Annotated in this window: 196 protein-coding genes and 3 pseudogenes (2 of these 199 only partly in view); 91 read left to right on the top strand and 108 right to left on the bottom strand. The window is 62.4% G+C overall.

Going from position 1 to position 230,686, the window contains the following annotated elements:
- Positions 1–786: the 3' portion of an ATP-binding response regulator gene (locus BPHYT_RS23585; RefSeq protein ID WP_012426632.1), read on the top strand. The gene continues 1,773 nt to the left of window position 1, outside the view; the window shows 786 of its 2,559 coding nt (coding positions 1,774–2,559); the start codon falls outside the window, past its left edge; it ends in the stop codon at positions 784–786.
- Between the two features lie 84 nt (positions 787–870).
- Here the strand turns inward: BPHYT_RS23585 and BPHYT_RS23580 are convergent, their stop codons facing one another.
- On the bottom strand, positions 871–1,935 hold the full coding sequence (locus tag BPHYT_RS23580) for a hypothetical protein (protein WP_012426631.1): 1,065 nt from the start codon (positions 1,933–1,935) through the stop codon (positions 871–873).
- A gap of 191 nt (positions 1,936–2,126) precedes the next feature.
- Between BPHYT_RS23580 and BPHYT_RS23575 the strand changes: the two genes are divergently transcribed.
- Positions 2,127–3,623, top strand: a complete 1,497-nt coding sequence (locus BPHYT_RS23575; RefSeq protein ID WP_012426630.1) for a hypothetical protein — start codon at positions 2,127–2,129, stop codon at positions 3,621–3,623.
- 28 nt (positions 3,624–3,651) lie between these two features.
- Here the strand turns inward: BPHYT_RS23575 and BPHYT_RS23570 are convergent, their stop codons facing one another.
- On the bottom strand, positions 3,652–4,818 hold the full coding sequence (locus BPHYT_RS23570) for a hybrid sensor histidine kinase/response regulator (protein ID WP_041759562.1): 1,167 nt from the start codon (positions 4,816–4,818) through the stop codon (positions 3,652–3,654).
- A gap of 309 nt (positions 4,819–5,127) precedes the next feature.
- On the opposite strand from BPHYT_RS23570, the gene BPHYT_RS23565 reads away from it, so the two are divergent.
- The gene (locus BPHYT_RS23565; RefSeq protein WP_012426628.1) at positions 5,128–6,963 is read left to right on the top strand and encodes an ABC transporter ATP-binding protein; all 1,836 of its coding nucleotides are present in this window, start codon (positions 5,128–5,130) and stop codon (positions 6,961–6,963) included.
- A gap of 33 nt (positions 6,964–6,996) precedes the next feature.
- Here the strand turns inward: BPHYT_RS23565 and BPHYT_RS23560 are convergent, their stop codons facing one another.
- A complete protein-coding gene (locus BPHYT_RS23560; protein WP_012426627.1) occupies positions 6,997–7,218 on the bottom strand; it encodes a hypothetical protein in 222 nt (73 codons plus the stop codon).
- A gap of 424 nt (positions 7,219–7,642) precedes the next feature.
- On the opposite strand from BPHYT_RS23560, the gene BPHYT_RS23555 reads away from it, so the two are divergent.
- Genes BPHYT_RS23555 through BPHYT_RS23540 form a run of 4 tightly spaced genes read left to right on the top strand, consistent with a single transcriptional unit; the run spans position 7,643 to position 16,835 of the window.
- Positions 7,643–8,872: an efflux RND transporter periplasmic adaptor subunit gene (locus BPHYT_RS23555; RefSeq protein ID WP_012426626.1), complete on the top strand. Its 1,230-nt coding sequence runs from the start codon at positions 7,643–7,645 to the stop codon at positions 8,870–8,872.
- Positions 8,873–8,887: 15 nt separating this feature from the next.
- Positions 8,888–12,013, top strand: coding sequence for an efflux RND transporter permease subunit (locus BPHYT_RS23550; protein WP_012426625.1), 3,126 nt, complete (start codon positions 8,888–8,890; stop codon positions 12,011–12,013).
- Positions 12,010–15,330, top strand: coding sequence for an efflux RND transporter permease subunit (locus BPHYT_RS23545; protein WP_012426624.1), 3,321 nt, complete (start codon positions 12,010–12,012; stop codon positions 15,328–15,330). Before BPHYT_RS23550 ends, BPHYT_RS23545 begins: the two co-directional genes overlap by 4 nt.
- Positions 15,327–16,835, top strand: a complete 1,509-nt coding sequence (locus BPHYT_RS23540; RefSeq protein WP_012426623.1) for an efflux transporter outer membrane subunit — start codon at positions 15,327–15,329, stop codon at positions 16,833–16,835. The genes BPHYT_RS23545 and BPHYT_RS23540 overlap by 4 nt, the downstream gene beginning before the upstream one ends.
- 32 nt (positions 16,836–16,867) lie before the next feature.
- Here BPHYT_RS23540 and BPHYT_RS23535 read toward each other — a convergent pair whose 3' ends face one another.
- Together BPHYT_RS23535 and BPHYT_RS23530 are read right to left on the bottom strand one after the other, a co-directional pair.
- Positions 16,868–17,587 (bottom strand): ABC transporter substrate-binding protein, encoded by a 720-nt coding sequence (locus tag BPHYT_RS23535; RefSeq protein ID WP_041759559.1) that lies wholly within the window; start codon positions 17,585–17,587, stop codon positions 16,868–16,870.
- 190 nt (positions 17,588–17,777) lie between these two features.
- A complete protein-coding gene (locus BPHYT_RS23530; RefSeq protein ID WP_012426621.1) occupies positions 17,778–18,005 on the bottom strand; it encodes a hypothetical protein in 228 nt (75 codons plus the stop codon).
- Positions 18,006–18,115: 110 nt separating this feature from the next.
- Here BPHYT_RS23530 and BPHYT_RS36740 point away from each other — a divergent pair, with 110 nt between their 5' ends.
- Complete coding sequence (locus BPHYT_RS36740; protein WP_012426620.1) at positions 18,116–18,865, top strand: hypothetical protein; 750 nt, start codon at positions 18,116–18,118, stop codon at positions 18,863–18,865.
- A 51-nt stretch (positions 18,866–18,916) separates the two neighbouring features.
- Here the strand turns inward: BPHYT_RS36740 and BPHYT_RS38750 are convergent, their stop codons facing one another.
- The gene (locus BPHYT_RS38750) at positions 18,917–19,069 is read right to left on the bottom strand and encodes a hypothetical protein (RefSeq protein WP_167315766.1); all 153 of its coding nucleotides are present in this window, start codon (positions 19,067–19,069) and stop codon (positions 18,917–18,919) included.
- Between BPHYT_RS38750 and BPHYT_RS23520 the strand changes: the two genes are divergently transcribed.
- The 5 genes from BPHYT_RS23520 to BPHYT_RS23500 all read left to right on the top strand — a co-directional run bounded on the left by BPHYT_RS23520 (position 19,068) and on the right by BPHYT_RS23500 (position 25,733).
- Positions 19,068–20,135 carry a catalase family protein gene (locus BPHYT_RS23520; RefSeq protein WP_012426619.1) on the top strand — a complete coding sequence of 356 codons (1,068 nt, stop codon included), beginning with the start codon at positions 19,068–19,070 and terminating at the stop codon, positions 20,133–20,135. The genes BPHYT_RS38750 and BPHYT_RS23520 overlap by 2 nt on opposite strands.
- 573 nt (positions 20,136–20,708) lie before the next feature.
- Complete coding sequence (locus BPHYT_RS23515) at positions 20,709–21,881, top strand: porin (RefSeq protein ID WP_012426618.1); 1,173 nt, start codon at positions 20,709–20,711, stop codon at positions 21,879–21,881.
- A 366-nt stretch (positions 21,882–22,247) separates the two neighbouring features.
- Positions 22,248–23,867 (top strand): class I adenylate-forming enzyme family protein, encoded by a 1,620-nt coding sequence (locus BPHYT_RS23510; RefSeq protein WP_012426617.1) that lies wholly within the window; start codon positions 22,248–22,250, stop codon positions 23,865–23,867.
- Between the two features lie 89 nt (positions 23,868–23,956).
- Positions 23,957–24,388, top strand: coding sequence for a hypothetical protein (locus tag BPHYT_RS23505; RefSeq protein ID WP_012426616.1), 432 nt, complete (start codon positions 23,957–23,959; stop codon positions 24,386–24,388).
- Positions 24,389–24,554: 166 nt separating this feature from the next.
- A complete protein-coding gene (locus BPHYT_RS23500; protein WP_012426615.1) occupies positions 24,555–25,733 on the top strand; it encodes an FUSC family protein in 1,179 nt (392 codons plus the stop codon).
- Between the two features lie 134 nt (positions 25,734–25,867).
- On the opposite strand, the gene BPHYT_RS23495 is transcribed toward BPHYT_RS23500, so the two are convergent.
- Together BPHYT_RS23495 and BPHYT_RS23490 are read right to left on the bottom strand one after the other, a co-directional pair.
- Positions 25,868–27,601: an FAD-dependent oxidoreductase gene (locus BPHYT_RS23495; RefSeq protein ID WP_012426614.1), complete on the bottom strand. Its 1,734-nt coding sequence runs from the start codon at positions 27,599–27,601 to the stop codon at positions 25,868–25,870.
- Positions 27,602–27,815: 214 nt separating this feature from the next.
- Complete coding sequence (locus tag BPHYT_RS23490; RefSeq protein ID WP_012426613.1) at positions 27,816–28,118, bottom strand: DUF4148 domain-containing protein; 303 nt, start codon at positions 28,116–28,118, stop codon at positions 27,816–27,818.
- 105 nt (positions 28,119–28,223) lie between these two features.
- Here BPHYT_RS23490 and BPHYT_RS23485 point away from each other — a divergent pair, with 105 nt between their 5' ends.
- On the top strand, positions 28,224–28,646 hold the full coding sequence (locus BPHYT_RS23485) for a VOC family protein (RefSeq protein WP_012426612.1): 423 nt from the start codon (positions 28,224–28,226) through the stop codon (positions 28,644–28,646).
- A 27-nt stretch (positions 28,647–28,673) separates the two neighbouring features.
- On the opposite strand, the gene BPHYT_RS23480 is transcribed toward BPHYT_RS23485, so the two are convergent.
- A complete protein-coding gene (locus BPHYT_RS23480; protein WP_041759553.1) occupies positions 28,674–29,195 on the bottom strand; it encodes a GlcG/HbpS family heme-binding protein in 522 nt (173 codons plus the stop codon).
- Positions 29,196–29,534: 339 nt separating this feature from the next.
- Here BPHYT_RS23480 and BPHYT_RS23475 point away from each other — a divergent pair, with 339 nt between their 5' ends.
- Complete coding sequence (locus BPHYT_RS23475) at positions 29,535–30,542, top strand: TIGR03571 family LLM class oxidoreductase (RefSeq protein ID WP_012426610.1); 1,008 nt, start codon at positions 29,535–29,537, stop codon at positions 30,540–30,542.
- A gap of 72 nt (positions 30,543–30,614) precedes the next feature.
- On the opposite strand, the gene BPHYT_RS23470 is transcribed toward BPHYT_RS23475, so the two are convergent.
- Positions 30,615–31,169, bottom strand: a complete 555-nt coding sequence (locus BPHYT_RS23470; protein ID WP_012426609.1) for a carbonic anhydrase — start codon at positions 31,167–31,169, stop codon at positions 30,615–30,617.
- An 89-nt stretch (positions 31,170–31,258) separates the two neighbouring features.
- Positions 31,259–32,245 (bottom strand): nitrilase-related carbon-nitrogen hydrolase, encoded by a 987-nt coding sequence (locus BPHYT_RS23465; protein ID WP_012426608.1) that lies wholly within the window; start codon positions 32,243–32,245, stop codon positions 31,259–31,261.
- 213 nt (positions 32,246–32,458) lie between these two features.
- On the opposite strand from BPHYT_RS23465, the gene BPHYT_RS23460 reads away from it, so the two are divergent.
- Both BPHYT_RS23460 and BPHYT_RS23455 read left to right on the top strand, forming a co-directional pair.
- Positions 32,459–33,415, top strand: coding sequence for a GlxA family transcriptional regulator (locus BPHYT_RS23460; RefSeq protein WP_012426607.1), 957 nt, complete (start codon positions 32,459–32,461; stop codon positions 33,413–33,415).
- A 46-nt stretch (positions 33,416–33,461) separates the two neighbouring features.
- Positions 33,462–34,370 carry an ATP adenylyltransferase family protein gene (locus tag BPHYT_RS23455; protein ID WP_012426606.1) on the top strand — a complete coding sequence of 303 codons (909 nt, stop codon included), beginning with the start codon at positions 33,462–33,464 and terminating at the stop codon, positions 34,368–34,370.
- Between the two features lie 131 nt (positions 34,371–34,501).
- On the opposite strand, the gene BPHYT_RS23450 is transcribed toward BPHYT_RS23455, so the two are convergent.
- The 5 genes from BPHYT_RS23450 to manD all read right to left on the bottom strand — a co-directional run bounded on the left by BPHYT_RS23450 (position 34,502) and on the right by manD (position 40,566).
- Positions 34,502–35,335, bottom strand: a complete 834-nt coding sequence (locus BPHYT_RS23450; RefSeq protein ID WP_012426605.1) for a GntR family transcriptional regulator — start codon at positions 35,333–35,335, stop codon at positions 34,502–34,504.
- A gap of 96 nt (positions 35,336–35,431) precedes the next feature.
- Complete coding sequence (locus BPHYT_RS23445) at positions 35,432–36,724, bottom strand: MFS transporter (protein ID WP_012426604.1); 1,293 nt, start codon at positions 36,722–36,724, stop codon at positions 35,432–35,434.
- A gap of 108 nt (positions 36,725–36,832) precedes the next feature.
- Positions 36,833–37,879: an L-idonate 5-dehydrogenase gene (locus BPHYT_RS23440; RefSeq protein ID WP_012426603.1), complete on the bottom strand. Its 1,047-nt coding sequence runs from the start codon at positions 37,877–37,879 to the stop codon at positions 36,833–36,835.
- A 33-nt stretch (positions 37,880–37,912) separates the two neighbouring features.
- Positions 37,913–39,265, bottom strand: coding sequence for an MFS transporter (locus tag BPHYT_RS23435; RefSeq protein ID WP_063721791.1), 1,353 nt, complete (start codon positions 39,263–39,265; stop codon positions 37,913–37,915).
- A 92-nt stretch (positions 39,266–39,357) separates the two neighbouring features.
- Positions 39,358–40,566: a D-mannonate dehydratase ManD gene (gene manD / locus BPHYT_RS23430; RefSeq protein WP_012426601.1), complete on the bottom strand. Its 1,209-nt coding sequence runs from the start codon at positions 40,564–40,566 to the stop codon at positions 39,358–39,360.
- Positions 40,567–40,795: 229 nt separating this feature from the next.
- Here manD and BPHYT_RS23425 point away from each other — a divergent pair, with 229 nt between their 5' ends.
- Entirely contained in the window at positions 40,796–42,286 is a 1,491-nt protein-coding gene (locus tag BPHYT_RS23425) for a mannitol dehydrogenase family protein (RefSeq protein ID WP_012426600.1), read from the top strand.
- An 88-nt stretch (positions 42,287–42,374) separates the two neighbouring features.
- On the opposite strand, the gene BPHYT_RS23420 is transcribed toward BPHYT_RS23425, so the two are convergent.
- Entirely contained in the window at positions 42,375–45,440 is a 3,066-nt protein-coding gene (locus BPHYT_RS23420; RefSeq protein ID WP_012426599.1) for an acetoacetate--CoA ligase, read from the bottom strand.
- A gap of 390 nt (positions 45,441–45,830) precedes the next feature.
- Here BPHYT_RS23420 and BPHYT_RS23415 point away from each other — a divergent pair, with 390 nt between their 5' ends.
- The gene (locus tag BPHYT_RS23415) at positions 45,831–47,054 is read left to right on the top strand and encodes a GDSL-type esterase/lipase family protein (protein ID WP_012426598.1); all 1,224 of its coding nucleotides are present in this window, start codon (positions 45,831–45,833) and stop codon (positions 47,052–47,054) included.
- A 33-nt stretch (positions 47,055–47,087) separates the two neighbouring features.
- On the opposite strand, the gene BPHYT_RS38745 is transcribed toward BPHYT_RS23415, so the two are convergent.
- Positions 47,088–47,255: a hypothetical protein gene (locus BPHYT_RS38745; RefSeq protein WP_012426597.1), complete on the bottom strand. Its 168-nt coding sequence runs from the start codon at positions 47,253–47,255 to the stop codon at positions 47,088–47,090.
- 504 nt (positions 47,256–47,759) lie between these two features.
- On the opposite strand from BPHYT_RS38745, the gene BPHYT_RS38335 reads away from it, so the two are divergent.
- Entirely contained in the window at positions 47,760–47,993 is a 234-nt protein-coding gene (locus tag BPHYT_RS38335) for a hypothetical protein (RefSeq protein ID WP_148225143.1), read from the top strand.
- Between the two features lie 132 nt (positions 47,994–48,125).
- Here BPHYT_RS38335 and BPHYT_RS36735 read toward each other — a convergent pair whose 3' ends face one another.
- The 5 genes from BPHYT_RS36735 to BPHYT_RS23390 form a co-directional block, all read right to left on the bottom strand.
- Positions 48,126–49,775, bottom strand: a complete 1,650-nt coding sequence (locus BPHYT_RS36735; RefSeq protein WP_012426596.1) for a glucosamine inositolphosphorylceramide transferase family protein — start codon at positions 49,773–49,775, stop codon at positions 48,126–48,128.
- Between the two features lie 43 nt (positions 49,776–49,818).
- A complete protein-coding gene (gene glmS / locus BPHYT_RS23405) occupies positions 49,819–51,636 on the bottom strand; it encodes a glutamine--fructose-6-phosphate transaminase (isomerizing) (protein WP_012426595.1) in 1,818 nt (605 codons plus the stop codon).
- Positions 51,637–51,813: 177 nt separating this feature from the next.
- Complete coding sequence (locus BPHYT_RS23400) at positions 51,814–52,512, bottom strand: FadR/GntR family transcriptional regulator (protein ID WP_012426594.1); 699 nt, start codon at positions 52,510–52,512, stop codon at positions 51,814–51,816.
- Positions 52,513–52,695: 183 nt separating this feature from the next.
- Positions 52,696–53,832: an MraY family glycosyltransferase gene (locus tag BPHYT_RS23395; RefSeq protein WP_012426593.1), complete on the bottom strand. Its 1,137-nt coding sequence runs from the start codon at positions 53,830–53,832 to the stop codon at positions 52,696–52,698.
- Between the two features lie 312 nt (positions 53,833–54,144).
- Positions 54,145–55,206: an EpsG family protein gene (locus tag BPHYT_RS23390; RefSeq protein ID WP_049869246.1), complete on the bottom strand. Its 1,062-nt coding sequence runs from the start codon at positions 55,204–55,206 to the stop codon at positions 54,145–54,147.
- 467 nt (positions 55,207–55,673) lie between these two features.
- On the opposite strand from BPHYT_RS23390, the gene BPHYT_RS23385 reads away from it, so the two are divergent.
- The gene (locus tag BPHYT_RS23385) at positions 55,674–56,849 is read left to right on the top strand and encodes a glycosyltransferase (protein WP_012426591.1); all 1,176 of its coding nucleotides are present in this window, start codon (positions 55,674–55,676) and stop codon (positions 56,847–56,849) included.
- A gap of 21 nt (positions 56,850–56,870) precedes the next feature.
- Here the strand turns inward: BPHYT_RS23385 and BPHYT_RS23380 are convergent, their stop codons facing one another.
- The 11 genes from BPHYT_RS23380 to BPHYT_RS38740 form a co-directional block, all read right to left on the bottom strand.
- On the bottom strand, positions 56,871–57,803 hold the full coding sequence (locus BPHYT_RS23380) for a hypothetical protein (protein ID WP_148225142.1): 933 nt from the start codon (positions 57,801–57,803) through the stop codon (positions 56,871–56,873).
- 109 nt (positions 57,804–57,912) lie between these two features.
- Positions 57,913–58,650 carry a DUF2334 domain-containing protein gene (locus BPHYT_RS23375; protein WP_012426589.1) on the bottom strand — a complete coding sequence of 246 codons (738 nt, stop codon included), beginning with the start codon at positions 58,648–58,650 and terminating at the stop codon, positions 57,913–57,915.
- Between the two features lie 38 nt (positions 58,651–58,688).
- Positions 58,689–59,879 (bottom strand): glycosyltransferase family 4 protein, encoded by a 1,191-nt coding sequence (locus tag BPHYT_RS23370; protein ID WP_012426588.1) that lies wholly within the window; start codon positions 59,877–59,879, stop codon positions 58,689–58,691.
- Between the two features lie 72 nt (positions 59,880–59,951).
- Positions 59,952–61,076 carry a glycosyltransferase family 4 protein gene (locus tag BPHYT_RS23365; protein ID WP_012426587.1) on the bottom strand — a complete coding sequence of 375 codons (1,125 nt, stop codon included), beginning with the start codon at positions 61,074–61,076 and terminating at the stop codon, positions 59,952–59,954.
- 52 nt (positions 61,077–61,128) lie between these two features.
- On the bottom strand, positions 61,129–62,289 hold the full coding sequence (locus BPHYT_RS23360) for a glycosyltransferase family 4 protein (RefSeq protein ID WP_012426586.1): 1,161 nt from the start codon (positions 62,287–62,289) through the stop codon (positions 61,129–61,131).
- Complete coding sequence (gene murJ / locus BPHYT_RS23355) at positions 62,286–63,653, bottom strand: murein biosynthesis integral membrane protein MurJ (protein WP_012426585.1); 1,368 nt, start codon at positions 63,651–63,653, stop codon at positions 62,286–62,288. Before murJ ends, BPHYT_RS23360 begins: the two co-directional genes overlap by 4 nt.
- A gap of 85 nt (positions 63,654–63,738) precedes the next feature.
- Positions 63,739–64,770, bottom strand: a complete 1,032-nt coding sequence (locus tag BPHYT_RS23350) for an SDR family oxidoreductase (RefSeq protein WP_012426584.1) — start codon at positions 64,768–64,770, stop codon at positions 63,739–63,741.
- A 77-nt stretch (positions 64,771–64,847) separates the two neighbouring features.
- Complete coding sequence (gene tviB / locus BPHYT_RS23345) at positions 64,848–66,125, bottom strand: Vi polysaccharide biosynthesis UDP-N-acetylglucosamine C-6 dehydrogenase TviB (RefSeq protein WP_012426583.1); 1,278 nt, start codon at positions 66,123–66,125, stop codon at positions 64,848–64,850.
- Positions 66,126–66,217: 92 nt separating this feature from the next.
- Positions 66,218–68,461 (bottom strand): polysaccharide biosynthesis tyrosine autokinase, encoded by a 2,244-nt coding sequence (locus tag BPHYT_RS23340; protein WP_012426582.1) that lies wholly within the window; start codon positions 68,459–68,461, stop codon positions 66,218–66,220.
- 716 nt (positions 68,462–69,177) lie between these two features.
- Entirely contained in the window at positions 69,178–69,879 is a 702-nt protein-coding gene (cuyB, locus tag BPHYT_RS23335) for a cysteate racemase (RefSeq protein ID WP_012426581.1), read from the bottom strand.
- Positions 69,880–69,887: 8 nt separating this feature from the next.
- Complete coding sequence (locus BPHYT_RS38740; RefSeq protein WP_167315765.1) at positions 69,888–70,061, bottom strand: hypothetical protein; 174 nt, start codon at positions 70,059–70,061, stop codon at positions 69,888–69,890.
- A 412-nt stretch (positions 70,062–70,473) separates the two neighbouring features.
- On the opposite strand from BPHYT_RS38740, the gene BPHYT_RS23325 reads away from it, so the two are divergent.
- Entirely contained in the window at positions 70,474–70,929 is a 456-nt protein-coding gene (locus BPHYT_RS23325; protein ID WP_012426580.1) for a ribonuclease, read from the top strand.
- 8 nt (positions 70,930–70,937) lie between these two features.
- Here the strand turns inward: BPHYT_RS23325 and BPHYT_RS23320 are convergent, their stop codons facing one another.
- From BPHYT_RS23320 to BPHYT_RS23310, 3 genes are all read right to left on the bottom strand, one after another.
- Positions 70,938–71,435 carry a CPBP family intramembrane glutamic endopeptidase gene (locus BPHYT_RS23320; RefSeq protein WP_012426579.1) on the bottom strand — a complete coding sequence of 166 codons (498 nt, stop codon included), beginning with the start codon at positions 71,433–71,435 and terminating at the stop codon, positions 70,938–70,940.
- A gap of 90 nt (positions 71,436–71,525) precedes the next feature.
- Positions 71,526–71,927 (bottom strand): hypothetical protein, encoded by a 402-nt coding sequence (locus BPHYT_RS23315; RefSeq protein ID WP_012426578.1) that lies wholly within the window; start codon positions 71,925–71,927, stop codon positions 71,526–71,528.
- 82 nt (positions 71,928–72,009) lie between these two features.
- The gene (locus BPHYT_RS23310; protein WP_012426577.1) at positions 72,010–72,822 is read right to left on the bottom strand and encodes a hypothetical protein; all 813 of its coding nucleotides are present in this window, start codon (positions 72,820–72,822) and stop codon (positions 72,010–72,012) included.
- Between the two features lie 145 nt (positions 72,823–72,967).
- Here BPHYT_RS23310 and BPHYT_RS23305 point away from each other — a divergent pair, with 145 nt between their 5' ends.
- Complete coding sequence (locus BPHYT_RS23305; protein WP_012426576.1) at positions 72,968–73,510, top strand: DUF488 domain-containing protein; 543 nt, start codon at positions 72,968–72,970, stop codon at positions 73,508–73,510.
- A gap of 45 nt (positions 73,511–73,555) precedes the next feature.
- Positions 73,556–74,167: a uracil-DNA glycosylase family protein gene (locus BPHYT_RS23300; protein ID WP_012426575.1), complete on the top strand. Its 612-nt coding sequence runs from the start codon at positions 73,556–73,558 to the stop codon at positions 74,165–74,167.
- Positions 74,168–74,219: 52 nt separating this feature from the next.
- Here the strand turns inward: BPHYT_RS23300 and BPHYT_RS23295 are convergent, their stop codons facing one another.
- Both BPHYT_RS23295 and BPHYT_RS23290 read right to left on the bottom strand, forming a co-directional pair.
- The gene (locus BPHYT_RS23295) at positions 74,220–74,834 is read right to left on the bottom strand and encodes an O-methyltransferase (protein ID WP_012426574.1); all 615 of its coding nucleotides are present in this window, start codon (positions 74,832–74,834) and stop codon (positions 74,220–74,222) included.
- Positions 74,835–74,837: 3 nt separating this feature from the next.
- Positions 74,838–75,026, bottom strand: a complete 189-nt coding sequence (locus BPHYT_RS23290; protein ID WP_012426573.1) for a hypothetical protein — start codon at positions 75,024–75,026, stop codon at positions 74,838–74,840.
- A 263-nt stretch (positions 75,027–75,289) separates the two neighbouring features.
- On the opposite strand from BPHYT_RS23290, the gene BPHYT_RS23285 reads away from it, so the two are divergent.
- Both BPHYT_RS23285 and BPHYT_RS23280 read left to right on the top strand, forming a co-directional pair.
- Positions 75,290–75,568, top strand: a complete 279-nt coding sequence (locus BPHYT_RS23285; protein ID WP_012426572.1) for a DUF1488 family protein — start codon at positions 75,290–75,292, stop codon at positions 75,566–75,568.
- A gap of 25 nt (positions 75,569–75,593) precedes the next feature.
- Positions 75,594–76,385: a phosphate/phosphite/phosphonate ABC transporter substrate-binding protein gene (locus tag BPHYT_RS23280; RefSeq protein WP_012426571.1), complete on the top strand. Its 792-nt coding sequence runs from the start codon at positions 75,594–75,596 to the stop codon at positions 76,383–76,385.
- 23 nt (positions 76,386–76,408) lie between these two features.
- On the opposite strand, the gene BPHYT_RS23275 is transcribed toward BPHYT_RS23280, so the two are convergent.
- The 4 genes from BPHYT_RS23275 to BPHYT_RS23260 all read right to left on the bottom strand — a co-directional run bounded on the left by BPHYT_RS23275 (position 76,409) and on the right by BPHYT_RS23260 (position 82,234).
- Positions 76,409–78,487 carry an acetyl/propionyl/methylcrotonyl-CoA carboxylase subunit alpha gene (locus BPHYT_RS23275; RefSeq protein WP_012426570.1) on the bottom strand — a complete coding sequence of 693 codons (2,079 nt, stop codon included), beginning with the start codon at positions 78,485–78,487 and terminating at the stop codon, positions 76,409–76,411.
- An 81-nt stretch (positions 78,488–78,568) separates the two neighbouring features.
- Positions 78,569–79,354, bottom strand: a complete 786-nt coding sequence (locus BPHYT_RS23270) for an enoyl-CoA hydratase/isomerase family protein (RefSeq protein WP_012426569.1) — start codon at positions 79,352–79,354, stop codon at positions 78,569–78,571.
- 41 nt (positions 79,355–79,395) lie between these two features.
- Entirely contained in the window at positions 79,396–81,003 is a 1,608-nt protein-coding gene (locus BPHYT_RS23265; protein ID WP_012426568.1) for a carboxyl transferase domain-containing protein, read from the bottom strand.
- Positions 81,004–81,052: 49 nt separating this feature from the next.
- Complete coding sequence (locus BPHYT_RS23260) at positions 81,053–82,234, bottom strand: isovaleryl-CoA dehydrogenase (protein WP_012426567.1); 1,182 nt, start codon at positions 82,232–82,234, stop codon at positions 81,053–81,055.
- 306 nt (positions 82,235–82,540) lie between these two features.
- Between BPHYT_RS23260 and BPHYT_RS23255 the strand changes: the two genes are divergently transcribed.
- The 3 genes from BPHYT_RS23255 to BPHYT_RS23245 all read left to right on the top strand — a co-directional run bounded on the left by BPHYT_RS23255 (position 82,541) and on the right by BPHYT_RS23245 (position 85,463).
- Positions 82,541–83,290, top strand: a complete 750-nt coding sequence (locus tag BPHYT_RS23255; protein WP_041759540.1) for a TetR/AcrR family transcriptional regulator — start codon at positions 82,541–82,543, stop codon at positions 83,288–83,290.
- 105 nt (positions 83,291–83,395) lie between these two features.
- On the top strand, positions 83,396–84,217 hold the full coding sequence (locus BPHYT_RS23250; protein WP_012426565.1) for a DUF72 domain-containing protein: 822 nt from the start codon (positions 83,396–83,398) through the stop codon (positions 84,215–84,217).
- A 127-nt stretch (positions 84,218–84,344) separates the two neighbouring features.
- Positions 84,345–85,463: a 3-deoxy-7-phosphoheptulonate synthase gene (locus BPHYT_RS23245; protein WP_012426564.1), complete on the top strand. Its 1,119-nt coding sequence runs from the start codon at positions 84,345–84,347 to the stop codon at positions 85,461–85,463.
- Positions 85,464–85,666: 203 nt separating this feature from the next.
- On the opposite strand, the gene BPHYT_RS23240 is transcribed toward BPHYT_RS23245, so the two are convergent.
- The gene (locus BPHYT_RS23240; protein ID WP_006049832.1) at positions 85,667–85,945 is read right to left on the bottom strand and encodes an HU family DNA-binding protein; all 279 of its coding nucleotides are present in this window, start codon (positions 85,943–85,945) and stop codon (positions 85,667–85,669) included.
- Positions 85,946–86,295: 350 nt separating this feature from the next.
- Between BPHYT_RS23240 and BPHYT_RS23235 the strand changes: the two genes are divergently transcribed.
- Entirely contained in the window at positions 86,296–86,679 is a 384-nt protein-coding gene (locus BPHYT_RS23235) for a hypothetical protein (RefSeq protein ID WP_012426563.1), read from the top strand.
- Positions 86,680–86,864: 185 nt separating this feature from the next.
- Positions 86,865–88,838: a putative bifunctional diguanylate cyclase/phosphodiesterase gene (locus tag BPHYT_RS23230; protein ID WP_012426562.1), complete on the top strand. Its 1,974-nt coding sequence runs from the start codon at positions 86,865–86,867 to the stop codon at positions 88,836–88,838.
- Positions 88,839–88,868: 30 nt separating this feature from the next.
- On the opposite strand, the gene BPHYT_RS23225 is transcribed toward BPHYT_RS23230, so the two are convergent.
- Both BPHYT_RS23225 and BPHYT_RS23220 read right to left on the bottom strand, forming a co-directional pair.
- Positions 88,869–89,075, bottom strand: a complete 207-nt coding sequence (locus BPHYT_RS23225; protein ID WP_041759107.1) for a hypothetical protein — start codon at positions 89,073–89,075, stop codon at positions 88,869–88,871.
- A gap of 113 nt (positions 89,076–89,188) precedes the next feature.
- The gene (locus BPHYT_RS23220; protein ID WP_012426561.1) at positions 89,189–89,920 is read right to left on the bottom strand and encodes a DUF899 family protein; all 732 of its coding nucleotides are present in this window, start codon (positions 89,918–89,920) and stop codon (positions 89,189–89,191) included.
- A gap of 234 nt (positions 89,921–90,154) precedes the next feature.
- Here BPHYT_RS23220 and BPHYT_RS23215 point away from each other — a divergent pair, with 234 nt between their 5' ends.
- Entirely contained in the window at positions 90,155–91,093 is a 939-nt protein-coding gene (locus BPHYT_RS23215) for a LysR substrate-binding domain-containing protein (protein ID WP_012426560.1), read from the top strand.
- Positions 91,094–91,200: 107 nt separating this feature from the next.
- Positions 91,201–92,451 carry an MFS transporter gene (locus BPHYT_RS23210; protein WP_012426559.1) on the top strand — a complete coding sequence of 417 codons (1,251 nt, stop codon included), beginning with the start codon at positions 91,201–91,203 and terminating at the stop codon, positions 92,449–92,451.
- A 78-nt stretch (positions 92,452–92,529) separates the two neighbouring features.
- Here the strand turns inward: BPHYT_RS23210 and BPHYT_RS23205 are convergent, their stop codons facing one another.
- Complete coding sequence (locus BPHYT_RS23205) at positions 92,530–93,135, bottom strand: peroxidase-related enzyme (protein ID WP_012426558.1); 606 nt, start codon at positions 93,133–93,135, stop codon at positions 92,530–92,532.
- Positions 93,136–93,318: 183 nt separating this feature from the next.
- Here BPHYT_RS23205 and BPHYT_RS23200 point away from each other — a divergent pair, with 183 nt between their 5' ends.
- From BPHYT_RS23200 to BPHYT_RS23185, 4 genes are all read left to right on the top strand, one after another.
- Positions 93,319–93,735 (top strand): cupin domain-containing protein, encoded by a 417-nt coding sequence (locus BPHYT_RS23200; protein WP_012426557.1) that lies wholly within the window; start codon positions 93,319–93,321, stop codon positions 93,733–93,735.
- 319 nt (positions 93,736–94,054) lie between these two features.
- On the top strand, positions 94,055–95,074 hold the full coding sequence (locus BPHYT_RS23195) for a VTT domain-containing protein (RefSeq protein ID WP_012426556.1): 1,020 nt from the start codon (positions 94,055–94,057) through the stop codon (positions 95,072–95,074).
- Positions 95,075–95,190: 116 nt separating this feature from the next.
- Positions 95,191–95,724 carry a MarR family winged helix-turn-helix transcriptional regulator gene (locus tag BPHYT_RS23190; protein ID WP_012426555.1) on the top strand — a complete coding sequence of 178 codons (534 nt, stop codon included), beginning with the start codon at positions 95,191–95,193 and terminating at the stop codon, positions 95,722–95,724.
- A complete protein-coding gene (locus BPHYT_RS23185; RefSeq protein ID WP_012426554.1) occupies positions 95,721–96,917 on the top strand; it encodes an MFS transporter in 1,197 nt (398 codons plus the stop codon). The genes BPHYT_RS23190 and BPHYT_RS23185 overlap by 4 nt, the downstream gene beginning before the upstream one ends.
- 41 nt (positions 96,918–96,958) lie before the next feature.
- Here BPHYT_RS23185 and BPHYT_RS23180 read toward each other — a convergent pair.
- The 3 genes and pseudogenes from BPHYT_RS23180 to BPHYT_RS23170 all read right to left on the bottom strand — a co-directional run.
- Positions 96,959–97,153, bottom strand: a pseudogene (locus BPHYT_RS23180) (arginase family protein); the annotation flags it as partial.
- 12 nt (positions 97,154–97,165) lie between these two features.
- Positions 97,166–98,659, bottom strand: coding sequence for an aldehyde dehydrogenase (locus tag BPHYT_RS23175; protein ID WP_012426553.1), 1,494 nt, complete (start codon positions 98,657–98,659; stop codon positions 97,166–97,168).
- Positions 98,660–98,774: 115 nt separating this feature from the next.
- On the bottom strand, positions 98,775–99,326 hold the full coding sequence (locus tag BPHYT_RS23170; protein ID WP_012426552.1) for a cupin domain-containing protein: 552 nt from the start codon (positions 99,324–99,326) through the stop codon (positions 98,775–98,777).
- Positions 99,327–99,771: 445 nt separating this feature from the next.
- On the opposite strand from BPHYT_RS23170, the gene BPHYT_RS37480 reads away from it, so the two are divergent.
- The 12 genes from BPHYT_RS37480 to BPHYT_RS23115 all read left to right on the top strand — a co-directional run bounded on the left by BPHYT_RS37480 (position 99,772) and on the right by BPHYT_RS23115 (position 113,926).
- On the top strand, positions 99,772–99,993 hold the full coding sequence (locus BPHYT_RS37480; RefSeq protein WP_370577238.1) for a hypothetical protein: 222 nt from the start codon (positions 99,772–99,774) through the stop codon (positions 99,991–99,993).
- 304 nt (positions 99,994–100,297) lie between these two features.
- Positions 100,298–101,092 (top strand): gamma-glutamyl-gamma-aminobutyrate hydrolase family protein, encoded by a 795-nt coding sequence (locus tag BPHYT_RS23165; protein ID WP_012426551.1) that lies wholly within the window; start codon positions 100,298–100,300, stop codon positions 101,090–101,092.
- 32 nt (positions 101,093–101,124) lie between these two features.
- Positions 101,125–102,459 carry a glutamine synthetase family protein gene (locus tag BPHYT_RS23160; protein WP_012426550.1) on the top strand — a complete coding sequence of 445 codons (1,335 nt, stop codon included), beginning with the start codon at positions 101,125–101,127 and terminating at the stop codon, positions 102,457–102,459.
- A 28-nt stretch (positions 102,460–102,487) separates the two neighbouring features.
- Positions 102,488–103,936: an aspartate aminotransferase family protein gene (locus tag BPHYT_RS23155; RefSeq protein WP_012426549.1), complete on the top strand. Its 1,449-nt coding sequence runs from the start codon at positions 102,488–102,490 to the stop codon at positions 103,934–103,936.
- A 73-nt stretch (positions 103,937–104,009) separates the two neighbouring features.
- Positions 104,010–105,131 (top strand): polyamine ABC transporter substrate-binding protein, encoded by a 1,122-nt coding sequence (locus tag BPHYT_RS23150; protein ID WP_012426548.1) that lies wholly within the window; start codon positions 104,010–104,012, stop codon positions 105,129–105,131.
- A gap of 212 nt (positions 105,132–105,343) precedes the next feature.
- The gene (locus BPHYT_RS23145) at positions 105,344–106,507 is read left to right on the top strand and encodes an ABC transporter ATP-binding protein (RefSeq protein WP_012426547.1); all 1,164 of its coding nucleotides are present in this window, start codon (positions 105,344–105,346) and stop codon (positions 106,505–106,507) included.
- A complete protein-coding gene (locus tag BPHYT_RS23140) occupies positions 106,504–107,478 on the top strand; it encodes an ABC transporter permease subunit (RefSeq protein WP_012426546.1) in 975 nt (324 codons plus the stop codon). Before BPHYT_RS23145 ends, BPHYT_RS23140 begins: the two co-directional genes overlap by 4 nt.
- A complete protein-coding gene (locus BPHYT_RS23135; protein ID WP_012426545.1) occupies positions 107,475–108,386 on the top strand; it encodes an ABC transporter permease subunit in 912 nt (303 codons plus the stop codon). The genes BPHYT_RS23140 and BPHYT_RS23135 overlap by 4 nt, the downstream gene beginning before the upstream one ends.
- A gap of 38 nt (positions 108,387–108,424) precedes the next feature.
- The gene (locus BPHYT_RS23130) at positions 108,425–109,999 is read left to right on the top strand and encodes a DUF3138 family protein (RefSeq protein ID WP_012426544.1); all 1,575 of its coding nucleotides are present in this window, start codon (positions 108,425–108,427) and stop codon (positions 109,997–109,999) included.
- Positions 110,000–110,070: 71 nt separating this feature from the next.
- On the top strand, positions 110,071–111,363 hold the full coding sequence (locus BPHYT_RS23125; protein WP_012426543.1) for an NAD(P)/FAD-dependent oxidoreductase: 1,293 nt from the start codon (positions 110,071–110,073) through the stop codon (positions 111,361–111,363).
- A complete protein-coding gene (locus tag BPHYT_RS23120; RefSeq protein WP_012426542.1) occupies positions 111,363–112,712 on the top strand; it encodes an NAD(P)/FAD-dependent oxidoreductase in 1,350 nt (449 codons plus the stop codon). Before BPHYT_RS23125 ends, BPHYT_RS23120 begins: the two co-directional genes overlap by 1 nt.
- 203 nt (positions 112,713–112,915) lie before the next feature.
- Positions 112,916–113,926: a DUF2891 domain-containing protein gene (locus BPHYT_RS23115; protein ID WP_012426541.1), complete on the top strand. Its 1,011-nt coding sequence runs from the start codon at positions 112,916–112,918 to the stop codon at positions 113,924–113,926.
- Positions 113,927–114,123: 197 nt separating this feature from the next.
- Here the strand turns inward: BPHYT_RS23115 and BPHYT_RS23110 are convergent, their stop codons facing one another.
- Complete coding sequence (locus tag BPHYT_RS23110) at positions 114,124–114,549, bottom strand: PRC-barrel domain-containing protein (RefSeq protein WP_012426540.1); 426 nt, start codon at positions 114,547–114,549, stop codon at positions 114,124–114,126.
- Between the two features lie 228 nt (positions 114,550–114,777).
- On the opposite strand from BPHYT_RS23110, the gene BPHYT_RS23105 reads away from it, so the two are divergent.
- Both BPHYT_RS23105 and BPHYT_RS23100 read left to right on the top strand, forming a co-directional pair.
- Positions 114,778–117,153: a DNA polymerase II gene (locus tag BPHYT_RS23105; RefSeq protein ID WP_012426539.1), complete on the top strand. Its 2,376-nt coding sequence runs from the start codon at positions 114,778–114,780 to the stop codon at positions 117,151–117,153.
- Between the two features lie 48 nt (positions 117,154–117,201).
- Positions 117,202–118,182: an LLM class oxidoreductase gene (locus BPHYT_RS23100; protein ID WP_012426538.1), complete on the top strand. Its 981-nt coding sequence runs from the start codon at positions 117,202–117,204 to the stop codon at positions 118,180–118,182.
- A 26-nt stretch (positions 118,183–118,208) separates the two neighbouring features.
- Here BPHYT_RS23100 and BPHYT_RS23095 read toward each other — a convergent pair whose 3' ends face one another.
- The 4 genes from BPHYT_RS23095 to BPHYT_RS23080 are packed head-to-tail and all read right to left on the bottom strand — an operon-like array spanning position 118,209 to position 123,312.
- Positions 118,209–119,477, bottom strand: coding sequence for an MFS transporter (locus BPHYT_RS23095; RefSeq protein WP_012426537.1), 1,269 nt, complete (start codon positions 119,475–119,477; stop codon positions 118,209–118,211).
- A 1-nt stretch (position 119,478) separates the two neighbouring features.
- Positions 119,479–120,033, bottom strand: coding sequence for a GAF domain-containing protein (locus tag BPHYT_RS23090; RefSeq protein WP_012426536.1), 555 nt, complete (start codon positions 120,031–120,033; stop codon positions 119,479–119,481).
- A 33-nt stretch (positions 120,034–120,066) separates the two neighbouring features.
- On the bottom strand, positions 120,067–121,479 hold the full coding sequence (locus tag BPHYT_RS23085) for an MFS transporter (RefSeq protein WP_012426535.1): 1,413 nt from the start codon (positions 121,477–121,479) through the stop codon (positions 120,067–120,069).
- A 48-nt stretch (positions 121,480–121,527) separates the two neighbouring features.
- A complete protein-coding gene (locus BPHYT_RS23080) occupies positions 121,528–123,312 on the bottom strand; it encodes a gamma-glutamyltransferase family protein (RefSeq protein WP_012426534.1) in 1,785 nt (594 codons plus the stop codon).
- A 225-nt stretch (positions 123,313–123,537) separates the two neighbouring features.
- Here BPHYT_RS23080 and BPHYT_RS23075 point away from each other — a divergent pair, with 225 nt between their 5' ends.
- Positions 123,538–124,194: a FadR/GntR family transcriptional regulator gene (locus BPHYT_RS23075; protein ID WP_012426533.1), complete on the top strand. Its 657-nt coding sequence runs from the start codon at positions 123,538–123,540 to the stop codon at positions 124,192–124,194.
- 162 nt (positions 124,195–124,356) lie between these two features.
- On the top strand, positions 124,357–126,288 hold the full coding sequence (locus BPHYT_RS23070) for an SMP-30/gluconolactonase/LRE family protein (RefSeq protein ID WP_012426532.1): 1,932 nt from the start codon (positions 124,357–124,359) through the stop codon (positions 126,286–126,288).
- Positions 126,289–126,328: 40 nt separating this feature from the next.
- Here BPHYT_RS23070 and BPHYT_RS23065 read toward each other — a convergent pair whose 3' ends face one another.
- The 5 genes from BPHYT_RS23065 to BPHYT_RS23045 all read right to left on the bottom strand — a co-directional run bounded on the left by BPHYT_RS23065 (position 126,329) and on the right by BPHYT_RS23045 (position 132,379).
- The gene (locus tag BPHYT_RS23065) at positions 126,329–127,795 is read right to left on the bottom strand and encodes an MFS transporter (protein ID WP_012426531.1); all 1,467 of its coding nucleotides are present in this window, start codon (positions 127,793–127,795) and stop codon (positions 126,329–126,331) included.
- 122 nt (positions 127,796–127,917) lie between these two features.
- Positions 127,918–129,885: an aconitase family protein gene (locus tag BPHYT_RS23060; protein ID WP_012426530.1), complete on the bottom strand. Its 1,968-nt coding sequence runs from the start codon at positions 129,883–129,885 to the stop codon at positions 127,918–127,920.
- 201 nt (positions 129,886–130,086) lie between these two features.
- Positions 130,087–130,989, bottom strand: a complete 903-nt coding sequence (locus BPHYT_RS23055; protein WP_012426529.1) for a LysR family transcriptional regulator — start codon at positions 130,987–130,989, stop codon at positions 130,087–130,089.
- Between the two features lie 272 nt (positions 130,990–131,261).
- Positions 131,262–131,582: a DUF1330 domain-containing protein gene (locus BPHYT_RS23050; RefSeq protein WP_012426528.1), complete on the bottom strand. Its 321-nt coding sequence runs from the start codon at positions 131,580–131,582 to the stop codon at positions 131,262–131,264.
- A gap of 131 nt (positions 131,583–131,713) precedes the next feature.
- Positions 131,714–132,379, bottom strand: a complete 666-nt coding sequence (locus BPHYT_RS23045; protein WP_012426527.1) for a GntR family transcriptional regulator — start codon at positions 132,377–132,379, stop codon at positions 131,714–131,716.
- A gap of 252 nt (positions 132,380–132,631) precedes the next feature.
- On the opposite strand from BPHYT_RS23045, the gene BPHYT_RS23040 reads away from it, so the two are divergent.
- The 6 genes from BPHYT_RS23040 to BPHYT_RS23015 all read left to right on the top strand — a co-directional run bounded on the left by BPHYT_RS23040 (position 132,632) and on the right by BPHYT_RS23015 (position 141,351).
- A complete protein-coding gene (locus BPHYT_RS23040; RefSeq protein WP_012426526.1) occupies positions 132,632–134,902 on the top strand; it encodes an alpha/beta hydrolase domain-containing protein in 2,271 nt (756 codons plus the stop codon).
- Positions 134,903–134,928: 26 nt separating this feature from the next.
- The gene (locus BPHYT_RS23035) at positions 134,929–135,726 is read left to right on the top strand and encodes a hypothetical protein (protein ID WP_012426525.1); all 798 of its coding nucleotides are present in this window, start codon (positions 134,929–134,931) and stop codon (positions 135,724–135,726) included.
- Positions 135,727–136,093: 367 nt separating this feature from the next.
- On the top strand, positions 136,094–136,834 hold the full coding sequence (locus BPHYT_RS23030; protein WP_012426524.1) for a gluconate 2-dehydrogenase subunit 3 family protein: 741 nt from the start codon (positions 136,094–136,096) through the stop codon (positions 136,832–136,834).
- Positions 136,834–138,612: a GMC family oxidoreductase gene (locus BPHYT_RS23025; RefSeq protein ID WP_012426523.1), complete on the top strand. Its 1,779-nt coding sequence runs from the start codon at positions 136,834–136,836 to the stop codon at positions 138,610–138,612. The genes BPHYT_RS23030 and BPHYT_RS23025 overlap by 1 nt, the downstream gene beginning before the upstream one ends.
- On the top strand, positions 138,609–139,964 hold the full coding sequence (locus BPHYT_RS23020; RefSeq protein WP_012426522.1) for a c-type cytochrome: 1,356 nt from the start codon (positions 138,609–138,611) through the stop codon (positions 139,962–139,964). The genes BPHYT_RS23025 and BPHYT_RS23020 overlap by 4 nt, the downstream gene beginning before the upstream one ends.
- A 193-nt stretch (positions 139,965–140,157) precedes the next feature.
- On the top strand, positions 140,158–141,351 hold the full coding sequence (locus BPHYT_RS23015; RefSeq protein WP_012426521.1) for a porin: 1,194 nt from the start codon (positions 140,158–140,160) through the stop codon (positions 141,349–141,351).
- 59 nt (positions 141,352–141,410) lie between these two features.
- Here the strand turns inward: BPHYT_RS23015 and BPHYT_RS23010 are convergent, their stop codons facing one another.
- Both BPHYT_RS23010 and BPHYT_RS23005 read right to left on the bottom strand, forming a co-directional pair.
- Positions 141,411–142,268: a helix-turn-helix domain-containing protein gene (locus tag BPHYT_RS23010; protein ID WP_012426520.1), complete on the bottom strand. Its 858-nt coding sequence runs from the start codon at positions 142,266–142,268 to the stop codon at positions 141,411–141,413.
- Positions 142,269–142,381: 113 nt separating this feature from the next.
- Positions 142,382–142,930 (bottom strand): carboxymuconolactone decarboxylase family protein, encoded by a 549-nt coding sequence (locus tag BPHYT_RS23005; protein WP_012426519.1) that lies wholly within the window; start codon positions 142,928–142,930, stop codon positions 142,382–142,384.
- 176 nt (positions 142,931–143,106) lie between these two features.
- On the opposite strand from BPHYT_RS23005, the gene BPHYT_RS37475 reads away from it, so the two are divergent.
- Positions 143,107–143,283: a hypothetical protein gene (locus tag BPHYT_RS37475; protein ID WP_083772092.1), complete on the top strand. Its 177-nt coding sequence runs from the start codon at positions 143,107–143,109 to the stop codon at positions 143,281–143,283.
- 412 nt (positions 143,284–143,695) lie between these two features.
- Entirely contained in the window at positions 143,696–144,292 is a 597-nt protein-coding gene (locus BPHYT_RS23000) for a molybdopterin-dependent oxidoreductase (protein WP_012426518.1), read from the top strand.
- 28 nt (positions 144,293–144,320) lie between these two features.
- Here the strand turns inward: BPHYT_RS23000 and BPHYT_RS22995 are convergent, their stop codons facing one another.
- The 3 genes from BPHYT_RS22995 to BPHYT_RS22985 are packed head-to-tail and all read right to left on the bottom strand — an operon-like array spanning position 144,321 to position 147,970.
- Complete coding sequence (locus tag BPHYT_RS22995) at positions 144,321–145,427, bottom strand: porin (RefSeq protein WP_012426517.1); 1,107 nt, start codon at positions 145,425–145,427, stop codon at positions 144,321–144,323.
- 51 nt (positions 145,428–145,478) lie between these two features.
- A complete protein-coding gene (locus BPHYT_RS22990) occupies positions 145,479–146,807 on the bottom strand; it encodes a uracil-xanthine permease family protein (RefSeq protein WP_012426516.1) in 1,329 nt (442 codons plus the stop codon).
- Between the two features lie 47 nt (positions 146,808–146,854).
- The gene (locus BPHYT_RS22985; RefSeq protein ID WP_012426515.1) at positions 146,855–147,970 is read right to left on the bottom strand and encodes an aryl-sulfate sulfotransferase; all 1,116 of its coding nucleotides are present in this window, start codon (positions 147,968–147,970) and stop codon (positions 146,855–146,857) included.
- Positions 147,971–148,073: 103 nt separating this feature from the next.
- Here BPHYT_RS22985 and BPHYT_RS22980 point away from each other — a divergent pair, with 103 nt between their 5' ends.
- On the top strand, positions 148,074–149,030 hold the full coding sequence (locus tag BPHYT_RS22980) for a LysR family transcriptional regulator (protein WP_049869241.1): 957 nt from the start codon (positions 148,074–148,076) through the stop codon (positions 149,028–149,030).
- Here the strand turns inward: BPHYT_RS22980 and BPHYT_RS22975 are convergent.
- Positions 149,023–151,167, bottom strand: coding sequence for a tetratricopeptide repeat protein (locus tag BPHYT_RS22975; protein WP_012426513.1), 2,145 nt, complete (start codon positions 151,165–151,167; stop codon positions 149,023–149,025). The two genes, BPHYT_RS22980 and BPHYT_RS22975, sit on opposite strands and share 8 nt — an antisense overlap.
- Positions 151,168–151,440: 273 nt before the next feature.
- Between BPHYT_RS22975 and BPHYT_RS22970 the strand changes: the two genes are divergently transcribed.
- The 3 genes from BPHYT_RS22970 to BPHYT_RS22960 all read left to right on the top strand — a co-directional run bounded on the left by BPHYT_RS22970 (position 151,441) and on the right by BPHYT_RS22960 (position 155,961).
- Entirely contained in the window at positions 151,441–151,851 is a 411-nt protein-coding gene (locus tag BPHYT_RS22970) for a DUF2946 domain-containing protein (protein WP_012426512.1), read from the top strand.
- 82 nt (positions 151,852–151,933) lie between these two features.
- A complete protein-coding gene (locus BPHYT_RS22965; RefSeq protein WP_012426511.1) occupies positions 151,934–154,348 on the top strand; it encodes a TonB-dependent receptor in 2,415 nt (804 codons plus the stop codon).
- Positions 154,349–154,422: 74 nt separating this feature from the next.
- Positions 154,423–155,961 (top strand): PepSY-associated TM helix domain-containing protein, encoded by a 1,539-nt coding sequence (locus BPHYT_RS22960; protein WP_012426510.1) that lies wholly within the window; start codon positions 154,423–154,425, stop codon positions 155,959–155,961.
- A 63-nt stretch (positions 155,962–156,024) separates the two neighbouring features.
- Here BPHYT_RS22960 and BPHYT_RS22955 read toward each other — a convergent pair whose 3' ends face one another.
- From BPHYT_RS22955 to BPHYT_RS22890, 14 genes are all read right to left on the bottom strand, one after another.
- Positions 156,025–156,738: a methyltransferase family protein gene (locus tag BPHYT_RS22955; protein WP_012426509.1), complete on the bottom strand. Its 714-nt coding sequence runs from the start codon at positions 156,736–156,738 to the stop codon at positions 156,025–156,027.
- A 7-nt stretch (positions 156,739–156,745) separates the two neighbouring features.
- Positions 156,746–158,101, bottom strand: a complete 1,356-nt coding sequence (locus BPHYT_RS22950) for a vWA domain-containing protein (protein ID WP_012426508.1) — start codon at positions 158,099–158,101, stop codon at positions 156,746–156,748.
- Between the two features lie 53 nt (positions 158,102–158,154).
- The gene (locus BPHYT_RS22945) at positions 158,155–158,784 is read right to left on the bottom strand and encodes a TadE/TadG family type IV pilus assembly protein (protein ID WP_012426507.1); all 630 of its coding nucleotides are present in this window, start codon (positions 158,782–158,784) and stop codon (positions 158,155–158,157) included.
- A 1-nt stretch (position 158,785) separates the two neighbouring features.
- On the bottom strand, positions 158,786–159,316 hold the full coding sequence (locus BPHYT_RS22940; RefSeq protein ID WP_012426506.1) for a TadE/TadG family type IV pilus assembly protein: 531 nt from the start codon (positions 159,314–159,316) through the stop codon (positions 158,786–158,788).
- Complete coding sequence (locus BPHYT_RS22935; RefSeq protein ID WP_012426505.1) at positions 159,313–160,179, bottom strand: sterol desaturase family protein; 867 nt, start codon at positions 160,177–160,179, stop codon at positions 159,313–159,315. Before BPHYT_RS22935 ends, BPHYT_RS22940 begins: the two co-directional genes overlap by 4 nt.
- A 26-nt stretch (positions 160,180–160,205) precedes the next feature.
- Positions 160,206–161,162, bottom strand: a complete 957-nt coding sequence (locus BPHYT_RS22930; protein ID WP_012426504.1) for a type II secretion system F family protein — start codon at positions 161,160–161,162, stop codon at positions 160,206–160,208.
- 43 nt (positions 161,163–161,205) lie between these two features.
- Entirely contained in the window at positions 161,206–162,183 is a 978-nt protein-coding gene (locus tag BPHYT_RS22925; protein ID WP_012426503.1) for a type II secretion system F family protein, read from the bottom strand.
- Positions 162,184–162,210: 27 nt separating this feature from the next.
- Positions 162,211–163,593, bottom strand: coding sequence for a CpaF family protein (locus BPHYT_RS22920; protein WP_012426502.1), 1,383 nt, complete (start codon positions 163,591–163,593; stop codon positions 162,211–162,213).
- A gap of 54 nt (positions 163,594–163,647) precedes the next feature.
- Positions 163,648–164,850: an AAA family ATPase gene (locus tag BPHYT_RS22915; protein WP_012426501.1), complete on the bottom strand. Its 1,203-nt coding sequence runs from the start codon at positions 164,848–164,850 to the stop codon at positions 163,648–163,650.
- Between the two features lie 46 nt (positions 164,851–164,896).
- Positions 164,897–165,190, bottom strand: coding sequence for a hypothetical protein (locus BPHYT_RS22910; RefSeq protein ID WP_012426500.1), 294 nt, complete (start codon positions 165,188–165,190; stop codon positions 164,897–164,899).
- A 24-nt stretch (positions 165,191–165,214) separates the two neighbouring features.
- Positions 165,215–167,002, bottom strand: coding sequence for a type II and III secretion system protein family protein (locus BPHYT_RS22905; protein WP_012426499.1), 1,788 nt, complete (start codon positions 167,000–167,002; stop codon positions 165,215–165,217).
- 88 nt (positions 167,003–167,090) lie between these two features.
- The gene (gene cpaB / locus BPHYT_RS22900; RefSeq protein WP_041759105.1) at positions 167,091–167,924 is read right to left on the bottom strand and encodes a Flp pilus assembly protein CpaB; all 834 of its coding nucleotides are present in this window, start codon (positions 167,922–167,924) and stop codon (positions 167,091–167,093) included.
- A 37-nt stretch (positions 167,925–167,961) separates the two neighbouring features.
- Positions 167,962–168,498, bottom strand: coding sequence for an A24 family peptidase (locus BPHYT_RS22895; protein ID WP_012426497.1), 537 nt, complete (start codon positions 168,496–168,498; stop codon positions 167,962–167,964).
- Between the two features lie 139 nt (positions 168,499–168,637).
- Entirely contained in the window at positions 168,638–168,814 is a 177-nt protein-coding gene (locus tag BPHYT_RS22890) for a Flp family type IVb pilin (protein ID WP_012426496.1), read from the bottom strand.
- 982 nt (positions 168,815–169,796) lie between these two features.
- Here BPHYT_RS22890 and BPHYT_RS22885 point away from each other — a divergent pair.
- Positions 169,797–171,020 (top strand): metallophosphoesterase, encoded by a 1,224-nt coding sequence (locus BPHYT_RS22885; RefSeq protein ID WP_083772091.1) that lies wholly within the window; start codon positions 169,797–169,799, stop codon positions 171,018–171,020.
- 333 nt (positions 171,021–171,353) lie between these two features.
- On the opposite strand, the gene BPHYT_RS22880 is transcribed toward BPHYT_RS22885, so the two are convergent.
- The gene (locus tag BPHYT_RS22880; protein ID WP_012426494.1) at positions 171,354–171,686 is read right to left on the bottom strand and encodes a DUF2322 family protein; all 333 of its coding nucleotides are present in this window, start codon (positions 171,684–171,686) and stop codon (positions 171,354–171,356) included.
- An 86-nt stretch (positions 171,687–171,772) separates the two neighbouring features.
- Entirely contained in the window at positions 171,773–173,689 is a 1,917-nt protein-coding gene (locus BPHYT_RS22875) for an SMP-30/gluconolactonase/LRE family protein (RefSeq protein ID WP_012426493.1), read from the bottom strand.
- Between the two features lie 314 nt (positions 173,690–174,003).
- Between BPHYT_RS22875 and BPHYT_RS22870 the strand changes: the two genes are divergently transcribed.
- Complete coding sequence (locus BPHYT_RS22870; protein ID WP_012426492.1) at positions 174,004–175,677, top strand: FAD-dependent oxidoreductase; 1,674 nt, start codon at positions 174,004–174,006, stop codon at positions 175,675–175,677.
- Positions 175,678–175,707: 30 nt separating this feature from the next.
- On the opposite strand, the gene BPHYT_RS22865 is transcribed toward BPHYT_RS22870, so the two are convergent.
- Genes BPHYT_RS22865 through BPHYT_RS22855 form a run of 4 tightly spaced genes read right to left on the bottom strand, consistent with a single transcriptional unit; the run spans position 175,708 to position 178,268 of the window.
- On the bottom strand, positions 175,708–177,033 hold the full coding sequence (locus BPHYT_RS22865; RefSeq protein ID WP_012426491.1) for a sensor histidine kinase: 1,326 nt from the start codon (positions 177,031–177,033) through the stop codon (positions 175,708–175,710).
- Positions 177,030–177,770, bottom strand: coding sequence for a response regulator (locus tag BPHYT_RS22860; RefSeq protein WP_012426490.1), 741 nt, complete (start codon positions 177,768–177,770; stop codon positions 177,030–177,032). Before BPHYT_RS22860 ends, BPHYT_RS22865 begins: the two co-directional genes overlap by 4 nt.
- A gap of 7 nt (positions 177,771–177,777) precedes the next feature.
- Positions 177,778–177,900, bottom strand: coding sequence for a hypothetical protein (locus BPHYT_RS39475; RefSeq protein ID WP_274378474.1), 123 nt, complete (start codon positions 177,898–177,900; stop codon positions 177,778–177,780).
- Positions 177,897–178,268 carry a GFA family protein gene (locus tag BPHYT_RS22855; protein ID WP_012426489.1) on the bottom strand — a complete coding sequence of 124 codons (372 nt, stop codon included), beginning with the start codon at positions 178,266–178,268 and terminating at the stop codon, positions 177,897–177,899. Before BPHYT_RS22855 ends, BPHYT_RS39475 begins: the two co-directional genes overlap by 4 nt.
- Before the next feature lie 210 nt (positions 178,269–178,478).
- Between BPHYT_RS22855 and BPHYT_RS22850 the strand changes: the two genes are divergently transcribed.
- Both BPHYT_RS22850 and BPHYT_RS22845 read left to right on the top strand, forming a co-directional pair.
- On the top strand, positions 178,479–179,045 hold the full coding sequence (locus BPHYT_RS22850) for a thioredoxin family protein (protein ID WP_012426488.1): 567 nt from the start codon (positions 178,479–178,481) through the stop codon (positions 179,043–179,045).
- 213 nt (positions 179,046–179,258) lie between these two features.
- Complete coding sequence (locus tag BPHYT_RS22845; RefSeq protein WP_012426487.1) at positions 179,259–179,507, top strand: DUF4148 domain-containing protein; 249 nt, start codon at positions 179,259–179,261, stop codon at positions 179,505–179,507.
- A gap of 145 nt (positions 179,508–179,652) precedes the next feature.
- Here BPHYT_RS22845 and BPHYT_RS22840 read toward each other — a convergent pair whose 3' ends face one another.
- From BPHYT_RS22840 to BPHYT_RS22830, 3 genes are all read right to left on the bottom strand, one after another.
- Positions 179,653–180,321: an OmpA family protein gene (locus BPHYT_RS22840; RefSeq protein WP_012426486.1), complete on the bottom strand. Its 669-nt coding sequence runs from the start codon at positions 180,319–180,321 to the stop codon at positions 179,653–179,655.
- Positions 180,322–180,370: 49 nt separating this feature from the next.
- Entirely contained in the window at positions 180,371–181,135 is a 765-nt protein-coding gene (locus BPHYT_RS22835; protein WP_012426485.1) for a flagellar motor protein, read from the bottom strand.
- A 72-nt stretch (positions 181,136–181,207) separates the two neighbouring features.
- The gene (locus BPHYT_RS22830; protein ID WP_012426484.1) at positions 181,208–182,452 is read right to left on the bottom strand and encodes a Crp/Fnr family transcriptional regulator; all 1,245 of its coding nucleotides are present in this window, start codon (positions 182,450–182,452) and stop codon (positions 181,208–181,210) included.
- A gap of 677 nt (positions 182,453–183,129) precedes the next feature.
- Between BPHYT_RS22830 and BPHYT_RS22825 the strand changes: the two genes are divergently transcribed.
- The 6 genes from BPHYT_RS22825 to BPHYT_RS22800 all read left to right on the top strand — a co-directional run bounded on the left by BPHYT_RS22825 (position 183,130) and on the right by BPHYT_RS22800 (position 189,055).
- Positions 183,130–183,480, top strand: a complete 351-nt coding sequence (locus tag BPHYT_RS22825; protein ID WP_012426483.1) for a DUF4148 domain-containing protein — start codon at positions 183,130–183,132, stop codon at positions 183,478–183,480.
- Between the two features lie 116 nt (positions 183,481–183,596).
- Positions 183,597–184,391 carry an alpha/beta hydrolase gene (locus tag BPHYT_RS22820; RefSeq protein ID WP_012426482.1) on the top strand — a complete coding sequence of 265 codons (795 nt, stop codon included), beginning with the start codon at positions 183,597–183,599 and terminating at the stop codon, positions 184,389–184,391.
- 561 nt (positions 184,392–184,952) lie between these two features.
- Positions 184,953–187,298 carry a TonB-dependent receptor gene (locus BPHYT_RS22815; protein ID WP_012426481.1) on the top strand — a complete coding sequence of 782 codons (2,346 nt, stop codon included), beginning with the start codon at positions 184,953–184,955 and terminating at the stop codon, positions 187,296–187,298.
- Between the two features lie 26 nt (positions 187,299–187,324).
- On the top strand, positions 187,325–187,972 hold the full coding sequence (locus BPHYT_RS22810; protein ID WP_012426480.1) for a MotA/TolQ/ExbB proton channel family protein: 648 nt from the start codon (positions 187,325–187,327) through the stop codon (positions 187,970–187,972).
- On the top strand, positions 187,969–188,367 hold the full coding sequence (locus tag BPHYT_RS22805) for an ExbD/TolR family protein (RefSeq protein ID WP_012426479.1): 399 nt from the start codon (positions 187,969–187,971) through the stop codon (positions 188,365–188,367). Before BPHYT_RS22810 ends, BPHYT_RS22805 begins: the two co-directional genes overlap by 4 nt.
- Before the next feature lie 4 nt (positions 188,368–188,371).
- Positions 188,372–189,055 carry an energy transducer TonB gene (locus BPHYT_RS22800; RefSeq protein WP_012426478.1) on the top strand — a complete coding sequence of 228 codons (684 nt, stop codon included), beginning with the start codon at positions 188,372–188,374 and terminating at the stop codon, positions 189,053–189,055.
- A 45-nt stretch (positions 189,056–189,100) separates the two neighbouring features.
- Here BPHYT_RS22800 and BPHYT_RS22795 read toward each other — a convergent pair whose 3' ends face one another.
- On the bottom strand, positions 189,101–189,601 hold the full coding sequence (locus BPHYT_RS22795; RefSeq protein WP_012426477.1) for a lysozyme inhibitor LprI family protein: 501 nt from the start codon (positions 189,599–189,601) through the stop codon (positions 189,101–189,103).
- A gap of 546 nt (positions 189,602–190,147) precedes the next feature.
- On the opposite strand from BPHYT_RS22795, the pseudogene BPHYT_RS37470 reads away from it, so the two are divergent.
- Positions 190,148–191,415: pseudogene (locus BPHYT_RS37470) on the top strand (tannase/feruloyl esterase family alpha/beta hydrolase); the annotation flags it as partial.
- Between the two features lie 118 nt (positions 191,416–191,533).
- Here the strand turns inward: BPHYT_RS37470 and BPHYT_RS38330 are convergent.
- From BPHYT_RS38330 to BPHYT_RS22760, 6 genes are all read right to left on the bottom strand, one after another.
- Positions 191,534–193,900 carry a hypothetical protein gene (locus BPHYT_RS38330; protein ID WP_148225141.1) on the bottom strand — a complete coding sequence of 789 codons (2,367 nt, stop codon included), beginning with the start codon at positions 193,898–193,900 and terminating at the stop codon, positions 191,534–191,536.
- Between the two features lie 553 nt (positions 193,901–194,453).
- A complete protein-coding gene (locus BPHYT_RS22780; RefSeq protein WP_012426475.1) occupies positions 194,454–195,305 on the bottom strand; it encodes a carbohydrate ABC transporter permease in 852 nt (283 codons plus the stop codon).
- Positions 195,306–195,315: 10 nt separating this feature from the next.
- Positions 195,316–196,293 carry a carbohydrate ABC transporter permease gene (locus tag BPHYT_RS22775; RefSeq protein WP_012426474.1) on the bottom strand — a complete coding sequence of 326 codons (978 nt, stop codon included), beginning with the start codon at positions 196,291–196,293 and terminating at the stop codon, positions 195,316–195,318.
- Positions 196,294–196,438: 145 nt separating this feature from the next.
- Positions 196,439–197,692: an ABC transporter substrate-binding protein gene (locus BPHYT_RS22770; RefSeq protein WP_012426473.1), complete on the bottom strand. Its 1,254-nt coding sequence runs from the start codon at positions 197,690–197,692 to the stop codon at positions 196,439–196,441.
- Positions 197,693–197,781: 89 nt separating this feature from the next.
- Positions 197,782–199,764 (bottom strand): beta-galactosidase, encoded by a 1,983-nt coding sequence (locus BPHYT_RS22765; protein ID WP_012426472.1) that lies wholly within the window; start codon positions 199,762–199,764, stop codon positions 197,782–197,784.
- An 11-nt stretch (positions 199,765–199,775) separates the two neighbouring features.
- The gene (locus BPHYT_RS22760; protein WP_012426471.1) at positions 199,776–200,930 is read right to left on the bottom strand and encodes an ABC transporter ATP-binding protein; all 1,155 of its coding nucleotides are present in this window, start codon (positions 200,928–200,930) and stop codon (positions 199,776–199,778) included.
- 193 nt (positions 200,931–201,123) lie between these two features.
- Here BPHYT_RS22760 and BPHYT_RS22755 point away from each other — a divergent pair, with 193 nt between their 5' ends.
- From BPHYT_RS22755 to BPHYT_RS22730, 6 genes are all read left to right on the top strand, one after another.
- A complete protein-coding gene (locus BPHYT_RS22755; protein ID WP_012426470.1) occupies positions 201,124–202,155 on the top strand; it encodes a LacI family DNA-binding transcriptional regulator in 1,032 nt (343 codons plus the stop codon).
- Positions 202,156–202,405: 250 nt separating this feature from the next.
- Positions 202,406–203,179, top strand: coding sequence for a flagellar brake protein (locus BPHYT_RS22750; protein WP_012426469.1), 774 nt, complete (start codon positions 202,406–202,408; stop codon positions 203,177–203,179).
- A gap of 446 nt (positions 203,180–203,625) precedes the next feature.
- The gene (locus BPHYT_RS22745; protein WP_012426468.1) at positions 203,626–204,630 is read left to right on the top strand and encodes a sugar ABC transporter substrate-binding protein; all 1,005 of its coding nucleotides are present in this window, start codon (positions 203,626–203,628) and stop codon (positions 204,628–204,630) included.
- Between the two features lie 92 nt (positions 204,631–204,722).
- On the top strand, positions 204,723–205,709 hold the full coding sequence (locus tag BPHYT_RS22740; protein ID WP_012426467.1) for an ABC transporter permease: 987 nt from the start codon (positions 204,723–204,725) through the stop codon (positions 205,707–205,709).
- A 19-nt stretch (positions 205,710–205,728) separates the two neighbouring features.
- Positions 205,729–206,526, top strand: coding sequence for an ATP-binding cassette domain-containing protein (locus BPHYT_RS22735; RefSeq protein WP_012426466.1), 798 nt, complete (start codon positions 205,729–205,731; stop codon positions 206,524–206,526).
- 30 nt (positions 206,527–206,556) lie between these two features.
- Positions 206,557–207,783 (top strand): ROK family transcriptional regulator, encoded by a 1,227-nt coding sequence (locus tag BPHYT_RS22730; RefSeq protein ID WP_012426465.1) that lies wholly within the window; start codon positions 206,557–206,559, stop codon positions 207,781–207,783.
- 52 nt (positions 207,784–207,835) lie between these two features.
- Here BPHYT_RS22730 and BPHYT_RS22725 read toward each other — a convergent pair whose 3' ends face one another.
- A complete protein-coding gene (locus BPHYT_RS22725; protein ID WP_012426464.1) occupies positions 207,836–210,916 on the bottom strand; it encodes a transglycosylase domain-containing protein in 3,081 nt (1,026 codons plus the stop codon).
- Between the two features lie 195 nt (positions 210,917–211,111).
- Complete coding sequence (locus tag BPHYT_RS22720; RefSeq protein WP_012426463.1) at positions 211,112–212,095, bottom strand: LysR family transcriptional regulator; 984 nt, start codon at positions 212,093–212,095, stop codon at positions 211,112–211,114.
- A 178-nt stretch (positions 212,096–212,273) separates the two neighbouring features.
- Between BPHYT_RS22720 and BPHYT_RS22715 the strand changes: the two genes are divergently transcribed.
- The 5 genes from BPHYT_RS22715 (at position 212,274) to BPHYT_RS22695 (ending at position 217,202) form a co-directional block, all read left to right on the top strand.
- Positions 212,274–213,206, top strand: a complete 933-nt coding sequence (locus tag BPHYT_RS22715; RefSeq protein ID WP_012426462.1) for a dihydrodipicolinate synthase family protein — start codon at positions 212,274–212,276, stop codon at positions 213,204–213,206.
- Positions 213,207–213,648: 442 nt separating this feature from the next.
- Complete coding sequence (locus tag BPHYT_RS22710) at positions 213,649–214,218, top strand: RNA polymerase sigma factor (protein WP_012426461.1); 570 nt, start codon at positions 213,649–213,651, stop codon at positions 214,216–214,218.
- The gene (locus BPHYT_RS22705) at positions 214,218–215,000 is read left to right on the top strand and encodes an anti-sigma factor (RefSeq protein ID WP_012426460.1); all 783 of its coding nucleotides are present in this window, start codon (positions 214,218–214,220) and stop codon (positions 214,998–215,000) included. Before BPHYT_RS22710 ends, BPHYT_RS22705 begins: the two co-directional genes overlap by 1 nt.
- A gap of 131 nt (positions 215,001–215,131) precedes the next feature.
- The gene (locus tag BPHYT_RS22700; RefSeq protein ID WP_012426459.1) at positions 215,132–216,412 is read left to right on the top strand and encodes an NAD(P)/FAD-dependent oxidoreductase; all 1,281 of its coding nucleotides are present in this window, start codon (positions 215,132–215,134) and stop codon (positions 216,410–216,412) included.
- A gap of 94 nt (positions 216,413–216,506) precedes the next feature.
- On the top strand, positions 216,507–217,202 hold the full coding sequence (locus BPHYT_RS22695; protein WP_012426458.1) for a TetR family transcriptional regulator: 696 nt from the start codon (positions 216,507–216,509) through the stop codon (positions 217,200–217,202).
- A gap of 70 nt (positions 217,203–217,272) precedes the next feature.
- On the opposite strand, the gene BPHYT_RS22690 is transcribed toward BPHYT_RS22695, so the two are convergent.
- Genes BPHYT_RS22690 through aroQ form a run of 3 tightly spaced genes read right to left on the bottom strand, consistent with a single transcriptional unit; the run spans position 217,273 to position 220,065 of the window.
- Positions 217,273–218,649: an MFS transporter gene (locus BPHYT_RS22690; protein WP_012426457.1), complete on the bottom strand. Its 1,377-nt coding sequence runs from the start codon at positions 218,647–218,649 to the stop codon at positions 217,273–217,275.
- Positions 218,650–218,698: 49 nt separating this feature from the next.
- Positions 218,699–219,613 carry a shikimate dehydrogenase gene (locus BPHYT_RS22685; protein ID WP_012426456.1) on the bottom strand — a complete coding sequence of 305 codons (915 nt, stop codon included), beginning with the start codon at positions 219,611–219,613 and terminating at the stop codon, positions 218,699–218,701.
- Positions 219,610–220,065: a type II 3-dehydroquinate dehydratase gene (gene aroQ / locus BPHYT_RS22680; RefSeq protein ID WP_012426455.1), complete on the bottom strand. Its 456-nt coding sequence runs from the start codon at positions 220,063–220,065 to the stop codon at positions 219,610–219,612. Before aroQ ends, BPHYT_RS22685 begins: the two co-directional genes overlap by 4 nt.
- Positions 220,066–220,383: 318 nt before the next feature.
- Between aroQ and BPHYT_RS22675 the strand changes: the two genes are divergently transcribed.
- The 3 genes from BPHYT_RS22675 to BPHYT_RS22665 all read left to right on the top strand — a co-directional run bounded on the left by BPHYT_RS22675 (position 220,384) and on the right by BPHYT_RS22665 (position 223,208).
- Positions 220,384–222,267 (top strand): bifunctional sugar phosphate isomerase/epimerase/4-hydroxyphenylpyruvate dioxygenase family protein, encoded by a 1,884-nt coding sequence (locus BPHYT_RS22675; protein WP_012426454.1) that lies wholly within the window; start codon positions 220,384–220,386, stop codon positions 222,265–222,267.
- Positions 222,268–222,457: 190 nt separating this feature from the next.
- A complete protein-coding gene (locus BPHYT_RS22670; protein ID WP_012426453.1) occupies positions 222,458–222,790 on the top strand; it encodes a YdgH/BhsA/McbA family protein in 333 nt (110 codons plus the stop codon).
- Between the two features lie 157 nt (positions 222,791–222,947).
- Complete coding sequence (locus BPHYT_RS22665) at positions 222,948–223,208, top strand: hypothetical protein (protein ID WP_012426452.1); 261 nt, start codon at positions 222,948–222,950, stop codon at positions 223,206–223,208.
- A gap of 121 nt (positions 223,209–223,329) precedes the next feature.
- On the opposite strand, the gene BPHYT_RS22660 is transcribed toward BPHYT_RS22665, so the two are convergent.
- The 6 genes and pseudogenes from BPHYT_RS22660 to BPHYT_RS22640 all read right to left on the bottom strand — a co-directional run bounded on the left by BPHYT_RS22660 (position 223,330) and on the right by BPHYT_RS22640 (position 228,680).
- Positions 223,330–223,659, bottom strand: a complete 330-nt coding sequence (locus BPHYT_RS22660; protein WP_012426451.1) for a hypothetical protein — start codon at positions 223,657–223,659, stop codon at positions 223,330–223,332.
- Positions 223,660–223,669: 10 nt separating this feature from the next.
- Positions 223,670–224,437, bottom strand: coding sequence for an AraC family transcriptional regulator (locus BPHYT_RS22655; protein WP_012426450.1), 768 nt, complete (start codon positions 224,435–224,437; stop codon positions 223,670–223,672).
- 394 nt (positions 224,438–224,831) lie between these two features.
- A complete protein-coding gene (locus BPHYT_RS22650) occupies positions 224,832–226,118 on the bottom strand; it encodes an FAD-dependent oxidoreductase (RefSeq protein ID WP_041759104.1) in 1,287 nt (428 codons plus the stop codon).
- 240 nt (positions 226,119–226,358) lie between these two features.
- Positions 226,359–226,607 (bottom strand): annotated as a pseudogene (locus BPHYT_RS39700) ((2Fe-2S)-binding protein); the annotation flags it as partial.
- Positions 226,600–227,727, bottom strand: coding sequence for an NAD(P)/FAD-dependent oxidoreductase (locus BPHYT_RS22645; protein ID WP_012426448.1), 1,128 nt, complete (start codon positions 227,725–227,727; stop codon positions 226,600–226,602). The gene BPHYT_RS22645 and the pseudogene BPHYT_RS39700, both read right to left, overlap by 8 nt.
- Positions 227,724–228,680: a 4-hydroxyproline epimerase gene (locus BPHYT_RS22640; RefSeq protein WP_041759103.1), complete on the bottom strand. Its 957-nt coding sequence runs from the start codon at positions 228,678–228,680 to the stop codon at positions 227,724–227,726. Before BPHYT_RS22640 ends, BPHYT_RS22645 begins: the two co-directional genes overlap by 4 nt.
- 350 nt (positions 228,681–229,030) lie before the next feature.
- On the opposite strand from BPHYT_RS22640, the gene BPHYT_RS22635 reads away from it, so the two are divergent.
- Positions 229,031–229,936, top strand: a complete 906-nt coding sequence (locus BPHYT_RS22635; RefSeq protein WP_012426446.1) for a dihydrodipicolinate synthase family protein — start codon at positions 229,031–229,033, stop codon at positions 229,934–229,936.
- Positions 229,937–229,956: 20 nt separating this feature from the next.
- Here the strand turns inward: BPHYT_RS22635 and BPHYT_RS22630 are convergent, their stop codons facing one another.
- On the bottom strand, positions 229,957–230,686 hold the 3' portion of the coding sequence (locus BPHYT_RS22630; RefSeq protein ID WP_012426445.1) for a response regulator transcription factor. It continues 11 nt past the right edge of the window; the window shows 730 of its 741 coding nt (coding positions 12–741); its start codon lies off the right edge, out of view; its stop codon occupies positions 229,957–229,959.

Below are 230,686 nucleotides of genomic sequence, written 5' to 3'. Positions count from 1 at the left end.
GACGACGACACCTACAGCCGGCTGGTGGCCAAAGCCTATCTGGAGCGATGCGGCGCGAGCGTCGTGGAGGCCGAGCACGGGCAGGCCGTGCTCGCGCATCTGCAGGCGGACGGCGTGATCGACGCTATCGTCATGGACATGAATATGCCGGGCATGGGCGGCCTGGAAACGACTGCATCGATTCGCGCGCGCGCCGACGCGTATGCCACCGTGCCGATCATCGCGCTGACCAGCCAGTCCGATATCAAGGCCGTGCAGACCTGTCTCGCCGTGGGCATGAACGAAGTCATGATCAAACCGGTGCAAGCCGGGTCGCTCTACGCGTGCCTTGCGCGGCAGTTCGCCCAGCAACGCGGCTCGAGCGTGCCGGCAGAAGCCGAACTATCGCCGACGCCGGCCGGCAAACTGCCCATCGTGACGGACAGCGAACTGCTCGACGAGAAACATCTTGAGGAGCTTGCATCGCTCGATCTGCTCGACGAATCGTTCCTCAAAGGCATCGAGCAGATTCGCCAGTTGGTGACGCGGCTTGCGAGCAGCGTCGCGGCCGGCGACCTCGAATCGACGCACGGCGCGTTGCATGTCCTGCTTGGCGTGAGCGGCAATATCGGCGCGAGGGCGTTGCATCAGTTCGCGCGGCAAATCTATCCGCGCGTGGTGGAAGGCCAATGGCCGGTGGAAGCCGAATGGCTTGCGCGCATCGGCATCCTGAGCGAACGTTCGACCGATGCGTTGCAGACGTATTTCGTTACGGCGAGAGCAAGCCATGAACAGCGGGATTTCTGAGCGATTAGCGCTCTCGAAAGCGACCCCCGAAGTGAGTCAGGAGCGAACCCGCTGGTCATGCAAGCGGAAGCGGCCAGAAAGCAATCAGAAGGTGATGGCCGACTTCACCGACTGCACCGCGACGCTATTGAGGAAAATATAGAAATTCTGCGGCGTGCTGCTGCCGAGTGGATAGGTCCCTAGCGTCGTAGCGTCCTTGATCAGATCCCCGCTGAAGATTTGCCCGTTATTCTGAAAATAGACCCGGTACTGAGTCGTAGCAGAGTTCGATGCGACATTGGCGACCCAGGCCCGCGTTCCGGCGAGTGTGACGATCTGACCGTCACTCAGGTTATATGTCGTGTTGTCCGCACTGCTGGTATGCGGGAAAAAGCCTTCCAGTGTCGATGCGGTCGTGACGCACGGCGTGAGATTCGGCCCTGTCGTATTGGGCAATGCGCAGTCCCCTGCCACTACGGTATCGCCAACCACTTCCCTCACCACTTTCAGATAGGCGGCTCCGGTTTGCCAGCTTGCCTGGCGGTTATAGAGCGAGTTGCCGTTAATGGTGTTGGTGACGATTCCAAGCGCGCTACCGTTGAATAACTCAGATGGCGAATTCGAAATAGCGCCGGACAGTGGCACCGTCGTATAGCTGGTCCCTCGCAAGGTCATCGTGACGGTTTTGCCGTCCGAAGCCAGATCCGTTTCCTCTACATTTGCACCGCTGTAGCTGACCTGCACCTGCGCTGGAATTGCCTCGACAACCACACTTCCGTTCACCAGGTAACGTTGGCCGGCTGCCGCGGGCACGCCGAGCGCCGGATCGATCGTGGAGGTGCCCGTTGTAAGCCGTTGGGGACCGGCCACCGCCGGGCTTTGCGCCAAGCTTGAATCGCGCGTGAAAAAGTAGGAGGTGGCCGTATTCAGTGTGGGCGCACCGCCCGACGAAGTGGAAAAGCTGAGCAGGCCGGTCACAAAGTGTTGGCCCCCATTGCTTGCCAGCGTGAAATTCTCGTAATTCTGCTGCGCGGCGCTGAGATTGGCGGCCGGCGCGGAGGATGGGCTACTTCCACCGCCGCATGCGCAGAGCAAGGAGGCCAGGAGCAGCGTAAAGGGAAATACAAAACGCAACTGGTTTATTTCAAAACCCCGATTTTCTTCTTTCATTTTTATAATACCTTGTGTTGGTTGTTTTATTATCTTTTGCATTCGGAAGCGGATTATAAGACGAATTATTTTCACGGACCACCAATTAGCGTTCGAGCGAAAACGCTAACGCCATGCGGCGAAAACTGTATAGTTAATCGAACCCGGGGACGGCCCGATCGCCGTCACGACGCAGACCAACGGGGCACAACATGAGCATCAGAATCGCGTTGCTGGCGTGCATCCTCACGCTGTTCGGTTGCGGCGGGGGAAATGGCTCGCTGACGACTTATACGGTCTCGGGCACGGTCGATCACCTCTCGTCATCCGGGTTGACGCTGACCAATGGCACCACGACCATCGCCGTCGCGGCGGGCGCCACCCGCTTTGCGTTCCCGGATCAACTGACCAACGGCGCCGCCTATCGGATTTCAGTGGCGAGCCAGCCAGGCGGCGAGAACTGCGTGATCAGCCAGGGCGGCGGCACCGTGGCGGGCGCCAATGTCGGCAACATCGATGTCGCGTGCAACACGGTGATCTCCAGTCCTACCGCTATTGGCATCTATCCGGTCGCCACGGCGCCGGATGGTTACTCGCGCGCTTATGTACCCGTGACGATGGTGGGCAACAACCCGGTGTCGATCAACGCGACGCTCGACACCGTTTCGGCCGGCGTCGTACTGAATGCGTTCGATGTCGTTCCGCCGTCCATGGTGAACATCAACGGCTTCGATTTCCCAGCCGGTCAAAGCACGATCACGTACAACGGCATCACGGTCACGAACAACGTGATGACGACATATCTGAATGGCCAGGGCGCGGGCATCAACTTTGGATTGGGAACACTCTTCGGCGCCTACAGCACGAATGGCCCTTTGATCAGGGCAACCGGCAATCTGGCTTACGCGCAGGTGACTTTCGGTTCTGCCGGAGATGTGACCACGGCGGTACTTCCGATCCTGCTGGTGTACCAGGTATCGACCAGCGCCAACGGCACGGCGTTGCCGTCGACGGTCGCATCGAATGTGTTCGGTGTTGGAGGGACCTATACGCCTATCGGCCCCCTGACCGGCGCCTTCGTCTATCCGGGGACCTGCGCCACGCCGCCGGGTTCGTCGAACGCATGTGCTCTTCTCAGCCCGTTACGTTCGGTGTCGTTTTCGTCGAACGTGGACCCCGGTTTCCTGTTGGCGCCGCTTACTTTGCAGAACTGCCAGATCGGCACGCAGGGTAGTTGCGCTGCCGTGCCCTCCCTGACGGTCGGCGTCAACGCTACGACCACGCAGGCGCTAGGGTTCGCTAGTGGCTGGACCTCAAACACGAGTTGCGCCACGCTAAACTTGACTTACGTACCGCCAGCCTCAGTCGAATGCAGTACCTACATTGGCGACTTGACAACCTTGTACTTCGACAACCATGGCAGCGAGACGCGCGCGCTGCTGGACACAGCGAATTCGGGCATGACGCTTGGAACGCTCGACACCGGGTTCCCGTCGACGATCGCGGCCGGCACGCAGGTCACCATTCAGTTCGGGATCGCCATCCGCGGCAATCTCGCCGACGTGTACACCTATTCGTTTACCGCCGGGACCGGCAACTATACGACGACCATCCTGCCCACGACCAATCTCAATGACATTGGCATCGGCTTCTTCACGACGCATCGCTATTACATGGACTATGAGACGGGTCAATTCGGCTGGGTGTGAGGTTTCGAGTCGCGCCAAGTATGGAACCTCATCTCAAAGCCGCCTGACTAGCAGACGGCTCCTCATCATCAGCGCTGTGCATGCGGCTATTGAAACCCGGAAAGCCCATGGTCACCGTAGTCCCCGCGCCGACCGTGGATTCGATCCGCAGGCATCCGCCGAACGACTGCATGATGCGGTTGCAAAAGATCATGCCCATGCCGTGGCCGCCGGCGCCCGCGTAGGTGGTGACCGGATCCTGCAGCAGACGCGCCTTGACCTCCGGCGCGATCCCCGGGCCATTGTCGCGGATGCGGATCTCGGGCTCAGGGAACGCCACCACTTCGAGCCGCAACACGGGCGCGCTGCCGCCGTCGAGCGCGCGCAGCGCGTTGGACAACAGCGAAGACAGCACGAGCGCCACGCAATTGGGCATCGCGTGCACGACGAAATCCCCTTCCACGTCGACCTTCACCCAATCGCGCTGTGACGCGACAAACGGATAGGTGTCGAGCAGCGTGGCGATCAGGCGCGTCGCCCGGACCGCGCGCGTGCCGCCGCCCGAGGCGGACTTCTGGCCGCCGCTCTTGTGCACGGTCGCCCAGAACGACGAGATCAGCGTCAGGCAATACTGCGCGTTGTTCAACATGGACTTCGCCGCGAGGCCGATCTCCCGCTGACGCTCGGGATCGTATTGCTCGGCCACGTCGTTCTCCACGGAGCGCGCGAACAGCGAGATCGTGGCCAGCGGTGTGTTCAGTTCGTGCGCGAGGAAGGCGAGCGTCTCGTCCATGGCGAGCAGCCGCTGCTGACGCGTTTCCCGTTCGGTGTAACGCGCGGTGGCGAGGTGCAGCACCTCGCGCACCATGTCCGTTCGCAGCGGCTTTTCGATGATGCGGAACACGTCGCCGGTATTGACCGTTTGCAGCAGCATGTCCTTGTCGGCATAAGCGGTCACGAGAATGCGCACGATTTGCGGATACTCGTGCGCCACCTCGCGCAGCAGTTCGTCGCCGTCGCGGCCAGGCATGCGGAAGTCGGTCACCAGCACGGCAATCTCGGAGGCGTGTTTGCCTAGCACCGTTATCGCCTCGTCAGCGCTTTGTGCGACATACACTTTGTAATCGGCGCTCATCGCGCGCGCGAAGTGATTGCGCGACATCTCGTCGTCGTCGACGAAGAGAATGGAAAACGGCGGCTGCATAGGGTCACTCATCGCATTCCCAGGCGGATAGCGGCGGCTCGACATTGAACGAAGCCCGCGTTGCGGATGATAAAAATGGCTTGCCGCACGGCAAGCACCGGATCGTTTTGGCGTTTGGAAGTATAGGGTATCGCGTCTCTCGAAAAATGGGGAATCACCGCACAGCCTTATCCAATATGCATGAGCGCAAATCAGCCCGGCTCGCTGCGTGCAGCGGCACGGTGCTTGCGGGCGGACAGAGCCGGACTGATCCACTGTCGCCTGCGCCGCGGGATCGCACAGCATGGACGCCCGACACCTTCCACCAGGGGAAGCGGTGTCATGGAACTGACCAACGATGGCGATACTGGCCGGGCCGGGCGCGTGCGCAGACGGCGGCAGTCCCGCGTGCTGTCGCGATACGCCGGGCGGCCCATCCGGCTGATCTGGCGTTACGTGGCGCGCCGCAAGCTGGCGCACGCCGTCGTGCTGGCCAGCGTAGTGGCCGCCGTCGGCTGCGCGCTGGGGTCGCAATACGGGATCCGCAATCTGGTCGACGCATTGCCCGGCGGCCGCGCGCATCCGCAACACGTGATTCACGCGTTTGCCGTACTGGTCGCGCTGATCCTCGCCGACAACCTGTTCTGGCGCATCGCCGGCTGGGTCTCGGCGCGCACGTTCGTGGCCGTGACCGGCGACATCCGGCGCGAGATGTTCGACTATCTCACGGTGCACGCCCCCACCTTCTTCTCCGACAAGCAACCCGGCGTGCTGTCGAGCCGGATCTCGGCGACGGCCAACGCGGTGTACGTGATCGAAAACACGGTGGCTTGGACGGCCTTGCCGCCGTGTCTGACCGTGATCGGGGCCATCGTCATGGTCGGTGCGGTCAGCATTCCCATGAGCCTCACGCTGGTCGGCATTTCGGCCGGACTGGCTTTCTGCCTGTTCCTGCTGGCCCGTAAAGGCACCTCCCGGCACGAGGCGTTCGCCGCGCAGGCCGCCTCGGTCGACGGCGAACTGGTGGACGTGATCGGCAATATGGGGCTGGTCCGCGCGTTCTGCGCGCTGGTGCTCGAGCGGCGCCGCTTCGACACGCTGCTCGCCGCCGAAGGCGACGCCCGCAGGCGCAGCCTGCTTTATCTCGAGAAGCTGCGCCTGTTGCACGCGTTCGCCATCTGCATTCTGTCGGCTGGCGTGCTCGGGTGGACCGTGTGGCTGTGGAGCGTCGGGCGCGCCACGACCGGCGATGTCGTTCTGATCGGCTCGCTCGGTTTCTCGATCCTGCACGGCTCGCGCGACATCGCCGTGGCGTTCGTCGATCTGACGCAGTATGTCGCCCGGCTCGGCGAAGCCTCGGAAACACTGCTGATCCCGCACGCCATGCCCGAGCCGACCAGAGCGACGCCGCTCGAAGTCCGACAAGCCAGCGTCGACTTCGAAAACGTGACGTTCGCGTATCCGGGCCGCCGCCCGGTGTTGACCGGCCTGAACCTGCATATCGGCGCGGGCGAGCGCGTCGGTCTGATCGGGCCTTCGGGCGCGGGAAAATCGACCATCCTCGCGCTCCTTCAGCACTTCTACGAACCGGACTCCGGCTGCGTGCGCATTTCAGGCCAGGATATCGCGCATGTCACGCTGCAGAGCTTGCAAGGCGCCATCTCGATCGTGCCGCAGGACGCGTCGCTGTTTCATCGCTCGCTGCTGGACAACATTCGCTACGGTTGCCCCGACGCCACCGAGGCCGACGTGCGCCGCGCGTGCGAAGACGCCTACTGCCTCGATTTCATCAACGCGATGCCCGAAGGGCTCAACACCATTGCGGGCGATCGCGGCACCAAGCTTTCCGGCGGACAACGGCAGCGCATCGCGATCGCCCGGGCCATTCTGAAAGACTCGCCCATCCTACTGCTCGACGAAGCGACCTCCGCGCTCGACACTGCATCGGAGACCGCCATTCAGGCGGCGCTCGAACGGCTCATGCAGCATCGCACCGTCATCGCGATCGCTCACCGGCTGTCGACCTTGCAGTCGTTCGACCGGATCGTGGTGCTTAACCGCGGCCGCGTCGTTCAGCAAGGCACGCCGGCCGAGCTGGCCGCCGTGCCGGGTATCTATCGCGACACGCTGGCGCGGCAGATCAGACGCACGCCCGCGCCGCGCCCCGAGCTGATGTGATCGAGACGCCGGCGAAGGCGCAAGCTCTTTCCTTCACGCGCCGCCGCCCTCGCCAAACAGACGGCGCACGAGTTCACGGCCGCGGTTCGTCAGCCGCAGCGTCGACGTGCCGCCCACTATCACGCCCTCCTCGCGCCGGTCGATTTCGATCAACTCGTATCGGCTCAGCGCGAGCACGTCGGAGTCGATCGCCTCCGGCCGCCGACCCGTGTCGGCAAGACGCAGCAGTGTCGCGAGTTCATGATGGCTCAGCATCGGTCACCTCGTCGGTTGAGACTGGACAATGCCGTCATGCTAGTTCGCGAGCCCGACATTCAGGCTACGGTTCTGTTGCGTCGAGTTACGCGGTTACACGTCGGCAGCGCGCGTCTACGTCGCCTGTTTCCTGTCACGGCCCGCGCCGTTGCTACTTTTTTCCGTATGACCGCGCTTGGCGCTTGGGCAGACGGCACGGCGCCACGGCTCGCCCCGGTCGTAACAAATCGAAACGCCCGTCAAGGCACGGTCGTGAGAATTAGCTCCACACTCGGATAGACTCTCGTCGTGATTGTGTGGATTCCTGTCGCCGGCAACGGCGATGCCCCATCTTGGGAGTTCGTATGACGCTCTTCGACAGCAATTGGCCGGGCCGTCCATCGACGCCGCTCTCCGGATGCCACGGATCCGGCGGGAGACGGTTATGAGCGACGCGCCGGCAATCCAGGTCAAGCGTCCGCGGCGCGGCCGCATCGTGCTCGCAATCGTGGTGCTGGCGCTGATCGCGCTGGTGGCGTTTCATGTGCTGCGCTCGAAGCCAGCCAAGCCCACCGTGGCGCCGCAGGTCGTGACGGTCGCCGCCGCCACCACGGGACCGATGCCGGAAATTTTGAGCGAGCTAGGCACGGTGACGCCCGTCGCCACCGTCACCGTGCTGCCGCAACTGAGCGGCTACCTGACCGCCGTCGGCTATCGCGAAGGCCAGGACGTGCAGAAAGGCCAGTTCCTCGCGCAGATCGACCCGCGCCAGTACGAAATCAGCAAGCGGCAAGCGGAGGCGCAACTCGCCAAGGACAAGGCGGCGCTTGCCCAGGCGCGTGCCGATCTCGCGCGCTATACGCAACTGAACGAACATAAGTCGATCGCCGAGCAGACCTATGCGGACCAGAAGTTTCTCGTCCAGCAGGACGAGGCGGCCATCAAGGCCGACGAAGCCAACATCGCCCAATTCGATCTCGACCTGATCTACTGCCACATCACCGCGCCGGTATCGGGCCGGGTCGGGTTGCGTCTCGTCGACCCGGGCAACTACGTGACCGCATCGAGTCAACCCGGCATCGCGGTCATCACGACAATGAAGCCGACCACCGTCCAGTTCACGGTTCCGCAAACCGCGCTCGATAAGGTGCTGCAGCGCGTCAACGCCGGTGCGCAGTTGCCGGTCACGGTGTTCAGCAGCGACAACTCCCGGCAGATCGCGACCGGCACGCTGTACGCGATCAACAACCAGATGGCGACCGCGACCGGCACCGTCACATTGCGCGCAACCGTCCCCAACGACGACGAGGCGCTCTTTCCCAACGAGTTCGTCAACGTCAAACTGCTGGTCGATACGCTGCAAAACGCGGTGCTGGTGCCGACGCCGGCGGTGCAGAGCGGCGCGCCGGGTGACTACGTGTATCTGGTCAACGCCGACAATACGGTGTCGGTGCGCAAGGTCACGCTGGGACCGGGCGACGGCCGGCATACGGTGATCACGGCGGGGCTCGCCGCGGGCAACGTGGTCGTCACCGACGGCATGGACCGTTTGAGCGACGGCGTGAAGATCAAGCCGTCGGCGGCGCGGCCGGCTGCGGGTGCTTCGGGTGCTTCGGGTGCTTCGGGTGCTACGCCGCCCGGGTCCGCGGCTAACGCAGCATCCGCAGCCTCATAGCGCGCCGCCCTGCCGATGAACTTCTCCCGCCTGTTCATCCTGAGACCCGTGGCGACGTCGCTGCTGATGGTCGCGCTCGTACTCGTGGGTCTGGTCGCGGTGCGCTTCCTGCCGGTCTCGTCGCTGCCCGACGTCGACTATCCGACCATCCAGGTCCAGACCTTCTACCCGGGCGCGAGTCCGAACGTGATGGCGACCACCGTCACCGCGCCGCTCGAAGTCCAGCTCGGCGAGATTCCCGGCTTGCAGCAGATGGTGTCTTACAGTTCGGAAGGCGCGTCGGTGATCACGCTGCAATTCGATCTCTCGCTGAATCTGGACATCGCCGAACAGAACGTGCAGCAGGCGATCAATGCCGCCAACAGTTTCCTGCCGGCCGGTCTGCCCGCGCCGCCGACCTACGCCAAGGTCAATCCGGCCGATCAGCCGATCCTCACACTCGCGGTCACGTCGAAGTCCATGTCGCTGACGCAGTTGCAGGACACCGCCAACAATCGCCTCGCCACCAAGATTTCCGAAGTGCCCGGCGTGGGTCTCGTCACGACTGCCGGGGGCAACGTGCCGGCCGTGCGCGTCGAAGCGGACCCGCAGAAGCTCGCCGCCTACGGCCTGAATCTCGACGATCTGCGCACGCTGCTCGCGAACGTCAACGTCAGCCAGCCGAAAGGCAACTTCGACGGACCGGAGCTCGACTACACGATCAACGCGAACGATCAGATCGTCGACCCGCAAGATTATCTGGCCACGGTGATCGCGTATCAGAACGGCGCGCCGGTGTATCTGCGCGACGTCGCGCGCGTGAGCCAGGCCGCGCAGGATGTGGAACGCGGCGCGTGGTACAACCGCACGCCGGCCATCGTGCTGAACGTGCAGCGTCAGCCGGGCGCGAACGTGATCGCCACCGTCAACCAGATCATGAAGCAGCTGCCGGCCCTCGAATCGACGCTGCCCGCCGGCCTGCAAGTCACGGTGGTGGCGAACACCACGGGCGTGATCCGCTCCTCGGTCTCGGACGCGGCGTTCGAACTGGTGCTCGCCGTCGTGCTGGTGGTGCTAGTGATTTTTGTGTTTCTGCGCAACGTGCCCGCCACGATCATTCCGAGTATCTCCGTGCCGGTCTCGCTGATCGGCGCGCTTGCCGTGATGTACCAGCTCAACTATTCGATCGACAACCTCTCGCTGATGGCGCTGATCATCGCCACGGGTTTCGTCGTGGACGATTCGATCGTGATGATCGAGAACATCGTGCGCTATCTGGAGGAAGGCAAGACTCCGCTCGAAGCCGCGCTCGAAGGCGCCGGCCAGATCGGCTTCACGATCCTCTCGCTGACGGTCTCGCTGATCGCCGTTCTGATTCCGCTGCTGTTCATGGGCGGCGTGATCGGCCGTCTCTTCAGCGAATTCGCCATCACGCTCGCGGTGACGATCGTGATCTCGGCGGTGGTCTCCCTGACCGTCGTGCCGATGCTCTGCGCGCGTCTGTTGCGCGCCCAGGCGCAACGTCATCCGAGCCGCTTCGAACGCATCAGCGAAGGGCTATTCGACAAGACGCTCGCCGCCTACGAGCGCGGCCTCGTCTGGGTGCTCGATCACCAGTTGCTGACGCTTGTGGTCGCGCTGATTACCGTCGCGCTCACCGCGATCCTCTACATCGTGATTCCGAAGGGACTGTTCCCGGTGCAGGACGTCGGCGTGATTCAGGGCATCAGCGTAGCCGACAACTCGGTTTCGTACACGGCCATGGTCCGGCGTCAAAGCGCCCTTGCCGACGCGATTCTGAAGGATCCCGACGTGGTGTCGCTGACTTCGTACGTGGGGATCGACGGGACCAATCCGACGCTGAACAACGGCCGCTTCCTGATCAATCTGCGCCCGCGCGACGACCGCTCAATCACCGCCGAGGAAATCGGCCGCCGCATCCAGCAGGAAGTCGCCGACGTGCCCGGCATTCGCCTCTATCTGCAGCCTGAGCAGGACCTGACGCTCGACACCTCGATCTCGCGCAACCAGTACAACTTCGTGCTGCGCGGGCCGAACCAGCAGGCTTTCAATCAATACGTGCCCGCGCTGATCGCGCGCATGAAGCAGATTTCCGCGATCACGGACGTCACCAGCGATCTGAACACCAACGGCCTGAGCGTGAACGTCGAAGTGAACCGTCAGCTTGCCGCGCGCTACGGCATCACGGCGGCCACGATCGACAACGCGCTGTACGACGCGCTCGGCCAGCGCATCGTCTCGACCATCTTCCAGCAGTCCGATCAGTACCGCGTGATTCTGGTGGCGAAGCCCGAGACGATTCCCACGGTGCAATCCATCGGCAATCTGTATTTGCCGAGTCAAACCAGCAGCACCGGGCAGGTGCCGCTGTCGGGCATCGCGAAGATCAGCATCACGCAATCGCCGTTGTTGATCAGCCACCTCGCGCAGTTCCCTTCCGTCACGATCTCGTTCAACCTCGCGCAGGACGCGTCGCTGAGCGCCGCCGTGGCGCAAATCCGCGACGCCGAGAAAGCGGTGGCGCTACCGCCTTCCATCACGACCTCGTTCCAGGGCGCGGCCCAGGCGTTCGAAGATTCGCTTTCCAGCGAGGTGTATCTGCTGATCGCCGCGTTGGTCGCGGTGTATATCGTGCTCGGCGTGCTGTACGAGAGCTACATTCATCCGGTAACGATTCTCTCGACGCTGCCCTCGGCGGGCATCGGCGCTTTGCTCGCGTTGATGATCGCGGGCAGCGATCTCGACGTGATCGGCATCATCGGCATCGTGCTGCTGATCGGCATCGTCAAGAAGAACGCGATCATGATGGTCGACTTCGCGCTCGAAGCGGAGCGCGTGCACGGCAAGCCGCCGCGCGAAGCGATCTTCGAAGCATCGCTGCTGCGCTTCCGGCCGATCCTGATGACCACGCTCGCCGCCATGCTCGGCGCGCTGCCGATGCTGCTCGGCACCGGCACCGGCTCGGAATTGCGCCGGCCGCTCGGGCTTGCGATCATCGGCGGGCTCACGCTCAGCCAGGTGCTGACGCTGTTCACGACGCCGGTGATCTATCTGTTCTTCGATCGCCTCGCGCAGCGCGTGAAGAACCGCCGCCGCGACGTGAATGACGGCGCCGCCGCGCCGCCGGAGAACGCGCCGTGAACATCTCGGCGCTCTTCATCCGGCGCCCGGTCGCGACCGCACTGCTGGCGTTCGCGATCCTGATATCCGGCGCGCTTGCCTATTTCCGCCTGCCGGTGGCGCCGCTGCCGAACATCGCCTTTCCGGTGATCGCGTTGCAAGCGAACATGGCCGGCGCCAGTCCGGAAATCATGGCCGCCACGGTTGCCGAACCTTTGGAGCGGCGCCTCGCCACCATCGCCGACGTGAACCAGCTCACCTCGATCAGCTACGTGGGCTCGTCGCTGATCATCGTGGTGTTCGGCCTGAACCGCGACATCAACGGCGCGGCGCGCGACGTGCAGGCCGCCATTCAAGCCGCCCGCGCCGATCTGCCCACCACGCTGCGCAGCAATCCGACCTATCGCCAGTACAACCCGGCCGGCGCGCCGATCATGGTGCTTTCGCTGACCTCCGACACGCTGACCAAAGCCCAGCTCTACGACTCCGCCGATTCCGTGATCCAGCAGCAGTTGTCGCAGATCACCGGCGTGGGGCAGATCACGCTCGGCGGCGGCGCGTTGCCCTCGGTGCGCGTCGAGCTGGAGCCGGGCAAACTGAACAGTTACGGCATCGGCCTCGAAGACGTGCGCGCGGCGATCGGCGCGGCCAATGCGAACAGCGCGAAAGGCCATGTCGATCAGGGCGAACAACGCTATGTTGTCACGTCGAACGATCAGATCAGCAAGGCTGCGCCGTATCGCGACGTGGTGATCGCCTATCGCGACGGCGCACCCGTGCTGCTGCGCGACGTCGCGCAGGTGCGCGATTCGAATGAAAACATCCGCAATGCCGGGCTCTATAACGGCAAGTCGGCGGTGCTCGTGATCGTTTATCCGACGCCGGGCAGCAACGTGGTGCAGACAGTCGGGCAAATTCGCGCACGTCTGCCGATCATCGAGGCCGCGTTGCCGAGCGCGATTCATGTGAACGTCGCGATCGACCGTTCGGAGTCCGTGAACTCCTCTGTGGCCGATACGGAGCGCACGCTGTTCATCGCGGTGCTGCTGGTGGTGGGCGTGGTGTTCGTGTTCCTGCTGTCGCCGCGCGCCACGCTGATTCCGGCGGTCGCGCTGCCGCTGTCGATCGTCGGCGCGTTCGGACCGATGTATCTGCTCGGCTATAGCATCGACAACCTCTCACTGATGGCGCTGACCATCGGCACCGGCTTCGTGGTCGACGACGCCGTGGTGGTGCTGGAAAACATCGTGCGTCATCTCGAAGCCGGGCTCGAGCCGAAAGAAGCCGCGCTGCGCGGCAGCGCCGAGGTCGGCTTCACCGTGATCTCGATGAGCCTCTCGCTGATCGCGGTGTTCTTGCCGATCCTGTTGATGCCGGGCATTGTCGGGCTGCTGTTCCACGAGTTCGCGGTCACGCTGTCGATCGCGATCATCTTGTCGCTGATCATCTCGCTGACCGTTACGCCGGTCATGTGCGCCTACCTGCTCAGCCACGAACGCGCGATGCATTCGAAGGCGCGCTGGGCCCGCTGGATCGAGGCGCAGTTCGAGCGATTCAAGCAGGCTTATTCCCGCTCGCTCGCGACGGCGCTCGACCATGCGCTCGCAGTCGTCCTGCTGCTGATCGGCCTGCTCGTGGCCAACGTGTTTCTTGCGCGGCTGCTGTCCGGAACGTTCTTCCCGGAGCAGGACACCGGCATACTGATCGGGCAGATCATCGCCGATCAAAGCGTCTCGTTCAGCGCCATGGAAAAGAAGCTCGCGCAATTGCAGTCGATCGTAAAGCAGGATCCGGCGGTGGCTTCGGTCGCGGGCTTCACCGGCGGTCGTGCGCTGAATACCGCGAACGTGTTCATCGAACTCAAGCCGCTCGCGCAACGCCATCTATCGGCGACTGAAGTGGTCAACCGCTTGCGGCCGAAGCTCAACGCGGTTTCCGGAGCACGGCTCTTCCTGCAGGCGCAGCAGGATCTGCAAATCGGCGGACGCCAGGCCGCGGCCGAATACCAGTACACGCTCACCAGCGACGATGCGAACGCGCTCTTCACGTGGGTGCCGAAACTCGTGACCGAACTCGGCAAATATCGCAGCAAGATGGAAGACGTGAACTCGGACCTGCAACAGAACGGCTTGCAGACCTATGTGAACTTCAGCCGCGCGACCGCTACCCGCTATGGCTTTCAGCCGAACCAGATCGACAACGTGCTGTACGACGCTTTCGGCCAGCGCACCGTGTCGACCATTTACAACCCGTTGAATCAGTACTTCGTGGTGATGGAAGTCGCGCCGGCCTATTGGCAGTATCCGCAAGCGCTCAATCAGATCTACCTGAGCACCGCCGCCGGCAATGCGAACGGCACGCAGCAGACGCAGATGTCGCGCGCTACCGTCACAGCCGTGCAGCAGCGGGCGGCTGTCAGCAGTGCGTCGAGCACCAGCGCGAACACGAATTCGCTGAATGCCGATGCCGAAGCGAACCAGCAGACCAACAGCATCTCGAACAGCAAGGGCGGCAATTCGAGCGGCAGCGCGGACAGTACCGCGGCCGAAACCATGGTGCCGCTCGCCGCGCTGATGACGTTCTCGAACAGCCACACCGCGACGCAGGTGAACCACCAGAGCGGACTCGTCGCCGGCACCATCTCGTTCAATCTGCCCGCAGGCGGATCGCTGAGCGAGGCCGGCCAGATCATTGCGCAAGCGGAGCGCGACATCGGTATGCCCGCATCGGTGCATGGCGCATTTGCGGGCGCCGCGCAAGCGTATGCGCAGTCGATGGGCGCCGTGCCGCTCCTGATTCTCGCCGCGCTGGTGGTGGTGTATCTCGTGCTCGGCGTGCTGTACGAGAACACGGTGCACCCGCTCACGATTCTGTCGACGCTGCCGTCGGCGGGCATTGGCGCCACGCTGGCCTTGCTGATTTTCGGCACGCCCTTTTCGGTGATCGCGATGATCGGCATCATTCTGCTGATCGGCATCGTCAAGAAAAACGGCATCATGATGGTCGATGTCGCAATTCAGTTGCAGCGCCACGAAGGCATGAACGCGCGCGATGCGATTCACGAGGCCGCGGTTGTGCGGCTGCGCCCGATCATGATGACGACGGCCGCCGCCGTGCTGGGCGCCGTGCCGCTCGCGATCGGCATCGGCCAGGGCGCGTCGCTGCGCCAGCCGCTCGGCGTGACGGTCATGGGCGGCCTGCTGGTCAGCCAGGTTTTTACGTTGTACACGACGCCGGTGATTTATCTGTATCTCGACCGGCTGCGCGCGAGACTGGCAAGATGGTCCGCGCGCCTGCCGTGGAATCGCCGCGGCGAAGCACCGGATACGAGCGCATGATGAAGACGATCTCCCCCACCCGACTGGCCGGCGCGACGCTGGTGTTGTCGACCGTGTTATCGGCGGTGTTGACAGGCGGCTGCACGGTCGGCCCCGACTATCATCGCCCGCCCGTCGCGACGCCGGCCGCGTGGAAAGAACTGCCTGGCTGGACCGAAGCGCAACCTGCCGCCGAGGCTCCAAAAGGCGATTGGTGGACAGGCTTCAACGATCCGCTGATGGATGAGTTCGAACCGCTCGTGTCGGTCTCGAACCAGACCGTGCGCCAAAGCTATGCGAACTACCAGCAGGCACTGGCCGAAGTGCGGCTTGCGCGCAGCGCCCTGTTTCCGACGATTGGCGTGACCGGGTCGGCGACCCGCTCACGTTCGTCGACCGGCAATTTCAGCAGCGGCTCACTCGGCGGCCTTGCGGGTGCGAGCAGTTTTCAGCGTATCAACAACGCCGGCTCGCTCGAAGCCAACGCCAGTTGGGCGCCCGACCTGTGGGGACTCGTGCGCCGCAATATCGAGGAGAGCGCCGCCACCGCGCAAGCGAGCCAGGCGACGCTCGCGAACGCCACGCTCTCCGAACAGATCGCGCTGGCGAACGCGATCATCGATCTGCGCGTGACGGATGCGAATATCGATCTGCTCACTCACACGGTCGACGCGTTCCAGCAATCTCTGCGCGTCGTCGCCGAACAGGACAGAGCAGGCACCGTGCCGCCGTCCGATCTGGTGAGCGCGCAGACACAACTGGAGTCGGCGCAATCGAGTCTGATCGCGCTGGGCGTCGCGCGCGCGCAGAACGTTCATGCGATCGCCGTGCTGGTCGGCAAGAATCCGGAAGAGCTCGACATCGCCCAGAACACCACGCTGCCGACGCTGCCGTCCATTCCGGTCAGCGTACCGTCCACGCTGCTGCAGCGCCGGCCCGACATTGCCGCCGCCGAGCGCCAGATGGCGGCGCAGAACGCCGCGATCGGCGTGGCCGTCGCCGCGTATTACCCGACGATTTCGCTGTCGGCGCTGGACGGCTTCACGCAGTCGCCGTTGGCCGGCCTGCTGCATATCGGCAACTATGTGTGGTCGTTGGGCGGTCAGGCGACCGAGACGCTGTTCGACGGCGGCCAGCGCAGCGCGCAGGTCGATGCGGCAAAAGCTTCGTATGAAGCGGCCGTGGCCAGTTATCGCGGCACGGTTTTGACGGCGTTTCAAGGCGTGGAGAACGACCTGGCCGGCTTGCGCATCCTCGCGCAGCAATCCGAGGTGCTGGAGCGCGCCGTGCGCGACGCGACACGCGGAACCGAGATCGCGCGCAATGAATATCAGGCGGGGACGGTGGACTTTACGACGGTCGCGACTGCGCAAGCCACTCAACTGAATCTCCAGCAAACCGCTTTGAACGTGCAGCAAACACGCTTGCTCGATGCGGCGTCGTTGATCGGCGATCTGGGAGGCGGCTGGTCGGATAGCGAACTGAGAGACCCACGCAAGCCGGGGCAGCAAAATGCGTCGCCCTAAGCCCTGACTCGCCGATCTGTTCGCTTGAGACGTTAGTCGCTCTCTTTCGCCACCACCGCGCCGGCGATCTGATGCCGCGCCAGCGACGCCGTGACGAAGCCGGACGCCTTCATGTCCTCGACGAATTTCGACAGGTACGCGGCGGCGTCATCGCCTTTTGCTTTGGGTACGCCCATTGCCTGACGGATCACCATGAAGCGCTGATCCAGTATTCGCAGCCCATTTTTGCCGGCCGCGTCTTTCTCGAGTTGCTGCTTGACGCCAGCGGCCACGTCCAGATGCTGGTCTAGAAAACCCTGTACGACCGCGGGCGAAGTCGGAATGCGGACCAGTGTCGCGTGGTGCAGCTCGCGTGTCAGAAACAGATCGTAGGCACTGCCTTTGCCGACCGCGACCGTCACGCCGGCTTGATCGACCTGCTCGTTCGTGGTGATCGGTGAACCGTCGCGCACGAGATAAAAGCCTTCAATCAGCACGTACGGCTTCGTGAAAGCGATTTCCTGTCCACGCTTTGGATCGACGGCGAAGAAACCGATGTCGGCCTTGCCCTGCTCGACATTCTCGACCGACGCGCCCGCCGAATTCACCGCGACGAGTTGCAGCGGCACGCCGAGCCGTTTGGCTAATTCGGTGGCGAGATCGACGGATACGCCGACGGGTTGGCCCGTCGCCGGATCGAGCGCGGCCAGCACGGGGTTGCCGAGATTGATCGACGCGCGCAGCGTGCCGCTCGGAGCGAACACGGCGGCCATCGATGGGCCACCGGCTTTTGACGTGGCGGCTTGCGCGGTGTTCGCGTCGTTGGGTTGTGCGAATGCCGGCAAGACCGCACTGGATACAAGGATCGATGTAAGTAGTCTAAGCATGCTGCGGTGTCGCTCCGTACTTTAAAAGTTTGTCGTTATAGGGCATTCAGGCACTCCCGGAGCATCCCCTGTCTCGTCAGGATAGCGAAGCAAGCATATTCGACAGCCGCCGGATGTGAGCCTTGAACGCGTCGCTCGCCTCGCGGTCGGTGGAGGGATTCAGCTGCGAGGTCTCGGCGAGTTGCGCCTGCTCGTGGAAATCGTTGGCGACCGCGCGTCGCACGTCCGGTGGCAACGAGCGCACGATGGAAACCAGCAATGCCTCTTCGGCGTGGATCATGCCCAGAATCGAATGCGTATCCATGGCAACAACTCCGTTGATGGCGAGAAAAGTTCAATCTAGCATGCTGTGAGCCGAATATTCCGGTTACTTCCGCATACCTCTCGTTACAAACCGGGGCCGGCCGGTTGGTTATGATGTTCGATCGCATCGCACTGAGCACCCGTTGGCTAATTATGAGGAATATCGGAAAAGCATTGGTAGTCGGTCTGGTGCTGACAGAAGTCGCATTCGCCGTCTACCTACTGTCCCCCAAAAGTGATCCCTCGACGCGCGATCCTGGCGCCGTTGCGGACGGCTCTGCAGCGCTGGCTTCGGACAAGGTTCAGTCCGGCACGCTGCAGGTGAATGCCGGCAACGCAAACGGCGCGCCGTCTCCGGGTGCAAACGCGGATGACACCGCGCGCGTCGCCGCGCAAATCCCCGCTCAATCCGCGCAGGGACATATCACGTCGGCACCTGCCCCCGCACCAGCACGTGCAGCAACGCCCGAACCGTCAACGCAGCGCGCCGCGCAATTGCCGCAGCAACCGGCGCAGCCAGCACAACCGCGCCCGCAAACCGTGCAAACGCCCGCAGTAGCCACCGTCCTCGCCGGCAACGATTCAAAAACAGCCACCGTTGTGCAACCCGCCCGCGGCCGTGACAGTCTGCACCGCCGAGATTCGAGTTCGGTCTCGTCCCCGGCAACGGACGAACTCGTCAGGGAATCCGCCAAACTCGATCCGGCGCTGCCGCCACCCGATCCCCAGGCTTTCGTGCACGATGATCAGCCGCATCGCGGCTCGAACGCGGTCGGCGCCGCGATGACGGAACAACTCGTCAGAGAGTCCGCCAAGCTCGATCCGGCATTGCCGCCGCCGAATCCGTCGGGCGTACACTAAAAGGGTGAACCGCCGCGCGTGCGCTCGCGTCGATCGACGCGAGCGCCGCGATCACGCGCCAACTGCTCGAGCGATGATGCGTTCGATTGCGTCGTAGTCTACGATGTAGTGCACATCCATGCGTCCCACCAGCAGCACGACCGCTATCCCGACGAAGACGTAGACGCATTCCCATCGCAGCGCCCCTTGATAGAGGACGAGCATGGCCAACGACTCCCCCGACATGGCAGAACGCGGCACCGGCTGGATCGACCAACCGGACAATGCTCAGGCGATCGCACTGCTCGTCGAAAAAATCAAGGCGCAGCAGGTGACGATTGCCGGGAGCAACGCGACTCATCTTGACGGACGCATCGACCGCGGCCAGCACCAGAAGCAAACGCTCGGCGCCTTCGGCACGCTGAGGATCTTCGAAACGATACCCACTGCGCTCAAGCATGGCCCTTTCGCGAAACAGGATGAGTTGGAGCGCTCGCTTTACTATCGGGTCGCCTGCCGTTTTTCGAACGGCCAGCCCTGTCCTTTCTCCGACCATGCCGCCGACGTTCGCGGCGTCGCCATCAAGTTCTTCACCGCCCAAGGCGTTGAAACCGACCTGCTCATGACCAACGAGGGCGGCCGCTCGCACGCGCGAAACGCGGTGCAGTTCATGGATTTCGCCGATATCCTCGTCGCGCAGATCGCCAAGGGCGCGTTTGGCGCACTGGAGCAGGCGTCGATCGAACTGTTGAGCGGCAAACTCGGGCCCGTGGAGGCAGCCCGCATCGTCGCGATCCTGGCGAGAGAGACGGCACTCCACCCCGTCGAAAGTCTCACGACCGAACGCTTCTGGGGCTCGGTCGTGAAGCTCGGACCCGCGGCTATCAAGTACTCGCTGCAACCCGAAGACGCGACGCCGCCTGGGACCGATGGCGAGCGTCACAGCGACGACTACCTGCGCGAAGACCTGTTGAACCGGCTGAAAAAAGCGCCGCTCAAGTGGCAACTTTGCGCGCAGTTTTTCGTGGATGAAGAAAGCACGCCGGTCAACGATGCATCGGTGGTATGGGCGGGCACGCCGATCGCGATCGGCGTAGTGGAAATCGCGTCGCCGCCATCCGCCGCCGACGAAGCGCACATCAACCAGATGGCATTCAACCCGGCCCACGGCTTCGAACCGCTCGGCATCACGCACGCCCGCAAGGACGTCTACGCGGCCAGCGCCGCGAATCGCAAGGACCGCGGCGTCTTGTCGAGCGAGGAAGCGCGCCGGTGCATTGGGCCGGTGTGAAACCGCATGCAGCGACGTAGACCATCGCGTAGCTTCGCTACGGGACCACACGCCCCTGCCTTATCAAAAGCTCGTACGCAACCAATGCGCGCCAGCGTCTGCGACCGGTTGCTCGCTGCGGCGAACGCGCGAAACGCGTCGCCGTTGCGCCCGCGGCCGCCAACGCATGGGTTATGCCAGGCCGGATTCGCTTACGCTCTCAGCGATCCTAACCATTTGAAAATAAACTGGCTTTGATCTTTACGACGAAAGTGTTTGGTGAAATCGACGAGCGGCGATGTCTGACTGTATCGAACACTTTTTCGTGTCTTTGTATGCCGCAATCCAACAAGACAGAATCCCTCGTCGAGCAGCGTGCACAGTCCGCCATTGCTATGAAACAGCCGCAGAATTTCTATCAGATATTTTTTGTGCACGGGCACACGCTTTCGATTTGATCCTGGCCCGAAATACATGCATGAAAAAGTGTCAGAATTTCGCGACAGACTTTCGTTTTTTTGCTTCGGTATCCCAATGAGTGGAGTTACGCTCAGTTTCGCAACGGCACACAAATCGTCTGCGTGGGAGAAATCGATGAAACGAATCGCTCTATCTACCGTCTCGCTTGCACTGCTCAGCGCAACCGGCGCAGTACATGCACAAAGCAGCGTTACCCTTTACGGCGTCATCGATGAAGCGTTCCAGTTCGTGCACAACGCCAATCCCGACGGCAAGAACCTGTACCAACTGGCCGGCGGCAACCTGCAGGGCAACCGCTGGGGCTTGAAAGGCACGGAAGATCTCGGTGGCGGCCTGAAGGCGATCTTCCAGTTGGAAAACGGCTTTGACATCAACAACGGCCAACTGAATCAGGGCGGCCGCATGTTCGGCCGTCAGGCGTACATCGGCCTGGCGCATGAAGCTTACGGTACCGTGACGCTTGGCCGTCAATATGACCCGCTCGTCGACCTGGTTCAGCCGCTAACGGCTGACAACTATTTCGGCAGCACATTCACGACTCCGGGCGACGTCGACAATAACGACAACAGTTCGCGCACGAATAGCGCGGTCAAGTACACCTCGCCGACGTGGTCGGGCTTCCAGTTCGAAGGCATGTACGCGTTCGGCGGCGTGGCGGGCCAGACGGGTTCGCAGCAAACGTGGTCCGGTGCGGCAACTTACGCGACGGGTCCGTTCAGCGTGGCAGCAGGCTACATCCGCATGAACAACGCCAACTCGAGCGTCATACGGCCGAACAACTCCTTCACGAGCACGTCTGACGGCACGATCGATTCGATCGTCAACGGCGCATACGCAACGGCGAAGTCGATCGGCATCGCTTCGGTTGCCGTGCAGTTCGTCACCGGCCCGTTCACGGCGAGCGCGCGGTATAGCAATGCGCAATACAAACCGGACGGCGCGTCGACGTTCGCCTCCACCGAGCGCTACAACGTAGCCGGCGGCTATTTAGGCTACCAGGTGACACCGGCCGCATTGCTAGGTCTCGGCTATACCTATACGCACGGCTCGGGCGACACGTCCGCATCGTATAACCAGGTTTCGCTGGGCGGAGACTACAACCTGTCGAAGCGCACGGACCTCTACCTGGTCGGTGCCTGGCAGCGCGCGAGCGGCACGCAGCGCAATCCGCGCAGTTCGCCGCCGCAGCAGTTGCAACCCGCGGTGGCGTCGGTGGCTGACTACGGCTTCACGGGAGATTCGCGCACGCAGGAAATCGTCAGCCTCGGTATTCGTCATAAGTTCTAGCGTGACGAGCGCCAGCGGCACGGCGCCGAACAGGTAGCTCGATGGAATGAAGCGCGCATCCGTGAAGCGCGCCACCAGCGAGATATAGAACGGCGCCAATCCGCCAAACAGCATGACCGGGGTGTTATACAAAATCGCCACGCCAGTGGAGCGGCGGAAACGCGCACGTCCGGCTTGGTATGAATTCGGGCGGCGCCCACTGGCCGCCGCGATCGTGAAGAATCAATTACTCGCGGTGCTGGCCAAACAACGCCCACCCACTCGCACCTACACCCGCTAATTCTCCGCTCATTCTGCAAACGCACAATCCGTCACAGCACAGCCTGATTCGCATATCGAATCACGCATCACTGGAACGGAGCCATCATGCAAAACGACGGAAATTCAGCGTTTCGGCCCTATGTCGACGCCTTGCTCGATCAACTGGAAACACAATCCGATCGGGCGGTCCTGCGCTATTTCGACCATGACGTAACCGGCAGGACCCTGCGAACGGCAATATTTCGCTATGCGCGGGCGCTTGCGGTGCTCGGCATCGGCAGGGGCTCTCTGGTCGCGCTGCTCGCCCCCAATTGTCCGGACGCGCTTGCGATTCGCTACGCGGCAAACCTGCTCGGTTCGGCTGCGATGTTCGTGCCTTCATCGACGAATGCCGAACGGCGCGCAGCGTTGCTGGCCCGCGTTCAACCGACGCTTCTCGTCGCCTTCCCGGAAACACTTCACCATATCCCTGTTGCAGTCGAGAGCCACGTGCTCTTCGTCGGCGTCGGTCCCGTATCTTCACGCCTGGACAAGCTCGCGCAAACACAGTCGGATCTGCCGTTGCGCGGACAACTGAGCGCCGACGATCTCGCGGTCGTCGTCTCGTCGGGCGGCACGACGGGTGTGCCGAAATGCAGCCGACGCTCCTTTGCAGCTTATTCGGCGATGGTCTGCGCAGCGGACGATAAAGACCGGCGTCAGCTTATCAACGGCCCGCTCGCCTACCTGTCGCAAGTGCTCGTCGACACCACGCTCATCGGCGGCGGTACGGTCGTGCTGAAGCGCCGATACGATCCCGCGGAGACGCTCGCGACGATCGAATCGGAACGTATCACCGACGTGCTTCTCGTCGAGCCTCAACTGTTCGAGACAATGGACCACCCGGACGTGGGCCGGCGCAACCTGTCGTCGCTGCGCTCCATTACGCACATCGGCGGGTCAGCGCCCGCGGTCCTGCGGCAACGCGCGATCGCGCGTCTGGGTCCCGTGCTCACCCATCTTTACGGTGCGAGCGAAACCGGTGTCGTCAGCATTCTGCCGCCATCCATGTATGAGGCAAATCCGGATTTGTTGGCCTGCGCGGGCCCTGTTCGACCCGGCGTCGAGGTACGCTTGCGCCGCGCCGACGGAACGCTGGCGCTTGCGGGACAGTGCGGAAACATCGAAGTGAAGTCGGCCGCTATGGCGGATGGTTACTACCATCAGCCGGTGGAAGAGGCCCACGAGTTTCAGCATGGCTGGTGTCTGACCGGCGACGTCGGTTTCATCGACGAAGCAGCCAATCTGCACGTTCTCGGCCGCGCAGCCGACGTCGCGGAAATCGATGGCCTGACAATTGGCCCAACCCTGATCGAAGACGTCTTGTGCCGCTTACCGGACGTTCGCTACGCAGTAGCGCTGGCCGCAAACGAGACTGCCGTCGAACACGGATGGAACGCGCTGATCGAACCATGGCTCGCCGGGCAGGTGGACGTCGCGCGGTGCATGCGCAGACTGGAAATCGCATTCGGCCGTTCGGTCGCTAGACGGATTCGTATCGCCGTGGCCGATCGCGTGCCGCTGACTGAACAGGGAAAAGCAGACCGAGGCGCAATCGAAGCGGTCCTGCAAGGCGACTCGCAGTTGAACCGTGCCTCGCGCCAACTGGCCGGCAATGCCCCACCGAATGCCAACCCGCCACATGACACACCCATCATTGGTTTTCCTCAGCAAGTAAGTGCGTGAGGTTAAACGAGTTGCCACGGCGATTCGCCCGGATCATCTCAGGGTTCATTTCGCCGCCCCGTTCTTGCCGAAATGGAAAGGAGTAGCAAATGCGTCACTATCAATGCAACAGTCCCGAGGCAGCAGGCCGCATCCTGGCGGCTTGCCTGCTAGTCGATGGACATCTCAGCCTCACCGAACTCGACGCGCTCGATCGCTGCGGTATGGAAAGACGCCTGTTGTTGAATCGATACCGATTGCTCTCGATCGTGCAAACGCTGTACGAAGACCTGACGCGCTCGGGCTATCTGAACTGGAGCGACATGTGTCAGGTCGATCCCACGACGCTTGCCTGGCTCGCGGCTGACGTGCAGGACCGGCAACTGCGTCGCGACATTCTGGATCTGTGCAGCGAAGCCGTCATGGCGGACCGTGGCCACTGCGATCGTGAAGCCGAGTTCCTGAGACTGCTGCGCGACGCGTGGCAACTCCCGGCCCGTCCTGTCCGGCAGGTTGCGCTAGCGGGCACGCCCGCTTCGTAACGCGTGGCCTCTCGCGCCACCAGCCATATAATCTGCAGCACGGCTGCGAGGATGACTCGACATATGTGTCATAGCGCGCGCGATAAAAGGAGACCCGCTCGATATGGATCCTTCTGTGTTTTCCGCCAGCGTGCCTGGGCGCCGCGTTTCGAGTGCGGCGGCGTAGATGACGCTTGCCGGCACGCTTGCTCAACTCTGCCGCACGGCCGTCTTCGGGCTCGGGCGCGAACTGGCGGCCTGGAAGGCTTCCCGAGCGCGCGCGACATTCGCGGCTCAGGCAATGCTCTCAGTCGCGCTCTCTGTCGCGCTGGCGAACTCGCTGGGTCTATCGGACACCTGGTGGGCCGCAATCAGCGGCTTCGCGGTCATGCAAACAAGTTTTGCCGGCTCCGTGCAGCGTGCCGCACACCGCATCATCGGCACGGTGACAGGCGCCGCGCTGGGAGCCATCGCCGGCCCCTGGATCGGTGACCGACCATGGGTGTTCGTGCCCGCGCTGGGGGCGATCGGCGCTGTCGCGGTGTATCGGGCCAACGGGTCCAAAGCGACCTACGCGTGGGTTCTGGGCGGCGTCACGGCCCTGATGGTGACGTACGAAGCACACAAGTTCGCATCCTTCCGGGCGACCGCTCTATTCGCTACGTTGCGCGTCGCCGAAGTCGCGGTTGGAACATTTGCTTGCCTGCTGGTGGCGAGCGTGTTTCATTTCGGGCCGAAGTGGTATCGAAGGAACAGAACGCCAACGGACGCCACAGCCGCTCGCGTGGCGGGTGAGTCTGCGGGTCTGCCTGGCGCTGCGGAATCGACGCCGCCACTGGAATCGGCGCGCTCGACCCGCATGCTGTTGTGCTTGCAGGCCGCGCTGTCCATCACAACCCTTGCATCCCTGACTTATGTTCTGCATCTGCCGGGTTTCGCGCAAGCAATGGTCACGGCAATCGCGGTGCTGGTGGTACCGCCGGGTCTGACAGCGGACAGAACGCGGCAGCCGGTCATGGAAAAGATGGTGCAGCGCGTGGCCGGCTGCCTGCTGGCCGGTACGATCGGTGTGGCGCTGCTTCCTCTGATGCAAGGGCAGGCAATCCTGTGCATGCTCGCGCTTTCCATCGGCGTGTGGGCAGGATGTCACGTGCAAACAGGACGGCAAGGCGCCAGCTACGTGGGCCGCCAATTCACCATCGCGTTCATCATGGTGTTTGTCCAGGACCACCATTGGTCGTCCGATCCCATGCCTGCGCTCATGCGGCTATCCGGCATTCTCACCGGGATTGTCGTGTTGGCAGCGGTGATGTTCGTGACCAGCCGGTTGTATATGCCGCCCATGCCTCAGGATGCGAGTCGTTAAGACAGGTAGGCACTTCGTGCTGCCACTGCGGTTCTTTTCGACTGCGGTCATTTACCTGGTGGTGAATCAGCAAGTCATAAGCGATGCTGCAATAGATGGTCGTGCCGCGAATAAAGACCGCGCCGGGAATCAAGTCACCGCACGCCCGCCAGGAAACCATGAATCTGCCCCACCACGGCCGCGCCCTCACCCACCGCCGACGCGACGCGCTTGGTCGATCCTGAACGCACGTCGCCGATCGCAAAGATACCCTCGACGCTCGTCTGCAGCGGCATCGCATGGACGCCCGCTTCCCCAAACTCAGCGCCCGTCAGGACGAAACCTTTGCTGTCGAGCGACACACTGCATGTCCTGAGCCATTCCGTATTCGGATCCGCACCGATGAATACGAACAGATGATGTGCCGTCATGCTTCCTTCAATGCCGCCGGCACCGCGGTAGTGCACGCGCTCGAGGCGTGCCGCCCCTTCGAGCGCGGTTAGTTCGATATGCGTATGAAGCGTCACATTCGGCAGCGATGCGACACGCTCGGCCAGATAATGCGACATGCTGCGCGCGAGGCTCGCGCCGCGAATGAACATATGCACATGCTCGGCGTGTGAAGCGAGAAACACTGCCGCCTGCCCCGCGGAATTGCCGCCGCCTAGCAGCAACACCGGCTCTTTGCGGCACAGTCTCGCCTCGATCGGCGTAGCCCAATAATAGACGCCACAGCGCTCGAAGCGTGGCAGGTCCGCGACGACAGGCCGCCGATACTCCGCGCCGCTGGCGATAACCACAGTGCGCGTCGTAATGCGGCGGCCATCGGCAAGCTCCAGGACCGGCGGCTGCTTATGGCAATACAACGCCTTGACCTCGCACGGAATGCCGATATGCGCGCCGAACTTCTGCGCCTGGACAAACGCGCGGCCCGCCAGCGCCTGCCCGGTGATGCCGGTGGGAAAGCCCAGATAGTTTTCGATGCGCGCGCTCGTACCGGCCTGGCCGCCGGGTGCGCGGCAGTCGAGCGCCGCCACCGACAGTCCCTCGGATGCCGCGTAGACAGCTGCGGCAAGTCCTGCGGGACCCGCGCCGACGATCGCCACATCGTAGACGTGCGCCGGATCGAACTCGGGAATCAGTCCGAGGCACGATGCGAGCTGCCCCTCGTCGGGATTTCTCAGCACAGTACCGTTCGGACAAACGACAAGCGGGAAGTCATTGGGCTGCGGCGTCAGGCGTTCAAGCAGTGCAATGGCTTCAGGGTCTCGCTGCGCATCGAGCGTCATATTCGGAAAAGCATTACGGCGCAGGAAATTCTGCAAAGCGAGCAGTTGTGGGTGATTGGACGAGCCCACGAGAATGACCCCCTGGCCGCGCTCGATCACGAGGACGCGCCGCAGAATCAGTGCGCGCATGATCTTTTCGCCGAGATCCGCTTCACTGATCATCATGGCGCTGAGCTCGTCGGGCCGCACCAATACCGCTTCGACATCTTCGACGACATGCGCGTCGACGACTGCGGGCTTGCTCGAGAGCTGGGTGACATCCGAGGTGAACTCGCCGCGCTGCGTATAGGTGTGAATGATCCGTTCATGGCCGAGGCCATCGCGGCCAACTATTCGAACTTTGCCCGACAGCAGAACGAACATGCCGGGGCAAAGACTTCCCGCGCGATAGAGCAATTCGCCTTTGACGTAGCGGGACAAGCTGCCGAAGCGGCGTATCCGGTCGACTTCAGCATCCGTGAGGACCGGAAACATCTGCTGGTAACGCGGATGATCGCGTACCGCCGGGTCATCGGCGAGCGCGCCTTCGTCGATATGGCTTTCATCCGCGGGCGGCAGAGGAGCGGACGTATCGCCTTGCGGCCGTGACTCGTTGCTCATCGTGGCTCCTCCTTCAACGCGTAACTTGCGGTGCCGTCGCGTGGACGGCGGTCTACGCGATTGCAATGAAAGAGTAATCGAGTTGTAGCCGCCGACCAAGATTTCTTCTATTCGTTCTTCGGTCCGCGCCGGACTTTAGCGATGCGCGCCCGGCGCATACCAGGACGGCGGGCCACTACGCCCGCGCGATGGTTAAAGAAAAACTATTGAACGCTCAGCGGCTATACATTGCATTCCAGTCCGCGGCGGACACGCCGCCACCTGACTGTGACGTGCTCGATGCGCCGCCGTAGTTGCTCGTCGATGCATCGCGCGCCGCCAGCTTCGCTTCGGCGGCCTGGATTGCATCAGGATAGTGCGTCGGATCGCCGTCACCGACGTGATAACCCACGCTCTCCAGTTGCACGAGTTCTGCGCGGACTTGCGCGCGTGTTGTGTGTTCGGTCGACTGAGCGAACGACGTAATTGGAATCACGAGCGCGCTGGCAATAAGGACTCCACGGATAATCGATTTCATGGCAAAAACCTCGATAAATAAGGGACCTGCGTGCAACAAACTCACTTGTCTGCATCCACATTGCTTTTCTGCGGTAGCATCTTCACCACAACCCGGAGGCTCGAAATGACTGCTAAACCGCTGACACTTGGCATCGATCACATCGGCTTGACCGTTCGCGACCTGAATCTCACTCGCGACTTTTTCATCAATTGTTTGGGATGGACGCAAGTTGGCGAGAAGCCGGACTATCCGGCTGCGTTCGTATCCGACGGACAGGTACTGCTGACGCTGTGGGAAGTCCAGAATCAGGCGGGCCGCGTGGAATTCGACCGCAAAACGAACGTGGGCCTGCACCACCTCGCGCTGCGCGTCGGCAGTGAAGCCGCCCTCGACGACGTGTTCTCGAAAGTATCCAAATGGCCAGGCGTGGAGGTTCAATTTGCACCGGAGACCTTGGGTGCCGGCCCGAAACGGCACACGATGATTTTTGAACCGGGCGGCATCCGGCTCGAGTTCGACTTCGATCCGCGAGTCGCGGCTGCCTGAGCACTAAGTCCGCTACCGGAAGCAGACTTAGTGCGGCAGGCGGTCCGCGACTTTCGCTACGCCCGCCGCCGCGCACACTTCGTCCTTGTCGCCCCCGGGTGCGCCACCGATACCCAGCGCGCCCACCATCTCTCCATTCACTTTGAACGCTACCGCGCCCGGCAACGCCATGACGTTGTGCACGGTCGCGAGTTGCGGTGCGTATGGACTCGTCTTCATCAGTTCGAAAAATCCACTTGACCGGTCGAAGCCGAATTCCGGCCCCAGTGTCACAACGGTGAAGGCTTTACGCATGCTCGATTCGGCGGTGTGGACCGTGCTCCTGTCTCCGCGCAGTACCACCTGCGGCACGCCATCCATATCGAGCACCGTAGCGGTCACCCAGTAATGCTTCGTTTCGCACACGCGAATCGCTTCTTTCGCCGCGTCGAGCGCGACGTCGAGCGGCAAAGTGTAGTGGTAGCCGGACGGCTGCGGTTCTTGCGCCTGACTCGCCGGCGACATAAGCGACGCAATGCATAGCGACGCGGTCAGACTAAAACGTTTCATGATTACACCGTGCGGCGCCGTCATGGCGCCGTTGGAACAGATCGTTATAGGGCAGTAGTGCGCACATAAAGTCCCGGCGCGTGTCGACTGATAAGACCGGCTTGCGGTCCAAGCGAACTATAGGAGTCGTGGCGGCTATTTGGCACGGCCTGTCGTTGAACAACAGTTTTTCTCCGATGGAATAAATGCTTTCGAGAACGTATCGCTTGATTGGCGAGCGCCACGCGTTGCCGCTATCGGTGGGCTTTCTTGACTCCATGTATCAAGTGTTGTTTGTACGACTGCGTTCTTCACCGGCAAGAAAGTGCGTAATCTCGTGCCACGCTCTGAGGAAACGCCATGGATATGTCCGTCACGCTTGCCCCCGCCGAAACGACCGCGAGCACGATTCGACTCGAATCGCATCCGGGGTACAACCGCGTATTCAGGCCGCGCGAACTCACGGTGGGGCTGATTCTGCCGTTGGAAACGCACCCCGGCATGCCGTACCCCACAATGCGCGACCACATATCGATGGCGCAGCGCGCGGAGAGCCTGGGCGTCGCAGCATTATGGGCGCGCGACATTCCGTTCTTCGATCCCGCTTATGGCGACGCCGGGCAGATTTTCGAGCCGCTGATCTATATCGCGCAACTCGCTGCCGCAACGCGCAGCATCACACTCGGCACGACGGGCATTGTGCTGCCGATGCGCGAACCGCTGCTGTTGGCGAAACAGGTCAATTCGCTGGATCAGCTGACGGACGGACGCGTGGTGATCGGCATGTCGAGCGGCGACCGGCCGTCGGAATATCCCGTCTTCGGCATCGACTTCGAAACACGCGGCGAACGGTTCAGAGACGCTTTCGGTGTTTACCGGAATGTCAGCGAACGCGCATTCCCGCAGTTCGCCTCGGCGCGGTTTGGACAGTCGCCAGGTGGGCTGGATATGCTTCCCAAGCCGCCGTATGGGCGAACGCCCGCCATTGCCGTCGGCCGTTCTCAGCAGACCTTGCAGTGGATCGCTGAGAACATGGATGGTTATCTCGGGTTCGTTCCGGATCCATCCGGGTTGCGCAGCTTCGCAGAAGAATGGCGAAGCCTCACACAGTCCGCCGCCAATACGGCCGCATTCAAACCGCTGGCCTTTGGTGGATTCCTTTATTTGCATTCCAAGCCCGACCATCCATTTACACGGATTCGCGGCGGGTTCGCCATAGGCAGCCGGGCGTTGAGGGACTTCCTCGAGCAGGCGCGAGACGCCGGCGTCAATCACGTCGCGCTCAACCCCCGGGTCACGCCGCGCCCGTATGTCGAGATACTCGATGAACTCGGCTCGATCGTACTATCCGCTTTCCCTCCTCAATGAAGGCAGTAAGCCGACTGTGCGCACATAGTCACCGGCATGGCGGGGACACTATCGCGCAGCGCGCAAGCCACACTACTTGCCATCACCGGCGGCAGACTCCCGCAAAGGCGCCGGCGGCACGACGGTTTCGATCCGGCCGGTCTTGACGTCATAGACCAGACCCGACACGATCAATCCGTCGGGGAGTTCCCTGTTTGCTTTAAGCGCTGCGACATCGAGGGCCACCGCCTCGTAGGGCTCCGTAATAGCGAGCTTGTCGAGCTCGGCCGGCTCGACACCCAGATGCCTTGCGAGCAATCCAGGCGCGTGCTTATGGCAGCCGATGATCCCGCAATCCGTATGCTGCAGCAGGACGAGATTGCGCGCACCATCCGGCCGTCCCGCCGCTTTCGCGACGACGGCGAGGACCGCCAGCGTCTCGAGCAACGACCGGTTGACGCGTCCGCCGACGTTACGGATTACCGCCGCTTCACCTTGTTTCAACCCCAACACACTCGCGGGATCGACGCGGGGATCGACGCAGCCGACGACAATCGTACCCGTCAACGGCATCATCTTGAGATCAGGTGCGAATCCCGTATTGGCGAAGTCGGCATTGCGCTCCAGGATGACATCATTGAAGTCCATTTTTTTCTCCAGCGTATTGAGGGGCAAAATTGCCCCGTGAATTCCGTGGGTGAAATAACGATGACCGTATTGCCCGATACGACACGTCTTCACGCAAGTACTTCGAGATCCCTCACTGCCTCTTCGCCTGGCGCGCGCAGCGTTCGCTCCAGCACATGTGCTTTCGGCGTGCGGTCGATCACCAGCCCGAGGACGTCCGGTCGGCTGTAATGACCGCGCGAGTCCATCATCCGTTTGCGCTTGTCGATCTGCCAGAAATCCAGATCCGCAATGATCTCGCCCTCTCCTTCACGCAGCGGCTGGCCGCCCATGTACTCTCCATCGGGCGAAACAATCGCAGTGAAACAGCCGCTGGAGATCGGCCCAACCTGGCTGGTATTCGTATCGTGCAGAATCTGCTGTTGCTGTTCGGGGGTCAGCCACGCAGTCGCGTTGACAACGAAGGCTCCAGCCTCCAGCGCGTGCTGCCGGATATTGACGGAGATCTGCTCCGAGAACAGGTCGCCCGCGAACGAGCCCGGGTACATCGCCGAATGGATTTCCTCGCCGTCGGCCATCAACGCATAGCGCGCAAGCGGGTTGTAGTGCTCCCAGCAGGCCAGCTGACCGACCCGGCCCACGGCGGTATCGACCGCGCGCAAGCCTGAGCCGTCGCCCATTCCCCAGACCATTCGCTCGTGATAAGTCGGTGAGAGTTTGCGGCGGCGCTGCACCAGCGTGCCGTCGGCATCGAACAGGAGCTGGGTGTTGTAGATCGTGCCGCCGTCGCGTTCGTTCACCCCGATCGACACCACCATGCCGGCCTGGCGTGCCGCCTCGCCAATCGCACGGGTGGTCTCCGACGGCACGGTGACGGCCTGATCGAGCAGCTTGTAATGCTCGGCTCCCATCGCGAATGGCGATTCAATGAACGAGAAGTACGGGTAATAGGGCACGACAGTCTCGGGGAAGGTCGCGAACTGAACGCCCTGCTTGCCGAGCTCCAGAATTTTCCTGACGACCTTGTCGACCGTGCCTTCCCGACTGTAGAGGACGGGCGCGATCTGGACGGCTGCGGCACGGATGATTTTCGACATGACGGTGATCCTTTCGTTGACTGCGAGGCGGCTAAGAGAAGTGCTTGTACCTTAACGCCTCGCACCATTACGATGGATGTCGTTGTTGCCACCTTTCATGCCATCTGTGATTCGAGCGCGGCAACACGCTACGCGAGTTCATTGGCCCGACATCCGGGAATGCGGCTCGAACAGCACGTATTCACTTTTCTATCGCGGACGCCAGGAACAGATATGCATCGGATTGGCTTCATTGTGCCGCCAAGATTTCAGCTAATGAGCCTCGCGGCCCTGACGGTGTTCGAGATTGCGAACATGCCCCCAACAGGCCGGTGCTACGACGTCCATTTGCTGTCCGAACATGGCGGTCCCGTCGAATCATCGGGTGGCATGACATTGCAAACCGAAGCGTTCGGCAATCCGGGATTCGACACCCTTATCGTGGGCTCGATCACCGAGATGAAAATGCCGTCGTCAGGTGCGACGATGATTGCGTTCGTGAAAGAAGCAGCTAGAGTCTCGCGGCGGATAACCTCGATCTGCAGCGGCGCATTCGTGCTTGCCGAGGCCGGGCTTCTGGACGGCCGGCGCGCGACAATGCATTGGGCACATGCAGCGGAATTCAGGGCGCGCTTTCCGAACGTCGTAACGGAAGAAGATCGGATCTTCGTCAACGACGGTCCAATCTGGACATCAGCGGGAATGACGGCCGGTATCGACCTCGCGTTGGCGCTGCTCGATAACGACCTTGGTCCCGACACCGCGAAAATGGTCGCCAGGCTTCTCGTCATGAATCAGCGTCGGCTAGGCGGGCAGAAGCAGCATTCCGCACTGCTCGACATGACGCCGAAGTCCGATCGGATCGAAGCGGTGCTCGCGCATATCCGCCGAAATCTGCGCAATCCGCTCACCGTCGAGGAGCTTGCGGATGTGGCCAACCTCAGCCCTCGTCAGTTCAGCCGCGCCTTTGTGGCCGAGACCGGTCAGTCGCCGGCCAAGGCGGTGGAACAGCTTCGGCTGGAAGCAGCCCGATTCATGATCGAGCAAGGCCGGCACACCATTAATGTGGTGGCGCAGGAAACGGGCTTTGCGGACCGCGAACGCATGCGCCGCGCGTTCCTTCGAACGTTCGGCGTGCCCGCCGATTTCCTGCGCAGGAGCGCTCGGCGGGAAGCGGTCGCTGGCGGATGAAATGTGTCAGGCTGGCCTAATCACGAATCGAACTCCGCAACGAACCATGCAAAATCGACGCCTTCAACCTGGAACCCTGTGGCCCGCCATGCTGCGCCAGACAGAGCACGCGCTGCGCTGCGGCGCGCTGCAACGGATCCAGACCTCCCAGACGGTGCTCGAAAGCGACGGCATCCGCTTTGTCGTGCGGCAGGTCTCGAGCCTGATCCGCAAGGAGCAGCAGCGCCGGCAAACGCAACAGCGCCCATCGGCGAATCCATTCCTGCCCTACGAGCCGGATCTCTTCGTCGCGGATATCTCCGACACGCATCTGGCTTTGCTCAACAAGTTCAATGTCATCGACAATCATCTGCTGATCGTTACCCGTAACTTCCAATCGCAGAACGCGCTCCTCAACCTCGCGGACTTCGAATCGCTGATTGTCTGCATGGCTGAATTCGACGGCATCGGTTTTTACAATGCAGGCGCTGCCGCGGGCGCGAGTCAGGCGCACAAGCATCTGCAAATCGTGCCGTTGCCGCTGGGCGTTTCCGAAACGACGGTTCCCATCGAGCCCATTCTGGCAACCACGCTCCTCGATGGTCTGGCGCAAAACGTACCAGGCTTGCCATTCCGGCACGCGTTCGCGCGCCTTGAGCCCGGCGCCGCGATCTCCGTGGATGCGGCGCCCTCGCTCCTCTCCTGTTATCGCGCACTGCTCGAAGCCGTCGGCATCCAGCCAGTCGAGGTCGACGGTGAACTTCATCAATCGGCGCCGTACAACCTGCTCGTTACACGTCGATGGATGCTGCTCGTGCCGAGATCGGAAGAGCGTGTCGAGGGCGTGTCGATCAACGCATTGGGATTCGCCGGATCGCTCTTCGTGCGCGACGCGGCGCAGATGAAAGCGATCGAGCGGCTCGGGCCGATGGCCGCGTTGCAGCGGGTTGCGCTGCCCGTTAATGCTTTACGATAGATAGTGCGTGCACACCGGATCCGCACCTCGCGGAAGCGCGGTCGACAACAGCACTCAGAAACGCACGTATGTCCGCCGCGGCACTTTCCTTGAGCAACAGCTGCAACGAGCGAGCCCCTTCACGGATCGCGTCACGTCGACAAGGGCACGCGCTCCGGTTCGTCCGCATCGAACCACGCCGGATTGCGCGCCGCAATCGGACCAAGCGACATCAGAATTTCGCGTAGATGATTGCGCATCGCCTCCTCGGCGGCGCTCGCGTCGTGCGCGCGAAGGCCCGCCAGAATTTTCGCGTGCTGCTTGATCAGCAGATCGAGCGGCGATACGTCGGGCAAGCTCAGGTAGCGCACGCGATCCATCTGCGCCTTGATGTCCTGAATCGTTTCCCACGCCGCCGTGCAATCAATCGCCTGGGCAATCGCGTAATGAAACGCTTCGTCGAGCGCGAGGAAGGCGGCGGTGTCGTTTGCTTTCGCCGCGATCTTCTGATCGCGAAGATTGTCGGCCAGCGCCTGCAATTGCTCGTCCGAAATCGACACAGCGGCCTTCTTCACTACCGCCGTCTCGATCGCTTCGCGAATGAAGCGCCCTTCCCGCACCTGGCGCGGCGAAATGCGCTTCACGAAGGTGCCACGCTGCGGCAATACCTGAAGCACGCCCGCTTCGACCAACTTGATGAACGCCTCCCGCACCGGTTGTCGCGACACCTGAAACATGTCGGACACTTCTTTCTCGGAGAGCGGCGTGCCGGGCACCAGTTGACCGACAAAAATCGCCTGACGCAGCGCACGGAAAATCTGTTTGCCGATCGGTTCGTGTGAGTCGAACGAGACGCTGGCGGTCAGATCCGGCAGTTCGACGCGCGCGCCGGCCTGCACGCTCGCGCGACGTCTTGCGCGGGGCGCGACGAGCGTGACATCGGAGGAAAAAGAAGACGCGTTGGCGTGGAGTTTCTTGGTCGGCATCGGCTAAAGCAGCGAATGGCAGCGAATGACTGGCGAGGGAGGCGGCACGCACCATGAACACCCGCCTGGCTATTTACTAAAGTGTGCCGCACCATACTACCATGCACGCTCCATGTTCAGCGCACTCGCCCGCGGCTCGCGAATCCACACCAGCGAACATACCGCACCGAGCACGGCAATCACCCCGGCCAGCACGAACGCGCTAGCGTAATTGCCGTGCGTTGCTTCAACGATGAAGCCCGTCACGGCAGGCCCGATCACGCCGGCCAGATTCGCCAGCAAGTGCACGAAACCACCTACGCCGCCGACGTGTTCTCGCGGCACGGTGTCCTGAATCACAGCCCAGTACACCGCGCCCGTCACGTACAGGAAGAAGATCGACACCGACATCAGCGCGACCGCACCCTGAGTACTGGCGACGCGCCCCGCCAACGCGACACACACCGCCGCCGCGCCGAGGCAACTGCCGAGCACGAGCTTGCGCGATAGCAGCGGCTTGCCGGTCAGGCGCAAGATGAAGTCCGAGATGAAGCCACCCGCTGCGAGCCCGATACTGCCGAGCAGCCATGGAATCACCGTGGCGAAACTCATGTCGCGCAGGCTCAGGTGATGCGCCTCGGTCAGATAGGTCGGGAACCACGACAGGAAGAAGAACAGCACATAGTTGTATGAGAAGAAAGCGAACGCGGTCGCAAGAATGATCGGCTTGCGCAGGAAGTGCCGCAGACCAAGCCTTTCGCCGCTGGCCGAATGCGCGATCGCATGTTCATCCGCCTGACCGGCGCGGATGAGTTCGATTTCGTCAGGTGTGATGCGCGAATTCTGGTGCGGGTGTTCGGTCGTGGTCGCCGCCCACAAGACGAGCCACAGAAGTCCCAGCAGCATGATCGCGACAAAGGCCCAGCGCCAGCCGAACTGCACTGCCATGAAGCCGACCACCGGACCCGCCAGTGCGCCGCCGAGCGGCGTGCCCGAACTGATCACGCCAATCGCGCTCGCCACCTCTTTGCGTGGGAACCAGTTATTCACCATCTTGCTGTTCGACGAACTGAACGGACCTTCGCCCATGCCGAACAGCACGCGCAGCACGATCAACGAACCGATGCCGGTTGCCAACGCGGTCGCGCCGCAAAACACCGACCACACGCCCATCGCGGTGCCGAACACGCGTTTCGCGCCGACCTTGTCGGACAGTACGCCACCCACAAAATTGAACAGCGCATAGCCGATAAAAAAACTGCTGAACACGATGCCCATTTGCGCATGCGAAAAGTTCAGGTCTTTCTGGATCAACGGTGCGGCGATCGACAGCGCGGCTCGATCGAGGTAGTTGATGACGCCCGCCAGAAACAGTAGCGCGACGACAAACCAGCGTTGACTCTTGATCATCAGGTGTCTCCATCGGGATCGCCTCTTGGCGGGCGTTTGAATAGGTCCAGCTTGCCTGGCTTCGGAAGGCGCCGCGCACCGGCGCAACGCCCCTGCAACAGGGAAGGTTCAGTCGAAGTTCAGATGCACCTTCATCGACTGCGAGCGGTCGAGCGCCACTTCGAACGCACGGTTTGCTTCGCTCATCGCGAACGCATGCGTCATCAGCGGCCGCAGGTCGACTTTGCCTGAGGCGATTTCATCGGCGGCGATGGCATATTCGCTGGTAAAGCGGAACGAGCCTTGATAGCGGAGTTCTTTCGACATCACGAGATTCGCCGCCACCGGCGATTGACCGGCCGGCAAGTTGCCCACCTGAATCACCGTGCCGCCCGCGCGCGCCGCATGCAGCGCCGTATCGAGGCCGGCGGGACTGCCCGACGCCTCGATGACCACGTCGAACGTGCCGCGTTGCACGGACCATTGATCGATCACGGCGCGCTCCGCGGCGTTGACGGTCTGATCCGCGCCGAGTTGCCGCGCGACCTGCAACGCTCGATCTGAGAGATCCAACGCGACCACGCGATGCGCTCCGGCCCGGCGCGCCACGCTCAGCAGAATGCAACCGATCGGCCCGCAACCCACCAGCAAGACACTCGCGCCGACCAGCGATCCGGCCTGCTTCACCGCATGCAACGCAACGGCAAGCGGCTCGGCCATCGACGCCTGCGCGAAATCGACGCCATCCGGCACGGGCACACATTGGCGCGCCGCGACGACGATGTACTGACGAAACATGCCCTGCGTATGCGGGAACGTAGAAGCACTGCCCATGAAGCGCATGTTCAGACAATGATTCGGCATCCCCCCGACGCAAAAACGGCACGTCCCGCAGGCCAGCCCAGGATTGACGGCAACGCGCTGCCCGGGCGCGAGCCGACGCTCCGCAGTCACGCCCTCGCCGAGCGAATCGATCTCGCCCGCCACTTCATGTCCGAGCACGAACGGCTCACGCACGGCGAAATCGCCGCTCTTGCCTTTGAAGTAGTACGACAGATCGGAGCCGCAAATGCCGCCGGCGCGTACACGCACGCGTACCTCGCCTGGACCGGGTTCAGGCGGATCGACTTCGTCGATGCGGATCAGTTTGGGTTCGTGAAGCACGGCTGCGAGCATGTTGGACTCCGGTATGACAAAGGTCGCGCGCGCTCAGGGCTGCGCGAGAGAAGATGAAGACGAGGACGCTCGTGCTGCCGTACGCGCCTCGACCGGCTCACCGCCGCCCCAATCATGGAGATCGCCGCCGCGGCGCAGAGGCGCGGTTTCCGGCAAGGCAAAGAGCGAGACCGCCGACACGATGCCAAGCACCGCCACGTAGACGATCAACGCGAGCGAATTGCCATGCGTGAGTTGAATCAGTTTGACGGCGAGCAGTCCGAGTACACCGCTGCCGAGCAACGAGCCGATCTGCCAGATCAGCGCGATACCGCTGCACCGCACACGCGCCGGAAAGAGTTCGGGGAACAGTGCCGCTTGCGGTGCATAGCAGAGACTGTGACCGACGCTGATGGCGAGAATCATCACAAGCTGGATCGCCGCGCGATTGCCGCTATCGATCGCCATGAAAAACGGCACGACGAGCGCCACGTGCAATAACGCGCCCGCGATGAAGGTCGTTCGCCGTCCAATGCGATCGGATAGGGCACCGGCAAGCGGAATCGTCACGAGTTCGAGCGCGACCGCGACGATCACCGTTTCGAGCAACATGCCTTGCGCGATGCCGTGTGCTTTGCCGTAGGCGAGCACGATCATCGTGTACATTGCAAAGGCGCAGGCCTCGATCAATTTGGCGCCGACACCTTTGACGATGGTCGGGCCGAACTGCCGCACCACTTCCACCACCGGGCGCGAAGCCACTGCCTTGGTGCGCTGGATCGTCGCGAAGATCGGCGACTCCTCGGTGCGCAAGCGGATATACAGACCCACGGCGACCAGCAGCGCGCTCGCGAGAAACGGAATGCGCCAGCCCCAGTCGAGCAACTGCGCCTGCGTCAACGTCGCACCGAGCAGCGCGAACAGCCCCGACGGAATCAGGAAGCCCGCCGGTGCGCCGAGTTGCACGAGGCTCGCGAAGAAGCCGCGCCGCGCAGGCGGTGCGTATTCCGCCGTGAGCAGGACAGCGCCCGCCTGCTCGCCGCCCACGCCGAACCCTTGCAAGACGCGAATCACGATCAGCGCGATCGGCGCCCAGATGCCGATCGACTGATAGTCCGGCAGCAGGCCGATAGCGAACGTGCCCAACCCGACGATCAGGATCGTCACGATCAGGGCCTTCTTGCGGCCGACGCGATCGCCGAAATGACCGAACACGATGCCGCCCAGCGGCCGCGCCAGAAAACCGACCGCGTAGGTGGCGAAGGCGGCGAGCGTGCCGATCAGCGGGTCAGCGGAAGGGAAGAATTTCTGGCCGAACACCAGCACGGCAGCCGTGCCATAGACGAAGAAATCGTAGTACTCGGCCGCGGTGCCGATGGTCGAGGCGAACGCCACCCGGCGCAGCATGGCGGTACTGGCCGGCGCGGTGGCTTGCGGACGTGCTGGGTTCACGCGTGTCTCCATGATTTTGTAGTCGGGAACAGTCGAGCGAAATCAGCTCACCAGTTCCACAGCGTCCCGTCTTCGAGACGCGCGACCGGCAGATACGCCGGGTCGTAGGGATACCGCGCGGCCGCTGCTTCGTCGATATCGACGCCATGGCCCGGCGCTTCGCCCGGATGCATCGTGCCGCGCTCGAAGCGCCATGCATGCGGGAATACGTCGAGCGCTTCCTGCGGAAAGCCCATGTATTCCTGCACGCCGAAATTCGGCACCCACAGATCGAAGTGCAGCGCCGCGCCCATGCACACCGGCGACAGATCCGACGGCCCGTGGCAACCGGTTCGAACCTGGTAGAGCGAAGCAAAATCCGCAATGCGCCGCAGATGCGTAATGCCGCCCGCGTGCGTCAAGGTGGCGCGGATATAGTCGATCAACTGCTCCTCGATCAACTGCTTGCAATCCCAGATGCTGTTGAATACTTCGCCCACCGCGATCGGCGTGACGGTGTGCTCGCGAATCAGCCGGAAGCCGGCCTGATTTTCCGCGGGCGTGGGGTCTTCCATCCAGAACAGGCGATACGGTTCGATCGATTTACCGAGACGCGCGGCTTCGATCGGCGTCAAACGGTGGTGGACGTCATGCAGCAAATGCGTATCGAAACCGAACTTGTCGCGCACCGCTTCAAAGAGCTTCGGAACGAAGTCGAGATACTTTTCCGACGACCAGCTCTGCTCCTCGACCGCGCCCTTGGTAGCGGGCTCGTACATGCCGCTGCCCTTCGACACGCCGTACACCGAACGCATATTCGGCACGCCGCATTGAATGCGGATCGCCTGATAGCCGGCTTCGATGTGTTCCGCGTAACGGTCGAGCGCTTCGGGAATGTCGCGGCCGGTGGCGTGCCCGTACACCATCACGCTCTCTCGCGAGGCGCCGCCGAGCAGCTTGTACAGCGGCATGCCTGTCACTTTGCCGAGAATGTCCCACAGCGCCATATCGACCGCGGCGATCGCCGTCATCGTGACAGGACCGCGGCGCCAGTACGCGCCTTTGTAGAGGTATTGCCAGGTGTCTTCGATACAGCCGGGATCGCGCCCGATCAGCAACGGGCACACGTGATCTTTCAGATACGAAGCGACCGCGAGTTCGCGGCCGTTCAGCGTTGCATCTCCAATGCCGTGTACGCCTTCGTCCGTGACGATTTTCAATGTGACGAAATTGCGGCCCGGACACGTGACGATCACGTCGGCGCGAACGATCTTCATGACATCTTCCTTGCAAAGGCAAGTCACGATCCGCGCGGAACGGCGGCATGTGACCGGCTGTTTTCATGCTGGTTTTCGGGTGCCGGCCGAGGTGGAAAATCGCACGCCTCAACTGGTCTCAAATCGTTTGAACGATGCTACCATACAAGTATAGTGAAACGTCAAATCAGGGTTTTCCCGCTGAACGGCGCCGTCCCGGCGCCTTTTTCCGCCATCTGGATCTCATGACATGATTTCTGCCGCCACCTTGCCTCGCCTCGTCCGTCAAGCTCTGCCCACGCTGCAAACGCATCTGCTGTCACCGCTTTGGCAGGAGCCGCGCATCGGCATCGTTCATCTGGGAATCGGCAACTTCCATCGTGCGCACCAGGCCCTCTATACGGAGGAGGCCATGCTTGCCGCGGGCGGCGACTGGGGCATTTGCGGCGTCACGCTGCAAGGCGATGTCGGCAAGCGCGACGCGCTGATGGAGCAGCAAGGCCTCTATAGCGTGGTTGAACGCGGGCCGCATGGCGCCAAGGTGACGGTCGTGCGTGCGCTGCGTGAAGTGCTGGCCATGCCGCACGATCAGGCCGCCCTGTTCGCGCGTCTCGCGGATCCCGCGGTACGGATCGTATCGTTGACCGTCACTGAAAAAGGCTACTGCCGCGACCCGAGAACCGGCGAGGTCGCGCTGGACAATCCCGCCGTTGCGCACGATCTGGCTTCCCCGTTCGAACCGCGCACGGTGCCGGGCATCCTCGTCGCAGCATTGCGCCAGCGGCACGACGATGCGCGCGGCCAGCCGTTCACGGTGCTCTCGTGCGACAACCTTTCCCATAACGGTGCCGCATTGCGCCAGGTGGTCTGTTCATTCGCACGACAACTCGATCCCGCGCTGGCTGACTGGATCGCCGCCCACGTTGCATTTCCATCGACGATGGTCGACCGTATCGTGCCGGCCACCACCCACGCCGAAAGCGTCACCGTGGCCCACGCGATCGTCTATCAGGATGCCGCGCCGGTGCCGTGCGAGCCGTTCCGGCAATGGGTCATCGAAGACCGTTTTCCTGCCGGACGCCCCGCATGGGACGCTGTCGGCGCGCAACTCGTCGACGACGTGACGCCCTTCGAACTCGCGAAGCTTCGCATGTTGAACGGCACGCACTCGACGCTAGCCTATCTGTCGATGCTCGGCGGCTTCGAGACGATCGACGCAGCGATCTCTTACCCTCCCATGCGCAATCTCATCCACGCAATGATGACGGAAGAAATCGCGCCGACGCTGACCATGCCTGCGTCATTCGACCTGTCCGCCTATCGGGACGCGTTGCTCGAGCGTTACGCGAATCCGGCGCTGAAACATCGCTGCTCGCAGATTGCAATGGACGGCAGCCAGAAGATTCCACCGCGTCTGCTCGACACGATTGCGGCGCGAATCGACGCGGGTCAATCGTTCACGCGTCTCGTGCTGGCAGTAGCGGCCTGGATGATGTTTTTGCGGGGTCATGCAGACGACGGCACGCGTTATGAAATCAGCGATCCGCTGGCGAGTAGATTGCATGCGCTCGCAGTATCCGCGCATGACGATCCGCAGGCGCTGATGGACGCATTACTGTCGGTGCGCGAAGTGTTTCCGGCGGATTTGACCGCATTTCCCGAGTTCAGAGAAGCGCTTTTGCGCGCATTACGGTTGCTTCGTGAAGAGGGCGCACGAGGCGCCATCGCCGCGTTGCAATGAGCGGAGAACTCGCGTCGCTTGGCAACCGGCTGCCGAGCTTCCGCAACCTGTTGCCATGAGCCGCACACGCCGGCTGCCCTTCGGCGCGCTACGCGCCGGCCAGCCTGCGCGCGAGCGTATCGGCCACCATCGCCAGGTTCGGCTCCACAACGAGATCGGTATGGGCGCCATCGATGGTCTTCACCAGCAGCCCGCTCCTTGCCACGCGCTGCCATGCCGGCAGCGGATCGCCCTGCCCGCCTTCCCTGCCGGACGCGCGCACGTAGACGATCGGACTGCCAAGATAGCGACGCGGACGATACGTCGCCATCGCGACGCGCATCGACTCGCGCACCTGCCGCAGTACCGGCGGCAGCCCCTGCGTATCGGCTGCCGGCCTCGCGGCCATCCTGCCGAGTCGCATGCGAATCCGGTCAGCGGCGCCGAACACTCTGTCCTTCATATAGGCCATGCGACCGCGCGCGGACAGTGCGCGAAATGCCCGCACGCGCTCCGCCATGACTTCGTACTGGAAGGACAGCCACTCATGCAACGGCAAATAGCGCTCGTCCACGTAAGTATCGAGCAGACACAGCAACTCGATCTTTTCGCCCGCCGCCACAAGTTGCTGCGCCATCTCGAACGCGACCAGGCCGCCAAACGAATAGCCAACCAGTGCATACGGACCGCGCGGCTGCACCGCGCGCATCTGCCGGACGTAGACCCTCGCCATTTCCTCGACGCATCGCTGCGGCTCCTCGTCGCCGTCGAGCCCGCGCGCCTGCAAACCGTACACAGGCCGCTCGCTGGCCAGCGCGCCGGCCAGCGTCAGGCACTCCATCACCGAACCCGTGATGCTGTGAAGCATGAACACAGGCCTTCCGCGACCCGCACGCATCGGCACGACGTTCGGATGCGCGTCCTGCGTTCGCTCGCCTGTGATGACCGTCGCGAGCCGCGCAATGGTCGGCGCGATGATGAGCGTGGCAAGCGGCAGCGTTCGGCCGGTTGCCAGCCGTATTTCGGCGAGCATCTGCGCGGCGAGCAGCGAATGGCCGCCGAGTTCGAAGAAGTTGTCGTCGCGACTGACCGGCGAGAAGCTGAAAAGCTGCTCCCACAGCGCACATAGATAGACTTCGACCTGCTCGGCCGAGTCACCCGGTTCCGGCAACTCGCGACGTGTGCGGGCAAGCGCGGGATGCGCGCTGATCTTCTCGACGCATCCGGGGTTCGCCAGCGACGACAGGTTGCGCACCGGCAAGCCGTTCACGGCATCGCGCGCGGCCGCCTCCGAAGCCTTGCCGTTGTGCGTGACGGGCAGCGCTTCGACTTCGGCGATCACGTCCGGCACAAGCGCCGCCGAACCCTGCAGCATCAATTCACGCCGTACCCGCGAAGCGAGCGCGGCGCTCATCTTCGCGCCCCGCCGCAACACGAGCAGCAGCACGACACGCTGGCCCGATCCGCTCGCGTCATGGGTGGTCTGCGCGACGACCATCGACTGATTGATCTCGCCAATACCGCTGACAATACGGTAGATCTCGCCGGGGCTCACGTTGATGCCGCGCACATTCAGCACGCCATCGCTGCGTCCGTGCAGACGAGCCGATCCCTGCGCCGAAAACTCGATGATGTCGCCGTGCGTCCACACGCCCGGATTCGCCTTGAAATAGGCGGCGTGAAAGCGCGAGCCGTCCGCGTCCCCGAAGAAGCCGAGCGGGCGCGACGGAAACGGATTGACGCAAACCAGCTCGCCGGTCATGGAGGTGGGCGCGCCCTCGTTCCACGCCTGAACATCGAGGCCCAGGCTCCTGCACTGTGCTTCGCCCGCATAGACCGGCAGATTCGGATTGCCCAGCACGAAGCAGCCGATGATATCGGTGCCGCCGGAAATCGACTGAAGCTGCAGCGGCTTGACGTAGGCGCGCACCCATTCGAACTGCGAGTCGTACAGCACGGCGCCCGTCGACATCATCGCGCGCAGCGCGTGCAGCCCGAACTGCTCGCCGGGTTTCAGGCCCGCGTCCTCGCACATCTTCAGATAGGCCGGACTCGTGCCGAACACGGTCACGCGCTCATCGGCGACCATCCGCCAAAGCGTGTCGACTTCCGAAACCGGTCCGTCGTACGTGACGATCTCGACGCCCGAAGCCAACGCTGACAATTGCCAGTTCCACATCATCCACGAGCAGCTTGTGTGAAAGTACAGCTTGTCGCCAGGACCCAGGTCACTGTGCAACTGGTGCTCTTTCAGATGTTCGAGCAAGGTGCCGCCGGCACCGTGCACGATGCACTTGGGTTTTCCCGTCGTGCCCGACGAGAACATGATGAAAAGCGGATGATTGAATGGAAAGCGCCGCCATGCGAAGCGCGCGGCGTCACCCTGAACGATGAGATCGCGCAGCGAATGCTGAGGCTGGCTCACCGTGCTCGGCAGCGGCGTTTCATCCAGGCAGACGACGTGCGTGAGCGTGGGCAACGCGGCGGCCACGGCGGCGACGTGCGAAGCGATCGAGCCGGCCGTATCGAATGAGCGCTGCGTCGTGTGCGCGAACAATATGCGCGGCTCGAGCGGCTCGAAGCGGTCGAGGATCGCCTGCACGCCGGTTTCGGGCGCCGCGGTGGAGAGCGTCGCGCCCAGCGCCGTGACCGCGAGCGCGGCGATGATTGCGTGCGCGTCGTTGCGCATTATCGCGACCGCGCGGTCGCCCGGGCACAGACCGAGCTCGTTGAGCGAACAGGCAAGGCGCGCGACACGCTCGCGCAGCTCGCCGCGCGTCATCGTTTCGCGGCGGCCATCGGCATAACGCGCGGTGAGTGCCGGCGACTCGTCCGGCGCGATCTTCGATCCAAGAACGCTTTGGGCGTAATTCAGTTCGACGTTTGGAAAGAAGGAAGCGGTCTCGCATTCGTCGCCGACGCAGGCCGGTTCCGCTTTACCGCCCCATTCCATTCCCTCCGTCCATTGCAGAAAGCACTGCCAGAACCGGCGAAATTCGCGCGTCGAATAAGCATGCAGTTCTGGATAGTCCGCGAAACGCTCACCGGTGAAGTTTTCCAGCGCAGCGGTAAAGCGTGACATGCGTGATCCGGCGACGCGCTCCGGCAAGTTCTGAAATACGGGTTCGCGCGCATACATGCGCATGCTGGCCCCGACGAAATTCTCGTGATTCATCCCGCCACCAGTTGTGGAATAAAGCGTTATATGTAGTTATCTGCCTGTCGGCCGGCGGGCGCCGGCGAACAGTCGCATTCCGACAATGCCTCTTATTCGGCCTTGGGCACTCTTCCCTCGCAAACAGATTACTGCGCGTGACAACGATGCTATGTGCGACCTCACACAAAATTACACGCGTCGCCGTGCAGAGTCCCGCTGCATGTACTTTCGACCATATGCTCGTTGCGGGCGAGCGATCTGAATTCGCTCGCCGTCCGGCACAGTGTTATCTACCGTACCGAACGCATAGGCAAAGAACGTTTAAATCGAAAGACAGCGAACCTGGCGCGATGCGTCTGCAACCGTCATCGCACTTAACGAAGCTCGGCCTTCCACGAGGAAAAAGACGTGAACCGATGGATTCCGGCGCTTCTCAAAGCGGCCCTGGTCATCTCTATCGTGCTGCCTGGCACCGCCAGCAATCGCGTGCAAGGCGTCGAGACGTCCGCGCCCTGGATAGGCACGTGGTCGGCTTCGCCCTCCATCACCGACGATGCCGGCTTCAATAACCAGACGTTGCGGCAGATAGTGCGCACCAGCATCGGCGGGACATCGGCGCGAATCCATCTGTCGAATCTTTTCGGCTCCGAGCCGCTCGTAATCGGCGAAGCGCGGATCGCGCGCGGCGCGCCAGGGCAGCAAACGGTGCCCGGCAGCGACCGCGCCGTCACGTTCGGCGGCCAGCCGAACGTGACGATTGCCGTGGGCGCTTCGGTCGTGAGCGACCCGGTCGCGTTCGAAGTTCCCGCGCTCTCCGATATCGCCATCAGCCTCTATCTACCCGTGCGGACGGCGCCGCGCTCGACCGGCCACGTCGACGGCCTGCAAGACATCTATATCGCCGCTGGAGACGTTGCCGCCGACCCGGCCTTCACCGGCGGGAGCACATTCTCCCCGGGCGGCCAGTCCTACTATTTCCTGACGAACCTCGACGTGATGAGCCCAGCCGCGACCGGGGCGGTGGTCACGTTTGGCGCCTCGATAACCGACGGCCTCAAGTCGAGCGTGAATGGAAACCATCGCTGGCCTAATCGGCTCGCCATACGGCTGCAACAGGCCGGCATGACTGTGGGCGTGCTCAACCAGGGCATCAGCGGAAATGACTTCTTTACCAATAACGCCGGACAGGCCGGTCTCAAACGCTTCGGTCGCGACGTGCTTCGGCAACCGGGCGCGAATTGGGTGGTCATCTCGGACGACGCAATCAACGATCTGAACACCGACAAACCGTCCACGGCTGCCCGATTGATCGGTGCATTGCGACAGCTCATCGAGCGCGCGCATCGTGCCAACATCAAGGTGATCTGCTCTACGCTGACGCCGTTTGCCGCAACGGGACCCGTCGAAGCTGCGCGGCAAGACATTAACGCCTTCATCCTGAGTTCGACAAGCGGCTGCGATGCGGTACTCGATCAGGCGAAGGCCGTCAGCGACCCCGCCAATCCCGCTAATTTGCTGCCGGCTTATAACAGCGGCGATGACCTCCATCCGAACGAAGCGGGCTTGCAAGCCATCGCCGACGCGATGGATCTAAATGCGCTCACAGCCGGCCCGCCCGTCCAGGTACCTTGATAACGGTTGCGCAGGGGCGCTCACGCAGGCGCCTCATTTACGCAGGCATCTCCAACGTCCGCCCAGTTTTCGCGCTCCGGCCCCGGACTTCATCATTTTCTTTTTATCGGACGTGAATAGCAGGACATCCATCACCGCCAACAGCGAGAGCAAGACAATCGCGACGAAAACAACCGTCCCGACGATGCTCAAAAGTGTCATACGTCCTCCGTGAGTTAAGGAAAGCGGGGATCGATGCGCACTTTATCATTCCCACGGGCGTGGCCACGATTTGCAACGCTGCACGCTCCGCCACACTCGATTAGCCGGCTCAACCCTGCACTCTCCTATAACGCTCCATTAAATTGTTAGCAAGACATGCACGTCCGGCCTGGCGTCCCTGCCGGGTACATCGGATGCCGGCACTCGCCGGTCCGCAGCGTGAATTGCATTCTTAGGAGTATACCCACAGCGGCATCCGCCACTCCCGGCGCACCGCCATGCGCCGGGTTGTTTCTTGTCCGTGCATTCCCGAGCAGTTTGATTTCTGTGTGCGCCTTGCCGCAGAAAGGGCTCGCCTTTAGCCTCAACATCGGCACCAAATACATCAAAACGGGGGGGACCAAAGTGGCAACCAGTAAATTTGAGGCACCAGGTTGAGTCGCCTGGATCGAACGCTTTACCGCCGTTCACGCCTATAAATCAATTCCAATATGCAGGCTCGCCATGTTCACATCAACCACAATTGTTGTCATCGTTTCCGTATGGATCACCGTCGTAGTCCTGCTTTGGCTACTGGTTCGCAACGGTGCACTACGAGAGCGCGAGGAATACGGAAAACCGCTCGCCAGCAAGCAGAAGCGGCGTGCCGCGAACGAACGGCGTTATGGAAATGCCGATAACGGTCACGCAGACTCGCCCGAGCTTCGCGGACCGTCCGGAACAAAGAGAACACCGTGAGATAGACGGACGCGAATTAAAACAGCCCCGGCGTAATGCGGGGCTGTCGCTTTGATGCTTCCGTATGCGGGAGTTGCCTGGCTAAATGACCACCGGACGATCCGGCGCCGCGCCGGCTACGGCAGTGATTCACTATTTAGCGCGCTTTTTCATCCCGTCGATGAGGGTCAATCGTCCCGCCCGATTGAACGTGTGCACGCGGTCAATGCTCGCGTCCCAGTTTGCTTCGATCCGGCTCGCCGGCGTTTCCTTATAGGCAGTCTCGTCGATAGCATCGATACGCTGAAACGACAACGCGCGCCCGTATTTACCACTGCAGTCCTGCGCAGGCCGATACCACTGTCCGCGATGTTCGAAGATGCTCCCCGCGGGTCTAGCAGTTCTGATATCCGACACGATCGGGTTGCAGGGATGAGGATGCCAGTCCTTGCTCAACAGCGTATCCGACCAGAACAGAAACAACTCGTCGGACAGCGGTGCGTGCTCGTTTTCCCGCATGCAGGCGAACAGCCAATACTTGCCGTCGTGACGCCAGATCGTCGTGTCCACGGCCATCACGTCATCCATCAGGTTCATGACGTGTTCCCACTGATCCGGGAACCGCGTGCACCGGTAAAGCTCGATGGCCTTGCTCTCGTTGGTCTCCGGAATCATGTAGAGTTCGCCGCCCTCCTCCAGCATGAATGGATAAGACAGGTGATAAGGCCGCTCCAGAATTTTCACGGGTGGCAGAATCGGCTGGTCGTTTGCATCGAAACGGATAACCGAGAGATGCCCCCTGTTCTTCGAGTATTCGAGTTCTTCGATAAAGACCGCATACTCGCCATTTCTTTCGACCACGAACGGGTCTGCCCAGAAGCGGTCCTTGGGCGGCAGCAGTTGCTTGAACTCGAAAAGACGCTCAGGCAGATGATCGTTCTCGCCGAAGTGATACAGCAGCATCCACTGTTCGAACTTGCGCAGCCCGCTTGCCTTCTTTGCGACGGTTCTCGCCATCAACTGGCCAATGAATTTTCCGTAAGCGCCGCTGGTCGGCTCGGCGATTTTCTCTCCAGAATAGAACGCCGGCGGCGCGTCAGCCCGCGTGTATTTCAGCCTGAACTTGTCTTCGCCGATCTCCCTCAGCTCGCGCAGCTTTCGCGGCGCGAACGAAAGCGTCTTCCAGTAGCAGTGGCTGCGATTCCTGTGAATCGACACCGGATAGGTCATCGACCATGATCTTTGCAGTGTGTGCGGACGTTCCCCCGCCCTTGTCTGAAACTGCAAGGCGGACGCCGTCGTTGTGCGGTCCAGAAGAATGTCCCACACGCCGACGGGTCCATCACGTTCGACGACTTCATCGCCATGCCGATACGACCAGATGCCGCAAGAAGCCGTATCGAAGATCTCGCCGCACGGTCGCAACGGGCCCAGCCGCAGGAATACGGTGATGCCATGCGCGGCGATTTTCGCGAGGTCGCGAGGATCGAAATGATCCCCGCATTTCTTGCTCTCCACTTCGACATTCAAGGTCGGCACTTCCGCCAGCGCCGCAGCCAGGGACTCGGTCCTGAACGCGTCGTGTCCAACCTTGACGAGCCGTTTGTCGAGCGCCATCCACAGCGACAAGGGCCACGGACCGGCCTGCGAAGGGGTTTTCCTCGCCGGCCGCCGTTGGTACGCATATTTGACGACCAGGGCGATCTCCATTCCCTGCTCGGCGGCAATCAGCCCGAGCATGTGATTCACCCAGGCCGGCAACGCAACGTCGTCGACGAGAACCCCAACCTTTATCGTGTTCATCGCTGATTGTCTCGATGGATCGATATGCAACGCGCGCCGCACTTCATTCCACCGTCACCGATTTCGCGAGATTGCGCGGCTTGTCGACGTCGGTCCCGCGCGTGCACGCCGTGTGATACGCGAGCAGTTGCAAAGGCAGCACATGCAGAATCGGCGACAACGCCCCGTAGTACTCGGGCATCTGAATGACGCGCAGCCCTTCCTCGTTCGACAGATTCGCATCGGCATCGGCGAAGACGTACACCTGGCCCCTGCGGGCGCGCACCTCCTGAATGTTCGACTTCAGCTTCTCCAGCAAGCCGTCGTTCGGCGCGGTCACCACGACCGGCATCGCATCGGTCACGAGCGCAAGCGGTCCGTGCTTCAGTTCGCCGGCGGGATAACCTTCGGCGTGAATGTACGAGATCTCCTTGAGCTTCAACGCGCCTTCCAGCGCGATCGGGAAGTGCGATCCGCGGCCGAGGAAGATAGCGCTATCCGTGCGCGCGATCTCGTGCGCCCACGCGATGATTTGCGGCTCGCGCGCCAGCACGCCCTGCAACGCCGTGGAGAGGCCCGATAGCTGCGAGCGGTAGCTCGCTTCCTGCTGTGCATCAACGTAACCGCGTGCGCGGCCGAGCGTCACCGCGAGAACGAACAGCGCCACGAGTTGCGTGGTAAACGCCTTGGTCGACGCGACACCGATCTCGGGACCGGCTTGCGTAATGAACGACCAGCGGGACTGCCGCACGATCGCGCTCGTCGCCACGTTGCAGATCGCCAGCGTGTGGTCCTGACCGAGCGATTGCGCATGCATCAGGGCGCCGAGCGTGTCGGCGGTCTCGCCCGATTGCGAAATCGGCACCACGAGCGTGTTCTTGCCCGGGATCGTTTCACGGTAGCGGTATTCGCTGGAAATCTCGACCTGCGTCGGAATCTTCGCGATCGACTCGAACCACGCCTTGGCGGTCAACGCGGAATAGTGACTCGTGCCGCAGCCGAGCAGCAGGATGCGGTCGATCTGCGCGAACGCCTGCGGGTCGGTGGCGCCGAAGAGCGAGGCGTCGAACGCGCTGTTGCGAGGGAACGTTTTCGACACAGCCAGCGGCTGCTCGAAAATTTCCTTCTGCATGAAATGACGGTACGGTCCGAGCGCCGCCTCGGTGGGCGGATGCGCCAAAGTGCGCGCCTCGCGCACGACCGGCTGGCCGTCGCGGTTCATGACCCGGGTGCCGTTGTGCGACAGATCGGCAATGTCGCCGTCCTGCAGAAAGATGAACCGGTCGGTGACGTCGGAAAGCGCGAGCGGGTCCGACGCAAGAAACGATTCCTTGCCGTTTATTCCGATCACGAGCGGCGAGCCATACCGCGCACCCACCACGCGCTCCGGCTCGGACTTGCAGAAGACCGCGATGGCATAGGCGCCGCGCAACTCGCTCACGGCGCGACGCACAGCTTCCGCCAGATCGCCCTGGTAGTAGCTGTGAATCAGATGAGCGATCACTTCCGTGTCGGTCTGGCTCGCGAACTCATAGCCCGCGCCGCTCAACGTAATTTTCAGCGCCTCGAAATTTTCGATGATGCCGTTGTGAACGATCGCGATCTCGTTCTGCGAGAAGATGGGATGCGCGTTCTGGGTCGCCGGCGCGCCGTGCGTCGCCCAGCGCGTGTGCGCGATGCCTGTCCAGCCCTCGAGCCCCATCTCGCGGACCTCGCGATCCAGAGAGCGCACGCGCGTCAGACTGCGCACGCGGTGTGGCGCGCCGTCCCGCAGCACGGCCACGCCGCAGGAGTCGTAGCCGCGGTATTCCAGCCGCCGCAAGCCTTCGAGCAATACCGGAACGACGTTGCGTTCCGCAATCCCAGCCACGATTCCACACATATTCCCCTCCGATGGTTTAGTCCTTTGCGCGACTCAACCGTGTTGGAATATCGCGTGGACTTCATAAAGCGTCTTCTGTTGCGCTAAAGCAGTGCGTTGCTTCGCGCATCCTTCTTTTTTATAGGTATCCGAATTAAATCGGCCACCTCCCGACAACTACGGCAGCCGGCACTCAGTTCAAACTGTTTCCGCGAGCAGCTGGTCCGCGCTATGGGTGATGAGTTGCATCATCGCGGCCTTCGCGCCGTCGGCATCGCCGACCTCGATCGCGCGCACGACCTTGCCGTAGTCGGCGACCCGCGCCTCGTATGCGAGTGCCTGCATGCGGAAGACCGGCTGCATGGCCGTCAGCCCCATCCTCACGATGTTGCCCATCTGGCTGAGCAAGGCGTCGCCGCTTGCGTCGATGATCGCCACCTGCAGCGCGTCTTCGGCGGCCTTGCGGGCGACGGGATCCCCGTTCACCTGCTGCAGATTCTGATACATGGCGGCGATGGCAATGCGCTGATGCCGGCTCGCCCGGGTGGCCGCGAACGCAGCCGCGCGAGGGTCGACGAGCTTGCGGAATTCGATCAGCCCGTGCAGATACTCCGGATCGGGCGTGGCGCGAAGCCGCCACTCGGCAACCTCATGATCGATGACGAGCCAGTCTTTGGCCGGCTTGACGCGCGTGCCCGTCTTGGGCCTGACATCCAGAATCCGGCGCGAAATCAGGATGCTGATCGCTTCGCGCATGATCGAGCGGCTCACCCCGAGCTTCTTCGAGAGGATGACCTGCGGAGGAAGCATGTCGCCGTCGAAATCCCCGTTGATGATGCCGGTCACCACCTGGTTGACCACTCGCTTGACTAGCGATGTTTCGTATCCGTGGTTCATTTTGTTTTCTCGTGGTCCTATGAGGCGTTACCTGCAAGGTCCGTGTTTTCCCGGATCCTCACCGCGGTTTTCAAGGCTTGTCCCCGTGCCTTTGTAGGTTCATATGGTGCATCGGGTTTCGTTCCTGCAACGTACGTCCTCACACACTGCCTGTGTAAATTGAAGGGAAATCGCAGCGCCGCGTCAGTGGCGCGGCTCCTCGGCCCCCCGCGGCGCGACGACCGGTGCGTGCCCCGTGATCACGAGCCAGCGCGGCGTCCTCATGCGCACGATCGCCACGTAGATGTGAACGTAGATCGTGACGAAGGCGATGGCTGCTCCGGCGAGCGCGATAGGCGTGTCCCAGAAGAACGTGGCCGGCACGATGCTCACGAGGCTCAGCACCCACAGATAGACCGAGGTGCAGGAATTACGCATCGCGCGGCGGCGCAGATTGCCGCCGTCGATACCCTTGCGCACAACACGCCGATACACGAGCGTATGCAGATGAAGCCCGTCCGGAGCGCCCGCCGGCCTGCCGCGCACAATCCTGCGGCGATAGATGGAAAAGAGCGTCTCGAAGGTCGGATAGATCGCGACGGCCATTGCGTACCACGCCGACACGCCCGGGTTGCGCACGATCAGCAGCACCAGCAGCTCCGCCATGATGAAACCGACGAAATAGGCTCCGCCGTCGCCAAGGAAGACGGAAGGCACCGGAAAGTTCCAGAGCACGAAGCCGCCGATCGCTCCGATCATGGTCAGCGCCATGCTCATGACGAGCCAGTCATTCACGCTGTGGGCCACGTAGCCGATCGAGGCGAAGATCAGCATGGTCACCACCGAGGCGAGTCCGTTGAAGCCATCGATGATATTGACCGCGTTGGTCAGCCCGGCCACGCCGAGCATCGTGAAGCCGATGCCGATCGGCACAATGCGCAGCCACTGATCGACGAGCTGCAAATCCACCCGCGTGAGCGTTGCGTGCATCAGCAGACAGGCCGCGAGCGCCGAAGCGAGCGCGCACAGCAGCCGCACTCGCGGGCTCACGCGCTTGGTCATGTCCTCGATCACGCCGCCCGCGAACACCGGCACGGCGCACAACAGGAGCAGCAGTTGGCCCGTGCCAGGCGCGGTCGCCCACAGCGGCTGGATGAGCGGAATGACAGTGGCGGCGCAAGCAATTCCTACCCCACCGATTCGTGGCACTGCATAGGCGTGGTTCTTCTGAATGCCGCGCAAGTCGTGATCCATCGTCAGCGACCCGTGCAGCCCCGAACTTCGCACGATAAAAAAGATAACCAGGAATGAGACAACAAAGCCAAACGCAAGATTCAACATCTCGGTCTCCAGCATAAACGGAGGAATTTTTATTTTCTTGTCGCTTCAATGCATATTTAGGACAAGGTTAGTGATGCACACCGTCTCTCACTTTGAGTCTTTCCTCTGTGGCATTCCCAACACAACCCGGACACGATCATTTTATGAGCCGACAAATCAGCGTTAATACGGCGTGCCACGGCACACGCCGGCTCAGGTTACCGGCGCATCGGAATATGTGTATGAAATGACCATTGCCCGCTTTTACGCACACTCCGGACAGGAGCGCGTTTCACACCGGCAAGCATTACCTGGCCGCTAGCGGAAAACCGCTCAGAGAAAGTACTTATAAGTGTCCAGCAGATAATTCTTGTGAATGTCGTAAGTCAAAATAGCCAGGATAAAAGCGACGATCCATAGGACCAGCGAGTTCTTGATACGGATCTCCGGCAGCATGAAGGCCAACAGCAGCGGTCCATAGTAGACAATGCGCTGGGTCCCGAATGGATAGACGAAGAACGAAATGATCAGGAACATGATCAGCCCGATATGCATGATCGCGACCTCATGGACGACCATTTCGCGAGCGACGTACTCGATATGCTTTCGACGCATCACGATCACCAGTATCGGTACGATCAGATAGAGAGCGAGCGAGATCAGGAAGTTCACGGTGAATTCTTCCTGCTGCGTGTATTCCTCGATCCGGCGGCCGCCGAACCTGGCGAACAGCCACGCCGACGCCAGCGACATTGCAAGCGCCGCGCCGACCACGCCCACGATCGCCAGCGCCTTGCTTCGCCTCATGAGAAAGTGCGCCAGAATCAGGAACAAGGCCGGATACGCAAAGGTAGTGTGAACGATACTGGCGAGCAGCGCGCCTCGAACGGGTTGCTGCCGGCACATCGCGAAGTACATGGCGATCGACAGAGCAAATCCCTGGCGGATCTGGAATAACCCGACCGTCGCAAGGCCGGTGGGAATCAGCGCCCACAACAGCAGGCCGAGAAGCGGCCGGCGCGTACGGCTAAGAGCAAGCGCCATCAGCACGTTCAGCACGACAACCGTCACGCGGACCGCGGTGTCCGGTGAGAGGCCCAGTGAATCGAGGCCTAGCACCCAGAGCCGCCAGCCGAGCTCATCCGTGATGGTCTTCACGATGAAAAGCACCACGGACTGGCTGCTGGACCAGAGATGGACGATCCAGAGCGGATCGGCGTCCCTGAAGTACGCAACGTAATTGTCCTGATCGAGCAGCGCGCTCCGATCGCCAAGCGCAATCTTCAGGAGGATGAACGCCGACAACGCCAGGAATCCCAGCATGGAAGGCCGCAGCCACCGGTAGCCGATTGGATGGATCTGGAACTTCGAGTTGAGTTGTTGTGCCACTTTCATCCCTCTCTTGCCCATCAGCTTGCCAGTGCCGCGCAAACCGGAGGAGGTGCGTTGATTTTTATGCCGCTCAGACTTGCGTTCGGCACGCGCCGTTCAGCGGACCGTGCCCAGTGATCGGTATTGCCATCTGCGGATTGAACGGCCTTGAAACTGTCTTTCCCTTACGCCCCTGCACGCTATCAGCTTTTGATTGGACCTTACGAGCGGAACGGCACATAAGATTTGCATCGATGCCGAGCTCGGGTCCGTAGACTCGTATAAACAATAAATCGCATCCGGGCATGACCCGGGACAATTGTCCTGGCCTGTGTTCGATGCCGAACGGTATGGCGGCGGCTCGATCACTTAGCCTTCCATTGTCCTTTCGTGATTGCGGATATCGAGTCCGTTAAAAACACGCGGCGCAGACTGACCTGATTGAAATAGCAGCGGTTCTATGTCACCGAATGCCGTACCGTACAAACAAAATGAAAATTGTCCATATTATTTCGGGACTCGGGGTGGGCGGCGCCGAAACCTTGCTTCTGAACCTGGTTTCGGAGTCCCGCACCGCTGGCGGTACGCATGTCGTCATTTCCCTGTCCGGCATCGACAAGATGGCGGACCGTCTGCGCGCCGCCGGTGCGGAAGTCAGGTTTCTGGGAATGCGATCCGGTGTTCCGAATCCGCTGCTCCTGATTCGACTGGCCAGGTGGATCGTCGAAGCGCGCCCCGATGTCGTCCAGACGTGGATGTATCACGCGGATATTTTCGGCGGCGTGGCGGTGTTGCTGGCGCGGCTGATGTTTCGGCTCAGCAGGCAGCGCCACCGCTTCGTGCTGGTCTGGGGCATTCATCGAACCGAAGTGCCCACCGCAAAAGTCGGGCGCGTTCTGAATACGCTTGCACGGATGGGCGCGGCGACCTCCAACCGGTTGCCGGATTCGGTCATTTGCTGTGCCAACGCGTCGTTTAGAACTCACGTCGAGTACGGCTACGAGCGTACGAAAATGCGGGTGATTCATAACGGCTTCGATGTTCGCAAGTTCGTGCCGGACGCCACCGCAAGGACCGCACTGCTGAATGAGCTCGGCCTGCCGCCGGGTTCCATACTGATCGGCATCGTAGGGCGCTCCAATCCCGCCAAAGACTACGATAACTTTCTGCGTGCTGCCGCGATGCTTCATCAGCGCGTGCCGGAATGCCATTTCGTCATGGTCGGTAAAGACGTCGATACCAACAACAAGACGCTCACACGCACGATGAACGAGCTTGGCCTGAGCGGCGTCTGCCACTTGCTGGGCGCTCGCAATGACCTGCATCGGATCATGCCGGCGTTCGACATGCTGTGCCTCTCATCCCGAACAGAAGGTTTGCCCACGGTGGTGGGCGAAGCGATGGCTTGCAGCGTTCCGTGCGTGGTCACCGACGTGGGCGATACCGGCCAACTAGTCGGCGACACCGGTCTGGTCGTTCCACCGCGCGATCCCGTCAGCTTGTCGGACGCGCTGGAGCAGATGGCGACGTTGAGTCTCGAGCAGCGCAAGACACTGGGAAGGCTGGCGCGCGAGCGGATCGTCGAATCCTTTTCGATTACAGTGTGCTGGCAACAGTATCGGGACATGTACGCGACATTGCTGCGCGCCAAAGGCGTGACGCGTTGAGCGCCACGCCTTTGGCAGCGGCTACCGGACAATGGTGGGATTCGTGATATCGATCTTGGGCCCCGAACGGTCATAGTCGGTACTGACAAAAGCATCTCGCCTCGGACGAATCCATGTCGGCGAATTGCTCGTGATAGAACCGGTGACCACGCTGCCTTTCATCTTCAATCCGGATACGCTGAAGGCCGCTTCCCTGCTGTCTTCGTCCTTGTGTCCGCTGATCACGACGCTGACATTCTTTTCCCGGCTTCCCGGCAGTGCTTCCAGATAGACCAGAATGCCGAACTGGCAGTGCCGTGTGATCGGATTCACAATGCGGATGTTTTCCACGATGTCGGTGTTCGCGTTCGGCTCGATGTCCAGTCCGGCGGAAGGAAGCGTGCCGGCTATGTTTTCCCACACCGGACTGTCGAATAGAATATTCTTGCCGCTGATAATCGAAACACCTTGCCGGCGACAGCCGGACGCATAGTGATTCATTACCCGGATGTCGCCCGAATAGGGCAGCCCGTTACCGAAGCTGTTGGCGATATAGATGCCGTCTCCCCAGCAGTTGATCGTGCTGGGCGACAGTATCGTTACATCGGTGCTTCCGGCAATGGAGATACCCATGCCCCACTCTCCGCCCTTCACGGTGTTCAGCTCTTTACTGCCGTCGAGGCGAGGATTCTCCAGCACCACGTGCCGCACGTCCCAGACACGGATGACCTCGTAGTTTTGCGTGTCATGCGGAAGCAGTTTGATCGAAGCGCCGGGAGCGAAGCGCACGCGGCTGTTGCTGCGCATGTGCAGTCCTTCCGCGTCGATCCGGCATGGGCCCGTAATCACCAGCGTCTTGCCGATCGAATTGTCGACCGCCTTCTGAAGCGCGGCGCGGTCATTCGTCTTGCCGTCCGCTATGACGCCGAACGATCGATCGATAACCTCATCAGGCGCGGCATGCTTATTGGTCACGACATCGGCCACGGCAGAGAGAGGTCGCGTGATTGCACCCACCAGGCTGCTGAGGAGAAAAGCATTTACCGCTCTCCGGCTGTTGCGCACCGTGCACCCCATAAAGAGTTCAGCCCCTCAAGCGGCGCATCGCGCGCAACGGGGTAGAGGTTAAAAAGCGCATCGCCATCGCGACGCCCGGGACAGGCGTTCTGACGCTCGCGGCTTCTTCGAAAGAGATGAACCGCGAGCGGTTCTTCTTCACGAAGCCAACGATCCGGTCAATCTCGGCCTCGCTGAGCGTATTGACATGCAGGCAAATGGAATACACGCCGAAACCAAAATGCAGCGGCGTTGCGAACAACTGCGGCACCGCGGTGAGCGCGCCGAATTTGTACGGATAGACGCCGCTGCCGTCAGTCAGATACTTGAAGTCGAGGTCGGCCAGCGCGCGGAGCGTCGCTTCGTCGAACGAGTGGGAAGGCGCCATGAATACCGGTTGCCAAACGCCTTCTTGCTGAAGAATCGCCTTTCCCGCCTGCAGCTTGGCGAACTGCTCCTCATAGGAGAGACCGGCCAGCTCCGATTTACTGCCAAGACGCAACAGCCCGGGATGCTCGGTAACGTATTGGTGGGTGTAGCCGTGCTGCGCGATGCTCCAGCCGCGATCGACCCAACCACGCACCGTGTCCCAGAACGCGTCTCTCGCCGGCTCGACGACAAGCGTCTGATCGAGACAGTTCGGCACGACGCCGACGAGCAACGGCAGGTCCTGATCCATGGAAAGCTCGTCGAACGGGTCGAAGCGCGACCAGGCCATTTCCGGCGTGATGTCATCGAAGCGCAGTATGAATTTCGGAACGACCATGGCCACTCAATCTCCTTCAGGATGTTTCGCCGACACCGTCAAATCTGCCGCTCGCGCTGACTCGCCACGACGACTTCGCGAGGCGCGGGGTCCAGCAATTCGCTATAAACCCGCAGCGTCTTGCTGATCACGATCGATTCGTCGAATTCGCTCAGCGCCTTGGCCTGGGCCGCAAGGCCGAGTTTCCGGCAAAGCTCGCGATCGTCGTCGAGCAGGCGAATCGCATTGGCCAGTGCCGCGGCATCGCGCACCGGGATCAGCAAGCCATCGTCTCCCGTACCGCTGACGACTTCACGGCAGCCGGGGACATCGGTGGTGATCAGCGGCAACGCGCACGCGGCCGCCTCGATCAGCGTCTTGGGCAAGCCTTCCCGATAACTCGGCAGCACCACGACGTCCACTTCGGACAGCAGCTTCGGCATATCGCTCACATGTCCCAGCCACGTGAGAAGCCCGTCGTTAGCCCAGCCTTCGACGAGTTCGCGGGGCACGGAGGCGGGATTGCCATCGTCGGGGGAACCGGCAAGAAGAAACCGCACCGTGCGGTTTTCATCTCGCAGTGCGCGGGCCGCCTCGACGTACTCGGCAATGCCTTTGTCCCACAACAGGCGAGCAGCCAGCACGACGCGCAATGGAGCCTGAGCGTCCTCATCGGTCTGCGGCCGGGCCGAGAACCGCGAACAGTTCACGCCGGACCCTTTGATGAGCTGTATCGACTGGTCGTCGACAATTTTCGCGCGTTTGAAAATCGCGACGTCGTCGGGATTTTGCAGAATCAGCGCATTGCGCCTGCCGTTCAGAGCGGACCGCATCAGCTGGCGCACGATAGGCCGTAGCACGCGGGCTTTCAAATCCCGGCTCGTGAAGACGTAGCCCATGCCCGCCACGGCGTTGATTCGCGCGGGCACGCCGGCCAGCTTGCTCGCGAGCGAGCCATACACCGCGCTCTTGATCGTAAATCCGTGGACGAGGTCGGGCTTTTCACGGCGCAGAAACCGGACGAGCCACGCGAGCACGCCCACTTCGCGCAACGGATTGAGGCTGCGGCGATTCATCGGCACGGCGTGCCAGCTAAACCCGAGTGCCTGCAGCTTCGGTCCGAATTCTCCCGGCGGCGACAGCAGGACCACGTCATATCCGTCTTGCCGCAGTCTCTGCGCCAGCGAGAGGCGGAAGTTGTAGAGATACCAGTCGGTATTGGCAAAGAGAACTACTTTACGTCCGTTCATGTCCCGCTCCTGAATCTCTGAGCTGTATGTAAATACGGCAGGCCGCGACCGCAACCCTGCCGCCGGGTTTATTCAGTGCGTCGACTCGGCAGCCTTCGCACGTGCCCCGACCCGTTCGAACAACTGGTCCCAGATATGCAATACCGCCTTCAACGAATAGCGTTCCCGTACCGACATGGCGGCCTTCCTGCCCAGCTCGGCGCGCAGCGGGTCGTCCGAAATCAGCCGGCGCAACGCGGCAGCCATGGAGTTCGCGTCGCCTGGCGGAATCAGCAGGCCGTCCTCGCCGTTGCGCGTCAATTGCCGCGGTCCGCTAGGACAGTCGAACGACACGACCGGCAGGCCGATCGCCATGCCTTCCATCAGCGCCATGGGCAAGCCTTCGTGACTCGACGACATAGCAAAGACCTGGCCCTTGGCCAGTTCGCTCCACGGGGTCAGCGTTCGTCCCGGCAGAAAGATCCGCTCGCCCATGCGCAGTTGCGCGATCTGCGCCTCCAGCGCCGCGCGCTCCGGTCCTTCGCCCCAGATCCACAAGTCCCAGTCAGGCCACTCGTCCGCGAGCAGCGCGAAGGCGCGGATCAGCAAATCGAACTGCTTCGTCCTGTTCAGCCGTCCCAACGAAATGACGCGCTTGCGCGCGGTGGCCGGTTGGCGTTGCTGAAGGAACAGTCCATCGGGCAATGGGTTGGGCATCACCGCGATCTCCTTCATGCCCGGCACGACTTTTCTGAACGGCGCGACCACGTCGTCGGTGAGCAAGGTCAGCAGATCGGCCTTCGGATAGACGAAGCGGCACAGCAGTCGCCATAGCAACGAACGGTTATCGGCAAGTGGATTCGTGTGCTCGCTCACGATGATGGGAATGCCGAGCCCTCGCGATGCGAGAATCGTCGTGATATTCACATTCGTCAGAAACGACACGATCACATCCGCCTTGCTCTCGCGCATCAGCGCGCGCAACGCCCTCATGCGTTCGATATAGGCGAGCGGTCCGCGGCCGCGCCGCGTCACCAGGTCGGCCAGATAGACGAACTTCACGCCGGGTGAAACGGGGTAATTGCAGGCGCTGCGCCCGGAATACGTGGCGACGAGCGTGACCGAGTCGCCGCGCTCGACCCAGGCGTTGACAAGCGTTGCGGCGACGCTCTCGGCACCGCCATCCTGCATCGCGCTAATGAACAGGACGATATTCATGAACGATCCGGCTTCGGTGCACAGCGTTGATGGAATGCAGCGCGCCGGGTACTCATTCCGTCACCCGCACGGAAGTACGATCGACGAGCCCTGAAGGCCGCGCGCCGGTCTGCGTGAACACGTCGCGCCACAGGGAGAAGACTCGCGCCACCGAGAACCGCTCGACGACGGCACGCGCACGCGATGCCATCAGTGCCCGGGTCTCGTCATCCTTCATCAAGGTCGACAAGGCTTCGGCGAGTGCCTGCGGGTCGCCGACCTCGCGAACCAGCAGGCCGTCATGGCCGTGCGTGATGATGTCGCCGGGGCCGGCGTCGCAGTCGAAGCTCACCACCGCGCAGCCGCTCGCCATCGCCTCGACGATCGTCATTGAGAAGCCTTCGAAGCGCGAGCTCAGCACGTAAAGGTCGGCACGCTCGTACCAGTCAGGCATATTGCCGACCTGACCCGGCAGCAGCACGCGCTTCTCCAGTCCCGCCGCCGCTACCTGTGCAGTGAGTGCGCCCCGGTCATCGCCGTCGCCGAGAATGACGAGATCCCACGCGGGAAAATCGCTTGCGATCCGGCTGAATGAATCGATCAGGATATCGAAACCTTTCTGCTCGGCCATCCGTCCCGCCGCGAGCAATACGCGACGCTGCGCGCCCACCACCGCGTGCGGCGACACGAGAGGTTCCACCACAGGAATCGGCAGTGAGATCGAATTCGGAATGACGGTGACGCTTTTGCAATGGCAATGTTCCTGCAGCCATAGCCTGCTTTTCTCCGTCAACGCGACCACCTTGTCCGCGAACGGGTATGTCCAGCGGCGCAGGCTTTCCCAAAACCTGCCTTCGAACAGCATCGGCGGATGAATGTGCTCGGTCGCGATGACCTTGCATGGTAAGCCGATGCCGGCCAGGATCGCCAGAATCGAAGGCCTCGTCTCGATACCGAGCACCACGTCCGGGCGCTCCTGTTTGAGTACACGCCGCAATGCCAGCATCCGGCTCGCATTCGCGAAGACCGCGCCCGTCAGACCGTTAGTGGCGCCCGCGAGATCGAGCGTCCTGCGCTTGACCGAGTCGTGCAGCGAATAAAAGTCGCTCGCGGTGGAAGTCAGCGTCACGACACAGACTTCCTGACCTTGTGCCGCCCATTCGCTCGACAGGTTCATGGCCACGCGTTCCGCGCCGCCGTAATGCAGTGAATGGATGAACAGCAGAATCTTCATAGCGGACCTGCCTTTTTATTCTCTAATGATCCGTCTGACAGCGTGAGAGACAGATAGCACACGAACGAACTGGCGCCCATGACGCCGGTTGCAAGAACCACCCCCGTGATGCCGAACCATCGAATCAGGAAGAAATTCGCAACTGCCTTTACAGCAAAGTTCACGACCGCGATGGCAGCCATGGCTTTAAAGCGACCCTGGCTCGCGAAAAGCTGCACCAGCACCAGCACCGAAAAATAGAAAGGAATCTGAATCAGTCCCCAGCGAAACAGGCTGGACACCGCTACCGTATCCGCCGCGCTAAAGGCGCCGCGCTGAAACAGCAGCTTCACGACGAAAGGCGCGAGAAGCCACGCCACCACCACCACTACGCCGCTTATCGCCAGCATGAACAGCGACCACTTTAGCGCGATGCTTCGGGCCCGAACGTTATCTCCTGCACTCAACAGCTCCGATAAAACCGGCAACGTCGCGCGGCTGATCGCCACCGCACCCATGCTCACCAGCAGGCCGAGCACGCGGCTTGCATAACCGAGTGTGGCGATGTTGCCGTCGCCGAGACCGGCCACGAAATACTGATCCAGCGGCGTGGCCAGACTCATGACGAATTGGCCGATCATGAACACGCCGACCGCGCGGTACATGTGCGGCCACTGCGGCGAGCTGAGAGAGAAGCTGAGTCGCGGGCGGATCTGGTCGGCGCGCCCGGCGAGCACGCCCAATAGCACCGCCTGGAGGATGAAACCGAGCGTGCTGCCCCAGATCAGCGGCGCCGGCGAGCCTGCATCGTGCCAGGCCAGCACGAAGCACAGCAACACGAGCGCCGGCACGCACTCCAGCAGCGTGTTGACGTGCTTTTCGCGTGCCTGAAGGCGTGCGGCATAGACGCAGATCGTCAGCATGACGATGCCGACCGGCGCCATGCCGAGCATTATCCGGCGCGACATGACGCGGGTCTCGTCCGAGAGATTGCGCGCCATCAGGTCGAGCGCGTAGGGCCAGGAGAAATAGAGAAGGACGGTGAACGCCACGCCGACCACAATCGCCATCACGTCGAGTTCGCCGAGAAACTTCGCCTGCTCCTGTTTGGGCCTCGAGCGCAGTTCGACCAGCGCCGGCACCAGCACAACGCTCAGCACGGCGACAAAGGTAGCCGGCAGCCAGGTGATCAGCGTGAGCGTGAGCTGATAGGCATCGACGACGTTGCTGATGCCGTACCGATACGCGATCGACATTTCCTTCAGCGCGCCCGCCGACTTGCCGATCAGCGCGAACAGCGAAACCCAGACCGCACTGCGTGCGATCCGGCTATGGTCAGGATGAATCTGCGCAAGACGGTTTCGCCAACCTGCGATCTGAGACATTGACGTTACCGCCTTAAAAGTATCGACGCGTTGCGCATGAACCTGTCATGTCGAGTGCGCCGGTGAGCTTGGGCGACTGAAGGCATTACCGTTTCGATACGAATTCGATGTACCAGGGCATCGCTCTGGACAAACCTTCGACGAAGGAGATCCTGTTTTCATAGCCCAAAAGCCGCTCCGCCTTGTCGACATTGGCCTGTGAATGCCTGACATCGCCGGCGCGAAACGGGCCGAACACCGGGCGTTTGTCGCAACGCACGCCGTTGTCGGTGAGCACGGCCCGCAAGCCGTCGTAAAGCTGGATCAAGGTTGTCCGATCGCCGACCGCGACGTTGTACACCTCGTTCCTCGCCGTCTCGTCCGACATTGCCGCGAGGATATTCGCCTGCACCACGTTGTCGACGAAACAGAAGTCGCGGCTGGTTTCGCCGTCGCCATTGATCAGCACGTCGTCGCCGGCAATCAGCGCCGCTGTCCATTTGGGAATGACCGCAGCATATGCGCCGTCCGGATCCTGGCGCTTTCCGAAGGCATTGAAGTAACGCAGGCCGATCGTCTTGAAACCGTATGCGCGGGCAAACACCGACGCGTACAGTTCATTGGCGTACTTGGTGACGGCGTACGGCGAAAGCGGCTGGCCGATCTGGTCTTCCACTTTCGGCAAGCCAAGATGGTCGCCATACGTCGAGCTCGACGCGGCATACGTGAAGCTCGACACTTGCGCGTCGCGCGCGGCCACCAGCATATTGAGGAAACCGCTGATGTTCACTTCGTGGGTCGCGATCGGATCGGCCACCGAACGCGGAACCGAACCCAGCGCCGCCTCATGCAGCACGTGATCGACGCCATGAACGGCGCTCACGCAATCTTCCAGACGGCGGATATCGCCTTCGATGAATCTGAAGCGCTTCCATTGCTCCGGCGAAACGACGGAGCGTACTTCGTCGAGATTACGCTGATAGCCGGTGGAAAAATTGTCGAGTCCGACCACGGTCTGATCGAGCTTGAGCAGCGCCTCCAGCAGATTCGAGCCGATGAAACCGGCCACGCCGGTAATCAGCCACTGCTGCGGGCGCCCGGCGAGTTGTTGCCGTACTGTGTCGTAACGATCGGGCATCCTTGCCTCCGGATCAGATGAGGAAGCCATCACGTCGTGATGGCGTTGCGTGCGATGTGCGTGGCATCCGGCTTGGGTCAGAGCCGCAGATCGCTGGCCTCGGGAGGCAGCAGGTATTTCAGGTCATACAGCACATGCTCGGGCTTGCCGAAAACACGAATGGCTTCCGCGCCCAGTTCAAGGAACCGGCGGTGCGCGACGGCCACGATCGTCGCGTCGTAAACACCTTTGGCGGGATGCTCGATCGGGTCCAGGTTGTGTTCGCGCCGGGCGTCTTCTTTCGAGACCCATGGATCGTACACATCCACTTGGACGCCGTACTCCCGCAACTCGGCCACGATGTCGACGACCTTGGTGTTGCGCAGGTCGGGACAGTTTTCCTTGAAGGTCAGACCCATGATCAGCACGCGGGCGCCGGCAACCCCGATCTGCCGCTTGGTCAACGCCTTCACGAGCTGCGACGCGACATACCCGCCCATGCTGTCGTTCAGACGGCGCCCGGCGAGGATGATCTCCGGGTGATAGCCGATCGCTTGCGCCTTATGCGTCAGATAATACGGATCGACGCCGATGCAATGCCCGCCCACCAGACCCGGTCTGAACGGCAGGAAGTTCCATTTGGTTCCGGCCGCCTGCAACACCGACTCCGTGTCGATTCCCATCTTGTTGAAGATGATCGACAGTTCGTTGATCAGCGCGATGTTGACGTCGCGCTGCGTGTTCTCGATGACCTTGGCCGCCTCCGCCACGCGAATGCTGCTGGCCTTGTGCGTTCCCGCGACGATGATCTCGCGATACAGTTGATCGACGAGTTCGGCGGTTTCCGGTGTCGATCCCGAGGTGACCTTTTTGATATCCGTCACGCGGTGCGCCTTGTCGCCGGGATTGATGCGCTCCGGACTGTAGCCGACAAAGAAATCCACGTTGAATTTTAAGCCGGAAACGCGCTCGAGAACCGGCACGCACTCCTCTTCCGTCGCCCCCGGATAGACGGTCGATTCATAAATGACCACGTCGTTCTTTTTCAGCACGCTGCCGATAGTCTCGCTGGCGCCGATCAACGGCCGCAGATCGGGACGCTTGTAGTCGTCGATCGGCGTGGGAACGGTTGCGATGTACACGTTGCAGGCGTTCAGTTCTTGCGCGTCGGACGTGAACGTCATGCCCGTGGCCGCGGCCAGCTCTTCATTGCAGACTTCGAGCGTGACGTCCCGTCCTTCCCGCAACGCCGAGATGCGGGCGCCGTTGATGTCGAAACCCACCACCGGCCGATGCTTGCTGAACTCCACCGCAAGCGGCAATCCAACATAGCCGAGACCGATCACAGCGAGTTTCAGCTCGTTTAACGAATGCATGATTGTTGCTCCCCTTTATTATGGATTCGCGTCTTCGTCCAAACCCCGGGCGCGATTCAGCAGAACTGAATCCTGGCCCGGGGCCACGCGCGTCATTTCGTGACCGAATCGGAGTAGTAAGCGTCGTATGCGTAGCCGCCGTACCGGCGCGACTGAGCGTAATTGCCGCGGCTCACCTTGAATCCGTTCAGCAGAATGCCTTCGACTTTCGAACCCGTTTGCGCCAGACGCTTGACCGATTCCGAGATCTCGCCGGCACGCGTATCGGCGAAACGCGCGACCATGAAGATCGAATCGGCGACCGGCGCCATGGTCACCGTGTCCGACACGGCGAGAATGGCGGGCGCGTCGAGCAGCACAATGTCGTACTGCTCCGAAGCGGCGCGAATGGTTGCTCTGAAGTTGGCGCTCAACAGCAATTCGGCCGGGTCGTGCGGATACTCGCCGCACTGCAGGACGTCGAGATTCGGCAGAACTTCCTTGTGCACCGTATCTTCGAGCGAACGTTCACCCGTGATCAGATCGGCCAGCCCCGCGCCGCGTTGCAAGCCGAAGTACTGGTTCAGATGGCCGCGGCGCAAGTCGCCGTCCACCAGCAGCACACGCTTGCCGCCCGAGGCGAGCAAGGTGCCGAGATTGGCCGACAGGAACGACTTGCCGATGCCCGGCAGCGGTCCCGCGAGCATCACCACGTTGTTGCGATCGCCGTTCAGCGCGAATTGCAGTGCGGCCCGCATGGTGCGCAGCGCCTCGACAGCCGGGTCCATCGGGTAGCGGAAAGCCAGAGCCAGTTTTTCCGGACCGCGAATCGCCATTTTCTGCGTCAGTTGCTCCTGCTGGTCGCTGACCGGGATCGTCGCGTACACGGTCAGGCCGGTGCGCGATTCCAGTTCTTCCGGATCGGACTCGCCCTTGAACAGATAGTCACGCAGGAAGGCCAGCCCGATAGCGACGAACAGCCCCAGCACCGCCGAAATCAGCAGCACGAGCGTTTTGGCCGGCTTGACCGGCCGCTCGGGGACGTCCGCGGTATCCAGCAACTGCACCGAAGCAGACTGACCGGCCTTGACCAAGCGCAGCGTGTCGATGTTGCTGCGCAGTGCCGAGTACATGTCGGAGCTCATGCGCATGTCGCGCATCAGACGTATCGCACCTTGCTCCGCCGTCGGCATGGACTTGACGCGTGCCGCAAGACTCTCGACGTACTTGTTGGTGCTGGCGATCTGCTGATCGATCGCCACCACGCTCGGGTGCTCGGCGGTCAGGTGAGCCATGAGGTCCTGACGCTGACGCTTGAGGTCGTAGAGGCGCGAGTCCGCTTCCGTCGCCTGGCGCAAGATGAGCCGGCTTTCCTCGTCCGCATCCAGCAGGCCGTGACTGTTGCGATAGGTGTTGTAGGCTTCTTCCGCCTGCTCCATCTGGCGCTTCGCGCCCGGCAGCTGCTGCTCGAGATAGTTCAGCGACTTCTCGGCGTTGGCACCCTTCTCGTTCACGTTCTGGCGCACATAGACCGCGCCGATATCGTTGAGGATGTTGGTCACGAGAACCGGATCACGGCCTTCCAGCATGACGCCCAGCACATTCGACTTGTTGCCTTGCTCGTCGACCTGAAGGCCCTTTTGCAGCTGTTCGAGAGCCTGCTGACGCGAGTGGCGCGTGAGCTTGAACTCCGCCCCGCTCTCGCCGTCGATCTTGCTCACGAGCAGATTGACCGGCCCGTGGCTGGTTTCGAATTGCTCGTCGACGCCGACGCGTCCGGTGACCGGCTGTTCCAGTCCCGGCCCGCGCAACTGGTACTGGCCGCCGGTCAATGCGGTGACGGTGTACGCGTTGCCTTCCTGCTTCCTCGGCACTTCGAAGGTCGACACGCTGATCGATTCGTCACCCCAGACGAAGCCGCCCCAGCCGAAGATGCCGGGCGTCATGCGCGAGTCGGTGTGGCGCGCGATCAGGCCGCCGAGCACCGGCAGGCGCTTCGGCTCGGCTTCGATGTAGAGCTTGAGGTAATCCACCGTCTGCATGGCGATGGCTTTCGACCTCAGGATCTGCATTTCGCTTTCGGCCGAAGACTTCTCCTGGAACAACGACGACGCGTTGCGCACCAGATCCTTCGAATCCGGCAGCGCGGTCGGCGAATTGTCCTCGACCCTGATCGAAATACTGGCTCGATAGATAGGCGTCGCACAAAACGCGTACAGCGCGCCCACCAGAATGAATGCCATTGTTATAGCGGCAATCATTTTTCGGTGATTAATCAACGTATCGATGATCGATCCGGGATCGAATTCGTCGTTACGTTCGGATAATCCCTCTGACGCTTGATATTTGAGTTTCATGGGCACGTCTCGTCACGTGGTTTTATTTGACCGCTAAGGCAAGCGGATTCGAACGAGGGAAATGTGCGATTAACGGTATTGGTCCTTTCCCTGACGCAACAGTACGCATAAGGCTGCACCAAGTATGCGCGGTAGTGCACACAAAAAATCCCGGACTTTATTCGCTATAAACGACTTGCAAAGCGCCTAGGGAAGCGGGTAACGGATTCTTTGAATAAGGGAAAACCACAAAATGTCCGACCAGACGGATTCGTGTTTTCACGTAAGGCAGAGGGGGCTCGCCACGCGACGGCGGCGTAGCGGCATGTTGGGCGAATGCCAGCATGCCGCGTTAGATGCGATGTGAGCGCGGACTCGAACCGGTGCGTCGGCCGCGCGCCAACCGTCCGGCATCGGGGTGGCCTTAATCGAGTCCGAGCAGCGCGAGATAGCGCGTCATGTCGCTTTCAGTGCGGACGATTTCGATGAGCCGGTACGCGTGCGCGCGGCTCTCGATATGCTCCGGCAATGCCGCGAGCCCCACCGCCGTCGTGCGCTACGAGTCGGCAGCGAGCGCCTCGAGTTCCATTGCAACCCCTGGTATTGCGCCGCCTAAGCAAACGCGCCGATGAACTACGCGAATGCGCCGGCCGGCGCCGCGAACACGCCGCACAAGCCGCCCACGGCCACGCACAGCAGCAAGCCGAGCGTGCTCTGCGAGAGCGTCTGCAAAGTCTTCATTGCGGCCTGTTCCAGCCGCGCGCGACCGCGAACGTGACGGTGGCGCGTGCCAGTTCGAGTGAACTGTCGATCAACGTCAGCGGCGGATTCGACAGATGCCGCGCCGCCACGGGAATCTCGGTGCAGGCCATCACTGCCGCGCGCACATCCTGCGCGGCCAGAGCGCCGAGCACCGTCGACAGGTGGCCCGCCGCCTGTTCGAGCGCGCCGGCCTTCACCTCGCGGATACACGTCGCGATGCTTTGCTGCAGGTCCGCGCCGGGCACCAGCGGCTCGATGTCACGCGCGCTCAGCGCAGCCTGATAGAAGCCCGACTTTAGCGTACCGCCGGTGCCGAGCACAGCCACCCGCCGCGCCGAAGCGGGCACCGCGGCCACGCAAGCCTCCGCGATATGCAGCACCGGCGCGGCACTGCGCGCCGCGATTTGCGCATACCAGTGATGCGCCGAATTGCACGGAATCGCGATCAGGCCGACGCCGTTGCGGTTCAGCAGATCGATGCCTTCCAGCAGAGGACCGAGACAATCCTCGCCGTCGCCGAGAATGGCCCGCGAGCGGTCCGGGATGTGCGGCAGATTGGCGACCAGCATCGGCAGATGCTGCTGGTCGCAGGAGGCGTCGGTGAGCTGCACGACCTTGGCCATGAAGTCGACCGTCGCGAGCGGCCCCATGCCGCCGAGGATTCCGATGAGTGCCATCGAGGCTCCTAGATCTTCAGCGGACGCGGGCAGATCAGCGTGACCGCGGCTGCGTCGGGGATCGCGAGAATCAGCGCGCGCAGCGCGCCCAGCGTTCTCGCGAGGCTATGGCTCGAACGCTTCCAGATGATCGCGGCCGCGAGCATCTGCAACGGCACTGACGCGACGAAAAAAGCGATCATGAACTGCAACATTGCACGCAACGTCTCACGCCCGACTCCCTTTTCCAGCCATCTCCAGATCCCCTGTCGCCGGTCCGCCGGCTTATCCTGGTGTTGAACCTAATTGCAACTTTGTAGGTAAATGAACGCCTGCACCGGTTCTTTCGAGTGGTTCCAGAATCGTCGATGGCGTGCACGTTAAGCCGATAGCTTGCGGCGAGCTCATTTCGTCGGTCACCGAGGTAGGCATCGGCCCGAGACGCCATCACATCGTTAACGGTCGCCATGTCGCGAACTTTAGTGGAGAGTCGCTATCACCGCTGGTCGCGGTGTAAAAAGCGGCGATCTGCCGCCGAACATTGATTTGCTCCGCCATTAGCGATACCTTCTATCCTGGTCGTCGAATTGCGGTCAACGAGAGGAGACCCGTTTCGTGAAAAAAGCGTGGGCTTTCTCCGGTATCGTGGTCTTGAGCGTGATCCTCGGCGGATGCGGCAAGGGGGGATCGCAAAGCGCCACCGAGGCGTCGGGCGCATCCGCGAGCGAGGCGTCGGCTCCGCCAGCGGCAAGCGCGAGCGCTCCAGCCGTCGCGTCAGGCGCACTCGGCACCGTCACCAAAACACAGTTGCCGGCGGAAGCAACCGAAACCTTGCGGCTGATCAAAGCAGGCGGCCCCTTCCCTTTCTCGGAAGACGGCGTCGTGTTCCGCAACAGCGCGGCATTGCTGCAGCAGCATCCACGCGGCTATTACCACACATACACGGTTCGCACGCCTGGGTCGACGGATCGCGGGCAACGCCGGATCATATGTGGTGGGCCGCGCAGGCAGACAGGCGACTGCTATTACACCGACGATTACTACGTCAGTTTCAAACGCATTGCGGAGTAAGGCTGCCTTTACAGAACGAATAGCGTGATTGCCGCTGTTATGCCGTTGCGCAACGCATGCACAGCAAGCGTCGCGATAAAGGGATGACCTTTGCGCGAATCTTCAATCGCGAAGACCGTCGCCAAAATGCCACCCACAAGCGTGCCGAGTACGACGTACGGTACGCTGTAACTATGACTCAAGCCGAATAGCAGAGCCGAAATACAGATTGCGATGCCAGTCTTGCAACGGAGTTTGCTTAGGACCCGAAGACATCCCCACTGATGAATTGTCGTCTCGATGAGCGGTGCCGCAACGCACCCTATCGCAATCAACTTGAAGACGTTGCCTTTTCCCAGGTCGGGCCCGCCCAGCGTCTGCCCAGACGCTAAAAAGGGGACGCAAATGAGCAACGGTATGATGGCCAGATACGTGCCTGCCAATGCCAGCACTATCAGCTTTGCCGTCGGTAATTCCAATAGCCAAAGTTTCACTCTCTGCAGGCATCTACGAGATGTCGCTAGCATGGGCCGTCCATGGTCTCTCAGGTCGTCGTTTTTTCTGGTTTGATTGTCTGCGATCCGGGCGTCGCCGTCGAATGGCTGCTCAATGATAAGTCATCCGAAAACCCTGGCCCATGCCGCCCGAAGACGTCGCGCGCGATCTTCAAAGAGATATGACGCAGCCAGCGTCAAGAGACCTGAAATAACACCCGTGACGATGTGCTCGACATAAGGGATGCGGTAGTGACTCACGTGTGCATAGGCGTCGCCCAACGCCGTCAGCGAGCCGACGATCAGCGCATTGCCGTATCGATTCCCGTAGAGTTTCGCAGCGGGCGTAAAGGTCAAAAGCACGGCAAGGAGCCCGGTGAGCAGACCGGTATGGAATGCAATCGCCCAGTGGGCGAGACTCATGATGTTGCCCCAGCTCCCCGGCATGCAGGTCATGCATGCGCTGGTCGGCTGCCAGAAACGCTGGACAAACAACCTGAAGCGGCGCTTCCACTCGATTGACATGAGGTTTTTCTCACCAATGCCGCTGTTACGGCCAACGCCAGTTCTTTGTTAAGTCGGGGCGGGAGCGGCCATTCGAAAGATATCAGCCCTTCCCATCCTCCTGCCTCGCCGCAATCGCCGCAATCGCCGCGACAATCCGGCTCTGTGCGGCAACCAGTTGGTCATCCGTAGTCGCCACCAGCCACAGACGTGCTCGCTCCGCGATCCGGCGATTGTGGTCCTTCAACGGGCCCATCGCGACAGCAGCCTTCCAGACCACCGGGCCGACCCGGCTTTGTCTGCCCGACGGCGCGCCGACAAGCAGGCAGTAAGGTCCCAGCGGAAGCGACACAAACGGAAGTGCCGGACTCGCACTCACGCGCCAGTCGATAAAAGGCGTCTCGCTGATAAGCAGCGGTGCGGGCAAGCCGTAAAGCACGCTGTAGTCGTACAGCGCCAGCTGTTCCGGCATGCCGGCGTACCTGCGCCGGACGTCGTCGACCACCGCCGCGCGGATCTCGTCGTCGAACATGGGCTCCTGCGCGTAGCGGGCAAATGCCTCTCGCGCCTCCCATTGATAGGCGCTGAACACGCCGAGTTCAACGCAATCCTGCACCGCGCGTTGAACCTCCGCGACAGAACCCGCTTCCTCCGGCTTGCCTAACTGCGCAGCCCGCAAAAACCGGGCAAGTCCCGCCTCCTGGATCGCGGGACCCTCCTCGGACACATCGTCCTCAGCGTCCTTGCCAAGGGGCACGTAAGTATATTTTTCGGCGGCGAAATGCGACTTCTTGCCTTCATCGAATTTGATCACGCCATCGACGCAATCCAAGTAACGAGTCCCGACTCGACCATGCTCCCAAATCCAGTTTTTCAGGAGCGGACGTAGTGGATGCGGTCTGTCTTGTTCGGCCATTGAAACCTCCAGGTGCCCCAGTATAGTTCCAAGTCGCGGATTGCTCCGTGGAGGACGTGGCGATCGTTAGCGTCTGCACGTTGACCTTTCGCCACCCACGTTGTACACAACATGGAATGAACGCAAGCGCTTCAGGAAGCCACCGATGAGCCGCCCCTTTTTCACCATTGGTCATTCCAACCGGCCGTTGCCCGAATTCGTGAGTCTGCTGAAGGAGGCGGAGATCGCGACGCTGATCGACGTGCGCAGTATTCCTCGCTCACGAACCAATCCGCAGTTCAATCAGGACACGCTGCCGGATGCGCTCGCGCCGGAGCATATCGACTACGCGCATCTTGCTGAACTGGGTGGGCGCCGCCGCAGGCGCAAAGACGATGCAGCGTCGCCCAATGTGTACTGGACTCATCCGGCGTTCCGCAATTACGCGGACTATGCGCTGAGCGACGCTTTCCGCGGTGGTCTCGCGCAGCTTCTCGCGCTCGGCCACCGGCGCCGCTGCGCGATCATGTGCGCGGAGGCGGTCTGGTGGCGCTGCCACAGGCGTATCATCACGGATTACCTGCTGCTGCACGGCGAAACCGTACTGCACATCATGGACGCGCGTCACACAACCGTTGCAACGATGACACCGGGCGCGCAACCTCAACCCGACGGCACGCTGATCTATCCGGCTCCAACCACGGCCTGATCCGGTGCGCGAAGCGACTGCCCGTCCGCTGTATTGCACGATTGCATGACTGTCACCACACAAGCCACGTCGCTCGATAACCTTCTTCGCGAGATTCGCGCCTGCACACTCTGCTCGCCGGCGCTGCCGCACGCGCCGCGTCCGGTGCTGGCGGCCTCCGCGCAGGCGCGCGTTCTGATCATCGGCCAGGCGCCGGGCGCGCGCGTCCATGCGTCCGGCGTGCCATGGAGCGACGCGAGCGGTGCGCGGCTGCGCGCATGGCTCGACGTCGACGACACCACCTTCTACGACACGTCGAAATTCGCCGTCGTGCCGATCGGCTTCTGTTTTCCAGGCCGCGGCGCGAGCGGAGATCTGCCGCCACGGCCCGAATGCGCCGCCCGATGGCACGAGGAATTGCTCGCGCACATGTCGTCGGTCCGGCTCACGCTGCTGGTCGGACAATACGCGCAGCGATTCGGACTGGGCAAGGCATTCGGGCCGACCTTGACGGATACGCTGGTGCGGTGGCGCGAATTCGGCCCACAAGTCGTGCCGCTGCCGCATCCGTCGCCGCGCAACATTGCCTGGTTCAAACGCAATCCGTGGTTCGAAGCAAGCGTGTTGCCGACATTGCGCGAGCGAGTCGCGGCGGCATTAGCGACGCCCAACGCATGAAGAGCTGGCTGATCGACAGGTCACGATCAGCCGTCGGCAGTCATTCGAGCCTTCAGCGATACCGGCTGATTTCCAGACCGGCACCCACCGGCACCGACAGACTCGTCATTCCCGGCTTCGCGCGAACCGCGCGGATATAGCGCCACGCGTTCTCGCCACCCGGCCGGATCATATTGTCGGCGACGATGATCGCGCCCGGATTGAGCTTCGGATAAAACGCGTCGAGACACGGCACGTAGAGATCTTTCCAAAGATCGATGAAGACGAAATCCGGCTTGATCGACATATCCTCGATCAGTGCGACCGCATTGCCGACCTGGAAGTCGACATAAGGAGCAACGCCGGCGCGGCTCGCCATCTCGCGTGCGTAGGCCGATTTGTCGTCGTGCAATTCCATCGTGGTCACCCGGCCGCGCGCCGCTCGCGCGGCTTGCGCGAGCCAGAGCGTCGCATAGCCATCCGACGTGCCGAGTTCGAGAATGTGCGGAGCATGCAGGCTTGCCGCAAGAATATGGATGAAACGCGCGGTCTCCAACGCCGCCGCGGTTACATGGCGACCTTTCGTTGCCTTCTGCTTATCGCGCCGGCGCGGCTCGCGCCCTTTCGTCGGCTCTTCTTGCGCGCGCTCCTGATAGGCGTCGAGCACGGCCAGAAAGTCGGGGTCCATCCGTCAGCGGCAGCCGATCGCGCAGCCGAGCAGGCTGAACGCGCCGACAATCCCCACGCCCGCGCCAAGCCCGAACGTTTCAAGCGACGTGGCGCAACCTTGCAGACCGCAGGCGCCAGCCAGCGCGGCCACCATGAGAAGCTGCCGGAAGCGGCTGCGCGCAAGCCGGCTATAGCGACTGCCGTGGATCATCGTTCCTCCTCCCGTGTTGATTGGCCTGTGCCAACGCGAAACGCCGCAGCGAGTGTAGCCAGCCGGTTTCATCGCGAAACGGCCGAATACCGGGGACAAAGAGCGAGTCGATTACAAAAGCTTCCGCCGACGTATCCGGTTTCTGCTCCGCGCAGCCCGTCAAGTCGCGGCCATTTCACACCGAATGCCGGTTTTCCCACATACCGACAGCTTACGGCTTGTCATCCTGATGGCTCAGGCGTGTGTTTTGGCGGGAGATGGCTATGTCGGTCTATGTCGATGAAGGGTTCAGGCCCTGTGTGACGGAATGCGCGACGGTCGCGTTCCGGGTGTGCTGTGACGATCGCGCGCAGATTTTCGAGGTCAGCGCCGACGCACTCGTCACCTTTTGCGGCGCGGCGAGCAAGCGCAAGGAAGATTTGCTCGTCGCATTCGAGGATGCGCAGTTCGAGATCCTCTCGGTCGCGGCGCAGAAATGGGCATTCAGACCGACGGAGCCGGTGCGTCTCGGCCTCGACGAATTCCGTATGGTCAGACATTAAACAGCAGGTATGCCAGAATCGCATCATGACCTGGATCGCCGCCCTGCCAATGTATAACGTCACGCCCGCGCTCGACCTCGAGTGGCGCGAGTGGCTCGCCGACGTGCTGCGCGTGGTCAAGCCCGCGTGTCGCATCGTCGAGCCGGACGAGGAATTACACGGCTTCTGGCGGCGCCCCAATCTGCTGATCTCGCAGACCTGCGGTTATCCGTTCATGCATGGTCTGCAGCAACAGGTTCAACTGGTCGCCACGCCGCGCTTCGACGCTCCCGGTTGCGAAGGCGCGCATTACTCGAGCGTGCTGGTCACGCGGGCTGACGCGCAGTTCGATACGCTCGCGGCCTGCCACGGCGCGCGTGCTGCCTACAACCAGGACGATTCGAATAGCGGCATGAACGTGTTTCGCCACGCGGTGGCCCCGTTCTCACGCGCCGGCACGTTCTTCTGCTCGGTGTTGCGAACCGGCTCGCATCTCGGCTCGTTGCGCGCGGTGGCGGAGAATCGCGCGGACGTCGCCGCGATCGATTGCGTGACCTTCGCTTTCGTGTGCGACGAAATGCCGGAACTGGCCCGCCAGGTTCGCCGGATCGGTATGACAGCGCCCTCGCCGGGCCTGCCTTTGATCGCCTCGGACACGGTGCCCTCGGCGACCATCGAGGCACTGCGCGAAGCGCTGAACGAGGCGCTCGTGAACCAGCCCGAACGCGCAAAACGCCTGCGTTTGCAGGGATTTTCCGTATTGCCGCCCTCTGACTACGAGCGCATCGAGCAACTCGAAAACGAGGCGCGCGCCGTTGGCTATACGCGCCTCGCCTGAGGCCCGAGGCCTGAGCCGCGGATTTACTGCTGCTGCACGTCCAGCACCAGAAGCTGCGCGCCATCGGCAACCTGATCGCCGACCGAGTACAGCACTTCCGACACCGTACCGGCCGCCGGCGCACCGATGGTGTGCTCCATCTTCATCGCTTCCATCACGATCAGCGGCGTGCCTTTCTCCACCACGGTGCCCGGTTCGACCAGCACCGCGATCACCTTGCCCGGCATCGGCGCGGTCAGGCGGCCTTCGCCGCCTTCGGCATCCGCGGCGTGCGCGAGCAGGTTCTGCCATTCGAACGACAGCGCCTCGCCGAGGCAGAACACATGGAACGTATCGCCATCGACGAACACGCGGCCCGTTGCGCGCGCATCGCCGATCGTCGCGCGGTATTCATGCAGGCCGCTGCCGTCGGACCAGCTGAAGTCCTCGCGCACGCCATCGTGTTCGAGCGTTTGCGTGCCGCCGTCGCGCGCGAACGTGACGGTGAAGGTGCTTTCGCTGTCGCTGCCCGCGTTACCCGCGCTGCCGCTCTCCAGATCGCGCCAGCCGAGCGTCTGCGTGTAGCCGCCGTTAAGGCGCCAATGCGACAGCGCATCCCACGGCGACGCGCCATGCGCCGTGCCGCCTTCGCGCTTGAGCAACGCCGCGCAAGCCAGCGCGAGCGCTTCCTTGAACGGTTTTTTGCGCGGCGCGAACAAGGCGTCGTGATGACGTTCGATCAAACCGGTGTCGAGATCGCCCGTTGCAAACGGCTCGCTCGCCACGATGCTTTGCAGGAACTCGACGTTGGTATGCGGGCCGACCACCTCGCAGGCATGCAACGCGCGGCTCATACGCGCGAGCGCCTCTTCACGCGTCGCGCCGTGCACGATCAGCTTGGCGATCATCGGATCGTAGAACGGCGTGATGGTGTCGCCTTCACGCACACCGCTGTCGATACGCACCGGCGCCTTGCGTCCAGATTCGCCGAGGCCCGCCGCGCCTGAGCCGGCCGCGTCCAGGGTGAACTCCACGCCTTCCGGCATGCGCAGATGCTTGAGCGTTCCCGTCGACGGCAGGAAGCCGCGCGCCGGATGTTCGGCGTAGATACGCGCCTCGATCGCGTGGCCGTCGATCTTCAGCTGTTCCTGCGTGAGCGGCAGTGCTTCGCCAGCGGCGACGCGCAGTTGCCATTCCACCAGATCTTGGCCCGTCACCATCTCCGTAACCGGGTGTTCGACCTGCAGGCGCGTGTTCATTTCCATGAAGTAGAAGTCGCCCGTGCCGGTCATGATGAACTCGACCGTGCCCGCGCCGACGTAATTCACCGCACGCGCGGCCGCTACCGCCGCATCGCCCATTTCCCGCTTGATTTCAGCGGCCAACCCGGGCGCCGGCGCTTCTTCCAGCACCTTCTGGTGACGCCGCTGCACCGAGCAATCGCGATCGAACAGATAGACTGCGCCGCCGTGACGATCCGCGAACACCTGCACTTCCACGTGACGCGGACGCGTCAGATACTTTTCGATCAGCACGCGATCATTGCCGAAACTGCTTGCCGCTTCCCGCTTGCACGAAGCCAGCGCCGCCTCGAAATCCTCGCTGCGTTCCACCACGCGCATGCCCTTGCCGCCGCCGCCCGCGCTGGCCTTCAGGAGCACCGGATAACCGATCGCATCCGCCTCGCGGTGCAATAGTTGTGCATCCTGATCGTCGCCGTGATAGCCCGGCACGAGCGGCACGGCGGCTGTATGCATCAGCGCCTTTGCGGCAGCCTTGGAACCCATCGCGGCGATGGCCTCGACCGGCGGTCCGATGAAGACGATGCCGGCCGCCTCGCACGCATGCGCGAAGTCTTCGTTTTCCGACAGAAAGCCGTAGCCCGGATGCACCGCCTGCGCGCCGGTGGCGCGCGCGGCTTCGATAATCCGTTCGACGCGCAGATAACTTTCCGCCGCTGTCGAGCCGCCGATATGCACCGCCTCATCGCACGCGGCCACGTGTTTCGCGTTGGCGTCCGCATCGGAATAGACGGCCACGCTCGCGATGCCGAGCCGCTTGCAGGTCGCGGCGACGCGGCACGCAATCTCGCCCCGGTTGGCAATCAGGATCTTGTTGAACATGAAATGTCTCGATGAAGTGAGCCGTTTTTTTCGGGGCTGTTGTTCTGATCAAGGCGCGCCGGGCGCCCTGGAATAGGTGCTTCAGTTGCGCCAGGCCGGCGTGCGTTTTTCGAGGAACGACGCGACGCCTTCGCGGCCTTCCGCGCCGGCACGCGTACGCGCGATGCGCGCCGCCGTGTCCTCGATCATCGCGTCGTTCAACTCGTGGCCCGCAATGTCCTGCACGAGTTGTTTGCACGCGCGCACGGCTTGCGGACCGTTGGCGCACAGCGTATCGGCAATCTGCCGCACGGTGGCGTCGAGTTGCTCCATGCTCACCGCTTCGCAGACGAGCCCGAGACGCAACGCCGTCGCGCAATCGAACTGCTCGGCGGTCGTGAAATAGCGGCGCGATGCCTGCTCGCCCAACGCGCGAATCACGTACGGCGCGATGGTGGCGGGAATCAGACCGAGCCGCGCTTCCGAGAGGCAGAAGCGCGCGCTTTCAACCGCCACCACGATGTCGCACGCCGAGATCAAGCCCATGCCGCCCGCGTACGCGTCGCCGTTCACGCGCGCGATCACCGGTTTGTTGCAGCGATAGATCGACGACAGCATGTTCGCCAGCAGCATGGCGTCGGCGCGATTCTCGTCGTCCGAGTAACCGGCCATCTTCTTCATCCAGTTCAGATCCGCGCCCGCGCAGAACGCCTTGCCGTTCGCGGCGAGTACCACCGCGCGAATGTCGTCGCGCTCGTTGAGCGCCGTGAAGGCCGAGGTCACTTCGGCAATCATCGTTTCGTTGAACGCGTTGCGCACGTCCGGACGATTCAACGTGACCGTCGCGATCGCTCCGGCGAATTCGACATTCAGTGTTTCGTATTGCATCGTCGCTGCTCCCGCGCGTGGTTGCGTTGCCTGGCGCATCGTCACATTCTGAACACGCCGAACCGCGTGTCTTCGATTGGTGCATTCATCGTGGCCGACAAGCCGAGACCGAGCACATCGCGCGTTTGCGCCGGGTCGATCACGCCGTCGTCCCACAGACGCGCGCTTGCGTAGTACGGGTGGCCCTGATGTTCGTATTGCTCGCGGATGGGCTGCTTGAACGCCTCTTCTTCTTCGGCGCTCCACGAACCGCCCTTGCCTTCGATGCCGTCGCGCTTGACCGTGGCCAGCACCGAGGCCGCCTGTTCGCCGCCCATCACCGAGATACGCGCGTTCGGCCACATCCACAGGAAGCGCGGCGAATACGCGCGGCCGCACATGCCGTAATTACCCGCGCCGAACGACCCGCCGATGATCACCGTGAACTTCGGCACCTTGGCTGTGGCCACCGCCGTCACCATCTTCGCGCCGTTACGTGCGATGCCTTCGTTTTCGTATTTGCGGCCCACCATGAAACCGGTGATGTTCTGCAGAAACACGAGCGGAATCTTGCGCTGGCAGCACAACTCGATGAAGTGCGCGCCCTTGAGCGCCGACTCCGAAAACAGAATGCCGTTGTTCGCGATGATGCCGACCGGGTGCCCCCAGATATGCGCGAACCCACAGACGAGCGTGGTGCCGTAGCGCGCCTTGAATTCGTCGAAGGCCGAATCGTCGACGATCCGCGCGATCACCTCGCGAATATCGAACGGCTTGCGGGTATCCACCGGAATCACGCCGTACATGCTCTTCACGTCGTAGCGCGGCGGCTTCGGCTCCTGCAACGCAAGCGGCACCTGCTTGCTGCGATTCAGATTGCCGACGATGCTGCGCGCAATCCCCAGCGCATGCGCGTCGTTCTGCGCGAGATGATCGACCACGCCGGACAGACGCGTATGCACGTCGCCGCCGCCGAGGTCTTCCGCGCTCACCACTTCGCCAGTCGCGGCTTTCACCAAGGGCGGCCCGCCGAGAAAAATCGTCCCCTGATTCTTGACGATGATCGACTCGTCGCTCATGGCCGGCACGTACGCGCCGCCCGCGGTACACGAACCCATCACCACGGCGATCTGCGGAATGCCTGCCGCTGACAGATTCGCCTGGTTAAAGAAGATGCGGCCGAAGTGATCGCGGTCCGGAAACACATCGTCCTGGTTCGGCAGATTCGCGCCGCCCGAGTCGACCAGATACACGCACGGCAAGTGATTTTCAGCGGCGATTTCCTGGGCTCGCACGTGCTTTTTCACGGTGATGGGATAGTAAGTGCCGCCCTTGACCGTTGCATCGTTGCAGACGATCACGCACTCCTGCCCTGCGATCCGGCCAATGCCGGTGATGACGCCCGCACCCGGCGCGTCGTCGTTGTACATGCCGTAGGCCGCGAGTTGCGAGAACTCGAGAAACGGCGTGCCCGGATCGAGCAGCTTCTCGATGCGCTCGCGCGGCAGCAGTTTGCCGCGGCCCGTGTGTTTGTCGCGCGCCGCCTGACCGCCGCCCAGTGCGAGTTTCTCGACTTTCGCGCGAAGGTCGGCGACCAACGCTTCGAGCGCCGCCGCGTTGGCGCGGAAGTCGTCCGAGCGCGGGTTCAGCTTTGATTCGATGATCGGCATTACGTGGCTCTCCTGTTCGCCGCTTCTTATTCGCTTCGGGCCGTCGCGCTCATGCCGTTTCGGCGAACAACTCGCGGCCGATCAGCATGCGGCGGATTTCGCTCGTACCGGCGCCGATTTCATAGAGCTTCGCATCGCGCCACAAACGGCCGACCGGATACTCGTTGATGTAGCCATTGCCGCCGAGAATCTGGATCGCCTCGCCCGCCATCCACGTGGCTTTTTCGGCCGTGTAGAGAATCACGCCCGCGCAGTCTTTGCGCACCTGGCGCACGTGTTCCTTGCCGAGCGTGTCGAGTTGACGGCCCACCGCGTAGAGATACGCGCGGCACGCCTGCAACGTGGTGTAGAGATCGGCCACCTTGCCTTGAATGAGCTGGAATTCGCCGATCGACTGGCCGAACTGCTTGCGGTCGTGGATATACGGCACAACCGCGTCCATGACCGCGACCATGATGCCGGTCGGGCCGCCCGCGAGCACGGCGCGTTCGTAGTCGAGACCGCTCATCAGCACCTTCGCGCCGCCGTTCAACTGGCCGAGAATGTTTTCTTCCGGCACTTCCACGTCCTGGAACACGAGTTCGCCGGTATGCGAGCCGCGCATGCCGAGCTTGTCGAGTTTCTGCGCAACGGAGAAACCCTTCATGCCCTTCTCGACGATAAACGCGGTAATGCCGCGCGAATTCGCTTCGGGATCGGTTTTGGCGTAGACCACCAGCGTGTCGCAATCCGGGCCGTTGGTGATCCACATCTTGGTGCCGTTGAGCACGTAGTGGTCGCCCTTTTTCTCCGCGCGCAGCTTCATGCTGACCACGTCAGAGCCCGCATTCGGCTCGCTCATGGCGAGCGCGCCGACGTGTTCGCCTGACACCAGCTTGGGCAGATACTTCTGTTTTTGCGCTTCCGTGCCGTTGCGATGAATCTGGTTGACGCACAGATTCGAATGCGCGCCGTACGAGAGACCGACCGAGGCCGACGCGCGCGAGATCTCCTCCATGGCGATCATGTGCGCCGTGTAGCCCATGTTCGCGCCGCCGTATTCTTCCGAGACCGTCATGCCGAGCACGCCCAGATCGCCGAACTTGCGCCACAGGTCCATGGGAAACTGATCCGTGCGATCGATTTCCGCGGCACGCGGGGCGATTTCTTTGGCAGCGAATCCCGCAATGCTGTCGCGCAGCATTTCGATTTCTTCGCCGAGCGGGAATTGCAAACCGGGCAGGTTGCTCATTGCGGTGTCTCCAGAGTTCGTTGGCGGCCGGCCTTGGGTGGGCGCCGGCTGGTCCGGTTGCGGCTCGGCGGACGGCGGCGGCTCGGCGGCTTTGTGAGCCGCCCCTGCCGTCACGCACGAGGCGCGAAACGTTCAAGGCGCATTTCACGCTAGATTTACGTAAGCGTCAATAGGTATTTTTGAGTGTTACTCAGAAACTGAAGCGGCCGCCTACAACATGACTTTGGCGTGATAGCATCGCATTCATCGGGTTCGATCCGCATCTACATCAGCGGAATGAGCCTCACAAATCTGAACTGGACTCATATGACGGTTGCCACGAAGGCCGAGTTACCCGCCTCGCGCCGCCAGCCGGCCGGGCGCAAGTCGCAGCAACGCGTGAAGGAGATTCTTCAGGCGGGGCGCGACGTGTTCTCCGAAAAGGGCTACGAACGCGCGACCACCGCCGAGATCGCGCAGCGCCTCGGCATTTCCGAAGCGACCGTGTTCAGCTATTTCCGCGGCAAACGCGAGCTGTGCGCGCGCGTGATCGGCGACTGGTACGACGAGATCATCGATGCGATCGAATCCGGTTTGCCGCGCGACGGCAATGTGCGCCAGCAGTTTGCGTTCATCGTTCGCACGCATTTGCGTTTGATGCTCGTGAACGGCACGGATCTCTGCGCGCTGGTGTTGTCCGAAGGCCGGGCGCGGCATCATGAATTGAGCGAGGCGCTCACCGAGTTGCAGCGCCGCTATACCGCGCCGTTGATGCGCGTGCTGGCGCAAGGTCAGGAGAGCGGGCAGATTCGTGCCGACATGCCATTGCGCCTGTTGCGCTCGATGGTGTTCGGGCCGATGGAGCATGTGCTGTGGGATGCCACGCTCGCCAACCGGCACATCGATATCGATGCCACGGCGGATCAGTTGATCGACGTATTGTGGGCGGCACTGACGCCGCCGGATCTCGCGGTGAGCGCGTTGCAGCAGTTCAGGGTAGAGGTGGCGGAGGCGAACCGGCGGTTCGAGGAGGCGACACGCGGGGCAATGGATACGCCGGCTGAAGGCAACGAATAGCAGCAGCGAATAGCGGCCGCAATCTCGTAGTAGTGCACTTCAGTTCTACGGCGAAAAAACGGCTAATCTACTGCTTCCCCGCGCGAAGTCAGATGGAGAAGCCAAGTGCCAAAAGAACCCGCCGCAAAGACCACAAAACCCTCGAACATCCGCGTCGGCATAGGCGGCTGGACCTACGCGCCGTGGCGCGGCACCTTCTACCCATCCGACCTCACGCAAAGTCGCGAACTCGAATACGCGAGCAGGAACCTCACATCGATTGAAATCAACGGCACGTTTTACGGTTTGCAAAAACCGGCGAGCTATGAAAAGTGGTACCAGGAAACCCCGGACGATTTCGTCTTTTCGCTGAAGGCGCCGCGTTACGCGACCAACAGAAAAGTGCTCGCCGAGGCGCGCGAAACGATTGAACGCTTCTTCGGCAGCGGAGTGCTGCTGCTCAAACAGAAGCTCGGTCCAGTCAACTGGCAATTCGCGCCCACCAAGAAATTCGACAAGGAAGACTTCGAAGCCTTTCTGAAGTTACTGCCGGCCAGTATCGAAGGCCAGAAGCTCAGGCATGCGATAGAAGTCCGCAACGACACCTTCAAGACGCCGGAATTCATCGCGCTGGCCCGCAAATACAAAGTTGCCGTTGTCCTCGCCGGCGACAGTGAATACCCGCAGATCGCCGACATCACGGCGCCCTTCGTATACGCCCGCATCATGGGCACCACGGACAAACAGGCCAAAGGCTATTCGGCCAAAGCGCTCGACGCGTGGGCCGAACGCGCGCGGCAACTGGCGGCAGGCACCACACCCGACGACCTGGAAACCTGCGCGGATGCACCCGCGAAAACCGCCGCGCGCGATGTCTACCTCTACGTGATCAGCGGCTTCAAGGAACGTAATCCGGCGGCCGCCATGGCGCTGATCAAACGGCTCTGACAGGCGGCTCCCGGCCGCATGGCGCGAGTGTCATAATCCCGGCAGCGAAGACAAGCACAATCGACGCACTCACACACACGCAGTCAGGCCGCGAGGCCGCTTCATCACCAAGGTCCGGGAGAATATTTTGAGCGCCATCGACAATCCTTTGCACGATCAGGAAGTCGGCTCGGCCGACGCCACCCAGGACACCACGCGCATCGACGACGTTCGGATCGGCGCGGTTCGTCCACTGATTTCCCCTGCCCTGCTGCAGGATGAGTTGCCCGTACCGCCTTCGGTGCAGACGCTGGTCGAGAAGACCCGCGCGGAAATCGCCGACATTCTGCATGGCCGCGACGACAGGCTCGTGATGATCGTCGGACCGTGTTCGATTCACGACCACGACCAGGCAATCGAATACGCGCACAAACTGAAAGTCGCCGCCGACACCTACAAAGACGACTTGCTGATCGTCATGCGAGTCTACTTCGAGAAGCCGCGCACCACGGTCGGCTGGAAAGGCTATATCAACGATCCGCGTCTGGACGGCAGTTTCCGCATCAACGAAGGTCTGCGTCTTGCGCGGCAACTGCTGCTCGACATCAACGGTCTTGGCTTGGCCACGGCCACCGAGTTTCTCGATCTGCTGAGCCCGCAGTACATCGCCGATCTGATCGCGTGGGGCGCCATCGGCGCGCGCACGACGGAGAGCCAGAGCCATCGTCAGCTGGCATCGGGTCTGAGCTGCCCGATCGGTTTCAAGAACGGCACGGACGGCGGCGTGCAGATCGCCGCGGACGCGATCGTCGCCGCGCGCGCGAGCCACGCGTTCATGGGCATGACGAAAATGGGCATGGCCGCGATCTTCGAAACGCGCGGCAACGACGACGCGCACGTGATCCTGCGCGGCGGCAAGAAAGGGCCGAACTACGACAGCGCGTCGGTGGAAGCCACTTGCGAGGCGCTCAAATCAGCGGGTTTGCGTGAGCAGGTCATGGTCGACTGTTCGCATGCAAACTCCGGCAAGTCGCATTTGCGTCAGCTGGAGGTGGTGCAGGATCTGACGCAGCAACTGTCGCAGCGCGAGCGCCGCATTATCGGCGTCATGCTGGAAAGTCATCTGGAAGAAGGACGTCAGGATCTGAAGCCAGGTGTGCCGTTGCGTCACGGCGTGTCGATCACGGATGCGTGCGTCAGCTGGACGCAGACCGAGCCGGCGCTCGAAACACTCGCCGAGGCCACCCGCAAACGTCGCGCGGGCTGAGTGCGCGCCGCGCCGCCAACGCCGCGTCGAACACGCCCCCGAGGAAGCCCCTTGGGGGAGAGTACAAAAACACACGCGCCGCACCATCCGCCGATCGATCCGCCTCACCGGGGTTGGGCAGCGCGTGATTCCTCACGCCCGATGCATCGCTCGCCGCGCGCCATGGCAGCGCGCGTGGATGCTCCGGCGCGAAGCGCGTTGCATTACGACGCGTTGACAGCTTCCTTGAACGCCTTGCCAGCGGTGAACTTCACCGTCTTGGCAGCCGCGATCTGGATCTCGGCACCCGTCGACGGATTGCGGCCCACGCGTGCTGCGCGCGCGCCAGTCGAGAAAGAACCGAAACCGACCAGTTGCACCGTATCGCCACCCACCACGGCTTTGGTCACCGCTTCGACGATCGCGTCGATGGTTTGGCCGGTGGCCGCTTTGCTTTCGCCCGTCGCTGCGGCGACTGCATCAATCAGTTCCTGTTTGTTCATAGCACTTCCCGTATGGTAATCATGGAACCGGCGCCACATCTGTTGCGCCGGGACCGACACACTAACGCATAGGCGCGGGTTCGCGCAAACCTTGGGTGTAAGCCTTGTATCACCCGCCCACAGGGAATTTGACGATTTTTTCCGGCAAAGTGCCATAAGAATCGCGCCCTTGGCCGCTTCTTCGGCCAGATATGTGTTTTCGCGTTATCACAATCCGTTGCAATTTCAGTGCTTTAGCACGTCCAAAGCCGCTACCGGCGGGCTTTTTTACTATCCTATGGTGGACCGGCAAGACTCGATATTTGTCAGGCGCGGCGGCATTAAATAGAGAATCCGGGAGAAATAAAAAAATGAAATTTCGCCATATTGCAACATGTGCACTGCTCGCCGCGACGTCGTGCGGCGCTCTCGCAGCGGACGACAACAGCTGCGCCACGCTCGTCGGCACAGCAAATTCACCCGCGCCGCAGAGCTTTCAGATACGCGACGGCGAGCCTGTCGACCTGGTGAGCGGTGCCCGAACGGTGCACGGCAAGCTGCTGGTTTTCGGCGACGGCGGCGTTTTCCGGGCCTATTGGCAGCCCGAGAACAGCCCGGAAAAATATGTGCTGGCGAATGCCGGCGTGAATAGCGTGCGGCTCGTCTCCACACCGCCGCAAGGCACGCCCGCGCAGAATGGCCAACCCGGCACCACGCTCGCGCCCCAACGCGTGCTCTCATGCCCGGCGCTTTGACTCAGCGCACCTGTCACTTCAGCCGCTCTGGACCCGGAACAAATGACACATAAAGTGCGGCCGCCCGGTCGTACTTACCGTTTATTCGCACAGCGATCGATTTCTATCTGACCCGCCCTCAAGGTCCCATCGGTCATGCCGATATACAAAGCTGCGTGTGCTGCGCAAACGTTTAAAGGGACGGGATGATTCTGTTAGTCAAATTGAGGGAGGCGCTGTCGGTCGCGGAACGCGACCCCGAGCTGGTACGTTCGCAGCTCGAAGCATTCGGCCACCAGGTCCCGCTTCTTTATTTCATCCTGCTCGTCAATACGGCAGCCGTTGCGATCACACACGTGAACTGCGCGCCGGCCTGGCTGTCGATCTACTTTCCCGCGACGCTGTGCGCGCTGTGCATCATCCGCTGCATACGCTGGTGGCGGCTTCGGCACCGCGTCCTGACTCTCGACAAAGCCGTGCCCGAAGTGCGCAAGCTGACCTGGCTTGCGGGCCTCTTCGCCGTCGCATTCAGCGCCTGGTCCTTGTTCCTTTTCCCCTACGGCACCGCGTATGAACAGACGCAGGTGGCGTTTTACATGGCGACCACGCTGGTCGGCTGCGTGTTCTGCCTGATGCACCTGCGCGCCGCGGCCATGCTGCTGCTGTCTATCGTCATCCTAAGCTTTTCGATATTTCTGGTGTTCACAGGCTATCCGGTCTTCATTGCGATGGCTGTCGACATGACCCTCGTCGGCATTGCGCTCGCCTTTATCATTCAGCTGTATTGCCGGACCTTTGCCGATGTGGTGCACGCACAGCGCGAATTGCAGGCGAGCCAGCAGAAGACGCAGCGCCTGAGCGACGACAACTTCCGGCTCGCGAGTATCGACAGTCTGACGGACCTGCCTAACCGGCGCAGTTTCTTCGCCTCGTTGCGTGCGTTGTCCGAACAGGCGATCGGCACAAGTGGCGGCTTCAATGTCGGACTGATCGATCTGGACGGTTTCAAGCAGGTCAACGATATCTACGGCCACGCCAGCGGCGACCTCGTTCTTCAGGAAGTCGGCTCGCGGCTGTTGGCGCTTGCCGAGCCCGGCATTTTCTTCGCACGCCTCGGCGGCGACGAATTCGGCGTGCTGGCGCAGCACAAGCTGACGGACGAGACGCTCGTCGAGTTGGGCGAGCGCATCTGTGAGGCACTCGGTCAGCCGTACCGGGTCGCCGGCAATGTCGCCGAGTTGTCGGGCACGATCGGCTGGGCCGCGTTTCCCGAGGCCGGCACGACGGTGGCGCAGGTGTTCGAACGCGCGGACGCCGCGCTGTACGTCGGCAAGGAAAGCCGGCGCGGCACGCCCGTCATCTTCTCGACCGAACATGAAACGCGCATCCGGCGTTCGAGTCTCGTTACCCAGGAGCTGCGTCACGCGGACCTCGAGTCGGAACTGTTTCTGGAATTTCAGCCGATTTACGACGTGGTCACGCAACGCACCCTCGGCATGGAAGCGCTTGGGCGCTGGCATAACGCCCGGCTCGGCGCCGTGAGGCCGGAAGAATTCATTCGGATTGCCGAGCGAACCGAACTGATTCTGCGCATCACGGACGTCCTGCTGCACAAGGCGCTCGACGAAGCCGCGCGCTGGCCGTGCGAGCTCTATCTGTCGTTCAATCTGTCGGCGATCGATATCTGCACTTCCGCGCGCGCCGGCCGGTTGATCGATATCGTGTTGGCTAGCGGCGTGCCGCCGCATCGCGTGTCGTTCGAAATCACCGAGACCGCCGTGACGCGCGATTTCGAACAGGCCCGCAGCTCGCTCACCATGATCAAGAAAGCCGGCTGCCGCGTGTCGCTCGACGACTTCGGCACCGGTTACTCGAGCCTCAGCTACGTGCACCGCCTGCCCTTCGATACGATCAAGATCGATCGCAGCTTCATGACGGACGTGGATACCAACAGCGCGTCGAAGAAAATCGTCAAGTCGGTACTCGATCTGTGCCGCAACCTTGGACTCGAATGCGTGGTGGAAGGACTCGAGACGGCATCGCAAGTCGAGGTCGTCAAGACGCTTGGCGCACGCGCGGTACAGGGTTATCTGTTCAGCCGGCCGATGCGGGCGAGCGCAATCGCCGCGTATCTGCAAACGGCGCAGGGGCACGACTACGCTGTGCAAATGCTGCCGTAGTCGATTGCCCGCGTCTTGTCGCCCCGCTCTCTATTGCCCCACGCTGTCCGCGCCGCCGAATTCACGCGGCAAGATCATCTGCTCGGGAATGTCAGCGCCTTTGACGCGCACGGCCAAGTAGTACAGCAAGGCGGGCGCGACTAGCCCGAAGATCCACGAAATATCGACGCCGCCCAACGACTCCACCAATGCGCCCGTGTAGAAGCTCGTCGCGATGAACGGCATCTGGGCGAGCATGCCGAACGCTTAAACCGCAATGGCCGTCGTACTCCAGCGGCCATCGGGGTCGAATAACGCCGGCACTTCTTCGGCGATGCGCGTGCGGCGCCTCGCCGCCTTCACCACGGTGCTTAACGCGCCGCGTTTCCGTATTCGAGTTTCGGGTACCAGTCCGTACCGCGTCCGCCCGGCGTCATATCGAGCACGGTCCAGATGGGCATCACGTCCGGCGCGCCGCGTGGATCCTGCCCGGGGTCCGCGGTCGATGGTCCCATCTCCTCTGCCCAGAAGTGCCGCACCGTGCCGCCCGAGCGCGTGAACACGTTGAACGCGGGGTTGTCGTCGCCGGCCGGATCTTCCGCCGCGTAGTCGCGATTGAACGTGTTGCCGCCCGACGAATACAGCCGCAGATGCCGCCAGCCGCGCTCCTGCTTGAACGCCACCAGCTTCTCGATCGGCGAGCGCGCGATGATGGCAAACGCCACGCGCTGCAGCATGTCAGGCATTTCGCCGTCGTATGCGCTCAGCAGCGACGTGCACATTGGACACGGCCGGGCGCGCTGCGGGCCGAACATCCAGTTGTAGGTGACGAGCGTGTCGTGTTCGCCGAACATGTCCGATAGCTTCACCGGGCCTGCTTCGCCCATGAAAAGATAATCTTCCGGCACGACGCCGCCGGGTGGCAGCGCGCGGCGCTGTTCGGCGACCCGTTCGATATGGCGTCGCAACTCGATTTCCTCGGCGAGCAGTTCGTTGCGCGCAAGGCGATAGTCGGCGCTTTCGCCGGGAAAGCGGCTCGGTGTGCCGGCCGCCAGTTGGCGGGCCGGCTTCAACGTTTGTGCAGATGCAAATACGTCATTCATCAGCCATCTCCTGTCACGGAACAAGGATAAAGGACGCAGGCAGCGCGCCGCGAGCGCGAGCGCGTTTCGTCCTCCATGTAGTCACGACGAACCACGCGGTGGCAAATCGACAGCATCGATCGAAACTTTTTGCTGCAACGCTCGCACCTGCCGCAACGGCAACCCAAAGCGCCCGGCAAGGTATCCTTAACGCAACAGCACGCGCGCCGGGCGCGCCGTCCATGGAGATGCAACATGCCGCTTCGTCTGCCACCGTTGCCGGCGCTTCGTTTCTTCGAAGCGGCCGGCAGGCATCAGAGTTTCAAACTTGCCGCCGCGGAACTGAACGTCACGCCGAGCGCGATCAGCCACGGCATTGTCGGCCTGGAACAGGCGCTCGGCGTCGAACTGTTCGCGCGCGAGCCGCGCGGCATTTCGCTCACGGCGAGCGGCGCGGACTATCTGTCGTACGTCTCCGAAGCGTTTTCGCTGATCGCCATCGGCACGCAGCGTCTGCCGAATCACCGCGCGGATCGCCCGATCGCACTGAGTTGCGCGCCGACTTTCGCCTCGCGCTGGTTGCTGCCGCGCCTTGCCGGCTTCCGCGCGCGCTGGCCGAATGTGAACGTGAGCGTCGATACCTCGCATCGGCAAGTCGGCTTTCCCGTCGACGGGTTCGATTTCGCGGTCCGCATGAGCCGTGCGCCGGTCGCGGGTACCGCGTGGACGCGGCTGTTCGGCGAGCGCTTCGTGCCCGTATGCAGCCCCGCATATCTGGCGAATCTGCGCGACGAGCAGGGCAACGCGGACCTGCGTCGCGCGACGCTCATTCACGTCAACGCCGCCAGCGAGGACTGGCAGGCTTGGTTCGATGCGACCGGCACCGAGGGCATCGATACCGCCGCGGGCCTGCGCGTCGACACGATCCAACTGGCCTTCGAAGCCGCCGCGATGGGTCTTGGCGTCGCGCTCGGCAGGCGCCCGCTGGTGGATCGCGATATCGACAACGGCACGCTGGTGCAAGCCTGTGCGGCGACGATCGCGTCCACCACGGCCTACTGGTTGGTGAGCGCGGAAAACGCGGATCGCCGGCCGGAGCTTTTCGATTTCAAACGCTGGCTGGTGAGCGAGGCCGAGCACTTCGACACTCACGCCAACCCTGCCGACCAGGCACTGCAAAGCACCGCCAATTAAACCGCATGTCCGTTCGCACAGGTGAGCCACGCTCACCTGTTGTCGAAAACTTATCTTTTGCCGCTTCTGACGCTCGCTGCGACCATATGTCGAAGGAGATCAGAACCATGTCCACCGCCGACAGCAAACGCTTCGCCCCCGCCTTCAATCAGACGACGCTCGTGATCCTCGCCGGCGCGCTCATTCTGAGCGCCGCGATGGGGATCCGGCAGACCTTTGGCCTTTTCATCGGGCCATTCTCGTTCGACCGCGGCTTGCCGGTCACGCTGATCGCATTCGCGATCGCGCTGCACAATCTCGTGTGGGGTTTCGCCCAGCCGTTCGCGGGCGCCGCCGCGGATCGCTACGGCTCGGCGCCGGTGGTCGCGTTCGGCGCGACGACATTCGCGGCGGGACTCGGCCTCGCGGCCGTGGCGCCCAGCGGCGCCATGCTGATCGTCGGCATGGGACTGCTGGTGGGAATCGGCGTGAGTTGCACGACCTTCGGCGTGGTGCTGCCGGCGGTCGGCCGCATCGCTTCGCCGGAAAAACGCAGCATGGCGATGGGGCTTGTCAGCGCCGGCGGCTCCGCGGGCCAGGTGCTGATGGTGCCGCTCGTACAAGGCATCCGCCTCAGTTCGGGCATCGCAACGTCGCTCTTCGTCCTGGCTTTCCTGATGCTGCTAATCGCCCCGCTCGGCATGGTGCTCGACCGGCGCGCGCGGGTCGGCACGCCCGTTCAGGAAACGCCCGCCGCGCCGCTTCGCAAGGTGCTGGGTCAAGCGGCCGGGCATCGCGGCTACCGGCTGCTGTCGCTCGGTTTCTTCACTTGCGGGTTCCAGCTTGCCTTCATCGCCACGCATCTGCCCGAATATCTGTCGCTTTGCCATATGCCGATCGGACTCGGCGCCACCGCGCTCGCGCTGATCGGGCTGTTCAACATGGCGGGCAGTTGGGCCTGCGGCTGGCTGGGCGGCCGCTTCCGGCAGCACTATGTGCTCGGCTGGCTTTACGTGATTCGCAGCGTGACGATCGGCGCTTTCTTTCTCCTGCCGAAAAGCCCGGCGTCGGTAGTGATCTTCGCGGCCGTGATGGGTCTGACCTGGCTCGGCACCGTGCCGCTCACGAGTGGACTGGTCGCGAAAGTGTTCGGCACGCGCCATCTCGGCAGCCTGTTCGGGGTCTGCTTTCTGAGCCATCAGATCGGCTCGTTTCTCGGCGCGTGGCTCGGCGGTCTGGTGTTCGATCTGACGGGCTCGTATTCGCTGCTGTGGGAAGCGACGGTGGTCGCGGGCCTCGTCGCCGCCATGCTGCACTTTCCGATCGACGACACCGCCGTCAACACGCCCGCGCTTCGAGCCGAACCGGCGGCTGCGTGAGCGTGCGTGCCGGCGGTGTTCGAGGACGCAGCCGCCGGCATCGAGTGAAAAAAAACAGCGGGAAATGCCCTTACGTGGCTATTTTTTCGGCGTCTCCACTGCGGCTTTCGGCACGCGCCCCATCAGATAGAACTCGTCGTTCGGACGCATGGAAATGACGTTGGCCATGCGGTTCGACAGACCGAAAAACGCGGTGATCGCCGCGATATCCCAGATGTCTTCGTCGGAAAAGCGATGCTCGCGCAGAGCTTGAAAGTCGGCGTCGCCGACCGTGCCGGACGCGCTGCAAACCTTGACCGCAAAATCGAGCATCGCCTTCTGGCGCGGCGTGATATCCGCCTTGCGATGATTGACGGCGACCTGATCGGCCAGCAGCGGCGCCTTTTCGTAGATGCGCAGAATCGCGCCGTGCGCGACCACGCAATACAGGCACTGGTTGATCGCGCTGGTCGCGACCACGATCATCTCGCGCTCGCCTTTGCTCAGGCCACCCTCTTTCAGCATCAACGCGTCGTGATAGGCGAAGAACGCGCGGAATTCGTCCGGGCGGTGCGCCAGCGTCAGAAACACATTCGGCACGAAACCGGCTTTTTCCTGAACTTCGAGAATGCGCGCGCGAATGTCGTCCGGCCACGCGTCCGGTTCGGGCACGGGGTAGCGGCTGATCGGCTGAGGCTTGGCCATGCTGTGTCTCCGTCGTATCTGTGTGGGTATGACGACGATTCTAGCAAGCCGCACAATCGCAGCAGCATGCCTGCGCTCGACAAGGTCCGATATCGGCGCTCATATCGTCTAGACTTTGCACTCAAGGGAGCATGAGCCGCGCCGCGACGACCGGCGCAGGCCGGATTTCAGCAGGAGCTGACCATGTCAGACGTTTTACACGACGCGCGAGCGCGCGTCGTCAAGGTTCGACCCGACCGGGCAATGGCGACGACCCAGCGCCTGCCTTACTTTGTCGGCATCTCGGCCGGCACCGCAGGCAGTACGGGTTTGTCGATGTATATGGTCGTGGTGCCGCCGGGCGGCCATGCCGAACCGCACTTTCACGCCGACTACGAAACCGCGATCTACCAGCTCGAAGGCAAGATCGAAACCCGCTACGGACCGGGCTTGCGGGAGTCCGTGATTACCGAACCGGGCGATTTCCTGTTCATTGCGCCGGGCGTGCCGCATCAGCCGTTCAATCTGGACGCGACCACCGCGGCGCGCGCGATCGTGGCGCGCAACCACGCGGACGAGCACGAACGCGTCGTGCCGTACGATCCGGCCTCTGACGCGTGAGCTGGCGCCAGACGCGACGCGAGAGCCTTTAAATGAAGGCGGCGGGACCGACGCAACTGTTAACGGCCCGCTGCATCGGTCTCGCCGCCGACTACAATCACACGCATTTTCCTCCCCGGCATACCGCCTTCCCCGCAGCGCCGTTCTGCCACCTGTGCTTAAATCCGCTTTTCATATCTTTTTGTACCATGGCGGCCGCCTGCCGACACGGCATGGCGCGCGCCGTCGTGCGGGAACGGAACATGCGTGGCGTGTTCGCCATGCGCCGCCGCAGCGCGGTCGTTTCAAAACCCTTCAGTGCATTCTCAGGAGCGCGGTTGTGTGGCATTTTCCGGTTGCTATTCCACCCTCGCTGGGGGTGTGGGCCGTGTTCATGAGCGTGCTCATCACGCAACTCGGCGTGCCGATTCCGGCCGCGCCGATGCTGATTCTCGGTGGGACCATGGCCGCCATGGGACAGACCTCGTATGCGAGCGTGGTGTGCGCCGCGGTCGCCGCCACGCTGATCGCCGACTCGCTATGGTTTTTCACCGGACGGGCCTACGGCCGCCGCATGCTGAACTACCTGGTGCGCTTCTCTCTCTCGCTCGACACCACGGTCCGGCTCGCGCGCAATACCTATGAACGGTACGGCGCACCGATTCTCACCGTTGCGAAGTTCCTGCCCGGACTCGGCCTGGTCTCCGCGCCGCTGCTCGGCACGACGGCCATCAACGTCGGCGTGTTTTTGCTGTGGGATTTTGTCGGCGCGACGCTGTGGGCGAGCGTATGGGTGATCGGCGGCGCCGCGCTGCACGACGAGATCGTGCAACTGATGCTGCTCGTGCGCCACAACGGCGGCACGATTTTCGATGCGTTCGCGGCAATCTTCGTGGCCGTGCTGCTGTATCGCTGGGTGCGCCGCTGGCAATTTCGCCGCTGGCTCGCGCATACGCGCATTTCGCCCGACCAGCTCGACGAGATGATGAAGTCGAACGAACCGCCGCTGATCTTCGACGCGCGGCCACGCAGCGTCCGCGCAAAAGAATCGCACCGGATCGCCGGCGCAAGGCCGCTGGATCTCGATTCGCCCGAGCCGATCGACCCCGAGCTGTTGAAGCGGCCGATCGTCGTCTACTGCGTGTGTCCGAACGAAGCGACGGCGAAGCGGATCGTCGAGCAGTTGCATCGCAAGAATATCCATCACATCCGCGCGCTCAAGGGCGGCCTCGACGCGTGGCAGAAACGCGGCTATCCGGTCGAACCGTTGCCGGCCGACTTCCACACCGCCAAGGCCCACATGATCGAGGACGAAGGCGAAGAAGGCGAATACACGGTTCGGGCGCGGCTGGCGAAGTAACGCTTTCGCGCGTGCCTCGCGAATAGCGCCGCGTTGCCGTTAAAAAAAAAGCTTGCGCCTCATTTTCAATGTGTGCAACATGCATATATGCACGTTGCACACATTGAGGCTTCCCCATGACGCAGCGCACAGAAAATCTGCTCGGCGTGCTCGCCTTGCTGGTTACGGACGAAATGAACGCGCAACCCACCGTGGACGCGCTCGCCGGCCCCACCGCCCGCGCCATGCTCAACGCGGTCGGCCAATATCCCGATTCATCGATTGAAGTGCTGCGCGAGGCGGTCGACCTGTCGCATCCGGCCGCCGTGCGCGCCGTGGCGGGCCTGGTCGAGGCAGGCCTCATCGAGAAAAAATCGGGTGCTGACAAGCGGGCTGTCGCGCTTGCCTTGACCACAACCGGCAAACGTGAGGCCAAGCGTCTGCAAGCGGCGCGCGACAAAATGCTGCAACGCATAGTCGGCCGGCTTGAAGACAGCGAGCGCGAGGTGCTGGAAAGCGTGCTGATCAAGATCTTGTGGAACGAGACTCGCGACCCCGCGCACGCCATGCAACTGTGCCGCCTGTGCGACGACGGTCCGTGCCTGAAGGCCGGCTGTCCGGTCGAATGCCGCGAACAGGGTCTGCCCATGCCCGCGCGGAGCAGCACATGAAATCCGCCGCGCCGGTGCGTTGGCGCGCAATCGCGGCGCTGACCGCGGTGTCGGCGCTCTCGCAGGTCGGCCAGTTCGGCATCGGCTTCATGGTGCTGCCCGTGTGGCTCGCCCATCGCGGCCTGGACGCGCCACGCGCCGGCCTCTTTTCCGCCGCGCAATGGACTGGCATGCTGGCCGGCTTGCTGATCGCGCCGTGGCTGATGGCGCGCCTCGGCGCGAAACGCACGGTGTCGCTGGGTCTGCTGGCCACGCTGGTGGCGTTCGCCGTCATGGGTACGTTGTCGTGGCCGCTCTGGCTCGTGCCTGGCCTGCTGACGGGGTTCGGCATCGGCTTGCGCTGGATCGCCAACGAAACCTGGCTCTACAGTCTGGTGCCCGCTGAATCGAGTGGACGCGTGGTGGGCGTACACGAAGCGCTGATCGCCACCGCCGGCGTCATCGGGCCCGCGCTCGCGGTGTGGTGCGATGTCGATGCACGCATCACGTTCGCGGCCGGCGCGGCCTTCACATTTGCAGCGGCGCTGCCGCTGTGGCTGACCGCATCGGATGAGAGGCCGCCAGCTTTGCAAGAAGCGCCGCCTGCGCGAAGAATGAGCACCGGACGACGCCTGGCCGTCGGCCCGCTGGTGAGCCTGGGCATGGTAGTCATCGCAGCAGGCGGTATCGGCGACGGCGCGCTTTACGGCCTCTTCCCGCTATTCGCAGACGCGCACGGCCTCAACGCCACGCAGACCGCCACGTTGCTGACATTGTTCGGGGTCGGCGGCATGGCGCTGCAATTTCCGGTCGGCTGGCTGGCCGATCGCGCGGGGCTCGCGGCCACGGTGATCGTGTGCGCCGCGCTCAGCACACTGGCCATCGGCGGCTTCGCGCTGGCCGCGCCCGCGTCGTGGCTCGCTGCCGCAAGCGCACTGCTGCTCGGTGGCATGAACAGTTCGTTCATCACACTCGGCATTTATGCGGCTGCTTGCAGCGACAAGGCCGCGCTCACTCGCAACATGCGGCTGTTGTCGCTCACCTTCACCGCGAGTTCGATCGTGGGGCCGCTCGTCGCGGGCTTCGCGATGAACGCGCGCGGCAGCGATATGCTGATGTGGCAACTCGCGCTGATGAGCGGCGCGCTGGTGGTCTATGCGCTCGGCTTGCGCGAAGGCCGGCGCCAGCCCGAACATTCGTCGTCGATGGGCTGAGCCGGTTTCTTTGCGCCAGTTCGCCGGAAGAGCCGGCCCGCCTAAGCCTCGCGTCCTGCAACCTTGCGCTGTCGCCGCAGACACAGCAGATCACACGCGATATGCGCCGCGGCAATCGCCGTGATCTCGCTCTGGTGGTAAGCCGGCGCGACTTCCACGACGTCCGCGCCCACCAGATTCAACGCACCGAGCGCGCGCACGATGGCGAGCCCCTGCGCCGACGACAACCCGCCGGCTTCGCGACTCCTTTAGCGCAGCCGCACGAGCGTGGACTTCAGCTCGGTGTATTTTTCCAACGCATGCAGCGACTTATCGCGGCCATTGCCCGATTGCTTGTAGCCGCCGAACGGGAAGTTCATGTCGCCGCCTTCGTCGTAGCAATTGACCCAGACTGTGCCGGCGCGGAGTTTGCGCGACACCTCGTGCGCGGTGGTCAGGTTCGAGGTCCAGACGGCAGCGGCGAGACCATATTCGCTGTCGTTAGCGATCCTGATCGCCTCCTCCACCGTGTCGAACGTGATCACCGACAACACCGGCCCGAAGATTTCCTCACGCGCGACCTTCGCGCCGGAACCCGGAATCTCGAAGATGGTCGGCTCGATATAGAAGCCGCCGGTGTCCTCTTTCACGCGCGCGCCGCCGAGCAACAGTTTGGCTTCCGCACGGCCTGCCTCGATATAGCCGAGCACGCGTTCGAGCTGAACCTTGTCGACGATCGCGCCCATCGACGTGTCCGGATCGAGCGGATTGCCCGGCGTATAGCTGCGCGCCGCGGCGATCAGCTTGTCGATGAAGACGTCCTTGATGTCGCGATGCACGAGCAGGCGCGAACCCGCCGTACACATTTCGCCCATGTTGTAGAAGATCGCCCCCGCTGCCGCATTCGCCGCGCGGTCCATATCCGGGCAATCCGGCATCACGATGTTCGGCGACTTGCCGCCGAGTTCGAGCCACACGCGTTTGAGGTTCGATTGCCCGGCGTACTGCATGATCAGCTTGCCGACGTTGGTCGAGCCGGTGAAGGCGAGGCAGTCTACGTCCTGATGCAGCGCCAGCAGCTTGCCCGGTTCGCCCGCGCCCGGCACCACGTTGAAGACGCCGGCGGGAATGCCTGCGTCCAGTGCGAGTTGCGCGAGGCGGATCGCAGTGAGCGGCGACTTCTCCGATGGCTTGAGCACCACGCTATTGCCCGCCGCCAACGCCGGGCCGAATTTCCACGAGGCCATCAGGATCGGGAAATTCCACGGCACGACCGCTGCCACCACGCCGATCGGCTCACGCGTGACGAGTCCGAGCAGATGATGATCGGCCGGCGCGACTTCACCGCCGATTTTGTCGATGGCTTCAGCGAACCATTCGACGCAATACGCCGCGCCCGGTACGTCGACGCTGGTGGTGTCGGCGATCGGCTTGCCGGCGTCGAGCGTTTCGAGCAGTGCGAGTTCGTCCATGTGCTCGCGAATCGACGCGGCCCAGCGCAGCAGCACGGCTTTACGCTGGCGCGGGTTGAGGCCCGACCACACGCCGGAGTCGAACGCGCGGCGTGCGGCCGCAACGGCGGCGTCGACATCGGCCGCGCCGCTGTCGGCGACTTTGGCGAGCAGCTTGCCGTCGATCGGACTCAGGCAGTCGAACGTGCGGCCACCCTCGGCATCACGGTATTCACCGTCGATAAACGCGCGGCCTTCGATCGATAGTGTAGCGGCCTTGTCTTGCCAGAAAGCGAAAGATTTCTTGTCCATCAGGATGCCTCAATGTTATGCGCTCGACGCAAACCCGCATCGACTTCATGCGGCACTGAACTGCGGCAATGAGTTGCGGCAGTGAATCGAGTCGAGGCGCGTTGGCGCGGAGTCTTTAGAAAGTGGGCGGCGAATTGGCCGACACGATCTCGCAGAGATGGTCCGCGCTGGGATTGCGAAAACGGTGCGGAAGACGGCTTTCGAAGTAGTAGCTGTCACCGGGGTCGAGCAGCCACGTGGTGCCGTCCACCGTCAGTTCGATCTGACCGCTGACCACCACCCCGCCCTCGTGCCCTTCGTGCTCCAGCATTTCCGGCCCCGTGTCCGACAACGGCTGATAGACCTCGCGCAGAATGCCCATGTTGCGATCTTTCACGCTTGAACCCGCTAGATAGAACTCGATCGACTCATTGCCGAGGTTCGGCATGTCGGCACGGCGCGACACGACCGAACGTTCCACTTCCACTTCGAAGGTGAAGAATTCGGCAAGACTCATGGGTATGCATTCAAGCAGTTTCTTCAGCGAGCCCACCGAGGGACTCACACGATTCTGTTCGATCAGCGAGATCGTCCCGTTCGTCACTCCCGCCCGTTTCGCCAGTTCACGCTGGGACAAGCCGTTCTTCTTGCGGATGTATTGCAGACGGGTCGCTACTTCTATGGACATCGCTAGGTTCTCTGACATTGATTACGATCGGGGCGCTAAGTGACCAGATGAAATGAACACAAGACTCGGGGCAACGCGCTGCTCGCGAGTGTTGAATATTCTAGTCACTTTGATTTTTGCGCCGCTGGGGAAAACCCTGAAAGGATTCCGAAATATGAATAGCGCAACGAGTGTTCCCACGGGGCGGAATTTTAGCCGGACCCTCGGGAAAGCCCTGATAAATGTTTTATCAAAAAGGGTTTGACGGCTTTATTGGCTCGTATATGCTGGTTCCCAGGCGATCGTTATGCCGACGTCGTGAGGCACCCAAAGGTGTTTTGCGGCGCAGCGAATTCAGTTCGCATCGGTTCAAGGCGATCATCCCAGCGTCCTGTTTCTTTAAACGCCCCGTGCGGATTTCGAGCAGGCCGTTCAATACTTTCAACGTCGCCAGTCGAGTGTAATCGTGAGAGTCCGAGGCCCTTTGGTGAGATGGAATCGTAGTCAGGCGAGTTGTCCTCGCGCTGACGGCGCCATCGCCGACGGCAGCAGCGGCAGCCTTGCGTTCCGCCGCTTCCTGTCCGTCTTCACGATCCTGTCCCGCCGTTCAGTTCGACGTCACAACTCTATCTCCGCGCGCGCCTTCATTGCCGTGCGCACGGACGAAGTCGCCTCGCTGCTGCCGTAGCGCCTCCCCCTTTTCGCCGTTCGATTCATCCGTTTGCGTGAGCGCGCTCTTTCGAGCCGTGCGTTCCTGCGTGTGCGGTGCTGTTTGCCGCCTGTGCAATTCATGCCCATCGGACCGGTTGCGCACCGCAGCGGATCGAATCGAACAGCCCATCTGACTATCACGCGCGGCGCGTTTCAGTTGACGACGACCGCCTGCACTACACCGGTGGCTTTGCGCACGGCGCACGGCTGCGGAATCGTGCCGCGCTGTGTTTAACGTTGTTCATGCCGCGTCCCGCGGGGAACACACACGTCTATTCGTTATGCGAAAGAAACCCTTGGTCGGCATCAGCGCTGACAGAACGATGATGGGAGTCCACCCGTCGCATGTGGTCGGCGAGAAATATATCGCCGCGATCGTGGACGGTTCACAGGCGCTGGCCATGCTGCTGCCGGCGCTCGGCGAGCGTCAGTCAGCCGAAGACGTGCTGGCGACGGTCGACGGCCTGTTGTTTACAGGCAGCTATTCGAACGTCGAGCCGCACCGCTACGGCGGCCATCCCAGCACGCCGGGCACGCTGCACGACGCCGCACGCGATGCGACGACGCTGCCGCTGATGCGCGCGGCAATCGCCGCCGGCGTGCCGCTGCTGGCCGTCTGCCGGGGCTTCCAGGAAATGAACGTGGTTTTTGGCGGGACGCTGCATCAAAGCGTTCACGCGGTGGACGGTCTGAACGACCACCGCGAGAACAAGGAAGACGACCTCGACGTGCAATACGCACCGTCGCATTCGATCACGCTGACGCAGGGCGGCTTGTTGCAGCGCCTCGCGGGCGGCACGAATGAAGCGCGTGTGAATTCATTGCACGGTCAGGGCGTCGAGCGGCTGGGCGTAGGCCTCACGGCCGAAGCCACCGCGCCGGACGGCTTGATCGAAGCGGTGAGCGTGATAGATGCGCGCGCTTTCGCGCTGGGTGTGCAGTGGCACCCGGAGTGGAAGCATGCCAACGACGCACTATCCACCGCGATCTTTCGGGCCTTCGGCGACGCCTGCCGCGATCGAATGCGCACCAAGGCCGGCTATGGCGCGGCATCCGCCGCTGCCACGCATGCCTGAGCCGGTCGCGCACTAAAACAGAGAGAATAAACATGCATGACATCGACGATTTTCTGAAGAAGAACCGTGTCACCGAAATCGAAGCGATCATTCCGGATATGGCCGGCATCGCGCGCGGCAAGATCATTCCGCGCAGCAAATTCGAATCCGGCGAGTCCATGCGCTTGCCGCAGGCGGTGATGATCCAGACCGTCACGGGAGACTATCCGGAAGACGGCACGCTCACCGGCGTGACCGATCCGGACATGGTGTGCGTGCCCGACGCCAGCACCATCCGCATGATTCCGTGGGCCGTCGATCCGACCGCTCAGGTGATCCACGATTGCGTCCACTTCGACGGCACGCCCGTTGCGATCTCGCCGCGCCGTGTGCTGCGCCGCGTACTCGAACTCTACAAGGCCAAAGGCTGGAAGCCGGTTATCGCGCCCGAACTCGAGTTCTATCTGGTCGATATGAACAAGGACCCGGATCTGCCGCTGCAACCGCCTATCGGCCGTACCGGTCGTCCGGAGACCGGCCGTCAGGCGTACTCGATTGAAGCCGTCAACGAATTCGATCCGCTGTTCGAAGACATCTACGAGTACTGCGAGGTGCAGGAGCTCGAAGTCGACACGCTGATTCACGAAGTCGGCGCCGCGCAGATGGAAATCAACTTCATGCACGGCGATCCGCTCAAGCTCGCCGACAGCGTGTTCCTCTTCAAGCGCACAGTGCGTGAAGCCGCGCTGCGCCACAAGATGTACGCGACTTTCATGGCCAAGCCGATGGAAGGCGAACCGGGCTCGGCGATGCACATGCACCAGAGCCTAGTGGACGAAGAAACCGGTCACAACCTGTTCACCGGCCCCGACGGCAAACCCACCTCGTTATTTACGAGTTATATCGCCGGCCTCCAGAAGTACACGCCTGCACTGATGCCGATCTTCGCGCCGTATATCAACTCGTATCGTCGCCTGTCGCGTTTCATGGCCGCGCCGATCAACGTAGCGTGGGGCTACGACAACCGTACGGTGGGTTTCCGCATTCCGCATTCGGGACCGGCTGCGCGCCGCATCGAAAACCGTATTCCGGGCGTGGACTGCAATCCGTATCTGGCGATTGCCGCGACGCTCGCCGCCGGCTATCTCGGCATGACGCAGAAGCTCGAAGCCACCGAACCTCTGCTCAGCGACGGTTACGAATTGCCCTACCAGCTGCCGCGCAATCTCGAAGAGGGTTTGACCTTGATGGGCGCATGCGAGCCGATCGCCGAAGTACTCGGCGAGAAATTCGTCAAAGCCTACCTCGCTCTGAAGGAAACCGAATATGAAGCGTTCTTCCGCGTGATCAGTTCGTGGGAACGCCGGCATTTGCTGCTGCACGTGTAAGGCAAACGCAAAAAAATTGGAGGCAGTCATGAGCTACAGAACAGAAGAAGTCGCTTACGTGCAACCGGCCCAGCCGGCTGCGAGCGCACAGGCATCACAAGCCGCGCAGCAACAACGCAGCACCGCCGAATATCGCGCGCTCGACGCCGCGCATCACATCCATCCGTTTTCGGATATGGGCTCGCTCAATCGCAGCGGCAGCCGCGTGATCGTGAAAGCGCAAGGCGTGTACTTGTGGGACTCGGAAGGCAACAAGGTGATCGACGGCATGGCCGGTCTGTGGTGCGTGAACGTCGGTTATGGCCGCAAGGAGCTGGCCGATGCCGCGTACAAGCAGATGCAGGAACTGCCTTACTACAACACCTTCTTCAAGACGACGCACCCGCCGGTGATCGAGCTGTCGGCCTTGCTTGCGGAGTTGGCACCGGAAGCGTTCAATCACTTCTTCTACTGCAACAGCGGTTCTGAGGGCAACGACACGGTGCTGCGCATCGTCCATCAATATTGGGCGACGCAAGGTAAGCACTCGAAGAAGTTCGTGATCTCGCGCAAGAACGGCTATCACGGTTCGACCATCGCAGGCGGCACGCTCGGCGGCATGGGCTACATGCATGAACAGATGCCCTCGAAAGTCGAGAACATCGTCCACATCGACCAGCCGTACTTCTTCGGCGAAGCACAAGGCAACCTGACGCCGGAAGAATTCGCACTGGCCCGCGCGCAGCAACTGGAAGCAAAGATTCTCGAAATCGGCGCGGACAACGTTGCCGCGTTCATTGGTGAGCCTTTCCAGGGAGCGGGCGGTGTGATCTTCCCGGCTTCGACGTATTGGCCGGAAATTCAGCGCATCTGCCGCAAGTACGACATTCTGCTGGTCGCCGATGAGGTGATCGGCGGTTTCGGCCGCACCGGCGAATGGTTCGCGCATCAGCACTTCGGTTTCGAGCCGGATCTCATCACGCTGGCGAAGGGCCTGACGAGCGGCTACGTGCCGATGGGCGCGGTCGGCCTGCATGACCGTGTCGCGAAGGCGATCATCGAAAACGGCGACTTCAATCACGGTCTCACGTATTCGGGCCACCCGGTCGCTGCCGCCGTTGCTGTCGCCAACCTGAAACTGCTGCGCGATGAGAAGATCGTCGATCGCGTGAAGAACGACACAGGTCCGTACTTCCAGAAACAGTTGCGCGAAACCTTCGCCAATCACCCGATCATCGGCGAAATCTCCGGTACGGGTCTGGTGGCCGGCCTGCAACTCGCCCAAGACCCGAAGGCACGCAAGCGTTTCGCCAATGGCGGCGACGTCGGCACGATCTGCCGCGACTTCTGCTTCAACGGCAACCTCATCATGCGCGCCACCGGCGACCGCATGCTGCTGTCGCCGCCGCTCGTGATCAATAAGCTGGAAATCGACGAAATCGTTTCGAAGGCCAAAAAAGCCATCGACGCGACGGCACAACAACTCGGTATTTCGTAACGGCAGTCCGTTCCGGCATGAGCACACCCACAAGACACGCTTATGCCGGTTCTTCACATCAAGGGAAAAAACCATGAGCGTTAGTCATCTTCGTCATGCGGTCGCGGGGGCCGCGCTTCTCGCCTTCACGGGTTTTGCGGCGCTGTCGGTTACGCCGGCCCTTGCGGCCGACACGGAACTGAATGTGTACAACTGGTCGGACTACATCGCGAAAGACACGATTTCGAACTTCGAGAAACAGGACGGCATCAAGGTCAAATACGATAACTACGATAGCGACGACACCTTGCAGGCCAAACTGCTCGCCGGCAGTTCCGGTTACGACATCGTCGTGCCGACTTCGAACTACATGGCCAAGCAGATCCAGGCCGGCGTATACCAGAAGCTCGACAAATCGAAGCTGCCGAACCTCGCGAATCTCGACCCCGTACTGATGAAGATGATCGCCGACGCGGACCCGGGCAACCAGTACGGTGTGCCCTGGGCATACGGTACGGACGGCATCGGTTACAACGTGCAGGCCGTGCAGAAAGCGCTCGGCGCCAATGCGCCGGTGGATAGCTGGGCACTCGTATTCGATCCGGCCAATCTCTCCAAACTGAAAGGCTGCGGCGTGTCGATACTCGATCAGGCCGTCGACGTCTTCGCCGCCACGCTGCAATACATGCACAAGGATCCGAACAGCACGAACCCCGCCGACTATCAGGCCGCTTACGAAGTGCTGAAAAAGATTCGCCCGTATATCACCCAATTCAATTCGTCCGGCTATATCAACGACCTCGCCAATAACGACGTGTGCGTCGCATTCGGCTGGTCGGGCGACGTCGGCATTGCCAGCCGCCGCACCGAAGAAGCCAAGCGTTCCTACCAGATCAAATTCTCGAACGTGAAGGAAGGCGGCTTGTTGTGGTTCGACGTGATGGTGATTCCGAAAGACGCACCGCATCCTGAAGCCGCCCTGAAATGGATCAACTACATTTCGGACCCGAAGGTCAACGCCGCGATCACCAACGAAGTGTTCTACCCGACCGCGAACAAGGCCGCGCGCCAGTTCGTGACGCCTGCTGTCGCACAGGACAAGACCGTTTATCCGGGCGATGAAGTGTTGAGCAAAATGACGCTCATGAAGCCGATGCCAACCGACATTCTCCGCCTTGAAAACCGTCTTTGGGCGCAGCTTAAAACCGGTCATTAACCTGGCCACATGAATTAATCGATCCCGCGCTCAGGGATCGCTCGAACCCTGAGCGCATGAATAGCCGTAACGGTAGTCAGCCTGCGCGTTTGTTTTAACAGTCCCACCCGCGCGCAGTCCCATGTTTTCCGATCGCAGCGCACGTTGCGAGACGCTTCCCGCGCCTCGTATGGAGACACTTGCGCCGGCGATCCGCAAGGAATGGTTACATCATGAACTCGACGACCTCAAAAAGCGCAGCCGGCGCCACCCAGATGGCCCGCCCCGCAGTGACGACAAAATCGAAATCGGACGAATTCGTTCGGATTGAAAATGTCGTGAAGAAATTCGGCGACAGCACGGCTGTCGACAACGTCAATCTGAGCATCGCCAAGAACGAGTTGTTCGCGCTGCTCGGCAGCTCCGGCTGCGGCAAGTCCACGCTCCTGCGCATGCTCGCGGGACTCGAGACGGTGACCTCCGGGCGTATTTTCGTCGACGGCGAAGATCTCGCCGCGATGCCGCCGTACAAGCGGCCGGTCAACATGATGTTCCAGTCATATGCGTTGTTCCCGCACATGAGCGTGGAGGCGAACATCGCCTTCGGTCTGAAGCAGGAAGGCACGCCGAAGAACGAGATCAAGGAACGCGTCGCCGATGCGCTCAATCTCGTGCAGATGAGCAAATACGCGCAGCGTAAGCCGCATCAACTGTCAGGCGGCCAGCAGCAGCGTGTGGCGCTCGCGCGTTCGCTCGTGAAGCGCCCCAAGCTGCTGCTGCTCGACGAGCCGATGTCGGCGCTCGATAAAAAGATCCGCCAGAAGACCCAGCTCGAACTCGTGAACATCATCGAGAAGGTAGACGTGACCTGCGTGATGGTCACGCACGATCAGGAAGAAGCGATGACGATGGCCGGCCGCCTCGCCGTGATGAGCGAGGGGCGCATCGTGCAGATCGGTTCGCCGAGCCAGGTGTACGAGTTTCCGAATAGCCGCTTCTCCGCCGAGTTCATCGGCTCGACCAATCTGTTCGAAGGCACGGTGGTCGCGGATGAACCGGACCATATTTTCGTGGAAAGCGAGGAGCTCGAATCGCGCATTTACGTGAGCCACGGTATTACCGGACCGCTTGGTATGCCGGTAGGGATCTCGGTGCGTCCGGAGCGCATCAAGGTCTCGCTCGACAAACCGACCACGCCGCACAACTGGGCGCGCGGTGTGGTCGCGGATGTGGCGTACATGGGCAGCTATTCGCTCTATCACGTGCGTCTGCCGAGCGGCAAGACCGTGGTGTCGAATCTCTCCAGCTCGCATCTGATGGCCGAAGGTGCGCCCTCCTATAACGACGACGTGTTCGTCTACTGGTCGCCGGCTAGCGGCGTGGTGCTGACGCAATGAGCAATCCCACTACCTCCTCCCCCGCGGCGCTCGGCGCGCCGTCCGGCAGCCGCCTGCTCGGTTCGCTGAAAAAACGCCTGTCGATGTTGGTGCCGTCGGGCCGCTCGACCGTGATCGGCGTGCCGTTCCTCTGGCTCACGGTGTTCTTCGCGTTGCCGTTCGTGCTGGTGCTGAAGATCAGTTTCGCCGATCTGCGTCTGGGCATTCCGCCTTACACGGATCTCGTCACGGTCAAGGACGGCATGGTGCATTTCGCCATGCAGCTCAGCCACTACGCGTTCCTGTTGCAGGACGATCTGTACGTCGCCACGTATATCAGCTCGCTGAAGATGGCCGCGGTCTCGACCTTCTTCTGCCTGCTGATCGGTTATCCGATTGCGTACTACATCGCCCGCTCGGAACCGACGAAACGCAACCTGCTGATGATGGGCGTGATGCTGCCGTTCTGGACGTCTTTCCTGATTCGCGTCTACGCGTGGATCGGTATTCTGAAAGACGACGGCCTGCTCAATCACACGCTGATGGCGATCGGCATGATTCATTCGCCGTTGCGCCTCTACCACACGGATATTGGCGTCTATATCGGCATGGTCTATTCGTACCTGCCCTTCATGGTGATGCCGCTGTATGCGCACCTCGTGAAGATGGATCTGACGCTGCTCGAAGCCGCCTACGACCTCGGCTGCAAACCATGGACCGCGTTCACGCGCATTACGTTGCCGCTGTCGAAGAACGGCATTATCGCCGGCAGTCTGCTGGTGTTCATTCCGGCGGTCGGCGAGTACGTGATTCCGGAACTGCTCGGCGGCGCCGACACGCTAATGATCGGCCGCGTGATGTGGGATGAATTCTTCAACGACATGGACTGGCCGATGGCATCCGCTGTCACCGTCGCAATGGTGCTGCTGCTGCTCGTGCCGATGGCCGTGTTCCAGTACTACCAGGTCAAGGAACTGGAGGGCGCGAAATGATCAAGCCTAATAAGACGCTTTCCAATAGCGTGCTGACGTTCGGATTTCTGTTTCTCTACATTCCGATCATCAGCCTGATTGTGTATTCGTTCAACGAATCGAAGCTCGTCACGGTGTGGTCCGGCTTCTCGCTCAAATGGTATGGCGCGCTGTTGCAAGACGGCGAGTTGCTGAACGCCGCGTGGCTTTCGCTGAAGATCGGTTTGTTGACCGCGTGCGCCTCGGTGGTGATCGGCACATGGGCCGGTTTCGTGCTCGCGCGCTTCGGACGCTTTCGCGGCTTTACGCTGTTCGCCGGCATGATCAACGCGCCGCTCGTGATTCCTGAAGTGATTCAGGGCATCTCGCTGCTGCTGTTGTTCGTCGCACTCGAACAGATGCTCGGCTGGCCGAAAGGCCGCGGCCTCTTCACGATCTGGATCGGCCACGTGATGCTGTGCGTGTCATATGTGGCGATCATCGTGCAATCACGTGTGAAAGAACTCAACAGATCGCTCGAAGAAGCCGCGCTCGATCTCGGCGCGACGCCCTTCAAGGTGTTCTTCCTGATCACTCTGCCGCTGATCTCGCAGGCACTGATGTCGGGCTGGCTGCTGTCGTTCACGCTGTCTTTCGACGACCTCGTGCTCTCCGCGTTTCTCTCCGGCCCCGGCTCGACCACGCTGCCGCTCGTGGTGTTCTCGCGGGTGCGTCTCGGCCTGAATCCGGAAATGAACGCGCTCGCCACGATCTTCATCACCACGGTGACGATTGGCGTCATCGCCGTGAACCGCTGGATGCAATTGCGTGAACGCAAACGCAATCGCGACATGCAGATGGCTTTTGCCCTCGCCGAAGCCGCCGACCCCTTGCCCGCCGCACCACAACAAGCCGCCGCACGAAAGTCGCTCGATACGGCACGCGCATAAGAAGTCCTTTCGCAATACGACCAATAAGGAGAATTTGAATGAGAAAGAAGCTCATCTGTCTGTTGGTGGCGGGGAGTCTGCCTGGCATGGCCATGGCGGATGCCACCAGCGACCAGATCAAGGCGCTCCAGGCCCAACTGAATGCACTGCAAAAGGAGGTGAAGCAGTTGCGGGCGGAAGTCGCCACCAAGCCGAAGGCAGCCGCAGCGACGGCGGCGACAGCGACCCCAGCCCCGGCGATAGTGGCCGCGCCGGTGGATGTTTCGTCGCCTGATTACGGCAAGGCTCAGGCGACGCTGACCAACGACGACGTGACGGCGATGAAGCAGCAGATCGCCAATCAGCAGTTGAAGGTCGATTCGCTCGAAGACGCGGCGCAGACGGGGCCGATCGCCGGTTTGTCGGTGACGGGTTATATCGACCCGACGTACCTGTATAACCGTGCGCAGAGCAGCTCGTCGTTCCTGTTCGCGAACCACGAAAGCAGCTACAACTACTTCAACAGCACGTTCGGCGATCTGTACCTCGACATCAAGAAGACCTTCGGTGTCGGCCCGATGGCGCCGTCGGCTGAAATCACGTTGATGCCGAACCGCGGCAACGGCATCACGCTGCTGCAGAACTCGCACGGCGATATCGGCAACAACATCCTGAACACGGCCGTGGTGAATGTGCCGTTGACGGCGACCACGACACTCGTGGCAGGTTTGATTCCGAGCTTCGGCGGCTATGAAGTGCAGCAGTCGAATCAGATGCTCACGCTCACGCACAACCTGCTGTATGACTTCTCGGATCCGGGCAGCTACATCGGCATTGGCGCGAACTACACGGCCGGCAACTGGGCATGGAAATTCTTCCTCGGCAACGAGCAGTACCGCACGTTCGGCGCAGTCACGCAGACGGGCACGAACGCGCTGGGCGATCCGATCACGACCAGCAACAAGATTCCGACGTTCACGGCTCGCACCGATTACACGTGGTCGAGCGCACTGGATCTCGGCGCGTCGATCAACATCGGCCGTCAGACCTTGCCTAGCTCGATCGACGCGAACGGCGCGGTCAGTTACGGTGTAGGCGGCCAGGCGCCGAGCTCGGGCGGCACGTTCTTCTTCACCGAAGCCGACCTGACCTACACGCTCGCCGACGTGCAGTACAACGCCGAACTCGACTACGGCCAGCAGCAGAACGCCGCGTACAACGGCGGCCAGGCTCAGTGGTACGGTCTGTCGCTGCTCGCGCACCGCAAGTTCAATCTGCCGGTGGTGGGCCGTATGGGCGCGACGGTGCGCTACGACCTGCTGGTCGACAGCAAGAACGGCGGCGGTGGCGCTGGCATTGCGTTGAACGGCAACGGCATGGACACGGCGAACGGCTTCGGTATCGGCGCGGACTGTCTCGCCAATTCGCAGGCGAACGGTGGTCTCGGTTTCGAATGCAAGGGCGCGACCCGCCAGGACGTTTCGCTCGACCTGCTGTTCTATCCGACCCAGCAGATCACGGTCAAGGTGGAATACCGTCACGACTGGGCCAACAAGCAGGTGTTCCTGAAGAACGACGGTTCGTATGGCAAGTCCAACGACCTGCTCGCGACCCAGTTCATCTACTCGTTCTAATCTGTTTTGCCGGCGCGCGGCCTTGCTGTCGAAAAGGCCACGCGTACCGGCTCTTTCTGCATGCTCTGCCTATGCTCCGATTCTCGAACCAGCCTCACGTCGCCTCGTACTACGCCGCCACGGCCAACGACAGCACCCGCCATCCCGCGCTCGACGAAACGATCAGCGTCGACGTCTGCGTGATCGGCGCGGGACTGACCGGCATTTCCACGGCGCTCAATCTAGCTGAACGCGGCCATTCGGTCGCGGTACTCGAAGCATCGAAAGTCGGCTGGGCGGCGAGCGGCCGCAACGGCGGCCAGTTGATCGGCGGCTTCGCGTGCGATATCGATACGTTCGCGAAGTACTTGCCCGCAGACGACGTGAAGCGTGTTTGGGACATGGGGATCGAAACCCTCGATATCGTCAAGGAACGCGTCGCGAAGCATCAGATCGATTGCGATCTGACCATCGGCTATCTGACCGCGGCGAATAAACCGCGCGATACCGATGCGCTGCAAAAATGGCGAGACGAAGCACAACGGCGCTTCGGCTACGACCGCCTCAGTTACGTCGATGCGGACGGCGTCGGCAACTATGTTCAATCGCAGCGCTACCTGGGCGGCCTGTTCGACGCCGACAGCGGCCACCTGCATCCGTTGAATTACACGCTGGGACTGGCGCGCGCGGCGCGCGAAGCGGGCGTGCAGATTTTCGAGGACAGTTGCGTCACGGCGTTGCGTGAAGAAGACGGCCGACATGTGGCTGAAACCGCACGCGGCCGGGTACAGGCACGCTTCGTCGTGCTCGCCTGCAATACTTATCTCGGTCAGCTCGCGCCGGACGTGGCGAACAAGATCATGCCGGTCGGCACCTACGTGATCGCCACCGAACCGCTCGACCCCGATCGCGCCGAAGCGCTGATGCCCGCCAAAGCCGCCGTATGTGACAGCCGCTTCGTGCTGGATTATTTCCGCCCGGCGCCCGATCACCGCCTGCTGTGGGGCGGCAAAGTGAGTTACTCGAAGCTCGCGCCGCGCAACCTCGGCGAAGCGATGCGCCGCGATATGCTGAAGACTTTCCCGCAACTGGATGACGTCAAAATCGACTATGCGTGGGGCGGTTTCGTCGACATCACCATGAACCGCGCGCCGCATTTCGGCCGGCTCTCGCCGACCGTTTATTTCGCGCAAGGATTCTCGGGGCACGGTGTGAATACCACCGGTCTCGCGGGCAAACTAATCGCCGAAGCGATCGACGGTCAGGCGTCGCGCTTCGATCTGTTCGGCAAGATTCGTCACCGCGACTTCCCGGGCGGCGCTACACTGCGCACCCCTGCCCTCGTACTCGCGATGGCCTGGTATCGAATGAAGGACCTGATTTGATGAACGCTCCGACTCCCGGCCTCAACACGCCCAGCACGCCCAACACGCTTAATACGCTCGACCGCCGCGCCGATACGCTGATTGCCAACTCCTACTATGAAGCGAGCGCGGCCCGTCCGCTCGCCGACGACCCCGCGCTCGACGGTACGCTCGAAGCCGACGTATGCGTGATCGGCGCGGGCTTCTCCGGTTTGTCGGTGGCGCTGGAGTGCCGGGCGCGCGGCTTGTCGGTGGTCGTGCTCGATGCGCATCGGCCCGGCTGGGGCGCGTCGGGCCGCAACGGCGGGCAGACGCTGGTGGGTTTCGCGAAAGACGAGATCATGGAACGCCAGCTCGGTCTCGACGGCGCGCGTGCCGCATGGGCGATGTCGGTAGAAGGTGTTTCGTTAGTGCGCGAACGTATCGAACACTACGGCATCGAGTGCGATTTCACGTCCGGCTATCTGACCGTCGCCACCAAACCGAAACGCGTGCCCGATTTGCGTTCGTGGATGGAGTCGGCTTCGCAACGCTGGGGCTATACGAAACTCTCGTGGCTCGATACCGACGAGGTCCGTTCGCGCGTCGCTTCGAAGCGCTATCTGGCCGGCGTCTACGATCCGTTTTCCGGCCATCTGCATCCGCTCAAGTACTGCCTCGGTCTCGCCGACGCGGCGCGCCGCGAAGGCGCGCAGCTGTTCGCGCATTCGCCGGTGATCGAGGTGGTGCGGGGTGCGCGGCCTGTCGTGCGTACCGCTCGCGGCGAAGTGCGCTGCCGTTTCGTCGCGGCATGCGGCAACGCCACGATCGGCGACGTGCTGCCCGCTGCGGTGGCCGCGCGAATCGCGCCCATCGCATCGTATATCGTCGCCACGGAGCCGCTCGGCAAGGAGCGCGCGGATGCGCTGATCAAGGGGCGCGAGGCGATTTGCGACAACAACTTCTTCCTCGATTATTTCCGCTTGTCGGCGGACCATCGCGTGCTGTTCGGCGGGCGGGCGAGCTCGACCGGTGCTTCACCGGTGCAGCTCGGCGAAGAGATTCGCCAGCGCATGATCGGCGTATTCCCGCAACTCGGCGACGTGAAAATCGACTATGCGTGGGGCGGTTTTGTCGACGTGACGCGCAATCGCGCGCCCGATTTTGGATCGATCGATCCGAATTACTTCTATGTGCAGGGATTTTCGGGGCACGGGGTTGCGTTGACTGGTATCGCCGGGCGCGTGGTGGCTCAAGCAATGGCCGGTGAGACGAAAGCCTTCGATCTGTTCGCGCGGTTGCGGCACGCGCGCTTTCCAGGCGGCCCGGCATTGCGTGGGCCGGCGCTGGAATTGGGGATGATGTATCACCGGATTCTGGAGATGTTTTAGGCGCGCTGGCACGCAGCGCGGCTTTTACGTTGCCGCGCGGTAACTCCGACGGCACCCGCACCCAATATCACGCCGGCAGCGCCGCTGTAGCGTCGTAACGAGGCACGGCGCAATCCGGTCGCACATGCCCACAGCTTTACTATTGGTGGCGCTCAACAGCATACTGTCATACTTATTTGTATGCCGCTTTTGAGGAGGCGCCGATGACCACCCAACTCACTCGCGAATTCGCGTCGAAATTCGCCAACCTGGCGCTTGCCCATCTCACGCGCGAATACCCGAACAAGCTGACGCATTCGCTCGCCGGGCCGCAAGACGTGCAAGGCCCGCGTGCGCTGCACCCGATTTTTTATGGCAGCTACGACTGGCATTCGTGCGTGCACGGCTATTGGTTGATTCTGCATCTACTCGATCGTTTTCCCGATCTGCCGGAAGCGGCGCGCATCGTCGCGGTGGTCGACGAGCATTTCACCGCGGCTAATGTGGCCGGTGAAGTCGCGTATCTCGAACTGCCGCACAACCGTGGTTTCGAACGTCCGTATGGCTGGGCCTGGCTACTCGCGCTGAGCGCGCAACTCGGTTCGCTGAAGCTCTCGGAAGCCGCGCGCTGGTCGAAAACCTTTGCGCCGCTTACCGAACTGTTTGTCGAGCGCTTCGAGGACTTTCTGCCGAAAGCCACCTACCCGCTGCGCGTGGGCACGCACTTCAACATGGCCTTCGCATTGGCGTTGACGCTGGATTTCGCGCGGCAAACATCGCGTGATTCGCTGGAAGTGCTGGTCGTGAATACGGCGGAACGCTGGTTTGTGAACGACGTCGCGTGTCAGGCATGGGAGCCCGCCGGCGACGAGTTCCTCTCGCCTTCGCTCATGGAAGCCGAGCTCATGCGCCGCGTATTGCCGCCGGCCCAGTTCGTCGACTGGTTCGGCCGCTTTCTGCCGGATCTCGGCGCGAAAAAGCCCGCTACGCTGTTCGAGCCTGTTACCGTCACGGATCGCACCGACGGCAAGATCGCGCATCTGGACGGCCTGAATCTCAGCCGCGCCTGGTGCCAGCGTTCGCTTGCGCGCGCCCTGCCCGCAGGCGACATCCGCCGGACGGTTCTATTCGACGCAGCCGAGCGGCATCTGCAAACCGCACTGCCGCACGTGGCCGGCGACTATATGGGCGAGCACTGGCTCGGCACATTCGCCACGCTTGCATTAGAAGCTTGAATAAAAGCCTGATTCGAGACTTGGAATCGAACTCGACCGGCGGCATGGTCAATTGAAAAATACGAAAGCGGCGCCGCACGCGCGAAACGGTTTCTCGTACCAACCGTTTCACGCTGCGAGCGCCGCTTTTCCACTATTGCGTCAATGCAGAGCCGCTTCTTGCGGCTCGACCGGCGACGCTGCGCCGGCCTCCCGAATTACTGCCCCGTCAGCTTTTTAGGCTTCGGCGGCGCTTGAACCTTGTTGTACTGGAACTCGGGCGTTGCCTTCAAGGCATCTTTGGTAGCGCCCGCCAGATAGAAATTCCCCTCGCGAATGTCCAGCGCCGCGATAGGCACCGCCACGTCGTGCGATGCCACGCCGAGGAAGCCGCCTGCGGAGACGATGGCCGCGGACAGCGAGCCGTCCGGCGCGATCACCAGATCGCGGACCGTGCCGATTTTAGCGTTCTGGTCGTTGTAGACCGACTTGCCGAGAATGCTCTTCTTCACACTCCAGCCGCTCAGCAGCGCATTCGACTGCTCGACTGTGACGCTCAGCGGTTGCGTGCCGGCGACTTGCGCCTGTGCACCAAGGCTGGTTGCAGCTACCGCGACGACAACAACAAGTTTGCCCAAAGTCATATCGCTTACTCCGTTATTAGTAGACTTGACCGGCGCATGGCCTGCGCCGTATGGAATCGCTGCACCACGATCATACAGACTGCGCGGCGCGGTTGCACCCAGCGTGCCGGAAGGTCGCACGCGCACCTCCACGAGATCACGCCGCGATGCTCGGTGACGACGTCACCGCCCGTAGCGCATGGCGGTAAAATTGCGCAAGGCGATCACGCCGGTTTTAGAGGTGGCAGTTTGACTGAGCTTGAACAGGGTTTCATCTTGACCCGGCATTGGCGGGACACGCCCGCCGGCACCGAAGTCGATTTCTGGCTGGCCACGGACGGCGGGCCCCGGCACGTGCGCTTGCGCCCTCAGCCTTCGGTGGCGTTCATTCCCGCCGAGCATCGCGAGCGCGCCGAGACGATTCTGCGCCGCGAAGCGCCGCTCGATCTGCGAGCGCTCGATCTGCGCGACTTTCAGCATCGGCCGGTCATGGGACTTTACTGCCCGCAGTACCGGCAATTGACGGGCTTCGAGAAACGCCTGAAGCAAGGCGGCGTCGACGTCTACGAAGCCGATATCTTTCCGCCCGAACGCTACATGATGGAGCGCTTTATCACGGCGCCGGTCTGGTTTAGCGGCGACGCGCAGAGCAACGGAAAGAGCGGCCCCCTCGTGAACAGCGAACTCAAGCCGGCCACCGGCTATCGTCCGCCCTTGAAGCTGGTGTCGCTCGATATCGAAACCAGCGCTCACGCCGAGTTGTATTCGATCGCGCTGGAAGGCTGCGGACAGCGTCAGGTGTATATGCTCGGGCCGCCGAATGGCGAGGCGGGCACGCTCGACTTCGACCTCGAATACTGCGAAACCCGCGCACAGTTGCTGGAAAAACTGAACGCGTGGCTCGAACGGCACGATCCGGATGCGATCATCGGCTGGAATCTGGTGCAGTTCGATCTGCGTGTGCTGCAACAGCATGCCGAACAATATCGCGTACCGCTGCGGCTCGGCCGGGGCGGCGCCGTGATGGAATGGCGCGAGCATGGGCTCAAGCAGAACCACTTCTTCGCCGCCGCCGCGGGACGGCTGATTATCGACGGCATCGAAGCGCTGCGTTCGGCGACCTGGAGTTTCCCTTCGTTCAGTCTCGAACATGTCTCGCGCACAGTGCTGGGCGAAGGCAAGGCGATCGACAATCCGTATCAGCGCATGGACGAAATCCAGCGCCGCTTCGACGAAGACAAGCCCGCGCTCGCTCGCTACAACCTCAAAGACTGCGAGTTGGTCACGCGCATCTTCGCTAAAACGGAGTTGCTGCCGTTCCTGCTGGAACGTGCAAGCGTGACCGGTTTGCCGGCGGATCGCAGCGGCGGATCGGTGGCGGCGTTCACGCATCTGTATATGCCGCGCATGCATCGGCAAGGCTACGTCGCGCCCAATCTCGGCGATGTGGCCGGCGCCGCAAGCCCCGGCGGTTTCGTGATGGATTCGCGCCCCGGTCTCTATGATTCCGTGCTGGTGCTGGACTACAAGAGCCTGTATCCGTCCATCATCCGCACGTTTCTGATCGACCCTGTTGGCCTTGTCGAAGGCATGCTGAATCCCGCCGACGATCAATCAGTCCCGGGCTTTCTCGGCGCGCGCTTTTCACGCACGCGCCATTGTTTGCCGTCGATCGTCGGGCAGGTTTGGCAAGGCCGCGAAACGGCCAAACGCGAGAATAACAAGCCGCTTTCGCAGGCATTGAAGATCATCATGAACGCCTTTTACGGCGTATTGGGATCGACCGGCTGCCGCTTCTTCGATCCGCGTCTCGCCTCGTCGATCACCATGCGCGGCCACGAAATCATGCATGCAACGCGCGAACTGATTCAAGGCGAGGGCTATGAAGTCATATACGGCGACACGGATTCAACCTTCGTGTGGCTGAAACACGCGCACAGCGAAGAAGACGCGAGCCGCATCGGCCGCGCGCTGGTCGAGCATATCAACGCGTGGTGGCGGCAGAATCTGCAGGAAAGATTCGGGCTCGACAGCGCGCTCGAACTGCAATTCGAGCGGCACTATCGGCGCTTCTTCATGCCGACCATTCGCGGCGCCGAGGAAGGCAGCAAGAAACGCTACGCGGGCCTCACTATTTTGCCGGACGGCAGCGAAGACATCGTCTATAAGGGACTCGAAACGGTACGCACCGACTGGACGCCGCTCGCGCAGCAGTTTCAGCAGGAACTGTATCGGCGCATCTTCACGCAGCAACCGTATCAGGATTACGTGCGCGACTATGTGCGCGACACGCTCGACGGCAAGCTCGACGATCAACTCGTGTATCGCAAGCGACTGCGCCGCCCGCTCGAAGAATACGAGCGCAACGTGCCGCCGCATGTGCGCGCCGCGCGCGTGGCGGACGAGTTCAACCGGCGGCAAGGGCGCCCGCTGCAATACCAGAACGGCGGCTGGATCAGCTATGTGATGACGGTTGCCGGACCCGAGCCGCTGGAAACGCTGCGCTCGGCTATCGATTACGAACATTATCTGACGCGGCAATTGCAGCCCGTCGCCGACGCTATCCTGCCGCTCCTGCGCGACGATTTCACGACCTTGATGTCAGGGCAGAAGCAGTTGTTCTGAGGCAGTGCTAGCATCGGGCGTATCGACGACGCACAGCAAAGGTCACGCATGAACGAGTCGCATCCGATCGCGGCAGACGAGTTGAAAGCCCAGCCGCAAAGCGCCGCGAACCGTGTGTTTTCAGACGGTGTGCTCAGTCTCGGATTCACTCTGCCGCTGCTGCGCGCCGGCACGATCGTGGCCGATTTCGACGAGCAGTTGGCGCTCGCGCGTCTCGCCGACGAACGCGGCTTTCGCGCACTCTGGGTCCGCGACGTCCCGCTGAACAGCGCGGATTACCCGGATCCTGTCGGCCACCTCGACCCGTGGGTGTTGCTCGGTGCGCTCGCTACGAACACGCGGCGTATCGCGCTCGTGAGCGGCGCCATCGTGCTGACGCTGCGGCATCCGCTGCATATCGCCAAGGCGGCGCTTTCCGTCGATACGCTCAGCCACGGACGCTTCATTCTGGGTCTGGGTTCAGGCGATCGTCCACCGGAATATGCCGCGTTCGGGCGCGATTCCGACGAGCGGCGCGAGCTGTATCGCAGTCACTGGGAGACGGTTGCCGCCGCGCTCGGCACACCGTCGCGCGTGATTCCCGATCGCACGCCTGAAGGTGCGCCAACCTTTCAGCTGTTGCCCGAGCACTCGCACGCGGTGCCGCTGCTGGCAGTGGGTTCGGGCGGTCAAAGCGTCGACTGGATCGCGCGCCATTCGCTGGGGTGGATGACCTATCATCGCGAGCCCGACGCTCAGCGCGCCCGTTACAGCATGTGGCGCGCCGCCGTAGAACGCGTGGCACCCGAAGCGTTTCGCGCGTTCGGCGTCGCGATGCGGCTCGAACTCAGCAGCGATCCGCACGAACCAGCTCAGGCCGTGACGCTCGGCTACCGGACCGGCCGGCTTGCGTTGATCGACATACTCAAAGCGCTGCGCGCGGACGGGACACACCATGTGACGTTCAATCTGTCATCGGAGCGTCCCGTCGCCGAGATCATCAACGAACTCGCCGATGAGGTGTTGCCGCAGTTTCATCAGGGGACGTAGACAGCGCGTTGGGCACCTGCTTCGACTCACGGCGTGGATGGCCGGTCCGTGTCGTACAGGCGGTCCGGGATGAACAGCGCGGTCACGCCACTCAGGAAGAACACCGCGCCGACCACGAGAAAGCCCAGACCGATGGAAAACTGCGTGGCCAGAAAACCGATAACGATAGGCGCCGCCCCCGAGCAGAAACGCCCCAGGTTATAGGACCCGCCCACCGCAGTGCCGCGAATGGAAGTGGCGAAACTCTCGGACATGAACGTGCCGATCGTGCCCAGGGGTACGCCGTACAGAAACCCGAAGAAAAGCATGAGAACGGCGATGTTCTCCCGCGTGTGCCAGAAGATGATCACCGGCAGAAAGAGCGCGGCGCCCACGCAGCCGAGGACATACACGCCGCGCCGGCTCCAACGGTCGCCCAGCCAGCCGGCGAAGATCTTGCCGATGAACGCGACGACGTAAGTCCCGATCATGTACCCCGTCAGTGAGCTGAACTTGATATGCAGCTCTTTTTCGAGGTACGTTGGCAGCCAGTTATTCAAGCCGTAGAAGCCGGAAAGAATGAAAACCGAGGCCAGCGTCCACAGGATAAACAGGGTACGCGTCTGTCGATTGCTGAAAATCACGTGATAGCGGCTGTCGCGCCAGCGGCGCTGACTCGTGCGCTCGATGGCCTGGCTCGCCCGCCAGCTAGCCGGCTCGGGCACCGCGAATTTGATTGCCAGAGCAAACACCACGGGTATCGCCGACACGTAGTACAACGTGCGCCAGCCGTAGTGCGGCAAAATCCAGCTGCTCAGCGCAATGACCACGATATAGCCGGCCGAAATACCGGTCTGCAAGGCGCCCAGAATCAGCGAGCGCCGCTCCGTGGGCACGTATTCGGCAACCAGCGTCGTGACCAGCACCATGGAGCCGATGCCCAACGAACCGATGAAGCGGACAATCGCGAACTCCACAAAGCTGTGCGTGAGTCCAAGCAACCCCGCGCCGAGCGAAAAGAGCGCCAGCGCCCAGACCACCACCCTCACCCGCCCTATGCGATCGCTCGCCCAGCCGCCGAGAATCCCGCCGACTGCCATGCCGAGCAACGTCAGGCTGCCCAATGCGCCGGCCTGGACATTGCTCAGTCCGAAGTCGTCCTTGATGCGCGTCAGCGTGAGGCCGTACATCATGACGTCCGCGCCATCGGCCATGAGCGCAAGATAACCGAGGATGAAAACAAGCAGCCAGCGGCCTTGCGACACCGAAGTCTGGCTCACCGGCGACGCTGTCGCAACACGTTGGGTAGTGGTCATGTCAGAGCGAAGTCGAACTGCTGGCGGTTACCGTATGGCGCGAAACGAGAGCGGGAGCCAGGAAGGAACCGATCAGCAACCCCAACTCTTCATGCCGCTTCGTGTACCACCGCTCCTGATGCGTCAGGTTCATTGTGCCGATGCACAGACCGTCGTACGCGATCGGAATGTTCAGTATCGATCCGAGGCCCATGCCGGTCATCACGGTGTGATCGTCGAATGCTTCGCGGATGCCCTGCGGGGTTTCCGCGCGAAAGGGCTGGAGGTCGAGCAGGATCTGTTTGGCCCACGGCGTGCCGTGCTTTTTCTTGCGCCCGCCAACCGGATAGACGTCGGGCATGTTCGTATAAACGCGCTCCACCTCCTGGTTTTGCGCATCGTAGGACATGATCGTGAAAAGGCTGAAGCCGATTGCGCTTGCCGCCACGTCATGAACCGCACGGAAAATCGCCGTTGGCTGACCCGTGACCCGCATGGCCTTGGCGAGTTGTTCGAGGTTCGACATGTCCAGCGCTTGCGGGCTGGGCGGCGCAGTTTCGATCCGGATGCCTTGCATGGTCTGTGTGGGAAGGTTAGCAAATCACAGCATTCAGCCGTGTATTTCAGTGGAACTGAGCGGGCCTCGAACATCTTGCGTGCGACCGAATTCTTCGGCCTCGATGTCTTCGAGCGAGCGGTTGCGAGTCTCGATACCCAGGAAGAACACCACGCAGGCCCCGATCAGCAGAACCGTCGTGGTCATCGCGAACACACCGAGGAAGCCGAGCACGGGATAGATGAGGCCGACCAGAATGGGCGCGCTCACCGAGCCGATGCGGCCGAACGATGACGACGAGCCGGTACCGGTCGTGCGCACCGCGGTCGGGAATACTTCAGGGGTGTACGCATACACGCCAGCGAACGCACCGTTCATGAAGAACGACAGGCAAATGCCCGCGATCATGATCCCGATTCCAGTATGAGAGAACGCGAGCGCAATCGCCGCTATGCCGCCCAGCAACATGTACGACGCGACCACCGCCTTGCGCCCGATCCGTTCGTTGAGCCATGCGGCCGAGAAATACCCCGGAATCTGCGCGCCGTAGATCGCGATCGAATAGCCGAAGCTCTTCGTCATGGTGAGCCCTTCTTTGAGGAGCAGGCTCGGAATCCAGGAGAAGAACGAGTAATACGCGAACGCGACCGAGAACCACATCAGCCAGCTGACGGCCGTGGTGCGTGCGAGTCGCGGCGACCATAACGTAAGCACGTTCTGCAACGCGCTGCCGCTGGCGCGGGCCGATGCGGGAAGCACGCCGACGGAGCCGACCGGCGGAAGATGAATGCCTCGGCCGGCAAACCATGACTCGATCGTGCTGACGATCCGGTTCGCTTCATCTGTCCGGCCCTGGCTTTCGAGCCAGCGCGGCGACTCAGGCAGCGTTCTGCGCCACCAGAGCAGCATGACGACCGGCAACGAGGTCACCACGGCCAGGTAGCGCCAGCCGTCGACATAATTTCGCACCACGACGAAGCCGAGGATGGACGAACTCAGATAGCCGAACGACATGAAGCCGACCAGCGCCCCGCAAAACATCCCTCTGTAGCGGCGCGGCACGAATTCCGCGAGGAATGGCGCGATCACCACCGTCTCCGCGCCGGAACCAAATCCCGCGACGATGCGCAGCGCGAAGAACGTGTGCCAGTCCGTCGCGGCCGCACTCGCGAGCGACGCGACACAGTAGATGGCCAGCGCCGTCATCATGATGCGACGACGCCCGATCAGATCGGCGAATACGCCTGATAGGAACGCGCCGAAGAAGTACCCGATATAGGTGCTGCTCGCGACGAGCCCTGTTTCGGCGCTGCTCAGGTGCCATAGCTTGCTCACGACCGGCAGCAAAAACGCGAGCGACGATGAATCGAGTCCATCGAACAGATACCCCAAGCCACCGATGAGCAGGAGTTTGCGGTGAAAGCCCGACAACGGAAGTCTTTCAAGACGAGCGGCTACGGCAGACACGGTAACTTTCTCCCTGAAGGAATGGACACGATTTCCGCCATGCCGAGGCTATCGCCCGACCGCGTAGGCCTGCATCTGGCGAGGCGTCGCCGCGCCGCGCATCAGACCGTTTCTGATTCCGACCGCGCAGACGCGCCCGAGCGACCAGGGTTCGGCCACCGTCAGGTCGTGGCCGCGCGCGCGCAATTCGGCCAGGGTGCTTTCCGGAAAACGCGACTCGGCGGACATCTTGCCGAGATGCATCGCGCGCGGGTAGAACGAACCCGGGAAATGCGCGGTCTGAAACGACGGCGAATCCGCGGCTGCCTGAAAATTCATGCCGGCGTGCACGTGTTTGAGGAAGAGCTGGATCGACCATTGATCCTGTTGATCGCCGCCGGGCGTGCCGAACGCCGCATAGGGCTTGCCTGCGCGAGTGACCAGCGTGGGCGAAAGCGTCGTGCGCGGACGGCGACCCGGCCCGAGCGACGACGGCAAGCCCTCTTCCATCCAGAACATCTGCGCCCGCGTGGTGACGTTGAAGCCGAGGCCGGGCACCGCCGGCGACGCCTGCAGCCAGCCGCCCGAAGGCGTGGCCGACACCATGTTGCCCCAGCGGTCGACGACATCGAGATGCACCGTATCGCCGCGCAGTTCGGGCAACGGCGCAAAGGTCGGTTCGCCCTGGCCGAAGCCGCCGGACTGTTCCTTGCCGGCCATCGCCATGATGCGCGCAGCGCGGCGCTCACTGTCGCCGAACGTGCCGGGACGGAATTCGAGCGACGCCCGCCGCGGGTCGATCAGCCGACGACGTTCGTCGTTATAGGCGTCGCTCAGCAGCACATTCATGGGTACGTGCGCGAACGCAGGGTCGCCGTAGAACACCTCGCGGTCAGCGAACGCCAGCTTCGAGCATTCGATGATCGTATGCACGAAATCCGGTCCCATCGGGTCCATGGCCGCGAGATCGAAGCCCTTGAGCAACGCGAGTTGCTGCAGGAACATCGGCCCTTGGCCCCACGGGCCGGTCTTGTGAACACGGAGGTCGCCATAGTCATACGAAACGGGATCTTCGTAGGACGGTTCCCAGCGCGCGAGGTCGCCGGCGTCGAGCAGGCCGCGGTTGCGCTGACCCGACGTGTCGAGAACGGCCGTCGAACCGAAATACTGATCGATGGCATCAGCCACGAAGCCGCGATAAAAAACCTCACGGGCGCGTTCGCACTGTTCGCTGCGGTCGCGCCGGGTATTCGCTTCTCGCAGAATGCGCTTATACGTGTTCGCAATGGCCGGATTGGCGAAGAGCTGGTTCGGCATCGGTGCGTCGCCGTCGCGCAACCATTGCTCGGCCGAAGTCGTCCATTCGGTCCGGAAGAAATCCTTGATGGCGAGGATCGATGAGGTCATGCGCGGCAGCACCGGGTAGCCGTTTTCCGCATAACCGATCGCGTAGCTCAGCACGTCTTCGAGCGGCAACTGGCCGTAATCGCGCAGCATGGCCATCCACCCGCCGAACGCACCGGGCACGACGGCAGGCAGCAGTCCCGTACCCGGCACCACGTCCAGCCCTAACTTGCGCATGCGCTCGATGGTCATGCTCGCGGGCGTTACGCCCTGCCCGCACAGCACACGCACGCGGTCTTCGCGCGCGCTGTAGAAGACGACCGGCAGTTCGCCGCCCGGACCGTTCAGATGCGGCTCGACGATCTGCAGAACAAAACCGGCGGCGGCGGCGGCATCGAATGCGTTGCCGCCTTTCTCGAGCACGGCCATGGCCGACGCGCTGGCCAGCCAGTGCGTGGAAGCCACCATGCCGAATGTGCCGATCAGTTCCGGGCGGGTGGTGAACGACATGCGCTGCTCCTTTGCGATCGCGGAAGACTGGCGACTGAACCAATCACGATAGGTACAACTTGAACAAATGCCAAAGATGCTGCCCAAGCTGGTGAATTTCACGTGATGCTAACCCGAAATCTTATTGCAATATACCGGGTCAAAATATTTTCTGGAAACTGCGCGCCACATCGCGTCAATTCTGCTACCTTCGGCACCAATAAACATTGGTTCGGTTGAGAAAAAATGGAACAGACAGCATTGGAAAGGTTGCTCGGCTATATCGCCCGCCATCAACTCAAGGACGGCGACGCGCTGCCGCCCGAAAGAAAGCTGGCCGAAGACCTTGGCGTCAGCAGAAGGGAACTGCGCTCGGTGCTGGCTTCACTGGAGGCGTCGGGCCGGGTGTGGCGCGGTGTCGGGCGCGGCACCTATCTGGGCGCGCGGCCGCTGAAGTTCGGCCCCACGCTGCGTGGACTGCGCGCGGGAACCAGCCCGGCGGACATCGCCGAAATGCGGCTGCTGTTCGAGCCCGCGCTTGCGGAACTCGCCGCGACCAAAGCGAGCCGGGACGATCTGCTGGAACTGGAAAAGTGCGCGCGCAAAAACGCTGCCGCGAAGAACGATGAAGAGTGGCAGCAATGGGATCATCGCTTTCACTTACTGATTGGGCAGGCCACCCGCAATCCCGCGCTCATTGCGCTGATGGAAGTCATCAACAGCATGCGCGTCAAACCGGACGTACGTGAAAAGACGGTGGCTCAGGAGACCCGGCAGTATTTCGCCCAGCAGCATCAGGCTGTCGTCAATGCAATGAAAGCGCGTGATGGAGAGACAGCGGCGCGCTGCATGCGCGAGCATCTGCTGAGCGTTCAAGGGCGGGCATCAGGTAAGGTGAGCTGATTTCGTGAAGACCGCGCAGTCATAAATTTCAACCGCGCGAGTTCCTTTTCATTCTTGAGTCCATCCGCAATTTGACCTAGAAATGAGGAAGCGCAAATTTGCCCGTTATTCGTATTGAGTTAAACGAGTCACATCATCATCGCTACGCTCAGGAGAGCATCAGTGGTCGCAAGAAAACGAATTCATGCTGCACTCCTCTTCGCGATGATCGCCACGCTTGCGCCGGCCTGTCAGGCGCAAAACACCACTGATTGGCTGGCGAACACCTATGGCACTCTCGCCGCTCATGTTGGGAACGCCGCTCGTTCCATGTGGGTCGCGCCCGAAGGCGTCATCTACACGGCCTCCATGTGGGACGAGTACGAGGGCGGCGTCGCAATCTATCAGAACCACCGCAGCGCCGGATCCATCGGCGCTCACGGCGAATTTCAGGGCAGCGCCATCACGGGTAATGCCAAGTCGATTTTCGTGGCGCTGCAGTACAGCGCGTCGTACGGAAGCGGCGCGGTGGGACGATACAACCGCGCCACCGGCGCTCGCGATCTTTTCATTCAGGTCACGGCGTCGAAGAACCAGCCGCGCGTCGACGTCGTCACCGGACTCGCCACGGCGGGCTCGCTGCTTTATGCGAGCGACATCGACGGCAATCGCGTGCGGATCTTCACCACCGACGGTATCTGGCAGAAAGACATCAACGTTCAGAGCCCAGGGGCGCTTGCCGTGGATGGCGCCGGCAACGTCTGGGTCGCGCAGAAAAGTGCGGGCACGATCGTCGAGTTCAGTCCAACTGGGGCGCTGCTGAATACCATTCAGATGCCTGGCGGATCGCAGCCGTCGGCGCTCTATTTCGATGCGTCGTCGGGACAGCTCATGGTGGGCGATGAAGGGCCCGACATGAACATCAAGCGCTACACGCTCTCGGGTACGCCGACGCTGGCCGGTACGTTCGGCATTCAGGGCGGTTATCTCGACACCACCACGGGCATCAAAGGCCAGGTCGGCGCAAAGCGCTTCACCCGCGTCGCCGGCATCGGCAAGGACACCGCCGGCAACCTCTATGTGCTCAACAACCCGTGGGGCGGAAGCTGGGACCTCGGCCGCAACGGCGGCACCGACATTCATGCGTATAGCAGCGCCGGCACCCTGCAGTGGACGCTGCGCTCCCTCAACCTCGAGGGCGACGCCGTACCGGACCCGCTCACGGACAGCACAATGTTCTATGGCGGCACCAACATCTACAGCGGCGGCGCAGGCGGCGCCTTCGTCGCGAACACCGTCGATCCGTTCGCCTATCCGTCGGACCCGCGCATCGACATCAACGATACGTCACGGGACGAGCACTTCGCTCATCTGGCCACGGTCGGCGCCAACCGGATCCTTGTGGCGTCCGGCCAGAATCCCGACGTCTACTACTTCTTCCACTTCAATGCCGCGAACGGCTACATCGCGATACCGGACGCCACGCTTCCCGGCGCGGCGTTCAAAACCACCGCCCTGGTCAGGGACGGGTTCTGCATCGACAGCAAGGGCGGTGTGTGGGCCGGTCTGGACAGGACCGGCAACATCTATCACTACCCGCTGACCGGCTTCGACGCCAGCGGCAAGCCGACCTGGGGAGCCGGCATTCCCATCCGCATTCCCGCGAGCATCCAGCCGCTGACGCGCATCCTGTACCTCGCGGACAGTGACACGATGATTCTCGGACAGGGCGTGGTCGGGAGTACGGATTGGACCGGGATAGGCACGCGGATCGAGGTGTATCACGGCTGGAGTGCGGGCAATACCACGAAACCCAATCCGGTGATCAACCTCACCCACGCCGGCGCCAAGTCGATTGACGCGGCCGGCCGCTATCTTTTTGTCGGCTACTGGTTCGGCAGCGGGCAAGCTTTGCCGGACATCGACGCGTTCAATCTCTCCACAGGCAACCTCGACGCAACGCTGGTTAACACCAGCCCCCGTACCGTGGACGCCAGCAGCGCGATCGATGCGATGTACAGCGTCAAAGCCTACCTTCGATCGACCGGCGAGTACGTGGTCACGAAGAACAACGTCAAAGGCTCCAGCATTACTGTCTTTCGCTGGACGCCATGACCGGATATAAAGACGTCAATCTTTACGACCGCGAAGTTGCCTACCGCGAGATTTTTTCCAGCTCGATGCCCTTCGTGCGCGGGCCCATCAAGCCGATTGCCAGCATGACGATGAGCATCGCGCCAGCGATAAAGACGAACACCCCAGTGGTGCCAAACTGCTTCAACACGGCGGCAATCAGAAACGCCGTGAAGATCGCGGAAAAACGGCTCCACGAATAAACAAAGCCCACCGCGCGCGCTCGAATGCTGGTCGGAAAAAGCTCGGTCTGATACGCGTGGTAGCTGTACGAAATGATGTTGCCCGCGAGCGTCAGACACACACCGAGACTCACCAGCAACACCGCGCCCGACGCCTGGCTGAACCACAAGCCGCAGACAATATTTACACCTGCCATCACCACGATCACTGTCTTGCGCTCGAATCGGTCACCGATGAAAAGGCCGATCAGCGGACCTACCGGCGCAGCCAAAGCGATCACACTCGAATACATCAGGCTCGTGGTGATCGTAATGCCCTGCTTGATCAGCAGCGTGGGCACCCAGTTCGCAAAGCCGTAGAAGCCAACGGTCTGGAAGATATTGAAGATCGTCATCATCAGCGTGCGGCTGCGGTACGGCGGCACCCACATATCGCGGAAGCTGCCGCGCGGCGCGACTGCCACCGGCGGCGCGGGCGGCGGCAACTCGCGGCCGTATTCGCGGCGCACTTTGGCTTCGAGCGCCGTCATCACGCGGTCGGCTTCGGCAAGACGTCCTTGCTGTGCGAGCCAGCGCGGGCTTTCCGGCAACGCGCGACGAATCCACCACACGAACAGCGCGCCATGCGCGCCGATCAGCACGACCCAGCGCCAACCGTCGAGACCAAGCAATGTGCGCGGCACCAGCAGATACGACAGGAACGCCACCACCGGTACAGCCGTAAAACCGACCGCCTGCTCGCACGCGAACGCGCGGCCGCGAATCTGCTTGGGCACCAGTTCGGAAATGTACGTGCCGATCGTCACCAGTTCGACGCCGATGCCGATCCCTGCCACGAAGCGCCAGAAGTTCAACCCCGTCGCCGTTTCCTGAAACGCCATCACCACATTGGCCGCCGTGTACCACAGCAGCGAATACGTGAACACGGCGCGACGTCCGAAGCGATCCGCGAGAAAGCCACACGCGATCGTGCCGATAAAGAGGCCGCTAAACAGCGCCGCGATGAAACTTGCGACACCGGTCGAGCCGAACAGGCCGTGCGTGGTCGCGCTCAGCAGACCGCTTTTGACGAGGCCTGGCGCGACATACCCGGAGTACAGCAGATCGTAGAGTTCGAAGAAGAAGCCGAGGCTCAGCAACACCACCAGCTTCCAGACGGAGCGCGTGGCGGGCAGCCGGTCGAGACGCGCGGAAATGCTGCCGGCGTCGAGCGGCGCGGCCGCGACGGTGCGATTGACTGTGCTATCGGAATGCGCCGCGCCGCCGCTTTGCTTCGCGACGGACCCGGCGTGATCGGGGGATGCCATGTTGTTTGTCTCCTGGTGATACTCGCGAAACGATAGGGCTCGCTGGACCGGTCTCGCCGGCCTCTTGTACTTTCGCGCGTCACACGCACCACGATGCCGGGCCCGACGGTCCGGCCAGCATTCTAGCCGCGCACGCGCTTCAATTGTTCGAAGGTCGTGATTTTTCCGGCCAGCGCGCTCGCCGCCACCGTGTACGGACTCGCGAGCCACACATTGCCCGGTCCCGAACGGCCCGGGAAATTGCGGTTGATCGCGCTGATCGTCACTTCGTTCGCCTCGGCCGATTGGCCCGGCCCGCAATTCGCGCACGACCCGCAGCCCGGCATGACGAGCGTCACGCCCGCGCGCTCGAAGACCGGCAAATAGCCGCGCTCCTCGCAATACGCGCGCACCGCCATGGTGCCGAACTGCAAGTAGAGACGTGTCCCCTCGGGCACCCTAAGGCCTTGCTCGACGCCCCAATGCAGCACTTCGTGATAGAAATCGAAGTCTTCGCGCTTGCCCGCCGTGCATGAGCCGCCATAAGCGATATCGATGGCGACATCCTGTTCCAGTTGCAGCGCCGGTACGCCGTTGCCGGGGTCGCCGGGACGCGCGAGCATCGGTTGGATCGCGCTTGCGTCGATACTGATCGTGTCGCGATAGGTGGCGCCCGCATCGCTTTTCATCCAGTTTTCAAGGGTGAAATCAACACCGCGCCGCTCTTTGAGAAACGCCACGGTACGCTCGTCCGGTTCCACGATGCCGGTGAAGCCGCCCAGTTCCGCGACCATGTTGGTCAAGGTCGCGCGCTCGTCGATCGACATCGCGCGCACCGCCGAACCGCCGTATTCGAACACGAGGCCGATCGCGCCGCCCGAGCGGATCGCGTCCATTTGCAGCAGATGCAGCACCACGTCCTTCGCGGTCACGCCGTCGCGCAATTGGCCGCTGATTTCAATGCGCAAGGTCTCCGGTACTTTGCAGCGCACATAGCCCGTCACCCAGCTATTGGCGATTTCCGTTGCACCCGCGCCGAATGCGAGGCAGCCGAGCGCGCCTGAATGCGGCGTGTGCGAATCGGTGCCGCACGCCACTTGCCCCGGCAACGCGTATTGCTCGGCCATCAACGCGTGACAGATGCCTTCGGAGCCCGGCATGCCGTCGAGCGCGCCGTGCGAGCGCACCGGATAGTCGCGCGAGAACGACGTATGCCCTTCCATGAGATTGGCGACGCCTGGCAGCAGGCCGTCGCGCACGTGCGGAATGCTTTGCGATGCGAGCACCAGATGATCCTGGAACGCGATGATGTGATCCGGCGCATGCAGCGGCGCCGGCTTGCCGAACGCGCGATGCATCAGATGCGCGCACATGCCGGTGAAGTAATCGTGGCTGAAGCGCCAGTCCGCGGCGATGAACACGCCGTCGCCGCGCTGCGCGCCCACGCTGGCCGGATGCAGATGGCGCTCGATGATCTTCTCGACCAGCGTCTTCGGCTGCGCGGCCTGCGCCATGTCAGCGCAAGCATCAGCGTTAGCGCTATCGCCCACGCGCGGCGCGGGCCAGTCGGCGAACTTGCTGTACGCGAGCAGGCCGCCGCTGCGAATGATCTGCTGCGTGAGCGCGTCGCGTCCCTTGAGAAATTCGTCGATCGGCACCGCTTCTCCCGCGCTCAAACGATCGAGCACGGAAAAGTCAGTCGTGGTGAGAATGCCGATGTTGTCGCAGTTCTGCTGATAGATCCGCTCGAAGCTTTCCGCGACGATCAGCCGGATACCGGCCGAGAGTTCCGCCAACGGACTCGATTCGCGCGACGATCCCTTGCCGTAGCGCTTGCCCGCCACCGTCACCTGGAAGCCGCCGTTCTTCACCGCATTGCGGCCGATCGGCATGCGCTCGCCGGCCTTGAAACCGACATACGGAAACTGGCCGAGGCGCTCGTCGTAGGTGAGCATGACGGTGACCGGCGTGATCTCGTCGGTGGAGACGTTGTCGCGAAGCGGACCGGCTGTGGCGCGCGTGAAGTTCTCGCCGGCGAGTTGCGCCTCGATCACCGCGGGGTCCTGGGACAGGTACAGCACGCGGCCGTCCAGACGAATCGTGTCGCTCATATGCATTCTCCTTGCGACCACTATACGGCGCGCGCGGGCAATGCCGAAGTGCCGGTGCGGCAACGCAGACCTCTCGTTTGGCGATGCTTGGCGCGATGGTGCTGGACATGGTGGTCCGGGCGTTGGCGTGTCACCGCCGGCATACTAAAGCCGGCCAGCGGCACAGGCACGCATCTGCCAATTCGCGCGCCGTGGCGCGCGTCAACCGCCTTTGCCGAGAAACCCGACCAGCGCCGCCGCGCTCGCGCTCAACTGATCGCGCGCCTTGAAGATCATGATGAGGCGGCGCACCGCCCACGCATCGCTCAGAGACAGCAGGCTCACATCGAGCGCATTTAAATAGAGCAGCCCGACCTGTTCGGGCACGATCGCGATGCCGAGACCGGCATGCACCATCCGGCAAAGCGCGTCGAGACTGCTGACGCGAATCTTCACGTCGAGTTGCCGCCCCGCGCCGGCGGCCTGTTGCGTGAGCAGTTGCGTCAGCGCGCTCTCGCTGCGCAGCCCGACGAAGCTGTCATCGAGCAGATCGTTGAAGCTCACCCGCAACGCGCCCGCGAGCCGATGGCCACCCGGCACCAGCACCGCCAGCCGATCCTGCCGGTACGGCACCTGCTCGAACGCCTCGGCGCCCGCCACCGCGTTGCAGATGCCGAAGTCCGCCGCGTGTTCACCGACAATCCGCAGCACGTCGGCGCTATTTTCCTCTTCCAGTTCGATCGACACCTCCGGAAACGCGCGCCCGAACGCGGCCACGTCTTCCGGCAAAAACTGCACGATCGAGGACAGATTCGCCACCACCCGCACGCGCCCTTTCGCGCCCGACGAAAAGCGCGACAACTCCGCGCTCATCTGCTCGATATTGCCGATGATCGCCAGCGCGTAGCGCAGCACGGTCTCGCCGACCGGCGTCACGGTGATGCCGCGCGACTGGCGCTGGATCACCGGCAAGCCGATCACCGCCTCGATCTCGGCGATGCGCCGGCTTACCGCGGACGATGCGATGAACTCGCGCTCCGCCGCGCGCGCGATATTGCGCTCCTGGCAGACGGCAACGAACAGGCGCAGCGAGGTGAGGTCGAGTTTCTTGAGAAGGTTTTCCATTGTTGCTGCTTCATGCGCGGTGAGTCCGTAGAACACGGCATCGGCATGAAGGGAGCCTGGCAGAAAAGATGGGCAAGTGTAACGCCCTTCTCCAGGTCAACCTGTCATTCCCACAACCGACTTTCGATTAGCCTCTTTGCTGATTACACTACGCAACGAACACAGTAAGACGCGTCAACGTCGGCGGAACCCGGCTACGCCTGGTTCCCTATAAGCCAGAAGAAGTTATCCGGAGACACGACATGAACTCACTACAAGGACGCCGACGCGTTTCACTTCAGGATGTCGGTTGCCTTGTGCCGCTCGTCCACGCCGTCGATCAGAATCACCGGCCCACGCGCATGCCGCGTGCGCAACGGCAGGATGTGTTGATACACTTCCGAGCGGTACCAGGCGCGCGCGGCGGCGAGATCGGGAAACGCAATCGCGATCAGATCGCCGTGCCATTCGCCTTCGAGTATCTCGGGGCGTGCGCCATGCACGATGAAATGGCCGTCGAACGGCGCGAGCGTGGCATCGATGCAATTGAGGTATTCGACGATGTCGTCGCCCGGCTCAACGTCGTGCAGATGGGCAATCGCGTAGGCAGTCATGGCGTGGCTCCTGGTCATGAGTGGATGCGGGTACTTGCATGCCGCTCATGGTCGGCTCGGGCATGAGGCGCGTCGATTACCTGTGAGGTAAAAAAACCCGCCGCGTCGCACACGAGGCAAGCGCCACGCCGCTATTGCGCGCTGACTTGCGCAAGCGCGGCAATCAGGTCGCCGAAGCGTTCTCCCTGAACCAGAATGTGCCCTCTCAACGCGGCGGCAGCGGCTTCGCCGTCGCCCGCTTCGAGCGCGTCCACGACCGCCTGGTGTTCATCGAACGAGGCGGCCACGCGGCCTTTGACGCGCAACTGCAAACGCCGGTACGGGCGCAGCAGTTTATGGAGCGCCTTCGCCTGGTCGTGCAGAAAACTGTTGTGACTGCCTTGATAGATCAGGCAGTGAAAGCGCTCGTTCAGATGGAAATATTCGTCCGGGCTGCCGGCGTCGCGCGCTTTCTGACATGCCACGTGCGCCTCGCGCAGCGTCTGCAATTCCTGCGCGTTCATGCGCCGCGCGGCAAGGCGGCTGCACATCGCCTCGAGTTCGGCCATCACCTCGAACATCTCGATCAGCCTGTGCAGGCTGATCTTCGCGACCACGGCGCCGTGCCGCGGCCGCATCTCCACCATACCTGCCGCGGCCAATTGGAGAAGCGCCTCGCGCACGGGCGTTCTGGACACCTCGAAGCGCGCGATCAATTCGGCCTCGTCGAGCGGCGCGCCCGGCGGCAGGTCGCCGGTCGCAATGGCTTCCTCGATGGATTCGCGCAGCTGGTCTGCGAGCGTGAGCTTGTTTGTCATGTTTGGACTCCATACGGAACCGAGTTGACCACAACGAGCATCCTGCCACCGTACGCGTAAACGATAGTTGAGAACGGTGTCAGTCGAATTATAAATACGGATGAGGTTTATAAATATAAAGATAAACCCCTTACAAAATATTGACAGGCCACTTTCGGCATATCCGCGTTGTTCGCGTTGTTCTTCCGATCACGGTCCGTCGCATCTACACGCGCGCACTCCTTTTCCCTGACCGTGTTCGGAGGCCTGACCATGAAGGTGCAGTCGGTAGCTGTATCCGTAGGAGTGGGTGTCGGAATCGCGTTGCTCGGTGGCTGCGGGCACGACAGCGTGTCGTCGTCCTCGCCCGCCATGGCGAAGGGCGCCGGCTTCATCCAGAGCTTCCAGATCGTGTCGAGCGCACCGGCGTTCGGCGGCGCCACGCCAGCCGGCGCGGCGGGCCCCTACCAGGTGATCAGCGCGGTCGTACACGGCGAACTCGATCCGAACGACCCGCTCAATGCGGGCATCGTGAACCTCAAGAACGCGCCGGTCGGCAGCGACGGCTACGTCGCCTATACGACCGACGTGGTGATCCTGCGCCCGCAGAACGCGTCGGCCGCCAAACGCGTGCTGTTCTACGACGTCGTGAATCGCGGCAGCAAGATCGGCGCGGCGTCGTTCGTGGGCGGCGGCGCGCTCGATACCGGCGCGGCGCCCTCATCCAGCTTCCCATCGCTGCTGCGCAACGGCTATACGATCCTGTGGAGCGGCTGGCAAGGCGACGTGCCGCTCGCCGGCAACAGCACCACGTCCGGCGCCGGCCTGCTCGGCGCCAGCTTCCCGGTGGCGACCAACAAGGACGGCACGCCGATGACCGGCCTGAGCCGCGAAGAATTCATTCCGGACTATGCGGGCGGCCCGCCCACCACTATTCCGTTGACGTATCCGCCGGCCAACCTGTCCGACAAGAGTTCAGTCACGTTCACTGCGCGCCAGTCGTGGCTCACCGCGTACGGCAGTATTCCTGGCGGGCTCGAAACCTATACCGCGCCGTCCCAGCCGGTGACGACATGGAGCTACGTCAGTACGCCGAACAATGTCTACGAAGGCAACTACTCCGTCACGTTCACGCCGCCCGCGACCGTGCCGGGCCCGAACGGCACGCAGGTTGCGCCTGATGCCGGGACCATTTACAGCTTCGTCTATCAAGCCGCCGCGCCGACCGTCGACGGCATCGGTTTCGCGGCCTTGCGCGACCTGGTGTCGTTCCTTCGATACGATACGGCCGACGCGCAAGGCGTCGCCAATCCGCTCAACGATCTGAAGAACGCCGGATGCGCGGCCACGACCTGCTCGACCAGCACGAACTTCGATATCGCGATCGGCGAAGGGATTTCGCAATCGGGCCGCTTCATGAAGGACTTCCTGTACCAAGGCTTCAACGTCGACAAGCACGGCAAGATCGTGTTCGACGGCATGTTCCCGATCATCTCGGCCGCGCGCCGCACGTGGACCAATGCCGCCTTCGCGCAGCCCGGCCGCTGGTCGAAGCAGCATGAAGATCACTTCATGCCGGGCTTCCAGTTCCCGTTCACTTACGCGACCACGACCGACCCCGTGAGCGGCGCCACTGACGGCATCCTGAAAGCATGCACGGCCACCAACACCTGTCCGAAGATCATGCAACTCGACGGCGCTTTCGAGTGGTGGGGCGGCGCGGCGTCGCTGGTCGTGACCGACGGACGCGGCAACGACATCCAGTTGCCTTCCAATGTGCGCTACTACCTGGTGGCAGGCACGCAGCACGGCGGCGGCAGTGGCGTGACGACCGGCAACATGACCGTTCCGGCCGCGGGCAGTCAGTGCCAGTTGCCGGGCTCGCCGGTCGAAGAAACACCGGTCGAACGCGCGCTGATTCCGGCGCTCGTCGCCTGGGTCGGCAAGGGCACGCCGCCGCCCGCATCGCAATATCCGACCGTGGCGGCCGGCACGCTGGTCGCGCCGACTCAGGCCACCGTGGGCTTCCCATCGCTGACCAACGTGATGGTGCCAAGCGGTGCGGCCGCGACGCCCACCTCGCTGCAATTGACCTTTAATGGCGAGTACAACCAGTTGTTCGTGACCGACTATAGCAATGCGGTTCCCGTGGTGAACACGGCGCAGGCGTACACGATTCTCGTGCCGAAAGTGGACGCCAACGGCAATGAAACCTCAGGCGTGCTGGTGCCCGACGTCGCCGCCCCGCTTGCCACTTACACCGGCTGGAACTATCGCGGCGCGGGACATGCGATCGGCGACGGCTGCATTTCGAACGGCGCCGCGATTCCGTTCGCGGTGAACGCCGCCGCGCAGGCCGGCGGCACCGACACGCGCACTACGCTCGCCACGCTGTATGGCGGCAGCCGCTCGAAGTATCAGGCCGCGGTCGCGGCCGCGGCGAACGCGCTGGTCAGTCAGGGCTATCTGCTGCAGGACGACGCCACCAACGTCTTCATTGCGAACGCAAGCGCCGTGTCCGCGACTTTGCTGCCGCAACCTTGAGCGGCCGCGCGCCGGGAGCGAACGACATGATGCACAGAGCAGGATGCACCGCCGCCGCGTTCGCCGTCGCTGCGCTGGTTGCTGCATGCGGAGGTGGTGGCGGTAGTGACAGTGCCGGTGCGCCGCCCGCTCCGTCTTCGAATGCTTCGGCGTATCAGAACAGCACGGCGCTCGGCAGCGTCGGTGCCGTTTCGCTGTCGCTCATCGCGGCGACGACGACCGTCAACGCCATGCTGGTGAGTCCCGTCGCTGCCCCGCTGCTCGTGGCGGGCAACAACGCGCTCGTGTCGACGCATCTGGCCACCAACGTCTCGGGCGCCGGTACGGCATGCGTGTCGGCGCCCACGAACAGTACCGGCACGGTGCGCGGCGTCAACGCGGGCGTCAATATCAAGAGCGTGGCCGCGCTGCTGGACAATACCTGGAGTGTGTCAAGCACGCCGTCCGCGAACTGGACGACGCTCGGTGCGAGCGGCGCCGTGTTCGACGGCTGGGAAAACTGCGGCGCGAAGGCAGAAGGCGCGCCTTCGCCGTCGTCCACCTTGACGGTCAACGCGGACGGCAGCTTCTCCGATAACGTGTTCGACGGCAATCCGTCCACCACCGTCACGACAGTCAATCAGAGCTTTACCGCCGCGCAAGCTGCCTCGATGTTGTCGGATGCCGGCTATCTTGACAGCAGCCAGCCCGCGAATCCGCAGACCATCAGGTTGAGGATTTACCACAACGCCGCGCAGCAGACCGTGCTGGTCGAACAAAGTATTCCGGCGAGCGGTGCGACGAATCAGAATCCGGGTTTCGTGGCGATTTACTTTCCGCGCTGATCGCGTGCCACTCGTGATCATTACAAGTCCATCGTCCTTACCGGCTCGCCGTACCCCGCGATCAATGCCGCGATAACGCAACGCGCCTTCACCCCTTCGAAGACCTCGACACGCTCCTGTTTCGTTATCGCAACAGGCGCCGACTGTCACTAGCGTTTGAAGAAAAGCCGTCGCCGCCCTATTCTGGTTTGACGCCCCCTTGATTTAAAAGGGCTTTTCGCCGAGATGCGGCATTTCATCACTCCACGAAACAAGCTATTGTAAAAATAGGCGCAAGACTTTGGAACCGGTTCCATTTATCATCCGGCCGGCAATCCGATGACTGCCGCAACGCAATTGCGCGCTCCAATCTGGTAACTAGAACAACATGCCTTCATCCCCTATTAGCTCTCGCCGTGGCTTTTTACGTACGGCTATCGCTCTGGTTCCGGCCGGCACGCTCGCCGGCTGCGAGGTCAAGCAATCCACGACGACTTCCGCGCCGGGCTCAAGCGAAGGCGCGGACGCGAACGCGGGCCGGGCATCCGGCGTGGACTACAAGCCGCATTTCTTCGACGCGAAAGAATGGGCGTTCATCCACGCCGCGGTCGATCGCCTGATTCCGTCGGACAGCGAAGGCCCCGGCGCCGTCGAAGCCGGCGTGCCCGAATTCATCGACAGGCAGATGGATACGCCGTACGCGCACGGCGCGCTCTGGTACATGCAGGGCCCGTTCACACAAGGCGCACCCGAACTCGGCTACCAGTTGAAACTCGTGCCACGCGATCTGTACCGCCTCGGCATCGCGGCGATCAACGCGTACTGCACGAAGACTTACGCGCATCCCTTCGACGCCCTCGATCCCGCCACGCGCGACACCGTGCTCGGTGCGCTCGAAAAAGGCAACGTCGATCTGGACAACGTGCCGGCCGGCGTGTTCTTCGGACAGCTGCTGCAAAACACGCGCGAAGGCTACTTCTGCGATCCGATCCACGGCGGCAACCGCGACATGGGCGGCTGGAAGATGATCGGCTTCCCCGGCGCGCGCGCCGATTTCATGGACTTCGTCAATCAGAACGGCGCGGCTTATCCGTATGGCCCCGTGTCGATCGAAGGAAAGCGCACTTGATGTCTACGCAAACCAAACCGCACGTCGACGCGGTGATCGTCGGCTTCGGCTGGACCGGTGCGATTCTCGCGAAAGAACTGACCGAAGCGGGCCTCAAAGTGGTCGCGCTCGAACGCGGCGAGTATCGCGACACCTATCCGGACGGCGCCTATCCGAACACGATCGACGAGCTGACTTATAACGTCCGCAAGAAGCTCTTTCTCGACCTCTCCAAGACCACCGTATCGATCCGTCATGCGCCGAACGATACCGCCCTGCCGTATCGCCAGTTGGCCGCGTTCCTGCCGGGCGAAGGCGTCGGCGGCGCGGGCCTGCACTGGTCGGGCGTGCATTTCCGCATCACACCGGAAGAGCTGCGTCTGAAGAGCCACTACGAGGAACGCTATGGCAAGCGCTTCATTCCCGAAGGCATGACGATTCAGGATTACGGCGTCAGCTACGACGAACTCGAACCGCATTTCGACTTCGCCGAGAAAGTGTTCGGCACCTCGGGCCAGGCGTACAAGGTCAACGGCAAGGTAGTGGGCGACGGCAACATTTACGAAGCGCCGCGTAGCGATAATTTTCCGCTCGCCGCACAACTGAACACGTATTCGGCCGAGCGCTTCGGCAAGGCCGCGCGAGAACTCGGATTGAATCCGTACCGTTTGCCATCGGCGAATACGTCGGGGCCGTACACCAACCCGTATGGCGTGCAGATGGGCCCGTGCAACTTCTGCGGATTCTGCAGCGGCTACGCGTGCTACATGTATTCGAAGGCGTCGCCGAATCTGAACATTCTGCCCGCGCTGAAACAGTCGCCGAACTTCGAGTTGCGTTCGCGCTGCCACGTGCTGCGCGTCGAACTCGACGATACGAAAAAGCGCGCCAAGGGCGTGACGTATGTCGATCCAGCGGGCAACGAAGTGTTCCAACCGGCCGATCTGGTGATCGTCGCGGCGTTCCAGTATCACAACGTCCATCTGCTTCTGCTCTCGGGTATCGGCAAGCCGTATGACCCGATCTCCGGCGAAGGCGTGGTGGGCCGCAATTTCGCGTACCAGAACCTCTCGACCATCACCGCGTTCTTCGACAAGGACACCTTCACCAATCCGTTCATCGGTGCGGGCGGCAACGGCGTCGCGGTCGACGACTTCAATGCCGACAACTTCGATCACGGCCCGCTGGGTTTCGTCGGCGGATCGCCGTTGTGGGTGAACCAGGCGGGCGCCAAGCCGATCAGCGGCATTGCCACGCCGGCCGGCACGCCGAACTGGGGTGCCGACTGGAAGAAGTCGGTGAAAGACCACTACGCGCACACCATTTCCATGGATGCCCACGGCAGCAACATGTCGTACCGCGACGTGTTCCTCGACCTCGATCCGACCTACCGCGATTCATACGGCCAGCCGCTGTTGCGCATGACCTTCGACTGGAAGGACAACGACATCAAGATGGCCCGCTACGTGACCGGCCAGATGCAGAAGATCGCGCAGCAGATGGGCCCCAAGTCGATCAACGTCTATACACGCGAATTCGGCGCGCACTTCGACTCGCGCCGCTATCAGACCACGCATCTGGTGGGCGGCGCGGTGATGGGCACCGATCCGAAGACGAGCGTGCTGAACCGCTACCTGCAAAGCTGGGACGTGCACAACGTATTCGTGATGGGCGCCTCGGCGTTTCCGCAAGGCATCGGCTATAACCCGACCGGACTCGTCGCGGCGTTGGCTTACTGGTCGGCGCGAGCGATCCGCACGCAGTATCTGAAGAACCCCGGGCCGCTGGTGAGCGTATGACGAAGAAGATCGATATCCAACGCCTCACGCAGGCGATGAAACGCGTGGGCGCGGCGGCCGTGCTGGGCATGACCACGCTTGCCGCCCACGCGGCAGCGCCACAAAGCCGGAACGACACAACGCTGATCGCGCACGGCGAGTATCTTGCGCGGGCCGGCGATTGCATCGCGTGTCATTCGGCGCCCTCAGGCAAGCCATTCGCCGGCGGGCTGAAATTCGACACGCCGATCGGCGCGATCTACTCGACCAATATCACGCCGGACCGCAGCACCGGCATCGGCTCGTGGACCTTCGCGCAGTTCGATCGCGCGGTGCGCGCCGGCGTGAAGCCGAACGGCGACACGCTGTATCCGGCCATGCCGTTCCCATCGTATGCACGCCTGAGCCAGGACGACATGCACGCGCTGTATGCGTACTTCACGCACGGCGTCGCGCCGGTGAACCAGAAGAACAAACCGGTCGACATCGTCTGGCCGCTATCGATGCGCTGGCCGCTCGGCATCTGGCGTCACCTGTTCGCGCCCGAGCCGGTTTCCTTCGACGCTAAGCGTTACGCCGATCCCGTGATTGCGCGCGGCGCCTACCTCGTGCAAGGGCTCGGCCACTGCGGCGCGTGCCACACACCGCGCGCGGCGACGATGCAGGAGCGCGCGCTGAGCGAGTTCGACGGCCCGGCGTTTCTCGCGGGCGGCGCGGCGATCGACGGCTGGATTCCGTCGAGCTTGCGCGGCAATCCGCGCACCGGCATCGGCGCGTGGAGCGAAGCCGATCTCGTGCAGTTTCTGAAGACCGGACGCACGCAGCACAGCGCGGCCTTCGGCGGCATGACGGACGTCGTGCAGCACAGCATGCAGCACATGAACGACGCCGATCTCACCGCGATCGCGCGTTATCTGAAGACGCTGCCGTCGACCGATCCGCAGGAAACGCCTTACGCGTACGACGACACGGCCGCACGCGCCCTGCGCATGGGCGACGCCAGCGCGCCGGGCGCGGCCGTCTATCGCGACAACTGCACGGCCTGCCACCGCAGCGACGGTCGCGGCTACAACCGCGTGTTTCCGGCACTCGGCGGCAATCCGGTCGTGCAGGGCAAGGACGCCACCTCGCTGATTCACGTGCTGCTCACCGGCAGCACGCTCGAAGGCACGAAGACCGCGCCCTCCTCGTTCACGATGCCCGCCTTCGGCTGGCGCCTGAACGATCAGGAAGTCGCGGATGTAACCAACTTCGTGCGCACCAGTTGGGGCAACAGCGGCTCGACCGTCAGCGCGACGGATGTCGCCAAAGTTCGCAAGACCGTCACGGTGCACGCGCCCGACATGCCGCCGGGCGCAGCGCTGAGCCACTGATCGCACGCGGCCTCGCGTGACGCGTCCCACTCGAGGGACGCGTCACAGGCATGGCAAGCGCCGCTGCGCACACCCTTCCTTGCTTCACGTAGTCCGCTCCGTTGCTCAGGAGCGGGCATCCGTGCGCGCGGAAAAAAGAGAGATCGCCATTCAGGCGACTTGAGATAGAAGTTTCAACCAGGCTATGAATACGATGAAAAAGCAATGGATTGCCGCCCCCCTGTTGATGTCGTTCGCCGGCATTGCGTCCGCGCAGAGCGCCGTCGTGCTGTACGGCATCGTGGATGCCGGCGTTTCGTACCGCAGCAACGAGCGCACCGGCACCACTGGAAACTATAGCGGCCACTCGAACGTCGCCGCGACGAGCGGCAACCTCTCCGGAAGCCGCTGGGGCATCAAGGGTCAGGAGGACCTGGGCGGCGGCTGGAACGCATTGTTCCAGCTCGAGGACGGCTTCGATATCACGAACGGCAAGACCGGCCAGAACGGCGGCCTGTTCGGCCGCCAGGCGTACGTGGGCGTCGGCAGCAAGCAGTACGGCACGATCACGCTGGGCCGCCAGTACACCTCGCTGAACGACTTCGTTTCGCCTGTCGCGCCGGTGGCGATGGTCGGCGGTTACGGCGCGCATCCGGGCGATATCGACGATCTGGATCAGACCGCGCGCGTCAACAACTCCATCAAGTACACGAGCGCGAACTATGCGGGCTTCACGTTCGGCGCGCTGTACGGTTTCGGTGGCCAGCCCGGCAGCCTGAAGCAGCAGAATACCTGGAGCGTGGGTGCCGCCTACGGCAACGGCCCGTTGCATGTGGGCGTCGGCTTCGAACGCTCCGACAACAGCAAGACCGGTGCGCGGGACACGACTTACGGCAAGTGGAACGGTACGGACGACGGTCTGTTCAATTCATCCATCAACGAAGGCTACGCGAGCGCGCAATCGCAACAGATCATCGCGACGGGCGCGACGTACAACTTCGGGCCGGCGATCGTCGGCGTGAATTACAGCAACGTGCAGTATCGCTCCGGCGCGGACTCGCTGTTCAAGGGACACGCCACGTTCAATATCGCGGGCGTGTTCGGACAATGGACGATCCGTCCCGCCGTGCAACTGTTCGCGGGCTACAGCTACACGCGTGGCGGCGAAGTGGATGGCGTGGATGAGCGCGCGCAGTATCACAACGTGACGCTCGGCGGGCAGTATGCGCTGTCCAAGCGTTCGACTGTCTATCTGATGGGTGGTTACCAGCACGCGTCGGGCGGCACGCTGGATGCGCTCGGCAATCCGGTCGCGGCTACCGCATCGGTTAGCGACAAGGGTAATGGCCACTCGTCGGCGGCGCAGTCGCAGGCCATTGTCAGCATCGGTGTGCGGCATAAGTTTTAAAGCTTCGATGCGGCGGCGCGGTTCAACGGCGGCGGCTGCGGCGCCGTCCGCCAATTGATCTAGCGCTGCGACTGCGGCGCCGCGTCGAGCATCTCCAGATGACGGGCTTCCGTTTCGTCGTCGGCGGGGAACATGCATTCGAGGCGCAACTCCTGCGCTGCGATCGTCTGCGGCGTGCCTACGGTCGCGACCATCGAGAAATACTTCATGACGTAGCCGTTTCTGACGAAGCCGATCGGGATCACCGGCATGGCCGCCGCGGCCCCGGCCGCCAAGTCGGAAGGCCCCGGCTGCATGTTCGTTTCCACATCCGGGTAGGCGCGCAACGCGTCGAGCAACTCGCGCGTCCGATCGTCGATCACGCGCCCCACCGACTCGCGGTAGACCCGCTGAATCAGACTGTCCGCCACGGTCTGCCAGTCGCTCACGAATGGGCGCATACCGTCCGGATCGAACACCAGATGCAACATGTTGCGCGGCCCCGTGCGCGCCGCCATGTCGATGAAGCAGTCAAAAAAACGCGGCGCCGCCTCGTTGGTCATCAGCACGTTCCAGTAGCGGTCCATGACCAGTGCCGGAAACGGCTCATGCTGACGCAGCATGCGTCCGAGCGCATTCGTGACGCTTTGCATTTCTCGTGCATTCCAGGCGGCGTCGGCATACATCGGCGCGTAGCCTGCGGCCAGCAGCAGCGTGTTACGTTCGCGCAGGGGGATGTCGAGTGCCTGCGCGGTATCCATCAGCATCTGACGGCTCGGCACGCTGCGTCCGCTTTCGATGAAGCTGATATGACGCTGTGACACGCCCGCATTGAACGAGAGGTCCAGTTGGCTGATGCCGCGCACATCCCGCCAGTGGCGCATCAAGATGCCGAGATCGTTCGGGGGCGTTTTTTTTACTGGGTTCGCCGGATTCATCGTGTGTTCCTGTCCGCAAGACGATACAGATAACGGGTTCGGCGAGCACAGCTCGGCCGAACCTCGTCGGTCAGCATACTCGCTAGCGCTGAGCGCGCCTTCCCTTACGAGAATCAAGCCGTCCAGGCGTGGACCTGAAACTGCGCTTCCAACGGAGGTTGCGTGATGCTGCCCACGTAGTTCGTGATCGTCGAGGCCGCCGCCACCGCCAGCACTTCGAGTACCTGATCACGACGGAAACCGGCTTCGAGAAATGCGCTGATGTCGCGCTCGTCGAGATGGCCGCGCCTCAGGATCGCGGTTTTCGTCAACGTGGAAAGCGCGGCATGCTGGCGGTCCGCAGGCGCGCGGCCTGCGCGAAGCGCTTCGACATCGGCGGGCGTGAGTCCCTCGTTCAACGCCAATGCTGTGTGAAATGCGACCGCCCACGTACATGCATTGGTGACGGCGTTGGTCAGCAACAGCGTCTGGATCTGCGCTTCCGTGAACGTGCCCGAATGGACTTTCTGAAACAGATTGATGAACGCACCGATCAGCATGGGCGATTCGGCCATGGCGCCCGCGATGTTGGGGATGAAGCCGAAGGTCTGCTGGAGTTGCTGCAATACCGGTTTGGATTGTTCCGGTGCGGAGCCGATGGTGTGAACTTGAAACTTCGACATGATGTGTCCTCGATAGTGAACGGGGTTCGGGGTGAACCGCGCGACAACCGAAGATTAGGCGTGGGGGTGAGGGGCGGCAATTACCTGGGATGTAATAGAAACGGCGAATCTTGCCACCGTGTCGGCTAGCGAGTGAGTGACTCGACGCCCGCTATTGGCAATGCGAAGACAACCTCATGCCTTGCGGCGGCACGCATATCGGCAACACTGAGCTCATAGGGCGGATAAGCATTCGCCGCAAGAGCATGGGGGTGGGTGAAGAGCGTCTATCGTGTCAATTCGACAACGCGCGCTTCGATACGGCTTCTTTTCATCCTGGTAACGCCATGGCTTCGCGGAGAGTAGTGCCATGAATTCAATCTGACTGCGGGCGTGGCATCTGCGCGCGGCACCAACCCAGCGCCACGCGCACTCGCCGCCAACATTGCCTTGCTTACCATGTTCACCTCGCCACTGTTCGCTACGCGAGTCGCCATTGTAGAATCCGAAAGCTCAATACGAGGCACCAAAGGTGCACGCCACGTCATCCAATCTGTTTATCGACAGCGCAAAACCGCGACATGTGCCCGATTTCCCCATCAGCCTGCGAAGAGCCGCATGTGTTCCAACGCTGCGGCAACACACGTGCGGCCTACGTCCCGCAGCATAGGGATCAGCGCGATATATCAAGCCAGGTCGTAACACAGTGAGCAGCAATTACCCGACAATAGAGGCCGCGACGATCTGGCCGAACTCGTCGCCCTTCTCATCGTCCGGAGACCAGCAATGAATAAACGCAATTTCCTGACCAGCGCTGCACTGCTGGGCGTGACCGCTGCGCCTGCTTTCGGTAGCCAGCGCGTCCGGAAAGAAGCCTGTGCGGCATCGCCCGTCGTTCTGACGATCACCGGCGCGATCAAACGCCACAATCGCGGCGCGCTCGATCCCGCGTTCGACCAGTTGCTCGCCAAGCATCAGGTGAAGTTCTCCGAAGCGTACGCCGTCGATTTCGCTTCGCTCGCCGGCATGCCGGCGGTGACGATCAGGCCCACCACCGAATACGATTCCCGTCAGCACACCTTGAGCGGCCCACTGCTCACCCATGTGCTCGAACACGTCGGCGCGCCCAGCGCGGGCAGCACGCAAATCGTCATGCACGCGGTGGACGGCTACGCAGTCGCGACGACGCTCGACAAGGTGCGCGCCTATCAATTCATCGTGGCGACGCAAATGGACGGCAAGCCGCTGCCGCTCGGCGGAGTCGGTCCGTTGTGGGCTACCTACGACGCAGACAACATCCCTGAGTTGTCGAGCAAGCCGCTCAAGGACCGCTTCGAACTGTCGCCTTGGGGTTTGTATCATCTGCAGGTAACCGAGGCTTAAAGGCTGAGATGCGCCGCCGGGCGCGACCTCAGAACAAATGATGAACCCCGGCAAGAACCACCGTCTGCCGCCCACCTGACGCAGCTCCAATACCAAGCGTATTCGCCACCGCGCCGCCGCCCGCGGTCTCGAACATCAGGTCAGCGTAAAGCTGCGTCGTCTTCGACAACGAATACACGTTCGCCACCGTGAATTGCGTCCAGCGATGCCCGTCGAGCGTCGCGGTCCAGGCTCCCGCCGCGACTTCCTCGGCCGGCGTCAAGCGAAGATTGGCGCCGCCGTCGAAGCTGCGAAAGTGCTCGCTGCCGCCGTTCGAAGCGATCCGTACATCGGTGGCGAGCGCATGCAGCGTCACCCGCTCGAACCGGTACGATCCGCCGATGCCCATGTCGCGCACCTGTTTTGCGTTGAAGCTCCCGCCGGGTACGAGCGTCTGCCCTTCGAACGAAGTCAACCCGAGCCCGTTCGACAGCGGCAGCAAACGGTCGCGATACTCGGAATACGCCGCCACCAGCCTGAGCGGACCATTCGTATAGTTGGCGCCGAAGCTGATGGTCCGCCCGTTGGTATTGCTGGCCGCCGCGCCGGGAAATCCATAGAGCGCGCCGAGCGTCAGGCCGCTATAGCTGGCGCTTTTCCATTTCACCGTGCTCGACAATTGCACGGGCAAGGTGCTGCCGAGACCATCCAGATTGCCGGGGTGAAACGCGGAGAAATCGCCGAGTAGTTGACCCGTCGAGACCGACCCGAGCCAGTCGAAATTCCAGTCGGTCTGACGGCCGAGCGTCACCGTACCGAACAGCGGATCGGATAATCCCACGTACGCCTGACGATTAAAGAACGTCGTGCTGCTCGCAGAGGCGCCGGTCGTCGTGACGAAACCGCTCTCGAGTCGGAACACGACCGAACGGCCCGCGCCGATATCCTCCACTCCCTGAAGGCCGAAGCGATCGGCCTGCAGGGTGCCCTGCTCGGCGATATAAGCCGATGAGCCGTGCAGATTGCTCACATAACCGAGACCTGCGTCGAGACTGCCATAAAGCGTGACACTGCTCTGCGCAAAAGCCGTCGAGGAAACGACGAGCGCAGCCGAGCCCGCGACGCGTGTCGCGAGGAAAGCGATTTTGATTTTCATGGCGTGTGGTGAAACGTTGGAAGGAAAACTGCGTGGGCGTGGAAAACCGGATCAGATGGTTTGCACTTTCTCCGCCGGTGCGAGGCGCCATGCGCCGAACACAAGATTGACGACGATCGCCGTGAGCGTACCCGCGGCCATGCCGTTACCCAGCACGATCTGTAACGCGCCCGGAAACGCCGCATAAACATTCGGCACCAGCACCGGTATCAGTCCCACGACGAGCGCCGCGGCCAGCGTGTACTGATTGCCGCGCACGTGCAGGTCGACCTTGCCGAGCAGATCGATGCCCATCACGCCGATCATCGCGAAGACGATCAACGCGGTGCCGCCGACCACCGGCGCGGGAATCGCGTAAGCAAAGCGTCCGAGCGGCGCGAACAGCGCGATGAGCATCAGCATGGCGCCCGCCGTCGCGGTGACGTAGCGCGAACGCACGCCCGTGGTTTGCACGACGCCGATATTCTCCGCGCTGGTGATGATGAGCGAAGTGCCGAGCAGTGCGCCGATTAATGACGCCAGCGCATCGCCGCGAATCGTGCGCGGCACGTCGCGGCGCATGTCGATCTTTCTGCCCGTGATCTCGCCGACGGCCACCGTCTGGCCCGTTGCTTCGGCCATCGAGATCACGCTGAAAATCAGCATGGGCAGCGCGGCCAGCACATCGAAACGCGGCATGCCGAACGGCAGCAGCGTCGGCAGCGTAAAGAGCGGTCCGCTCCACAGCCCATTGGCGGGCATCAAGCCCATCGCCCAGCCAGCGAACGTGCCGGCGGCAAGACCTAGCAGCACCGCCAGGCGGCCCACCGTGCCCTTGAACAGTCGCGCCACCGCGAGCGTGGCCACGATCGTGAGCAGCGCGAGTCCAAGCGATTGGGGCCGCGCGAAACCCGGCGTGCCCGGCTGTCCGACCACGATACCGGCATAGATCTTGATCAGGCTCACCGACACGAGGACCAGCATCGTGCCCACCACCACGCGGGGAAAGAACCGCAAGCAGCGCGCGAATACCGGCAGCACGATCCAATAGAACAGGCTGGTGAGAATCGCGGCGCCGGCCGCCGTGCGCATATTCGTTTGCGTCGCGATAACCGCGAACAGCATCGCGGGCGCGCCGCCCGGCACCATCACGAAGGGCAGACGCGCGCCGATCGATCCCGCACCGAGCGATTGCAGCAGCGTGCCCGCGCCGCAGACGAAGAAAGTGGCACCGATCAGATGCACGGTCATCTCCGATGGCAGCGACAACATGCGCGACACCAGAAACACCGCGGTGACGGGCGAAGCGGCCATCGACAGCACATGTTGCAGGCCGAACAGCACGAGTTGCCACGCGGGCAAGCGCGCGTCGACGCTATGAATGGCAGGTTCTGGATTCACGTTACCCTCGCAGTTTGAAGCGCAGTGAAGCGCAATGACGCTGTCAGTTACGCGCGCAGCCACGGCAATTGCTCGCGGCTGTAGCGGAAGGTCTGAAACACGCTGTTCAACTGGCCCGGACCGGTTTTACGCGCCGCTTCATCCGGGTATTCGCCGAACCACGGAATCACGTACTCCCACACCACTTCCACTGCCGGAGTCACTTCGAATAAACGCCCGGTGGCCGACTCGGTAATGTGCGTATTGCCGTTCGCGAGCCGCTGCGCGTTGCCCATGAACGCGCTGTAGAACATGTTCACCATGTCGTCCGCGTATGACCACACCACTTCGCGGCTGACAGGATCGATCTCCAGCACTCGCGAGAACACCACGTGCGCGCCAGCGCGGAAATTGCCGTTGTCGAAGGTGAGAATGTTGCCGTTGGCGAGCGCCACCGGCGCATGCTGATGCGAAACCACGCTCGGTGGAATATGCATTGTCACGGCGCCCGTTTGACGATCGACCGCGATGATGCCGGACGTGGTGCGCAAACTCATCAGCACCTCGCCCTGTGCGTTCACACCGAGCCCGTTCACGAGCGGCCAGTGATAGCGGCCGAAGCCGGGCGCAATAGGAAAGTCCTTGGGATTCAGGTGCTCCCAGGCTTTCCATTCCCATACAAGTTCGCCCGCTCGATTCACTTCGCGGATCACGTCGCCGTACATCGCCTCTTCGGGGCCATGCGCGGTGCCGCCCGGCACGCGATCCGCGAAACCTGCCGGCACCGGTGCGCATGCGGCATAGAGCAGATTGCCGTTCGGCAGCCACTGCGCGTCATGGTGATGCGCCGGGTCTTGGTAACGCCAGACCACTTCGCCTTGCGGGGTGACCTCGTAGAAATCGCCGCCATGCCACATCGACCACGGTGCGTAGCGATCTTCCGAGTCCGCATGATTGCCGTTGTAGCCGAGATTGCCGTTCGGCAGAATCACCGCATGACGGCCGGGACGCACCGGCATGTGCCATTCGTGCACCACCTCGCCGCCGATATCCACGAGATACACGCGCCCGCCTGCCGTCTGCGGCGCGATCAGCGTGTAGCCGCCGGCGGACAGTTTCGGGTCGTGAGCAATAAGGCCGACGCCGCGGCGGCGCTGGGTAATTTGGTCGACTGTGGTGGTCACGATTCGCTCCGTTAAGATGGTGGAACAAATCTAGGCCATTCGATGCGTCAGGAAAATCTGATTGTTCTATACGGGCCGTTCGATAAAACTATACAGTCCAGTCATGCGTCCAATATCACAGACATTCCGCTGCTTCGACGAGGTAGTCAGACGCGGTTCGATCCGAAAAGCGGCAGAAGCCCTGCATCTGACCGCTGCCGCAGTGCACCAGCAAATCCTCAATCTGGAGGAGCAGGTCGGCTCGCCGCTGTTCGACCGCCTGCCGCGCGGCATGCAGCTCACCACCGCCGGCGAGATCATCATTGCGGCAGTGCGGCGCGGCCAGCGCGATTTCGACAACGCCATGACGCAGGTGGAAGATCTGCGTTCGCTGCGGCGCGGGCATGTCAATCTGGCGGTGTCGCCGTCGTCCGCTGAGCAATTGGTGCCCGATGCGATCCAGGCCGCGATGGAGCGCTATCCGGGCGTGACCTACAGCGTGCGTTCGGGCAACGGCGAGAGCATCCTGAAGTGGGTGGAGAACGGCGAGGCCGACATCGGCTACGGTCTGCGCCGCAAGCCGCCGCCCGGTGTCGTGGAAGTGCGCGCGTTCGCGCAGTATCTCGGGCTGGTCACGCCGCCTGGGCATCCGCTCACGAAACTGCAGAAACGTCCACGCCTGCGCGAATGTCTCGACTATCCGCTCATCCTGATGACGCCGGATACCGAACTACGCGCCATGGTGGACCAGATCGATCACCGCGAAAGACGCAAGGCGCGTCCTCTGGTGGAAACCAGTTCTGTTTCCATGGTGCGGCGGCTCGTGGCGGACGGCGTCGGCATCGGGTTTCTGATCGCGGAGAACGTTGCCGAAGACGTCGCCGAGCGCAAGCTGGCATGGACACCGCTCGCCGATGCGGGCGCCCAATCGTTCAGTTGTCTGTATCAGCGCTCGGATCTGACGAGTACCGTGGCGATGAGCATGTTTCTGCAGTTCCTCGGTCAGGCGATCGAAACCATCGAGGACCGCTTTCACACGTCGACGCAATCGGTCCGCAAGCGTGGCACGCGCGTCAGTTAGGCGTATGGTCCGCCGCGCCGAATCGTTCGACGCACGCCTCGCGCACCCGTTCGACCGGCATCGACCAATCCTCGCCCGGCGCGCGTCGGAACAGACGCAACGTGTGCGGATACCACGGCGAATCGTTGCGATCGTGCAGCCAGCGCCAGTCGATATCTTTTTCCGGCAGCATCACCCAGCACGGCTTGCCGAGCGACGCGGCCAAATGCGCGGTAGACGTGTCCACGCAAATCACCAGATCGAGTTGCGCGATGATCGCGGCGCTGTCCGCGAAATCCGTCACGCGCGAGCCTAGGTCGAGCAGCGGTTGATCGGCGGCCGGCTGGCGCGCCTCGTCCTCGCCGCGCCCTTTTTGCAGACTCACGAAGCTCACGCCGGGCACGCTCCAAAGCGGCGCCAATATGGCGAGCGAAGGGATCGAGCGGTTCACATCGTTATGATGGTTCGCGTTGCCTTTCCATACCAGACCGATCCTGCGGCCGGAAGGCAGTGCGTCCAGCACGGGACGCCACCGCTCGACCAGCGCCGGCTCCGCCGCGAGACGCACGGCACGCGGAATCGTGTCCACACTCGTACGCAGATGCAGCGGCGCGCTCAGCAGGCTCGTCCAGCAGTCGTAAGCGGACGTTTGTGCGCGCGCGGTGTCGTGATCGAGCACGGCATCGACGCCGTCGACGCATGCCATCAGCCTGTGCAGCGACGGTGCGCACGCGAAGGCGATATGCGAGGCGCCCTGCGCTTTCAGCAAGGCGAAATAGCGGCTGAACTGAATCATGTCGCCGAGACCGTCCTCCTGCCACACCAGCAGCGACTTGTCGGCGAGCGTGTCGCCTTGCCACTGCGGGCAACCCAGCATCGCCACAGTCTTGTGATGCACGAAACCAGGTTGCTGGTAGCGGCATTCGTAAAGACGCCAACCCTCTTCAAAACGGCCCATGCCGAGCAGCAACACGCTCAGGCCGAATTTCGCATCGCCGTAATCGGCACGTAAAGCGAGCGCTCGCCGATACGCGCTTTCGGCCTCGGGGAATTGCATGAGTTGCGCCCTCGCCGCGCCTAGGTTGTAGTGCGCCTCGGCCATATCGGGGCACACGCCAAGCGCCTGCTCGAAAGCGTCGACCGCCGCCGGCAAACGATCCAGCCGGCGCAGCACGCACCCCAGGTTGTTGTGCGCGTGAACGAGATCGGGCCGCAGGCGGATCGCTTCCCGGTAAGCCGCTTCGGCCTCGAACAGATGCTCCATTTTGCACAGCGTCACACCGAGGTTGTAGTGCGCTTCGGCGTAATCGGGACGTTGCGCGATGGCGTCGCGATAAGCCGCTTCCGCTTCGGGCAAACGTTCGAAATCGGCGAGCACGGTGCCGAGATTCAGCAGGGCTTCCGCGTAATCCGGACGAATGGCGAGGGCGAGGCGAAAAGCCAGCTCGGCTTCGGTGTGACGAAACGTCGCCTTCAGCACGCCGCCGAGGTTGTTGAGCGCCTCCGGATACTGCGGTCGAATTGTCAGTGCCTCGCGATAGGCGGCGTCCGCTTCGGCGAGACGGCCCAATTCCATCAGCACGTTGCCCAGATTGTTATGGACTTCGGCATGAGCCGGCAGTCCCGGCAGTGCATCCCGGAACGCCGCTTCCGCTTCCTGCGGGCGGCGCAGTTCATGCAACACGATGCCGCGGTTGTAATGGGCTTCGGCGTAGTCCGGGCGAATGGCCAGCGCCTGGCGATACGACGCCTCCGCTTCCTCCTTGTAGCCGAGCCCGTAGAGCACGGCGCCGAGATGATTGCGGGCGTCCGGGTCGCCGGGCCGCAGCGCGACCAGTTGCCGGTACATCGCCTTGGCCGCCGACAGACGACCGAGCGACTTGAGCAGCATGCCGAGGCTGCCGTACACGTCGGCATAGTCCGGTCTGAGTTGCAGACAGCGGCGCCAATAGCGTTCCGCCTCGGCGGGACGCTGCAAGGCGAACGAACAGGCCCCGGCGATATTCAACGCGTCGGCGAGGGCGCCATCCGGCATCGCATCGCCGTCGACGAGCGGCGTCACCATCGACAAAGCCTCGGCGAATTGGCCGGCCGAGAACGACGAGACGGCCCGCTGGTTGATATCGTCGATCGGGGATGCGAGCTGCGTGTGGTTCATGAGTCGTGGTAACTGGAGTCGGCGATAAGCCGGCCGGGTCGGTCGCATGCGCCGCGCCCTGACCGGCGCTTCGGCTGCGGGTACGGGTCGCGCCAAAGCCTCGGTGCAGCCGCGAAAGCGGAACATGTACCACGCAGCTTACGTGAATCGGCGCGCCTGTAACGCGGCGAAATGAACGGCTTTCGGCCTTCTAATCCCACGCTATAACGAGCATGACAAACAAAAAGACGGCGCGGCGATGTTAGAATCGCCCGCGTCTTTACACCCGACATCATGAATCCACGCTCTCGCAACCACCTGACCGCATGGCTTGGCCTGTTCGCCATGTGGCTCGTCGTGTTCGCGCCGGTCGTGAGTCAGATGTTGATGGCAAACCGCGCGCACGAGCCCTTCGCCGCGCTCTGTTCGGTATTGCAGCCGCGCAATTTCAGCGTGGTCGGCACGGCGAGCGTGACCACGCAGGCTGCCCCGGCACCGGTCAATCTCAGCCATGACGACGCGTTCGGCGCGTGCGGCTACTGTCATCTGCTTCAACACCACGTCGCCATGCCGACGGTCGCCGCCGCCGAGCCGCCGGCCGCTCTCGCGCTTGCCGGCACTGCGCCGCCCACACTCTCCACCCGCTTCACGCCGCTCGGCGCCTTTCCGTCCGGCCGTCCCAGAGCTCCGCCCGTCGTTTCCTGATCGCCATCGGTCCTGATCGCGCATTCGTCGCACCCGTCGAGGGGGCGCGCGATCGTCTGTTCCATGCATCGAGGAAACGTTCATGTTCAACTTCGCCCTGCGAAGGCTGCCCTTTTGCGCCTGCCGTGGCGCGCGCGGCGTCTCGCTTCAACCGCTGCCCCGGCCGCTCCTGTCCGGCTATCTGCCGGCCATCGTTCCGGCGTTTGTTCCCGCGTTTGTTCCCGCGTTTGTCCCGGCATTTGTTCCGGCCTTCATCGCCTCGTCCGCTCATGCGCAGAGCGCTAGCGCAGACGCCGCGCTGCCCGCCATCAGCGTCAGCGCGAATGCCGCCGCCGCGCCGCGCGCTGTCGATCCCAAGCTGCCGGCCTCGGTCGAAACTGTCACCCGCGAGCAGTTCGACAACTGGAACGTCGTCAACACCGAAGACGTCCTGAAGTACATGCCGAACCTCGCCGTGCGCAAGCGCTTTATCGGCGATCTGAATTCGATCATCGCCGTGCGCGGCACCAGCAACACGCAAAGCGCGCGCGGTCTGGTCTACGCGGACGGTCTGCTGCTCAGCAATCTGCTCGGCAACAGCTATTCGTTTCCGCCGCGCTGGTCGATGGTGTTTCCCGACGAGATCCAGCAGGTCGATGTGATCTACGGGCCGTTTTCCGCGCTCTATCCGGGCAACTCACTCGGTGCGACCGTGCTCATCAGCACGCGCATGCCGAAACAGTTCGAAGCGAGCGCCGACGTCAAGGCCTTCACGCAGCACTTCAGCCTGTTCGGCGTGAACCAGAATTTCAACGGCAGCGAAGCGAGTGCGACACTCGGCAACCGCATCGGCAAGTTCTCGTTTCTGCTCGGTGTGAATCACCTGGAAAACACCAGCCAGCCGCTGCAATTCGCCACGCTCGCCAAGTCCCGCACGCCCGCCAAAGCCGGCGACACGCCGGTCACCGGCGCGTACTTCTACAACAACCAGACCAACACGCCGACAGCGGTGCCCGGCGTGAACGGCGAAGGCATCGAACACACGGTGCAGGACCAGTTCAAGCTGAAGATGCAGTACGACTTCACGCCGACACTGCAGGCCGGCTTCACGCTCGGCTATTGGCATCAGACGTACAACAGCCAGACCTCGAGCTTTCTGCGCGATGCGAACGGCAATCCGGTCTACAGCGGCAAAGTCGCGATCGACGGCTACGAGTACACGATTCCCGCCGCCGCGCTCGCGCCGAGTCTCGGCCATAGCGAGAACTGGCTGTATGGCGTGTCGCTGAAAACGCGCAATACCACCGGCTGGAACGGCGAAGCGATCGCTTCGTACTACGACGTCAGCAACAGCGTGGCGCGCACCGCGAATTCCGGCGCGCCGGGCAACGGTCCGGGCACCGTGCTCTTCGGCGACGGCGCCGGCTGGAAAACGCTCGATCTGCGCAGCACCTACACGCCCGCGACGAATCAGGCCGGGCTCGCGAATCACGCGCTGAGCTTCGGCTATCACTACGACAACTACTTCGTCGACAACGAAAGCTACAACACGCTGAACTGGCGCGACGGCGCGGCCACGTCGTTCGCCAACGCGTTTGCCGGCAAGACGCAGACCCAGGCGCTCTACGCGCAGGATGCCTGGCGCTTTCTGCCGCGCTGGAAGCTCGTCTACGGCGTGCGCTATGAAGACTGGCAGGCTTATGGCGGCTCGCAGTCGCTGGGCGGCACGACGCTGCCGTATAGCGACGTGAGCCAGCAGCACTTCTCGCCGAAAGCCTCCTTGTCATTCGACGTCACCGACGATCTGATCTTGCGCGCGTCGATCGGCCGCGCCTATCGCTTTCCGACGGTCGGCGAGCTGTTTCAAGGGCAGATCAACGGCTCCGCGATCGTCAACAACAATCCGAACCTGAAGCCCGAAGACGATCTATCAAAGGAACTGAGCGCCGAATGGGCGCACTGGAACGGCGTATTCCGCTTCTCGCTGTTTCAGGACGACGTGAAGAACACGATCTTCAGTCAGACCGATACGACCGTGATTCCGAACGTGACGAACTTCCAGAACATCGGCAAAGTCCGCTCGCGCGGCGTCGAAACGAGCTACTCGGGACAGGACGTGCTGGTGCGCGGCCTGGATCTGCTGGCAAGCGTGGCCTACACGCAGTCGAAGATCATCGCCAACGCGCAGAACCCGGCCTCGGTCGGCAAGTACTTCTACCGGATTCCGCTGTGGCGCGCGAATCTCGCCGCGACGTACCACTTCGACGAACGCGCCGCGCTCACGCTGGCCGCGCGCTATTCCGGCCGTCAGTACAACACGCTCACCAACACGGACACGAATCCGGATGTGTTCGGCGGTACCAGTTCGTACACGGTGGCCGACGCGAAATTCAGCTACAAGCCGACCAGGCTGAGTGAAATTGGCGTTGGTGTCGACAACCTGTTCGATGCCCGCTACTTCGTCTATCACCCGTATCCCGGACGTACGTTCTACGTGGAAGCGAAGCTGCGCATGTGAGCGCGCTGAAACCAGGCGCTTACGCATCCACGTCGCTCGAACTGTTCGATTCATCTTTGCTTCAGGAGGATTTCATGTCCACCACCACTGGCGCCGACGTCCGGCGCGTCACGCCGGCGACCACCGCTGTCCATCCAGGCTATCGCACGCTCTGGCGCTGGCATTTCTACGCGGGTCTCTTCGTGATGCCGTTTCTGGTCGTGCTGGCGATCACCGGCACGCTGTATTGCTTCCAGCCGCAAATCGAGCCGCTGCTCTATCCGGGGCGCCTGATCGTCGCGCCGCAAGCCGCGCCGAAGCTGCCCGAAGAAGCGCTGCTGGCGAGAGCGCGCGCGGCCATGCCACCGACCGCGCTCGCGCTGACCGCGGTTGTCGCGAACGCACCGGAGCACAGCGCCGAATTCGTCTTCCGTCTCGCGGACGGCGATAAGCAGAGCGTCTATGTGAACCCCTATACGGGCGCGGTGCTGGGCACGCTAAGCGTTGAGCGCCGCTTCATGCAAGTGGACCGGATGCTTCATCGCAAGCTGCTGCTCGGCAAACCCGGCGAGCTGCTGATGGAGCTGGCCGCATGCTGGACGCTCGTGATGATCGGCACAGGCGTCGCGTTGTGGTGGCCGCGCGAGAAAACCACTGCACGTGCGGCGCTGTTGCCGCGCTTTGCGCTGAAGGGACGCGCGCTGTGGAAGAACCTCCATGCCGTGATGGGCGTCTGGCTCGCGCTCGGCGCGCTCGCGTTCGTGTTGACGGGACTGCCGTGGACGGGTTCGTGGGGCAAGCAATTCAAGGCGCTCGCGACCGCCGCGAATCTCGGTGCGCCACCGGGTTCGCGGGGCGCTTTGCCAATGCGTTCCGTCATGCCAGCAAAGAACGGCGCGCAGCACTCCGCACCGGACACGCACGCGGACAACACGGCGCACAATGAGCACGCCGAACACAACGGCCACGGCGTCCATGACGCCAGTATGAACTCGATGCCCGGCATGGTGATGGACGACCTGCCGCTGCCGCTCACGCCTTGGGCCGTCGGCAACACACGCGTGCCCGACTCCCGCCCACCCACCGCCGCCGACGAGGCGGGCGCCGCGCATCCGCTGCCGCTCGGACGCGTCGTCGCGCTGGTTGCCTCGCTCGGCGTGACGGAGGGCTACAACATCGTGCTGCCTGCTTCCGCGACTGGCGTCTACACCGTCTCGTACTTTCCGGACGATCCGAAAGACCAGCGCACGCTGTACATCGACCAATACAGCGGCGCAGTTCTGAAGGACATCCGCTATGCAGATTACGGTGCGGTGTCGAAGGCCGTGTCGTACGGCACGTCGCTGCATATGGGCCGTTATTTCGGCGTCGCCAATCAGATTCTCTGCGCCGTGATTTCTATGGGACTGGCGGCGATGGCCATCACCGGCTGCGTGATGTGGTGGAAGCGGCGGCCGCAACGCTCGCTCGGGGCACCGTCGCGCGAACGCGCCGCGCCGCCGATGCGCGGCTGGAAAATCGGCCTCGTCCTGCTCGGCATCGTGTTCCCATTGATGGGCGCCACGCTGCTTGCGGTGTGGCTTGTGGACCGGGCGATCTTCGGCCGTGCCGCGCGGCGGGCGGCGACGCCGTGACGGCGGCTGCCTAGCCGTTTGTGTGGTTGGGGGAAGGCGGGACGCGGCTTGCCTGGAATACGCCTAAAACAGGCCCGGAATGACGCGATAACGCACGCGGCGCTTGTAGGTCCGATAGCCTTCATCCGCGGAGAGAAGCCGCTCTTCGCGCACGATGCGCCCCACCTGCAACGCGAACTGGCACCCGTACACCAGCAGGTTTTGCAGGCCGAAGTTCACCAGCAGGAAGCCGATGTCGGTGATGAAGTAACCAAGGTACATCGGATGCCGAATGAAACGATAGGCACCGCGCGATACGACGCCGCGATTGGCGGGCAAGATGCCGAACGAGCGGCGCAGCGACGCCTTGGCGAACAGTTGCCAGCCTATCCCCAGCAGTTGCAGCGCGGCGCCCACAGCCTCCGGCACGAGCTGCACGCCGGGCGCGAGACGCACGGCGAGGAAATAGTACGTGCCGCCCATTGCACACAAGAAAGCGAACGGCCGCCAATCGCGTCTCATGGGCACCCGCGATACGAGCGACAGTCCGACCGTGAAACATGCGGAAACCACCAGAAATAACAGCGTGATTCGCGAGGGCGCCGCGCGCCATTGCGTGATCGCGGCATAGGCGAACAGACTCAGCATGGTCGCCGCGCCCGCGCGCGCGGCTACTTCCACCACCGCCTCGCGCCAGCCGCCGGCATTGCCCGTTTCCGCCGGCATGGCACCGGTCAGGGTGGCGCCTTCGGTAGTGACGGCGAGTGGCTGGTTTTGCAAAGGTGTCGTCGGGGTCATGGCGCGCTCACTTGGAAATACGCAGGATTTGCGAAGCCAGCTGCGAAAAGCACGGCTTCAGATCGGCTGGTGTCGCGGCGTAGCAATACACGCCGACCGGCTGTTTTGGGTTGTAGCATCGCGATAGCGAATCCGCCGTGTTGGCCATGCACTTGAGCACGTCCTGGCCGAGCTCGTTGTCCGGACCGGCGGGCTTGGTCAGCTCATTGCCGTAGCCGAGTGTGAACACGTAGGTGCCTTCGGCACGCGCCGCTGCGGCCATCGCTTCGAGCAGATTGCGCGATACGCGGTTGACGTTCACATACGTCGCATTGCCGTTCGACACCACGCGCGGCGAGGTCACGGGCCAGATCGGGAAGGTCTGCTCGTTGACGTTGTGAGCGTTGTACCACTTCGGCATGGCGGTCACGAAGCCCGACGTATCGTTCTGATAACACGGCGACGCCAGCTTCTGACTCAGGGCATTGATGCTGAATAGTCCGGAGGCGGAACCGCTTGGACCATCGCCGCTCGCGAGCGTGGTGGAGATGTTGTTGCACTTGCTCTGGTTGGTCGTAAAAAACGACGAGAAGCTATTCGGTGCGCCATCCGAGAAGAACACGATGACGCGCAGGCTCGAAGGTTGTGTAATTACCGTGTTCAACTGGTTGCGCGCGTTCCACAGTGCCTCCGGGGAGTTGGTGCTGCCGTCGAACGTGTACTTGTTGATATCCGTGGTCATCGTTGCGCGATCGAAACCACGCGTGTTGCCCTTGAACGGTACATCCACCACCGTGCCGTACGCGAAGTGCATCAGCGCGACGCGGTCATTCGTCACGTCGAAATTATTGAGAAACGCCACCGCATTCGAGCGCACCGCAGCCGGCACGCCAGACGTGTTAAGCGACTTGGTGTTATCGATCACAAACACCATATCCAGCGTCTTGCGAATCGCCTGCGAAGACGAACTCACGTTCAGCACATTGAATCCAAGTACTTTCGAGAACGTAACCGGCACGCTCGCCTGCGCGGTCATGCCGATCGTCACCGTGCCGGCGTTGAACACGATCGACGGCGTACCCGCGCTCACGCTCGAGCCGAGAAAACCCGCCGGATAGTTCGCCGCGAAAAACGCCGTTGCGGCCTGCTGTGCGTTATTGGTCTGCTCCGTCTGGTTGTTACCGCGCGTGACTGCTTCGCCGGCCGCGATCACTGCGCCATCGGTGGCGGCGTCCAGACGCGCCTTGATCATATAGCCGAAACCGGAATCCACCGCGAGGCCGAGGATGCCCAACAAGGCGATCAGCGACACCGCCACGAAAATGCTGACCGATCCTCTCTGCCGCCTTCTGAATGCCGCTTTTGTTTTCGCTTTTGTTTTCATTGCTACCCCCGGTCCTGCGTTTTTCTTATCTAATCAGGCATTTCTTCGCCGCGTCAGAACACCGTCATTGCATAGAGATTCGGCGAAAGAGCGGGCGTCGTGAAGCCGCGGCCCAGATTCAGCGAGCCGATTAGCGGCGTCTGTAAATAGAACGCCTCTACCGCGTACGCGATCTGGCCGTCCGAAAGCTTGCCTTGCAGCAGATTGACCACCGGCGACGCCGTCCCGGCCGCGGGAATGCCGCTGCAACTGCCGCTGCCGTCCGTCGCCCAGTTCGTGCCGCTGCTGCCGCAGCTCCACAGCTTGCTCGCCGGAGCGTAGTTGCCGCCGTTCCAGCGATATTGCGCGACCACCACGCCCGTGCAATTGTTACCGTTGCTGTCGCAGTTGTTGTTGCCCATGATCTCGGTGATGTAGATCATGCCGTGTGCGCTCATGTTGAGCGGCGGCGTGGTTGCGCTGAGCGAGGACATGATGGTCTGCATCGGAAACGTAAGCGATGCGCGCGAGGACAGGTTCGCGCCTTCGCGGCTCACGTTGATCAGAATCATCTGCGCCTGGATGTTGCGCGCAATGTCGTACACCGGCAGCGCGAGCGCCACCATGATTGGCAGCAACAGCGCCATCTCCACCGTGACGATGCCTTTGGACGCGCGGCGGCTTGACGAGGAACGTGTGCGCATGTCAGAAGCCCTCGTTGCGCATCGTCGCCGCGACACTGAAGCTGAACTTGCCATTGGCGAAGAACGGCTTGACCAGCGGCGTCAGAAGCGGCCAGATGCAGTTGATCTGCAGCACCACGATGTCGCCCGGATTGCCGAACATGCCGGTGCTGTAACTTGTTTGCGTGTTGTAGCTTTGAGTCGCCCCGTTGATGGTGATCACGTAACTCGGGGAGACGAGCGAATAGAGACCCATCGAGCTGTTTTTGATCTCCTGCACGACAGCCAGATAGCGCTGCTGATTGGTCGCGTTCGGATCGAGGTTGGTCTGCCCCGTTACCGAATAGCGCGCGCCTTCCCGCACCGCGTATTGCATGGTCAGATTGACCCACAGCGCAATGCCGAGATCCATCGCAAAGCACACCAACAGAAGCAGCAGCGGCGCGATCAATGCAAACTCGATCGTGGCCACGCCGCGTTGCTTGCGCGTGAGCCCGCGCCTGCCTGCGCGCACCTCCCCGCTAAAGATCGACGTGTGGCGAGCGGATTTCATTTCGTCTCCTTGTCCAGCACCGGCACCGGCTTGCGGGCGAGCCCCGCGCCGCGTCCGGCGTGCAGACGCAGCGGCCAGCACAATGCTTCCAGCAACGAGCGCGGCTGCGCACCGTCGTCGAGACCGGTGGCCGGCCACTCTTCTTTGGCGGGCACCCACTGCGTATCGAACAGGTGATCCCATAGCGGCAGCAGTTGCGTGAAGTTATGGTTGAAATGCTCGGTGCGGTTCGAATGATGCAGCCGGTGATACTGCGGATTGTTGACCCACGTGATATAGCGGCCAAGGTCCACGCGCAGGTTCAGATGCGCGAAATAATTGCCGAGCATGAAAATGATCGACGTCGATCCGACGATCCAGGGTTCGACCTTGAACAGCACGCCGATCAGCGGATAGAGCAGACAACCCTTGATGAGCGATTCGACCCAGTGGTGCCGCCACGTGACCGTGACATTGAATTCGACCGCGCTATGGTGCAGCGAATGCAGCTTCCACAGCACGGGCCATGTATGCTGCAGCCGGTGAAACGCATACTCGAGCACGTCGATCGTGAGCAGCACGATCACGAACGAAGCCAACGCGCCCACCCCGTGCGAGTTCAGAACGACCAGCCCGCCACCAAGAGCGTTCACGATCGCGACGCTCGCCGCCGCCGTCAACGGCTTCATCGCTTCCGCGAGCGCCAGATACACGCCCGCGTAGGTCACGTTGAAACGCTGGCCGGCGCGCGATTGCAGCATCGCCGCGGGCCAGCGCCGTTCGAGCGCCGCGCCCGCGGCCATCATCACCAGTCCGAGCGCGTACATCCGCAGCCACAGGCTTGCGTGCTGCAGGAGGTCAGGAAACGGGCTGGATGCGAGCATGGGATTCCCCGGTGTATGCCTGGCGTTCAACCGCCCGCCATACCTTGGACGGCCGGTGACAGCTGACGCACGATCTGGATCGCCGACGGACCGACCAGCACGGCCAGCAGTGTCGGAAAAATGAAAAACATCAGCGGAAACAGCAGCTTCAAAGCGATCTTCGCAGCCTGCTCTTCCGCACGCAAGCGTCGTTTGGTGCGCAGGTTGTCGGTATAAACACGGAGCGAGTCGCCCACGCTGGTGCCGAAGCGGTCCGCCTGGATCAGCATCGCGGCGAGCGTGTCGATATCTTCCACGCCGGTGCGCAGCGACAGGTTGCGCAGGGCCTTCTCGCGCCCCGAGCCGGCGCGCAGCTCCAGCAGCACCATGTCGAATTCGTCCTTGAGCGCGTGGCTCTTCACGCCGATTTCCTGGGTGACGCGCAGCATCGCTGCGTCGAGGCCGAGGCCCGCTTCCACGCAAACGGTCATCAGATCGAGCGCGTCGGGCAGATCCTCGAACAGCTTGCGCTGACGGCTTTCAACGAGGCGCCTCATGACCACGTTCGGCAGATAGAAGCCGAGCGCCGAGGCAGCCAGCACGGTCAGCAGCAAATAGATGCGCTCGCCGGCCTGGAAGGCGTTCCCGAAAACGATCAGCGCAATTGCCGGCAGCGCAAGCGCCAGCACAGTCTTGACAGCGAAATAGACGGCTGCCGCGGACGGCGTGCGAATACCCGCGTTCGCGAAGCGCAGACGCAGCACCGACTTGTCCCAGTCCTCTTTCGGCAGCGAAAGTCTGGCGACCCGCTCGGACATCTTCGTGACGGTCTCGACCCAGTTCTTTTGTGCACCGGTGTCAGCCTCGGCGGCGACACCCGGCTGCCCGATCTCTTCAATGCGCCGTTGCACCGGGTCGGGGCGCAGCAATGCCATCGCCTTCAGCGCCGCGCCGAACACGATCAGAAACATCACCCCCAGCAGCACGATCTGTTCAATTTTCATGGTCTGCGGGCCGAACCCGCTCTCCTCGTGTCGAAACCGTGATCTAGACGCGAATGCGCACCACTTTACGCATCCACAAGATACCGAACAGCATCATCGCGATCGCCACGCCGGCGATTTGCGGGCCCGCCGGGTCCTTCCAGAACACGCTGATGTAGCCGGGATTGAGCACCGACAGCAGCCCGAGAATGGCGAATGGCAACACGCCCAGCACCCAGGCCGACAACCGCCCTTCCGCCGACAGCACGCGCACCTTGCCGAGCAGCTTGAGCCGTTCGCGAATGATGCCGGCGATGGATCCGAGAATCTCCGCCAGATTGCCGCCTGCCTCGCGCTGGATCAGCACGGCGATCACGAAGTAGCGCAGATCCTCGACCGGCACGCGATTCACCATGTTCAGAAGCGCGTCGCTCATCGACACGCCGTAGTTGATCTCGTCGAACACCAGCGCGAATTCGCCGCCGAGCGGATTGGGTAGTTCTTCGCCGACCATGCCGAGCGCGGCCGGAAACGAATGGCCGGCGCGCAGCGCGCGGGCGATCAGATCGGCCGCGTCGGGCAACTGGCGTTCGAGCTGCAGCACGCGTTTGGTGCGCTTGCGGCAAAGAATCAGCGTGGGCAGCAGGCTCGCCACCACAGCGAACACGCCCATCACCGGCGCGGGCAATAGCAGCACAAACCCGCCCAAGGCGCCGAGCACCGCGCACAGCAACGTGTAGGTAACGAAGCGCGCCACCGACCACTTCAGTCCTGACTGCTGCAACTGCCGATCGAGCGCATGCACGCGCGGTATGCGAAGCAGCAACTGCGTGACGAACGGCGACTCGCTCAGCATGCGCTGCTTGAGAATCGAGAGCTGTTGGCTGCTCACGTTGCCGCCGGCGGAGAGCGCACGAATGCGCTCGTCCATGCGCTTGACGTCCTTGCCGTGGTGGCTGCTCCAGAACAGATAAACGGCCTCGATGGCCAGCACCACCGCGAGAAACGCGAGCACCGCAAAGCCGATAAACGACGTGTTCATGTCTCTCTCCTCAAAGCCGTTGCGCGCTCATACTTCGAAACGCCGTGCCGGATCGAACATCTGGTCCGGCAGCACGATGCCGAAGCCCGCCAGCCGTTCGCAGAATTTCGGCCGTACCCCGCTCGCACAGAAATAGCCTTTGATCATGCCGTTTTCGTCGACACCGGTACGCTTGAACGTGAAGATCTCCTGCATGTTGATGATGTCGCCTTCCATGCCGGTGATTTCGGAGATGCTCATCAGCTTGCGGCGTCCGTCGGTGAGTCGCGAAGCCTGCACCACGACCGTGATGGCCGACGCGATCTGCTGGCGGATCGCCTTGATCGGCATCGTCAGACCGGCCATGCCGACCATGTTCTCGAGCCGCGTGAGCGCGTCGCGCGGCGTGTTCGCGTGCAGCGTCGCCATCGACCCCTCGTGGCCGGTGTTCATGGCATGCAGCATGTCGAGCGCTTCGGCGCCGCGCACTTCGCCCAGCACGATACGGTCGGGGCGCATCCGCAGCGCGTTCTTCACCAGCGAGCGCTGCGAGATTTCGCCCTTGCCTTCGATATTCGGCGGCCGCGTTTCGAGCCGCAGCACGTGTTGCTGGCGCATCTGCAACTCGGCTGCGTCTTCGATCGTCACGACCCGCTCGTCCTCGGGAATGAAGCCGGAAAGCAGATTGAGCAGCGTGGTCTTGCCGCTGCCCGTGCCGCCCGAAATCAGTACGTTCAGCTTCGACTTGATCAGCGCTTCGAGCAGTTGCGCCATCGCGGGCGTGAAGCTCTGGTTGTTCACCATGTCGGTGACTGTGAGCGGATTCACCGCGAAGCGGCGAATCGACACCAGCGGTCCGTCGATCGCCGACGGCGGAATAATCGCGTTGACGCGCGAGCCGTCCGGCAGGCGAGCGTCGACCATCGGCGTGGATTCGTCGATCCGGCGGCCCACGCGCGAGACGATGCGCTCGATGATCTTCATCAGATGCGCGTCGTCGTAGAAAGTCACGTCGGTGTGTTCGAGGCGCCCGCGCCGCTCCACATATACGTGCTGGGACGTGTTCACCAGAATGTCGGAGATGGTCGGGTCGTTGAGCAGCGGTTCGAGCGGGCCGAGGCCGACCATTTCGTCGTGCACGTCCTGAGCGAGACGACGGCGCTCGAGTTCGTTCATCGGAATCTTGTCTTCGTCGACGATCCGTTCCACCAGTTGCGCCAGCTCGCGCCTGATCTGCTCGGGCGACAGCCGCTGCAGCTTGTCGAGCTCCACCCGGTCGATGATCGCCTGATGAATGTTCATCTTGAGCTGCTGATAGGCGCGCCGCGCCGCGAGGCTTTCAGTGGCTGCGCCCGCCGCGGCAGTTGCGGGACTGGCGCCGTCGAACGGCATCGCCCCGCTCTGGATCATCAACTGTTCGCGCAATGACATGGTGCTCTCCGCATTCTTTTCGATGACAAGCTAACCTGAACGAATTCAGGCGGTTCAGTGGCCGGGCTTCAGCTGCGGCGGCGAATTCGGCCGGCTTTGGAACAGGCGCCCGAGCACGCTCCTGCGCTCCGCAACCGGCAACGGCCACAGCAGCGCGGCCAGTTGCGAGATGCCTTGGGCGAGCGCTCCGCCCTTTGCGCCGGTCACGAGCGGCACGCCGTGATTCAGCGCCTCCGTGGCCTGCTTTTCGTCGCGCGGCAAGTGATGCGCGACCTTTGCGCCGAACGTTTCTTCGAGCGTCGCCAGGTTGATGCGCGCGTTCTTGTCGTACTGGTTGACGATCACTTTCACCTTGCTCGCCGGATAGCCGAGCTCCTTGAAAATGTCGAGCATGCGGCGGCCCGCGTGCAGGTACAGAATGTTCTGCCGCACCACCATGCAGATCGAGTCGCTGTGATCGAGCGCGTGAATCGCGAGCGGATTGATGTTCTGGCCGACGTCGATCAGCACCGCATCGTATTGCTCGCGCACCAGCGTGAGAATCCGTTCGAGATGCGCGGCGCGCAGTTCGCCCGACTTGACGGGATCGCCCGCGCCGGCCAGCACGTCGAGATTCGCGTGTACGTGCATCACGCAAGATTCGAAGAAAGCGGCGTCGAGCCGGTCGATCTGCGAGCACAGGTCGGCGAGTGTGGCGGGCGGCGCCTTGTCGGCGACCAGCAGGCTCGCATCGGCGAATTGCTGGTTGAGGTCGATCAACAGCACGCGCTTGTCGCGCAAGGCGGCCAATGCATAGGCGAGATTCACGGCGATCAGTGTCGTGCCGCTGCCGCCCTTGCAGGAGGTGAACGACACCACACGGCCGTCGCGGCGCGTGCCGCCGTGTTTCTTTGCCGAGACGTGAGCGAGCGCGTCGGCGATCTCGGCGTCGTTCAGCGGCCAGGAGAGCACGTGCCGCACGCCGACCCGCATCGCCGCCATCAGCAGCGCCGTGGACGGCGCCGGGGTGACCAGCATGCAATGCAGGTTCGGCAGCTGCGACAACACCTCCTCGATGCCGCCCAGGTCGCGCGGCGCCAGGTCGGCGTCGTCGACGATCAGCAGATCGGCGCTCCTGATCGCCGCGGCGTGCACGCGCAATTGCTTTGCTGTACCGTGCAGCGTACGCAGACGAAACGCAATGCCGCTTGCCTCGAGACGCGCCGCGATGTGCGGCGCACGCTCGGCGCTGGACGAAACGAGAAGAGTGTCGATCATGGTAAGTCTCCGCTGGCTCTGCAGCGAGCCGCCTGGTTGTGCCGCTTCAATACGAAGTCGATGAGCCGACGCCGATCGTCAAGGAATTGGTGGGCGGGGGCGGAGCAGTGAAGGATTTGGCGTAGCTCTTCTGTGCGGCCGCGGCCGCCGTCCCGTCGATACCCGCGACCGGATCGGTGTTCGCCGAGGCGTTCGGATTGAGCGTCTGCATTTCCTTGAGCTGGTTGACCGAGTCGCCAAAAGTCGCGTCCCAGTGCGGCGTCGAGCTCAGGCAGCCGGCGAGCGCTGCGCTTAAGCCGGCGCACAACGCCGTGCGGATCAGTGTCTTGGTGCTTGTCATGTCGATCTCCGTTAGGCGGCGCATTTACTGCGCGGCATTTGAGGCGCTGGTTTCCGGCGTGGCCGGGATCACGGCCACGGACGCAGCCGCGCTCGGTGCGGGAGCGGGTACGGGAACCGGCGCAGGCGCGGGTGCCGAAGCCCCTGCAGCCGGCGCGGCGCGCTTCTCGCCTTCCATGTGGCCGGTCAGGTACACGTTCGCTTCGCTGGCATCGCCGAAGTGGTCGGTCGGCAGCGGATAGTGCTGCGGCAGTGGCTTCGCGAGACGCGGCGTCACGACGAACACCAGTTCGGTCTTGTCCTGTTCGTAGCTGGTGCTGCGGAACAGCGCACCGAGCACCGGCAATTCCGCAGCGCCGGGCAAGCCCTTGATCGACCCCGTGATGTTGCTCTTCAGCAGGCCGCCGATCGCGAAACTTTGACCGTCGAACACCTGCAGCGTGGTGGAGGCGCGGCGCGTCGTGATCAGCGGCAGGATCGTCTGGTTGTTCGAGTTGCCGGCGCTGACGACCACGCCGGTGGACGACAGCTCGGACACTTCCGGCGATACCTTCAGGTTGATGCGGCCACCTTCGAGCACGGTCGGCGTGAAGGTCAGGCCGACACCGTATTGTTCTTCCTGCAGCACGATGGTCGTGCCGTTCGCGCCGTTGCTCTGCGGCACCGGAATATAGACCTTGCCGCCCGCGAGAAAACTCGCTTCCTGGCCGCTGATCGCCATCAGGTTCGGCTCGGCCAGAATCTTCACGAGCTGGTCGGTCTTTTGCGCATCGATAGCGGCCCTGAGCGGCGAATTGTTCGCTTTCGAAGCGGTCAGCGCGCTCAGCCCGCCCGACAGATAATCGGCCAGCAAGCCGAAACTCCAGCTGCCGATGCCGCCGTTGATATTGGCCGCCACGCCGAGCTGGTCGATCAGCGTCTTCGAGACTTCGGCGACCTTCACTTCGAGCATGACCTGCTGCGGCGCGGCCACATGCATCATGTTGATGATGCGTTCGCCGCTCGCGCCGCCGAGCGTTGGCGCCGGCATACCCATTGCGCGCGGCGCGGCGCCAACTGGCAACGGGCCGCTGCCCATCGGCGCGCCGCCTTGCAAGGCGGCGGTCGGACGGGCCACGAAGGCGCGCGCCAGTTCGAGCACGCGTTCAGCCTTGACCGCATCGGAGACCGTGCCGGTCAACACCAGCGTATCCGCGGCGGCCTTCACCTGAATGCCGGTTTCCTCGGGCATCAGCGCGGCGAGGGTTTGTTGCAGACCGCCCGGATCCGCGCCGACGCTCACGTCGATGATCGTGCACGAGCCGCTGCGGCCCTGCACGATCATGTTGGTGGTGCCGACGTCGGAGCCGAGCAGATAAAGCGTTTGCGGCGACACGAGCATGGCCTGCACGATGGCCGGATTGCCGACGCTGCGGCTCTTCACCGGTTCGCGCACATCGACCATGGTGGATTTGCCGACCGGGATCGTCACCGAGCTATGTTCTGCGACCGGGCCGCTGCAGTTCGGGCCACGAGCGCCCTGCTGCGCGCCGCCGGACGCAGCCCCCGGACCCATGCCGCTCGCGGCGATGGTCAGATGCACCGAACCGTTCGACGCCACCGTGAGCGGCACGTCCGGCAGTCCGGGCACACCCGCTGCGGCGTTCTGGCCGGCCGCTTGCGCCACCGGCAGCATGGTCAGATACATGCCCAGGAGCACGCACGTGCACGCTTCGGCGATCCGGGTGCGGCCCCGCGGCAGGCGCGAATTCGCTTCGCGCGGGCCGAGCGGGTGCCGCGGCGCGCTAGCGCGCTGAGTGGTTCTGGTGTTCATGTCCTACCCCCGTTATGTGCCGCATTTTTTTTGCGTGCCGCTTTGAATGTCAGTCACGCGTCGGTCACGGCTTGCAGGCTCGAGCCTGTCAAAAGCATTCTTGTCTTACGTCGGCGCCATCGAGCACCCGCACACAGTTGGCCGGCGCGTGCGCCGCGACTTTGCGCACGATATGCACCGGCTTCGGTTCCGGCGCGGGCGCCACGGCGACCGGCGTCTGCAGCAGGCTGGCCTTGGTGGCGCCGGCGGTGTCGATCGCTTTCGGATCGATCTGGTTACGCAACACCAGCGACAGCGTGCCGATGCTGCGCGCAAGGTCGATCTTCTCGGCCTGTTCCGGCAACACTTCGAGCGTCACCGCGTCGACCACCTTCGGCTTGGTTTCGTCGCGGCCCACTTCCTGCGCGACGGCCAGCACGAGAATCTTTTCGAGCACGATCTTGGAGATGTTCTGATCGCGCGTTGCGCCTGGATCGCGGCCATCTTTTTGCGTGTTGACGATGATGTCGACGTAATTGCCCGGCAGCGCGAAGCCCGCCACGCCGATCACGTCGTTCACGCGTACCGTGATGGCGCGCTTGCCTTCGCCGATCACCGCGGAAAGCCCGCCGAGCGTGCCGACCGGCGTGAGCTTCGCATCGAGAATCGGTTCGCCGCGCAGCAGGCTTTCCTTCAGCACGCGGCCGTCGAGTTTCTGGATGTCGGAGTACGAACCGGGCGGCACGCTATTGGACGGCCAGTCGGTGAGCTTGAGGTAGTCCGGGCCGATCCGCTGGCCCAGATTGATGTCGGCTGCCGCCACCACGACTCTGGTCGTGGCATTCGACGACTGCGAGACCATCCAGCGCGAGGCGAACACCACCGCGGTGAGGCCCGCCAGCGTCGCGATCAGCAGCATCGTTACAGCGCGCGCGTTTTTCATTTTCAACCCCCGATTTTTTGTCCTGCTCAGGCTCGCGTCACACGCTGGCGAACAACACGCATGCGCTGCCTATTGCTATCGCAATGCCGTAAGGCATGGTCCCCGTCGCACTGCTTTCAGCCACACTGCCTGACCTGCGCAGCGCGCCGTTGCCCGGCGTCGCGCAACTGATCAGCAATGCCGCCGCCCCGTTCAGCCCGGCGCGCATCTGGCGACGCCGCAGCCATATTGCGAGCGACCCGATTGCACCGATCACACAGGTCGCCAAACCGATTTCCAGTGCGCCGTAAGCGCCGCAGAAGGCGCCGATGGCCGCCATCAGCTTCACGTCGCCCGCGCCCATCAGCCGCATCGCGTAGCCCGGCAGGAAAAACGCGCCGCCGGCCAGCATGCCGCCCATCCACATCGTCATGCCATCGACGACACCGTGCGTGAACCACTGCACCGGAATCGCCACGATCAATCCTGTCACGACCAACCAGTTAGGAATCCGGCGCGTTTGCAGATCCCATAGTGCGGCGACGAGTACTAGCGCCATCACGCATGGACCAACTGGAAAAGGAACCCCGTTCATTGTCCGCTCCGTTTCGAGGATCGAATTGCCCTTCTTTCCTGGAGTCGCTTCGTGTTGCGCAAGGCCGTCGCTACCCTGTCCCGAAGGACCGTCGAGACAGGGCGCGCGATCGGATTTGCATCGGGTGCTGCGCGGTGTGTCAGGCCGCGGCGTTCGTCAAGGCAGTGCCGATCGCGTTAAACATGGCTTTCAGATTGGTGGTCATGTTCTGCACCGTCACAATGATCGCCACCGCGATCAGCCCCGCCAGCAGGGCGTATTCGATCGCTGCCACACCGTCTTCTTCGCGCAAAAACTTCTTGATCGTGTTCTTCATGCTAACCCCCGTAGAGTGAAAGTTGACTTCGGTTTTGTGCCGTCTGCGGCCGCCTGAAAAACAGGTGCGCCGAAGCGGCGTTCATGCCCGTCACGAGGACGGAAAAAGTGGCGAGGCCAGCGCCTTACTTCGTCACGATCACGAGAGGCTGATACCCCGTATCCATCGCCGTGTCGTTGTTTATCGACAGCCGTTTTTCGTTGGCCCCGCCGCACCTCGTAAAACGCGTGGACTTCCCCGAACGCGATTCACGAAGACTGTTGTTGCTGCCGGAGATTTGCTGCTTTCCGTCTGCAACATGTTTTTCGCTTTGTGACTCTCTATTTGCAACGGCTATGCCAGCAGGCCTCAAAGCCTTGCTGGGCAATGATCGGCGCTCTGGAGAAGGATGCGGGAAGGAGTTCACAACACGCGATGGCTCGGATTTGAGACATCGGAAAACGCCGCAGTGGCGTCCGCTTGCCATGGTTCACGCATGATTTGCGCGCGGTGGAAAACCCGTAAGACCATTAGCTGGCAATGGTTCGACCAATGTTCCGGTCAAATTTGCTGTCATTGGGCCGACAAAAGTAGCTTTTACTTGAAACGTCCGGGATGTTGCAAACCTGAGACTGACGGCTTGAGCGTGATGCGTTAGCGCGGGAGGCCAAAAGCCATATCCGCATACTTCGCTATGTGGGGTAGCGCGCATTGCGCGATTGACGGTCGAGCGCCCTATCGTTCTCGCGTGCGATGAAATGCCCGGGATCGATGCCGCGGCGAAAGATTTTGGGGTTGCCGCGAGGAATGCATCCGTTGCCCACGAAAGATGTGCTGCGCCTTGGTGGTAGCGCCCATCAGAGCGATCTGGGATTCAACTCAGCGTCGAAATTTCGCGAGTGCAACAGCAAAACCATGGCGGATTGCACTCTCCATTGCGACCGGGACTGCGAAGAAGCCTGACGCGTCCGGTTTCGTTCAGCCCTGCGAGCCGGCCCAATAAATGGGCACGCACACAACGGTGGTCGAGGACATCGCTGTGAACCGTGAATGCCTTGACACGCCACATGTAACGGAGCGTAAAAGACCCTGCCGATGCCACTCGACTAATGCGACGATGGCGCCGCTCCACCCACACCCCGCCAAGGCCGCGTTCGTCCCGAAGCTCGATCGGAACGATGGGAACGCGATGCAGGTTTCAACACCTCGTTACAAATCGACACTGAAGACACTCGATTGGCGGTCGACACTGGGTGACACGCGGCGACACTGCGCGCGCAAAGCCCAGCCAGCCAGGACATGTTCGAAGTCGAACCCGTCTGGGCTCCACGCAGCAATCACTAAGAAGCCTTTGGTCGTTTCACGTCAACCTCATTGCGGTGAAAACATGCAGCAGACTTTCATACCCGTGCGACGCTTCAAAAAGAACACGGCCGGTCGCGACTTCGTTGTAGGCGATCTGCACGGCTGTTTCAGCCGGCTCGGAAAAGAACTGGAACTGCGCCGCTACGACCCATCGCGCGACCGGCTGTTTGCGGTCGGCGACCTGGTGGATCGGGGCATCGAATCGCCGGCCGTGCTCGAATTCGTGGATCGATATCGTATTCAATCGGTGCGTGGCAATCATGAGGACACGATCGTGCGCTGGCATCGCCACGGGGGAAAAAACGCGTCGATCCGATCCAACGGCGGAGAGTGGCTATTCGATATGGCGTACGACAAAGCAGCGCTCCACGACATCGTGGCGTATATGGCGGCCCTGCCCTACGCCATCGAAATCGAAACGGACGAAGGTCTGGTCGGAATCGTGCATGCCAACGTGCCCATGCAATCGTGGCCGAAGATGGTTCAGGCGCTCGAACAGGAGGACCGCAACGGGCCCGTTCGCCGCAAGGTGATCTGGGATCGCTCGCGCTGGATGCCGGGCAAGGCCGCAGGTTTTGTTTCGGTGCGGCGGGCCTTCGCGCAACTGTGCCAACGGTTTGCGTCAGGATGGCGAGACCCGGGCAGCCACATCGACGGCGTGGCCGCGGTGATCGTCGGGCACACGCCGGTGCGGGAGCCGAAGGTTCGCGGCAACGTCATCAATGTCGATACGGGACTCGTGTACGGCGGAGCGCTGACGCTGCTGTGTCTGGACGAGATACCCCACCTGCTCAACCGCACGGCGCGCGAGCAACCGGCGTTCGGCCGCTCGGAAGGATATCCGGCGGGCTCGGGCGCGTGATGACGATGAGGCCTGCGCAAACGCGCTCGGCCTCAGTGCGCCGATACGCCTGCACGTTCGCTGTATCGCTACACATGTGATCGGCAGCAGCAAGCCGCGATGCGCCAACTCGAATATGCCGATTCCGTCCACGCGCAGTGACACCGCGGAAAGACACGGTCTTTGACTTCATGAAAGGCCCGACGGGATGAAGAAGCTCTGCAGGTCTCTGGTTCCCCTGCGAGAGCGACCACCACCATCTCGGCCTGTACACCCGCTCCGCGTGGTCATGAAACAGCGCGGCCGAGCGAACCGACTCGTCCGCAGCGCCACGCCGATGATAAACAACTCACGTCAGCCGGCGGAGACCACGTCGATCCGCAAAGCTTCCGCGCCCGCGGCAATCGCGAGCAGGATGTCGACGTTCGGATGCGCGCCCGGCCGATTGCGCGCGTCGGCCGTGTGCTCGGCGAACACGACGAGGCCGTGCTCGGCTGCTTTGCCGTCGAGCGTGCCGAAGGTCTGCTGCAGATAGTTGTACACCGCCAGCGAACCCTGCTTGCCCGGCTTGTTCTCGATGCTGGCCACCACGGCGCCTTTGCCGTCCACCAGATCGATACGCGCGATTGCGTCGATGCCCGGCATCTGCGCGAGGTTGTCCTTGAATACGTTGCCCGGTTGAATCATTGAAACCACTCCTTGTGTTCGGAAAATTGCGGCGCGGGCCGTATCTTATCCGATAGGATGGCATGCCATGCCGAAGCGCACGGCCGTCACGGCGTCCAGCGATACACCACGATGCTCGACCCGTTGTAGTTGTCTTTCGTGATCACGTACTCGCCCGCCGCCCTCAGATACGCGCGCAGGCCGTACATCGAATCGACGTCGTTGCCGACATCCACGGTGCCCGGACTGGAATTGGTCAGCGTAGTAACGAGCTGGCCCGTAGTGAGATCGAAGGCGTCGATATTGGGCACCGTGTGCACGTAGCCGACGAACAGATAATTGCCCGCCGCCGTGATCGACTTGGGATTGGCGCTGGTGAGCGTGATCACCGGATCGGGCCGCGTGGTGTTGCCGGCACTCCAGCCGTGATAGACCTCGATGCGCGACTGCATGGCGGTCCAGTCCCAGCTTCCGGCGATGCCTTGCGCGAGGATCATGGTGTCGCTCTCCGCGAGGTAGAGAATGCGCGTGAGCGGCCGGATGCTCTGCGGTATGGAGATCGTGACCGCCGGGCCCCATGACGGTTTGCCGTTGCCGTCAAAGCCGGTGAGCGGATAGTGATAAATGTGATTGGTCCGGTCCAGACCGGCCCACACGTCGCCGCGACTATCGATGCAGAAGCCGCCCGTGACCTGCACGTTCGTATTGAACGCCGCCCCCGGAATCGACGCGTCCGGTATCGCGATGTAACCGCTCGCCGGATTGAAATGAAAGAAGTTGAAGATGCCCGGGTTCTGCCCGGACGCCACCAGAATCCGGTTGCCGCCGACCGTGACGAGCTGGCCGAAGTGCTGGCCACGCTGCGTGTCGTTCATGTTCAGGCGCGGATCGGATGGATACGTAAACGGATCGACCGTGTTCGCGACGAAGGTGCCGCCCGCCGTGCCGGTGTAGATCTGCATGCCGCTGTAGAAGTAGGCGGCGTCCGTCGACGGATCCGGGGCGGCGATCGCCTCGAAGTTGAGCGACTGTAGCTTCCATTCGAGGTTGCCGGCGCTGTCGTACGCGTGAAGGTCGGTAGCGCCGTTGCGGCCGAGATCCCAGCCACCGCCCCACGGATTGTTGAGCACGTACAGATTGCCGGCAGCGTCCTTGCCCACGCCGACCACGCGAGTGAAGCGCTTGTCGCCCACCTGCCCTTTGATGCCGCTGGTGGCGTCGAGATAACCGCCCTGAATACCGAACGTGCCGGCGAGCGTCGGCGTGCCCGCGATCGTGTAGCGCTTGATGTTCATGTCCGGCCCCTGGTCGCCGACCATGAGTTGCCCGGACGCGGCGTCGAAATACAGCGCGGAAGGCCGCGACGCTGCCGGCATCTGAATCGTATTCAGCAGCGCGCCGGCCGGACTGAACTCGACGATCGTAGCCGCGCTCTGCTGCGCGACCCAGAGGTTGCCGGCGCTATCCAGCGTGAGCGCGCCGGGGCTCGATATCTTGATGTCCTGCTGCCAGACGCCGTCGGTCGTAAAGACGCGCACGCGATTGCCGAAGAAGTCGCTTGCATAAAGCAATGAGCCCGCGGTCGCGAGTCCGGTGATGACGTCGGCATGCGGTATCGAGGTCCACACGCTGACGGGGATAATCAGGTCGCGCGTTTGCGTGACCCGGTTGTAGCGTCCCACCGAACCGCTGCCGAACGACCTGTTGTATTGAAGCGCTGCGAAGATCGACGTGGCATTGCCGGTAATGGCGCTGCCCTGGAAGTCAGCGTGCGTGCCGATCGAGCCGAGGCTCTGGCCGTTCTGATAGATCGCGACACCGCCCTCGTTCTCGTCCCACAACGAAGCCGTGTAGATCACGCCTTCGGGCGCGACCCACAGCGAGCGCGCGGTATTGCCCACGTGCGCGGCAAGCGTGCCGAACGTATTGCCCAGCCAGTCGGTGGTGTATTGCGCATAACACGTCTGCGCGAACATGGCGATCGCCGCGCATAGCAGCGCGGCACGGAGGCGGTGCTCGACCATGAATGATGCTCCCCGAACAGTCGTTCCTCGACAATGTACCTCGCCAGATATGAAATGTTGGTGATTGGTATGAAGATAGTTAAGGTACAGTGATTAAACCATGCAGCGTGCATGTAAAACGAAAATGAGCCTCCCGCTAGCAAGCGGAACACCCCTGTTTTTCGCACTTTACCGACCGCTAACCTCAGGCGCACAATCTCTGCGGACAGGACGGTCCGCCGTCTTTTCCGATCAATTAGATCGATCGCGCCGTGCCGTATCCGGCCGCGAGTTCACCCCAGCGCGCAATATGCACGCTCCATTCGGAACGCTCCATGGGCAATAAATCGTCAAGCAGACCCGAAGACCTGGTGGCGGGCGGCAGCCGTCATCATCAGATTTTCCCGAGACTCAATGAAAAGCAGTTTGCCGTGCTCGAACGATATGGCGAACGCCGGCGGCTGAAAGCGGGCGACGTTCTGTTCACTGAAGGCGACCGGCACATTCCCATGTTCACTATCGTCTCCGGCACGATCGAGGCGTCGCGAGGCGCCGGAGACAAGCACCACGTTCTCGGCACGCACGGCCCCGGCAGTTTCACCGGCGAAGTGGGAACGCTCGCGGGCCGCGGCGCGGTCGCGACGGCACGCGCCACCAGCGATTGCGAAGTGATCGTGATCGACGAGGAATCGCTGCGGGCACTCGTCGTCGCGGAAGCGGAACTGAGCGAAACGATCATGCGCGCCTACATCCTGCGGCGCGTCGCGTTCATTCAGGATCAGCACGGCGGCACTCTGGTGATCGGCAGTTCGGCTTCGTGGAGCACGCTGGTGCTGCGGCATTTCCTGAGCCGCAACGCGCAGCCGTTCGCCTACTTCGATATCGTCGAGCACGAGGAAGCCAAGGGCCTGCTCGAACGTTACGACGCGACCGAAGCCGACATACCGGTGATCGTCACCCTGCAAGGCAACGTGCTCAAGCAGCCGACCAACCGCGCGGTGGCCGATGCGATCGGCCTGAGCCCCGACCGGCTGAACGGCGAACGGTTCGACGTGGTCGTGGTCGGCGCGGGACCGGGAGGCCTCGCGGCCGCCGTGTACGCGGCGTCTGAAGGGCTGCGGGTCGCGGTGGTCGATACCAAGGCGCCGGGCGGCCAGGCCGGCACCAGCTCGAAGATCGAGAATTACTTTGGATTCCCAACCGGTATCTCGGGGCAAGCGCTCGCCGGACGCGGACTGTCTCAATGCCGAAAATTCGGCGCGGAAGTCGGCGTGCCGATCGAAGTGCTTGGCATCGAATGTGAAAACGCGCCCCCCTTTCACCTGCGCCTCAATTATGACGAGCACGTGTATGCCAACGCGGTCGTCATCGCGACCGGCGCGCGCTATCGAAAACCGCAGCTGCCGCGTCTCGAAGAGTTCGAGGGAAGCGGCATCTATTACAGCGCGACCTATATGGAAGCCGCGTTCTGCAACAACCAGGAATTGATCATCGTCGGCGGGGGAAATTCAGCTGGGCAGGCCGCGGTGTTCCTGTCGGGATTCGCGCGTCACGTGCATATCGTGATTCGCGGCGACGGACTCAGCGCAAGCATGTCGAACTATCTGATCCGACGCATCGAAGCAGCGGCGAATATCAGCGTTCATGTGCGCACGCAAATCGTCGAACTGAACGGCGAGACACAACTCGAATCGATCAAGTGGGACAGTCAAGGCCACATCGAGGAAAAACCGATCCGCCATGTGTTCCTGTTTCTCGGCGCACAGCCGAGTACCGGCTGGCTCGGCGATTGCGTCGCACTCGACAAACATGGCTTCGTGCTCACAGGTCCCGATGCGATGCCGCAGTGGTCGTCGGACCGCCCGCCGCATTATCTGGAGACGAGCCGGCAGGGCATCTTCGCGGTGGGCGACGTGCGCAGCGGTTCGGTCAAGCGGGTCGCCGCCGCCGTCGGCGAAGGAGCGGCCGCGATTCAGTCGCTGCATCAGTATCTGGCGCTCAACCGCTGAGGCCGCGCGCCTGGTGGTTCGCGACTGCCGCTATGCCTTGCGCAGATTCCTCAACGTCAAGCGGGCTTCCAGACCGCCGCCGGAACGGTTGTGCAGCGTGAGCGTCGCGTCCATCGCCATGGCCAGTTGCCGCGCGATGGCAAGGCCAAGCCCCGTGCCGCCCGTATCGCGATTGCGTGACGCTTCGAGCCGGTAGAACGGCTCGAACACTGCTTCCAGCGACTCCGCCGGTATGCCGGGGCCACGGTCGAGCACGGCGATCGCCGTCTCTCCGTTGGGCAAAGTAGCCGCCGTGATCTCGGCCGCGCCGCTGAACTTCAGCGCGTTGTCCACCAGGTTGCCGAGTATGCGGCGCAAGGCCTGCGGACGCGTCACCAGCGAATCGCCTAGCCGCCCTTCCAGGCTGACCGCCTGGCCGGCGTCCACATAATCGCAGACGAGGCTGTCGAGCAACGCGTCAGGATCGACACGGCAGGGGACTTCGGTCGCGCCGTGCAGCGTGCGCGCGTACGTCACGCCCTCCTTCACCAGGCTTTCCATTTCCTGCAGATCCTGGCGCAGCTTCGCGCCCTGGGTGTCGTCGTCCATCACGTCGACGCGCAGGCGCATGCGCGTGATCGGCGTTTGCAGATCGTGCGAAATCGCCGCCAGAATCTGCATGCGTTCGGTCATATACGTGGCAATGCGATCCTGCATCGCGTTGAAGGCGCGCGCGGCGCGCGACACTTCCGACGGCCCGTCCTCCGGCAAGCGCGCCGCCTTCAGGTCCGGACCGAGCGTATCCGCGGCGAGCGCCAGCTGATGCAACGGCCGCGTGGCGAGCCGCACCGCCAGCCAGCAGCACGCCACCAGCACCGCCAGTTGCAACGCCAGCACGAGAGGCAGCCAGCGCGAGAGCGGCGCGCCCGACATGGGCCTCATATCGATGGTCAGCGGTGTGCCGTCGCTCAATTGCAGATGCACTTGCAAGCGTTCTTTGTCGCCGGGAACGCCATTCACCGTCAGCGGATAGTGCTTGCCGATGCCATCCGCGATGGATTGCGCCACTCGCTCGGACAGATGCGCATCGATCGGGTTGCCGGCAATGCCAGGCCCCAGGATGAACTCATAGCTGCGCCGCGCGAGCCGCGGCAACCACTGCGCGCGTTCGTCCGGCGGCAGATGATCGAGCAGCGCCACCGAACTGCTCACTTCCCGCTCGATGTAACCCATCATCACGTTAGTCATGGTTTGGTCGCGCTCGGTCAGCGTGAGCCAGAACGACAAGGTCTGCGCCAGTGCGAGGCCGACGAACAGAATCAGCGCGAGCCGCGCGAACAGCGTGCGCGGCCAGTGCAGCCAGGACCAGCGCTTCATTGCGGGTCCCCAATGGCCGTCACCGCCGCGGAAAACACGTAACCCTCACTGCGCAGCGTCTTGATGTAACGGGGCTCGCGCGCGACATCGCGCAAACGTTGACGCAGACGGCTCACCATCAGATCGATAGAACGGTCGAACTGATCGGCCTGGCGGCCCTGCGTGAGATTGAGCAGTTGATCGCGCGTCAGCACCCGCTGCGGATGATCGAGAAATACGCGCAGCAAGCGGTACTCGGCGCCGCTCAGCGCGACCATGGTGCCTTCGGCGTCCAGCAGATGACGCGCGGTGGTGTCGAGGCGCCAGTCGCCGAAGGCCAGCATCGGCGCCGATTCGGTCACCTGCATGCCGGGCGGCAGCATGCGCGCGCGCCGCAGCACGGCGCGAATGCGCGCGAGCAACTCGCGCACGGCAAAGGGCTTGGGCAGGTAGTCGTCCGCGCCCATTTCCAGTCCGACGATACGGTCCGCCTCTTCGTTGCGGGCCGTCAGCATCAATACCGGCACTGCGCGGAATTTGCCGGCGCGCAGTTCGCGGCACAGCACCAGACCGTCCTCGCCGGGCATCATCAGATCCAGCACGATCAGATCGGGCGCGCCCTGCTCCAGCGCCGCGCGCATCTGGCGCCCGTTCGCCGCGAGCGACACGCGCATGCCGTTCTTCTCGAGATAACCGGCCAGCAATTCGCGGATGCCGCGGTCGTCGTCGACAATCAGTACGTGATCGATGGTTTCCATCAAGGCGTCATCTCTTTTGGCGTTTCAACTGCACTCGGCTTGCAACCATCAATGAGCACTGCACCGGATGCGCCAGTTCGGCGGCAAGGCCCCCGGTCAGGAAGACGACGATAGCCAGCAGGCGTTTCATGCGTCCTCCAGCACGGAGAGGCTCGCGCCGTCCGCGACTCCCGCTTCCAGACTATACGGATCGACGCCTTCCAGGCAACCGATGTTGACTCGCCACGACTGCGGGTCTTTACGCGTCTGATGAAACGGATAGATGCCGCAATGCTTGCAGAAATAGTGCCGGGCCACACGCGTGTTGAACTGGTAGAGCGTCAACGAATCTTCGCCGCTCAGAATCTTCAACTGGCTTGCCGGGAACAGCGGCGTCATCAATGCGCCCTTGCGGCGGCACAGGCTGCAGTTGCAGCGGCCGGCCGGGGTGATCGGGCTACGTACTTCGAATTTGACGGCCCCGCAATGGCAGGATCCGTGCAGCAAGTCGGCGCTCATGGTGCTCTCCGTGTTTTGGCAATGCCTGCTTTATAGCCTGGCCCGCACGGGGAATTGTGTCGCAGTGTATCTGGACCTCGTACAGATACACAACATTGCACCCACGCGGCTTTGGCGACACATGCCAGATACCTGCGGACGCTTCAATACAGTCATTCGCGGCCGGTACGCGAATTGCCGTTTTTAGCCTCTTCCTGAAAGGACCCTGACATGCTCTCCGCAACCAAGATCAAAACGCTTGCCGTCGCAACCGTGATCGCCGCCGCAGCCGCGAGCGGCATTGCCGCCTTCGCGGGGTCGCCCGAACCGGGCGCGAGTGTGCCCGCGCTCGGGACCAACGCGGCGGCTCCCGATTTCACCGGCATTTCGCAATGGCTCAACAGCGATCCGCTCACCTTGCAGCAACTGCGCGGCAAAGTGGTGCTGGTCGATTTCTGGACTTACACCTGCGGCAACTGCATCAACACGCTGCCTTACGTGAAAAGCTGGAATCAGAAATACAAGGACCAGGGGCTGACGGTGATCGGTGTGCATACGCCCGAGTATCCGTTCGAGCGCGATACCGACAACGTGAAGACCGCCATCAAGCGCTTCGGCATCACTTATCCGGTCGCGCAGGACAATCGCTATGCCACCTGGAACGCGTACAACAATCAGTACTGGCCGGCTTTTTATCTGCTCGACAAGCAAGGGCGCATTGTCTACACGCATTTCGGCGAAGGCGACTATGCGAAGACGGAAGCGAAGATTCAAGCCCTGCTCGCGCAACAAGGATAGCCGCGCGTTCGTATCGGAATGTATTCGGGGATTGCGGTGATACACGACTTTGCAATTCGCCGCTTTCCCGACACAAGCCAGATACGCACGCGCGGTTCAATACATCAACGCCGCTTCTCTGACAAGAATCGCATCGCAGCAAGTCCTGGGCGACCTCTGCTCATGCCTTGAGATCCGCGGACGTCTCTTATCCAACCGTTCAAGGAGAACGATATGAAATTTTCCATGATTGCTTTGACCTTTGCTGCCTGCGTGATCGGAAATGTTGCTCACGCTGCGGTTCCGGCGCCCTCGACTGCTAGCGTCGATTCTTCGCAGATCGCACAGGCGCAGCCGCAATGGTCCGCGAGCACGGCAAGTGCCGCACAGAAAACGCGTGCACAGGTTCGCCAGGAACTCGTGCAAGCCGAGAAGGATGGTCAGCTCGTCAATCTGAATCGTTCGATTTATATGGGGAGCTGAGGGACTGTTTGGCGTTGATGTCGGCGTCACGCGGAGTGCGCCGACGGCTCGGGGCGTCGAGTTCGAGTGCGCGAACGAGCCCGCTACAGGCGGAGCGTTGACGGTATAAGGGACCTCGACAGCGCCTCGCTCCACCCGCGCAAATTCAGTACTCGACGAGAATCGTCACGCGACGATTCGCGGCGCGCGCCGCCGCGTCGTCGCCGATGATCAAGGGGAAATTGTCCGCCCGGCCGATCGCGGCCATTCGGTGCGCTTCGATGCCTTTGTCCGCGAAAAAGCGAACCACCGCGCCAGCCCGCGCGGAAGACAGCTCCCAGTTAGATTCGTATTTCGCCGTTGAAATAGGCACATTGTCTGTGTGACCTTCGACGAGAATGTTGTTCTTCGATCGCTCGCGCAGTACACCGGCAATCTGATTCAACACGTCGGATGATTCCGGCAACAAACGCGCGTCGCCCGAATTGAACAGAATTTTTGCATTGATGGCGATTTCCACGCCTTGCGCCGCGTTCGAAATCGTAATCTGGCGATTGTCTCGAAGCGGCGCCAGCAGAGAAAGCAGCTGCTTCTTCGAGGCATCCGGCGTAGCGGGCGCCGCCTCTGTCACCACGTGACGCTCCAGCGCCTTGATTTCGAGTTCTCTCGTTTTGGCCAACTGCAGCACATAGAGCGCAAGGAACAACACCATCAGCGTGGTGATGAGGTCGGAGTAGGAGATCAGCCAGCGCCCGGACTCTTCCTCGCCTTCGTCTGCGGCGTCGTAGCCGGTCTTGTCCGCCGTGAGGCGTTTGTTACCCGATAAGGTGTTCATATCCGAAAAGTTTGCGCCCGAAATTACGTATGATTGCCGTCAAAGCACACTAGCCCAGCAACTCGGCCGATCTTTCCCGCACATCACCCGCGAGCCGCGTTTCGATGGTGTGAGGCGACTCTTTACGCGAGATCGCGAGCAAGCCGTCAAGATATAAACGCCTGAAGCGCAATTCGCTGTCCACCTGCGCCCTGATCTTTCCATACAACGGCAGAAAGACCAGATTAGCCAATGCGAGGCCGTATAGCGTCGCGACGAAAGCCACCGCGATACCTTGCCCGAGTTGCGCGGGTTCGAGCATATGGCCGGTCACCTGAATCAGACCGAGTACCGCACCGAGAATCCCGAACGTGGGTGCGTAGCCGCCGGCCTGTTGCCAGATCCGCGCGGCCAACATGTGATTGCGCTCATACGCATCCAGCTCTCGCTGCAAAGCGTCTTCCAGCACGGCCGTCGACACGCCGTTTGCCAGCAACTCCAAACCTCGTTTGGCAAACGGATTGATGCCGCCCGCCTCGATTGACTCGAACACCAGCATGCCGTTCAGCTTGGCCTGATCGCCCCACTCGAGCAAAACGGACAGGCTCTCGCGATCGACCTGCCGCGCCTTCACGAAAGCAAGGCGCAGTTGCTTGATGCCGTCGAAAAACCTTGCCCATGTGTTCTGAATCATCACGGCGCCAAAAGTGCCGCCCAGAACGATGACGAATGCCTCCAACTGAAACAGCGAAGTAAAGTGCCCGCCCTCGAGCGAGAAACCCGCGACGATCGCCGTCACGCCGAACACCGCACCAAATAGCGTCAACAGATCCATATGTCCTCTCGAATGGCCGGCCGCGACTTCGAACTTCGAAGCCGACGCGGCCTGCCGTTTGCGTGTTGCGCGTCAGGCGTCAAGATTGGAAAGCGGCGCAGCCGCAGCCGCCGGAGCTTTGATTGTTCGCACGATCTCTAGAAAGCGCTCTTCGATCTCGGCGATTTCAAGTGGATCGATCTTGATCTCCCGACGCATGACCCACGAGACTTCTTTCTTTCTCGCCTCGGTCATCACCGAGAGCAGCCGCTCGGCGATCGGCTGGCCCGTCACGGCGGACAGCAGTTTCGCGAGGTCGTATGTGTCGAACGCGCTCACCGCTTCGAACAAGGTTCGCTGGTCGACGAACTCCAGATCGTCGAGCGACTTCAGCTCGGTCAAACCCCGGGTATTGCGGCGCGAGAAATAGCTGATACCTTTTTCCTCGACGTAATTCAACACCTTGGTCTTGCGAAACGCAAAAAGGTCTTCCGCGATTTCCGAGTGAGACAGCTTGTTGAGAATCACCTTCTTCTCGACGCCGATCAAAGCTTCCAGGTCGTCCAGCTCGATCAATTCCAGTTCGCTGCTGATCGAGAGATCGAGATCGTGATCCGCTACCTGTTGCGCACGCTCGGTGATTCGCACGGGATCGAACGTGACTAGTTGCCGGCTCGTTGCGCCGTCCTGCGCGGAATAGCGCGCTGAGGCCGTGCTCGGACGGTCGGTCCGGCCGGGTTCGAGCGAGACGAGATTGAGCTTCTCCATTCGTTTGAGCATGGCCATCACGTGCGGACGCGAATGGCCGGCGATGGCATGGCACTTCCTGATTACGTCAGGCAGAGGCACAGAGAACTCCTCCCCTTGCGCGCGGCGCATGCGGCCGTCGAGCCTGTCGGCATTCTCGCCGCCCGCCATCAATGAAAGGACGTGCGCGTAGGACACGACACCCGGCAGAAAGTCCGCGTGCGTATTCGTGGCAAGAACATCGTCCTTCTTTTTCACGCGCCGTATCAGCGTGCGTACGATATGGCGAAGCAACGGCGAGACACGTTCGAGTTCCTCCTCCACCACCTTCGCCGCGATGACGGTCAACTGGCAGAAGCTCAGTGCCTTCGCGGTGTGCGCTCGTGGTTCGGGCGGCAGCAACGCCGCCTCGCCAAAAAACTCCCCTTTACCCAGTGTGGCGAGAATCACCTTCTTCTCGTCACACTGGGTGGAGATTTCGACTTTGCCATCCGCAATGACGTAGACGACGGCGTCGCCCGCAAAGCCCTCGGAATAGATGACTTCGCCCGGAGCCGCTGTACGCGACCATGGCGATCGTTGGTGATTCAAGATGATTCCCCCGAAGAGCGATTTCCTCGTCAGCGCTTGCCGTCAAAGGCTTGCGTATGTCCGATGGTCCAGATTATTTGACTGGATAACGACATGCAAAACGCAAATCTTTAATAAACGTAATCGTCAGACTTAACCGCGCAAGCGTTTGGGAGCCAGACTGGATAAGGCTTTGCGCGTGAACAGCTTTTTCGTTAGACGGCGGGAGCACCCGTCTTCCGCACGCCAAACGTTCAGGTAATTGTAAGATTAGAGTTTTTCTTCACAATCACGAAAAAAATTTGGAATAAGAGGAAACCCGATGTGTTCGCCCCTACAAGACAGCGACAAACGCTGCACGGTAGTGACGAAACAGGCATGTACGCGCGGCTCTCATTGCATGCGGGTCATGTTGGTGGATAAGCAAAGACTTAGCTTCACTTAATTCGCAAGCCAACTTCAATCTCTTACTAGTTAGGCATCCAAATGAAAAGCAAACTTTCCGTCATTCTCTCGCTGATCGTTCTTGCTTCGGCAGGTTTCGCTACCCAAGCTTCAGCGAAAGAACATATGCACACGAATACGCAGCAGTGTGTCGGTCCCGCAAGCTTCTGCACCCCGTACTTCGGTAGCTGAACCAGCACGCTTCAGGCAATCGTTATTTGTCTACTCATCGCATAGATCAAGGAATTTTTATCATGAAAAAAGCTCTTGTTTGTTTCGCTCTCGCTCTCGGCACGCTGGCCGCCCCTGTTGTGAGCTTCGCACAATCTAATGGCCCCGTCACACGTGCTGAGGTCCGCGCCGATCTGGTACGCCTCGAACAGGCTGGCTACAACCCTTCGCTTGGCAACGACGCTGATTATCCGGCCGCCATTCAGGCAGCCGAAGCAAAGGTCGCCGCACAGACCGCTCCGCAGACGACGCAACCGTCGTACGGAGGCGTGGGGCAAAAAGGCACTTCTTCGTCCGGCATGCGCAAGCACGCGTCGACCGATTCCAGTTGCGTCGGCCCCGTCAGTTTCTGCAATGTCTTCTTCGGCAGCTGAATGACACGTATCGGGAATCCTGTTTCGCCTTTCATTTCAACAGGATTCCTACTTTTATAAAGCTAATTGAAACCATCTTTTCAAGAACAATTTCTTACTTATAAACGGAGTATGTCATGAAAGTTTTGCCTCTCGCCGCCGCGGCCTTGTCGTTGTCTGCCGCCCTTTTCGCCTCTACTGCCGCGATGGCGCAAGACGCTCAACCGCAAACCGCGCCCGTCCACAACATCGTTCTCGTACACGGCGCGTGGGTAGACGGCTCCGGCTGGAAGCCGGTCTATGACAGGCTGACCAAGGACGGTTATCACGTCACCATCGTGCAGGAGCCTCTGACATCGCTCGACGACGACGTCGCTGCAACGAAACGCGTGCTCGATCAGCAGGACGGTCCGACGATTCTCGTGGCGCACAGCTACGGCGGCTCGGTCATCACTGAAGCCGGCGTGCACCCGAAAGTGGTGGGCCTGGTGTATGTGGCCGCGCACGCGCCGGCCGTCGGCGAAGACGAAAGCGACCTTGGGAAAGGCATGCCGAGCTACACATCAAAGCAACCGGACGCCATCATGAAGACCGGCGATGGATACACTTATCTGAATCCTGCGGATTTCGCGAAGGATTTCGCTGCCGATCTGCCGCTCAAGCAAGCGCAGTTCGAATCGCATTCGCAAATCCTGACGGCCGCGAAAGTCTTCTCGGCGCCGATGACTGTTGCCGCCTGGACGACCAAGCCGAGTTGGGGCATCGTGGCGGCCGACGACAAGATCATCAACCCCGATCTCGAACGCTGGTACTACGCACGCGCGCACAGCCATACGACGGTGATCCCGGGCGCAAGCCACTCGGTCTATGAATCGCGGCCGAAAGAAGTGACAGCCGTCATCGAAGACGCGGCGAAGCACGTGCGGTCCTGAACTGATGGGCCGACAATCCCGAGCCATTCGAAGAACGTCATTTAGCAAGGCAATCGCTCTCTGCCCGCCACGCTGCTCTCAGCGTGGCGATGCTCGTGGCTCGTCAACGAGCCACACGTTGAACTCTAGCACCCACGGCGGCAACGTCATCGCACCTGACTGAACCGCGTCGTCAGCGAGAGCGGCGGCTGCCTGCTCGAATCGACAAAAGGGTTCGACATGCGATCAAAACCGCCTCCCCCGCCGCATTAGCCGGCACGCAAACCCACAGCCAATAAGACGCACTGCACTACGCAAATTGCCCAAAACGGGCAACCGCGCAGGCATGAATTGCGCCCGCTATCTCATCCCACGCCTCAGAACCAACGCGCCATCAACTTGTCATTGTTTTCCTCGAATGTAATGATATAACATTCTCTACGAGACACGAAAAAACTTTCGCGGCTGAAAGGATATCCATGCCGCGAATCGCAGCAGCAGCACACGTCAGCCGCAGAAAAACCGTCGACCAAGACAGAACAACGCATACAGCCAGTCGCCAACACACTCGAATACATAACGATGACAATCCGCACGCGCGTCTCCTCTGCAGCTTTGCTGCTGTTCGCCATGGCCGCCCACGCCCACGCCGCGACTGACGAAAGTTCAGTAACCGGCGCAGTCACAGACGCCGCCGGCCAACCCGTCAACAACGCCACGGTAATCGTGCAGAACGCGAGCGGCGCCGCTGTCACCGAGGCGAAAACGAACGCCGAAGGCCGCTTCGCCATCGCGCACGTGACACCGGGCACCTACGCGATCGTCGTCACCGCACCGGGATTTGCGAGCGGCAACAGCATCACCACCACGAGCGCCGGCGCGGAAAGCACCGTCAGCGTTAGTCTTGCAAAGAGCGGCACACTCGACGTTCAGGTGAACGCGAAGCGACTGGACAGAGCGCGTAATGGGTTGTTGCCCGAGACCGGCAGCAGCGTGTACCGCTTCAGCCAGGCCGATATCGAAGCGCTACCCGCAGGCCAGGACACGCCACTGAATCAGGTGCTGCTGCAAGCGCCCGGCGTGGCCAGCGATTCATACGGACAACTTCACGTGCGCGGAGACCACGCCAATCTGCAATATCGCATCAACGGGATCATCATTCCTGAACCGATCAGCGGCTTTGGGCAAGCGCTCGACACGCGCATCATCGACCAGGTCAATCTGTTGACCGGGGCTTTACCGGCGCAGTACGGCTACCGCACGGCCGGTGTCGTGGACATCCGCACGAAAACCGGTGACGCGGGCAACGGCGGCACCATCGACGTGTTCGGCGGCAGCCACCAGACCCTCAAGACCAGCGCCGACGTGTTCGGCACGCAAGGTCCGTTCAGCTACTACTTCAGCGGCTCACTTGGCGTCAACAACCTCGGCATCGAGAACCCGACCGCAAGCGCGAGCGCGCTGCATGACCACACCCGTCAGGGCGATGCGTTCGGTTATATGTCATACATCATCAATCCGCTCACGCGAGTGAGCCTGATGTTCGGCACCACGAGCAACCAATTCGAAATCCCCAACACGCCGGGGCTTCCAACAAATTTCACGCTCAACGGCAACAACGCGTTCGATTCGAGTCAGTTGGACGAGACGCAATCGGAGTTGAACAATTTTGCGGTGCTGGCGCTTCAAGGCACCAATGGCGGCGCACTGGACTACCAGGTCGCGCTATTCACCCGTTACACGCGAACGCAATTCAATCCCGATCCGGTGGGCGACCTGCTTTTCAACGGCGTTGCGTCCCAGGACTTTCACAGCAACTCGGCCAACGGTGCGCAAGTCGACACCACGTGGCGACTCAACGAGAAGCATACGATTCGCGCCGGCCTCTTTTTCCAGCAGGAACACGCGGTATTCGACGACAGCGTCGACGTGTTCGCAGCCGACTCCGAGGGCAATCAGCTATCCGACCAGCCCTTCAATATCCACGACTCGAGCAGCAGAACCGGCTACCTGTACAGCGCATACGTGCAAGACGAATGGAAAATCACCGACAAGCTCACGCTCAATTACGGGCTGCGTTATGACAAGATGGATGAGTACGTCAGTGCGAGCCAGTTGAGTCCTCGCATCGGGCTGGTCTATGCGCTGACGCCGACCACCACCTTTCACGCCGGCTATGCGCGCTACTTCACACCACCCGCATTCGAACTGGTGTCCGGCTCCACCATCAGCCGCTTCAACGGCACCACTAACCAGAGTCCGTCGAGTCAGAACGATCAGGTGCAGCCGGAACGCAGTCATTATTTCGACCTCGGCGTCACACAGCGTCTCGGTTCGAACGTGACGGTCGGCATCGACGCCTACTACAAAAAATCCACTAACCTGCTCGACGAAGGTCAGTTCGGCTCCGCCCTCATCTTCACGCCGTTCAACTATCAATACGGACGCGTGTACGGACTCGAATTCACCGCGAATTACAAGCAGGACAACGCGTCCGCCTATCTGAACTTCGCCTACAGCCGCGCGCAAGGCAAACAAATCGACTCGGCTCAGTTCAATTTCGAAGCGGACGAACTTGCCTACATCAACGACCATTGGGTGTATCTGGATCATGACCAACGCATCACCGCGTCATTCGGCGGCACGTATGACCTCGGCAGAACGACATTCACCTTCGACGGCCTGGTGGGCAGCGGCCTGAGAAGCGGCTTCGCCAACACCGATCGCCTGCCCGTCTATGCGCAGATCAATCTCGGCGTAATCCAGCATTTCAACCAGCCTCTAGTGGGTAAGTTCGATGCGCGCTTGCTGGTCGTCAATGCATTCAACCGCGTTTATGAATTGCGTGACGGCTCGGGCATCGGAGTGGGCGCGCCGCAATACGGCCCGCATTTCGCCGTCTACGCCGGTATCACCAAGCATTTCTAAATCTGTCACGCAGCACGAGGTCAGTCATGCAAGATTGGACGAATATTCTGGCGGCGGTGCGCGTGGGCGGATGGGTGATCTATCCGCTCACGGTACTTGCTGTTGTGGCGGTTGCGATCGTCCTCGATCGCGCCTATGTGTTTTTGCGTTTCGGCCGTCTGCCGCCGGGCGCCGACGACGCGCACGGAATTCACATGCCCGCATCTTCCACCGGCATGGACAACGGATTGAATCATGCGCCACGTCAGAACGTATTCAAACGTATGAGTACATCGTGGAGGCCCGATGCATCCGTTCCGCTGTGGCTGCGCGAAGCCAATGCGCAATCGGTCGCTTCGCAGATCGAGCGCGACATGAGCAAGGGTTTCTGGGTGCTGGAGACGATCGTCACGGCCGCGCCGCTGTTGGGCTTGCTCGGCACCATCGTCGGCATGATGCATTCGTTTCAGCTGTTCGGCGGCACGGGGCTCGTCGATCCGGCCGGCGTCACCGGCGGCGTCGCGCAGTCGTTGGTGGCGACGGCGATCGGTCTCGTCGTCGCGCTGTTCGCACTCTTCGCGTTCAACTATTTTTCCCGTCGGCTTGAGCGCCTGATGGATGAACTCGAATCGTTCGCGACTGCACGGCTCGGTGAAATACGTCTTGCCACGAGCGTTGCGGGAGCGCAGTCGTGAAGTTCAAACGTTCGCGCGCGGCCAGACGTGGCCGCATCGAAATCATTCCGATGATCGACGTGATGTTCTTTCTGCTGGCGACGTTCATGCTCGCTTCGCTCGCCATGCAGCGGCTCGATGCCGTCAAGCTGACGTTGCCCGCGGGTCGCGCGCAACAATTGGCCGAGCATGAGCCGCTAACCATCTCGGTCGACAGTCGCAACGAAATCTTCGTGAACCATCTGCCTGTGCGCCCCGATCAGATCGAGCCGACGATAAAGCGACTGCTGCAGCCCGACGCCAATGTCGTCATTGCCGCCGACGACGCTGCGGGCCACGGCGCAGTCGTGCAGGCCATGCTCGCCGCACGCCGAGCCGGCGCGGCGCGGTTTCTGATCGCCGTGCGTCCAAAATAGCGCGATGCGTCTGACCATTTCAATCGATGATTCGCCGACGCTTCGGATCGTACTGGCGATCGTCGTCGCGCTCGTAGTCTGGATCGTGTTTCTGTACGCGCTCGGACATTGGCTCGACGCAACGACATCGCAGCCAGCGCCAGATAAGCCGCTGGAGATGCGCGTGGTGGAACTCGATCCGCAGGCGCCAGTGCATCGCGAACCGGCGCCCACGGTCAAACCACAGCGACCAGTCGAGCCACGTCAGCATGTTGCGCCGAGACCCGCTGAAGCACGCACACCGCGGCAACCGACACCGGACGTTCAGCCAACTCGAATCCCCGCTCCCAATGAATCCACCGCGTCCACCGAGTCCACCGCGCGTTCACCTAACTCCCAAGAGGAAAGACAAAGCACATCACAACCCACTCTCCCTCCCGGCGACACAGCCGCGCGCTCTATCGCGCAACCGTTACCCGAATTACCCGACGATCTACGCGAGCAAGCCTATCAAACCGTTGCGACCGCGCGCTTCGTGATTCATGTCGACGGCTCGGTCGATGTCGAACTGCTCAAGCCGACTCAAAATCCACGCCTCAACCAGCTTCTCCTCGAAGCCCTACGCAAATGGCGCTTTTTTCCGGCATTGCAGGGCGGCCATCCGATCGAAAGCAGGCAGGACGTCCGCGTGCATTTCAATGTGAGCTAGCGCGTCCAGGCGTCGCGTCCACCGACGCGCCTTCACCACCGGCAACTACTGCGCACTGGCAGTCGTCGCATTCGCAACAGCCTCGCCCTTCATCTTGCGAACTGCATCGGCGGCCGAAGGCGCGAGGTTCTGTCCGGCCAGCGACGCGTCGAACGCTTCGCGGCGTGCCTGCTTTGCCTGCACGTAGTCAGCGTCCAGTTCGGCAATGCGACGGTCGTACCAACTCTTCACGCAAGCCTCATCGGTGCAGTTGTGCTGGCGCCAGAGCCATTGATGCGTACGTGCCGCTTCGAGGGCCGCCGTATCGAGCGTTGCCTCTTTCGCGCGTTGCCACGCGGCGGTAAGACGATCGTCGAGCGCTGACAGCGTCGGCTCCTTACAGACGATCTTTTCCGACACGGACGACTTGCTCGTGCACTTGAAGCTTGCCGCGGACGCGTCCACAGCAAGCATGGCGCCTGCGAGCAGCATGCCGATCGACAGCATGGTGGACGGCGCCGCGAGACGTTGAAGAACGCGGGACAAAACGGTGTTCACGGTAGACATACCAGGCCTCTGTTCAGGGAAGTAACCAGGCTCAGGCGTCACGAGACTATGTCGCGGCCTGCTGCGAGGCAATCAGGGATTGCGCTAGCTGTGGCAGTAGATTAGCGCCCGCGAAATGCCGCGATGATGGGAGAACACGCCTTGATTCAAAAGTGCTTACACGATATTTCCACGCGGCGCTGATGATATCGATGACGGCATCGATCAAGGCAGCGCGATTGCGAATGCAATCCAATCTATTTTTCTTATCACACGGACCGAGAATCGCGACGCAAACGCTCAACGCACCGCCTCGCCGAACCGCGCGACACCCCACCCTACCTCATTGATTTTGCGGTACTTTCCAATTAATGAACCGCTCCAGATCGCGTCCGCAATTCGACGCACCAGGCAGAAAGTTTCGCAAAGCTGAATTTGATCGCACGTCTACCCGGCCGCGCCACGTCTTCTTTCCCCTACCACGCCCGCCTGTATTGAATCGGCGCACCGGGGTCGATTGCGGCGCGCTTCCAACGGCCCCTATTTCGTCGGTCGCCGACAGTGTCCGCCATGAATTGCGCCGCCGTGACGAGCATGGACCTCAGCGGCGTCACCGGCGGAACGGTCACCATTACGTCGGCCACGGTGCTTCCCACGGGCACTGTCGTGGGACAGAACGCGCTGCCAGCAGCCAAGTGCGATGTGAAGGGGACAATCGGACCGGGTGCCTCGCTATTCGAGTTGCAACTGCCGACGCAAGGCTGGACGCAACGCTACCTGCAAGCCGGTTGCGGCGGACTGTGCGGCAACCTCTCTGTCAATGCGCCAATGGCCTTGACCTGCGTGCCCGTCACCAATGGACAAATCGCAATGGCCGCGACCGACATGGGTCACGAAGGTGGCAACGACGGCTCGCGGGCACTCAACCCTTAAACAAAGATCGATTTTGCGTATCGTGCGGAGCATGCCCCTGCACAGGTATCCAAAGCAATCATCGACAAGTTCTACGTGCGGCCAGCGAAGTATTCGTACTTCGACGGTTGTTGCGATGGCGGTAGTGAGGCGTAGATGGAAGCACAGCGTTTTCCGGACGATTTCGACGGTATCGCAGCGGGCGCGCCCGTGAACGGCCTCATCGTGCAGAACACGTTCCATCACGCATGGCCCGCAGTGATCAACGTCGATCCGGAGACCGGCATGTACATTCTGCTCGCGAGCAAATTGCCACTGATCCACGCTGCCGTGCTGCAAGCGTGCGTTAGCATCGACGGCGTGGCGGACGGCGTCATCGACAATCCGCAGGTATGCCACTTCAATCCGCAATCCATGCTGTGCGCAAAAGGCCTGACGGCATCCACCTGCCTCTCCCAGGCGGAAGTGAATGTCGTACGCCAGATTCATGACGGTGCGACCGATTCGAACGGCGTCCACCTCGAGCAAGTAGTCTCGCGCGAATGAGGCGGCAATGGCCCGAACATGTTCGACATCGTGACGTCGGTGATGGCGTGGGCGGAGACCGGCACCAAGCCCGGCAAGATCGTCGCCTCGATCGTGAAGACGAACGGTTAAACGACGCGCACGCGCCCGGTGTCCCGTATCCGTCGGTGGCTCATTACACCGGCTCGGGCAGCACGGACGACGCCGCCAACTTCGTGGCCGCCACGCCGTCATCGGATCCGCGCATCGACCTGCATTGGATCGGTGAGTGGCTCTATTGACCGGGCTACGAGTCAGTGTGTCAAACGCAGGGCTCGCAACGGGTTTGCAAGGAAGGCAACAACTGGAGCAGCTACCGCAAAGTACCGACTCGCTGGGACAGCAACTCGCAGTGTTGAGGCTGCCTCGCTAACGTGACAGCGCTTCTGCTATCCGCGCCTCAGCGCGAGGCGATGCGGTAGCAGAAGTTCGTATCAGCACTTTCACGAAGCGCGGCCCCGATCGCCTGCGAACGGTCTATGCGCCAAGCCTGTAGTTGTTTGGATCGACAACAATCATCTGGCCATGTGGCGCATTGCGGTATGCCTCGAGATCGAATTTAACCTTCTGCTTGTCCGGATCTAACTGATTACCCATCAGGACTATGTTTTTCTGGTGATCGTCCGTTGCTACGCCCTCATTCAATATCGGAAGACGGAAGACCCCGTCCTTGTCCTTACCGAAGAACTGGAAGGTGCACAGACCAGTTTTCTTCGAATAAGTAATCGCGATAGCGCGATCGAACATACGCATCGGCTGGCCGGTCGATGGCCAGCCAAACATTTGCGGAGCTCGCGATACGAATGTAATCGAATCCGCGTTCGTCCCTTTCAGAACCTCTTTCAGATAAGGCGTTGCGGCTGCAGCAAGACTTTGGCCACGCTGCTGGATGGCCTGACCATAGTAGTCCGCCACAGCCGGGTCACCTCGCTCGCCTGGCCTCAGATCGCCCCGCGGCGGTGAGCCGGGCTTGTTTCCGTGAGATAGCTCGAATCTCTCGATGGCAGGCCGCATGGCGGGCGTGTAGAACGAGGAGAACCAGTTGATAATTGGTGTCGCGTTGAGTGCAGCTTTTACATACTCTCCATGGACGACGTCGGCTTCCGCAGTCCGCCCTTGCGCTCGCAATTCGGCTTCCTGCTTCCGCAGGTCTTCGGCGTGACCAATCTCGGCGAAATTCGGAAATAGCAAGGGAACAAGGGCAGCCGGAGGAAAGGCAAACGAAGCAGCCGTCGCGAGAAGGCCACCGAAGAGCTGCACGGCACTATTGCCTACGTTCCATTTCGCCTGCTCGTTTTCGGGGTGAGCAATCAGGGTCTTGATATCGGACGATAGCTGCGCAACAGATGGTGCAAGCCCGATCGCCGTGCCGAGAAGCGACAGCGTTTTCCCCGTCAAGGCAAGCACCTCATTGCCGCCGAGATTGATCGTGGCGGCTACGTCGCCAGCGCTGCTAATAGAGTCGGAGGCGAGTGTCAGCCTGTTCATCTGACTTGGATCGCCTTTTAGATTGGAGCCGCTTGATGCCAGCGCGAATGCATCGATTACCAGCCAGTGGCCATTGGCCTTTACGGTGGACGGGACGGCCGGGCGCTGAGGCTTGAACGAGGGCACGCCAATGTGAGGAGCTTGAGTAGTCTGGGTAGACCTGGTTCGGGAGGGAGACGTGACCTGTATTTCGCTATCTTTGCTAAAGACCCTTGTTTGACTGCTCTGATCCTCTTTGGTCGGGAGGGAGCTTTGAGTGTTACGGTCCTGAGTCTTCACATTCGCCTGCGATCCTTGATCTGTCCGCGGCAACACAGTTTGGGATCCGGCATGATGCCTGGGTGTCGGTTGAATTCCTTCTCGAGGACTCCGCTTCCTTGGGTCGTATAAAGAAGCAGAAGTCTGCGGGATCAACTCGCGGGCGTTTGACGGTGCCGTCTGTACCTGCACATTGTGGCTGGTCGTTGCAGTCCGCGTTCCGACGGAGGACCTGGACGAGACCGTTTGAGTCGCCGTGTCAGTCTTCGATGAACTGCCTGTTTGCACGGTGGCATCGTGCACATCAGCCCCTGTTTGCGTTTTGCTATTTTTTACTCTCGCCTCGGTTTGCACAGAGCTATCTACCGGTCCGGACGAGTGAGTCTGAACGGACTGCTCCTGTCGGGGAACGCGTGCGAGCACGCCTTTGTGCGAGACTTTTGGCTTTGCCTGGTTTTCGGCATCCGTTGTTTCCCGCCGCTGCGTCTGGGTTTCTGCATCCTGTCCGTGCGAATGAGCCTGAGTCTTTTCGCTGACGAGCTGTATGTGCGTTTGCGTTCCCTTTTCATCGCTGCTCGACGAGGTTGTCCTGTTGCCCGCGATATCTCCACCGTTCGTACCAGTCTGACTCGAGCCAGCGCGCGTGGAAGTCGACGTTTGTGTCGCCTTGTCAGAACTGCCGGTTTGCGTCTGCGTGTGGGCAGGCAACTTATCCTGCCGCTCGGTCTGCGAGCCGGTCGACTCGGGCGGCGGCGTTTGCGTATGCGCCTCGCCAGTCGCAGGTTCAGAAGTTTGAGCGTAGCGTGATTGGGGGGCCGGCTTGAAATGAGTCAGCTCGATTTCCTGTATTGCTCCTGAATCCACCAGCGAATACGCTCCATGGCTTCGAGCCCCGTATGCGAAGTTACGCACGCTTGCTCCCTTATCAGGCACCCTTGCATAGTCGATTGTGAATCCCGCCACATTCCCCAACGCCTTGGCCGCCTGCAATCCCAGCAACGTTTTGTCTCTGTCACTATGGGGGATCGCTCTCCTGCCCAAGTGCCTCCAGAAACCGGCGGAAATTGGCCGCGATCCCATTGCCGGAATGTCCCACACGATGTGACTGCATCTGTCTCGACGGCATGGAACTGCTTCCGGCTCCGGCTCGCCTGCCGTGCAGAGCATCCCAGACAAGCATGAAGCCGCCGGCTTTAAAGTTCAGACTGTTGGCATTGGGTGTCGTGATTGGTGGAGAGACTGGCACATTTTGCTCAGAGTTTCTATCTTTGTCGGGCAGCACCGGAGCTGCTTCTCCTACGGGTTGATCAGCCCGATCAGTAGACGAACTGTCGTCATATTCCTGCCTAGATGGCGTACTCGAAGTCGACGTAATCATTTGATGGCCTATGAATCTGCTGTGTGAGCCATCATTGCAGCACGCCCTGGCAACTTCATGTCATGCACCTGTATCGCACGCGCTTGTTCTGCACTCACCCGCTCATACAGTCGTAACTCAGATCAGGATCATGAAAACATTCCCTTGCATATCTATGTAATGCACGTGACGTCCACTATCACCCTGGATGATTTGCAGCCGGTCAGCAGACGCATCCGGCGAAAAAAAGCCCGCTTTCGCGGGCAAACCTTCTCAACACGACACGCAACCACTTCAACCCTTCGTCGCCCCGAAAGTCAAACCGGCGACAAAATGCTTCTGCATCGCAAAGAACATCGCCACCGAAGGCAATGCCGCGAGAATCGATCCCGCCGAGACGAGATTCCACGCCGTGGTCCACTGCCCTTTCAACGCGGCTACGCCCACGGTAATCGGCGCTGCATCGTCACCTTGAGTCAGACACAGCGCCCAGAAGTAGTCGTTCCAGACGAATGTGAACACGAGAATCGCCAACGCCGCGAGCGCCGGCCGGATCAACGGCAGCACGATCTTGAAGAAGACCGTCCATTCATTCGCGCCCTCGATGCGCGCCGCTTCGACCAGCTCGAATGGCAACTGCTTGATGAAGTTGCGCAGAAACAGCGCGCAAAAACCAGTCTGAAACGACACGTGAAACAGAATCAGCGCGCTGACGGTATTGAACAGACCGAGTTGCAACGACAGATCTCGCACCGGAATCATCAACACCTGCACCGGCACGAAATTGCCCGCCACGAAGGTCGCGAACAAAGTCGAATTGCCGCGGAACCGATAGATCGCCAGAGCGAAGCCCGCCATAGCCGCCAATGCAATCGAACCCACCACGGCAGGCACCGTGATCAACACGCTGTTCCAGAAGTAATGCAGCATCGGCGACGTGGTCAGCGCCTCGCGATAATTGTCGAACATCGCGAAGTGCTTCGGCCATCCCCAGTAGTTGCCCTCGCTCAACTCTTCTGTCGAACGCACCGATGTGACGAGCACCGCGATCATCGGCAGCAGCCAGATCAGCAGCGCGACCGGCAGCGTCAATTTGTACATGCGGCGAGTGGCCGGCTTCCATTTGTCGATGGGAATTGGAAACATGGTCGGCTCCTTATTGCTCGGCGCGCAGCATCCGCCGCAAGTGATAAACGATGTACACCAGCATGATGGCGAACAGCACGACCGCCACTGCCGCCGAATAGCCGATGCGGTAGTACTTGATCGCCTGGTCGTACATGTAATACGCGAGCACGGTCGAGCTTTCGAACGGACCGCCGCCCGTCATCACCGAGATCAGATCGAAACTGCGCAGCGCGCCAATAATCGTCACGACAATCGCCATGAACGTGGTCGGCCGCAGTTGCGGCAGGATCACGTGCCACAGCATCGACCAGCCGCGCGCGCCTTCCATGCGCGCGGCCTCGATCTGCTCGGCGTTCAGCGAGGTCAGCCCGGTCAGATAGAGAATCATGCAATAGGCGGTTTGCGGCCACAGCGCCGCGAACACGATCCCGAACGTCGCATAGCGCGGGTCGCCGAGTACCGGCACGCCGTGGCCGAGAATCACGGCGAGCAGGCCGAAGGTCGGGTCGTAAAACCACGAGAAGATCAAACCGACCACCACGCCCGACAACACGAACGGCGCGAAGAATAGCGATTTGACGATACGGATGCCGGCCACCGCCTGATTCAGATACAACGCGACGGCGAGTCCCATCGGCGGAGCGAGCAGGAACAGCAGCAGCCAGATGAGGTTGTTCTTCAGTGCGGTGTAGAACGTCTGCGCATGAAACAGCTCGACGTAGTTCGCGAGTCCGACGAACGACGGCTCGCTCATTCCGTCCCAGTTGAAAAAGCTCAGGCGGATGGTGGAGAGGATCGGCCACACCACGTAGATAGCCACCATCACGCAGGCCGGCGCGAGGAACAGAAAAGCGGCGCGCCGCTGCCGGCGCGCGGTGGGCGACGGACCGCGCCGCCGCGAACTGGCCGGCTTGCCTCCGCGCACGGCGCCGCCCGGCGTGGGCAAGCCCGGGCCGCCGGGTTCAGCGGGACCGCTCACAGTGTGACGGGTGACGGAATGCGACACGATCGTTCTCCTGTCGACCAGAGTTGGCGCTTTAGCGCCTTACTCTGGTCCCATGCAAAGCTATTCATGGAGTTAGCGCTTCAACGCTAACTCCGATTCCTATAAAGCTCAATGCAACGGAAGGCGGCCTCGCGGCCGCCGCCGCTTACTTCTTGTAGATCCGCCTGCGCGTCTGCTCGAGTTGCGCGAGCACATCGTCGAGCTTCGTGGGGTCGGAGATGAACTGCTGCATCCCCTTCATGCCTTCGTCGGCCATTTCCTTGGTCATGTCGCGATCATAGAACTGCGCAATCCCGCCCTTGGTGTTCGCAAGGATCTGGAAGCCGATCCTGGAGATCGGATCTTCCGGTTCCGGCGACTTGCTATTCGCCGACAAAGAGCCCAGACCGGTCGCCAGCTTCGCGCCGATTTCCGGCGTCTCGACGAACGCCAGGAACGTGTGCGCATCCGCCTTGTTCTTCGCCTTCGACGGAATATGCAGCGACTCCACCGGGCCGTCTTCAGCAGTCGGCACCTTTGCGTCGATGATCGGGAACTGGAAGTAACCCATTTCCGGCTTCACATTCGGCGGGAAACCGGCGGTGATGAACGTGCCCATCAGCATCATCGCGGCCTTGCCCTGGAACAGGAACGGCTGCACCGAATCGAGATCGTAGGAGAGCGAGTTGTCGATGAAATAGCCTGCATCGATCAATTGCTTCCACGTCGTGTAGACCTTCTTCACGCGCGGATCGGTGTACGGAATCTCGCCTGCCATCAGCTTCTGATGGAACGCATTGCCGTTCAAACGCAAGTCGAGATAGTCGAACCACCCCGCGAGTGTCCACGAATCGCGGCCTGCCACGGCGATCGGCGTGATGCCGGCGGCCTTCAGCTTCTTGCAGTCTTCGAGAAACTGATCCCAGGTTTTCGGCTCGCCGCTAATACCTGCCTTTTGAAACAGATCCTTGCGATAGAACATGCCCCACGAGTAGTACACGGTCGGCGCGGCGTACTGCTTGCCCTTATACGACGAAGCCTCTTTGGTCGATGCATACATCTCGTTCCAGCCGTTCTTCGCCCAGTCGCCGCTAAGGTCTTCGAACAGGCCGCGCTGCGCGTAATAGGCCATGCGTTCGCCGTCATGCCAGTTGACGATGTCGGGCGCGACGGTCGTCAGCCAGCCGGGCAATTGCACCTTGTACGCTTCTTCGTCGACGAACGACACTTTCACGTCGATGCCGGGATGCGCCTTCTTGAAGTCGTCGATCACCGACTGCCAGACAGCGCGCTGGCTCGCGCCCTTAAACGCGATATTGGCCGTTAGCGTGCCCGCCTGTGCCGTGCTGACGGCAGACGTCCCCACCGCCGCAGCGGCCAGCGCGAGTGCCAACAGAATCTTGCGTGGTTTCATTTTCATGTTGCCTGTCTCCTTGATTCCTTGATTTTGCGTCGTTGTGTTACTGCATGGAATTTCGTTGGACACTGCGTCGGTGCATCAGGTCGCCATCATGATCGATAGACGGCCACACCCTGCGGTTCGATCGCGCGCGAACCGAACACAAGGGCGTCGTCGGCTACGCCGCTGAGCGTGTGCGTTTCGTCGCCGTAGTTGAACACATAGGTCAGCGCGCCGCGACGGCTCACTCGCACGCTGTCGCCGAGCGGCATCGTTTCGAGCCCCGCTTCCTGTGCGATCCGCGCAAAAAGACGCACCGTGAGCGCGTCGTCGAACAGACTCGCGAGGTAATGGAACGCGCCGCCTTGTACATACGCGGGATGGCCGTCCGCGAATCGGGCCCGCACGTCGAGCGATTGCGCCGCATCGGTGTCGATGAAATCACGCCAGTGACGGGCGAAACCGTCTGCTTCGCCAGCACTTTCGCCGTCAGCGAGCCGCACTGCTTCAGTCACGTTCGGCCGCATCGATTCGACCCGCCACACGCGCAACGGCAACACCGAAGTCAGCGCACCAGGCGGCAGGTTCGCCGGAATCTGCAAATCTTTGGTCTTCGAACCCGTGCGCGGACCGAGCACGACCTGCGCACCCGAACTCGCCAGACGCTGCGCAAACGCCTCGGGCACGACCGGCAGCGGCGGCACGACGATCAGGCTATAGCCGTCCAGCGGCGCATCCACCGGCACGACATCCACGTCGAGCCCAAGCGCACGCAACGCCGAGTAATACTCGAAGGCGAAGCGCGGATAGTGAAAGTCCGCTCCCTGCGGGTGAATCTCGAAGAGCCACTTCGCCTCGTAGTCGTAGACGAGCGCGACTTTCGACCGGACCGCGGCGTCGGCATCGGCATTCGCGGCGAGCACCGTGCGAATCTCGCCGGCAACTTGCGACGCTTCGTTGCCGCCCACGTCCAGACGATTGTCCGGCGTGTTCAAACCTGCATGCATCTGCTCCTGCGCAAACGGCGCCTGACGCCAGCGGAAATACGACACGCAGCCCGCGCCATGCGCGAACGCCTCCCAACTCCACAGCCGCACCATGCCCGGCAGCGGCGCCGGATTCCACAGCGCCCAGTTCACCGGACCCGGCTGCTGCTCCATCACCCAGAACGGCAGCTTCGACATGCCACGATAAACGTCGTGATTGAACGACGCGAAGTCCGGATGCCCGCTGCGCAGCCAGCGCGCTTTCACTTCCGGTGCGAACCATTGCTCTTCGAGCGCGCCGAGCGGATAACTGTCCCAGGTAGCCACATCGAGATCGGCGGCGACCTTGTAGTGATCGAACTCGGTGAAGAGTTGCATGAAGTTGTGCGCGACCGGCCGCCCCGGCGAATGCGCGCGGATGATCTCGACCTGCATGCGGTTATAGCGCGCCACTTCGTCAGAGGCGAAACGCCGGTAGTCGAGGCGATGCGAAGGGTGCGCTTCCGTCACGGTCGCCACCGGCGCGTCGATCTCGTCGAAGCTGCGGTACTCCATGCTCCAGAACACCGTGCCCCACGCGCGGTTCAACGCGTCGATGGTTTGATAGCGCGCTTTGAGCCACTCGCGAAAGCGCCCGACAGCCGCCGGCGAATAGCTGACCACCGTGTGATGGCAGCCGAACTCATTGTCGGTTTGCCAGTAAGCGACAGCCGGATGCTTACCGTAGCGCTCGGCCACCGCCGTGCAAATCTTCTGCGATGCGGCGAAATACGACGGCGACGAAAAGTCGTAATGACGCCGCGAGCCGAACGCGCGCGGACGGCCATCGGCGCCGACCGGCAGAATGTCGGGATGGCGGTCGATCAGCCACTTGGGCGGCGTCGCGGTCGGCGTGCACATCACCACTTGCAGGCCGGCCGCGCCGAGCACGTCGATCGAACGGTCGAGCCAGCCCCAATCGTATTCGCCCGGCGTGGGCTCAATGCGGCTCCAGGCAAATTCGGCGATCCGCACCTGCTCGATGCCGAGGGCTTTCATCCGGCGAGCGTCGTCTTGCCACATCGACTCCGGCCAGTGTTCCGGGTAATAACAGACTCCAAGGCGCATCCGAATGTCCTCTATGCGTAGTGTTCGACGGATTCGAGCGAAGCGGCGGCAAAGCCGTCTTCGGTAAATAAATGGCAGGCGGCACGGGGCACGCGCAAGCTCGCGCGCTCGCCGGGTGCGAGGCGCGTATTGCCCGGCGCTTTGGCGACCAGCGCGGCGCCGCCGGGCTGATCGAGGTGGACATAGCTGTGTTCGCCGAGTTGTTCGACGAGCGAGACGGTGCGTGTCAGCACGGCGTCGTCCGGCGCGACGGAAGACGGATCGACAAATTCCAGATGCTCAGGGCGCACGCCGAGCGTGACCGCTTGCGAGGTTTGCAGCCCCGCGCCGTTCACCGGCACGCGCACAGTCTCTTGCGTGTGATCGAGCGTGATGGTGACGCCTTGCGCATCCAGGGAAGCGACCCTTCCCGGCAAAAAGTTCATGCGCGGCGAACCGATGAACCCTGCGACAAAGCGGCTCTTCGGACGGTGGTACAACTCGAGCGGCGCGCCGATCTGCGCGATGCTGCCGTAACGCTCGGTGTCCTTGCCGGCATGCAGCAGCACGATCTTGTCGGCGAGCGTCATCGCCTCGATCTGGTCGTGCGTCACGTAAACCACGCTGGCTTTGGCAAACTGCTTGTGCAACCGCGCGATCTCGATGCGAGTCTGGCCGCGCAGCGTGGCGTCGAGATTGGAGAGCGGCTCGTCGAACAGAAATACACCCGGCTCGCGCACAATGGCGCGGCCGATCGCCACCCGCTGCCGCTGGCCGCCCGACAGCGCCTTGGGCTTGCGTTCGAGCAGCGCTTCCAGTTGCAGGATGCGCGCGGCTTCGCGCACTTTGCGGTCGACTTCATCCTTGGGGGTTTTCGCGAGCTTCAGCCCGAACGCCATGTTCTCGAACACACTCATGTGCGGAAACAGCGCGTAACTCTGGAACACCATCGCCACGCCGCGTTGCGCGGCCGGCACGTCGTTCATGAGTTTGCCGCCGATCGAGAGGTCGCCGTCCGTGAGGTCTTCGAGTCCGGCAATCATGCGCAGCAAGGTCGACTTGCCGCAGCCGGACGGACCGAGAAACACGCAAAACTCGTTTTCGCCGATCTCGAGATCCACGTCGCGGATCACCGGCGCGCCCTCGCCATACGCCTTCTGCACGCCTCTTAACGAAATGCTCGCCATTGCATCGACTCCGTGATTTAATCGGCTCGAAGTCGGAGATTAAGCGCTTAATCAGAAAGGCCGAAAAAATCGATCGCTTGGGATCGTTTGGGCCTTGCCTGTCTCCGAGATCGTTTTATCTGTGCGACAGATGGTGCCGCGCCTTGGCGCGCGATGCAAATGTCGGGCAGTCGTCCCAAATAATGAAAACATCATGCCCACACTCAGCGAAGTCGCGCGTCATGCCGGCGTCACCCCGGCGACGGTATCCAACGTGCTGCGCAATCGCGGCCGGGTCGGCGCGACCACCCGGCAGCGCGTGCTCGAGGCCGTCGAAGCGCTCGGCTACCGTCCGCATCTCGCCGCTCGCGCCCTTGCCGAAGGTCGCGCGCCGACGCTCGCGCTGATGGTGTCGAGCATCGCCAATCCGTTCTATCCGGAGTTCGCGCTCGCCGTCGAACGCGCGGCGCGCACGAGCGGCCACTTCGTGATCATCTGCAATACGAACGAAGATCCGCACACCGGCCGCGCGTATCTCGACCAGATTGCCGGCACGCTCTCCGAAGGCGTGCTCGTGACGAACGCGAACCTCGATCTCGCTGATCTTCATACGACCGAATCGCGCGGCACGCCGGTCGTGCTGTGCATGTGGGAACGGCCTAACGAGCCGCCGGGGTTGCCGTGCGTCGCGGTCGATTTCCGGCGTGCCGGCGAACTGGCGGGCGCGCATTTGCTGGAGCTCGGCCATCGGCGGATCGGCGCGATTGTGGGCAGCAAAGCGTCGGGCATTCATGCGGCCCGTTACGAAGGTTTCGTCGATGCACTGCGCGCCGGCGGCGCGCCGAAAGGCCGTGTCAAACATGCGGCCGATACGATCCAGGGCGGCTACGAAGCGGCACGCGCGCTGCTCGAAAGCGATCCGAAGCTCACCGCGATCTTCGTGACCAACGACCTGCCCGCGCTCGGCGCGATGCACGCCGCCGCCGACCTCGGCCTGAACGTGCCAACGGACCTGTCCGTGATCGGCATTACCGACATTCAACTCGCGCGCGAATCGCGCCCCGCGTTGACGACGGTCGCCGTGCCGACAGTCGAAGTCGCGGGGCTCGCGGTATCGCTATTGCGTGAGCTGATCGAGTCGTCGTATGGACAGGCGGGTCGCCCAACGACCAGCGTGCCGATGCGCATCGCCTCGCCGCCCGAACTGGTTGTGCGTGCATCCACGGGCGTGCCGCGTTCGCGCTGATGTGGCCGTAACAGCATCGCGGACGTTACGTAGCGAATCCTCGCTACGCGCGCGCCGCCTTCCTCATGCGCTGCCCGCAATCGCCCGCCGCGCGCGGTCCAGCAGGCTGCACACAGCATTCATCCACGATCCATGCAGTTGGCACGGTCCCTGCATTAACTCAGGGAAAGGCCGAGCGCCGCGACGACCCACAGGCCGTCCGCGCTCTCCAACCGGCCGGGCCAAGGCCGTAACACGCATGGATATTCGAATGATTGCCGATCTCTCGCTGGATGCCGACGTCGCCGAACAAACTCAACAAACCTTGGGCGCCGACTCAAACTTCGCGCAGCGCCATCCCTTGCAAATTGCCGTGTGTCTGCGCCAACTGGTGGCCGGACAGGACTTCGTCACGGTCGAATTCGGTGGCCGGCAAATCGTCACGCAGATACTCGATGTCGACTCGCGCAATGCGCGCTTCGTCTTCGATGCCGGCAGCGTGGCCGATGACAACGATGCATTGCCATCTGCCCGGCAATTGACGTTCCGCAGCCTGCCCGGCGGCATTCGCACCGAGTTCACGACGTTCGATGCCACGCCGACTCAGTTCGATGGACTGCCGGCTTTCGAAGCGCCCTTGCCTACCGTGCTCCACTACGTTCAACGCCGCGAGTTCTTCCGCGTGCAAACGCCCGTGCTCGACCCGTACATCGCCAGCGGCCGGTATGCGGATGGCGGCTCGTTCCGCCTGGAGTTGCTGGACCTGTCGCTGGGCGGCATCGCGTTGAAGACCGCCGACGAACGCTTCGGCTCGCTCGAACGCGGCACGGTGCTGCGCGACGTCGCATTGCAACTCGGCGGCTTCGGCATGCTGCGACTCGATCTGGAAATCGTCGCGCCCCGGCAGGTGAGCACGGCGAAGGGCGATCGACGCTTTGTGATCGGTTGCAAGTTCGTCGCGACGCCGGGCCCTGCCGAGCGCACCTTGCAACGCGTGGTCACGCAACTCGAAACGAGGCGGCAAGCGCTCACGCCGCGCCGTTGAGCCGATTCGTCACGGACATCGTCATAACCGCGATGTCCGCACACTTCAGGGTCCGCTGAATACCCTCGCGACGCTAAAGATTTAGCGTCGAGAAAACATCAATCAGCTTTCAATAAGCCTTCATTCGAGCCAGGACTTTCCCCAAGCCCGAACGCTCGATCCCGCACCGCACTAATCCGTCAAATCCCTGCCACATAAGGCGCTCAGCCCTCCGGCAGCTTTCCGTGCGCAAACTTTCATGCCGATGATTTCCTTGACGCGAGCCGACGCGCCTGCTGTACTAAATCAACCAAAGTGATTTAGGCGGCGCGAAGCGACCGGGCTAAAAGTCGTTTCGAACCGCCTTCATCTCGCGGCAGATCGCAAACCAGGTTGCCAGCACGCAGCGTTCGCGCAGGCAACCGCCAGTACCACAACGTCGTTGCCAAAAACCGGAGGAGCGTCCCATGAATCTGAATTCCCGCAGGCTTCCTGTCGCCAGGAAAATCGTGTCGATGTGCGTCGCCGCATCGGCGGTATGGTGTGCGAGCGCGAGCCAGGCGGCTGACCAGCCGGTTGTCGGCCTCATCACCAAGACCGACACCAACCCATTCTTCGTGAAGATGAAACAGGGCGCCGAAGCGGCTGCATCGAAAGACGGCGCGAAGCTGATCACCGCGGCCGGCAAGTTCGACGGCGACAACGCGAGCCAGGTCACCGCCATCGAAAACATGATGACAGCCGGCGCGAAGGCGATTCTGATCACGCCGAGCGACACCAAGGCGATCGTGCCGAGCATCAAGAAAGCGCGCGCCGCCGGCGTGATGGTCGTCGCGCTCGACACACCCACCGATCCGCAAGACGCCACCGACGCCCTCTTCGCCACCGACAACTTCAAGGCCGGCGTGCTGATCGGCAAATACGCGAAAGCCGCGCTCAACGGCAAGCCCGCGAAGATCGCCACGCTCGATCTCGCGCCCGGCGTCTCGGTCGGCGTGCTGCGTCACAACGGCTTCCTGGAAGGCTTCGGCGTGAAGGAAGGCGATCCGTCAGTGGTGTGCAGCCAGGACACCCGCGGCGATCAGGCCAAGGGCCAGACGGCGATGGAAAACTGCCTGCAGAAGTCGCCCGACATCAACGTGGTCTACACCATCAACGAACCGGCGGCAGCGGGCGCTTACCGCGCGCTGAAAGCTGCGGGCAAGGACAAGAGCGTGATGATCGTCTCGATCGACGGCGGCTGTGAAGGCGTGCGCAACGTCAAGGCCGGCGCCATCGCCGCGACCTCGCAGCAGTATCCGCTGAAGATGGCCTCGCTCGGCGTGACGGCCGGTGTCGAGTACGCGAAGACCGGCAAGAAAGTCTCCGGCTATCAGGACACCGGCGTGACGCTGATCACCGACAAACCGATGGCCGGTATCGACAGCAAGGACACCAAGTTCGGCCTCGACAACTGCTGGGGCAACAAGTAACGCGCACTGAATAGGGCGGCCCGATTCGCCGGGCCGTCATCGGATTTGCCGCGTGGCCCGAGCGCCACGCTTCTGCATCGAGGTCATCCATCATGTCGACTCCTTCCGCGCCCGCCGGCCACTCGCGTTCGTTCGCCGAACGCATGCCATCGCTTGCCGAGGTCGGGCCACTCATCGCACTGGTACTGGCTTGCGGCTTCTTCATTTCGCAGAGCAGCCGCTTCCTGTCGTTCCAGAATCTCTCGCTAATCCTGCAGCAAACCATGGTGGTCGCGGTCATCGCGATCGGCCAGACGCTGATCGTGCTGACCGGCGGCATCGACCTGTCGTGCGGCATGGTGATGGCGTTCGGCTCGATCATCATGACCAAATTCGCGGTCACGCTAGGTGTACCGCCGGTGCTCGCGATTCTCTGCGGGGTTGGCGCGAGTGCGCTGTTCGGCGCGCTCAACGGCGTGCTGATCACGCGCATCAAATTACCGGCCTTCATCGTTACGTTGGGTACGTTGAATATCGCGTTCGCTCTCACGCAGATCTATTCGAACGCCGAGAGCGTGTCGAACCTGCCGGACGCGATCATGTTCCTGGGCAACACCTTCAAACTCGGCCCTGCTGATGTCACGTACGGCACCGTGCTCACTTTGCTGATGTATCTGGCCACGTGGTTCGTATTGCGCGACACGGTGCCGGGCCGGCATCTCTACGCGCTCGGCAATAACCCCGAGGCCGCGCGCCTGATGGGCCTGTCGTCGCAGAAAATATTGCTGACCGTGTATTCGCTGGCCGGCGCGATCTACGGCATCGCCGCACTGCTGTCCGTCTCGCGAACCGGCGTGGGCGATCCGCAGGCGGGGCAAACCGAGAATCTCGACAGCATTACCGCGGTCGTGCTCGGTGGCACAAGTCTGTTCGGCGGACGCGGCTCGATTTCCGGCACGCTGCTCGGCGCGTTGATCGTGGGCGTGTTTCGCAACGGCCTGACATTGATCGGCGTCTCTTCGGTCTACCAGGTGTTGATCACCGGCATGCTGGTGATTCTCGCGGTGGCCGCGGACAAACTTTCCCATCGTCGCGGTTGAACAGTCAGAGGAATCCGTCATGTCTACCCCTACTTCCGCTTCTTCCGCGATGCCCGTTCTCCAGGCGCGCGGACTCATCAAACGCTACGGCAATGTGACCGCGCTCGACGGTTGCGATTTCGAAGTGATGCCCGGCGAGATCATGGCCGTGATCGGCGATAACGGCGCGGGAAAGTCGTCGTTGATCAAGGCACTTTCCGGCGCCACGGTGCCAGACGAAGGCGAAATTCTGCTCGACGGCAAACCGGTCAAATTCCGCAGCCCGCTCGATGCCCGCGCGCAAGGCATCGAGACGGTATATCAGGAACTCGCCGTGGCGCCGGCCATGAGCATCGCCGAAAACCTGTTCCTTGCGCGCGAACTGCTGAAACCCGGCTGGCGCGGCTCGATCTTCAAGATGATCGACAAGCGCCGCATGCTGGACGAAGCGACCGCGCATATGAAGGACTTGCAAATCGGCATCCGCTCGATGCGCCAGGCCGTCGAAACACTTTCGGGCGGCCAGCGTCAGGGCGTGGCCGTGGCGCGCAGCGCGGCGTTCGCGCGGCACGTGGTGATTCTCGACGAGCCGACCGCCGCGCTCGGCGTGAAGGAAGGCAACATGGTGCTCGAACTGATCCGGCGCGTGCGCGATCGCGGCCTGCCGGTGATCCTCATCAGCCACAACATGCCGCACGTGTTCGAGATCGCGGACCGCATTCATATCCAGCGGCTCGGCCGGCGCGCGGCGCTCGTGAACCGGGCGGACATCCACATGTCGGAGGCGGTGGCGATCATGACCGGTGCAAAGGAAGCAGACGTCAAGGCGATTGCATGATGCGCGCATCCTGCTGAGCGGGCGCCCGCCATGGAAACCACCGGCACCCGCTCGCCCCTCAAACGCACGGTCGGCTCGAATCAGGTCGGCATGCGGCAGTTCAACGAACGCATCGTGTTGCAAGCGATCCGCTTGCATGGGCCGCTGCCGAAAGCCGACGTGGGCCGCCTCACGCGTCTTTCGATGCAGACCGTGTCGATGATCGTCGAGCGTCTCATCGAAGACGGCCTGCTCGAAAAGCAGGCTCGCGTGCGCGGCAGGATCGGCCAGCCGTCCGTGCCGATCGCGTTGCGCGCGCAGGGCGCGTACACCATCGGCATCAAGGTGGGACGCCGCAGTCTCGACGTGCTGGCGATGGATTTTGCCGGCCACGTGGTGCACCGCGATGTCTTCGACTACGCGTATCCCGATCCACGCACGCTGTTTCCCGCGCTCGAAAACAAACTCGCGCGCGTGAATCAGACACTCGGCGCGAAGGCCAGCCAGGTGGTCGGCGTGGGCGTCGCGGCGCCTTTATGGCTCGGCGGCTGGCGAGACTTTCTCGGCGCGCCGCCCGACGCGCTGGAAGCGTGGAACGAGATCGATCTGCGCTCGCGCATCGGCACCATGACGGGCCTGCCCGTCGAGTTCGCCAAAGACACCACGGCTGCCTGCGCCGCCGAACTGGTGATGGGCCAGGGGCGCGGCATCCACAATTTTCTGTATCTGTTCGTCGGCACGTTTATCGGCGGCGGGCTCGTGATCGACGGCCGTCTGCACGGCGGCCCGCACGACAACGCGGGTGCGGTCGGCTCGATTCCGTTGCGCGAAGGCGGCGCGCGCAAACCCGCGCGCCAGCTGTTGCACGCGGCGTCGGGCTTCGTGCTCGAAAAGCTGTTGACCGATGCGGGCGCGCCGGCTGCGGCCGCGCACGATCATCGCGCACTGTCGCCCGAACTGTGGCGGCACACCGAGCAATGGCTCGACAGCGCGTGCCCCGCGATCGCCACTGCGTTGACCAATGCAGCCGCCCTGCTCGATCTCGACGCGATCGTGATCGACGGCGAACTCGACCGGCAACTGTTGCGCGAAATCATTCGCCGCACCGAGCGCGTGCTCGATCGCTTCGAATGGGAAGGCATGGTGCGTCCGCAATTACTGGAAGGCGCGATCGGCGCCGATGCGCGCGCGATGGGCGGCGCGATTCTGCCGCTCTATGCGCATTTCGCGCCGGTGCATGAGCTGTTCCTGAAGCCGGCGGCGGAGACGGTTTATTAGGCGCTGCCGGTGTGATGCATCTGCGTCGACACCGGCACGCTGCGCCCGATGCTCATTGCGCGGCAACCTTCGTAACCGAAGCCGTCTTCACAGGCGTCTCATTCAGCAACGGCTGCAAGACCGGCGCCAAAGACTTCAGCAACTGCACCGACAGCGCGCTCGTGAACTCGTAATGCGCGGCATACGGTTCATGCACCCACGCGGTCAAGGTGCCGTAGAACCGGTCGCCCATCGCGAACACAAAGGTCGCGCTACGGTTCACCTTGCGCGACTCGATCAGCCGCGCGCCTTTGGCAAACACATTGAAGCGCTGATCGCCGGTACCGGTCTTGCCGTACACCTCGAGCGTCTGGCCATCGGGGAACGTCATGCCTTGCGCGAGACGCTTCGCCGTGCCGCCGGTCACGACATCGCGCAACAACACTTTCACCGTGCTCGCGATTTCCGGCGACAACTGCGGCTCGGGCGCCACCGCCGCGCGTTTGAAATGCGTTTCGTACGGAGTGTCTTTCGCGAAGTCGAGTTGCGTGAGGCTTTCCGTCGGCACCTTGTTGCCGTTATTGGCGACCACGCCGATCAATTGCGCGAGCGCGGCCGGCCGGTCGCCCGACGCGCCGATTGCCGCGGCATACGAAGGTGTGAGCGTCGCGAACGGATAGCCGAGCGCCTGCCATGATTTGCCGATGGCGTCGTAGGCACGCAGTTCGACCATGCGTTTGATGCGGCGGTCTTGCGTCGCGTGATAGCGCGTCTTGAAGAGCCACGAATAAGTCGACAGACGTACCTCGCGGCTCGCGCTCTGGATCTGTTCGAGCGTCGCATCGGGATGCTCGCGCAGATAGTTGAGCGTCCACAGTTCCAGCGGATGCACGCTCGAAATATAGCCGCGATCGTTCAGATTGAAGCGGTCGATCGCGTATTTGGCGTACAGGTTAGCCAGGTCTTCGTCGTCGAGTACGGAGGCGGCGGGCGTGTTTTTCAGCGCCGCGCGCATCTTGAGGTTGAACCACGCATTGGACTCGTCCGGCGCGACGCTGCGCAACACCGTCGCCACCTTGGGCGGCGATTTGCGCACGCCGAGCAGCAGCAGCGACAAGGCCTGATCGGGTGTCTTGCCGTGATACTTCGTGTAGAAACGGTTCATGTACACGCGGCTTTCCTGATCGGCGAAGCGCGTCAGATACATCTTGCGCATCTCGGGATCGCCCAGCCATTGCGCCGACGGCCCGGTGGTCTGCACCATTTCGTAATGGACGATGTCGCGCATCAGCCGCACGAACACCAGATTCACCGAATGCTGGAACGCGCGGTGCACGGTCAGGATGCGGCTGTTGTCGTCGGATTCGAAGTTGTTGAAGGTCTGCGCGCCGCCGCCCGTGTAGAAAGTTTCGCCGGGACTGGCCGAGTATTTTCGCTCCACGGCCGCGTCGAGCATGGCTTGCAGCGAACGGTCCGAGGTGTGCGCGAAATAATCGAGCGACCAGCGCGTGAGTTGATCGTTCGGATCGTACTTCACGGCTTTCAGCTCCGCTGTGCTCAGCGGCGCATAACGCTTGTGCAAGTCGGAGACGATCTGCAAATACGTCACCACGGTACGCAGTTTCGCCGTCGAACCGAGATTCAGGCGCGCGCCGGAGTTGATGTCGAACGGCTGGTTGACGCTGTCGGTTTGCACCCGCACGAGGTTGGCGCCGTCGCGCCGCTCGAACAGCGTGAAGCTATACGCGATCCTCGAAGGATCGTCCGACGCGCGCAGCATTTCGAAGCCGACCAGACCCGCGGCTTTCGCGCCGTCGCGCGTGGCGGCAGCGGCGAGCCGGTCGCTCACGGCTTGCTGAACGGCGTTGTTGAGCGTGCCATTCGCCTGTAGATCGAGGCGGTCGAGTTCGTAGAAGCTCGGAATGTTGAGCGCGGCCAGAAGATGCGAGCGCATGGACGTCACCGCCTTGCGCGACACGAAGGAATCCGCACTGGCAGTTTTGACGGGCGCGCGCTGCAAATCGACCACCGCTGAGAGCGCGGCGTCGCGCAACGGGACCGACACAATGCCGCCGTTCGCCAGCAGCCGCAGATAACTGTCCGTCAGCCGCTCAAGTTCCTTGTAGCCGTGATGCAGGAAATACGACGGCGCACGTTGCGCGATCATCAACGAAAGCACCTGCCGGAATGCGATGCCCTGCTCCGGCAGATTCTGTTCGGTCGACGGAGCGATCAGGACGCGGTTGACGTCGTTGAAGTCGCGGCCATACCAGGCGGCGAGACCGTCGCCAATACCGTTGATTTCGCCGATGCCCGGCTGCGCGGCCAGCGGCACCGAGTTGAGATAGTGGACCACGATCTGCTGGCGCGCCGGCATGGTTTGCGGGCCATTCAGATAAGCGCGCACCGAAGCCGAGGCGATCTGCCGCAATTTCTCCGGCGGTGTCGCCGTGCGGCCGCCCGCGGAGTGGCGGAATTTTTCGATCTGCGTGGCGAGAGTGCTACCGCCGGGCTGCGACTGATGGTGATTGAACACGCGCACGCCCTGATCGGCCAACGCGCGGCTAAAGCGCCCCCAGTCGATGGCGGGATTGCGGTTCGGCTGGTTCGGATCGAGCAGGTAGCGGTCTTCGATAAACAGCAGCGAATTCACGACCAGCGGCGGAATCGCATCGAAGTCGTCGTACACGCGGCCGGGAAACTGCGCGGCGAACAGCGGCGCGCCGGTGCCGTCGAAGAGTTGCAGGCCCGCGCGATCTTTTTCTTCGTACGGCAGAAAGAGGCCGTTATCCGCCAGCGACAGCATCCGCTCGGAATCGCGCGCCTGGGCGGTGATTTCAAAGCCGCGTTGCAGCAGACGCTGCTGGATCGACGGTAGCAACGCGTAGCCCAGACGGCTGTCGTAAGGGCCTTTGTCGGCTTCGGGAAAACGGATGGAATGACTAGGACCGTCGGCGACGGAGAAACCCACGTCGCGAGTCAATTCGGAGAGATAGTGCGCCTGCAATCGCGAGGTTTCGATCTCGTTCTGGCAAAAGCGTGCCGCCAATGCCAGCGCGAGCAAAAATGCCGCGACCAGCGCCCATTTGAACCATTTGCGCACAGACGCCACGCCTGTTGCGCGAAACGGTAACCGAACCAGCGGCCGATTCATGCTGCTCTCCCCGAGCGGACGCCGGTTTCTTCTGGCCCGGCGCACCTTCAAAGCAGTGTAGCGCGGAACGTGAAGCTGCGATCCGTTCGGATTTACCCGAGAGTGTCGCGGCTACAACACCCGTTTGCGAAGCATGGCGCGGCGTGAATCGCCATGCGATATTCAGCGTCTTTCCTGTGATGAAAAACCGCCGCTTCAGGCGGTTTTTTGCTTTCTCGCCGGGTGTTCCGGCAACCGCCCTTGCGCCGGTTCGATCGGCTGCGCGCACAGCAATTCGATGAACTGTTCCGCCGGCGGCGACAACACGCCGCCTTTGCGCGTGACGATGCCAAAAGTCTGCGAAGGCGACTTGAGCTTGACCGGCACGAGGCGCAGCATTTTTTGCCGGACGAATAAGGCGGCGATCGCCGTGGGCAACAGCGAAACCAGATCGTGACTGCTTTGCAGGAGCGCCACCGTCACGAACGTCGAGGCCGTGGAAACCGGGTTATCCGGCATTTGCAGACCGGCCAGATCCATCTCGCGTTCGAGCAGCGCGTGCAGCGGCATATGCGATGGATACATGACCCAGCGGTGGCCCGCCAGATCGCGCAGTTTCACCTCTTTCTTCGGCAACGGCGGATGGCCGTAGCCGACCACCACCGAGAGCGGTTCATCGCCGAGCGGACGATAGTGATATTTCGACGGATCGGCCGCCACCGTCGCGCGGCCGATCACCAGATCGAGCCGGCCGTCGTCGAGTTGCCGCAGCATGCGCGCGCTCGTGTCTTCCACCACTTCGACGGAAAGACCCGGTTGCGCGGCATGCAGCTGATTCAGCGCCGGCACGACGCACTCCGGAATCGCGCCCATGATCGCGCCGATCGCGAGCCGCCCGCCACGCCCGGAACGTATCTCGGCGACGTCCTGGCAGAGCGCGGTGAGATCGGTCGTCATGAGGCGCGCGTAGCGGATCACGCAATGGCCGAGCTGGTTCGGGATCATGCCGCTTTTCGAGCGCTCGAAGAGGGGTGCCTCGAGCATCGACTCCAGTTCCTGCAAGGCCTTGCTGGCGGCCGACTGCGTCATGGACATGGCGCCGGCGGCTTTGTGCAGCGACTTCAGGTCGTCGAGGGCGATCAGCAATTGGAGTTGCTTCATGCGCAGCTTCGACAGCAGGACGTTGAGGGTGTCTTTCATGGCGGATCGGATTGCAGCGTAGGTGAGTCGCAAAAGCGATCACAAGATGGAAACAATTCAATATACCTGCCGTGTTCAGCGCCGTATAGTCGGCTGAGTTGCATGGGACCGGAGTAAGCGCTAAAGCCAACTCTGGTCGACATGCCGACATTCCAACGCCAACGAGACACCCATCACCATGACGCAGTCATCTCATCCCGCCGCGATGCGCGGCGTGTTCCCCGTCGCGCCGACCATCTTCGACGACGCCGGCCGGCTCGATCTCGAAGGCCAGAAACGCTGCATCGACTTCATGATCGACGCGGGTTCGAACGGGCTGTGCATTCTGGCGAACTTCTCCGAGCAGTTCGCGCTCTCCGACGACGAGCGCAACACGCTCATGCACGTCGTTCTCGAACACGTCGCGGGCCGCGTGCCGGTGATCGTGACGACCACGCATTTCAGCTCGTACCAGTGTGCCGAGCGCAGCCGCAGCGCGCAGGCCGCGGGCGCCGCCATGGTGATGGTCATGCCGCCGTATCACGGCGCGACCATCCGCATCGGCGAACGTGGTATTTACGAGTTCTACCGCACGGTGTCCGACGCGATCGGCATCCCGATCATGATTCAGGACGCGCCGGTCAGCGGCACGCCGTTGTCCGCGCCGTTTCTCGCCCGCATGGCGCGCGAGATCGACAACGTGTCGTACTTCAAGATCGAAGTGCCGCAAGCGGCGAACAAGCTGCGCGAGCTCATCGAACTGGGCGGCGACGCAATCGTGGGTCCGTGGGACGGCGAAGAGGCGATCACGCTGATGGCCGATCTGGATGCGGGCGCAACCGGTTCGATGACAGGTGGCGGCTACGCCGACGGCATCCGTCTGATCGTCGATGCCTACGCGGCCGGCGACACCGAGGCCGCCGCCGCGCACTATCAACAGTGGCTGCCGCTGATCAATTACGAAAATCGCCAGGGCGGCCTCGCATCGTGCAAGGCGCTGATGAAGGAAGGCGGCGTAATCCGCTCGGACGCGGTGCGCCATCCGTTGCCGCAAATGCATCCGGCCACGCGCGAAGGATTGTTGAAGGTTGCGCGGCGGCTCGATCCCCTGGTGCTGCGCTGGGGTCGTTAAAGCTCGCCTCGAAGCAGCCAGGCGCAAATTGAGGCGGCAAATACCGCACGAACGCATTAGCCCATCCCGGTCCGGGTAGTTGCCGACGAATCGTCAACCGCCCGGACCTGGTCTCAGGAATGAGCCGCGCACCCCGCACTTCGTTACACCGCCCGCGACGCCTTATTTCCTGCGGCATCGTCTGGCTCCGTTGCCGGCCTGTGGTTTTCGTCAGGCTAGCGCAACGGCCCTGCTCCCACTCACACGCACCCCGTGTCCGGACCGTCCTGCAAGCGCCACGTAGCGCGCCCTATCGTCGAGGCGCAAGCACACGCAACGCGGGGCTCTGCAGCCACATACGCAAACCACTTCCCAATGGATGCAGGCCGACGAAAAAAAACCACATACAAGCTGGCGGCGAAGTTGAGTAACATAGGCGCGCAAGCTCACCCTAACTGCCTCCATGACCGCCAATCCTCGAGAACTGACGCCGGAAACGCTCGCCGAACTGCTCGAACGTGTCGCCAAACAAGATGGCGCAGCGTTGCGCGAGCTTTATGATCTCGCCGCCCCGAAACTGTTTGGCCTCGCGCTCCGTATATTGAGCAGGCACGAGTGGGCCGAAGAAGTTTTGCAGGACAGCTTCGTCAATATCTGGCGCTTTGCCGGCGACTATCGCCGCGCATTGTCCGCCCCGATGACGTGGATGTCGGCGATCGTCCGCAACCGTGCTCTCGATCACCTGCGGCGGGTCAACACGCAGGAAACGGAATGGAGCGATGCGTTGGACGATCTCGTGGCGACCGGCGACCCGGATCCCGAAGCGCTGAGCGCGGTCAGCCTGCAGGCGCGTTTGCTGGCCGGCTGCATGCAGCAGCTCGAACCCGCGCAACGCCAGGCGGTTGCCCTCGCGTATCTGCGCGATCAGAGCCATAGCGAGATCGCCGAAGTGCTGAGCGTGCCGCTCGGCACTATCAAGTCGTGGATCCGGCGCGGCCTCGCCAAGCTGAAGACCTGCCTGGGAGGCGAGTGATGAATCTGCATCGCTATCCTCAGCTCGTCGATCTGCTGGCCGCCGAATACGTGCTCGGCACATTGCGCGGCGGTGCGCGGCGGCGCTTCGAACGCTACGCGGACCATGACACGACGATCCGCAAAGCCGTCGAGCAATGGCAGCGGCGCATCTCGCCGATGGCCGAACTCGCCGAGCCGCGCATGCCGCCGGCCGCCGTCTGGGACGCCATCGAACGGCGACTCGGCCTCACGGCCACGCGCGAGGCAGCGCGTCCTCGCACCGTGGTGGAAACACCCGCGCGGCCATCGCGCAGCATCTTCGAAAACCTGGCGTTCTGGCGCGGCTGGGCGCTCGGCGTCACGGGCCTCGCAGCGGTTGCCGTGGTGGTCGCCGTGCGCTCGCTGTTGCCGTCCGCCACGCCGCCTGTCACGGCGCCGACCGTTGCTCAGCAACCCGAAACGGCCGTGTCGCATGTCGCCGTGCTGAACAACAAGGACGCGCATCCGGTCATGCTGGTCGCGTGGGACGAGGCGCATTCGACCATGTCGGTGCATCCGCTCGGCAAGGTCGAGCTGCCCGCCGGCCGGGCGATGGAACTGTGGGGCATTCCGGCGAGCGGCCATCCGGTCTCGCTCGGCATGCTGCCGGACAGCGCGAACGGCAAGGTCACGGCCGGCCAGCAGAAGCCGGAGAATTACGCGGCGCTGGCCGTGTCGATCGAAGCGCCGGGCGGCTCGCCCGATCACAACGCGCCGAGCGGTCCGGTGGTGTTCACCGGCAAGCTGTTGCCGGTGTCGTAGGCGTTGCATGATTAGCCGGAGAAGGCCGGCATTCGCTCGACGTGAATGCCGGCCTTGTTTTCATGCGCGCATGCACTTCCCTTTCACGCCACGGCTGGACGCGAGCGCGCGATTGCCGCTACCCTAGCCGTATGCAAAGCTTTTACGAAGCCACTGTCACCCGTTCTTCCGCCTATGCGCCGCTGGCTGGCCGGCGTGCCGCCAATGTCTGCGTCATTGGCGGCGGTCTGGCGGGATTGTCCACCGCGTTGGGACTCGCCGAACGAGGCGTCGCGGACGTCACCGTGCTCGAAGCCCGGCAAGTGGGCTTCGGCGCGTCCGGCCGCAATGGCGGGTTCGTGTTCGGCGGCTATAGCCTCGATTGCGCCGATCTGCTCAAAACCCTCGGCGCCGTGCGCGCTCGCGAACTCTATACGCTGACCACCGACGCAGTCGATCTGATGCGCAAGCGCATCGCGCGCTATCACATCGACTGCGACGCGACCGACGCCGGCGTAATCCTCGCCAACTGGTTCGACGAACCGGCTCGGCTGGAATCGCAGCGGCGTCTGATGCGCGATTCGTTCGGCGTCGAGTGGGAACCGGTGGCGGCGCAGCAGCTTGCTTCGCAGCTGAAAACGCGCCGTTATCACAGCGGTCTGTTCGAGCGCAACGCGTTCCACTTTCACCCGTTGAAGTATGTGCTCGGCGTGGCTAACGCCGCGGCGCATGCCGGCGTGCAGATCCACGAGGATTCGCCGGTCGTGCGTCTCGAGCGCGACGGCGCCGGCTTCGTGGTGCACACGCAGCACGGTGTGCTCGACGCGCGACACGTCGTGATGGCGGGCGGCGGTTATGCGCGCCGCGTCTATCCGCGGGTCGAACGCGCGGTGCTGCCGATCGCCACCTACGTGATGGCGACCGAACCGCTCGGCGCGCGTCTGCAAGATGCGATCGACACGCGCGCCGCCATCTACGACACTCGCTTCGCTTTCGACTACTACCGCCCGCTGCCCGACACGCGCATTCTGTGGGGCGGCCGCATCTCGGTACGCGACCGCGAACCCGAGGTGATCGCGCGACTGTTGCGGCGCGATCTGCTGAAGGTCTATCCGCAGTTGCACGGCGTACGGATCGACTATGCGTGGGGCGGCCTGATGAGCTACGCGCGGCACAAGATGCCGCAGATCGGCCGCAGCGCAGATGGCGTCTGGTACGCGGTCGGCTTCGGTGGACACGGCATGGCGCCGACCACCGTGTCCGGCGAACTGCTGGCCGCGGCGATTGCCGGGGAGCGTCCGGTGCCCGAGGCGTTTGCGTCGTTCGGCCTGACGCCCGCTTACGGCGCGCTCGGCCTCGCCGCCGCGCAACTGACCTACACCGCCATGCAGACGCGCGACGCGCTCGCCGCGCGTCGCCGGCCTGCCGTTTGACCTCGGCCAACGCGCCGCCGCTCATGCCCGCGCGCAGGCTAAAAGGCCAATTTCGCCATGCTAGAATGCGCCGTCACTGCCGCTCGAATACACAATGAAAAAGGGAAGCAAGGCCGCCGAGCCTGATACCAACGGCATCCCGTCCGACAGTCCGCGTACCGACGCCCGGCGCAAGTACGATCCCGAACAGACGAAGCGCAACATCCTCGACGTCGCGACCCAGGAGTTCTCCGCGATGGGACTGACGGGCGCGCGCGTCGACGCGATCGCGGAGCGCACGAACACCACCAAGCGCATGCTGTACTACTACTTCGGCAGCAAGGAAGGGTTGTACCAGGCGGTGCTGGAAAAGGTGTATGGAGACATTCGCGCGCTAGAACAGGATCTGCACGTCAGCGAACTCGATCCGATCGAGGGCATGCGTGCGCTCGTCGAGTTTACGTTCGACTATCACGACCGTCAGCGCGATTTCGTACGGCTCGTCACCATCGAAAATATTCACGGCGCCAAGTACGTCGAGCAGGTCAAGACGTTCAAAGGCCGCAACGTCACCGTGATTCATACGATCGAGGATCTGCTCTCGCGCGGCATCGCGGCTGGACAGTTCCGCAGCGATATCGATCCGATCGATCTGCACTTGCTGATCAGTTCGCTGTGCTTTCACCGTGTGGGTAATCGCCATACGTTCGGGACGGCGTTCGGCCGCGATCCGTCGCATCCGCGTTTGCGGGCGCGGCATCGCGCCATGATCGTCGATGCCGTGCTGCGGTTCGTGCGCAAGGACGATTGAGGAAAGCGGGCCTCAAGTAAAAACGGGACGCGCCGCGTCCCGTTTTTTTCGTCTGGCTTCAGGCAGCCGCTTAATCCACCAGCACGATCCGCTTGATATCGCCGACGATGAAGATGTACGACAGTGCCCCGATTAGCGCGATCGCGCCGATGAACACCAGCGCGCCGACGAACGAACCGGTTGCCGCGACGATGAAGCCCACCACCAGCGGCGTCACGATACCGGCCAAGTTCGCCGCGAAGTTGAAGATGCCGCCGGTCACGCCGAGCAGACCATCCGGCGCGATGTCCGACACCAGCGTCCAGCCCAGCGCGGCCATGCCTTGCGCGAAAAACGCCACCGACAGGATCGCGATCACCGCCACGTTGCTCTCCACATAGTTGGCGAGAATGATGGTCGACGCGAGCAGCAGGCCGGCAATGATCGGCAGCTTGCGCGCCACGTTCGGCGACTTGCCGCGGCGCAGCAGCCAATCGGAAAAGAAGCCGCCGAACATCACGCCGATCGAGGCGGCAATGAACGGCATGATCGCGAAGAAGCCGATCTTCAGCCAGGCCATATGGCGTTCGGTGGCGAGATACGTCGGGAACCAGGTGAGGAAGAACACGAGCGTCGAGTTGCCGGCGAACTGGCCGAGGCAAATGCCCGTCAGTTGACGATGCTTGAGCAGGCGTCCGATGGTGCGCCATTCGAAGCCGCCGCTTTTTGCCGATGCCGCGTCCGCGCCGCCCGCCGAATCGGCATCCTTCTTTCGATGCGTGAGACCGCCGCCCGCTTCGATATAGTCGAGCTCCGCCTGATTCGCCGACGGATGATCACGCGGTTCGCGATAGAACATCCACCAGATCCCGCCGAACACGATGCCCACGCCGCCCACCACGTAGAACAGCGAGCGCCAGCCGAACGCGCCCATCAGCATGAACAGAAACGGGCTGAAAAAAGCGAGGCCGATGTATTCGCCGACCGTGTACGTGCCGGTCGCCATCGCGCGTTCGCTTTGCGGGAACCACGTGGCGACCACGCGGCTATTGGTCGGAAAGCACGGCGCTTCGGAAACGCCCAGGCCGAGGCGGAACGCGAACAGCGCGCCGATCCCGTGCACCAGCCCTTGCGCCAGCGTGCACAGCGACCACAAGGTCATCGACAGGAAATACGTGAGCTTGCTGCCGAAGCGGTCGAGAAACAGGCCGCCCGGAATTTGCGAGGCTACATAGCTCCACGAAAACACGGAGAACAGCAGCCCCATCAACGCGGCGTTGATGCCGAGCTCCTTGGTCAATTGCGGCGCGGCGATGCCGAGCACCGTGCGGTCTAAATAATTGATCATCGTCCCGACCGCGAGCAGCGCCAGAATCTGATAACGCGCTTTGGAGCGGCGCGCGGTGCTCGCCGTCACACCTTGCGGCGTGGCGGCGTCGGCGGAACTGGATTGAATCGGTTGCTGCATGGGTTTCTTGTCTCCTCGATCTTCTCGTTACCGGTCGGCACGCTGCCGGTTAGCGTTGCAACAACGACTGAAAGTGGGTGTAGACGCGCTCGGCGTCCGGTTCGAGACCGGTGAAAATGCGCATGGCGTCGACCGCCTGATACACCGCCATGCCGCCACCGCTCAGCGTGCGGCAGCCGAGCGCTTCGGCCGCCTGCAGCAACGCGGTGCGAATCGGAAAATAGACGATGTCCGCGACCCACAGATCGCGGTGCAGCAATTCGACCGGCAACGGCAAGCCGGGCAATTTCGCCATGCCGGTGGGCGTAGCGTGAATCAGGCCATTGGCGGCTGCGAGCGATTCGGCGAGCGAACTGCCGGCGCCGACGGCGGCGGCGGGAAAACGCTTCTGCAATTCGTCGGCGAGCGACGCGGCGCGCGTGGCGTCCACGTCGAAAAGCGTCAGCGATTTCGCGCCCATGTTCAGAGCGGCGTGCGCGACTGCTGCGCCGGCCCCGCCCGCGCCGAGTTGCACGACACGTTCCAGCGACACGTCCGGCAAGCCGCGCTGGAACGCACGCGCGAAACCGGACCAGTCGGTGTTGTGGCCGATGCGTCTGCCATCTTTGAACAGCACCGTGTTGACGGCGCCGAGTGCGCGCGCGTCGTCGGAAAGCTCGTCGAGCAGCGGAATCACGGCCTGCTTGCACGGGTACGTGATGTTCAGACCGTTGAAGCCCATGCGTTCGGCGGCCATCAACAGATCGGGCAGCGCGGCGACGTCGAGTTTCAGCGCTTCCAGGTCGATACGGCGGTACACATAGTGCAAACCGAGCTTGCTGCCCTCTTCCTCGTGCATGGCCGGCGTCAGCGATCCGCCGATACCCGCGCCGATCAGGCCGACCAGATAGGAATGCGGCGTTGCCTGTGAGTTCGTTTGTGCGTTCGTTTGTGCGTTCGGTTGTGTGTTCGCTTGTACGTTCATTTCGCCGCCCTATTCTTAAGAATGGTCGCCATCCGCTCCAAAGCCAGTACATAGCCTTGCGTGCCGCAACCGATGATGATCGCGTCCGCCACCGCCGACACGTACGAGTGATGACGGAACGCCTCGCGACGATGCACGTTTGAAATATGCACCTCGACGACCGGCTTTTCGATCGCGGTAAGCGCATCGGCGATGGCCACCGACGTATGCGTGTAAGCCGCCGGATTGATCACGATGCCGTCGACCTTGGTGCGCGCCGCGTGCAGCCAGTCGATCAGTTGATGCTCGGCGTTCGACTGACAGAAGTTGATCGACAGATCCAGGCGCTCCGCCGCATCGCGGCAAAGCTTCGCGACGTCGTCGAGCGTTTCCGAGCCGTAGATGGCGGGCTCGCGCGTGCCGAGCAGATTGAGATTCGGTCCGTTGAGGACCAGTACTGACGCAAAACTCATGACAACCACTCCAGCTAGATAGGGCAAGAAGCCAGCCACGGCAATCGCCGTGGTATCGCAACGTGAGCGAAGTGTGCGCGCATTGGACGTCGCCGTCATTCGGGGTTTCTACGAATTTGTACCATCTAGTTAGTTTGTATAAACTGGCGAGAATTTCGGTTAGTGTGGGAGAGTGCGGCTTGCGTCTTGCTGACGTGTGTAACGAACTCGTCCATTTTCCGCACTGCAGCATGCCCGTCACCGGACTGGCGAGCGTCGCGCGCCGGCCGTTGCGCACCTTATTCAACAGCCGTTTGAGTGTTTTTGCAGGAGCCGTTCATGCAACGTTCGATTGCCACCGTGTCGATCAGCGGAACCCTCGTCGAGAAGCTGACCGCGATCCAGGCGGCGGGCTTCGAAGGCGTCGAGATTTTCGAAAACGATTTGCTGTATTTCGACGGCTCGCCCGCCGACGTGCGGCGCATCGCTGAAGATCTCGGGCTGAAAATCATGCTGTTTCAGCCTTTCCGCGATTTCGACGGTGTCAGCCCGGAGCGTCTCGAGCGCAATCTCGACCGCGCGAAGCGCAAGTTCGACGTCATGCATGAACTGGGCACGGACCGCATTCTGGTGTGCAGCAACGTTTCGCCCGACACCATCGGCGACGACGCATTGATGACCGACCAGCTCGGCGCGCTGGCGCGCGCGGCGGAGGCGGCCGGCGTGATCGCGGGCTATGAAGCGCTCGCGTGGGGCAAGCACGTCAAGACCTACCGGCACGCGTGGAAGCTCGTGAATACGGTGAATCACCCGAATCTCGGGCTCGTGCTCGACAGCTTCCACACGCTGTCGCTGAACGACACGCCGGACGCGATCGCCGACATTCCGGGCGGCCGCATCGCCTTCGTGCAGATCGCCGACGCGCCGAAGCTCGCCATGGACGTGCTCGAATGGAGCCGCCATTACCGCTGCTTCCCCGGCCAGGGCGATTTCGATCTGGCCAATTTCACGGCGCAGGTCGTGAAAACCGGCTACAGCGGGCCGCTTTCGCTGGAAATTTTCAACGACGGTTTTCGCGCCGCGCCGACCACCATCACGGCCGCCGATGGTCATCGCTCGCTCCTGTTTCTCGAGGAGCAGACCCGCGCGCTGCTCGAAAGCACGCAGCAGCCGGTCGGCGACCTGTATCGCTCGCCTGCGGCGCCCGCGCACGTCGGCTACCAGTTTCTGGAGTTCGCGGTCGACCACAGCACGCGGGCGCAACTCGTCGACTGGCTCGGCAAACTGCGCTTTCGCGAGGCGGGCCGGCATCGCTCGAAGGAAGTCACGCTGTATCAGCACGGCGCGGCCTCGATCGTGCTGAACGCCGAGCCGGATTCGTTCGCTAACGCGTTCTTCCAGCAGCATGGCTTGTCGCTGTGCGCGTCGGCGTTTCGCGTGGACGATGCCAATCAGGCGTTCGAACGCGCCGCCGGCTTCGGCTACGCGCCGTTTTCCGGGCAGATCGGCCCGAACGAGCGCGTGCTGCCCGCCGTGCAGGCACCGGACAGCAGCCTGAACTATTTCGTCGACGAAACGCCGGATCAGCCCACCTTGTTCGAGGCCGATTTCGTCCTCACCGACATCAACGGCCCGAGCGAAGTGGGGCCGCTCAGCCGCATCGACCATGTGTGCCTGTCGGTGCCGGCGAATTCGCTGGATACTTGGGTGCTGTTTCTGCGCACGGCTTTAGGCTTCCAGGCCGAGCCTGGCGTGCTGGTGCCCGATCCGTACGGCCTCGTGCGCAGCCGCGCGCTGCGCAGTCACGACGGTTCGGTGCGGATCGTGCTGAATGCCTCCGTGGACCATCACACGGCGGTGGCCGAGGCGTTGCATACGTATCATGGCTCGGGCCTGAACCACGTCGCCTTCAGCACCAGTGACATTTTTAGCGCGATTCCCGAGTTCGTCGCCGACGGCTTGCCGGTCCTGCGCATCCCGCGCAATTACTACGAGGATCTGGCCGCCCGCTACGCGTTGCCGGACGGGACGCTGGAGGCGCTGCGCGCCAATAACATCCTGTACGACCGCGACGAGCGCGGCGGCGAGTTTTTCCATGCTTACACGGAGCAGCTCGACCAGCGCTTTTTTATGGAGATCGTCGAGCGGCGCGGCGGTTATGACGGTTATGGCGCGGCTAATGCTGCCGTGCGGCTCGCCGCGCAGGCGCAGCGGCGCAAGTAGGGCTTTGGCGGTTTGGCGAGCAACTTTAGTCGGCGACTCCGGCCAGGCGGGCACGGCATGTGCGGCATCGGCAGGGGTAGCCGCGCCGCACCGATATAATGGCGCCTGATTTCACGGCCGATGCTACGCGGTTGTGTCAGAAGCGGCGCCGTGTGTGCCTTTGTCGGCCGAATGTAACGTCAGGAGAGATATGAAGAAGTTTGCCGTAGTCCTGTCAATTCCCCTGCTCCTCAGCGCTTGCGCGTACTTCCAGAAGAATCCGGATGCCGGCGAGCCCGTTACGGACACCACCACGCAACGCTCCGTCAACGACGTGGTCTCGTGCCTCACGCAATTGGCCACCAGCCACGACGCCGCGTTCAAATCCACGGCGATCCCGCAAGGCCAGATGCTCGACTTCGGCGATTCGAATATCGTCAAGGTGCGCAGCGACAACGGCGCGACGACTTACCGTTTCTACGCGGGCAAGCGCCACGTGAGCAATCTGTGGATCGAGTCCGCGGGCAAAACCTGCGCCCCGTAAAGGTTTGCGGGAGGATAGAAAGCGTAAGTGTGACAATCGGTAACATGGTTCGATGCAATCTTCATGTCATGGTGTTACAGGACAATGGAGTCTTAAGAATCGTTTAAGACTTCGTCCGCATCATCCATCCGACACGAAACCGCACAAGGTGCGAACCATGAACCAGCCCGATCACAACACGAACGACACCCCGGCGCCGGCCAAGCGGCCTACCATTTTGCGCCGCCTGCTGAGCCACCACGAGTTGGCGACGCTGCTGCTGTTGCTGCACGCGCCGATCGACGCATTTGCCAAACCCGAGATTCCGCAGCTTCACGAAGCCGGATTGGTTGAAACCGTGTCCAGCGACGCAGGCGGTTCGCGTATCCGTCTGACGCCCGAGGGCAACGCCGTACTGCGCGGCCTCGGCATAAAGTAATGCACGCCTTGGTTCGAGCGCGAAAGCGAGTGAAGCACGCGCGCGTAAGGCTCAGACCGCTCAACCTGGCAGAGCATGGGCCCGACTCACGCTGACAAGCGCCGCGACCGGCTCACGAGCATCACGCCTGCCACACACCGTACCCCGCTTCACGCAGTCCAATCGCCAATTCCACTTCCATATCCTGTGCGCCGCGGTAAGGCATGGGATTGAACACCTCGTACAGTTCGGGCACAAGGCGCAAGCCGTAATCGCGTACATAGCGATTGGCCTGAATGCCGGCCTTATGCCGGTCGAAGCGCAGATCCGGGTCCAGTCCCGTCATTCCCACGTACACACAAGGTTTGTCGAACCGGTAGTCCGGATTCGCGCGGCGAAAACGCGCCTCGTTCCAGACCTTGTCGTCGAGCGCGATGACGTAGACGTAGTAATGGTGCTTGCGACGAGCCATGTGCTGCGGTTCAACTCCGCGAAGTGCCGTGCAGCAGCATGCGGTACTCGGTCGGAGTAATGCCGACGGTCGCCTTGAATTGGCGTGTGAACGCGCTGTGGTCGGTGTAGCCGCACAGCGCGGCGACGTCGGTGACCTTGTCGTGCGACACCAGCAGCGCCGTGGCGGCGTCCAGACGGGTTTTCAGCAACACCTGGCGCGGCGTCAGATGAAAAACCTTGTGGAAGTAGCGCTCCAGTTGCGCGACCGACATATTCGCCATGGCCGCGAGTTGCTTCAGATTCAAAGGCTGAACGTAATTTTCCTGAATGGACTGCACGACCGCGGCGAGGCGGCTGTAGGCGGGATGGCTGCTTTCGTCCGCTTTCAGATCGCGGGAAATACCGGCGAGACCCACCACTTTGCCGGCAGGATCGCGCAGCGGCTGCTTGCAGGTCAGACACCAGCCCGGCTGACGGCCGGGATACAGATGCAGTTCCAGCTGGTCGATCATCTGGTTGCCGACGCTGATGATCGCCTTGTCCTGCGCCGTGTAGATGCGTCCGAAGCGGCGCGGGAACACGTCCTCGGCGGTGCGGCCGAGCAGCGCGGATTTTTCCTTGAAGCCGCAGCGCGACGCGAGCGTGCGGTTGACCAGCGCGTAGCGCGCCTCGGCGTCCTTGACGAAGAACACGACGTCCGGCATCGCGTCGAAGACAGGCTCGAGCAGCCTGAAGTGCGACAGCATGCCGGATAGCGTTGCGTCGTCTGGTTCGAGCGGATGAGCCAGCGTGTTCATCGTGCGGGTTCCGTTGGTCGGGGACGTTGGTCGGGGGCGTTAGTGGGGGCGGCTTGGGGGAGTGTTTGGTTGTGTGGTCTAGGGCTTCGGGCTTCGGGCTTCGGGCTTCGGGCTTCGGGCTTCGGGCTTCGGGCTTCGGGCTTCGGGCTTCGGGCTTCGGGTTGCGGGTTGCGGGTTGCTGAAGGCTGGTGGCCGCCGGTTGCGCACTTGCCGATTGCCTGGTTGCTCTACTGCTCGGTTGCCGGTTGCCGACTGCTCCGTCGCCGACCGACGCCAGGTGCAAAGAGCCCGGCGCTCGGCCCCATGCGCCCGACACGTGCGGTCGATTATAGGGCCGCGCCGCCACCGACAATATCCGCCCGAAGCGTGGATGCATGGACGCACCGCGCGCGGCTCATTCAACCGGCGGCGGCTCCGCAACCAACGCCATCAACGTACCGATTTGCGCCGGACTGAACGGCGGACGCGGCGCGGCGGCCTGCCACCCAAAGTACACGCTGGCCGCCGTGCCGCAGATTCTTCCCTGGCAGGCGCCCATGCCGCAACGCGTATGCAGCTTGGCCTCGCGCCAGTCGTTGAAAGCACGTACATCGCCGATGCTCACGTCCTCGCAGCGGCACAGCAGCGTGCTATCCGCGGGAGGTGTACGCGCCGCATCCTGCAATGCAAACGCCGTATCGACGCGGCGCGCGAACCGGCGCCAGCGCGCACGGTGCGCGTCGAGGGCGGCATGGTCCGCGCCAGCGCCGCTTGCAGCAAGACCCGCGATCTCGCCTTCCACACCGGCCAGCTCCGCGCCGCCGACACCGGTGCATTCGCCCGCCGCAAACACGCTTTCGACCGACGTACGCTGCTTGCCGTCGACGACAATCTCGCCCGCTTCGCCGATCGCGCAGCCGAGCGCCTGGGCCAGCGTGATGTTCGGCACGAGTCCATAGCCGCAAGCCACGCGATCGCAATCCAACGTCACTCGCCTGCCCTCGCGGCCACACCTGACGGTAACGCGCTCGACGCGGCCCTCGCCCTGCGCCTCTTCGACGACGCTGCCAGTCCAGTAGCGCAAGCCCGCGAAACCACGCGTCATGCCGACTGCTTGCCGCAACTTGGCAGGCGCCGCCAGCAGGGAAACGCCGAAACGCGCGACGTAGAACGCCGAAGCCTGCTCCACCACCGCCGCCACGCGTGCGCCGGCCGCGCGCGCCGTAGCGAGCGCCGCAATCAACAAAGGACCGCTGCCGGCAATCACGATCCGCTCGCCACGCACCGGCATGCCGCCCTTGATGAGCGCCTGCAACGCGCCCGCGCCGGTCACGCCGGGCAAGGTCCAGCCGGCGAATGGCAGGAGCCGCTCACGTGCGCCGGTCGCGAGAATCAGGCGCTCGTAGGTGACGCACGCGCCGCCGAATTCCGTCGATTCGAGCAGCAGGCCGCGACGACTCAACGGCGCGACGACGCGTGTCGACGGCCAGTGTGTGATCGCGTTTTGCTCACCGATCGCCGTCAGAAAACTGCGCAGTTGCGCCTGCGGCGCGTGGCCCGGACCCTGACGCCAGATCTGGCCGCCCGCGCGCGGATTGTCGTCGACGAGCGCAACCGTCGCGCCCGCGCGCGCGGCGGCGGAGGCGGCGTTCAAACCAGCGGGACCAGCGCCGACGATGACGATGTCGAAGTGCTGTTTCATCGAATGCCCGCTCCTTGGTTCGACTTGGCCAGGCCGGCGCCCATGGCAACGATATCCGGGCGTCGTTTCATCGGGCGAGCGTCCGTTGGTCCCAAGTTCGCCAAGCCGGCGCCGAGGGCGACATGATCTGAGCGCACTGTCATCGAGGGTCCACCGCTTCATTCGACTGGTCCAGACAGGCTTCCGCGACCACAATATCCAAGTGCAACCTAATTGCGCACCCGCCGTGTCCTGAGTACGAACGACCTGCCCTTCCCGGCACAAAGTCTGACACGCCAGCGCATGCGCCCGGCCGTCGATCGTCACGCGGCATTCCTGACACACGCCCATGCCGCATAGCGCGGCGCGAGGTTGACCGCTTACCGACATTCGCGTGCTGCGAACGCCCGCTAACACGAGCGCCGCGGCCACGGTCGTGCCGGCATCGACATCGATACGGTGGCCATTGATCGTCACGCTCACAGGCGTCGCGACTCCCACGCTATTCATGAATCACCTTTTGGGCAAAACGAACCGGCAAATAAGGATCGAGAGGAATCGCCGTGCCACTCTGCACGATTTGCGCGGCAAGCAGCTTCGCGGTCGCAAGCGAGGTCGTCACGCCCAGCCCCTCGTGTCCAACGGCGAGCCACACACCTGGCGCGAAATCGCCGGCCGGACCGATCAGCGGCAGGCCGTCCGGCGATGCCGCGCGAAACCCGGTCCACGCGCGAATGCCATGGAGCGTGGGCAGCACCGGCAGATAGCACGCGGCTCGCTGCAGCATCTGCGCGAGCACGGGCAGGTCGACGGCGGGATCGGTGCTGTCGAACTGGCGCGATGAGCCGATCAGCAATTGTCCCGTGGGCCGCGGCTGCGCATTGAACGCCACCGAGGTGCCGGCCGCATGATGCGCGCTCTTGATGTAGCCAAGTTCGAGCAGTTGATGCCGGATCAGGCCGGGATAGCGATCCGTGATCAGCAGGTGGCCTTTCTTCGGCTGCAAAGGCAGCGACGCCACCAGTTGCTGCGCACCCACACCATTCGCCACGATTACGTGCGCCGCGCCGATGCGTTCGCCGCTCGTCAGCGTGACGCCGCCCGCATTGACCGACGCCACCGCGGCCCCCAAACGCAAATGGATATTCGCCGCGCTCGGCGATCGTGTCAGCAGCCACTCGGCGACGGTCGGCGCATACACGATGCTGTCGTGCTCGATCCGCAAACCGCCCGCCATCGATGCCGCCAGCGCCGGCTCGCAAGCCCGCAGCGCGGGCGCGTCGAGCAATTGCGCGGCGATTCCCTGAGCCTCGAACGCGGCATGCGTCGCGCGCGCGGCCTGCCACTCTTCTTCGTCGGCGGCGACCCAGAGCGTGCCGCAGCGCGCGAACGCGTCGCGCGGACGCAGTTGCGGTGCAAGCTCCAGCCACAAGTCTCGTGAATAGCGGCTCAGCGCGAATTCCGCCGGCGAGTCGTTCATCACGACGATGTGGCCCATGCCCGCCGCCGTCGCGCCGCCGCCGATACCCTGCGCGTCGAGCACCTCGACCCGCATGCCGAGCGCGGCCAGTTCCGCCGCGCACGCCGCGCCGACAATGCCTGCCCCGACGATCAACGCGTCCGCCGTCATGCCGCGGGGATGCCCCACGCGAACGGATCGCGCTCGTCGAAGCAAAGGCGCGCTTCTGCCGTGATGTACGCGTGACCGGTGATGGTGGGAATCACGTGGACGCCATCGCCGGCGTGGCGATAGCTCGCCTCGAACACGCTGCCGATAATGCTTTCCTGTCGCCAGACCGCGCCTTCGGCCAGTTTGCCGTCGGCAGCAAGGCACGCCACCTTGGCGCTCGTGCCGGTGCCGCACGGCGAGCGATCGTACGCACTGCCGGGACAGAGCACGAAGCTGCGGCTGTCGAGGCCATCGCGCGAACCCGGTCCGAAGAGTTCGATGTGGTCGATCAACGCACCGTCCGCGCCGGTGATGTGTTGCGCGATCAGCGCATCGCGAATCGCGCCGCTGAACGTGGTCAATTCGCCGATCCGCGACGCTTCCAGCACGCGCCCGTGATCCGCGACGAGAAAGAACCAGTTGCCGCCCCAGCCGATGTCGCCGGTTAGCACGCCGTGACCCGGCACGTCCACTTGCACCGACCGGCGATACCGGTACGCGGGCACGTTGCGCACGGCAACGCTGCCGTCGTCGTTCAGCGTCGCCTCGACAATGCCGACCGGCGTCTCGATCCGATGCCGTCCCGCCCCGATCCGTCCCAGGTGCGCCAGCGAGACGACGAGCCCGATCGTGCCGTGCCCGCACATGCCGAGATAGCCGACGTTGTTGAAAAAGATCACGCCGGCCGCGCACGTCGGGTCGTCCGGCTCGCAGAGCAGCGCGCCCACCACCACGTCCGAGCCGCGCGGTTCAGTGACGATGCCCGCGCGCCAGTCGTCGAACTGCGTGCGGAACACGTCGAGCCGTTGCGCCAGCGTGCCGCCGCCGAGATCCGGGCCGCCCGACACCACGAGGCGGGTCGGTTCACCGCCGGTGTGCGAGTCGATGATATCCAAGGTTTTCATGATGCCCATGGTAGAAACGGCGGGCGTGCGAGTCTTGGTGTGCTTACGCGTGGATTGTGACGATTTCGGCATAGTCATGCGGTGACGCGACCGCCTTGCACGCTCCTGTCGCCCCCAGTCCGGGCCAGCGTGCAAGACGCACAACGAGCGTGACCCGGAGCGCATGCCGTCATGCTGTTCACGCGCACTTGGCGCCACCTCGCCCTTCATCCTGAAATAACCCATGCACCTTGATCGCAGGACCCAACGGGCAGAGCCGCTATGCTGAAATCGTCATCCGCCACGCGCGATTCACGCAAGACGGCAGGATTTTCCCTGCTTACACTGCGCTGAACACATCAACACTCAGGAGAGCAGTCGTGGCGCATATCTGGGAAGGCGTATTGCCCGCAGTCACCACCAAATTCAACGCGGATTTCAGCATAGATCGCGCGTGGACCGGCAAGAATATCGAGGCGCAGATCGACGCCGGCGTGGACGGCATCATCGTGTGCGGATCGCTGGGCGAAGCGTCGACGCTCTCGCTGGATGAAAAGCTGCAAGTGCTCGACATCGCCGTCGAGGCTTCGCGCGGCCGCGTGCCGGTCCTGCTGACGATCGCCGAAAACAGCACGCTCGACGCCTGCCGTCAGGCCGAGGCCGGCAGCCGTCACGGCGCGGCCGGTTACATGGTGCTGCCGGGGCTGCGTTACCTGTCGGACCGTCGCGAGACGCTGCATCATTTCCGCAGCGTCGCCGACGCGAGCGCGCTCCCGCTGATGATCTACAACAATCCGCTCGCCTACGGCGTCGACATGACGCCCGACATGTTCGCGGAAATCGCCGACGAGAAGAAGATCGTCGCGATCAAGGAATCATGCGGCGACGTTCGGCGCGTGACCGACCTGATCAACGTGGTCGGCGACCGTTTCGCCATTCTCTGCGGCGTCGACAATCTCGCGATGGAGGCGATCCTGATGGGCGCGCATGGCTGGGTGGCCGGTCTCGTATGCGCGTTTCCGCGTGAGACGGTGGCGATCTACAAGTTGCTCAAAGCGGGACGCATCGAGGAGGCGCGGGCGATCTACCGCTGGTTCGCGCCGCTGCTCGCGCTCGACGTGTCGGCGAAGCTGGTGCAGAACATCAAGCTTGCCGAAGCGATTGTCGGACTCGGCACCGAACCGGTTCGGCCACCGCGTCTGCCGCTGGCTGGCGACGAACGCAAGGCCGTCGAAGCATTGATTCGCAAGTCGCTCGAAACGCGGCCCGCGCTGCCGCAGATTTGATCCGGCGCGGCGGGTTGGCGTCAGGCCGCCTGCTTCTCGGCGTCGATCTGCGCATTGATAACGGCGGCTTCACCCTGACGCAGATGCAGCAGCCGGTAGCCGCTTTTATAAACCGGTTGCAGCCGGAATTCGTTTTGCGGCTCGATCTCGAGCAGGAGGCGCAGCCGCGAAACGTGGCTGTCGATGGTGCGGGTGAATTCGCGGAACTCGCGACCCCACACCATCGCGAAGATATGGTCGCGCGACAGCACGCGGCCGATGTTGGAGAAGAACAGCGACGCCAGCCGGTACTGCGTGCCGGATAGCTGAACCGGCTGGCCGCGCAGCATGACGAGTTGACGGTGCGTGTCGAAATGGTAGGGGCCGACATCGAAACTGGCGGAGCTGAACCGGTCTGGATAGGCCCGCCGCAGCAGTGCCGCGACCCGCTCGCGAAACTCGGCTGCGCGCAGCGGCAACGCGACATAGTCGTCCGCGCCGGCAACGAACGCGCGCACGATGTTTTCCTCGGCCGTGTCCGCCGATGCGAACATGACCGGCAGACGGTCGCCGCCCACCGCGCGCGCCGCGCGCAACACCTCGGCGCCGGAGAGGCGCAGGCCCTGCCAGTCGAGCACCAGCAGATCGACCGTGGAACGCGCGAGCGCTCTCGACATGCTCAGGCCGTCGTCATAGGTCGAGCAGGAATGGCCAGCGCTCGTCAGGACCTTTTCGATCGACTGACGCATGACCAGGTCACGCTGAAGAATG

It is taken from the genome of Paraburkholderia phytofirmans PsJN, from assembly GCF_000020125.1.
GTDB lineage: Bacteria > Pseudomonadota > Gammaproteobacteria > Burkholderiales > Burkholderiaceae > Paraburkholderia > Paraburkholderia phytofirmans.
This window is presented reverse-complemented; position numbering and strand designations above follow the sequence as displayed.

Excerpts from the sequence above, each read along its gene's own strand:
- BPHYT_RS23580 (WP_012426631.1), bottom strand. The coding sequence starts at position 1,935 with ATGAAAGAAGAAAATCGGGGTTTTGAAATAAACCAGTTGCGTTTTGTA.
- BPHYT_RS23575 (WP_012426630.1), top strand. The coding sequence starts at position 2,127 with ATGAGCATCAGAATCGCGTTGCTGGCGTGCATCCTCACGCTGTTCGGT.
- BPHYT_RS23570 (WP_041759562.1), bottom strand. The coding sequence starts at position 4,818 with ATGAGTGACCCTATGCAGCCGCCGTTTTCCATTCTCTTCGTCGACGAC.
- BPHYT_RS23565 (WP_012426628.1), top strand. The coding sequence starts at position 5,128 with ATGGAACTGACCAACGATGGCGATACTGGCCGGGCCGGGCGCGTGCGC.
- BPHYT_RS23560 (WP_012426627.1), bottom strand. The coding sequence starts at position 7,218 with ATGCTGAGCCATCATGAACTCGCGACACTGCTGCGTCTTGCCGACACG.
- BPHYT_RS23555 (WP_012426626.1), top strand. The coding sequence starts at position 7,643 with ATGAGCGACGCGCCGGCAATCCAGGTCAAGCGTCCGCGGCGCGGCCGC.
- BPHYT_RS23550 (WP_012426625.1), top strand. The coding sequence starts at position 8,888 with ATGAACTTCTCCCGCCTGTTCATCCTGAGACCCGTGGCGACGTCGCTG.
- BPHYT_RS23540 (WP_012426623.1), top strand. The coding sequence starts at position 15,327 with ATGATGAAGACGATCTCCCCCACCCGACTGGCCGGCGCGACGCTGGTG.
- BPHYT_RS23535 (WP_041759559.1), bottom strand. The coding sequence starts at position 17,587 with ATGGCCGCCGTGTTCGCTCCGAGCGGCACGCTGCGCGCGTCGATCAAT.
- BPHYT_RS23530 (WP_012426621.1), bottom strand. The coding sequence starts at position 18,005 with ATGGATACGCATTCGATTCTGGGCATGATCCACGCCGAAGAGGCATTG.
- BPHYT_RS36740 (WP_012426620.1), top strand. The coding sequence starts at position 18,116 with ATGATGTTCGATCGCATCGCACTGAGCACCCGTTGGCTAATTATGAGG.
- BPHYT_RS23520 (WP_012426619.1), top strand. The coding sequence starts at position 19,068 with ATGGCCAACGACTCCCCCGACATGGCAGAACGCGGCACCGGCTGGATC.
- BPHYT_RS38750 (WP_167315766.1), bottom strand. The coding sequence starts at position 19,069 with ATGCTCGTCCTCTATCAAGGGGCGCTGCGATGGGAATGCGTCTACGTC.
- BPHYT_RS23515 (WP_012426618.1), top strand. The coding sequence starts at position 20,709 with ATGAAACGAATCGCTCTATCTACCGTCTCGCTTGCACTGCTCAGCGCA.
- BPHYT_RS23510 (WP_012426617.1), top strand. The coding sequence starts at position 22,248 with ATGCAAAACGACGGAAATTCAGCGTTTCGGCCCTATGTCGACGCCTTG.
- BPHYT_RS23505 (WP_012426616.1), top strand. The coding sequence starts at position 23,957 with ATGCGTCACTATCAATGCAACAGTCCCGAGGCAGCAGGCCGCATCCTG.
- BPHYT_RS23500 (WP_012426615.1), top strand. The coding sequence starts at position 24,555 with ATGACGCTTGCCGGCACGCTTGCTCAACTCTGCCGCACGGCCGTCTTC.
- BPHYT_RS23495 (WP_012426614.1), bottom strand. The coding sequence starts at position 27,601 with ATGAGCAACGAGTCACGGCCGCAAGGCGATACGTCCGCTCCTCTGCCG.
- BPHYT_RS23490 (WP_012426613.1), bottom strand. The coding sequence starts at position 28,118 with ATGAAATCGATTATCCGTGGAGTCCTTATTGCCAGCGCGCTCGTGATT.
- BPHYT_RS23485 (WP_012426612.1), top strand. The coding sequence starts at position 28,224 with ATGACTGCTAAACCGCTGACACTTGGCATCGATCACATCGGCTTGACC.
- BPHYT_RS23480 (WP_041759553.1), bottom strand. The coding sequence starts at position 29,195 with ATGAAACGTTTTAGTCTGACCGCGTCGCTATGCATTGCGTCGCTTATG.
- BPHYT_RS23475 (WP_012426610.1), top strand. The coding sequence starts at position 29,535 with ATGGATATGTCCGTCACGCTTGCCCCCGCCGAAACGACCGCGAGCACG.
- BPHYT_RS23470 (WP_012426609.1), bottom strand. The coding sequence starts at position 31,169 with ATGGACTTCAATGATGTCATCCTGGAGCGCAATGCCGACTTCGCCAAT.
- BPHYT_RS23465 (WP_012426608.1), bottom strand. The coding sequence starts at position 32,245 with ATGTCGAAAATCATCCGTGCCGCAGCCGTCCAGATCGCGCCCGTCCTC.
- BPHYT_RS23460 (WP_012426607.1), top strand. The coding sequence starts at position 32,459 with ATGCATCGGATTGGCTTCATTGTGCCGCCAAGATTTCAGCTAATGAGC.
- BPHYT_RS23455 (WP_012426606.1), top strand. The coding sequence starts at position 33,462 with ATGCAAAATCGACGCCTTCAACCTGGAACCCTGTGGCCCGCCATGCTG.
- BPHYT_RS23450 (WP_012426605.1), bottom strand. The coding sequence starts at position 35,335 with ATGCCGACCAAGAAACTCCACGCCAACGCGTCTTCTTTTTCCTCCGAT.
- BPHYT_RS23445 (WP_012426604.1), bottom strand. The coding sequence starts at position 36,724 with ATGATCAAGAGTCAACGCTGGTTTGTCGTCGCGCTACTGTTTCTGGCG.
- BPHYT_RS23440 (WP_012426603.1), bottom strand. The coding sequence starts at position 37,879 with ATGCTCGCAGCCGTGCTTCACGAACCCAAACTGATCCGCATCGACGAA.
- BPHYT_RS23435 (WP_063721791.1), bottom strand. The coding sequence starts at position 39,265 with ATGCTGCGCCGGGTGGCGTTCGCCTCGACCATCGGCACCGCGGCCGAG.
- manD (WP_012426601.1), bottom strand. The coding sequence starts at position 40,566 with ATGAAGATCGTTCGCGCCGACGTGATCGTCACGTGTCCGGGCCGCAAT.
- BPHYT_RS23425 (WP_012426600.1), top strand. The coding sequence starts at position 40,796 with ATGATTTCTGCCGCCACCTTGCCTCGCCTCGTCCGTCAAGCTCTGCCC.
- BPHYT_RS23420 (WP_012426599.1), bottom strand. The coding sequence starts at position 45,440 with ATGAATCACGAGAATTTCGTCGGGGCCAGCATGCGCATGTATGCGCGC.
- BPHYT_RS38745 (WP_012426597.1), bottom strand. The coding sequence starts at position 47,255 with ATGACACTTTTGAGCATCGTCGGGACGGTTGTTTTCGTCGCGATTGTC.
- BPHYT_RS38335 (WP_148225143.1), top strand. The coding sequence starts at position 47,760 with ATGTTCACATCAACCACAATTGTTGTCATCGTTTCCGTATGGATCACC.
- BPHYT_RS36735 (WP_012426596.1), bottom strand. The coding sequence starts at position 49,775 with ATGAACACGATAAAGGTTGGGGTTCTCGTCGACGACGTTGCGTTGCCG.
- glmS (WP_012426595.1), bottom strand. The coding sequence starts at position 51,636 with ATGTGTGGAATCGTGGCTGGGATTGCGGAACGCAACGTCGTTCCGGTA.
- BPHYT_RS23400 (WP_012426594.1), bottom strand. The coding sequence starts at position 52,512 with ATGAACCACGGATACGAAACATCGCTAGTCAAGCGAGTGGTCAACCAG.
- BPHYT_RS23395 (WP_012426593.1), bottom strand. The coding sequence starts at position 53,832 with ATGTTGAATCTTGCGTTTGGCTTTGTTGTCTCATTCCTGGTTATCTTT.
- BPHYT_RS23390 (WP_049869246.1), bottom strand. The coding sequence starts at position 55,206 with ATGAAAGTGGCACAACAACTCAACTCGAAGTTCCAGATCCATCCAATC.
- BPHYT_RS23385 (WP_012426591.1), top strand. The coding sequence starts at position 55,674 with ATGAAAATTGTCCATATTATTTCGGGACTCGGGGTGGGCGGCGCCGAA.
- BPHYT_RS23375 (WP_012426589.1), bottom strand. The coding sequence starts at position 58,650 with ATGGTCGTTCCGAAATTCATACTGCGCTTCGATGACATCACGCCGGAA.
- BPHYT_RS23370 (WP_012426588.1), bottom strand. The coding sequence starts at position 59,879 with ATGAACGGACGTAAAGTAGTTCTCTTTGCCAATACCGACTGGTATCTC.
- BPHYT_RS23365 (WP_012426587.1), bottom strand. The coding sequence starts at position 61,076 with ATGAATATCGTCCTGTTCATTAGCGCGATGCAGGATGGCGGTGCCGAG.
- BPHYT_RS23360 (WP_012426586.1), bottom strand. The coding sequence starts at position 62,289 with ATGAAGATTCTGCTGTTCATCCATTCACTGCATTACGGCGGCGCGGAA.
- murJ (WP_012426585.1), bottom strand. The coding sequence starts at position 63,653 with ATGTCTCAGATCGCAGGTTGGCGAAACCGTCTTGCGCAGATTCATCCT.
- BPHYT_RS23350 (WP_012426584.1), bottom strand. The coding sequence starts at position 64,770 with ATGCCCGATCGTTACGACACAGTACGGCAACAACTCGCCGGGCGCCCG.
- tviB (WP_012426583.1), bottom strand. The coding sequence starts at position 66,125 with ATGCATTCGTTAAACGAGCTGAAACTCGCTGTGATCGGTCTCGGCTAT.
- BPHYT_RS23340 (WP_012426582.1), bottom strand. The coding sequence starts at position 68,461 with ATGAAACTCAAATATCAAGCGTCAGAGGGATTATCCGAACGTAACGAC.
- cuyB (WP_012426581.1), bottom strand. The coding sequence starts at position 69,879 with ATGGCACTCATCGGAATCCTCGGCGGCATGGGGCCGCTCGCGACGGTC.
- BPHYT_RS38740 (WP_167315765.1), bottom strand. The coding sequence starts at position 70,061 with ATGATCGCTTTTTTCGTCGCGTCAGTGCCGTTGCAGATGCTCGCGGCC.
- BPHYT_RS23320 (WP_012426579.1), bottom strand. The coding sequence starts at position 71,435 with ATGCTAGCGACATCTCGTAGATGCCTGCAGAGAGTGAAACTTTGGCTA.
- BPHYT_RS23315 (WP_012426578.1), bottom strand. The coding sequence starts at position 71,927 with ATGTCAATCGAGTGGAAGCGCCGCTTCAGGTTGTTTGTCCAGCGTTTC.
- BPHYT_RS23310 (WP_012426577.1), bottom strand. The coding sequence starts at position 72,822 with ATGGCCGAACAAGACAGACCGCATCCACTACGTCCGCTCCTGAAAAAC.
- BPHYT_RS23305 (WP_012426576.1), top strand. The coding sequence starts at position 72,968 with ATGAGCCGCCCCTTTTTCACCATTGGTCATTCCAACCGGCCGTTGCCC.
- BPHYT_RS23300 (WP_012426575.1), top strand. The coding sequence starts at position 73,556 with ATGACTGTCACCACACAAGCCACGTCGCTCGATAACCTTCTTCGCGAG.
- BPHYT_RS23295 (WP_012426574.1), bottom strand. The coding sequence starts at position 74,834 with ATGGACCCCGACTTTCTGGCCGTGCTCGACGCCTATCAGGAGCGCGCG.
- BPHYT_RS23290 (WP_012426573.1), bottom strand. The coding sequence starts at position 75,026 with ATGATCCACGGCAGTCGCTATAGCCGGCTTGCGCGCAGCCGCTTCCGG.
- BPHYT_RS23285 (WP_012426572.1), top strand. The coding sequence starts at position 75,290 with ATGTCGGTCTATGTCGATGAAGGGTTCAGGCCCTGTGTGACGGAATGC.
- BPHYT_RS23280 (WP_012426571.1), top strand. The coding sequence starts at position 75,594 with ATGACCTGGATCGCCGCCCTGCCAATGTATAACGTCACGCCCGCGCTC.
- BPHYT_RS23275 (WP_012426570.1), bottom strand. The coding sequence starts at position 78,487 with ATGTTCAACAAGATCCTGATTGCCAACCGGGGCGAGATTGCGTGCCGC.
- BPHYT_RS23270 (WP_012426569.1), bottom strand. The coding sequence starts at position 79,354 with ATGCAATACGAAACACTGAATGTCGAATTCGCCGGAGCGATCGCGACG.
- BPHYT_RS23265 (WP_012426568.1), bottom strand. The coding sequence starts at position 81,003 with ATGCCGATCATCGAATCAAAGCTGAACCCGCGCTCGGACGACTTCCGC.
- BPHYT_RS23260 (WP_012426567.1), bottom strand. The coding sequence starts at position 82,234 with ATGAGCAACCTGCCCGGTTTGCAATTCCCGCTCGGCGAAGAAATCGAA.
- BPHYT_RS23255 (WP_041759540.1), top strand. The coding sequence starts at position 82,541 with ATGACGGTTGCCACGAAGGCCGAGTTACCCGCCTCGCGCCGCCAGCCG.
- BPHYT_RS23240 (WP_006049832.1), bottom strand. The coding sequence starts at position 85,945 with ATGAACAAACAGGAACTGATTGATGCAGTCGCCGCAGCGACGGGCGAA.
- BPHYT_RS23235 (WP_012426563.1), top strand. The coding sequence starts at position 86,296 with ATGAAATTTCGCCATATTGCAACATGTGCACTGCTCGCCGCGACGTCG.
- BPHYT_RS23230 (WP_012426562.1), top strand. The coding sequence starts at position 86,865 with ATGATTCTGTTAGTCAAATTGAGGGAGGCGCTGTCGGTCGCGGAACGC.
- BPHYT_RS23225 (WP_041759107.1), bottom strand. The coding sequence starts at position 89,075 with ATGCTCGCCCAGATGCCGTTCATCGCGACGAGCTTCTACACGGGCGCA.
- BPHYT_RS23220 (WP_012426561.1), bottom strand. The coding sequence starts at position 89,920 with ATGAATGACGTATTTGCATCTGCACAAACGTTGAAGCCGGCCCGCCAA.
- BPHYT_RS23215 (WP_012426560.1), top strand. The coding sequence starts at position 90,155 with ATGCCGCTTCGTCTGCCACCGTTGCCGGCGCTTCGTTTCTTCGAAGCG.
- BPHYT_RS23210 (WP_012426559.1), top strand. The coding sequence starts at position 91,201 with ATGTCCACCGCCGACAGCAAACGCTTCGCCCCCGCCTTCAATCAGACG.
- BPHYT_RS23205 (WP_012426558.1), bottom strand. The coding sequence starts at position 93,135 with ATGGCCAAGCCTCAGCCGATCAGCCGCTACCCCGTGCCCGAACCGGAC.
- BPHYT_RS23200 (WP_012426557.1), top strand. The coding sequence starts at position 93,319 with ATGTCAGACGTTTTACACGACGCGCGAGCGCGCGTCGTCAAGGTTCGA.
- BPHYT_RS23190 (WP_012426555.1), top strand. The coding sequence starts at position 95,191 with ATGACGCAGCGCACAGAAAATCTGCTCGGCGTGCTCGCCTTGCTGGTT.
- BPHYT_RS23185 (WP_012426554.1), top strand. The coding sequence starts at position 95,721 with ATGAAATCCGCCGCGCCGGTGCGTTGGCGCGCAATCGCGGCGCTGACC.
- BPHYT_RS23175 (WP_012426553.1), bottom strand. The coding sequence starts at position 98,659 with ATGGACAAGAAATCTTTCGCTTTCTGGCAAGACAAGGCCGCTACACTA.
- BPHYT_RS23170 (WP_012426552.1), bottom strand. The coding sequence starts at position 99,326 with ATGTCCATAGAAGTAGCGACCCGTCTGCAATACATCCGCAAGAAGAAC.
- BPHYT_RS23165 (WP_012426551.1), top strand. The coding sequence starts at position 100,298 with ATGCGAAAGAAACCCTTGGTCGGCATCAGCGCTGACAGAACGATGATG.
- BPHYT_RS23160 (WP_012426550.1), top strand. The coding sequence starts at position 101,125 with ATGCATGACATCGACGATTTTCTGAAGAAGAACCGTGTCACCGAAATC.
- BPHYT_RS23155 (WP_012426549.1), top strand. The coding sequence starts at position 102,488 with ATGAGCTACAGAACAGAAGAAGTCGCTTACGTGCAACCGGCCCAGCCG.
- BPHYT_RS23150 (WP_012426548.1), top strand. The coding sequence starts at position 104,010 with ATGAGCGTTAGTCATCTTCGTCATGCGGTCGCGGGGGCCGCGCTTCTC.
- BPHYT_RS23145 (WP_012426547.1), top strand. The coding sequence starts at position 105,344 with ATGAACTCGACGACCTCAAAAAGCGCAGCCGGCGCCACCCAGATGGCC.
- BPHYT_RS23140 (WP_012426546.1), top strand. The coding sequence starts at position 106,504 with ATGAGCAATCCCACTACCTCCTCCCCCGCGGCGCTCGGCGCGCCGTCC.
- BPHYT_RS23135 (WP_012426545.1), top strand. The coding sequence starts at position 107,475 with ATGATCAAGCCTAATAAGACGCTTTCCAATAGCGTGCTGACGTTCGGA.
- BPHYT_RS23130 (WP_012426544.1), top strand. The coding sequence starts at position 108,425 with ATGAGAAAGAAGCTCATCTGTCTGTTGGTGGCGGGGAGTCTGCCTGGC.
- BPHYT_RS23125 (WP_012426543.1), top strand. The coding sequence starts at position 110,071 with ATGCTCCGATTCTCGAACCAGCCTCACGTCGCCTCGTACTACGCCGCC.
- BPHYT_RS23120 (WP_012426542.1), top strand. The coding sequence starts at position 111,363 with ATGAACGCTCCGACTCCCGGCCTCAACACGCCCAGCACGCCCAACACG.
- BPHYT_RS23115 (WP_012426541.1), top strand. The coding sequence starts at position 112,916 with ATGACCACCCAACTCACTCGCGAATTCGCGTCGAAATTCGCCAACCTG.
- BPHYT_RS23110 (WP_012426540.1), bottom strand. The coding sequence starts at position 114,549 with ATGACTTTGGGCAAACTTGTTGTTGTCGTCGCGGTAGCTGCAACCAGC.
- BPHYT_RS23100 (WP_012426538.1), top strand. The coding sequence starts at position 117,202 with ATGAACGAGTCGCATCCGATCGCGGCAGACGAGTTGAAAGCCCAGCCG.
- BPHYT_RS23095 (WP_012426537.1), bottom strand. The coding sequence starts at position 119,477 with ATGACCACTACCCAACGTGTTGCGACAGCGTCGCCGGTGAGCCAGACT.
- BPHYT_RS23090 (WP_012426536.1), bottom strand. The coding sequence starts at position 120,033 with ATGCAAGGCATCCGGATCGAAACTGCGCCGCCCAGCCCGCAAGCGCTG.
- BPHYT_RS23080 (WP_012426534.1), bottom strand. The coding sequence starts at position 123,312 with ATGTCGTTCACCACCCGCCCGGAACTGATCGGCACATTCGGCATGGTG.
- BPHYT_RS23075 (WP_012426533.1), top strand. The coding sequence starts at position 123,538 with ATGGAACAGACAGCATTGGAAAGGTTGCTCGGCTATATCGCCCGCCAT.
- BPHYT_RS23065 (WP_012426531.1), bottom strand. The coding sequence starts at position 127,795 with ATGGCATCCCCCGATCACGCCGGGTCCGTCGCGAAGCAAAGCGGCGGC.
- BPHYT_RS23060 (WP_012426530.1), bottom strand. The coding sequence starts at position 129,885 with ATGAGCGACACGATTCGTCTGGACGGCCGCGTGCTGTACCTGTCCCAG.
- BPHYT_RS23055 (WP_012426529.1), bottom strand. The coding sequence starts at position 130,989 with ATGGAAAACCTTCTCAAGAAACTCGACCTCACCTCGCTGCGCCTGTTC.
- BPHYT_RS23050 (WP_012426528.1), bottom strand. The coding sequence starts at position 131,582 with ATGACTGCCTACGCGATTGCCCATCTGCACGACGTTGAGCCGGGCGAC.
- BPHYT_RS23045 (WP_012426527.1), bottom strand. The coding sequence starts at position 132,379 with ATGACAAACAAGCTCACGCTCGCAGACCAGCTGCGCGAATCCATCGAG.
- BPHYT_RS23040 (WP_012426526.1), top strand. The coding sequence starts at position 132,632 with ATGAAGGTGCAGTCGGTAGCTGTATCCGTAGGAGTGGGTGTCGGAATC.
- BPHYT_RS23035 (WP_012426525.1), top strand. The coding sequence starts at position 134,929 with ATGATGCACAGAGCAGGATGCACCGCCGCCGCGTTCGCCGTCGCTGCG.
- BPHYT_RS23030 (WP_012426524.1), top strand. The coding sequence starts at position 136,094 with ATGCCTTCATCCCCTATTAGCTCTCGCCGTGGCTTTTTACGTACGGCT.
- BPHYT_RS23025 (WP_012426523.1), top strand. The coding sequence starts at position 136,834 with ATGTCTACGCAAACCAAACCGCACGTCGACGCGGTGATCGTCGGCTTC.
- BPHYT_RS23020 (WP_012426522.1), top strand. The coding sequence starts at position 138,609 with ATGACGAAGAAGATCGATATCCAACGCCTCACGCAGGCGATGAAACGC.
- BPHYT_RS23015 (WP_012426521.1), top strand. The coding sequence starts at position 140,158 with ATGAAAAAGCAATGGATTGCCGCCCCCCTGTTGATGTCGTTCGCCGGC.
- BPHYT_RS23010 (WP_012426520.1), bottom strand. The coding sequence starts at position 142,268 with ATGAATCCGGCGAACCCAGTAAAAAAAACGCCCCCGAACGATCTCGGC.
- BPHYT_RS23005 (WP_012426519.1), bottom strand. The coding sequence starts at position 142,930 with ATGTCGAAGTTTCAAGTTCACACCATCGGCTCCGCACCGGAACAATCC.
- BPHYT_RS37475 (WP_083772092.1), top strand. The coding sequence starts at position 143,107 with ATGCCTTGCGGCGGCACGCATATCGGCAACACTGAGCTCATAGGGCGG.
- BPHYT_RS23000 (WP_012426518.1), top strand. The coding sequence starts at position 143,696 with ATGAATAAACGCAATTTCCTGACCAGCGCTGCACTGCTGGGCGTGACC.
- BPHYT_RS22995 (WP_012426517.1), bottom strand. The coding sequence starts at position 145,427 with ATGAAAATCAAAATCGCTTTCCTCGCGACACGCGTCGCGGGCTCGGCT.
- BPHYT_RS22980 (WP_049869241.1), top strand. The coding sequence starts at position 148,074 with ATGCGTCCAATATCACAGACATTCCGCTGCTTCGACGAGGTAGTCAGA.
- BPHYT_RS22975 (WP_012426513.1), bottom strand. The coding sequence starts at position 151,167 with ATGAACCACACGCAGCTCGCATCCCCGATCGACGATATCAACCAGCGG.
- BPHYT_RS22970 (WP_012426512.1), top strand. The coding sequence starts at position 151,441 with ATGAATCCACGCTCTCGCAACCACCTGACCGCATGGCTTGGCCTGTTC.
- BPHYT_RS22965 (WP_012426511.1), top strand. The coding sequence starts at position 151,934 with ATGTTCAACTTCGCCCTGCGAAGGCTGCCCTTTTGCGCCTGCCGTGGC.
- BPHYT_RS22960 (WP_012426510.1), top strand. The coding sequence starts at position 154,423 with ATGTCCACCACCACTGGCGCCGACGTCCGGCGCGTCACGCCGGCGACC.
- BPHYT_RS22955 (WP_012426509.1), bottom strand. The coding sequence starts at position 156,738 with ATGACCCCGACGACACCTTTGCAAAACCAGCCACTCGCCGTCACTACC.
- BPHYT_RS22950 (WP_012426508.1), bottom strand. The coding sequence starts at position 158,101 with ATGAAAACAAAAGCGAAAACAAAAGCGGCATTCAGAAGGCGGCAGAGA.
- BPHYT_RS22945 (WP_012426507.1), bottom strand. The coding sequence starts at position 158,784 with ATGCGCACACGTTCCTCGTCAAGCCGCCGCGCGTCCAAAGGCATCGTC.
- BPHYT_RS22940 (WP_012426506.1), bottom strand. The coding sequence starts at position 159,316 with ATGAAATCCGCTCGCCACACGTCGATCTTTAGCGGGGAGGTGCGCGCA.
- BPHYT_RS22935 (WP_012426505.1), bottom strand. The coding sequence starts at position 160,179 with ATGCTCGCATCCAGCCCGTTTCCTGACCTCCTGCAGCACGCAAGCCTG.
- BPHYT_RS22930 (WP_012426504.1), bottom strand. The coding sequence starts at position 161,162 with ATGAAAATTGAACAGATCGTGCTGCTGGGGGTGATGTTTCTGATCGTG.
- BPHYT_RS22925 (WP_012426503.1), bottom strand. The coding sequence starts at position 162,183 with ATGAACACGTCGTTTATCGGCTTTGCGGTGCTCGCGTTTCTCGCGGTG.
- BPHYT_RS22920 (WP_012426502.1), bottom strand. The coding sequence starts at position 163,593 with ATGTCATTGCGCGAACAGTTGATGATCCAGAGCGGGGCGATGCCGTTC.
- BPHYT_RS22915 (WP_012426501.1), bottom strand. The coding sequence starts at position 164,850 with ATGATCGACACTCTTCTCGTTTCGTCCAGCGCCGAGCGTGCGCCGCAC.
- BPHYT_RS22910 (WP_012426500.1), bottom strand. The coding sequence starts at position 165,190 with ATGACAAGCACCAAGACACTGATCCGCACGGCGTTGTGCGCCGGCTTA.
- BPHYT_RS22905 (WP_012426499.1), bottom strand. The coding sequence starts at position 167,002 with ATGAACACCAGAACCACTCAGCGCGCTAGCGCGCCGCGGCACCCGCTC.
- cpaB (WP_041759105.1), bottom strand. The coding sequence starts at position 167,924 with ATGAAAAACGCGCGCGCTGTAACGATGCTGCTGATCGCGACGCTGGCG.
- BPHYT_RS22895 (WP_012426497.1), bottom strand. The coding sequence starts at position 168,498 with ATGAACGGGGTTCCTTTTCCAGTTGGTCCATGCGTGATGGCGCTAGTA.
- BPHYT_RS22890 (WP_012426496.1), bottom strand. The coding sequence starts at position 168,814 with ATGAAGAACACGATCAAGAAGTTTTTGCGCGAAGAAGACGGTGTGGCA.
- BPHYT_RS22885 (WP_083772091.1), top strand. The coding sequence starts at position 169,797 with ATGGGCACGCACACAACGGTGGTCGAGGACATCGCTGTGAACCGTGAA.
- BPHYT_RS22880 (WP_012426494.1), bottom strand. The coding sequence starts at position 171,686 with ATGATTCAACCGGGCAACGTATTCAAGGACAACCTCGCGCAGATGCCG.
- BPHYT_RS22875 (WP_012426493.1), bottom strand. The coding sequence starts at position 173,689 with ATGGTCGAGCACCGCCTCCGTGCCGCGCTGCTATGCGCGGCGATCGCC.
- BPHYT_RS22870 (WP_012426492.1), top strand. The coding sequence starts at position 174,004 with ATGGGCAATAAATCGTCAAGCAGACCCGAAGACCTGGTGGCGGGCGGC.
- BPHYT_RS22865 (WP_012426491.1), bottom strand. The coding sequence starts at position 177,033 with ATGAAGCGCTGGTCCTGGCTGCACTGGCCGCGCACGCTGTTCGCGCGG.
- BPHYT_RS22860 (WP_012426490.1), bottom strand. The coding sequence starts at position 177,770 with ATGGAAACCATCGATCACGTACTGATTGTCGACGACGACCGCGGCATC.
- BPHYT_RS39475 (WP_274378474.1), bottom strand. The coding sequence starts at position 177,900 with ATGAAACGCCTGCTGGCTATCGTCGTCTTCCTGACCGGGGGCCTTGCC.
- BPHYT_RS22855 (WP_012426489.1), bottom strand. The coding sequence starts at position 178,268 with ATGAGCGCCGACTTGCTGCACGGATCCTGCCATTGCGGGGCCGTCAAA.
- BPHYT_RS22850 (WP_012426488.1), top strand. The coding sequence starts at position 178,479 with ATGCTCTCCGCAACCAAGATCAAAACGCTTGCCGTCGCAACCGTGATC.
- BPHYT_RS22845 (WP_012426487.1), top strand. The coding sequence starts at position 179,259 with ATGAAATTTTCCATGATTGCTTTGACCTTTGCTGCCTGCGTGATCGGA.
- BPHYT_RS22840 (WP_012426486.1), bottom strand. The coding sequence starts at position 180,321 with ATGAACACCTTATCGGGTAACAAACGCCTCACGGCGGACAAGACCGGC.
- BPHYT_RS22835 (WP_012426485.1), bottom strand. The coding sequence starts at position 181,135 with ATGGATCTGTTGACGCTATTTGGTGCGGTGTTCGGCGTGACGGCGATC.
- BPHYT_RS22825 (WP_012426483.1), top strand. The coding sequence starts at position 183,130 with ATGAAAAAAGCTCTTGTTTGTTTCGCTCTCGCTCTCGGCACGCTGGCC.
- BPHYT_RS22820 (WP_012426482.1), top strand. The coding sequence starts at position 183,597 with ATGAAAGTTTTGCCTCTCGCCGCCGCGGCCTTGTCGTTGTCTGCCGCC.
- BPHYT_RS22815 (WP_012426481.1), top strand. The coding sequence starts at position 184,953 with ATGACAATCCGCACGCGCGTCTCCTCTGCAGCTTTGCTGCTGTTCGCC.
- BPHYT_RS22810 (WP_012426480.1), top strand. The coding sequence starts at position 187,325 with ATGCAAGATTGGACGAATATTCTGGCGGCGGTGCGCGTGGGCGGATGG.
- BPHYT_RS22800 (WP_012426478.1), top strand. The coding sequence starts at position 188,372 with ATGCGTCTGACCATTTCAATCGATGATTCGCCGACGCTTCGGATCGTA.
- BPHYT_RS22795 (WP_012426477.1), bottom strand. The coding sequence starts at position 189,601 with ATGTCTACCGTGAACACCGTTTTGTCCCGCGTTCTTCAACGTCTCGCG.
- BPHYT_RS22780 (WP_012426475.1), bottom strand. The coding sequence starts at position 195,305 with ATGTTTCCAATTCCCATCGACAAATGGAAGCCGGCCACTCGCCGCATG.
- BPHYT_RS22770 (WP_012426473.1), bottom strand. The coding sequence starts at position 197,692 with ATGAAAATGAAACCACGCAAGATTCTGTTGGCACTCGCGCTGGCCGCT.
- BPHYT_RS22765 (WP_012426472.1), bottom strand. The coding sequence starts at position 199,764 with ATGCGCCTTGGAGTCTGTTATTACCCGGAACACTGGCCGGAGTCGATG.
- BPHYT_RS22760 (WP_012426471.1), bottom strand. The coding sequence starts at position 200,930 with ATGGCGAGCATTTCGTTAAGAGGCGTGCAGAAGGCGTATGGCGAGGGC.
- BPHYT_RS22755 (WP_012426470.1), top strand. The coding sequence starts at position 201,124 with ATGCCCACACTCAGCGAAGTCGCGCGTCATGCCGGCGTCACCCCGGCG.
- BPHYT_RS22750 (WP_012426469.1), top strand. The coding sequence starts at position 202,406 with ATGATTGCCGATCTCTCGCTGGATGCCGACGTCGCCGAACAAACTCAA.
- BPHYT_RS22745 (WP_012426468.1), top strand. The coding sequence starts at position 203,626 with ATGAATCTGAATTCCCGCAGGCTTCCTGTCGCCAGGAAAATCGTGTCG.
- BPHYT_RS22740 (WP_012426467.1), top strand. The coding sequence starts at position 204,723 with ATGTCGACTCCTTCCGCGCCCGCCGGCCACTCGCGTTCGTTCGCCGAA.
- BPHYT_RS22735 (WP_012426466.1), top strand. The coding sequence starts at position 205,729 with ATGTCTACCCCTACTTCCGCTTCTTCCGCGATGCCCGTTCTCCAGGCG.
- BPHYT_RS22730 (WP_012426465.1), top strand. The coding sequence starts at position 206,557 with ATGGAAACCACCGGCACCCGCTCGCCCCTCAAACGCACGGTCGGCTCG.
- BPHYT_RS22725 (WP_012426464.1), bottom strand. The coding sequence starts at position 210,916 with ATGAATCGGCCGCTGGTTCGGTTACCGTTTCGCGCAACAGGCGTGGCG.
- BPHYT_RS22720 (WP_012426463.1), bottom strand. The coding sequence starts at position 212,095 with ATGAAAGACACCCTCAACGTCCTGCTGTCGAAGCTGCGCATGAAGCAA.
- BPHYT_RS22715 (WP_012426462.1), top strand. The coding sequence starts at position 212,274 with ATGACGCAGTCATCTCATCCCGCCGCGATGCGCGGCGTGTTCCCCGTC.
- BPHYT_RS22710 (WP_012426461.1), top strand. The coding sequence starts at position 213,649 with ATGACCGCCAATCCTCGAGAACTGACGCCGGAAACGCTCGCCGAACTG.
- BPHYT_RS22705 (WP_012426460.1), top strand. The coding sequence starts at position 214,218 with ATGAATCTGCATCGCTATCCTCAGCTCGTCGATCTGCTGGCCGCCGAA.
- BPHYT_RS22700 (WP_012426459.1), top strand. The coding sequence starts at position 215,132 with ATGCAAAGCTTTTACGAAGCCACTGTCACCCGTTCTTCCGCCTATGCG.
- BPHYT_RS22695 (WP_012426458.1), top strand. The coding sequence starts at position 216,507 with ATGAAAAAGGGAAGCAAGGCCGCCGAGCCTGATACCAACGGCATCCCG.
- BPHYT_RS22690 (WP_012426457.1), bottom strand. The coding sequence starts at position 218,649 with ATGCAGCAACCGATTCAATCCAGTTCCGCCGACGCCGCCACGCCGCAA.
- BPHYT_RS22685 (WP_012426456.1), bottom strand. The coding sequence starts at position 219,613 with ATGAACGTACAAGCGAACACACAACCGAACGCACAAACGAACGCACAA.
- aroQ (WP_012426455.1), bottom strand. The coding sequence starts at position 220,065 with ATGAGTTTTGCGTCAGTACTGGTCCTCAACGGACCGAATCTCAATCTG.
- BPHYT_RS22675 (WP_012426454.1), top strand. The coding sequence starts at position 220,384 with ATGCAACGTTCGATTGCCACCGTGTCGATCAGCGGAACCCTCGTCGAG.
- BPHYT_RS22670 (WP_012426453.1), top strand. The coding sequence starts at position 222,458 with ATGAAGAAGTTTGCCGTAGTCCTGTCAATTCCCCTGCTCCTCAGCGCT.
- BPHYT_RS22665 (WP_012426452.1), top strand. The coding sequence starts at position 222,948 with ATGAACCAGCCCGATCACAACACGAACGACACCCCGGCGCCGGCCAAG.
- BPHYT_RS22660 (WP_012426451.1), bottom strand. The coding sequence starts at position 223,659 with ATGGCTCGTCGCAAGCACCATTACTACGTCTACGTCATCGCGCTCGAC.
- BPHYT_RS22655 (WP_012426450.1), bottom strand. The coding sequence starts at position 224,437 with ATGAACACGCTGGCTCATCCGCTCGAACCAGACGACGCAACGCTATCC.
- BPHYT_RS22650 (WP_041759104.1), bottom strand. The coding sequence starts at position 226,118 with ATGAAACAGCACTTCGACATCGTCATCGTCGGCGCTGGTCCCGCTGGT.
- BPHYT_RS22645 (WP_012426448.1), bottom strand. The coding sequence starts at position 227,727 with ATGACGGCGGACGCGTTGATCGTCGGGGCAGGCATTGTCGGCGCGGCG.
- BPHYT_RS22640 (WP_041759103.1), bottom strand. The coding sequence starts at position 228,680 with ATGGGCATCATGAAAACCTTGGATATCATCGACTCGCACACCGGCGGT.